The 226,557-nt window shown below is 69.7% G+C and carries 227 protein-coding genes and 1 pseudogene (2 of these 228 running past the window's edge); 101 read left to right on the forward strand and 127 right to left on the reverse strand.

Annotated elements, in window-relative coordinates; all coding sequences use genetic code 11:
* The 4 genes from ACRSBM_RS35255 to ACRSBM_RS35270 all read left to right on the forward strand — a co-directional run.
* Positions 1–773: the 3' portion of a DUF2397 domain-containing protein gene (locus ACRSBM_RS35255; RefSeq protein WP_434450408.1), read on the forward strand. It extends 700 nt beyond the left edge of the window; 773 of the gene's 1,473 nt are visible here — the last part of the coding sequence; the start codon falls outside the window, past its left edge; it ends in the stop codon at positions 771–773.
* Positions 770–1,963, forward strand: a complete 1,194-nt coding sequence (locus ACRSBM_RS35260) for a TIGR02678 family protein (protein ID WP_434450410.1) — start codon at positions 770–772, stop codon at positions 1,961–1,963. The genes ACRSBM_RS35255 and ACRSBM_RS35260 overlap by 4 nt, the downstream gene beginning before the upstream one ends.
* On the forward strand, positions 1,960–5,988 hold the full coding sequence (locus tag ACRSBM_RS35265; RefSeq protein WP_434450412.1) for a TIGR02680 family protein: 4,029 nt from the start codon (positions 1,960–1,962) through the stop codon (positions 5,986–5,988). The genes ACRSBM_RS35260 and ACRSBM_RS35265 overlap by 4 nt, the downstream gene beginning before the upstream one ends.
* Positions 5,989–6,080: 92 nt before the next feature.
* A complete protein-coding gene (locus ACRSBM_RS35270; RefSeq protein WP_434450414.1) occupies positions 6,081–7,100 on the forward strand; it encodes a DUF2399 domain-containing protein in 1,020 nt (339 codons plus the stop codon).
* 36 nt (positions 7,101–7,136) lie between these two features.
* Here ACRSBM_RS35270 and nudC read toward each other — a convergent pair whose 3' ends face one another.
* The 4 genes from nudC to ACRSBM_RS35290 are packed head-to-tail and all read right to left on the reverse strand — an operon-like array spanning position 7,137 to position 12,393.
* Complete coding sequence (gene nudC / locus ACRSBM_RS35275) at positions 7,137–8,090, reverse strand: NAD(+) diphosphatase (protein WP_434450415.1); 954 nt, start codon at positions 8,088–8,090, stop codon at positions 7,137–7,139.
* Positions 8,087–9,478 (reverse strand): M16 family metallopeptidase, encoded by a 1,392-nt coding sequence (locus tag ACRSBM_RS35280; RefSeq protein WP_434450417.1) that lies wholly within the window; start codon positions 9,476–9,478, stop codon positions 8,087–8,089. The genes nudC and ACRSBM_RS35280 overlap by 4 nt, the downstream gene beginning before the upstream one ends.
* Positions 9,475–10,758, reverse strand: coding sequence for a M16 family metallopeptidase (locus ACRSBM_RS35285; protein WP_434450419.1), 1,284 nt, complete (start codon positions 10,756–10,758; stop codon positions 9,475–9,477). The genes ACRSBM_RS35280 and ACRSBM_RS35285 overlap by 4 nt, the downstream gene beginning before the upstream one ends.
* Before the next feature lie 9 nt (positions 10,759–10,767).
* Positions 10,768–12,393, reverse strand: a complete 1,626-nt coding sequence (locus tag ACRSBM_RS35290) for a DUF2207 domain-containing protein (RefSeq protein ID WP_434450421.1) — start codon at positions 12,391–12,393, stop codon at positions 10,768–10,770.
* A 165-nt stretch (positions 12,394–12,558) separates the two neighbouring features.
* Here ACRSBM_RS35290 and ACRSBM_RS35295 point away from each other — a divergent pair, with 165 nt between their 5' ends.
* From ACRSBM_RS35295 to ACRSBM_RS35305, 3 genes are all read left to right on the forward strand, one after another.
* Positions 12,559–13,740 carry a neutral zinc metallopeptidase gene (locus ACRSBM_RS35295; protein WP_434450423.1) on the forward strand — a complete coding sequence of 394 codons (1,182 nt, stop codon included), beginning with the start codon at positions 12,559–12,561 and terminating at the stop codon, positions 13,738–13,740.
* A gap of 111 nt (positions 13,741–13,851) precedes the next feature.
* Complete coding sequence (locus ACRSBM_RS35300) at positions 13,852–15,087, forward strand: neutral zinc metallopeptidase (protein WP_434450425.1); 1,236 nt, start codon at positions 13,852–13,854, stop codon at positions 15,085–15,087.
* An 11-nt stretch (positions 15,088–15,098) separates the two neighbouring features.
* The gene (locus ACRSBM_RS35305) at positions 15,099–15,995 is read left to right on the forward strand and encodes a neutral zinc metallopeptidase (RefSeq protein ID WP_434450427.1); all 897 of its coding nucleotides are present in this window, start codon (positions 15,099–15,101) and stop codon (positions 15,993–15,995) included.
* 27 nt (positions 15,996–16,022) lie between these two features.
* On the opposite strand, the gene ACRSBM_RS35310 is transcribed toward ACRSBM_RS35305, so the two are convergent.
* The 3 genes from ACRSBM_RS35310 to ACRSBM_RS35320 are packed head-to-tail and all read right to left on the reverse strand — an operon-like array spanning position 16,023 to position 18,458.
* Positions 16,023–16,505 carry a hypothetical protein gene (locus ACRSBM_RS35310; RefSeq protein ID WP_434450429.1) on the reverse strand — a complete coding sequence of 161 codons (483 nt, stop codon included), beginning with the start codon at positions 16,503–16,505 and terminating at the stop codon, positions 16,023–16,025.
* A gap of 25 nt (positions 16,506–16,530) precedes the next feature.
* Positions 16,531–17,793: a sensor histidine kinase gene (locus tag ACRSBM_RS35315; protein WP_434450431.1), complete on the reverse strand. Its 1,263-nt coding sequence runs from the start codon at positions 17,791–17,793 to the stop codon at positions 16,531–16,533.
* On the reverse strand, positions 17,790–18,458 hold the full coding sequence (locus ACRSBM_RS35320; protein WP_191304210.1) for a response regulator transcription factor: 669 nt from the start codon (positions 18,456–18,458) through the stop codon (positions 17,790–17,792). The genes ACRSBM_RS35315 and ACRSBM_RS35320 overlap by 4 nt, the downstream gene beginning before the upstream one ends.
* Positions 18,459–18,538: 80 nt before the next feature.
* On the opposite strand from ACRSBM_RS35320, the gene ACRSBM_RS35325 reads away from it, so the two are divergent.
* Positions 18,539–19,114, forward strand: a complete 576-nt coding sequence (locus tag ACRSBM_RS35325) for a hypothetical protein (protein ID WP_434450433.1) — start codon at positions 18,539–18,541, stop codon at positions 19,112–19,114.
* A gap of 43 nt (positions 19,115–19,157) precedes the next feature.
* The gene (locus ACRSBM_RS35330) at positions 19,158–19,610 is read left to right on the forward strand and encodes a hypothetical protein (RefSeq protein WP_434450435.1); all 453 of its coding nucleotides are present in this window, start codon (positions 19,158–19,160) and stop codon (positions 19,608–19,610) included.
* Between the two features lie 36 nt (positions 19,611–19,646).
* Here the strand turns inward: ACRSBM_RS35330 and ACRSBM_RS35335 are convergent, their stop codons facing one another.
* Positions 19,647–20,687 carry a potassium channel family protein gene (locus ACRSBM_RS35335; RefSeq protein ID WP_434450437.1) on the reverse strand — a complete coding sequence of 347 codons (1,041 nt, stop codon included), beginning with the start codon at positions 20,685–20,687 and terminating at the stop codon, positions 19,647–19,649.
* Positions 20,684–22,093: a M20/M25/M40 family metallo-hydrolase gene (locus tag ACRSBM_RS35340; RefSeq protein ID WP_434450439.1), complete on the reverse strand. Its 1,410-nt coding sequence runs from the start codon at positions 22,091–22,093 to the stop codon at positions 20,684–20,686. Before ACRSBM_RS35340 ends, ACRSBM_RS35335 begins: the two co-directional genes overlap by 4 nt.
* A 62-nt stretch (positions 22,094–22,155) precedes the next feature.
* Between ACRSBM_RS35340 and ACRSBM_RS35345 the strand changes: the two genes are divergently transcribed.
* Together ACRSBM_RS35345 and ACRSBM_RS35350 are read left to right on the forward strand one after the other, a co-directional pair.
* Positions 22,156–22,536: a MauE/DoxX family redox-associated membrane protein gene (locus ACRSBM_RS35345; protein ID WP_434450441.1), complete on the forward strand. Its 381-nt coding sequence runs from the start codon at positions 22,156–22,158 to the stop codon at positions 22,534–22,536.
* Positions 22,537–22,612: 76 nt separating this feature from the next.
* Positions 22,613–23,152 carry a hypothetical protein gene (locus tag ACRSBM_RS35350; RefSeq protein ID WP_434450443.1) on the forward strand — a complete coding sequence of 180 codons (540 nt, stop codon included), beginning with the start codon at positions 22,613–22,615 and terminating at the stop codon, positions 23,150–23,152.
* 304 nt (positions 23,153–23,456) lie between these two features.
* Here ACRSBM_RS35350 and ACRSBM_RS35355 read toward each other — a convergent pair whose 3' ends face one another.
* From ACRSBM_RS35355 to ACRSBM_RS35370, 4 genes are all read right to left on the reverse strand, one after another.
* The gene (locus ACRSBM_RS35355; RefSeq protein WP_434450445.1) at positions 23,457–26,819 is read right to left on the reverse strand and encodes an ATP-dependent helicase; all 3,363 of its coding nucleotides are present in this window, start codon (positions 26,817–26,819) and stop codon (positions 23,457–23,459) included.
* Between the two features lie 29 nt (positions 26,820–26,848).
* Positions 26,849–29,986, reverse strand: a complete 3,138-nt coding sequence (locus tag ACRSBM_RS35360) for an ATP-dependent helicase (protein WP_434450447.1) — start codon at positions 29,984–29,986, stop codon at positions 26,849–26,851.
* A 162-nt stretch (positions 29,987–30,148) separates the two neighbouring features.
* Positions 30,149–32,164, reverse strand: coding sequence for a putative bifunctional diguanylate cyclase/phosphodiesterase (locus ACRSBM_RS35365; protein ID WP_434450449.1), 2,016 nt, complete (start codon positions 32,162–32,164; stop codon positions 30,149–30,151).
* 208 nt (positions 32,165–32,372) lie between these two features.
* Positions 32,373–33,188: an SAM-dependent methyltransferase gene (locus tag ACRSBM_RS35370; RefSeq protein ID WP_434450451.1), complete on the reverse strand. Its 816-nt coding sequence runs from the start codon at positions 33,186–33,188 to the stop codon at positions 32,373–32,375.
* Between the two features lie 163 nt (positions 33,189–33,351).
* Here ACRSBM_RS35370 and ACRSBM_RS35375 point away from each other — a divergent pair, with 163 nt between their 5' ends.
* From ACRSBM_RS35375 to ACRSBM_RS35385, 3 genes are read left to right on the forward strand one after another with little or no spacing between them, the layout of a single operon-like run.
* Complete coding sequence (locus tag ACRSBM_RS35375; RefSeq protein ID WP_434450453.1) at positions 33,352–34,665, forward strand: cytochrome P450; 1,314 nt, start codon at positions 33,352–33,354, stop codon at positions 34,663–34,665.
* Between the two features lie 17 nt (positions 34,666–34,682).
* Positions 34,683–35,681, forward strand: a complete 999-nt coding sequence (locus ACRSBM_RS35380; RefSeq protein WP_434450455.1) for an alpha/beta hydrolase — start codon at positions 34,683–34,685, stop codon at positions 35,679–35,681.
* A 42-nt stretch (positions 35,682–35,723) separates the two neighbouring features.
* Entirely contained in the window at positions 35,724–36,629 is a 906-nt protein-coding gene (locus tag ACRSBM_RS35385) for an AAA family ATPase (RefSeq protein ID WP_434450457.1), read from the forward strand.
* A gap of 26 nt (positions 36,630–36,655) precedes the next feature.
* On the opposite strand, the gene ACRSBM_RS35390 is transcribed toward ACRSBM_RS35385, so the two are convergent.
* Positions 36,656–38,671 carry a putative bifunctional diguanylate cyclase/phosphodiesterase gene (locus ACRSBM_RS35390; RefSeq protein ID WP_434450459.1) on the reverse strand — a complete coding sequence of 672 codons (2,016 nt, stop codon included), beginning with the start codon at positions 38,669–38,671 and terminating at the stop codon, positions 36,656–36,658.
* Between the two features lie 174 nt (positions 38,672–38,845).
* Entirely contained in the window at positions 38,846–39,664 is an 819-nt protein-coding gene (locus ACRSBM_RS35395) for an SAM-dependent methyltransferase (RefSeq protein WP_434450461.1), read from the reverse strand.
* A gap of 182 nt (positions 39,665–39,846) precedes the next feature.
* Here ACRSBM_RS35395 and ACRSBM_RS35400 point away from each other — a divergent pair, with 182 nt between their 5' ends.
* The 3 genes from ACRSBM_RS35400 to ACRSBM_RS35410 are packed head-to-tail and all read left to right on the forward strand — an operon-like array spanning position 39,847 to position 42,517.
* On the forward strand, positions 39,847–41,157 hold the full coding sequence (locus ACRSBM_RS35400; RefSeq protein ID WP_434450463.1) for a cytochrome P450: 1,311 nt from the start codon (positions 39,847–39,849) through the stop codon (positions 41,155–41,157).
* A 17-nt stretch (positions 41,158–41,174) separates the two neighbouring features.
* On the forward strand, positions 41,175–42,167 hold the full coding sequence (locus tag ACRSBM_RS35405; protein WP_434450465.1) for an alpha/beta hydrolase: 993 nt from the start codon (positions 41,175–41,177) through the stop codon (positions 42,165–42,167).
* A 26-nt stretch (positions 42,168–42,193) separates the two neighbouring features.
* Positions 42,194–42,517 carry an MGMT family protein gene (locus ACRSBM_RS35410; protein WP_434450467.1) on the forward strand — a complete coding sequence of 108 codons (324 nt, stop codon included), beginning with the start codon at positions 42,194–42,196 and terminating at the stop codon, positions 42,515–42,517.
* Between the two features lie 526 nt (positions 42,518–43,043).
* On the opposite strand, the gene ACRSBM_RS35415 is transcribed toward ACRSBM_RS35410, so the two are convergent.
* From ACRSBM_RS35415 to ACRSBM_RS35465, 11 genes are all read right to left on the reverse strand, one after another.
* Positions 43,044–43,691 carry a sirohydrochlorin chelatase gene (locus ACRSBM_RS35415; protein ID WP_434450469.1) on the reverse strand — a complete coding sequence of 216 codons (648 nt, stop codon included), beginning with the start codon at positions 43,689–43,691 and terminating at the stop codon, positions 43,044–43,046.
* Positions 43,688–44,782, reverse strand: coding sequence for a uroporphyrinogen-III synthase (locus ACRSBM_RS35420; protein WP_434450471.1), 1,095 nt, complete (start codon positions 44,780–44,782; stop codon positions 43,688–43,690). The genes ACRSBM_RS35415 and ACRSBM_RS35420 overlap by 4 nt, the downstream gene beginning before the upstream one ends.
* On the reverse strand, positions 44,779–45,093 hold the full coding sequence (nirD, locus tag ACRSBM_RS35425; protein WP_434450473.1) for a nitrite reductase small subunit NirD: 315 nt from the start codon (positions 45,091–45,093) through the stop codon (positions 44,779–44,781). Before nirD ends, ACRSBM_RS35420 begins: the two co-directional genes overlap by 4 nt.
* On the reverse strand, positions 45,090–47,546 hold the full coding sequence (gene nirB / locus ACRSBM_RS35430) for a nitrite reductase large subunit NirB (RefSeq protein WP_434450475.1): 2,457 nt from the start codon (positions 47,544–47,546) through the stop codon (positions 45,090–45,092). Before nirB ends, nirD begins: the two co-directional genes overlap by 4 nt.
* Before the next feature lie 112 nt (positions 47,547–47,658).
* Positions 47,659–48,960, reverse strand: coding sequence for an MFS transporter (locus ACRSBM_RS35435; RefSeq protein ID WP_434450477.1), 1,302 nt, complete (start codon positions 48,958–48,960; stop codon positions 47,659–47,661).
* 101 nt (positions 48,961–49,061) lie between these two features.
* Entirely contained in the window at positions 49,062–50,492 is a 1,431-nt protein-coding gene (locus tag ACRSBM_RS35440; protein ID WP_434450479.1) for an FAD-dependent oxidoreductase, read from the reverse strand.
* Positions 50,477–52,408, reverse strand: coding sequence for a molybdopterin oxidoreductase family protein (locus ACRSBM_RS35445; protein WP_434453356.1), 1,932 nt, complete (start codon positions 52,406–52,408; stop codon positions 50,477–50,479). Before ACRSBM_RS35445 ends, ACRSBM_RS35440 begins: the two co-directional genes overlap by 16 nt.
* Positions 52,409–52,513: 105 nt before the next feature.
* Positions 52,514–53,311 (reverse strand): TIGR02569 family protein, encoded by a 798-nt coding sequence (locus ACRSBM_RS35450; RefSeq protein WP_434450481.1) that lies wholly within the window; start codon positions 53,309–53,311, stop codon positions 52,514–52,516.
* A gap of 133 nt (positions 53,312–53,444) precedes the next feature.
* The gene (gene moeZ / locus ACRSBM_RS35455; protein WP_434450483.1) at positions 53,445–54,617 is read right to left on the reverse strand and encodes an adenylyltransferase/sulfurtransferase MoeZ; all 1,173 of its coding nucleotides are present in this window, start codon (positions 54,615–54,617) and stop codon (positions 53,445–53,447) included.
* Between the two features lie 79 nt (positions 54,618–54,696).
* Positions 54,697–55,689: a DUF3152 domain-containing protein gene (locus ACRSBM_RS35460; RefSeq protein WP_434450485.1), complete on the reverse strand. Its 993-nt coding sequence runs from the start codon at positions 55,687–55,689 to the stop codon at positions 54,697–54,699.
* Positions 55,690–55,729: 40 nt separating this feature from the next.
* On the reverse strand, positions 55,730–56,683 hold the full coding sequence (locus ACRSBM_RS35465; protein ID WP_434450487.1) for an alpha/beta fold hydrolase: 954 nt from the start codon (positions 56,681–56,683) through the stop codon (positions 55,730–55,732).
* A gap of 127 nt (positions 56,684–56,810) precedes the next feature.
* Between ACRSBM_RS35465 and ACRSBM_RS35470 the strand changes: the two genes are divergently transcribed.
* Positions 56,811–57,440: a TetR/AcrR family transcriptional regulator gene (locus ACRSBM_RS35470; protein ID WP_434450489.1), complete on the forward strand. Its 630-nt coding sequence runs from the start codon at positions 56,811–56,813 to the stop codon at positions 57,438–57,440.
* A 51-nt stretch (positions 57,441–57,491) separates the two neighbouring features.
* Here the strand turns inward: ACRSBM_RS35470 and ACRSBM_RS35475 are convergent, their stop codons facing one another.
* Positions 57,492–58,277, reverse strand: coding sequence for an alpha/beta fold hydrolase (locus ACRSBM_RS35475; protein WP_434450491.1), 786 nt, complete (start codon positions 58,275–58,277; stop codon positions 57,492–57,494).
* Positions 58,250–59,137, reverse strand: a complete 888-nt coding sequence (locus tag ACRSBM_RS35480; protein ID WP_434450493.1) for an AurF N-oxygenase family protein — start codon at positions 59,135–59,137, stop codon at positions 58,250–58,252. Before ACRSBM_RS35480 ends, ACRSBM_RS35475 begins: the two co-directional genes overlap by 28 nt.
* Positions 59,138–59,198: 61 nt before the next feature.
* On the opposite strand from ACRSBM_RS35480, the gene ACRSBM_RS35485 reads away from it, so the two are divergent.
* Together ACRSBM_RS35485 and ACRSBM_RS35490 are read left to right on the forward strand one after the other, a co-directional pair.
* A complete protein-coding gene (locus ACRSBM_RS35485; RefSeq protein WP_434450495.1) occupies positions 59,199–59,882 on the forward strand; it encodes a TetR/AcrR family transcriptional regulator in 684 nt (227 codons plus the stop codon).
* Complete coding sequence (locus ACRSBM_RS35490; RefSeq protein ID WP_434450496.1) at positions 59,882–60,196, forward strand: DUF4873 domain-containing protein; 315 nt, start codon at positions 59,882–59,884, stop codon at positions 60,194–60,196. Before ACRSBM_RS35485 ends, ACRSBM_RS35490 begins: the two co-directional genes overlap by 1 nt.
* Positions 60,197–60,247: 51 nt before the next feature.
* On the opposite strand, the gene ACRSBM_RS35495 is transcribed toward ACRSBM_RS35490, so the two are convergent.
* Both ACRSBM_RS35495 and ACRSBM_RS35500 read right to left on the reverse strand, forming a co-directional pair.
* Entirely contained in the window at positions 60,248–60,472 is a 225-nt protein-coding gene (locus ACRSBM_RS35495) for a DUF3107 domain-containing protein (RefSeq protein ID WP_434453357.1), read from the reverse strand.
* A gap of 210 nt (positions 60,473–60,682) precedes the next feature.
* Positions 60,683–61,324, reverse strand: a complete 642-nt coding sequence (locus tag ACRSBM_RS35500) for a ferritin-like fold-containing protein (RefSeq protein ID WP_434450498.1) — start codon at positions 61,322–61,324, stop codon at positions 60,683–60,685.
* Positions 61,325–61,513: 189 nt separating this feature from the next.
* Between ACRSBM_RS35500 and ACRSBM_RS35505 the strand changes: the two genes are divergently transcribed.
* From ACRSBM_RS35505 to ACRSBM_RS35515, 3 genes are read left to right on the forward strand one after another with little or no spacing between them, the layout of a single operon-like run.
* Positions 61,514–63,154: a DEAD/DEAH box helicase gene (locus ACRSBM_RS35505; RefSeq protein WP_434450500.1), complete on the forward strand. Its 1,641-nt coding sequence runs from the start codon at positions 61,514–61,516 to the stop codon at positions 63,152–63,154.
* A gap of 4 nt (positions 63,155–63,158) precedes the next feature.
* Entirely contained in the window at positions 63,159–64,490 is a 1,332-nt protein-coding gene (locus ACRSBM_RS35510; RefSeq protein WP_434450502.1) for an Rv3212 family protein, read from the forward strand.
* A 7-nt stretch (positions 64,491–64,497) separates the two neighbouring features.
* Positions 64,498–65,376 carry an alpha/beta fold hydrolase gene (locus tag ACRSBM_RS35515; RefSeq protein WP_434450504.1) on the forward strand — a complete coding sequence of 293 codons (879 nt, stop codon included), beginning with the start codon at positions 64,498–64,500 and terminating at the stop codon, positions 65,374–65,376.
* Between the two features lie 63 nt (positions 65,377–65,439).
* On the opposite strand, the gene ACRSBM_RS35520 is transcribed toward ACRSBM_RS35515, so the two are convergent.
* Entirely contained in the window at positions 65,440–65,742 is a 303-nt protein-coding gene (locus ACRSBM_RS35520) for a hypothetical protein (protein ID WP_434450506.1), read from the reverse strand.
* A gap of 118 nt (positions 65,743–65,860) precedes the next feature.
* Positions 65,861–66,700 (reverse strand): RecB family exonuclease, encoded by an 840-nt coding sequence (locus tag ACRSBM_RS35525; protein WP_434450508.1) that lies wholly within the window; start codon positions 66,698–66,700, stop codon positions 65,861–65,863.
* 42 nt (positions 66,701–66,742) lie between these two features.
* Between ACRSBM_RS35525 and ACRSBM_RS35530 the strand changes: the two genes are divergently transcribed.
* Positions 66,743–67,045, forward strand: a complete 303-nt coding sequence (locus tag ACRSBM_RS35530) for an ArsC/Spx/MgsR family protein (protein WP_434450510.1) — start codon at positions 66,743–66,745, stop codon at positions 67,043–67,045.
* A 107-nt stretch (positions 67,046–67,152) separates the two neighbouring features.
* Here ACRSBM_RS35530 and ACRSBM_RS35535 read toward each other — a convergent pair whose 3' ends face one another.
* From ACRSBM_RS35535 to ACRSBM_RS35550, 4 genes are all read right to left on the reverse strand, one after another.
* Positions 67,153–67,767, reverse strand: coding sequence for a MarC family protein (locus ACRSBM_RS35535; RefSeq protein ID WP_434450512.1), 615 nt, complete (start codon positions 67,765–67,767; stop codon positions 67,153–67,155).
* Positions 67,768–67,779: 12 nt separating this feature from the next.
* Entirely contained in the window at positions 67,780–68,637 is an 858-nt protein-coding gene (locus ACRSBM_RS35540; protein WP_434450513.1) for a PHP domain-containing protein, read from the reverse strand.
* 36 nt (positions 68,638–68,673) lie between these two features.
* Positions 68,674–69,234, reverse strand: a complete 561-nt coding sequence (locus tag ACRSBM_RS35545) for a PH domain-containing protein (RefSeq protein WP_434450515.1) — start codon at positions 69,232–69,234, stop codon at positions 68,674–68,676.
* A 66-nt stretch (positions 69,235–69,300) separates the two neighbouring features.
* A complete protein-coding gene (locus ACRSBM_RS35550) occupies positions 69,301–69,459 on the reverse strand; it encodes a hypothetical protein (RefSeq protein ID WP_170067890.1) in 159 nt (52 codons plus the stop codon).
* Positions 69,460–69,599: 140 nt separating this feature from the next.
* Between ACRSBM_RS35550 and ACRSBM_RS35555 the strand changes: the two genes are divergently transcribed.
* Positions 69,600–70,013 (forward strand): NUDIX hydrolase, encoded by a 414-nt coding sequence (locus ACRSBM_RS35555; protein ID WP_434450517.1) that lies wholly within the window; start codon positions 69,600–69,602, stop codon positions 70,011–70,013.
* A 27-nt stretch (positions 70,014–70,040) separates the two neighbouring features.
* On the opposite strand, the gene ACRSBM_RS35560 is transcribed toward ACRSBM_RS35555, so the two are convergent.
* Both ACRSBM_RS35560 and ACRSBM_RS35565 read right to left on the reverse strand, forming a co-directional pair.
* A complete protein-coding gene (locus ACRSBM_RS35560) occupies positions 70,041–71,036 on the reverse strand; it encodes a DUF2332 domain-containing protein (protein ID WP_434450519.1) in 996 nt (331 codons plus the stop codon).
* A gap of 15 nt (positions 71,037–71,051) precedes the next feature.
* Positions 71,052–71,558, reverse strand: coding sequence for a MaoC family dehydratase (locus ACRSBM_RS35565; protein WP_434450521.1), 507 nt, complete (start codon positions 71,556–71,558; stop codon positions 71,052–71,054).
* Positions 71,559–71,846: 288 nt separating this feature from the next.
* Between ACRSBM_RS35565 and corA the strand changes: the two genes are divergently transcribed.
* Together corA and ACRSBM_RS35575 are read left to right on the forward strand one after the other, a co-directional pair.
* Complete coding sequence (gene corA / locus ACRSBM_RS35570; RefSeq protein ID WP_434450523.1) at positions 71,847–72,926, forward strand: magnesium/cobalt transporter CorA; 1,080 nt, start codon at positions 71,847–71,849, stop codon at positions 72,924–72,926.
* A gap of 134 nt (positions 72,927–73,060) precedes the next feature.
* Positions 73,061–73,438: a hypothetical protein gene (locus ACRSBM_RS35575; RefSeq protein WP_434450525.1), complete on the forward strand. Its 378-nt coding sequence runs from the start codon at positions 73,061–73,063 to the stop codon at positions 73,436–73,438.
* Here ACRSBM_RS35575 and ACRSBM_RS35580 read toward each other — a convergent pair.
* A complete protein-coding gene (locus ACRSBM_RS35580; protein ID WP_434450527.1) occupies positions 73,422–74,510 on the reverse strand; it encodes a DUF2332 domain-containing protein in 1,089 nt (362 codons plus the stop codon). The genes ACRSBM_RS35575 and ACRSBM_RS35580 overlap by 17 nt on opposite strands.
* A gap of 157 nt (positions 74,511–74,667) precedes the next feature.
* On the opposite strand from ACRSBM_RS35580, the gene ACRSBM_RS35585 reads away from it, so the two are divergent.
* Positions 74,668–75,339, forward strand: a complete 672-nt coding sequence (locus ACRSBM_RS35585) for a metallophosphoesterase family protein (RefSeq protein ID WP_434450529.1) — start codon at positions 74,668–74,670, stop codon at positions 75,337–75,339.
* Positions 75,329–76,189: a chromosome partitioning protein ParB gene (locus tag ACRSBM_RS35590; protein WP_434450531.1), complete on the forward strand. Its 861-nt coding sequence runs from the start codon at positions 75,329–75,331 to the stop codon at positions 76,187–76,189. The genes ACRSBM_RS35585 and ACRSBM_RS35590 overlap by 11 nt, the downstream gene beginning before the upstream one ends.
* Before the next feature lie 298 nt (positions 76,190–76,487).
* Here the strand turns inward: ACRSBM_RS35590 and ACRSBM_RS35595 are convergent, their stop codons facing one another.
* Positions 76,488–77,279 (reverse strand): MBL fold metallo-hydrolase, encoded by a 792-nt coding sequence (locus ACRSBM_RS35595; RefSeq protein ID WP_434450533.1) that lies wholly within the window; start codon positions 77,277–77,279, stop codon positions 76,488–76,490.
* A gap of 94 nt (positions 77,280–77,373) precedes the next feature.
* Here ACRSBM_RS35595 and ACRSBM_RS35600 point away from each other — a divergent pair, with 94 nt between their 5' ends.
* Positions 77,374–77,982, forward strand: coding sequence for an ABATE domain-containing protein (locus ACRSBM_RS35600; RefSeq protein ID WP_434450535.1), 609 nt, complete (start codon positions 77,374–77,376; stop codon positions 77,980–77,982).
* 377 nt (positions 77,983–78,359) lie between these two features.
* Positions 78,360–79,226 carry a MerR family transcriptional regulator gene (locus ACRSBM_RS35605; protein WP_434450537.1) on the forward strand — a complete coding sequence of 289 codons (867 nt, stop codon included), beginning with the start codon at positions 78,360–78,362 and terminating at the stop codon, positions 79,224–79,226.
* Positions 79,227–79,552: 326 nt separating this feature from the next.
* On the opposite strand, the gene ACRSBM_RS35610 is transcribed toward ACRSBM_RS35605, so the two are convergent.
* Positions 79,553–80,545: a hypothetical protein gene (locus ACRSBM_RS35610; protein ID WP_434450539.1), complete on the reverse strand. Its 993-nt coding sequence runs from the start codon at positions 80,543–80,545 to the stop codon at positions 79,553–79,555.
* Between the two features lie 120 nt (positions 80,546–80,665).
* Between ACRSBM_RS35610 and ACRSBM_RS35615 the strand changes: the two genes are divergently transcribed.
* On the forward strand, positions 80,666–80,974 hold the full coding sequence (locus ACRSBM_RS35615; RefSeq protein ID WP_434450541.1) for an ArsR/SmtB family transcription factor: 309 nt from the start codon (positions 80,666–80,668) through the stop codon (positions 80,972–80,974).
* On the forward strand, positions 80,971–81,471 hold the full coding sequence (locus tag ACRSBM_RS35620) for an SRPBCC domain-containing protein (protein ID WP_434450543.1): 501 nt from the start codon (positions 80,971–80,973) through the stop codon (positions 81,469–81,471). The genes ACRSBM_RS35615 and ACRSBM_RS35620 overlap by 4 nt, the downstream gene beginning before the upstream one ends.
* Positions 81,472–81,508: 37 nt before the next feature.
* On the opposite strand, the gene ACRSBM_RS35625 is transcribed toward ACRSBM_RS35620, so the two are convergent.
* From ACRSBM_RS35625 to ACRSBM_RS35680, 12 genes are all read right to left on the reverse strand, one after another.
* Positions 81,509–82,411, reverse strand: coding sequence for a nucleotidyl transferase AbiEii/AbiGii toxin family protein (locus ACRSBM_RS35625; RefSeq protein WP_434450545.1), 903 nt, complete (start codon positions 82,409–82,411; stop codon positions 81,509–81,511).
* Positions 82,408–82,995 (reverse strand): type IV toxin-antitoxin system AbiEi family antitoxin domain-containing protein, encoded by a 588-nt coding sequence (locus ACRSBM_RS35630; RefSeq protein WP_434450547.1) that lies wholly within the window; start codon positions 82,993–82,995, stop codon positions 82,408–82,410. The genes ACRSBM_RS35625 and ACRSBM_RS35630 overlap by 4 nt, the downstream gene beginning before the upstream one ends.
* Positions 82,996–83,188: 193 nt before the next feature.
* The gene (locus ACRSBM_RS35635; RefSeq protein WP_434450549.1) at positions 83,189–84,448 is read right to left on the reverse strand and encodes an IS701 family transposase; all 1,260 of its coding nucleotides are present in this window, start codon (positions 84,446–84,448) and stop codon (positions 83,189–83,191) included.
* 56 nt (positions 84,449–84,504) lie between these two features.
* Positions 84,505–85,392 (reverse strand): SDR family NAD(P)-dependent oxidoreductase, encoded by an 888-nt coding sequence (locus ACRSBM_RS35640; protein ID WP_434450551.1) that lies wholly within the window; start codon positions 85,390–85,392, stop codon positions 84,505–84,507.
* 268 nt (positions 85,393–85,660) lie between these two features.
* Positions 85,661–86,845, reverse strand: a complete 1,185-nt coding sequence (locus tag ACRSBM_RS35645) for an ABC transporter ATP-binding protein (protein ID WP_434450553.1) — start codon at positions 86,843–86,845, stop codon at positions 85,661–85,663.
* 8 nt (positions 86,846–86,853) lie between these two features.
* A complete protein-coding gene (locus tag ACRSBM_RS35650; protein WP_434450555.1) occupies positions 86,854–87,699 on the reverse strand; it encodes a carbohydrate ABC transporter permease in 846 nt (281 codons plus the stop codon).
* The gene (locus ACRSBM_RS35655; RefSeq protein ID WP_434453359.1) at positions 87,699–88,583 is read right to left on the reverse strand and encodes a carbohydrate ABC transporter permease; all 885 of its coding nucleotides are present in this window, start codon (positions 88,581–88,583) and stop codon (positions 87,699–87,701) included. Before ACRSBM_RS35655 ends, ACRSBM_RS35650 begins: the two co-directional genes overlap by 1 nt.
* A 77-nt stretch (positions 88,584–88,660) precedes the next feature.
* On the reverse strand, positions 88,661–89,914 hold the full coding sequence (locus ACRSBM_RS35660; protein ID WP_434450557.1) for an ABC transporter substrate-binding protein: 1,254 nt from the start codon (positions 89,912–89,914) through the stop codon (positions 88,661–88,663).
* A 168-nt stretch (positions 89,915–90,082) separates the two neighbouring features.
* Positions 90,083–90,616 carry a general stress protein gene (locus ACRSBM_RS35665; RefSeq protein WP_434450559.1) on the reverse strand — a complete coding sequence of 178 codons (534 nt, stop codon included), beginning with the start codon at positions 90,614–90,616 and terminating at the stop codon, positions 90,083–90,085.
* A gap of 647 nt (positions 90,617–91,263) precedes the next feature.
* Positions 91,264–91,866, reverse strand: a complete 603-nt coding sequence (locus ACRSBM_RS35670) for a hypothetical protein (RefSeq protein ID WP_434450561.1) — start codon at positions 91,864–91,866, stop codon at positions 91,264–91,266.
* 89 nt (positions 91,867–91,955) lie between these two features.
* The gene (locus ACRSBM_RS35675) at positions 91,956–92,777 is read right to left on the reverse strand and encodes a hypothetical protein (protein ID WP_434450563.1); all 822 of its coding nucleotides are present in this window, start codon (positions 92,775–92,777) and stop codon (positions 91,956–91,958) included.
* A 79-nt stretch (positions 92,778–92,856) separates the two neighbouring features.
* Positions 92,857–94,053 carry an acyl-CoA dehydrogenase family protein gene (locus tag ACRSBM_RS35680; protein ID WP_434450564.1) on the reverse strand — a complete coding sequence of 399 codons (1,197 nt, stop codon included), beginning with the start codon at positions 94,051–94,053 and terminating at the stop codon, positions 92,857–92,859.
* Positions 94,054–94,254: 201 nt separating this feature from the next.
* Here ACRSBM_RS35680 and ACRSBM_RS35685 point away from each other — a divergent pair, with 201 nt between their 5' ends.
* Positions 94,255–94,632 carry a DUF4190 domain-containing protein gene (locus ACRSBM_RS35685; RefSeq protein WP_434450566.1) on the forward strand — a complete coding sequence of 126 codons (378 nt, stop codon included), beginning with the start codon at positions 94,255–94,257 and terminating at the stop codon, positions 94,630–94,632.
* Between the two features lie 11 nt (positions 94,633–94,643).
* Here the strand turns inward: ACRSBM_RS35685 and ACRSBM_RS35690 are convergent, their stop codons facing one another.
* Together ACRSBM_RS35690 and ACRSBM_RS35695 are read right to left on the reverse strand one after the other, a co-directional pair.
* Positions 94,644–94,820, reverse strand: coding sequence for a hypothetical protein (locus ACRSBM_RS35690; protein WP_434450568.1), 177 nt, complete (start codon positions 94,818–94,820; stop codon positions 94,644–94,646).
* A 146-nt stretch (positions 94,821–94,966) separates the two neighbouring features.
* On the reverse strand, positions 94,967–95,926 hold the full coding sequence (locus ACRSBM_RS35695; RefSeq protein WP_434450569.1) for an HpcH/HpaI aldolase/citrate lyase family protein: 960 nt from the start codon (positions 95,924–95,926) through the stop codon (positions 94,967–94,969).
* Between the two features lie 243 nt (positions 95,927–96,169).
* Here ACRSBM_RS35695 and ACRSBM_RS35700 point away from each other — a divergent pair, with 243 nt between their 5' ends.
* Genes ACRSBM_RS35700 through ACRSBM_RS35715 form a run of 4 tightly spaced genes read left to right on the forward strand, consistent with a single transcriptional unit; the run spans position 96,170 to position 99,081 of the window.
* Positions 96,170–96,505 carry a hypothetical protein gene (locus tag ACRSBM_RS35700; protein ID WP_434450571.1) on the forward strand — a complete coding sequence of 112 codons (336 nt, stop codon included), beginning with the start codon at positions 96,170–96,172 and terminating at the stop codon, positions 96,503–96,505.
* Positions 96,502–97,335, forward strand: a complete 834-nt coding sequence (locus ACRSBM_RS35705) for an aminoglycoside phosphotransferase family protein (RefSeq protein WP_434450573.1) — start codon at positions 96,502–96,504, stop codon at positions 97,333–97,335. Before ACRSBM_RS35700 ends, ACRSBM_RS35705 begins: the two co-directional genes overlap by 4 nt.
* Before the next feature lie 14 nt (positions 97,336–97,349).
* The gene (locus ACRSBM_RS35710) at positions 97,350–98,603 is read left to right on the forward strand and encodes a magnesium transporter MgtE N-terminal domain-containing protein (RefSeq protein ID WP_434450575.1); all 1,254 of its coding nucleotides are present in this window, start codon (positions 97,350–97,352) and stop codon (positions 98,601–98,603) included.
* The gene (locus ACRSBM_RS35715; protein WP_434450577.1) at positions 98,596–99,081 is read left to right on the forward strand and encodes a DUF1003 domain-containing protein; all 486 of its coding nucleotides are present in this window, start codon (positions 98,596–98,598) and stop codon (positions 99,079–99,081) included. The genes ACRSBM_RS35710 and ACRSBM_RS35715 overlap by 8 nt, the downstream gene beginning before the upstream one ends.
* Positions 99,082–99,120: 39 nt before the next feature.
* On the opposite strand, the gene ACRSBM_RS35720 is transcribed toward ACRSBM_RS35715, so the two are convergent.
* Together ACRSBM_RS35720 and ACRSBM_RS35725 are read right to left on the reverse strand one after the other, a co-directional pair.
* Positions 99,121–99,519 (reverse strand): NUDIX hydrolase, encoded by a 399-nt coding sequence (locus tag ACRSBM_RS35720; RefSeq protein ID WP_434450579.1) that lies wholly within the window; start codon positions 99,517–99,519, stop codon positions 99,121–99,123.
* Positions 99,516–99,983: a MarR family winged helix-turn-helix transcriptional regulator gene (locus ACRSBM_RS35725; RefSeq protein ID WP_434450580.1), complete on the reverse strand. Its 468-nt coding sequence runs from the start codon at positions 99,981–99,983 to the stop codon at positions 99,516–99,518. Before ACRSBM_RS35725 ends, ACRSBM_RS35720 begins: the two co-directional genes overlap by 4 nt.
* Positions 99,984–100,086: 103 nt before the next feature.
* Between ACRSBM_RS35725 and ACRSBM_RS35730 the strand changes: the two genes are divergently transcribed.
* A complete protein-coding gene (locus ACRSBM_RS35730; RefSeq protein ID WP_434450582.1) occupies positions 100,087–101,232 on the forward strand; it encodes an Mrp/NBP35 family ATP-binding protein in 1,146 nt (381 codons plus the stop codon).
* 78 nt (positions 101,233–101,310) lie between these two features.
* Here ACRSBM_RS35730 and tatB read toward each other — a convergent pair whose 3' ends face one another.
* The 4 genes from tatB to sigE all read right to left on the reverse strand — a co-directional run bounded on the left by tatB (position 101,311) and on the right by sigE (position 104,396).
* Complete coding sequence (gene tatB, locus ACRSBM_RS35735; protein ID WP_434450584.1) at positions 101,311–101,685, reverse strand: Sec-independent protein translocase protein TatB; 375 nt, start codon at positions 101,683–101,685, stop codon at positions 101,311–101,313.
* 16 nt (positions 101,686–101,701) lie between these two features.
* On the reverse strand, positions 101,702–103,222 hold the full coding sequence (locus tag ACRSBM_RS35740) for a trypsin-like peptidase domain-containing protein (protein ID WP_434450585.1): 1,521 nt from the start codon (positions 103,220–103,222) through the stop codon (positions 101,702–101,704).
* 65 nt (positions 103,223–103,287) lie between these two features.
* Positions 103,288–103,818, reverse strand: coding sequence for a zf-HC2 domain-containing protein (locus tag ACRSBM_RS35745; RefSeq protein ID WP_434450587.1), 531 nt, complete (start codon positions 103,816–103,818; stop codon positions 103,288–103,290).
* Positions 103,815–104,396 (reverse strand): RNA polymerase sigma factor SigE, encoded by a 582-nt coding sequence (gene sigE, locus ACRSBM_RS35750; protein ID WP_434450589.1) that lies wholly within the window; start codon positions 104,394–104,396, stop codon positions 103,815–103,817. Before sigE ends, ACRSBM_RS35745 begins: the two co-directional genes overlap by 4 nt.
* A 218-nt stretch (positions 104,397–104,614) precedes the next feature.
* On the opposite strand from sigE, the gene ACRSBM_RS35755 reads away from it, so the two are divergent.
* Positions 104,615–105,247: an O-methyltransferase gene (locus ACRSBM_RS35755; RefSeq protein ID WP_434450590.1), complete on the forward strand. Its 633-nt coding sequence runs from the start codon at positions 104,615–104,617 to the stop codon at positions 105,245–105,247.
* 156 nt (positions 105,248–105,403) lie between these two features.
* On the opposite strand, the gene glgC is transcribed toward ACRSBM_RS35755, so the two are convergent.
* Positions 105,404–106,618, reverse strand: coding sequence for a glucose-1-phosphate adenylyltransferase (gene glgC, locus ACRSBM_RS35760; RefSeq protein WP_434450592.1), 1,215 nt, complete (start codon positions 106,616–106,618; stop codon positions 105,404–105,406).
* An 88-nt stretch (positions 106,619–106,706) separates the two neighbouring features.
* Here glgC and glgA point away from each other — a divergent pair, with 88 nt between their 5' ends.
* A complete protein-coding gene (glgA, locus tag ACRSBM_RS35765; protein WP_434450593.1) occupies positions 106,707–107,858 on the forward strand; it encodes a glycogen synthase in 1,152 nt (383 codons plus the stop codon).
* 1,329 nt (positions 107,859–109,187) lie between these two features.
* Here the strand turns inward: glgA and ACRSBM_RS35770 are convergent.
* Complete coding sequence (locus tag ACRSBM_RS35770) at positions 109,188–110,450, reverse strand: MFS transporter (RefSeq protein ID WP_434450595.1); 1,263 nt, start codon at positions 110,448–110,450, stop codon at positions 109,188–109,190.
* A gap of 52 nt (positions 110,451–110,502) precedes the next feature.
* Here ACRSBM_RS35770 and ACRSBM_RS35775 point away from each other — a divergent pair, with 52 nt between their 5' ends.
* Positions 110,503–111,396: a LysR family transcriptional regulator gene (locus ACRSBM_RS35775; protein WP_434450597.1), complete on the forward strand. Its 894-nt coding sequence runs from the start codon at positions 110,503–110,505 to the stop codon at positions 111,394–111,396.
* Here the strand turns inward: ACRSBM_RS35775 and ACRSBM_RS35780 are convergent.
* From ACRSBM_RS35780 to ACRSBM_RS35790, 3 genes are all read right to left on the reverse strand, one after another.
* Positions 111,378–112,976, reverse strand: a complete 1,599-nt coding sequence (locus ACRSBM_RS35780) for a hypothetical protein (RefSeq protein ID WP_434450599.1) — start codon at positions 112,974–112,976, stop codon at positions 111,378–111,380. The genes ACRSBM_RS35775 and ACRSBM_RS35780 overlap by 19 nt on opposite strands.
* Before the next feature lie 79 nt (positions 112,977–113,055).
* On the reverse strand, positions 113,056–114,471 hold the full coding sequence (locus ACRSBM_RS35785; protein WP_434450601.1) for a leucyl aminopeptidase family protein: 1,416 nt from the start codon (positions 114,469–114,471) through the stop codon (positions 113,056–113,058).
* Between the two features lie 161 nt (positions 114,472–114,632).
* Positions 114,633–114,800, reverse strand: a complete 168-nt coding sequence (locus ACRSBM_RS35790; protein ID WP_084402065.1) for a DUF3117 domain-containing protein — start codon at positions 114,798–114,800, stop codon at positions 114,633–114,635.
* 209 nt (positions 114,801–115,009) lie between these two features.
* Here ACRSBM_RS35790 and ACRSBM_RS35795 point away from each other — a divergent pair, with 209 nt between their 5' ends.
* Positions 115,010–115,807 (forward strand): PaaX family transcriptional regulator, encoded by a 798-nt coding sequence (locus ACRSBM_RS35795; protein ID WP_434450604.1) that lies wholly within the window; start codon positions 115,010–115,012, stop codon positions 115,805–115,807.
* Between the two features lie 10 nt (positions 115,808–115,817).
* Complete coding sequence (locus ACRSBM_RS35800; protein WP_434450606.1) at positions 115,818–116,603, forward strand: enoyl-CoA hydratase-related protein; 786 nt, start codon at positions 115,818–115,820, stop codon at positions 116,601–116,603.
* Positions 116,604–116,609: 6 nt separating this feature from the next.
* On the opposite strand, the gene ACRSBM_RS35805 is transcribed toward ACRSBM_RS35800, so the two are convergent.
* Genes ACRSBM_RS35805 through ACRSBM_RS35825 form a run of 5 tightly spaced genes read right to left on the reverse strand, consistent with a single transcriptional unit; the run spans position 116,610 to position 118,842 of the window.
* On the reverse strand, positions 116,610–117,149 hold the full coding sequence (locus ACRSBM_RS35805) for a DNA-3-methyladenine glycosylase I (RefSeq protein WP_434450608.1): 540 nt from the start codon (positions 117,147–117,149) through the stop codon (positions 116,610–116,612).
* A complete protein-coding gene (locus ACRSBM_RS35810; protein ID WP_434450609.1) occupies positions 117,146–117,547 on the reverse strand; it encodes an SRPBCC family protein in 402 nt (133 codons plus the stop codon). The genes ACRSBM_RS35805 and ACRSBM_RS35810 overlap by 4 nt, the downstream gene beginning before the upstream one ends.
* Positions 117,531–117,830: a DivIVA domain-containing protein gene (locus ACRSBM_RS35815; protein WP_434450611.1), complete on the reverse strand. Its 300-nt coding sequence runs from the start codon at positions 117,828–117,830 to the stop codon at positions 117,531–117,533. The genes ACRSBM_RS35810 and ACRSBM_RS35815 overlap by 17 nt, the downstream gene beginning before the upstream one ends.
* Positions 117,827–118,519, reverse strand: coding sequence for a permease prefix domain 1-containing protein (locus tag ACRSBM_RS35820; RefSeq protein ID WP_434450613.1), 693 nt, complete (start codon positions 118,517–118,519; stop codon positions 117,827–117,829). Before ACRSBM_RS35820 ends, ACRSBM_RS35815 begins: the two co-directional genes overlap by 4 nt.
* On the reverse strand, positions 118,504–118,842 hold the full coding sequence (locus ACRSBM_RS35825; protein WP_434450615.1) for a PadR family transcriptional regulator: 339 nt from the start codon (positions 118,840–118,842) through the stop codon (positions 118,504–118,506). The genes ACRSBM_RS35820 and ACRSBM_RS35825 overlap by 16 nt, the downstream gene beginning before the upstream one ends.
* A gap of 129 nt (positions 118,843–118,971) precedes the next feature.
* Between ACRSBM_RS35825 and ACRSBM_RS35830 the strand changes: the two genes are divergently transcribed.
* The 4 genes from ACRSBM_RS35830 to ACRSBM_RS35845 are packed head-to-tail and all read left to right on the forward strand — an operon-like array spanning position 118,972 to position 123,372.
* Positions 118,972–120,132, forward strand: a complete 1,161-nt coding sequence (locus ACRSBM_RS35830) for a cytochrome ubiquinol oxidase subunit I (RefSeq protein ID WP_434450617.1) — start codon at positions 118,972–118,974, stop codon at positions 120,130–120,132.
* Positions 120,132–120,755, forward strand: coding sequence for a cytochrome d ubiquinol oxidase subunit II (locus ACRSBM_RS35835; RefSeq protein ID WP_434450619.1), 624 nt, complete (start codon positions 120,132–120,134; stop codon positions 120,753–120,755). Before ACRSBM_RS35830 ends, ACRSBM_RS35835 begins: the two co-directional genes overlap by 1 nt.
* The gene (locus ACRSBM_RS35840; protein ID WP_434450621.1) at positions 120,725–122,074 is read left to right on the forward strand and encodes an ABC transporter ATP-binding protein/permease; all 1,350 of its coding nucleotides are present in this window, start codon (positions 120,725–120,727) and stop codon (positions 122,072–122,074) included. Before ACRSBM_RS35835 ends, ACRSBM_RS35840 begins: the two co-directional genes overlap by 31 nt.
* Positions 122,071–123,372: an amino acid ABC transporter ATP-binding/permease protein gene (locus ACRSBM_RS35845; RefSeq protein WP_434450623.1), complete on the forward strand. Its 1,302-nt coding sequence runs from the start codon at positions 122,071–122,073 to the stop codon at positions 123,370–123,372. Before ACRSBM_RS35840 ends, ACRSBM_RS35845 begins: the two co-directional genes overlap by 4 nt.
* On the opposite strand, the gene ACRSBM_RS35850 is transcribed toward ACRSBM_RS35845, so the two are convergent.
* Positions 123,304–124,230: a glucosyl-3-phosphoglycerate synthase gene (locus tag ACRSBM_RS35850; protein WP_434450625.1), complete on the reverse strand. Its 927-nt coding sequence runs from the start codon at positions 124,228–124,230 to the stop codon at positions 123,304–123,306. The genes ACRSBM_RS35845 and ACRSBM_RS35850 overlap by 69 nt on opposite strands.
* A complete protein-coding gene (locus tag ACRSBM_RS35855) occupies positions 124,230–124,568 on the reverse strand; it encodes a hypothetical protein (protein ID WP_434450627.1) in 339 nt (112 codons plus the stop codon). The genes ACRSBM_RS35850 and ACRSBM_RS35855 overlap by 1 nt, the downstream gene beginning before the upstream one ends.
* A gap of 118 nt (positions 124,569–124,686) precedes the next feature.
* Here ACRSBM_RS35855 and ACRSBM_RS35860 point away from each other — a divergent pair, with 118 nt between their 5' ends.
* Both ACRSBM_RS35860 and ACRSBM_RS35865 read left to right on the forward strand, forming a co-directional pair.
* The gene (locus ACRSBM_RS35860) at positions 124,687–126,180 is read left to right on the forward strand and encodes a CocE/NonD family hydrolase (RefSeq protein WP_434450629.1); all 1,494 of its coding nucleotides are present in this window, start codon (positions 124,687–124,689) and stop codon (positions 126,178–126,180) included.
* Positions 126,181–126,190: 10 nt separating this feature from the next.
* Positions 126,191–127,243 carry a winged helix DNA-binding domain-containing protein gene (locus ACRSBM_RS35865; protein WP_434450631.1) on the forward strand — a complete coding sequence of 351 codons (1,053 nt, stop codon included), beginning with the start codon at positions 126,191–126,193 and terminating at the stop codon, positions 127,241–127,243.
* On the opposite strand, the gene ACRSBM_RS35870 is transcribed toward ACRSBM_RS35865, so the two are convergent.
* Genes ACRSBM_RS35870 through dapE form a run of 3 tightly spaced genes read right to left on the reverse strand, consistent with a single transcriptional unit; the run spans position 127,214 to position 129,608 of the window.
* Positions 127,214–127,765, reverse strand: a complete 552-nt coding sequence (locus tag ACRSBM_RS35870) for a TIGR00730 family Rossman fold protein (protein WP_434450633.1) — start codon at positions 127,763–127,765, stop codon at positions 127,214–127,216. The two genes, ACRSBM_RS35865 and ACRSBM_RS35870, sit on opposite strands and share 30 nt — an antisense overlap.
* Positions 127,747–128,523: a TIGR00730 family Rossman fold protein gene (locus tag ACRSBM_RS35875; RefSeq protein ID WP_434450635.1), complete on the reverse strand. Its 777-nt coding sequence runs from the start codon at positions 128,521–128,523 to the stop codon at positions 127,747–127,749. The genes ACRSBM_RS35870 and ACRSBM_RS35875 overlap by 19 nt, the downstream gene beginning before the upstream one ends.
* Before the next feature lie 17 nt (positions 128,524–128,540).
* Positions 128,541–129,608 (reverse strand): succinyl-diaminopimelate desuccinylase, encoded by a 1,068-nt coding sequence (dapE, locus tag ACRSBM_RS35880; RefSeq protein WP_434450637.1) that lies wholly within the window; start codon positions 129,606–129,608, stop codon positions 128,541–128,543.
* A gap of 60 nt (positions 129,609–129,668) precedes the next feature.
* Here dapE and ACRSBM_RS35885 point away from each other — a divergent pair, with 60 nt between their 5' ends.
* From ACRSBM_RS35885 to ACRSBM_RS35895, 3 genes are all read left to right on the forward strand, one after another.
* On the forward strand, positions 129,669–130,082 hold the full coding sequence (locus ACRSBM_RS35885; protein WP_434450639.1) for a hypothetical protein: 414 nt from the start codon (positions 129,669–129,671) through the stop codon (positions 130,080–130,082).
* A gap of 197 nt (positions 130,083–130,279) precedes the next feature.
* A complete protein-coding gene (dapD, locus tag ACRSBM_RS35890; RefSeq protein WP_434450641.1) occupies positions 130,280–131,236 on the forward strand; it encodes a 2,3,4,5-tetrahydropyridine-2,6-dicarboxylate N-succinyltransferase in 957 nt (318 codons plus the stop codon).
* A 136-nt stretch (positions 131,237–131,372) separates the two neighbouring features.
* Positions 131,373–132,278: a hypothetical protein gene (locus tag ACRSBM_RS35895; RefSeq protein WP_434450643.1), complete on the forward strand. Its 906-nt coding sequence runs from the start codon at positions 131,373–131,375 to the stop codon at positions 132,276–132,278.
* A 3-nt stretch (positions 132,279–132,281) separates the two neighbouring features.
* On the opposite strand, the gene dapC is transcribed toward ACRSBM_RS35895, so the two are convergent.
* Positions 132,282–133,373 (reverse strand): succinyldiaminopimelate transaminase, encoded by a 1,092-nt coding sequence (gene dapC, locus ACRSBM_RS35900; protein ID WP_434453360.1) that lies wholly within the window; start codon positions 133,371–133,373, stop codon positions 132,282–132,284.
* A 2-nt stretch (positions 133,374–133,375) separates the two neighbouring features.
* Positions 133,376–133,702, reverse strand: a complete 327-nt coding sequence (fdxA, locus tag ACRSBM_RS35905) for a ferredoxin (protein WP_434450645.1) — start codon at positions 133,700–133,702, stop codon at positions 133,376–133,378.
* Between the two features lie 161 nt (positions 133,703–133,863).
* On the opposite strand from fdxA, the gene ACRSBM_RS35910 reads away from it, so the two are divergent.
* Positions 133,864–134,577, forward strand: a complete 714-nt coding sequence (locus ACRSBM_RS35910; protein WP_434453361.1) for a GNAT family N-acetyltransferase — start codon at positions 133,864–133,866, stop codon at positions 134,575–134,577.
* Here the strand turns inward: ACRSBM_RS35910 and ACRSBM_RS35915 are convergent.
* The 9 genes from ACRSBM_RS35915 to typA all read right to left on the reverse strand — a co-directional run bounded on the left by ACRSBM_RS35915 (position 134,553) and on the right by typA (position 146,021).
* Positions 134,553–134,921, reverse strand: a complete 369-nt coding sequence (locus ACRSBM_RS35915; protein ID WP_434450647.1) for a hypothetical protein — start codon at positions 134,919–134,921, stop codon at positions 134,553–134,555. The two genes, ACRSBM_RS35910 and ACRSBM_RS35915, sit on opposite strands and share 25 nt — an antisense overlap.
* 52 nt (positions 134,922–134,973) lie before the next feature.
* Entirely contained in the window at positions 134,974–135,810 is an 837-nt protein-coding gene (mshB, locus tag ACRSBM_RS35920) for an N-acetyl-1-D-myo-inositol-2-amino-2-deoxy-alpha-D-glucopyranoside deacetylase (protein WP_434450649.1), read from the reverse strand.
* A gap of 108 nt (positions 135,811–135,918) precedes the next feature.
* Positions 135,919–136,911, reverse strand: a complete 993-nt coding sequence (locus tag ACRSBM_RS35925) for an ABC transporter ATP-binding protein (protein ID WP_434450651.1) — start codon at positions 136,909–136,911, stop codon at positions 135,919–135,921.
* Positions 136,908–138,092 (reverse strand): ABC transporter ATP-binding protein, encoded by a 1,185-nt coding sequence (locus ACRSBM_RS35930; RefSeq protein WP_434450653.1) that lies wholly within the window; start codon positions 138,090–138,092, stop codon positions 136,908–136,910. Before ACRSBM_RS35930 ends, ACRSBM_RS35925 begins: the two co-directional genes overlap by 4 nt.
* Positions 138,092–139,015 carry an ABC transporter permease gene (locus tag ACRSBM_RS35935; RefSeq protein ID WP_434453363.1) on the reverse strand — a complete coding sequence of 308 codons (924 nt, stop codon included), beginning with the start codon at positions 139,013–139,015 and terminating at the stop codon, positions 138,092–138,094. The genes ACRSBM_RS35930 and ACRSBM_RS35935 overlap by 1 nt, the downstream gene beginning before the upstream one ends.
* Before the next feature lies 1 nt (position 139,016).
* A complete protein-coding gene (locus tag ACRSBM_RS35940; protein ID WP_434450655.1) occupies positions 139,017–140,015 on the reverse strand; it encodes an ABC transporter permease in 999 nt (332 codons plus the stop codon).
* A 92-nt stretch (positions 140,016–140,107) separates the two neighbouring features.
* Positions 140,108–141,886, reverse strand: coding sequence for an ABC transporter family substrate-binding protein (locus ACRSBM_RS35945; RefSeq protein ID WP_434450657.1), 1,779 nt, complete (start codon positions 141,884–141,886; stop codon positions 140,108–140,110).
* Between the two features lie 302 nt (positions 141,887–142,188).
* A complete protein-coding gene (locus ACRSBM_RS35950; RefSeq protein WP_434450659.1) occupies positions 142,189–143,850 on the reverse strand; it encodes an ABC transporter family substrate-binding protein in 1,662 nt (553 codons plus the stop codon).
* Positions 143,851–144,125: 275 nt separating this feature from the next.
* Positions 144,126–146,021 carry a translational GTPase TypA gene (typA, locus tag ACRSBM_RS35955; protein ID WP_434450661.1) on the reverse strand — a complete coding sequence of 632 codons (1,896 nt, stop codon included), beginning with the start codon at positions 146,019–146,021 and terminating at the stop codon, positions 144,126–144,128.
* Between the two features lie 166 nt (positions 146,022–146,187).
* On the opposite strand from typA, the gene ACRSBM_RS35960 reads away from it, so the two are divergent.
* Positions 146,188–146,343, forward strand: a complete 156-nt coding sequence (locus tag ACRSBM_RS35960; RefSeq protein ID WP_434450663.1) for a hypothetical protein — start codon at positions 146,188–146,190, stop codon at positions 146,341–146,343.
* Positions 146,340–147,194, forward strand: a complete 855-nt coding sequence (locus ACRSBM_RS35965) for a S41 family peptidase (protein ID WP_434450664.1) — start codon at positions 146,340–146,342, stop codon at positions 147,192–147,194. The genes ACRSBM_RS35960 and ACRSBM_RS35965 overlap by 4 nt, the downstream gene beginning before the upstream one ends.
* On the opposite strand, the gene ACRSBM_RS35970 is transcribed toward ACRSBM_RS35965, so the two are convergent.
* Positions 147,191–147,493 (reverse strand): YciI family protein, encoded by a 303-nt coding sequence (locus ACRSBM_RS35970; protein ID WP_434450666.1) that lies wholly within the window; start codon positions 147,491–147,493, stop codon positions 147,191–147,193. The two genes, ACRSBM_RS35965 and ACRSBM_RS35970, sit on opposite strands and share 4 nt — an antisense overlap.
* A gap of 184 nt (positions 147,494–147,677) precedes the next feature.
* Here ACRSBM_RS35970 and trpS point away from each other — a divergent pair, with 184 nt between their 5' ends.
* On the forward strand, positions 147,678–148,601 hold the full coding sequence (trpS, locus tag ACRSBM_RS35975; protein WP_434450667.1) for a tryptophan--tRNA ligase: 924 nt from the start codon (positions 147,678–147,680) through the stop codon (positions 148,599–148,601).
* Here the strand turns inward: trpS and ACRSBM_RS35980 are convergent.
* The 3 genes from ACRSBM_RS35980 to ACRSBM_RS35990 are packed head-to-tail and all read right to left on the reverse strand — an operon-like array spanning position 148,594 to position 151,346.
* Positions 148,594–149,367, reverse strand: coding sequence for a (deoxy)nucleoside triphosphate pyrophosphohydrolase (locus ACRSBM_RS35980; protein WP_434450669.1), 774 nt, complete (start codon positions 149,365–149,367; stop codon positions 148,594–148,596). The two genes, trpS and ACRSBM_RS35980, sit on opposite strands and share 8 nt — an antisense overlap.
* Before the next feature lie 9 nt (positions 149,368–149,376).
* Entirely contained in the window at positions 149,377–150,636 is a 1,260-nt protein-coding gene (locus ACRSBM_RS35985; RefSeq protein WP_434450671.1) for a sensor histidine kinase, read from the reverse strand.
* On the reverse strand, positions 150,633–151,346 hold the full coding sequence (locus tag ACRSBM_RS35990; RefSeq protein WP_434450673.1) for a response regulator transcription factor: 714 nt from the start codon (positions 151,344–151,346) through the stop codon (positions 150,633–150,635). The genes ACRSBM_RS35985 and ACRSBM_RS35990 overlap by 4 nt, the downstream gene beginning before the upstream one ends.
* A gap of 154 nt (positions 151,347–151,500) precedes the next feature.
* Here ACRSBM_RS35990 and ACRSBM_RS35995 point away from each other — a divergent pair, with 154 nt between their 5' ends.
* Positions 151,501–152,574 (forward strand): LolA family protein, encoded by a 1,074-nt coding sequence (locus ACRSBM_RS35995; protein WP_434450675.1) that lies wholly within the window; start codon positions 151,501–151,503, stop codon positions 152,572–152,574.
* A 26-nt stretch (positions 152,575–152,600) separates the two neighbouring features.
* Here ACRSBM_RS35995 and ACRSBM_RS36000 read toward each other — a convergent pair whose 3' ends face one another.
* On the reverse strand, positions 152,601–153,872 hold the full coding sequence (locus ACRSBM_RS36000) for an RNA-guided endonuclease InsQ/TnpB family protein (protein WP_434450677.1): 1,272 nt from the start codon (positions 153,870–153,872) through the stop codon (positions 152,601–152,603).
* A 92-nt stretch (positions 153,873–153,964) separates the two neighbouring features.
* Here ACRSBM_RS36000 and ACRSBM_RS36005 point away from each other — a divergent pair, with 92 nt between their 5' ends.
* The gene (locus ACRSBM_RS36005) at positions 153,965–154,972 is read left to right on the forward strand and encodes an ABC transporter ATP-binding protein (protein ID WP_434450679.1); all 1,008 of its coding nucleotides are present in this window, start codon (positions 153,965–153,967) and stop codon (positions 154,970–154,972) included.
* Positions 154,969–155,778, forward strand: a complete 810-nt coding sequence (locus ACRSBM_RS36010; protein WP_434450681.1) for an ABC transporter permease — start codon at positions 154,969–154,971, stop codon at positions 155,776–155,778. Before ACRSBM_RS36005 ends, ACRSBM_RS36010 begins: the two co-directional genes overlap by 4 nt.
* Here ACRSBM_RS36010 and ACRSBM_RS36015 read toward each other — a convergent pair.
* From ACRSBM_RS36015 to ACRSBM_RS36030, 4 genes are read right to left on the reverse strand one after another with little or no spacing between them, the layout of a single operon-like run.
* Positions 155,775–156,530 carry an SDR family oxidoreductase gene (locus ACRSBM_RS36015; protein ID WP_434450683.1) on the reverse strand — a complete coding sequence of 252 codons (756 nt, stop codon included), beginning with the start codon at positions 156,528–156,530 and terminating at the stop codon, positions 155,775–155,777. The two genes, ACRSBM_RS36010 and ACRSBM_RS36015, sit on opposite strands and share 4 nt — an antisense overlap.
* Positions 156,531–156,542: 12 nt before the next feature.
* Complete coding sequence (locus ACRSBM_RS36020; protein ID WP_434450685.1) at positions 156,543–157,493, reverse strand: ABC transporter ATP-binding protein; 951 nt, start codon at positions 157,491–157,493, stop codon at positions 156,543–156,545.
* Entirely contained in the window at positions 157,493–159,100 is a 1,608-nt protein-coding gene (locus ACRSBM_RS36025) for an ABC transporter permease (RefSeq protein ID WP_434453364.1), read from the reverse strand. Before ACRSBM_RS36025 ends, ACRSBM_RS36020 begins: the two co-directional genes overlap by 1 nt.
* On the reverse strand, positions 159,076–160,074 hold the full coding sequence (locus ACRSBM_RS36030) for a thiamine ABC transporter substrate-binding protein (protein WP_434450687.1): 999 nt from the start codon (positions 160,072–160,074) through the stop codon (positions 159,076–159,078). Before ACRSBM_RS36030 ends, ACRSBM_RS36025 begins: the two co-directional genes overlap by 25 nt.
* Before the next feature lie 138 nt (positions 160,075–160,212).
* On the opposite strand from ACRSBM_RS36030, the gene ACRSBM_RS36035 reads away from it, so the two are divergent.
* The gene (locus tag ACRSBM_RS36035) at positions 160,213–160,506 is read left to right on the forward strand and encodes a 4a-hydroxytetrahydrobiopterin dehydratase (protein ID WP_434450689.1); all 294 of its coding nucleotides are present in this window, start codon (positions 160,213–160,215) and stop codon (positions 160,504–160,506) included.
* Between the two features lie 39 nt (positions 160,507–160,545).
* Here ACRSBM_RS36035 and ACRSBM_RS36040 read toward each other — a convergent pair whose 3' ends face one another.
* The gene (locus ACRSBM_RS36040) at positions 160,546–161,754 is read right to left on the reverse strand and encodes a mannosyltransferase (protein ID WP_434450691.1); all 1,209 of its coding nucleotides are present in this window, start codon (positions 161,752–161,754) and stop codon (positions 160,546–160,548) included.
* 279 nt (positions 161,755–162,033) lie between these two features.
* Positions 162,034–162,189: a DUF6131 family protein gene (locus ACRSBM_RS36045; RefSeq protein WP_090007203.1), complete on the reverse strand. Its 156-nt coding sequence runs from the start codon at positions 162,187–162,189 to the stop codon at positions 162,034–162,036.
* A gap of 398 nt (positions 162,190–162,587) precedes the next feature.
* On the opposite strand from ACRSBM_RS36045, the gene ACRSBM_RS36050 reads away from it, so the two are divergent.
* Positions 162,588–163,166, forward strand: coding sequence for a Uma2 family endonuclease (locus tag ACRSBM_RS36050; RefSeq protein ID WP_434450694.1), 579 nt, complete (start codon positions 162,588–162,590; stop codon positions 163,164–163,166).
* Between the two features lie 132 nt (positions 163,167–163,298).
* On the opposite strand, the gene ACRSBM_RS36055 is transcribed toward ACRSBM_RS36050, so the two are convergent.
* Both ACRSBM_RS36055 and ychF read right to left on the reverse strand, forming a co-directional pair.
* On the reverse strand, positions 163,299–163,787 hold the full coding sequence (locus ACRSBM_RS36055) for a hypothetical protein (RefSeq protein ID WP_434450696.1): 489 nt from the start codon (positions 163,785–163,787) through the stop codon (positions 163,299–163,301).
* Positions 163,788–163,835: 48 nt separating this feature from the next.
* A complete protein-coding gene (gene ychF / locus ACRSBM_RS36060) occupies positions 163,836–164,915 on the reverse strand; it encodes a redox-regulated ATPase YchF (protein ID WP_434450698.1) in 1,080 nt (359 codons plus the stop codon).
* 80 nt (positions 164,916–164,995) lie between these two features.
* Between ychF and ACRSBM_RS36065 the strand changes: the two genes are divergently transcribed.
* Both ACRSBM_RS36065 and ACRSBM_RS36070 read left to right on the forward strand, forming a co-directional pair.
* Positions 164,996–166,282: a bifunctional transcriptional activator/DNA repair enzyme AdaA gene (locus ACRSBM_RS36065; protein ID WP_434450700.1), complete on the forward strand. Its 1,287-nt coding sequence runs from the start codon at positions 164,996–164,998 to the stop codon at positions 166,280–166,282.
* Positions 166,279–166,776, forward strand: coding sequence for a methylated-DNA--[protein]-cysteine S-methyltransferase (locus tag ACRSBM_RS36070; protein WP_434450702.1), 498 nt, complete (start codon positions 166,279–166,281; stop codon positions 166,774–166,776). The genes ACRSBM_RS36065 and ACRSBM_RS36070 overlap by 4 nt, the downstream gene beginning before the upstream one ends.
* 307 nt (positions 166,777–167,083) lie before the next feature.
* Here ACRSBM_RS36070 and ACRSBM_RS36075 read toward each other — a convergent pair whose 3' ends face one another.
* Positions 167,084–169,960 carry an AAA family ATPase gene (locus ACRSBM_RS36075; protein ID WP_434450704.1) on the reverse strand — a complete coding sequence of 959 codons (2,877 nt, stop codon included), beginning with the start codon at positions 169,958–169,960 and terminating at the stop codon, positions 167,084–167,086.
* Positions 169,957–171,096, reverse strand: a complete 1,140-nt coding sequence (locus tag ACRSBM_RS36080; RefSeq protein WP_434450706.1) for an exonuclease SbcCD subunit D — start codon at positions 171,094–171,096, stop codon at positions 169,957–169,959. The genes ACRSBM_RS36075 and ACRSBM_RS36080 overlap by 4 nt, the downstream gene beginning before the upstream one ends.
* A 99-nt stretch (positions 171,097–171,195) precedes the next feature.
* Between ACRSBM_RS36080 and ACRSBM_RS36085 the strand changes: the two genes are divergently transcribed.
* A complete protein-coding gene (locus tag ACRSBM_RS36085) occupies positions 171,196–172,107 on the forward strand; it encodes a DNA recombination protein RmuC (protein WP_434450708.1) in 912 nt (303 codons plus the stop codon).
* A gap of 89 nt (positions 172,108–172,196) precedes the next feature.
* Positions 172,197–172,904: a DUF6542 domain-containing protein gene (locus tag ACRSBM_RS36090; RefSeq protein ID WP_434450710.1), complete on the forward strand. Its 708-nt coding sequence runs from the start codon at positions 172,197–172,199 to the stop codon at positions 172,902–172,904.
* Positions 172,905–172,963: 59 nt separating this feature from the next.
* On the opposite strand, the gene ACRSBM_RS36095 is transcribed toward ACRSBM_RS36090, so the two are convergent.
* Positions 172,964–173,908 (reverse strand): 4-hydroxy-3-methylbut-2-enyl diphosphate reductase, encoded by a 945-nt coding sequence (locus tag ACRSBM_RS36095; RefSeq protein WP_434450712.1) that lies wholly within the window; start codon positions 173,906–173,908, stop codon positions 172,964–172,966.
* Positions 173,909–173,972: 64 nt separating this feature from the next.
* Here ACRSBM_RS36095 and ACRSBM_RS36100 point away from each other — a divergent pair, with 64 nt between their 5' ends.
* From ACRSBM_RS36100 to ACRSBM_RS36135, 8 genes are all read left to right on the forward strand, one after another.
* Positions 173,973–174,467, forward strand: coding sequence for a lipid droplet-associated protein (locus tag ACRSBM_RS36100; RefSeq protein ID WP_434450714.1), 495 nt, complete (start codon positions 173,973–173,975; stop codon positions 174,465–174,467).
* Positions 174,464–175,714: an exodeoxyribonuclease VII large subunit gene (xseA, locus tag ACRSBM_RS36105; protein ID WP_434450716.1), complete on the forward strand. Its 1,251-nt coding sequence runs from the start codon at positions 174,464–174,466 to the stop codon at positions 175,712–175,714. Before ACRSBM_RS36100 ends, xseA begins: the two co-directional genes overlap by 4 nt.
* Positions 175,704–176,048: a sugar ABC transporter substrate-binding protein gene (locus tag ACRSBM_RS36110; RefSeq protein ID WP_434450718.1), complete on the forward strand. Its 345-nt coding sequence runs from the start codon at positions 175,704–175,706 to the stop codon at positions 176,046–176,048. Before xseA ends, ACRSBM_RS36110 begins: the two co-directional genes overlap by 11 nt.
* Positions 176,045–176,278: an exodeoxyribonuclease VII small subunit gene (locus tag ACRSBM_RS36115; protein ID WP_434450720.1), complete on the forward strand. Its 234-nt coding sequence runs from the start codon at positions 176,045–176,047 to the stop codon at positions 176,276–176,278. The genes ACRSBM_RS36110 and ACRSBM_RS36115 overlap by 4 nt, the downstream gene beginning before the upstream one ends.
* 67 nt (positions 176,279–176,345) lie before the next feature.
* On the forward strand, positions 176,346–177,386 hold the full coding sequence (gene glpX, locus ACRSBM_RS36120; RefSeq protein ID WP_434450722.1) for a class II fructose-bisphosphatase: 1,041 nt from the start codon (positions 176,346–176,348) through the stop codon (positions 177,384–177,386).
* A gap of 130 nt (positions 177,387–177,516) precedes the next feature.
* On the forward strand, positions 177,517–178,287 hold the full coding sequence (locus ACRSBM_RS36125; RefSeq protein ID WP_434450724.1) for a S1 family peptidase: 771 nt from the start codon (positions 177,517–177,519) through the stop codon (positions 178,285–178,287).
* A gap of 143 nt (positions 178,288–178,430) precedes the next feature.
* Positions 178,431–178,964, forward strand: coding sequence for a L,D-transpeptidase (locus ACRSBM_RS36130; RefSeq protein WP_434450726.1), 534 nt, complete (start codon positions 178,431–178,433; stop codon positions 178,962–178,964).
* Positions 178,965–179,020: 56 nt separating this feature from the next.
* Positions 179,021–179,431 (forward strand): L,D-transpeptidase, encoded by a 411-nt coding sequence (locus ACRSBM_RS36135; RefSeq protein WP_434450728.1) that lies wholly within the window; start codon positions 179,021–179,023, stop codon positions 179,429–179,431.
* Between the two features lie 76 nt (positions 179,432–179,507).
* Here the strand turns inward: ACRSBM_RS36135 and ACRSBM_RS36140 are convergent, their stop codons facing one another.
* Positions 179,508–180,482 (reverse strand): Glu/Leu/Phe/Val dehydrogenase dimerization domain-containing protein, encoded by a 975-nt coding sequence (locus ACRSBM_RS36140; RefSeq protein WP_434450730.1) that lies wholly within the window; start codon positions 180,480–180,482, stop codon positions 179,508–179,510.
* Between the two features lie 110 nt (positions 180,483–180,592).
* Between ACRSBM_RS36140 and ACRSBM_RS36145 the strand changes: the two genes are divergently transcribed.
* A complete protein-coding gene (locus ACRSBM_RS36145) occupies positions 180,593–181,054 on the forward strand; it encodes an Lrp/AsnC family transcriptional regulator (protein ID WP_434450732.1) in 462 nt (153 codons plus the stop codon).
* 29 nt (positions 181,055–181,083) lie between these two features.
* On the opposite strand, the gene ACRSBM_RS36150 is transcribed toward ACRSBM_RS36145, so the two are convergent.
* Positions 181,084–182,052, reverse strand: a complete 969-nt coding sequence (locus ACRSBM_RS36150; RefSeq protein ID WP_434450734.1) for an NAD(P)/FAD-dependent oxidoreductase — start codon at positions 182,050–182,052, stop codon at positions 181,084–181,086.
* Between the two features lie 63 nt (positions 182,053–182,115).
* On the opposite strand from ACRSBM_RS36150, the gene ACRSBM_RS36155 reads away from it, so the two are divergent.
* Positions 182,116–183,510, forward strand: coding sequence for a class II fumarate hydratase (locus tag ACRSBM_RS36155; protein WP_434450736.1), 1,395 nt, complete (start codon positions 182,116–182,118; stop codon positions 183,508–183,510).
* A gap of 58 nt (positions 183,511–183,568) precedes the next feature.
* On the opposite strand, the gene trhA is transcribed toward ACRSBM_RS36155, so the two are convergent.
* Entirely contained in the window at positions 183,569–184,240 is a 672-nt protein-coding gene (gene trhA / locus ACRSBM_RS36160) for a PAQR family membrane homeostasis protein TrhA (RefSeq protein ID WP_434450738.1), read from the reverse strand.
* 77 nt (positions 184,241–184,317) lie between these two features.
* Between trhA and ACRSBM_RS36165 the strand changes: the two genes are divergently transcribed.
* On the forward strand, positions 184,318–185,097 hold the full coding sequence (locus tag ACRSBM_RS36165) for an isoprenyl transferase (RefSeq protein WP_434450740.1): 780 nt from the start codon (positions 184,318–184,320) through the stop codon (positions 185,095–185,097).
* A gap of 53 nt (positions 185,098–185,150) precedes the next feature.
* Here ACRSBM_RS36165 and ACRSBM_RS36170 read toward each other — a convergent pair whose 3' ends face one another.
* On the reverse strand, positions 185,151–185,426 hold the full coding sequence (locus ACRSBM_RS36170; protein ID WP_434450742.1) for a hypothetical protein: 276 nt from the start codon (positions 185,424–185,426) through the stop codon (positions 185,151–185,153).
* A 95-nt stretch (positions 185,427–185,521) separates the two neighbouring features.
* Positions 185,522–185,815 (reverse strand): hypothetical protein, encoded by a 294-nt coding sequence (locus ACRSBM_RS36175; RefSeq protein ID WP_434450744.1) that lies wholly within the window; start codon positions 185,813–185,815, stop codon positions 185,522–185,524.
* A gap of 229 nt (positions 185,816–186,044) precedes the next feature.
* Here ACRSBM_RS36175 and ACRSBM_RS36180 point away from each other — a divergent pair, with 229 nt between their 5' ends.
* Positions 186,045–187,295 (forward strand): DUF885 domain-containing protein, encoded by a 1,251-nt coding sequence (locus tag ACRSBM_RS36180; RefSeq protein ID WP_434450746.1) that lies wholly within the window; start codon positions 186,045–186,047, stop codon positions 187,293–187,295.
* 387 nt (positions 187,296–187,682) lie between these two features.
* Positions 187,683–188,987: a PhoH family protein gene (locus ACRSBM_RS36185; protein ID WP_434453365.1), complete on the forward strand. Its 1,305-nt coding sequence runs from the start codon at positions 187,683–187,685 to the stop codon at positions 188,985–188,987.
* Between the two features lie 121 nt (positions 188,988–189,108).
* Here the strand turns inward: ACRSBM_RS36185 and ACRSBM_RS36190 are convergent, their stop codons facing one another.
* From ACRSBM_RS36190 to ACRSBM_RS36210, 5 genes are all read right to left on the reverse strand, one after another.
* Positions 189,109–189,879, reverse strand: coding sequence for an ABC transporter permease (locus tag ACRSBM_RS36190; RefSeq protein ID WP_434450747.1), 771 nt, complete (start codon positions 189,877–189,879; stop codon positions 189,109–189,111).
* Positions 189,876–190,829, reverse strand: a complete 954-nt coding sequence (locus ACRSBM_RS36195) for an ATP-binding cassette domain-containing protein (RefSeq protein WP_434450749.1) — start codon at positions 190,827–190,829, stop codon at positions 189,876–189,878. The genes ACRSBM_RS36190 and ACRSBM_RS36195 overlap by 4 nt, the downstream gene beginning before the upstream one ends.
* Positions 190,830–190,833: 4 nt before the next feature.
* The gene (locus tag ACRSBM_RS36200) at positions 190,834–192,273 is read right to left on the reverse strand and encodes a GuaB1 family IMP dehydrogenase-related protein (protein ID WP_434450751.1); all 1,440 of its coding nucleotides are present in this window, start codon (positions 192,271–192,273) and stop codon (positions 190,834–190,836) included.
* Between the two features lie 794 nt (positions 192,274–193,067).
* Positions 193,068–193,859, reverse strand: coding sequence for a GNAT family N-acetyltransferase (locus ACRSBM_RS36205; RefSeq protein ID WP_434450753.1), 792 nt, complete (start codon positions 193,857–193,859; stop codon positions 193,068–193,070).
* 83 nt (positions 193,860–193,942) lie between these two features.
* The gene (locus ACRSBM_RS36210) at positions 193,943–195,472 is read right to left on the reverse strand and encodes an ATP-dependent DNA ligase (protein WP_434450755.1); all 1,530 of its coding nucleotides are present in this window, start codon (positions 195,470–195,472) and stop codon (positions 193,943–193,945) included.
* A gap of 91 nt (positions 195,473–195,563) precedes the next feature.
* On the opposite strand from ACRSBM_RS36210, the gene ACRSBM_RS36215 reads away from it, so the two are divergent.
* Positions 195,564–195,695 carry a hypothetical protein gene (locus tag ACRSBM_RS36215; RefSeq protein WP_434450756.1) on the forward strand — a complete coding sequence of 44 codons (132 nt, stop codon included), beginning with the start codon at positions 195,564–195,566 and terminating at the stop codon, positions 195,693–195,695.
* Here the strand turns inward: ACRSBM_RS36215 and ACRSBM_RS36220 are convergent.
* Complete coding sequence (locus ACRSBM_RS36220; RefSeq protein ID WP_434450758.1) at positions 195,692–197,044, reverse strand: PLP-dependent aminotransferase family protein; 1,353 nt, start codon at positions 197,042–197,044, stop codon at positions 195,692–195,694. The genes ACRSBM_RS36215 and ACRSBM_RS36220 overlap by 4 nt on opposite strands.
* Positions 197,045–197,091: 47 nt before the next feature.
* Between ACRSBM_RS36220 and ACRSBM_RS36225 the strand changes: the two genes are divergently transcribed.
* The gene (locus ACRSBM_RS36225) at positions 197,092–197,994 is read left to right on the forward strand and encodes a DMT family transporter (RefSeq protein WP_434450760.1); all 903 of its coding nucleotides are present in this window, start codon (positions 197,092–197,094) and stop codon (positions 197,992–197,994) included.
* Positions 197,995–198,196: 202 nt separating this feature from the next.
* Here ACRSBM_RS36225 and ACRSBM_RS36230 read toward each other — a convergent pair whose 3' ends face one another.
* Positions 198,197–198,751 carry a hypothetical protein gene (locus tag ACRSBM_RS36230; RefSeq protein WP_434450762.1) on the reverse strand — a complete coding sequence of 185 codons (555 nt, stop codon included), beginning with the start codon at positions 198,749–198,751 and terminating at the stop codon, positions 198,197–198,199.
* A gap of 56 nt (positions 198,752–198,807) precedes the next feature.
* Positions 198,808–200,781, reverse strand: a complete 1,974-nt coding sequence (locus ACRSBM_RS36235; protein ID WP_434450763.1) for a thioredoxin domain-containing protein — start codon at positions 200,779–200,781, stop codon at positions 198,808–198,810.
* 55 nt (positions 200,782–200,836) lie between these two features.
* On the opposite strand from ACRSBM_RS36235, the gene ACRSBM_RS36240 reads away from it, so the two are divergent.
* The 3 genes from ACRSBM_RS36240 to ACRSBM_RS36250 are packed head-to-tail and all read left to right on the forward strand — an operon-like array spanning position 200,837 to position 205,268.
* Positions 200,837–202,189 (forward strand): 3' terminal RNA ribose 2'-O-methyltransferase Hen1, encoded by a 1,353-nt coding sequence (locus ACRSBM_RS36240; protein WP_434450765.1) that lies wholly within the window; start codon positions 200,837–200,839, stop codon positions 202,187–202,189.
* On the forward strand, positions 202,189–204,657 hold the full coding sequence (locus ACRSBM_RS36245) for a polynucleotide kinase-phosphatase (protein WP_434450766.1): 2,469 nt from the start codon (positions 202,189–202,191) through the stop codon (positions 204,655–204,657). The genes ACRSBM_RS36240 and ACRSBM_RS36245 overlap by 1 nt, the downstream gene beginning before the upstream one ends.
* A complete protein-coding gene (locus ACRSBM_RS36250; protein WP_434450768.1) occupies positions 204,654–205,268 on the forward strand; it encodes a nucleotidyltransferase domain-containing protein in 615 nt (204 codons plus the stop codon). Before ACRSBM_RS36245 ends, ACRSBM_RS36250 begins: the two co-directional genes overlap by 4 nt.
* 256 nt (positions 205,269–205,524) lie before the next feature.
* On the opposite strand, the gene ACRSBM_RS36255 is transcribed toward ACRSBM_RS36250, so the two are convergent.
* Positions 205,525–205,731 (reverse strand): hypothetical protein, encoded by a 207-nt coding sequence (locus ACRSBM_RS36255; protein WP_434450770.1) that lies wholly within the window; start codon positions 205,729–205,731, stop codon positions 205,525–205,527.
* 167 nt (positions 205,732–205,898) lie between these two features.
* On the opposite strand from ACRSBM_RS36255, the pseudogene ACRSBM_RS36260 reads away from it, so the two are divergent.
* Positions 205,899–206,159 (forward strand): annotated as a pseudogene (locus ACRSBM_RS36260) (DNA polymerase beta superfamily protein); the annotation flags it as partial.
* A 35-nt stretch (positions 206,160–206,194) separates the two neighbouring features.
* Positions 206,195–206,347 (forward strand): hypothetical protein, encoded by a 153-nt coding sequence (locus ACRSBM_RS36265; protein ID WP_434453551.1) that lies wholly within the window; start codon positions 206,195–206,197, stop codon positions 206,345–206,347.
* Here ACRSBM_RS36265 and ACRSBM_RS36270 read toward each other — a convergent pair.
* Both ACRSBM_RS36270 and mca read right to left on the reverse strand, forming a co-directional pair.
* Entirely contained in the window at positions 206,344–206,619 is a 276-nt protein-coding gene (locus ACRSBM_RS36270; RefSeq protein ID WP_434450772.1) for a hypothetical protein, read from the reverse strand. The two genes, ACRSBM_RS36265 and ACRSBM_RS36270, sit on opposite strands and share 4 nt — an antisense overlap.
* Before the next feature lie 2 nt (positions 206,620–206,621).
* A complete protein-coding gene (gene mca, locus ACRSBM_RS36275) occupies positions 206,622–207,491 on the reverse strand; it encodes a mycothiol conjugate amidase Mca (protein WP_434450773.1) in 870 nt (289 codons plus the stop codon).
* Between the two features lie 96 nt (positions 207,492–207,587).
* Between mca and ACRSBM_RS36280 the strand changes: the two genes are divergently transcribed.
* Together ACRSBM_RS36280 and greA are read left to right on the forward strand one after the other, a co-directional pair.
* Positions 207,588–208,010, forward strand: a complete 423-nt coding sequence (locus ACRSBM_RS36280; RefSeq protein WP_434450775.1) for a DUF4307 domain-containing protein — start codon at positions 207,588–207,590, stop codon at positions 208,008–208,010.
* 187 nt (positions 208,011–208,197) lie between these two features.
* Positions 208,198–208,692 carry a transcription elongation factor GreA gene (gene greA, locus ACRSBM_RS36285; RefSeq protein ID WP_176959919.1) on the forward strand — a complete coding sequence of 165 codons (495 nt, stop codon included), beginning with the start codon at positions 208,198–208,200 and terminating at the stop codon, positions 208,690–208,692.
* Between the two features lie 41 nt (positions 208,693–208,733).
* On the opposite strand, the gene ACRSBM_RS36290 is transcribed toward greA, so the two are convergent.
* A complete protein-coding gene (locus ACRSBM_RS36290) occupies positions 208,734–209,252 on the reverse strand; it encodes an Lrp/AsnC family transcriptional regulator (RefSeq protein WP_434450778.1) in 519 nt (172 codons plus the stop codon).
* A 74-nt stretch (positions 209,253–209,326) separates the two neighbouring features.
* On the opposite strand from ACRSBM_RS36290, the gene hppD reads away from it, so the two are divergent.
* Both hppD and ACRSBM_RS36300 read left to right on the forward strand, forming a co-directional pair.
* Entirely contained in the window at positions 209,327–210,508 is a 1,182-nt protein-coding gene (gene hppD, locus ACRSBM_RS36295) for a 4-hydroxyphenylpyruvate dioxygenase (protein ID WP_434450780.1), read from the forward strand.
* 55 nt (positions 210,509–210,563) lie between these two features.
* Entirely contained in the window at positions 210,564–210,809 is a 246-nt protein-coding gene (locus ACRSBM_RS36300) for a hypothetical protein (protein ID WP_434450782.1), read from the forward strand.
* 206 nt (positions 210,810–211,015) lie between these two features.
* Here ACRSBM_RS36300 and ACRSBM_RS36305 read toward each other — a convergent pair whose 3' ends face one another.
* From ACRSBM_RS36305 to ACRSBM_RS36320, 4 genes are all read right to left on the reverse strand, one after another.
* A complete protein-coding gene (locus ACRSBM_RS36305; protein WP_434450784.1) occupies positions 211,016–212,161 on the reverse strand; it encodes a cystathionine gamma-synthase in 1,146 nt (381 codons plus the stop codon).
* Positions 212,158–212,664, reverse strand: coding sequence for a hypothetical protein (locus ACRSBM_RS36310; protein WP_434450785.1), 507 nt, complete (start codon positions 212,662–212,664; stop codon positions 212,158–212,160). Before ACRSBM_RS36310 ends, ACRSBM_RS36305 begins: the two co-directional genes overlap by 4 nt.
* A complete protein-coding gene (locus ACRSBM_RS36315; RefSeq protein ID WP_434450787.1) occupies positions 212,661–213,728 on the reverse strand; it encodes an RDD family protein in 1,068 nt (355 codons plus the stop codon). The genes ACRSBM_RS36310 and ACRSBM_RS36315 overlap by 4 nt, the downstream gene beginning before the upstream one ends.
* An 87-nt stretch (positions 213,729–213,815) precedes the next feature.
* Entirely contained in the window at positions 213,816–215,186 is a 1,371-nt protein-coding gene (locus tag ACRSBM_RS36320) for a cystathionine beta-synthase (protein ID WP_434450789.1), read from the reverse strand.
* Positions 215,187–215,302: 116 nt separating this feature from the next.
* Between ACRSBM_RS36320 and ACRSBM_RS36325 the strand changes: the two genes are divergently transcribed.
* From ACRSBM_RS36325 to ACRSBM_RS36335, 3 genes are all read left to right on the forward strand, one after another.
* Positions 215,303–216,175, forward strand: coding sequence for an SGNH/GDSL hydrolase family protein (locus tag ACRSBM_RS36325; protein WP_434450791.1), 873 nt, complete (start codon positions 215,303–215,305; stop codon positions 216,173–216,175).
* Positions 216,176–216,266: 91 nt separating this feature from the next.
* Complete coding sequence (locus ACRSBM_RS36330) at positions 216,267–217,487, forward strand: acetyl-CoA C-acetyltransferase (protein ID WP_434450792.1); 1,221 nt, start codon at positions 216,267–216,269, stop codon at positions 217,485–217,487.
* A gap of 158 nt (positions 217,488–217,645) precedes the next feature.
* Positions 217,646–217,855 carry a hypothetical protein gene (locus ACRSBM_RS36335; protein ID WP_434450794.1) on the forward strand — a complete coding sequence of 70 codons (210 nt, stop codon included), beginning with the start codon at positions 217,646–217,648 and terminating at the stop codon, positions 217,853–217,855.
* 4 nt (positions 217,856–217,859) lie between these two features.
* Here ACRSBM_RS36335 and ACRSBM_RS36340 read toward each other — a convergent pair whose 3' ends face one another.
* Both ACRSBM_RS36340 and ACRSBM_RS36345 read right to left on the reverse strand, forming a co-directional pair.
* Positions 217,860–218,270: a GNAT family N-acetyltransferase gene (locus tag ACRSBM_RS36340; RefSeq protein ID WP_434450796.1), complete on the reverse strand. Its 411-nt coding sequence runs from the start codon at positions 218,268–218,270 to the stop codon at positions 217,860–217,862.
* Between the two features lie 89 nt (positions 218,271–218,359).
* The gene (locus ACRSBM_RS36345) at positions 218,360–219,163 is read right to left on the reverse strand and encodes a Bax inhibitor-1/YccA family protein (RefSeq protein ID WP_434450798.1); all 804 of its coding nucleotides are present in this window, start codon (positions 219,161–219,163) and stop codon (positions 218,360–218,362) included.
* Between the two features lie 317 nt (positions 219,164–219,480).
* On the opposite strand from ACRSBM_RS36345, the gene ACRSBM_RS36350 reads away from it, so the two are divergent.
* The 3 genes from ACRSBM_RS36350 (at position 219,481) to ACRSBM_RS36360 (ending at position 222,770) form a co-directional block, all read left to right on the forward strand.
* Positions 219,481–220,869 (forward strand): MSCRAMM family protein, encoded by a 1,389-nt coding sequence (locus tag ACRSBM_RS36350; RefSeq protein ID WP_434450800.1) that lies wholly within the window; start codon positions 219,481–219,483, stop codon positions 220,867–220,869.
* On the forward strand, positions 220,854–221,564 hold the full coding sequence (locus ACRSBM_RS36355; protein ID WP_434450802.1) for a class F sortase: 711 nt from the start codon (positions 220,854–220,856) through the stop codon (positions 221,562–221,564). Before ACRSBM_RS36350 ends, ACRSBM_RS36355 begins: the two co-directional genes overlap by 16 nt.
* Positions 221,565–221,663: 99 nt before the next feature.
* Positions 221,664–222,770 (forward strand): polysaccharide deacetylase, encoded by a 1,107-nt coding sequence (locus ACRSBM_RS36360; protein WP_434450804.1) that lies wholly within the window; start codon positions 221,664–221,666, stop codon positions 222,768–222,770.
* Positions 222,771–222,886: 116 nt separating this feature from the next.
* Here ACRSBM_RS36360 and ACRSBM_RS36365 read toward each other — a convergent pair whose 3' ends face one another.
* Positions 222,887–223,921, reverse strand: coding sequence for a PQQ-dependent sugar dehydrogenase (locus tag ACRSBM_RS36365; protein ID WP_434450806.1), 1,035 nt, complete (start codon positions 223,919–223,921; stop codon positions 222,887–222,889).
* A gap of 292 nt (positions 223,922–224,213) precedes the next feature.
* Here ACRSBM_RS36365 and pqqA point away from each other — a divergent pair, with 292 nt between their 5' ends.
* From pqqA to pqqB, 5 genes are all read left to right on the forward strand, one after another.
* On the forward strand, positions 224,214–224,336 hold the full coding sequence (gene pqqA / locus ACRSBM_RS36370) for a pyrroloquinoline quinone precursor peptide PqqA (protein WP_434450808.1): 123 nt from the start codon (positions 224,214–224,216) through the stop codon (positions 224,334–224,336).
* A gap of 87 nt (positions 224,337–224,423) precedes the next feature.
* Positions 224,424–225,119: a pyrroloquinoline-quinone synthase PqqC gene (gene pqqC, locus ACRSBM_RS36375; protein ID WP_434450810.1), complete on the forward strand. Its 696-nt coding sequence runs from the start codon at positions 224,424–224,426 to the stop codon at positions 225,117–225,119.
* A complete protein-coding gene (gene pqqD / locus ACRSBM_RS36380; protein ID WP_434450811.1) occupies positions 225,116–225,394 on the forward strand; it encodes a pyrroloquinoline quinone biosynthesis peptide chaperone PqqD in 279 nt (92 codons plus the stop codon). The genes pqqC and pqqD overlap by 4 nt, the downstream gene beginning before the upstream one ends.
* Entirely contained in the window at positions 225,387–226,466 is a 1,080-nt protein-coding gene (gene pqqE, locus ACRSBM_RS36385) for a pyrroloquinoline quinone biosynthesis protein PqqE (protein WP_434450813.1), read from the forward strand. Before pqqD ends, pqqE begins: the two co-directional genes overlap by 8 nt.
* Positions 226,463–226,557, forward strand: partial view of a pyrroloquinoline quinone biosynthesis protein PqqB gene (gene pqqB / locus ACRSBM_RS36390; RefSeq protein WP_434450815.1) — the beginning only. Its footprint extends 787 nt past the window's final position; the window shows 95 of its 882 coding nt (coding positions 1–95); the start codon lies at positions 226,463–226,465; the stop codon falls past the right edge of the window. The genes pqqE and pqqB overlap by 4 nt, the downstream gene beginning before the upstream one ends.

Below are 226,557 nucleotides of genomic sequence, written 5' to 3' on the forward strand. Positions count from 1 at the left end.
GGACGGAGCTGCTCCGGCTCCTCGGCACCGACCTCGGCCACAACGTCGAACGCGCCCGCGGCCGCACGCCCGAGGACTGGCAGGAGCTGACGGACTGGTTCGTCGACCGCCCCGGCCGCCCGAGCCAGGTCACGGCGCTGCGGGAAGCGACGGCCCGTGCGATCGGCAGCCTGCTGGCCAGCGTGAAGCGCGCGACGTCCGGCGGCGGACTCCTGCCCGGCAGGCGTGCCGAGCTGCTGAAGCTCGCGGCCTGGTTCGACAACTCGACCAGAGAGGAAGCGCACGGGATCTACGCCTCGGCGTTCGGCCTCTACAGCGCCCGCCACCTCTCCCCCGCGCCCGAACACGACTCGGACAACGAGCGCACACCCTGGCGGGACGGCCCGGTCTGCGACGTCACCGTCAGCGTCAGGTCCCGCGGCGACCGGGGTGGGCGCGGCCGGCCGTCCCGGATCCTCGACGACCCGATGATGGAGCAGTCGCTGCTCGCGGAAGCCCGTGAGGCCGACGAGATCCGCGCCCGGCACGTCACGGAACTGACGAAGGCCGCCGGAAACCTGGAGAACACCACGCTGACGCACGGCGCGTTGGAGGTGTTCTGCGAACTGCTGACGCTCGCGATGGCCCAGCGCGACTCCCCGCAGGACAGCGGATCGGCCAGCGACCCCGTGCGCGGCCTCAAACTCGAGATCGCCCACGGCACGACGACGCGGATCAGGTCGGCCGCCGGGACGCTCACCCTGCACGACGCGACGGTGGCCCTGAAGCAATGAACCACTTGGACAACCTCTCCGACATCGACGCCGCCAACGTGGTGCGGTGCGCGCGAACGTTGCTGCGCAGGCCTTTGCTGCGCTCCGACGGACCGGACGGCGAGCTGCTCAGCCTCGTCTACCGGCACCGGGCCACCCTCCAGGACCTGTTCGCCGGCCTGCTCGGCTACCGGCTGGTCGTGGAACGCCGGTTCGCGCGGCTCTACAAGTCCGGTCCCGGCAACGACGACACGCGTGGCGTGCTCAGCATGTCCCCGCGCGGCTACGCCTACCTCGCGCTCACCCTCGCGGTGCTCACGGGCATCGGCCGGCAGACGCTGCTGTCCCGGCTCGTCGCCGACATCCGTTCCGCCGCGGCGGAAGCGGGCATCGACGCGCCGGACGACGTCACCGAACGCCGTGCGCTCACGGCAGCGCTGCGCCACCTCGTCTCCCTCGGCGTGCTGCACGAGACGGAGGGCTCGGTCGCCCAGGACGTGCTCCCGCAGGAGGCGTTGATCACGATCGACACCGACCTGCTGGGCCAGCTCGTCACGGGTCCGGTGGGGGAGGCCCAGAGCCCCGCCCACCTCGTCGAGCTCGCTGCCCGGCCCGGTCCGCGCGGCGTCGAGCACGCCGTGCGGCGCAGGCTCGTCGAGACGCCGCTGGTGCTCTACGCGGACCTGCCGGCCGAGCAGGCGGAATGGCTGCGCCGCAACCAGCGCAAGGAAACCGCGTTGCTGGAGCAGGCGTTCGGCCTCTACACCGAGTGCCGCGTCGAGGGCGTGCTCGCCGCCGACCCGGAGGACTTCCTGACCGACCTGTCGTTCCCCGGCGTCTCGACGGTCGCGCGCATCACGCTGCTCGCGCTGCCCGACCTGCTCGACAGCGAGGACGAGGATCCGCCCGCGCGCCACATCGTTGCCACGCAACGAATCCGCGAGGTCTGTGCCGCGCTGGTCGAGGACTACCCGGCTGCGTGGTCGAAGCAGTTCACCGACGACCTCGACCGGCTCGTGGCCGAGGTGGGAGAGTTGTTGCGCCGCATGGGCCTGGCCGTACCGGTGGAGGACGGCTGGTCCATCAGCGCCGCCGCGCACCGCTGGCTGCCGTCCCCCGACGGCGACCCGGAACGAGAACAACAGCCCGAACCCGTTGTGGTGCCCGAAGTACCGAGCTGGTCCCTGTTCGACGAGGAGAACGTTTCATGAGCAGGTGGCGGCTGCACCGCGGCGGCGTGGTCAACATCTGGCAGTACACCGAGCAGACGTTCGACTTCTCCGGTGGCCGCGCGATCTTCCAGGGCACCAACGGTTCCGGCAAGTCCCGCACGCTGGAGCTGCTGCTGCCGCTGTGCCTGGACGGCGACCTGCGCCAGCTCGGCTCGAAGGGCTTCGACACCGTCAGCATCCGGCGCCTGATGCTCGACGACTACGACGGCGGCCCGAACCGCATCGGTTACGCCTGGGTCGAGCTGATCCGCGAAGCCGCGGACCACAGCGGCAACGAGTACCTGACGTGCGGTCTCGGCGTGAAGGCGTCGAAGACCTCACAGGCGATCACGGACTCGTGGCGCTTCGTCACGCCGCTGCGCGTCGGCACGGAACTGCAGCTCGCGGGTCCCGAGCGCGTCCCGCACGGCCCGGCGCAGCTGCGGGACCTCATCGGCGCGGACTGCATGTTCGAGGAACCGGCGTTCCGCGCGAAGATCGCCGAGACCGTCTACGGCGTGCCCGCGGCACGGTATGGCGACCTGCTGCACCTCCAGCGGACGCTGCGCAACCCGGACGTCGGCCTGAAGGTGCTGGAGGGCCAGCTCGAACAGATCCTCAGCGACGCCCTGCCGCCGCTGGACCAGACGATGGTGGAGCAGCTCGCGACGTCGTTCGACGACCTGGAGTCGATCCGCGAGAACATCGTCCGGCTGTCCTCTGCGGACAGTGCTTTGTCGACGTTCCTGAAGACCTACAGCGACTACGCGTTCGGTGGGCTCAGGTCAGCGTCCGAACGGCTGGAGGCCGCCGAGAAGTCGGTGGCGAAGCTGCGGCGTGAGCAGTCGAAGCTCACGCAGGAGCTGGACGTCACGGGGGTGGAGCGCGCGGCGGCCGAGCAGGCGCTCGCCGACATGGAGACCGGCGAGCAGCAGGCCGAGGAGACCATCGCGGCGCTGAAGGAGCTGCCGGCGTTCCGCGACCTCCAGGACCTCAAGACGCGCGAGAACCTGGTAGCGCAGATGCGTTCCTCCGCCGTCGCCGCTCTCGAAACGGCCCACCGCCAGCGCGCCCAGGAAGACGCCGCCGTCGACAACGTGCTGCGCCTGCTGCGGCGCCTCGCCGAGGACCTCCAGGCCGCGGACGCGTTGAGCGAGCCGTTGCGCGAGAACCTGCGCCTCGCGGGCATGGACTCCGACCTCGCGCCGGACGTGCCGCAGGTGCCGCCGGCCGAGGCCTCCGTGACCACGGACTCCGTACGCGCCAAGCCGGATCCCGAGGCCGGGCCGCTGCCGATCGAACGCCGGGTGCCGCCCGCCGCCGCGACCGAGGACGTGCTGACCGCGCTGGCGTCCGTCGTCGACCAGACCTCGGGCATCGCTTCCCTTGGGCGCCAACGGGGTGCGCTCGCGTTGTCGTTGCACGAGCAGGCGATCCAGCTGGACGCTCAGCAGCGCGAGGTGGAGTCGTTGCGGCAGAAGGCCCGCGACGCCCAGCTCGGCGCGACCGAGTCGACCTCGCTGCGCAACCAGGAGGCGCAGGAGCTGGCCGAGGTCGTGCGGACCTGGCTGGAGCAGGTCGAGGCGTGGACGTCGAGCGGCCCGTTGCTCGACGAACGACCCGCCGAAGCCTTGCAGCTGCCCCAGACCGCCGATCCGGCCGCCGCGAAGAAGTTGAGCACGACCGCCCGCGAGTGGGTCGGGCCCCTGGTCCAGGCGGCCCGCGACGCGGCGCACGCGTTCACCCAGCAGCGCGCCGACCTGCGCGCGCGACTTGACACGCTCGACGAGGAACTGGTCGGTCTGCGGTCGGGCGACGAGCGGGTGCCGGTGCCGGGCCAGTACACGTCGGCGAACCGGGACGCGGCCGTCGGCGCGCCCTTCTACCGGCTGGTGGACTTCGCGCCCGCGCTCACCGACGACGAGCGCGCCGGGCTGGAGGCGGCGTTGCAGGCGAGTGGCCTGCTCGACGCCTGGGTGACGCCGCACGGCGGTGACCTGGACGACGTCCTGGCCGTCCCGCGGGAAGCGGTCGGCGGCCGGTCGCTGGCCGAGTTCCTGGTGCCCGCGGTCGAGGGCTCGCCGGTGCCGGAGTCGCTCGTCGCCGACCTGCTCAAAGCGGTGTCGCTGGACGACATGACCACCACCGGTGACTGGCGCGCCGGCGTGCTGACGGGCCGGTGGACCAAGCCGGAGGCGGAGTTCATCGGCGCGGGCGCGCGGGAAGCCGCCCGTGGCCGCCGCATCACCGCCCTGGAAGAGGAGCTCGCCGATCTGCGCGACCAGCTGGGCACCGCCGAGGACGAGCTGGCCCGCGCCCACGACCACGTCGCCACGTGGGAGGCGCACGTCGCGGCGTTCCCCGGCGACGGTGAGCTGATCGCGAAGCACAGCCGTGTCCAGGCCGCCGAGGAGTCCGCGGCACGGGCGCGGCAGCGCACGTTCGAGCTGCGGGAAGCGTTGGAGAACGCCAACTCCCGCCTCGAGGCGGCTCGCGGCGAGCTGACCCGTCAGGCGGGTGACGCCGGCCTGCCGCCGGACACGGAAGCACTCCGGCGGGCCCAGGCGGCGGCCTCCGAGGCCCAGCGGACCGCCGACCTGCTCGGCGACGCGGTGCGGAGGCGTTGTCAGGGCACGATCTCCGACCTCACCGACGCCTCGCACCGCTATCACGAGGCCGTCGCGGACAGGCAGACCGCGGAGGCCGACGCCGACAGCCGTTGCGTCGACTACGCGGCGCAGGCGGGCACGCTGGCCGAGCTCACTGACGCGGTCGGCGGCGAGGCGAAGGAGATCAGCGAGCAGCTCACGCAACTGGAGGCCTCACGCAAGAAGATGCGCGTGGACCTCAAGGGCGTGCGCGAGAGCATCACGACCGCGCGTGAGCAGGCGGCGAAGCTGGAAGCGTTGCTGGAGACCAACTCCACGCAGGTCACCGACGCCGCCGAGGCGTTGCGGCGGGCCTCGGCGAACTTCCAGGCGACCGTCCGCGCGCCCGGTCTGCTGGCGGCGGCCTTCCCGGAGGCGCCGGAGGAAGCCCTGGTGCGCCAGGCCATCGCCGACGCGGGCGACCGCCGTGGCGGCACCGAGGCCACGGTGATCGCCAAGTTGCAGGCCCTCCAGACGTCACTCGCCGGCAGCCACGACATCGCCGCCGAGCAGCACGCGGGCCTGCTGACCGTGACGGTGACCGGTGAGGAGGGCGCGAAGCCCGTCGCCGTCGCCGCCCGCCAGGTGACGACGAAACTGGCCGAGCAGCGCGGGTTCCTCGACGAGCAGTACCAGGGCATCTTCGCCGACTACCTGATCCGCGACCTCGCCGAGTGGCTGCGCGGCCAGATCACCGTCGCCGAGAACCTCACCAAGCGCATGAACGAGGTGCTCGGCCAGGCCCGGTCCAGCCAGGGCGTGCACGTCAAGCTGGCCTGGAAGTCGTCCAGCGCCCTCGACGACCAGACGCGGCAAGCGCTTGCGCTGGTACGCCTGCCGTTCGGCGAACGCACGCCCGAGCAGGACACCACGCTGCGCCGCGTCTTCACCGAACGCATCGAGAACGAACGCGACACGCACACCGGCGGCTACGCCGAGATCCTGTCGCGCGCCCTCGACTACCGCACCTGGCACCAGTTCACGGTGACCGTCGCCGACACGGGCCCCGACGGCAACCCGCGCGAACGGCGGCTGCGCCAGCTCTCGTCCGGCGAGACCCGCCTGATCTCGTACGTGACGCTGTTCGCGGCCGCCGCGAGCTTCTACGACGCCGTCAGCGACGAGTTCGACCCGCTGCGCCTGGTGTTGCTCGACGAGGCCTTCGAACGCCTCGACGACCCGACCATCGCGCGCATGCTGGGTCTGCTGGTCGACCTCGACATGGACTGGGTGATCACCTGGCCGTCCGGCTGGGGTGTGTCCGACAAGATCCCGCGCATGCACATCTTCGACGTGCTGCGGCCCAAGAACGGCCGCGGTGTCGCGTGCACGCAGACCACGTGGGACGGCGCCGCCCTCGACCGGATCGATCCCTAGGGCCCGGCTGTCGCGGACATGGACCTCGATACAGGCCCTAGTTGGGCTGAGTCCGCTCAACGACCTCATCCGCCAAGGCCTATGTTGGCGAGATGACCGAGTACGACCGCCCCGAGCTCGAAGACTTCTGGCGCCTCGCCCGCGAGACGATGGAGGGCGGCGGCCGGTCGGCGTTCAGCTTCCGCGTCGAGGACGCGCCCACCGCGACCGTGCTCGGCGAACTGCTGCGCAAGCCGATCGCCCACCCGGCGCGCCGCCAGATCTCGCTGGCACGCCTGGACGAACACCTCCGCGCGCACGGCAGCACCCTGCCCGAGGTGCTGGAGTCCGTGCACGGCAGGCCGGTCGGCATGGCGAGCACCGAGGAGGCCTCGACCGCGGACGCCGTGCTGAAGTTCGCGTTGCGCGAGCACGGTCTGCTCACCGCGCCGTGGGCGGCCGAGTGGATCGAGCACGTGCGGAAGTACGGCAAGATCCCGCAGCCCGCGTTGCCGATGATCGCGAACCAGGCCGCGTCGATCCTCTCCCGGCTGCGGTCCGAACCACGGCGGTGGACGACCCGCTTCGCTTTGGCGGGCAACGATCTCGACGACGGCCGCCCGCTCACCCGTGTCGTCGGGAAGGCGTTGCGGCTCGCCGGCACCGACTGGGAACGCGCCGGGGTCCTCCCCGACGCCTACAGCGACCCGGTCCTGACCTCGCAGGGCTACCTCACGCTCAACGACACGCTCGAAGCCGCGGAGGTCACCGTCGTCCGCAGCCCGCGCCTGCTCGAATCAGGCGTGCCCGGCCCGTTGATGGTGCTCCCGAACGGCCTCACGCCGCAGGCCAGGCACCACCTCGACGGCAGGACCGTGAAGTGCCACAACGACTTCACGCCCGACGGCATCCGCACCACCAACGAGGTCCTCGCCTGGACCGGCGGCACGGCGTGGCGCATGTCGGCGGCCGACTACCGCGAGGCCGTCGCCACGCTGATCGCCCGCGGCGTGGAGCTGCCGACGCTGAACAGCCGCCCGGCGGAGGCGAGCTGGGACCCCGACCTGGCCGGAACCATGGCGACGACCGGTCTGATGGTCACCGAGGAGCACGTCCTGCCGTCACTCCTCTGACGGCGCGAACACGCGGCCCTCGCTGAGGACCGCGAGTCAGGCGCCGCCCGCCGCCGACCAGCTCTGCAGCATCCGGAACGCGATCGAGGCACCACCGGCGAGCCCGAGCCCCGGCACGCTGCCCGGGACCTCGATCGCCTGGCGCACGTCGGCCCGCGAGACCCACTTGGCCTCGGCGATCTCGCCCTCGGCCAGCCGCAACGGCTCGGCGGGGTCCGCCACGGCCTCGAACCCGATCATCAGCGACCGCGGGAACGGCCACGGCTGGGAACCGAGGTACCGGATGTCCCTGACCGCGATGCCGACCTCCTCGAGGATCTCCCGCGCCACGCAGGCCTCCAGCGACTCGCCGGCCTCGACGAACCCGGCCAGCACGGAGAACCGGCCCTCCGGCCACTCGGGTCCGCGCGCGACGAGCACCTGGTCGGCCCCGTCGTGCACCAGGCAGATCACCGCGGAGTCGGTGCGCGGGTACTCCTCGCGGCCGCAGCCGGAGCAGACCGAGGTCCACCCGGACTTCTCCAGCACGGTCCTGGCGCCGCACTTCGCGCAGTACTTCCCGAGGCGGTGCCACTGGAACAGCGCGGCGGCGGTCGTGAACACCCCGGCCCACATGTCGTCCAGCGTCGCCCCGGCCTGCCGCAGGTCGAGCCACTGCGGCTCGTCCGTCAGCTCCGGCGGACCCCAGGCACGAGCGGCGGGCACCGGTTCGCTCTCCTCGGCCGGCATCAGCACGGCGAAGTACGCCACGCCGTCCTGCTCGCCCAGCAGGACGGCGTTCACGGGCGGCTGGTCGCCGAACTCGACAGCCGGGCGGTCGACCACCCGCGTGCCGCGATCGGCGACCTGGGTGCGGCCGCGCGTGTCGACGACGATCATCCGTGCCTTGGGCCAGAGCGCGGTGAGCTTCTCGTCGTCACCGCGCAACGGCTCGCACCGGTCGATCGCGAACCGCGACAGCGCGGGCAGACCGACTAGATCGAAGCTCACTGGAACGAGACCCCGCCCAGCGCCGAGAGCTTCGGCTTGAGCTGCTCGGCGTCGCCGACGAGCACGCCGGTGAAGTTGCCGGGCGCGAAGAACTCCAGAGCGGCCTCGGCGACCTGTTCCGGCGTGACGGTCTGCAGGCGCTGCGGGTGCGAGACCAGCCAGTCGATGCCGAGGCCCAGGCCGACGAGGTTCACGAGGAACGACGCGAGGCCGGACTGCGAGGACGTGCTGGTGAGCAGCGTGCCGATCGCGTAGCTGCGGGCGACGTCCACTTCGGACTGCGACGGCGGGACCATGCCCAGCCGCGCCAGTTCGTAGCGGGTCTCCAGCAGTGCCGCCGCCGTCACGTCGGACGCCGTGTCCGCGTCGATCAGCAGCGTGGCGCCGTGGATCGTGAACTCGGGGTGCGACCGGGCGCTGTAGGTGTAGCCCTTGTCCTCGCGGATGTTCTCGACCAGCCGCGACGAGAAGAACCCGCCGTAGACCAGGTTCGCGAGCTGCAGCGCCGGGTAACGCTCGTCGGTGCGCGGGATCGCCTGGGCCGCAAGGCGGATCTGCGACTGCACGGCACCGGCGCGGTGCACGAGCTTGACGTCGCCGCCGGACACCGCGGGCAGCGGCGGCAGCTGGACGGCCTCGCCCTCGCCCTGCCACGCGCCCAGCGCCTCGCCGACCTGCGTCACGGCCTCGGCCGGGTCGACGTCACCGACGATCACGAACACCGAGCCGCGCGGCAGCAGTGCCTTGCCGTGCAACGCCACGACGTCGTCGCGGGTGACGGCGGCGACCTCGTCGGCCTCCGGCATCTCCTTCGCGTACGGGTGGTCGCCGTACAGCAGGGTCTGCAGCGCCTCGCGCGCGATGACGTTCGGCTGCGACCGGGCGAGTGCGATGCGCTCGACGAGACGGGACCGCTCGCGTTCCACCTCGTCCTCGGGGTACTCCGCGGACGTCAGCACGTCGGCCAGCACCTCCAGCACGGTGCCGAGGCCCGTGGCGAGGGCGTTGCCGGTGAAGCTCAGCCGCTCCGGGTCGACCACGGCGTCGAGCTCGCCGCCGACCAGCGCCAGCTCGGTGTCGATCTGCACGCGGGAACGGGAGGCGGTGCCCGTCAGCACGGTGTTCGCGAGGATCTCGGCGACCGCGGAGTGCTGGGAACCCGCGCTGGAGCCAGACGGGTCGGCGAACGGGACGCGCAGCCGCAGCTCGACCATCGGCACGGTGGCGCGGCGGACCGCGATGACGCGCAGGCCGTTCGGCAGCGTCGTGTCCACAGTGGACAGATCGGCGGCGGCCGTCTGCGAGCCCAGCTCCGGCAGCGGGCGCGGCCCGGCTTCGGTCCGCCCGATCTCCTCGGCGCTGCGGTGGGTCTTTGCCGGGGCGGTCACTGGGCTCCTCCGGTGGGCTGGACGAAGAGAAGGGCGCGCGAGTCGGGACGCAGCGCCTTGGCCGCCGCGGACACCTCGTCCACGGTCACCGCCGCGATCCGCTCGGGCAGTTCGTAGATCAGCTCGGCGCGGCCGAACAGCAGCTCCGCCGAGCCGAGGCCCAGCGTGCGGTTCGTGAGCCGGTCGTGCTCCTTGTGCATGGTCGACGCCCAGCGGGCGGTGACCTTCGCGAGCTCCTCCGCCGACGGCGGCTCCTGCGCGAGCTTCTGCAGTTCCTCGTCGATGGCCGCGATGACCTGGGAGGCCTCGACCTCCGGCGTGTGGATCGCGGTGATGCTGAACGTGTCCGGGTCGCGGGCTTCCAGCGGCCCGAACAGGCCGCAGCCCGCGTTCAGGTCGATCACGATGCCCTCGCGGTGCACCAGGCGCTGCTGCAGGCGCGAGCTGTCGCCGTCGGTCAGCACGCCGGCGAGCACCAGGTACGCGAGGTAGCCGTCGATGTCGGTGGTCGGGTCCGGCACGCGGTAGCCGATCGCGATCGCGGGCAGCGGGGCCAGCGCGTCGCCGTGCTCGTGGCGCACCTCACCCTGCGGGGCCGGCTCGGCGAACGAGGGGCGCACCGGCTTCGGCCGCGCGGGCACGTCGCCGAAGTGCTTCTCCACCAACGCCTTCGTGGCCTCGACGTCGAGGTCGCCCGCCACCGTCAGCACCGCGTTCGCCGGGCTGTAGTAGGTGTCGAAGAACTCCGCGCAGTCGTCGACCGTCGCGCTCTCCAGGTCGACGAAGTCGCCGTAGCCGTTGTGCGCGTTGGCGAACGTCTTGAACAGCACCGCGGGCAGGAGGATCCACGGGAACCCGCCGTACGGGCGGTTCAGCACGTTGAGCCGGATCTCCTCCTTCACCACGTCGATCTGGTTGCGGAGGTTCTCCTCGGTGAGCTTCGGCGCGCGCATGCGGTCCGCCTCGAGGAACAGCGCCCGCTCCAGCGCCGCGCTCGGCAGCACCTGGTAGTAGTCGGTGTAGTCCGGGTGCGTGGACCCGTTGAACGTGCCGCCCGACGACTGCACGTGCCGGAAGTGAGCCAGCTTCTCCAGGCTCTCGCTGCCCTGGAACATCAGGTGTTCGAAGAGGTGCGCGAACCCTGTGCGTCCCTCCGGCTCGGAGCGGAAGCCGACGTCGTAGTGCACGCTGACGCCAACGACCGGTGCGCTGGCGTCGGGGGCGAGCACCACCCGCAGGCCGTTGGGCAACGTGAACCTGTGCAGTTCGGGTGAGGCCATGGAGCAAGCCTACGGGTTCGGCGCCCGGAGCGATCGCAGGTGGCCCGCCTGGGCGAGGACGCCGTCGAGCGCCCCGAGGAACGCGGGGAAGCTGCGCCGGAAGTCGGACGCATTGCCGTACCAGTAAAGGTCCTGCTGACCGAACGTGGTGAGCCAGCGCTCGGTCTCGCCGAGCACCACCGCGTACGGCAGCGACCGCGAGAACACCAGCTCGCGGTCGGCCTCGGGAACGTCGTCCGGTGTCACCCCGTGAAGGTACCCGCGCAGTCCCCGGACGTGCTCCAGCAGCTCGCTGCCGCGCTTGGTGCGGGCGGGCATCGACCGCGCACCGACCGCCAGGGCGACACCACCGGCCGCGACCGCGAGCCCGAACAGCGCGTTGCCGACCGTCAGCGCCAGCACGACGGTCGCGGCCACGCCCAGCACCGCGAGCACGATGCCCGCCCACCAGAACAGGTTCCGCTCGGCGTCCGGGCGGCGCACGAACCAGCGCTTCTCCACGACGTCCGCGTAGAGCCGCTCGCGCACGTGGGCGAGGTCGATCTGCCGGCCACGCAGCTGGGACACGCTCACCGCGTCCACGCCCTGCGGCAGCAGCGCCTCGCAGACGGCCTTCTCGTAGCCGGACAACGAGTCGTCGACCGGGTTGCGGCGCACGATCCGCCAGTCGTGGCCCTCCACCTCGCTGATCCACAGGTAGTTGCGGACGGCGAGGTCGATGACGGTGGCGGTCACGTCGACGACGTCCACGTGCTCGTCGACGACCGTGCCGACCTGGCCGGGCAGCACGCCGTCGGGTGAGGCGAACGCGACCCGGCCGCCGGAGTCGCGGACCAGCACGGAGACGGCGCCGACGTCGCTCGCGAGCGCCGCCGCGTCCCGGCCGCGCAGGTACCACAGCAGTGCGACGCCGCCGAGCAGCAGCACCAGCAGCCCGCCGAGCGCGGCACCGCTGATCGGGGTCAGCGCGAACGCCGCGGCCAGGCCGGACTGCTCGACCACGACGGCGTTGGGCGGCACGACACCGGCGGACAGTCCGATCGCGACGTCCACACGTTCGCCGGCGCCGAGCTTGATCTCCTGCGCGCGCACGCCCTTGCCGTCCGCGAGGTCGGCGCTGGTGCACGGCTGCGACGAGCCGACCGGGCCCGCGAGGCAGTTGACCGACGTCGGGGAGTCGGGGGCGGAGAACGAGACGGCGACCTTGTCGAGCTCGGTGTCCCAGCCGCCCGCGACCTGCCAGCGGACCTCGAGCACGTCACCGACGGGGGCGACCGCGCCGACGACCGTGTAGGTCAGCGTGGCCTGCCCGCCGCCGAACGTGGTGGAGAACTCGTCGCCGCTGACGGTCGCGCTGCCGTTGCCCTCGACCTTGGCGTCGGTGACCTGGTACTGGCGCTCCAGGTCGTTGCCGACCGCGAGTCGCAGGGGGACGGTCCGCTGGACCGTCCTGCCCTCGGGCACCTGGACGGTCTCGGTGACGGACAGCTTCGCGTCGCGCTCCAGCTTCATCCGCACCTCGGTGCTGACGGTGCCGGGAAGCGGCTGCGCGAGCGCGCCGGCCGCCATGCCCAGAGACGTGCCAGACGTAAGCGCCACGGCGACGAAGATCGCCGCACCCCAGTTCTTCAACACGGCTGCGGACTGTAGCGGAGTCCTCATATGCTCCGGCGGACTTTCGAACAGACGCCATCTGGGGGATTTTCGGCGATGACGCAACCACCGCCACCGGGTCACTGGCCGCCGCCACGCCCGGTAGGCCCACCACCCGTGCCCGCTCCACCGCCGTACGGGCCGCCGATGCCTCCCCGCCCCGTCCAGGGTCCGCCGCCGGGCATGCGCCCGCCGCAGGGTCCGCCTCCGATGGGCCCGCCGCCGTACGGTCCTCCGCCCGGCCGGGCGCCGCTGCCCCCGCCGCGCCCGATGATGCCGCCGCGTCCGGTCATGCCCGGCCCGCGGCCGGGCTGGGGCCACCCTCAGCACGGCGGGTTCCCGCCGCCCTACCCGGTCATGCCGCCGCCGCGCAGGAGCGGCAGCGGCCCGGTCCTGGCGCTCGTGCTCGGCGGCGTGGTGATCCTCGGCCTCGGCGCGATCGGTGTCTTCGCGGCGACGTTGAACAACAAGGTGAAGGACACGGGCTACTCGAACTACACGACGTACAGCCCGACCTTCTCCTACACGGCTACGACGACGACAACGACCACCACGACGACGACAGCCTCCACACGCACCTCGTCGACGCGGACGTCGCAGACGCCCGTAGGCCCGAAGGCCGTCTACAAGCTCGCCGACCACCCGATCTTCAGCACGAACATCGGCGCGAACGACTTCGACTCGTGCCCGTTGCCGCGGATGGAGTACAACCCGGCGGGCGAGCAGCGGTTCCTCGCCGCCGCCCTGCCATGCATCGAGAAGGCCTGGCAGCCGGCGCTCAAGGCCGCGAACCTGCCGTACCAGCCGGCCGAGCTCCAGGTGTTCACCGGCACCACGCAGACGCCGTGCGGTTCGCGCCAGGCCAACGCGACGGCGATGTTCTGCCGCGGGGTCATCTACTGGCCCGGGAACTTCTACGCCAACGAGGGCGGCTCGACGGTCCGGCACCCCGGCGTCTACCTCGGTCAGCTCAGCCACGAGTACGGCCACCACATCCAGTGGCTGACCGGCATGATGCGCGCCGCCGACCAGGCCCAGTACGACGTGGGCGGCTTCGACACCCCGAAGGGCCTGGAGCTCAATCGCAGGCTGGAACTGCAGGCCACCTGCCTCGGCGGCATGACGCTCGCGCCGTTCTCGCACAAGAACGTGATCCCGATGGAGGTCGTGAACACCGGTCTGCGGGATGCCGGGCTGCGCGGCGACTACGACCGCAGGCCGGACCACGGCAGCGCGCCCAACAACGACCGTTGGGTGATGCACGGCCACAAGCAGAACAACATCAAAGCCTGCAACACCTGGGCGGCGACCCCGGCAGACGTCTCGTGAACCGATCCCCCGGCCGGCGCGTCCCACGTACGTGGACGGGACGTGCGTTAGCCCGGTCGGGGGACGCGTGATCTCGGTCCGCCTATGCTCGTACCCGACCCAGGATGACCAATGGGGGGACCTAAGGCGATGACGCAACCACCGCCACCGGGCAGCTGGCCGCCACCGCGCCCGGTAGGCCCGCCGCCGATGCCCGCACCGCTCGGGCAGCGTCCGCCCCAGGGCCCACCTCCCGGCTACGGCCCGCCGCCGCAGGTCCCGCCGCCCGGCCCATACGCGCAGTACGGCCCGCCGCCACCGCCCGGCCCCGTCATGCCACCGCCGCACCCGACGTGGGGCCCGCCCGGCGGTTACCCGCCGTACCCCGTCATGCCACCGCGCCGCAGGAGCAACGGCCCGATGATCGCCCTGATCCTGGGCGGTGTCGTGATCCTGGGCCTCGCCGCGGTCGGCGTCTTCGCGGCGACCCTGAGCAACAACGTGGAAGACGCGGGCTACTCGAACTACACGACCTACAGCCCGACGTTCACCCCGCCCACCACCTCGGACGCCACCGCGACGACGACCTCGCCGCCGCGCTCGTCGGCGTCCCGCACGCCCTCCACCTCCGCGACCCCGGTGGGCCCGAAGGCCGTCTACGCGCTGGCCGACCACCCGTTCCTGAAGCCGGGCTTCGGCGCGAACACGATCTCGGGCTGCCCGCTCCCGTCGATGGACTACTCCCCGGCGGGCCAGGACCGCTTCCTGCGCGCCGCGCTGCCGTGCATCGAGAGCATGTGGAAGCCGGCCCTGCAGGCCGCGAACCTGCCGTACCAGCCGGTCGAGCTGCACATCATCACCGAGACCGCGCAGTACCCGTGCGGCACCGTCCGCCCGGACCAGACCGCGCGGTACTGCCAGGGCGGCATCTACTGGACGGCGAACGCCTACGCCGCCGAACGCAACCCGAACAACCCGAACCACCCCGGCAAGTACCTGGGCCAGCTCGCCCACGAGTACGGCCACCACATCCAGTGGCTCACCGGGATGCTCAAAGCCTCGGACCGCGCGCAGTACGACGCGGGAGGGTGGGATACTCCGAAGGGCCTCGACCTGAACCGCCGGATGGAGCTGCAGGCCACCTGCTTCGGCGGCATGTCGCTGGCCCCGTTGTCGCACGGCGCGATCCCGATCGACGTGATCCGGGTCGGCCTGACCGACGCGGGCAACCGTGGCGACTACGACATTTACCCGACGAAGGACCACGGCACACCGCAGAACAACGCCGCCTGGGTCGACCGAGGCTACAAGTCGAACAAGGCGTCCGAGTGCAACACCTGGGCCGCCGACCCGGGTTCCGTCTCCTAGGAAGGGCGCACGTGACCCAACCAGCCAGCAACAACCCTGTCCTGCTAGCGGGAGTGTTCGTGCTGGTGGTCGCCTTCGTCCTCGGAATCGGTCAACTGAGCCGCCCCAGAGTGGTCACCGGCCACGCCCTGGCAGGCTCCCGCCCCGCCCCCTCGCCCTCGACGACGGAACCGTCGGTCCCGATCCGGCCGCGCGCCGTCTACCGCCTGGCAGATCACCCGTTCCTGCTCAAGCCGGTCTCCGTCCCGCCGGTGACGTGCTCGCTGCCGCCGTTCGGCGTCTCGGACCAGCAGCTGGCCGCCTACTACGCGGCCGGAGTCGAGTGCCTGGACGCCGCCTGGGGCCCGCTGCTGTCGACGGCGAACCTGCCGTTCGACAAGCCGACCCTGGACGCGTCGCCGGACCTGAAGGACGGCCCGTGCGGCGTGGCCCCGGAGTCCGACCACGCGGTGGCGTACTACTGCGGCCGCAACCGCACGATCTACATGCCGACCGCCCGCCTGCGCGGCAACGGCGGCGGCGACGCTCCCGCGACCCACCTGGCGACGCTGTCGCACGAGTACGGGCACCACGTCCAGGCACTGACGGGGCTGCTCCGCGCGGCCGACCTGAAGATCACCGACGCGGGCGAGAAGACCCCGGCGGGCCTCGAGATGTCCCGCCGGATCGAGCTGCAGGCGAACTGCTTCGCGGGCATGTTCCTGGCCGCCGCGGCCGGACGCGGCTCCGTGACGACGAACCTGGCTCGTCTGGCGCAGGAGGACTTCCAGTACGCCATCGAGGAAAAGCCGGAGGACAACGCGCACGGCCTGGCGAAGAACCAGGCGCAGTGGGCGTCCGCGGGCTTCAAGGCGAACTCGACGGGCGTCTGCAACACCTTCGCGGCACCAGCGGCCCAGGTCGCCTGACACGAGCCGGGGAACGCTCCGCGCCCGTCACCGCAACCGGGTCTGCTCGTCCACGTGCCGGGTGGGCGTACCCAGGAACAGCTTCGGGCCGGACACCGGCCCGTAGGCCAGGTTCAGGGTGGTCAGCAGGTAGTTCCAGCCACCGTCCCGAGGTCGCGCCCACCGGTGGTTGACCTGCCACCGCACCCACTCCCCGCGCCCGAGCCGCACCGGAGAGGGCCGGTTCCACCGCCGAGGCGTGGCGATCATGGTGTCCTGCAGCTGCACGGACAGCACCCCGTCGTCCTCCTCGTGGAGGACGAGCTCGAGCCGGTCGATCGTGGAACTCTCCTTCGACCACACGGGTTCGAAGTCCTCCCACTCCCGCAGCCGCACCTCGTGGACCGCGGGCTTCAGGTGCGGCAACGGAAACGCGACAGGCACGCCGTTCCGCCGCGTGGCGCCGGCCCCACCGCGGGACTGCTTGGTCCACTCGGTCCGAACCCACTGCACCACCACGTCCAGGTCCACGCACCCGATGGAACCAAACGCGCTGTCAGCCGAGCGAATGGTTTTGCGGCAGCGTCACCCGGAAAACGGCTCCTCGATCGGAGGGCTCGCAGGTCAGGTCCCCACCGTGAGCCCGCACCACCCCGCGGGCGATGGCGAGCCCCAGCCCGGACCCACCGGACCGCCGGTCCCGGGCGTAGTCCAGCCGGACCAGCCGGTCGAAGATCCGTTCCCGTTCGGCCTCGGGCACGCCGGGCCCGTCGTCGGACACCGTGAACCCGGTGAGGTCGACCCGGATCCGCACTGTCCCGGAAGGACCGGTGGCCTGCCGGGCGTTGTCGACGAGGTTCGCCAGCACCTGGGCCAGCCGCTGCCCGTCCCCGACCACCGACACCGGCACCCCCTCGGCGGTGATGTCGAAGTCCGGCGCCACATAACGGGTCCTGGCCACCTCGGCCTCGGCCAGCGCAAGCAGGTCCACCGGCTCCCGCTGCATCTCGTACCCGGCGTCCAGCTGGGCGAGCGCCAGCAGGTCGTCCACCAGCCGCCCGGCCCGCCGTGCCTCCCGCACCAGCAGGAAGCTCATCTGGTCCCGGTCGGGCGAGTCGACGGGCGCCTGCACCAGCGCCTCGGCGACGGCCTGCACCCCGGTGATCGGCGTCCGCAGTTCGTGCGCCGCATCCGCCACGAACCGCCGAGTTCGCTGCTCGGACCCCTCCAGCGAGTCCAGCATCCCGTCGAACGCGGCCGCGGTCCGCCCCAGTTCGGTGTCGGTGCGGGACGGGTTCAGCCGCCCGCCCCGATGCCCGGCGGCGATGGCCTGCGCGAGCGACGTCATCGCGTCGAGCGGCGCCAGCGCCCGCCGCACGACCACGATCATCAGCAACCCGGTGATGACGATCGCGCCGAGCCCGAGCACCAGCAGCAGCTTGCGCAACCGGTGCTGTGCCTGGGAGATCGCCTCGGTGTCGGCGTACAGGGTGACCTTGCTGCCGCCGACGTTGCGCGTCTTGCGTTCGTACTGCCCCTCGTCGGGAGCGTTGCCGACCAGGTTGCCGTTCGGCAGCTCCACCGTCACGTGGACGTTGCGCTTGGACAGCTGGCGCACGACCTCGCGTGGCGGCGTACCGATCCGCAGGGACGCCACCGCGCGGGCCTCGGCGTCGCGCAGCACGCTGTCGACGTCCCGCGACGACTGCCCGGCGAACGTCCGGTCGACGCCGATCACCAACGCCACCAGCACGACGAACAGCACCAGCAGCACGGACACCGCGACGCGCCGGCGCAGCGAGACCGTGCGGAGGTTCATTCTTCGGCCCGCAGCACGTACCCAAGGCCACGCACGGTGTGCACGAGCCGTGTGCCGTGCTCCTCGATCTTGCGGCGCACGGCGCTGACGTGGACCTCGACCAGGTTCGGGTCGTAGTCCTCGTAGCCCCACACGGCCGTGAGGATCTGCGTCTTGGACACCACTCGCCCGCGTTGAGCCGCCAGGTACACGAGCAGGCGCAGTTCGGTCGCGGTCAGTTCGATGGGCCGGTCCGCGCGCATGACGACACCGGCGTCCGCGTCCACGACCAGGTCGCCGACCTGCACCGTCGACGGCGTGCGGCCGAGCCGGCGCAGCACCGCCGACACCCGTGCCACCAGCTCCGCCAGCACGAACGGCTTGCCCACGTAGTCGTCCGCACCGCCGGAGAGCCCGCGCAGCCGGTCCGGCACGCCGTCGCGCGCGGTCAGCATGACCACCCCGGCACCGGACGAGCGGCGGATGACCTCCAGCAGCTGGAAGCCGTCGCGGCCGGGCAGCATCACGTCGAGCACGACCAGGTCGGGGCGGAAGCGGCCGAGATCGGCCTCGAGCTGGCGTCCGTCCAGCCGGTGCTGCACCTCGTACCCGGACTCGCGCAACGCGGACGACACCGCGGCGCCGATCGCCTCGGCGTCCTCGATCACCAACACCCTGGCGGACACCTCACCATTCTGCTGATCATCCGGACTTCGGGCGACTCGCCTTCAGCTCACGCTCAGATTGTGCGCCCACCCTGTGGGGCATGTCGAAGAAATCAGCGTGGGCCGGCGCGGTCGTCGCGGCCCTCGGGCTCACCGTCGGCGGCATCGCGGTCGCGACGGCGGCCGAGGGCCCCGACGGCCCGCCCGCGGCGTTCGCGGAACGCCACCGGGGTCCGGACAGTGCAGACAGGCCGGGACGTGCGGACCGGGCGAAGGTCAAGGACAGCACCCTGGTCGTCGGCCGGGTGAAATCGATCGAGTCCGGCAAGCTCACGATCACCAGGGACGACGGCACCGAGGTGTCGTTGACCACGGACAGCTCCACGAAGCTGCGCGGCGGGGACCTCGCCGGGCTCAAGGCCGACCAGCGCGTGACCGTGCGCGTCAAGGACGGCAGGGCGCTGAACGTGGCGCTCGCGAAGGCCCACGAGCGGGGCACGGTCAAGGACGTCGACGGCGACAGGGCGACGTTGATCCAGGTCGACGGCCTGCAGACCCCGCTCGACCTGTCGGCGGTGACCGAGAAGCCGAAGAACGGTGACCTCGTCGCCGTGACCGGGACCGTGACCGACGGCAAGACCATCAAGGTCGACCAGTTGCGGCAGCTGCCGAAGTAAACCTGGGCTCCACGCGGGCCGCCGCGTCTGCGAACATCGCAGTGTGGCGGTTCCGCGAAGCCCGGACAGATGGGTGTTCATCCTGCTGGTCGTCGGACTGGTCGGGATCGGGGTCGCGGTCGCGCTTCTCGTGCCGCTCAAGGTGCTGGGGGCGCCCGAACCCCTGAGACCCGTGGCCGCGACCGTCGTCGAGACCGGTTCGTGCGGTCAGGGCACGGACACCGTCGAGTGGGACGCGAACGGCGAGAAGAAGCAGGCCAAACTGGACGGCTGCGGCCACCGCAAGGGCGAGACGCTCGACATCGTGATGACCGGCTCGGACATGGTCTCGTCCGCCGCCTCGGTCCCGGTCGGACCGCCGATCACGAGCCGCCTCACCGCGCTGCTGCTGTGCATGGCGGCGCTGGCGGGCGGCTTCTACGCGTTCCTCTTCCGCTACGCGCCCCTGCGCGCACCGGCCGTGCTGCCCGGTCCCCGGCCGGGGACACCTTCCTGACGTGGTCCCGTTCGCGCTGGTAGAGCCGCTACCGCGCTAGTCACCGGCGGGCGTCACCTTCTTGACGTAGAGCAGCCGGTCGCCCGGCTCGATCGCGTCCGCCTCCGGGGCGTCGACACGGAACAACGTCCCGCCGCGCACCACGCCCAGCACTATGTCCGACAGGTGCCGCGGCGATCCGCCGATCTCGCCCGGCTCGACGTCCCGCTCCGCGATCGCGAGTCCCGCGTCCGGCGTGAGCAGGTCCTCGACCATCGCGACCACGGTCGGCGTCGCGGTGGCCATGCCGAGCAGGCGACCGGCCGTCTCCGAGGACACGACCACCGAGTCGGCGCCGGACTGCTTGAGCAGGTGCTCGTTCTCCCTCTCCCGCACCGACGCCACGATCTGCGCCTTGGGAGCGAGCTCACGGGCGGTGAGAGTGATCAGCACCGCCGTGTCGTCCCGGTTCGGGGCAACGACGATCGCACGCGCACGGGCCGCACCGGCGACCCTCAGCACGTCGTTGCGCGTACCGGAACCATGCACCGTCACGAGCCCGATGGCGGAAGCCGCGTCGAGCGACTCCTGCACGGTGTCGACGACGACGATCGAACCGGGCTCGACACCGTCGCCCATCAACGCCGCGACAGCCGAGCGCCCCTTCGTGCCGTAACCGACGACCACTACGTGGTCACGCACGATCCGCCTCCACTTTTGAATGCGCAACGCCTGACGGGAGCGCTCGGTGAGAACTTCGAGTGTCGTGCCGACCAGCACGATCAGGAACAGCACCCGCAGCGGCGTGATGACCAGGACGTTGACCGCCCGCGCCGTCGACGACGCGGGCGTGATGTCGCCGTAGCCGGTCGTCGAGAGAGACACCGTCGCGTAGTAGAACGAGTCGAGCAGTGAGACGCCGTCCCCGTTGGCGTCGCGATAGCCGTCGCGGTCCAGGTAGACGATCAGCACCGCGAGCAGCAGCGCCGCCATCGCGCCGATGACACGTTTCAGGATCGCACGGACCGGGCTCGACACCTGGTCCGGCATCCTGATCACGCCGACGAGCGAGTGCGACGCTTCCTCGGTCAGGCTCATCGGGACAACCTCTCGGGAAGCATCCGCCACAGGTGGGCGGCCGCCTCCGCGCCTCGGAGGAGCAAGGGCAGCACCACGCGCTCGTTCGGCGCGTGGACGCGATCATCCGGCAAGGTCGCGCCGAGGTAGACGAGGGGCACCCCGAGCCACGCCTGCAGCACCGCCGCGGGCCCGGACCCACCGGCCCGCGCGAACCGGACCGGCTGGCCGAACGCGAGCTCCAGCGCCTCCTTGACCGTCGCGTTCGCCGGGTCGTCCGGGCTGATCGCGTACGGCGGCACGCCCTCGCCGCGGAAGCTGACCTCGGCCCTGATGCCCGCGGGCGTGTGCTTGGCGACGAACTCCTTCACCTGGTCCCGCGTCCGTTCCGGCAGCTGGTCGGGTACGAGCCGGAAGCTGATCTTCGCCGTCGCGGTGGCCGGGATGATCGTCTTGAAGCCCGGGCCGGTGTAGCCGGCGTGTATCCCGTTGACCTCGGCGGTGGGCCGCACCCAGATCCGTTCGAGCGTCGTGTAGCCGGGTTCGCCGTGCGTCGCCTGCGCGCCGCCGCCGTTGCCCGCCAACCACTTAAGCTCGTCGAACGGCAGCGCGGCGTAGTCCTCGCGCTCCTTCGCGGACGGTTCCCGGACGTCGTCGTAGAAGCCTTCGAGCTGGATCCGCCCGTTGTCGTCGTGCAGCGCTGCGACCAGTTTCGCGAGGGCCGTCGCGGGGTTCGGAATGGCGCCGCCCGCGCGTCCGGAATGAACGTCGTCCGTGCCGCCGGAGAACGTGATCTCGGCGGCGAGAACACCCCGTTGCCCGGTGGTGACCGTCGGCGCGTCGCGTTCGTGCAATGCCGTGTCGGTGAACACGACGAGATCGCAGGCGAGTTGTTCCCGGTGGTCTTCGAGCAGCTTTCGCAGGTGCGGCGAACCCGATTCCTCCTCACCCTCGACGAAGAGTTTCAGCGTGACGCCCGGCGCGTTCCGCCCGGTGGCCGCCAGATGCGCCTTCACCGCCAGCAGGTGCATCAGCACCTGCCCCTTGTCGTCGCTGGCGCCACGCCCCCAGAGCTCGTCGCCGCTGATCACAGGCTCGAACGGCGGATGGTGCCACCGCTGCACGGGATCGACCGGCTGCACGTCGTGATGGCCGTATACGAGCACGGTAGGCGCGTCCGGGTCCTCCGCGGGCCAGCACGCGAACACGGCGGGAAGCGCCGGCCCGTGGTCCCAGACCTCGACCTCCGGCCACCCGTCCCCGCGCAGCCGGTCCGCCAGCCACTCGGCGGATCTGCGCACGTCAACGTGGTGTTCGGGGTCAACACCGATGCTCGGGATCGCGACCCACTCGACGAGCCCGGCCACGAAGGAATCGGTCAGCGCGGCGACAGCGGCGCGTTCGGGATGATGAGAATCACCTGCCACGCCCGTGGAGAATAGGCCAGCCCCGCCTCGCCTACGCGGCGTAGGCATGACAGGGTGACCGCATGGAACCGAACCGTTCCCGAACGCGGTCGGCGCTGGCCCTCGCCGCGCTGCTCGGCCTGGCCGGAGTCACCCACTTCGCCAGGCCGAAGTACTACGACGCGATCGTCCCCCGCTCACTGCCCGGCACCCCGAGGCAGTGGACCTACGCGTCCGGCGCGGCAGAACTCGCGGTAGCAGCGGCAGTGGCCGCTCCCCGAACGCGCCGCCTGGGAGGCCTGGCAGCCGCCGCGCTGTTCCTCGCCGTCTTCCCGGCGAACGTGAAAATGGCTCTGGACTTCCGCGACAAATCCCCCAAGGCCCGAGCCATCGCCTACGGCCGCCTCCCCTTGCAGATCCCCCTCGTCGCATGGGCCTGGAAAGTGGCCAAAGCCGCCCCATGACCACCCTGGGTAATCCTTAACCAAGTATCCCGCAAACGCTGTCATTTCCCGCGCGAGGAACCCTAGGATGCGCCCTGTGCACACGCTTCTGCAGCGCGCCGCAACCGCGCTCGGCTGGGACGGAGTCGTCATACCGGACGTCGCCGTCCTGGGCCAGCAGGTCTCCGCGGTGGTGCGTTTGCTGCCCGACGTGCACGAGTGGAGAACCGAGAACGGCTGGCCCCCGAGAGCCGACCCGTCCTGGTTCCGCTCCTGGTTCGAACCCGCCGTACACGACCGCCTCCCGGTAGCCGCCGTGGAACTCGTGGGCGTCCTCGTCAGCGAGTCCACAACGGACCGCGCCCTCCAGTCCTGCGGCACCCTCCTGACCCTGGCCCCGTGCGCGGTGATGCTCCCCCGCACCGACGAGTCCCAGGCCTGGTCCTACATCGAACTCGACTACTACGGCATCGGCGTCGTGGTCGGCGACGACACCACGGCCGACCTCATGGTGCCGCCGGAGGACCGGTCGCCGGAGTTCGGGCCCTCGTTGTTCGGGCGGTGGCTTCTTGAGGTGCTTTACGAGCGGGTGTTGAAGGCTTCGCATGCGCCGGCTGGGAGCAGTCCGCAGGGCTGACGCCCGCAGCCAGGCCGGGTGCGCCGCATCCGTGGAACAGAGCCGAAGCCACCGCTGCCCCCGCGCGCTTCCTTGTCACGCAACGAGTGAATCGCGTTTTCGGTTCCCCGGCTATCCACAGCCTACGCGGCCGAGCATAGCCGCAGGTCAGAGAGCTGCACCCTGTGGACAACTCGCGATCATGACCGAAATGGCGATCACGACCCCCTGACGATGACCGATCGGGACCGCGACCGATCACGACTCGACCGACCACGATGGATCACGGCTCCACCGACCGCGATCACGACCCCACAAGCCGAGATCACGACTCCACCGACCGGATCAGCTCCTTCAGCCCCTGCTCGTCCAGCAGATCGGCAGGCCGCACCGTGTGGTCGTGCCGCACGTAGTGGAAAGCGGCACGCACCCGCTCCACCGGCTCGCCCACCAGCGCGGCCCACGCCAGGCGGTACGCCGCGAGCTGCACCGACAAGGCCGGCAGGGCCTCGGCGTCGGGCACGGCGCCCGTTTTCCAGTCCACGACGGTCCAGCCGTCCGGGTCTCGGTAGACGGCGTCCATGCGGCCGCGGACCGAGATGCCGTCGAACTCCGCTTCGAAGGGCACCTCGACGTCGTGTGGTGTGCGGTCTGCCCAGGTGCTGGCCAGGAACGACTCCTTGAGGCGTTCCAGGTCGGCGTCCGGGGCGGCGTCGGCGTCGCCGGCGCCGGGGAGGTCGTCCAGGTCTAGCAGGCGGGTGGCGCCGAAGCGGTTTTCCAGCCACGTGTGGAAGGCGGTGCCTCGGCGGGCCAGGGGGTTCGGGGGGAACGGGAGTGGGCGGCGGAGGCGGCGGGCCAGCAGGTCCGGGTCCTTGGCCAGCTCTACCAGCTGTGAGACCGAGAGGTGGTCGGGCAGGATCACCTGTTCGCGGCGGTTCTGGGAGGCGGCGCGTTCGGCGAGGAGCACGTCGACGTCGCGGGCCCAGCCTTCCGGGTCCTCGTCGAGAGGCATTTCCGGGTCGTCTGGGACCACGTCGTCCGGCAGTGGTTCGGGCTCCGGCGGGAAGTCGTCGTCCGGGGGCTCGTCGGTGGGTGGCGGGTAGTCCTCCTCCGCCTCCACGAGAGTGGGCTCCTCATCGAAGATCAGCGGGAGCGGCTCTGGTGGGGCGTTGCGCAGCTCGTCGAGGGCGGCCAGGACCATCGTGGCGCCTTCGACTACGGCGTCGCGGCGCTTGCCCAGGGGGTCGGCCGGCCAGATCGAGGACTTCACGTCTTCGGCCAGCGGGTTCGGGGTGTCCGGGTCGGGTTCGGGGGCCCACACCGAGATGTCGCCGGGCGGGTTGTCGCGTTGCAGGACCTCGTGCATCTCCTGCAGGAAGACGGACGGGCCCTTCGGCTTGTCGCCGGCCTCGGCCCACCAGTGGCCGGACATGAGCAGGCTGTGTTCGGCTCGCGTCACGCCTACGTAGAAGAGGCGGCGTTCCTCGACCAGGCGGCGTTCCTCGAACTCCTCCGCGTGGATGGTGAGCGCCTCGTCGACCTCCTTGCGGTTCAAGCCCGCGGACAGGCGGAGCACCGGCAGGTCGGCCGAGTCGCCTCTCAGGGACGCCGGGAGCTCGGTCACGGCCTTGAGCCAGCAGGAGGACTTCTTGCGGCCGGGGAACACGTCGCGCACCAGGTGGGGCAGCGCGACGATGTGCCACTCCAGGCCCTTCGCGGAGTGGACGGTCAGGATCTGAACTCGGTCCTCGGAGACCTCGACCTCGCCGGGTTCGAGGCCGTCCTCGGCGTGCTCGGCCGTGTAGAGGTAGTCGAGCAGCGACGGGAGTGTCGCGGACGGGGAGGCGGCGGCGAAGTCCGTTACGACGTCGGAGAAGGCGTCCAGGTGGGCGCGGCCGACCATGCCCGGGCGGGACATCGACTCGATGTCCAGCAACAGGGTTCGTTCGACGTCCGCGACCAGTTCGGGCAGTGGCTGGTCGAGTCTGCGCCGCAACGCCGCGAGCTCGCCGCCGAGCCGCCGGATTCGCCGGTAGCCGTCGGAGGAGTACGCGTCCGCGTCGCCGGGGTCGTCCAGGGCGTCGGCGAGTCCGGCCTGTTCGGCGTGTTCGCCGGGCAGGGCGTCCGCGATGACCAGGAGTGGATCGTCCACAACGGACTGTCGTGGTGCGACACCGGCCAGTTCCCGTGCCCGCGACCACAGGGCTGCCAGGTCGACCGCCGCCAGGCGCCAGCGCGAACCGGTCAGCAGCCGGGCCGCCGCGGTGCCGGCCAGCGGGTCCACGAGGACCCGCAGCGCTGACACGAGGTCGCGCACCTCAGGCTCGTCCAGCAACCCGCCGAGGCCGACGACCTCGACCGGCAGGCCTCGTTCGCGCAGGGCCGCGGCGATGGCCGCCATGTCCGACCGGCGCCGCACCAGCACGGCCGCCGTCGGGGGCACTCCCTCGGCGTCGAGGTGCGCTTCCCATTGTGCCGCAACGTTGTCCGCCATCCAGTCGAGCTCCTGGCGGATGTCGGCGTGCAGGGCGAGCCGCACGTCGCCGGGGCCCGCTCCCGGCCGGGCGCGCAGCTCCTCGACGTCCAGGCCTGCTTCGCGCAACGGCAACGACACCGCGTTCGCGAGCTCCAGCACCTCGGGCGGGTTGCGGAAGCTCGTCAGCAGCCCGAACTTCCGCGTCGGCGGGAAGTCGTCGGCGAAGCGCGGCAGGTTCGCCGCGGACGCCCCGCGCCAGCCGTAGATCGCCTGCGCCGGGTCGCCCACCGACGTCACCGGCATCGGCGAGCCGAGTCCGAACAACGACCGCAGCAGCACCCGCTGCGCGTGTCCGGTGTCCTGGTACTCGTCCAGCAGGACGGCGCCGTACCGCTCGCGCTCGCCGGTGGACACCTCGGGAAAGGCGGCGAGCTGCGCGGCCAGTGACATCTGGTCCGCGAAGTCGAGCGCCGCCTCCTTGCGTTTGCGTTGCTGGTACGCGTCCAGCAACGGCAGCAGCGCGACCCGCAACCGTTGTGCCGCAACGATCTCGCGCAGCTTCTCCGGCAACGCCTCCCGCTGGCGGGGTGCGCGCGGCGCGTTCTCGATCAGCGCGCTCAGCTCGGCGGCGTGGGCTTCCAGCTGGTCCGGCGTCACGAGGTGCTCGCCCAGTTCACCGGCGAGACGCAGGAGGTATCCGGTGATCGTCGCCGGCACCTTGTCGGTGTCGAGGTCGCGCGCCCACGTCGAGACCACCCGGTGCGCGAGCTGCCACGACGCCGTCTCGGTCAGCAGCCGCACGCCGGGTTCGACCGGCAGCCGGAGCCCGTGCTCGGTCACCAGCCGGCCCGCGTACGCGTGGTACGTCAGCACCACGGGCTCGCCGGTCAGCACGGCCATCTTGCGCTCGCCGCTCGGGTCGAGCTCGTCCAGCAGTGACGAGCCGCCCAGCCGCCGCAGCCGGGCCCTCACCCGGTCCGCGAGCTGGCGCGCGGCCTTGCGCGTGAACGTGAGTCCGAGCACGCGGTCGGGCAGCACGAGACCGTTCGCCACCAGCCACACCACGCGCGCGGCCATGGTCTCGGTCTTGCCCGCGCCCGCACCGGCCACGACCAGCGCGGGTTGCGCGGGTGCGGCGATCACCTCGGCCTGCTCGGGGGTCGGCTTGTTCAGCCCGAGCGCCTCGGCGATCTCAAACGGGCTGACGGTCACCGCGACATCTTCCTACTCAGCCCCGGCGCCTATTCACTCACCTGTCGCCCGGACGGATGGACCGGGCACGTGGTGCGCGCCGGGCACCGGTCACAGTCCGCGTTCTCCCGCGCCGTGTACTCGGGACCGAGCACGGACTCCGCGGCTCCCTGCACCACTTCGAGCCACGCTCGGACGCCCTGTTCGTCCAGGGGCGCCTGGGTGCGTTCGACGGCTCCTGTCTTCTTGTCCTCCTTCGCCACGTACAGCAACCGGGCTCCACCCGGCTCTGTTCCCAGTCCGATGTGGGTGAAGCCGCCCAGCGACGACGCCAGCTGGTAGACGGCCAGCTGCGGGTGTTCCTGTGACGCCTCGCGCGACACCGGGCTCTTGCCGGTCTTGAGGTCGATCACGACGGGACGGCCGTCCTCGTCGTGTTCGAGGCGGTCGACCCGGCCGCGGACCTGCAACCACGGCCCGCCGTCGCGTTTGGGGACCTCGACGACCATCTCCTCCTCGACCGCGACCTGGGTGAGCTGGCTGCGGCTCATGGTCAGCCAGGCGAGGAACGTGTCGAGCATCTTCTCCACGCGCAGGCGTTCGCGGCGGGAGAACCACGGCGCTCCGGCGTCCACGGCCGCCCACGCCTCGTCCAGCTTCGCCCTCAGCGCGGCGGAGTCCGCACCGGAGGCCGCCGCCTGGGCGAGGGCGTGGACCAGGGTGCCGGTCACCGAGGCCAGCTCGGCCGGGTCCTGGCCGCCGTGGCGCTCGACGACCCAGCGCAAGGGGCACTTCGTGATCACCTCGATGGTCGACGGCGTCACGCTGACCTTCTGGTCTTCCGTCCACAGTGGAGCGTCGATCGACACTTCCGCCAGGCCGTACCACGACTCCGGGTGCGCTCCGGGAACGCCGGCCTCGGCCAGCCGGGCCAGCTGGGCAGCGGCCCGCGAGCGCCGATCAGGGGTCTCCGAGTCCGAGCACACCACCCGGCGCAGCTCGCCGACGAGCTCGCCCAGCACCAGACCTCGCTGCGGCCGGTGCAGCTTCCGCTCCTCCTGCGCGGACGACTCGATCTCGTCGAGGAACCGGGACGGCTGCTCGTCCTCCCCGCGCACGGCGCTGATCAGCAGTTTCGACCGGGCACGGGAGGCGGCGACGAGCAGCAGCCGGCGTTCCTCCGCCAGGATCGGCGCCACCGCCGACACCGACGGTTCCAGGCCCGCCAGCACGTCCACCATGCGTTCGACACCCAGGACCGTGCCGCGCAGCCGCAGATCGGGCCAGCTGCCCTCCTGGACGCCCGGCACCGCGACGACCTCCCACTCGCGGCCGGCCGCCGAGTGCGCCGTCAGCACGGACACCGCCTCGCCGGTCGGGGCCGAGGCCGCCAGGGTGTCGCCGACGATCCGTTGCGACTCCAGGTAGTCCGCGAACCCGGCCACGCCCGAACCCGGCAGCCGGTCCACGTACTTCGCGGCCGCCTCGAACAGGGCCACGATCGCGTCGAGGTCGCGGTCCGCCTGCATGCCCGGCATCCCGCGCCGGGCCGACTGCGCCACCCAGCGGTCCTGCAGACCGGTGGCCGTCCACAGCTCCCAGAGCACGACCTCGACGGACTTGCCTGCCTCGATCGCCTTGCGCGCCAACGACAGCAGATGCGCGATCCGGCGGGCGGGCAACGACTCCGCGTCCTCCAGGGCGGCCAGCCTGTCCGAGGTCTCCACCACCTCGACGAGCAGCTCACCGCTCGGCCGGTCGCCTCCCGCCGCCATCTCCAGGCGCCGCAGGCCACGGCGCAACCGCCGCAACGCCAGCGGGTCCGCGCCACCGTAGGACGACGACAGCAGCATCGCCGCCGTGTCCTCGTCCAGGGAGCCGGGCGCAGCAGCGGCACGAACGAGCGCGAGCAGCGGACGCACCGAGGGCTGCTGCGCGAGCGGCAGCTCGTCCGACGCCACCGACACCGGGACGCCGGCGGCGAGCAGCGCCCGTTGCAGCACCGGCAACGACAACGTCGCCGACCGCACGATGACGGCCATCCGCGACCACGGCACCTCGTCCGCCAGGTGCGAGCGCCGCAGCTGGTCCGCCACCCACGCCGCCTCCTGCGCGGACGACGCGAGCAACCGCACCTGCACCGACCCCTCACCGTCGGCCGGGTCCACCGCGCGAGCGGGAGAGGCACCGGGCAGGCGAGCCGCGAGCCGCGCCACCGCGTCCCGGATCTCCGGCATCATCCGGTGCGACTGCCGCAGCACGACCGTCTCCCCCGGCACGTCCCGCAGGATCTCCGGATCAGCGCCGCGGAACGTGAAGATCGCCTGGTCCGGGTCGCCGGCCAGGACGAACCGCGAGGCACCCGACCCGAGCGAGCGGATCAGCGAGTACTGCATCGGGTCCAGGTGCTGCGCGTCGTCGACCAGCAGATACCGCACCCGCCGCCGCTCGCCGAACAGCAGCTCCTCGTCGTTCACGAACGCCGCGTAAGCCGACGACACCAGCTCGGCCGCGTCGTAGGCCGGTGCGTACGCCGTGGCGGAGTCCATGCCGGACAGCAGGTTCACGGCCTCGTACTGCGCCCCGAACCGGCCGGCGGCGACCCACTCGTCCCGCCCGTGCTCCTCCCCGAGCTCGACCAGGTCTTCCGGGCCGAGGCCGCGTTCGGCGGCCCGTAGCAGCAGATCACGCAGCTCGTGCGCGAACCCGGGTAGCTCCAGGGCCGGCCGCAACCGCTCCGGCCATTTCAGCGCCCCCGACTCGACGTCGCCGGCGAGCAGCTCGCGGACCATCGCGTCCTGGTCCGGCCCGGACAGCAGCCGCGGCGGAGGTTCGCCGAGCAGCACCGCCTGGTTGCGCAGCACCGCGAACGCGTAGGAGTGCACGGTCCGCACCAACGGCTCGCGGATCGCCGACAACCGCCCGGTCAGTAGCTGGGTGATCCGCGCCCGCAACGCCACCGAGGCACGCCTGTTCGCCGTCAGCACCAGAACGTTCTCGGGGTCGGCTCCGCGCTCCAGCACGACGTGCGCGGCCAGTTCGGCGAGCAACGTCGTCTTGCCGGTGCCGGGACCGCCCAGCACCCGCAGGAAGCCCTCGTGGGCGAAGACCCTCTGGGCAGCCGCGTCCCACCGGGGACGCGGGCGCGTCTCCGGCTTCCTGCGGACCAGCTGGGGTGGAAGTGCCACGACTCGATTTCACCACGCTGCACCGACAAGATCAGCGATGCCCGCCGAACGGAGCAATGCCGAGGCCCCTCGGGTTACCGGCTACCTTCTTGACAGAGACCGGCGGTCCAGGCGATTCTCGACGGCTTTGTGATCCCCGTCACTGCCAGCGACCCCGACCGGTCACCGGGGTTCCAGCCGCTCCAGGAACTCCCCCGGCGGGGACGCCACGCCGAAGTGGTCGCCCGTCGCGTAGTCCGCTCCGGCCTCACGCCACCACCGTGCCTGCTCCGCGCTGGAGATCCCGTCGACCGCGACCACCACGCCCTGCTCGCGCACCAGCGGCAGCAGCGCCACGACGTACGGGGACCGGGCCTCCACCAGGCTGCGGGCCACCCGCACGGCTCGCACCGGCAGGCCCGACGCGAGCCGGCCGAAGTCGAGCGGCCCCAGCCCGAACTCGTCGATCGCCGTCTTGACGCCCATGCGCGCGAGCACCGTGAGGTTGTCGGCCGCGTCGACCACCGGCAACACCCCGCACGGCATGCTGATCATCAACCGGTCGGGCGGCAGCCCGGTCTGGTCGAGCACGGTCACGACCCGCGACACCAGGTCCCCGTCGGCCGACTGGTGCGCGGTGAGGCGCACCGCCAGCGACCTGTCGAACTGCGAGCGCTGACGCCACCACGTGGACTGGCCGCCCGCGACCTTCAGGAGCCACTCACCGAGCGGCAGCACCAGCCCGGTCGTCTCGGCCAGCCGCGCGCACGTGTCGTGGTCCAGCACGCCGAAGTCCGGCCTGTCCCAGTGCAACACCGGCTCGACACCGGAGACCGCACCGTCGGCCAGCCCGGCGATCGGCCGGTACCGCACGGTGATCTCGCCGTCCTCCCACGCGGCGGGCATGTGCACGGCCAGCGCGTCGTCCCGGCGGTCCTCGGCGTCCTGGCCGGGGTGGAACAGCTCCCACTGGCCGCGCCTGCCCGTCTTCGCCTTGCGCAACGCCCGTTCCGCCGCACGCAGCACGTCCGCCGGCTCCGCGCCCTCCGCCGGGCGGTGCACGACGCCCGCGCTCACCGACACCGCCAGCCCGCGACCGTCCACATAGGTCGGCTCGAGCAGCAGCTCGTCGTTGACGCTCTTCATGATCACGCCGATGGCGGGCGTGGTCGCGGTGTTCTCGAGGAGAACGCCGAACTCGTCGCCGCCGAACCGGGCGATCATGGCCTTCTCCCCGGCCAGCAACGCCTTCAGCCGCTGCGTGACGTGCTGGAGCAACCGCTCGGCGACCCGGCCGCCGAAGGTGTCGCTCACCATGCCGAACGCGTCGAGGTCCAGGTGGAAGACCGTGATGCCGTGCTCGGGATCGGCCTTGCGCAGCGCGGTCTCCAGCTGGGTCGTGAAGAACTGCCGGTTCGGCAGCCCCGTCAGCGCGTCGTGCAGCGACTGCCGCTGGAGCTCGCTCTGCAGCAGCTCGAGCTCCGTGCCGTCCTCGACCACCACGACGAAGTGGATCGGCTCGTCGTCGGCACCGCGCAGCAGCGACGCGGTCAGCGTGACCCGCGCGAAGTCACCGTCCTTGCGCAGCAACCGCTGCGACTGCCGGACGCGCTCGGTGGCGCCGGCGGCGAGGTCGGTCATCGCCTCCCGCAGCATCTCGGCGAAGCCCGGCTCGATCAGGTCGAGCAGCGGCGTGCCGGTGAGCTCGTCCGACGTGCTCCCGAGGATGTGGCCGATGGCCGCGTTCACCGTGAGCAGGCGGCCGTCGAGGTCGACGATCAGCACGCCGTTGGTGGACGACGAGACCACCTCGTTGAAGCGGGCCTCGCTCTCCTTGAGGTTCCAGTTCGCGTCGCGGACCGCCTTGAGCAACGAGCGCTGCATGCTTTCCTGCTGCGCGAGCACGGACTCGGCGTTGGCCCCGGTGAAGCCGGTGCCGAGAGCGCCCATCGCGAGCGCGATCCGTTCGGCGTACCGCTCGACGGGCTGGAACTCCGGCAGCGCGAGCAGGCCGGGGCCGAGCACCTCGGTCGTGCAGCGCAGCCCGAACTTGCCGAGGTGACCGAGCGTGGCCAGCTCCGCGCCCGCGGCCTCGATCGGGGCGGTGGCGAAGGGCTCCTCGTGCAGCATCGAGCACAACGCGTCGAGACGGGTGCCCAGTTCCGCGTCGAGGTCTTCCCCGCTGAGTGGAATCGTCACTGCTCCGAGCAGGCGGTACGACCATTTCCGCGCGAGCGTCATCCGCGCCCGGGTGTTGTCCTGAGGCGAGGGCGTGACGTCGGGTATTCGACTCGGGTTGGACATTCGGGCCGCCTCGCAATGGGCTTTGAGGTCCGGCAGTTTACCCACGCACGGTCGGCCCCACCTCAACCGGCGGCGTGATTCGACGTCACTCTATCGGTGTTTCCTATGGCTTACGACCGACCCCGGCGAAAGCGATCGCGTTCACCGCCGGATCGTCGGAGATGTCACCGGGTCCGGCGGGTCGCCATTCGGCGTACTTGACCAGGCCGGGCTCGACCAGTTCGAAATCACCGAAGAAGGCCTCGATCTCGGCGCGGTCGCGGTAGGCGACGTCGCCTCCGCCCGCCTTGCTCATCCTGTCCGTCACGGCCCTGGCCTCGTCGTTGACGTGGTCGCCCGCCATGTGCGAGATCGCGAGGTAGCTCCCGCTGGGCAGTGCCTCGCGGTAGCGCTTGAGCAGGCCCTGCGGGTCCGCCTCGTCCGGCACCCAGTGCACCATGAACAGCAGCAGCAGGCCGATCGGCTGGTCGAAGTCGAGCAGCCGGGTCACCTCACCGCTGCTGAGGATGCTCTCCGGGTCGCGCATGTCGGCCTGCAGCACACCTACGCGGTCGTTGCCCGTGACGATCAGCTCGCCGTGCGCGACGGCCACGGGATCGCGGTCCACGTACACGACGCGGCACTCGGGGGCTTCCTCCTGCGCGACCTCGTGCACGTTGGCCACGGTCGGGATGCCGGAGCCGATGTCCAGGAACTGGCGCACGCCCTGCTCGGTCATGAAGCGCACCGCGCGGCGCAGGAAGGCCCGGTTGAGCCGGGCGGCGCTGCGGGAGTGCGGCATCATCTGCTCGGCCTTGTCGCCCATCACGCGATCGACCGCGAAGTTGTGCGCGCCGCCGAGCAGGTAGTCGTAGACCCGCGCCGCGCTGGGCACGGAAACATCGACGCTCTGCGGAATCCAGTTCTGCCCGTCGGACACGGCGACCCACCTCTTCAGGTTGCTGACGCACTAGCTTAGTCACGCACAAAGCGCGCTCGACTAGGCCGCTAGTGTGAACGCACGCCACCCGTTCGGGCACTGTCTCTCTCAACCGAACGACTCATAGGGTGGCTCGATCTCTTTCACCTCGCGAGGAGCGATGATGTCGGTCCCGGTGGCACCCGGCAGGCTGCCATTTCTCGGACACACGGTGCCAATGCTCCGGAAACGATTCGCATTCACCGGGAATTTACGAGGTCAAGGTGACCTCGTCGAGGTTCACCTCGGGCCGATGCGTACCTATTTCGTCGCCAGCCCCCAGTTGACGCACCAGGTGCTGGTCACCGACGCGCCGAAGTTCCACAAGGGCCGGATGTACGACAAGTTCCGCCCGTTCGTCGGCAACGGGCTGGCGCTGTCGAGCGGGGCCTTCCACCTGCGCCAGCGCCGGATGATGCAGCCGGCGTTCCACCGCGACCGGATCGCGGGCTACGCGAACACCATGGCCCGCGCGGCACGGGACCTGGTGGACGGTTGGCGCCCCGGCGAGGTGCGGCGGCTGGAGGCGGACATGCAGGGCCTCGCCGTCACCATCGTCGGCGAATCCCTGTTCTCCACGGAGATCGGCGGCCGCGCGATCGACGAGGCCCGCCGGTCGGTCTTCGTGATCATCAAGAACGGCATCCTGCGCGCGCTGTCGCCGGGGTTCGTCGAGAAGCTGCCCATTCCGGCCAACCGCGAGTTCGACGAGGCGATCGCCCGGATGCGCGCGATCGTCAGCGAGGTCATCGCGAGCCGGCGTGACGACGACACCGACCACGGCGACCTGCTGTCGACGCTGCTGCTGGCCAGGGACGCCGAGACCGGCGAACCCATGACCGACGAGCAGGTCTTCGACGAGGTCGTCACGCTGCTGACCGCCGGCATCGAGACCACCGCGCTGGCACTGGCCTGGATCTTCCACGAGATCGCCGCCGACCCCGAGGTCGAACGGCGGGTGCTGGCGGAGGTCGACGAGGTGCTGGGCGGGCGTCCGGTGACGATCGACGACGTGCCGAAGCTGACCTACGTCGGCCGGGTGGCGAACGAGGTCCTGCGGAAGTACCCGCTCTGGCTCGTCATGCGCCGCACCGCCGAAGAGGTCGAGCTCGGCGGTACGCGCCTCGCACCGGGCACCGAGGTGATCCTCAGCCCGCACGCGATGCACCACGACCCCGCGCACTTCGCGGACCCCTGGCGCTTCGACCCGGACCGCTGGGCGCCCGCACTCGCCAAGCAGCTGCCGAAGGGCGCGTTCGTCCCGTTCGGCGGCGGCATCCACCAGTGCATCGGCAACCACTTCGCGCTGACCGAGATCGCCATCGTGGTGGCCACGGTCTGCTCCCGCCACCGGCTGGTCCCCGACCGGCCCGTGCGCACCAAGTTCACCAATGCGGCCTACCCCAACGACCTGATGATGACGGTCGTCCCCCGCTAGCTGGAGGTTGTTCCCCCATGCGTTTCCGTCGGCTCTGTGCCGCCGTGCTGCTCGCCGCGCTCATACCGGTTCCCACACCGGCGAACGCTGCCCAGACCACCTGCGAGGACGTGTACACGCCGGTCCAGTTCGGGCTCATCCGGCAGACGATGTACGGCAGGCTGTGCGTCCCGCGGGGAGCCACGACCGTCCAGGTCCTCGTCGCCGGCGGCACGTACACCAGCGGGTACTGGGACATCCCGGTGGACGGTGCGGCCCGCTCGGTCACGCGCGCGATGAACAGCGCGGGCATCGCCACCATGGCGGTGGACCGGATCGGCACCGGCAGGAGCACCAAACCGCTCAGCATCCTGGTCGACGTCCCCAACCAGGCCGAGGCGGTGCACCAGGTGGTCCAGAAGCTGCGCCCGCGGTTCGCCAAGGTGTTACTCGGCGGGCACTCCATCGGCTCGGCCATCGCGATGGCCGAGGCGGGCAGGTACCGCGACGTCGACGGCGTCCTGGTCACCGGCATGACGCACCAGTGGGACTACATCAGGGCCGTACCCGCGCTGACCAACCTGATCCCCGCCGTGATCGACCCGAAGCTCGGCAAGCGCGGCCTCGACGTCGGCTACCTGACCACGGCGCCGGGCAGCCGCTACACCATGTTCCACGCGCCGGGCCCGAACCTCCCGGCCGTGATCGACCTCGACGAGTCCACAAAGGACGTCGTGTCGGCCGGCGAGTTCGTCACCACCGCGCTGATGTCCAACCTGCTGCTGCCGGCGAGCGCCGCCATCGACGTGCCGGTGATGACGGTGCAGACGTCGGCCGACTACTTCTGCGGCACGCCGCCGCTCGGCGCCGACTGCTCGTCGGCCCAGGCGCTGGTCAGGTCGGAGAGGCCGTTCTATCCGCGTTCTCCTCGACTGGACGCCTTCGTCATCAACGGTTACGGGCACGTGTTCAACTTCGACACGAAGAGTGCGAACAGCTACCACGCGGCGATCATCAGGTGGCAGCGCGGCATCTGACGTTTCCGCCGACCTCGACCGCCCCTGCTCACAGGGAGAACTGTGCACCGTTTCGCGGCCAGTCCTGCCCTGGCGCGGCTGGAGTGGATTCTCGACGGCCTGGACGGGAAACCCGGCTGGGGAGCTGACGCGTCCGACGTGCTCGCGGCCGCGTTCACCGCCGTCGTCCCGCCAGAGCTGTACGTCGAGGTCACCCGCGGTCGCGCTGCCAGCTACGCGCCGGTCGTCGTGGTCGGCCTCGACGTCGGCGAGACCACCGCGCGGGCGCGGATCCGCCGGCACGACGGCACCGTTGATGTCGTTACCTGCGTCGTCGAGGCCGCACGGCCGCATCGAATCGCCACCACGTGGGTTACCGGGCTGGTGCCGGCCGATCTGACACCGAGGCTGCCGGCCGATTTCACCGACCACGACCTGCCTTCCGCCGCCACGGATGCCCGGCTGGTGGTGTTCTCCGGGTTGCCCGGCAGCGGGAAGAGCACCCTGGCCGACGCCGCGGGGGCCGAGCTGGGGATCCCGGTCTTCGCCACCGACTGGCTGCTCGGTGCGCTGACCCCGTTCGGCGGTCGCCATTTCGAGGAGCCACTGGCTATCGCCGAAGAGATGCTGACCACGCTCGCTCTGCGGCAACTCGTCGCCGGACAGTCCGTGATCCTCGACCATCCCACCGAACGGGTCGCGACCAGGGAGCGCTGGCGTAGCCTGGCCCGCCGGGCCGGCGCGGAGCTCCGCGTGGTCGTGTGCCACTGCTCCGACCCGCGGGTCCACCGTGCCAGGCTCGAAGGCCGCAGCCGCGGAATCCCCGGCTGGCACGACGCCGGCGACTGGTCCGATGTGCGGCAGCGACTGGCGAACTTTCCTTCCTGGGACGAGGAAGCGCTCTCGCTGGATACCGTTCAACCACGAGAGCGGTCCCTTGCCGCGGTCATACGGCACATCACCGCCTGACGGCATCGGGGCACGGGCGCAGGGCCCTACTCCCGCAGCGTCTTCAAGATCTCGCCCGCGTCCTCGGGCGAACCGAAGTAGGCGCCGATCGCGAGGTCGGCGCCCGCATCAGTCCACCACTTCGCCTGCTCGGCGGTCTCGATGCCGTCCACGCAGAGGTTCACGCCGTGCTCGTGCACGGCCTGGACCAGCGAGGCGGAGCGGGGATCCTGACGCCGCACCAGGTCCTTCGGCACCAGCACGGACACCACCGGCAGCTCCGAGAGCCACGCCAGGTCCCGCGGCCCGAGCCCGAAGTCGTCGAGCGCGATCCGCACTCCCATGTCCGCGAGCGTGCCCAGGTTGTCCACCGCGTCCTGCACGGACAGCACGCTGACCGGCATGCTCAACGTCAGCCGGCCGCGCGGCATCCCGGTCTCCTCCAGCACCTTCCCGACGCGGGACACCAGGTCCGCGTCGGTCGACTGGTGGTGCGTGAGCCGGACGCCGAACTGCTGGTCGAGCTCGCCGCGCTGCCGCCACCACTGCGCCTGGCCGGCCGCGATCCTGATCAGCCACTCGCCCATCGGCAGGATGAGCCCGCTCGCGTCCGCGAGTGCGGCGCAGCGGTCGGAGAGTTCCCAGTACAGCAACGCCTCGACGCCCGCCAGCGCACCGGTCGCGAGCTCGCGGACCGGCTGGTAGACCACGCCGATGTCGCCCTGTTCCCACGCTCCCGGCATCACCACGGCCAGCGCGGCGTCGCGTCTCCCGGCGGCGTCCTCGTTGGTGTGGAACAGTTCCCACTGCCCGCGGCGGTCGCGTTTCGCCTGGCGCAGCGCCAGGTCCGCGGTCCGCAGCAGCTCGACCGGGTCGATGTCGGGCGACGGCCGGTGCACCACGCCCGCGCTCACCGAGACGGCCAGACCGTGACCATCCACATAGGTCGGTTCGCTCAGGTCGGCGTTGATGGTCGCCATCGTCGTCGCCACGTCCGGCGTGAGGGCGGTGTTCTCGACGACGATGCCGAACTCGTCGCCGTCGAACCGCGCGACCATCGCCTGTTCGCGCGACATCACCGTCCGCAGCCTGCGCGCCACGTGCTGGAGCAGGTGCTCGCCGACCCGTGCGCCGAGGCTGTTGCACACCAGGCCGAACGCGTCGAGGTCGAGGTGGAGGATCGTCACGCCGAACTCGGGGTCGGCCCTGCGCAGCACGGTCTCGAGGTGGGTGGTGAAGAACTGCCGGTTCGGCAGGCCCGTGAGCACGTCGTGCAGCGACTGCCTGCGCAGTTCTCCCTGCAGCAGCGCCAGTTCCGTGTCGTCGTCCGCCATCACGAGGACATGACTGGGCTTGCCCTCGTCGTCGCGCAGCAGCGACGCCGTCAGCGTCACCTTGGCGAGCTCGCCGTCAACGCGCACGAGTTGCATCGGTTCGCGCTCGAACTCGTCGAGCTCGCCGAGCACCCGTTCCATCATCTCGCGGAACGCCACGATCGAGGTCGGCGCGATGAGCTCGGCGAGACGGGTGCCCGGCTCCGGGTGCCGCCCGATGATCACGCCGATCGACTCGTTGCCCCACGCCAGCCTGCCGTCGAGGCCCACGATCAGGACGCCGTTGGTCGACGAGGACGCGATGCCCTCGAACTTCGCCTCGCTCTGGCGCTGGTCCCGTTGCGCGTCGTGGGCGGCCTTGAGCAGCGAACGCTGCATGCTCTCCTGCTGGTCCAGGATCGCGCGCGCCCGCGCCGCGGTGAAGCCGCACGTGAGCGCGCCGATCCCGCCGACGACGCGGACCGTGTGCTGGTCGCTGGAACCGAACTCCTCCAGGGCCAGCAGGCCTTTGCCGAGCACGTCGACGGTGCGCTTGAGGCCGGGCTCGTTCACGTAGCCGAGAGCGACGAGCCGTTCGCCGACCTCCTCGAACGGAGCAGGGTCGAACGGTTCGCTGTGCAGCGCCGCGCACAACGCGTCGAGCTGGTCGCCCAGTTCGGCGTCCAGCTCGTCCCTGCTCAGAGCGACTACGACGACACTGCTGAGCAGGTAGCTCCACTTGCGCGCCAAAGCTTCGCGCGCTCGGACGGTGGCGGGCTCCGTTGGTGGAGCGGCATCGGGTCTTCGGCTTGGATTCGTCATTCCCGTTGCCCTGTATGGGTTGGAGAGTGTCCGGCAGTTTACCCACCGGCAGTCGGCGTCCACTGCGCCAACAGTGTGATCCTCCGACACTACAGTGTGGTTTTAGTCCTTACGACCGACCCCAGCGTACAAGAACATGTTCATCGACGCCTCGTCGGCGAAGTCCCCCGGTCCGTCCGGACGCCATTCGCCGCAGCCGACGAGGCCGGGCTCCACCAGCGCGAACCCGTCGAACAAGGCGCTGACCTGGGCGTGCGTGCGCATGTGCATCTGGTCGGCGCTCCTGCTGCGGTTCACCACCGCGGCGGCCTGGTCGACGTTCTCGTCGATCTGGTCCTTGGCCACGTGCGTCATCACGATGAAGCTGCCGGCGGGCAACGCGTCGCGGTAGTGCGCGACGAGCTTCCCCGGGCTGTCCTCGTCCGGCACCCAATGCATCATGAGCAGCATCAACAGGCCGACCGGTTCGTCGAAACGCAGCAGCGCGCCGACCTCAGGGCTCGCCAGCACGGCCTCCGGGTCGCGCATGTCGGCGTGCACGATGGCGGCGTTCTCGTTGTCAGACAACATCAATCGGCTGTGCGCGACCGCGACGGGGTCCTTGTCGACGTAGACGACGCGTGTCGCCGGGTCGCGTTCCTGCGCGACCTCGTGCACGTTCGCGACGGTCGGGATGCCGGACCCGATGTCGAGGAACTGGCGAACTCCCTGGTCCATCAGGAAGTTCACCGCACGTCCGAGGAACCGCCGGTTGAGTCTGGCGACGCTCGGCAGTCCTGGCACGAGCTTCTCGATCTGGGACCCGACCTGCCGGTCGGCGGCGAAGTTGTGGGCGCCGCCGAGGATGTAGTCGTAGACGCGGGCCATGCTCGGCACGTTCGTGTCAATGCCGAGGGGAACCCAGTTCTGGGTTTCTGCCACGGGGAAACACCTCTTCGGTTTTCGTGGCGGTTCGGGGAAGACGCACGAGCTTAGTCACCCGCGCACTTCTCGCACTGCACCACCAGAGTGACGCCGAACCACCCGATCAGGCTATATCGTCTCCGTCCAAACGGCTCCTAGGGTGGTCCGTCCCCCTTCGGTCCGACTCCTCAGGAGCCCGGATGCCCGTCCCGGTGGCTCCCCACCGCTGGCCACTGCTGGGGCACACCCCTGCGATGCTCGCCCAGCGCGCCAAGTTCACCGACAGGCTGCACGAGCACGGCGACGTGGTACGCCTCGACCTCGGACCACTGCACGCGCACTTCGTCACGAGTCCTTCGCTGACTCACGAAGTTCTGGTGTCGCAGGGATCGAAGTTCCGCAAGGGCGCGATGTTCGACAAGTTCCAGCCCTACCTGGGCACGGGACTGCTGCTGTCGAACGGCGACCACCACCTGCGGCAGCGCCGGATGATGCAACCGGCGTTCCATCGGGAACGGATCGAAGCGTATGCCTCGACGATGGCCCGTGCTGCTTCTTCGCTGGCCGCGCGCTGGCAACCGGGCGAGGTCCGCGTCATCGAGAACGACATGCAGGAGCTCGCGGTCACGATCGTCGGCGAGACGCTCTTCTCGACGGAGATCGGCCGGCGCGCGGTCGAGGAGGTCCGCCGGTCGATCTTCACGGTCATCCAGCAGGGCATGATCCGCGCGCTGTCCCCCGCGTTCGTCGAGAAGCTCCCGCTGCCGGGCAACAGGCGGTTCGACGACGCCATCGCCCGCATGAAAGCCGTTGTGCTGCAGGTGATCGAGTGCTGGCGCGCGGACGGCACCGACCACGGCGACGTGCTCTCCATGCTCCTGCTCGCCCAGGAGGACGGCGTCGGCATGACCGACCAGCAGGTCTACGACGAGGTCCTCACCCTGCTCACCGCCGGTATCGAGACGACCGCGATCGCGCTGGCCTGGGCGCTCTACGAGGTGGGCCGCGCCCCGGAGGTCGAACGCCGATTACACGCCGAGGTCGACGAGGTGGTGGGCGACCGCCCGGTGACGTTCGCCGACGTGCCCAAGCTGACCTACACCGCGCAGGTCGTGCAGGAAACGCTGCGCATGTACCCGATCTGGTTCGTGATGCGCCGAACGCTCGTAGACGTCCAACTGGGCGAAGCGTCCCTCCCCGCGGGCGCCGAAGTGATCATCAGCCCGCACGCCCTGCACCACGACCCACGCCACTTCCCCGACCCGTGGCGCTTCTCCCCCGACCGCTGGACAGCTTCCTTCACGGCGGGCCTGCCACGCGGCGCGTTCATCCCGTTCGGCGGCGGCAACCGCCAGTGCCTCGGCAACACCTTCGCCCAGACCGAGATCGTCATCACCCTCGCGACCATCGCGTCCCGCTGGCGACTCACCCCCACCCGTCCGGCGCGCGTGAAGTTCACGTCCGCCCCGTACCCGGACGGCCTGCTGATGAAGGCCGTCCCCCGCAACTAGCTGGAGGTAGTTCCCCCATGCGTTTCCGCAGGCTCTGCGCCGCGGCCCTGTTAGCCACCGGAACCCTGCTGGCGGCCCCGCTCCCCGCCGCGGCCGCCGTCTCGTGCCAGGACGTCACCTACCCCGTGAGGATCGGCCTCACCCCACTGGTGACGACGCAGGAGACCATGGCGGGCAGGCTGTGCGTGCCCGACGGCGCCAGGACCGTGCAGGTCCTGATCCCCGGCGGCACCTACGACCGCTCGTACTGGGACGTCGGCTTCGAGCCGTCGACCCACTCGTTCACCAGGGCCCAGAACAACGCGGGCTTCGCCACCCTCGCACTGGACCGCCTGGGCACCGGCAAGAGCTCCAAACCGCTGAGCGTCCTGATCACCGCCTCCACCCAGGCGAGCGCCGTCCACCAGGTCATCACGAAGATGAAGCCGCGCTTCAACAAGGTGATCGTCGCCGGCCACTCCATCGGCTCGGCGATGGCCATGATCGAGGCAGGCACCTACAAGGACGTCGACGGCGTCCTCGTCACCGGCTTCACGCACAAGATGAACTACGTCACCGTGGTCCCGGTCCTCGCCAACATGATCCCGGCAGGCCTCGACCTCGGCTACCTCACCACCATGCCCGACACCCGCTACAACTCGTTCCACAAACCGGGCCCGCTCATCCCAGGCTCGATCTCGTTCGACGAGTCCACGAAGGACGTCTTCGCCGTCACCGAGGCGGTGGACACCATCCTCCTCAACACCGTCGTCATCCCGGTGTCCCGCAAGATCACCGTGCCCGTCCTCGTAGTAGTCGGCAACGACACCCACTTCTGCAGCGCAGGCGTCCCACTGATGGGCAGCGACTGCTCGTCGGCAGCAGCCCTGAAGGCAGACGAGGCACGATTCTTCCCCGCGGTCCCCCGCCTGGACACCTACGTCCTGGACGGCTACGGCCACTCGATCAACTACGCCCCCAACGCTCCCGCCTACCACGCCCGCGTAGCGTCCTGGGCAAAGGGAATCTAGCCGGACAGCAGCACTAGACTCGAGGCATGGACGAAGAGATCCACGAGCGAGTCCGCGCCTTCATCAAGGCCATCCCGCGCGGACGAGTCGCCACCTACGGCGACATCGCAGATCTCGCCAAGGCACCGTCGCCACGGCTGGTAGGCCGCATCCTCAACGAGGACGGCCAAGACCTGCCGTGGCAACGCGTGCTGAAGGCCGACGGCACCTGCGCACCCCACCTCCGCGACACGCAGCTCCAGCTGCTGCACGAGGAGGGCGTCCCGAACCTGGACGGCAAGGTGAACCTCCGGGAGTACCGCTGGGAGGACGCCCGCAAGGAGGACGCCGAGGCCCCGGGCCTCTGGTAGCAGCGCTCTGGGTGACCGCCTCCGGGTAGCGGCCGCTGGGTGACGGAGTCCGGGTAGCCGCCTCCGGGTAGCCGCTGATGGCGGCTCAGCCCAGGCTCGCGCAGGAGTCCCCTTCGATTTCGGCTCCCCCGCGACCTACGGTACTCAGCGGGTCTGACACTCCCCGCACACGAGGAACGAAGGCGGAGCCGAGCCACCCGCGCGGCAAGGGCGAAGGCGGAGCCGAGCCACCCTTCCACAAGGCCGATGGCACAGCCGAGGCGACCGCCCACTCCGCCGATGTCCCAGCGGTATCAACGAAACCACCGCGCGATTGGGGCTTGACCTTGAGTGCGAGATGCTACCGTCGAAGAGATCGGCCGGGCTCCTTGTGCCCGGCCGTTTTCGGCCGATCAAGCATCTCGGCCAGAGGCTCAAGGTCAAGCCCCGATCGCAATCGTCGCGAAGCGGCGATGAATAGCCCCGGCCCGGTATAGGCGGGCGACCACCTACGCAAGGTGACCGCTCACACGCCAGGCGACCCGCATCACGCAGACCGAAACCCCAAAGCCCGAGCCTCAAAGTACCTACGCACCAAAGCATCCACCACCAACGGATGAGCCCCAACAGGCGCGGCAACAACATCCGCTCCACACCCGGCAAGCGCCCCATGAAACGCCCCGGGCGCCAACAACCAAGACGCCACAACCACCCGCCGCCCAGCGAACCGCACCCCAGCCACCACCTCATCCACCCGAGGCGAAGCGGTAGCCACAAACCCAACCCCCGACGCCCCCACCATCGCAGCCGCCCGCCTTACAGTCACAAGCGCCCGACCGTCAGAAGAACCCGCCGCGGCGAGCACGACTGCGTCGCCGCGGCGGAAACCTGCCTCCCGCAACCGATCCCGCACCGCCGGCACCGCATCGAGCCCCAACGGCGGCGTCAGCACCACATCGGAGCGCGGCCCGATCTGCGCGGGGATATCAACGCGAACGTGATAGCCGGCGGCCAGAAAAACCGGCACCACGATGCACGGACCATCCACAACAGACCGCACATCCGGCTGCCGAACATCCGCATAGGCAACCGAAACCGGCACGTCCACCAAAGCCTGCACCAGATCCGCGATCTCCGAACACACCGCGACCCCGCGCGGATCACGCGTGCCGTGGAACGCCAACACCAGCTTCATGCGGGCTCCATCGCCAGCCGGTAACCACGCTTCACGACCGTGCACACCATCTGCGGCGAGCCCAGAGCGGTCCGCAACCGCCCGATCGCCGTCTCGACCGCGTGCACCTCACCACCGGAAGGCAAGGCGGCCAACAGATCCTGCCGCGAAACCACGCGGCCGCGAGCAGCCACGAGAGTCCGCAGCACCGCCATCGGCGCCGGCGCGACAGGACGCAGCTCGCCGTCGATCACCACGGCCTGCGCGCGCATCTCCATGTCCCGTGAGGCGATCCGCAACCGCGTGGCCCGCGAAGGCAGCTCCAGCGCCAGCTCCCGCACCATGGAACCGATCCGCGACCGAGCGGGCTGCACGACCGGGATCCCGGCGGCCACCAACGGCCCGGCGGTGATCGCACCGACCCCGACGACCAGCACCTCGCGCCGCAACGCCTCCACCAGCTCGTCATAGCGCGGGCCCGCGGTCCGCAGCACCGACGAGGCGGCCGGGGCGCTCGTGAACGTCAGCGCGTCCACCTGGCCCGCCAGCGTCGCCTCGATCAGCCGCTCCAGCGGCGCGATGTCGGCAGGCGGTTCCCAGCGGTACACGGGAATCTCGACGACGTCGGCCCCGGCGGCGGCCAGGGTGTTCACGAAGTCCGGCAACGGTTCGCCGTGCAGCTGGACGGCGACGCGCTTGCCCGCCACGCCCATCCGCAGCAGGTACTGCAGGAGTTCCGCGTTCGACTCGGACGACGGGGACCAGGCCTCGACCAGTCCGGCCGCCCTCACCGCGCCCTTCGCCTTCGGCCCGCGTGGCAGCACCACGGCCGACGCCAGCGCACGGTGCAGGCGGCCGGCCAGTCCCCAGCCCTCGGCGGCTTCGAACCAGCCGCGGAACCCGATGGCGGTCGTGGCGACGACGACGTCGACCGGTGCCGACACGAGCCGCGACGTGGCCTGGTGCAGCTCGGCGTCGTCGGGCAGCGGCACGATCCGCAGTGCGGCGCCGTGCACCACCGACGCGCCCTTGCGTTCCAGCAACGCGATGAGCTCGTCGGCGCGGCGGGCCGCGGTCACGCCGATAGTGAAGCCCGCCAGCGGTCCGCTCATGTCAGCTCCACGACGCCGTCACGCACACGCACCGGATGCACCGCAACGGACATCGACGGCTCGTCCAGGCACTTCCCGGTCGACAGCTCGAACGCCTGCTTGTAGACCGGTGACACCACAACGGGAACGCCGCCGCGGTCGCCCACGATGCCGCGCGACAGAACGGCGGCACCGCTGAACGGGTCGATGTTGTCCAACGCGTGCAAGGAGCCGTCCGCGGTCAGGAACACGGCGACCTGCGAGCCGTCCGGCAGCAACGCCGCGACGCCCTGTTCCGGGCGCAACACCTCGAAATCACAGACCACGGTCACCTGACGACCTCCGGAATGCCGAGCTGGACGGGAACGCGCTGACCACGTTCAGCGCGGAACGAGATCGTGGGGTCGGGGGTGCCGGGCGCGTTGACGAACGATGTGAACCGCGCCAGCTTCTCCGGGTCCTCCAGCACACCGCGCCACTCGTCGGCGTAGTCGGAGACGTGCGACTCCATCGCCGCCTCCAGTTCGGCGCAGATGCCGAGCTTGTCGTCCACGACGACCTCCCGCAGGTGGTCGAGCCCGCCGTCGAGCCCCTCCAGCCACACCGAGGTGCGCTGCAACCGGTCCGCCGTGCGGATGTAGAACATCAGGAACCGGTCGATCACGCGGATCAGCTCCGCCGTGTCCACATCGGACACCAAGAGATCGGCGTGGCGTGGCGTGAAGCCGCCATTGCCGCCCACGTAAAGGTTCCAGCCGTTCTCCGTCGCGATCACGCCGAAGTCCTTGCCGCGCGCCTCAGCGCACTCACGCGCACAACCGGAGACGGCCGACTTGAGCTTGTGCGGCGACCGCAGGCCCCGGTAGCGCAGCTCCAGCTCGATCGCGAGACCGACGGAGTCCTGCACGCCGTAACGGCACCAGGTCGTGCCGACGCAGGACTTCACCGTGCGCAACGACTTGCCGTAGGCGTGTCCGGACTCGAAGCCCGCGTCGACCAACCGGCGCCAGATCAACGGCAGCTGGTCGACGGTCGCGCCGAACAGGTCGATGCGCTGGCCTCCGGTGATCTTCGTGTAGAGCCCGTAGTCGCGGGCCACCTCGCCGATGACGATCAGCTTCTCCGGCGTGATCTCGCCACCGGGGATGCGCGGCACGACCGAGTACGTGCCGTTGCGCTGCAGGTTCGCCAGGAACTTGTCGTTGGTGTCCTGCAACGAGACCTGCGTCTCGCCCAGGATGTGCCCGTTGCCCAGCGACGCCAGGATCGAGGCCACGGCGGGCTTGCAGATGTCACAACCCCGCCCGCTGCCGTGCTGGGAGACCAGGTCGGAGAACGTCGTCACGCGCGTCGCCCGGATGATCTCGAACAGCTCCGCGCGCGAGTAGGTGAAGTGCTCGCACAACGCCTTGGACTGCTCGACACCGCATTCCGTGAGCAGTTTCTTCAGCATCGGCACGCACGAGCCACAGCCGGTGCCCGCCTTGGTGCACGCCTTCAGCTCGGCGACATCGCACGCGACACCGGACCCGATCGCGTCGGTGATCGTCTGCTTCGTCACCGCGAGGCAGGAGCAGACCTGCGCGTCAGCGGGCATCTCCACGTCGACAGCACCGCCCGGCTGCAACAGAGCCGCCGGAACTTCCTTGCCCACCAACGGCCGCAACGACAGGTACGACGACGCGTCACCGACGAGGACGCCACCCAGCAAAGTACGCGCGTCGTCCGACACGACCAGCTTGCTGTACGTGCCCGCGACCGCGTTGTTGATGACGACTTCCAGCGCGCCCTCGGTCTGGGCGTGCGCGTCGCCGAACGACGCCACGTCCACACCGAGCAGCTTCAGCTTCGTGGACACGTCGGCGCCGGGGAACACCTTCGAGCCACCGGAGAGCTGGTCCGCCACCACCTCGGCCATCGAGTAACCGGGTGCCACCAGCCCGTAGGTCACCCCCTCGACGGCAGCGCACTCACCGATCGCGAACACGTGCGGATCGGCGGTCCGGCAGGCGGCGTCGACCAGGTAACCGCCCCGCGGCCCCAGTTCCAGCCCCAGGTCCAGGTCGGTGCGCGGCCGGATGCCGGCGCTGAACACCACGACGTCCAGGTCCAGCTCGAGCCCGCTGGCCAACCGGGCGATCAACCGCGCGCCGTCGCGTTCGATCGAGGACGCGGACGTGCCGGTGTGCACAGTCAGGTCGAGCTTCTCGACCAGCCGCTTCAACAGCCCGGCGCCACCGTCGTCGACCTGGATCGGCATCAGCCGCGGCGCCAGTTCCACGACGTGCGGCGAGACTCCCATGCCGCGCAACGCGTTGGCGGCCTCCAGCCCGAGCAGACCGCCGCCGAGCACCATGCCGGAACGGCGGCCGGGCCGGTCGGCGGCCTCGACCGTCGCCCGGATGTCGTCCAGGTCGTCGATCGTGCGGTAGACGTGGCATCCGGGCAGGTCACGGCCTGGCACCGGCGGCACGAACGGCAACGAGCCCGTCGCCAGCACCAACGCGTCGTAGGAGACCTCGACGCCGGAAGCACCGACCACCACCCGCCGGTCCCGGTCCACGGACACGGCCTTCTCACCGAGGCGCAGCTCGCACCCGCTCAACGCGGGCAGCTCCAGGTCCGCGGAGCTCCATGTGTCCACATAGGACGACAGCGCGACGCGGTCGTAGGCGGGACGGGACTCCTCGCCGAACACGACGATCCGCCAGGGCGAGTCGCGGAGGATCTCGACGAGCCGGTGGCCGACCATGCCGTTGCCGATCACGACCAATGTCTGGGTCATCGGGCGTACCTCCTTCCACCCGGTATGCTCACCGGGCGGCGTGTCATCCCAAGGTCCGCGGTATTTCGCGGGTGTTAAAGGAAACTCTCGCCGCAGCTCAGCGCGGCGTGCGTCACACGCCCGCGTAGGCGAGCGACGGCCGCGCCGCGAACACGTTGCGCCGCAGGTAGAACCACCACGTCGTGCCGAGGCAGAGCGCGTAGAAGACGAGGATCGCGGACAGCGCGGGCGTCAGCGTCCTCGAGCCCTCCAGCGAGAACTTGAAGACGAGGTTGACCAGCACCCCACCGGCCGCGCCGATCGCGCCCGCGATGCCGACCACGGCGGCGGCCTGGCGCTTGGCGGACTTGTCGTCGTCGGACTGGGTGCGGAAGATCGCCGGGATCATCCGGTACGTCGAGCCGTTGCCCACGCCGGCCAGCACGAACAACGCGATGAACGAGCCGAAGAACAACGCGAAGTTCCGCGTGTCGACGCTCACCATCACGCCGGCAGTGCCGGCCGCGAGGCCGACGAACGTCCCGAGCGTCACCCTGGCGCCACCGACCCGGTCCGCCAGCCACCCGCCGAACGGACGCGCCACCGAGCCGATCAGCGCACCGAGGAACGCGAGCGCCACCCAGCCCTGGTAGTCCACAAAACTGAGCTTGATCAGCGACGGGAACGCGAACGAGAACCCGATGAACGACCCGAACGTGCCGATGTAGAGAAACGACATCACCCAGGTGTGCCGGTTCGACAGCGCCAGCCGGTAGGACTGCCCGTCCGGCTTGGCCTGCGTCAGGCTGTTCATGAACAGCCACGCGCAGGCCGTCGCGACGACGATGAACGGCATCCAGATCAGTGCCGCGTAGGCCAGGTTGATCCCCGTGCCGAACGAGATCACGAACGGCACGACGAGCTGCGTGATCGCGACGCCGAGGTTGCCGCCGGCGGCGTTCATCCCGAGTGCCAGGCCCTTCTTGCCCTCCGGGTAGAAGAACGAGATGTTCGCCATCGAGGACGAGAAGTTGCCGCCGCCCAGGCCCATCGCGGCCGAGGTGAGCAGGAAGAACCAGTAGGGCGTGCCGGGCGTCGACACCGCGTAGGCGAGCATCGTGCACGGGATCAGCAGCAACCCGGCGCTGATCGTCGTCCACACCCGCCCGCCGAACTTCGGCACCGCGAACGTGTACGGCACCCGCAGCACCGCTCCGACCAGGTTCGGCACGATCAGCAGCCAGAACTGCTGGCCGACGCTGAAGTCGAAGCCGACGGAACCGAGGCTCACCACCACGATGCTCATCAGCACCCACACGCTGAACCCGAGGTTCTCGGCGAAGATGCTCAACGCCAGGTTCTTGCGGGCGATCCGCTTGCCGGTGGACTCCCAGAACTCGGGCTTCTCCGGCTCCCAGTGGTCGATCCAGCTCATGAACGTCCTCCACACGGGGTTCGGCGACTGCCGAAGAACCTAAGAACCGCGCATTACCAAGGGGTTCTGGCCGATGACGGCGGAGGCAACTCCGCCGCACATCACGCCGGGGCCGGCTGTGAGGCCCCGAGCCAGTCGAGCAACCCGCACACCGCGTCCTTGCAGCCACCACACCCCGTGGTCGCGCGAGTGGCCTCCGCGAGCTGCGGCAACGACTCCGCGCCCGCCCGCCAGGCCGAGACGATCTGTCCCTTCGAGACGGTGTTGCACCGGCAGATCACCGCGCTGGACGGCAGATCGGCCGGTGACGCGGCCTCCGCGGGCAGCGCACGGCCCAGCAGCAACGCCAGCCGGTCGGTCGGCGCGGGGATGCCCCGGTCGTAGAGCTGCGTGATCGTCGCGGCCGCGTCCGGTGCGCCCAGGACGATCGCACCCGCCACCCGGTCGTCGCGCAGCACGAGCTTGGCGTACCGGCCGCGCGAGGGTTCCTGGAAGCACAGGACTTCCGAGTCCGGACAGTCCACATCGGTGTGCACGTCGCCCAGCGCCGCCAGGTCCACGTCGCGTGCTTTCAACCGCGTGACAACGGAGGTGCCGCGGTACCGGGAGGCCGGGTTCGCGCCGGTCAGCCGGTCCGCGAGCACCGCGGCCTGGTCCCACGCGGGCTGCACCAGGCCGGACACCGTGCCGGGGTGCTGGGCGCAGTCACCGATCGCGTGGACGCGCGGGTCGCTGGTGCGCAACGCGTCGTCCACGACGATGCCGCGGTCGACCTCCAGACCCGCCTCGACCGCCAGCGAGGTCTCCGCCCGCACACCGGCCGACACCACGACCAGTTCGGCGGGAACGTGCGAGCCGTCGTCGAGGACCAGGCCGTCGCCGGGAAGGTACTTGGCGGCCAGCGCGTTCAGCCGGAACTCGATGCCCAGCTGCCCCAGCGTGCGAGCCAGGACACTACCGGCACCGGGGTCGAGCTGGCGTTCCATCAGGTGACCGACGGGGTGGACGACGGTGACCAGGCACCCGCGTCCGGCGAGGCCTCTGGCGGCCTCGATGCCGAGCAGGCCACCGCCGAGGACCACGACGGGCATGCCCTTCTGTGCCCTGGCCTCGATCTCGGCGCAGTCGTCGAGGGTGCGGAACGCGACGACGCCGGGAGCGAGCTTGCCGTCCTCGGTGAGGCCCTCGGCGGGCGGCACCCACGGAACGCTGCCGGTCGCCAGAACGAGGGCGTCGTAAGGGATCGCCTCGCCGGGATCGATCGTCACGGTGCGCGTGGCGCGGTCGATGCCCCTGACCTCGCAGCCCAGCCGCAGGTCGATGTCGTGCTCCTCCGCCCAGCCGGAGCCGTGCAGCCGCGTCGACTCCGGCGTCATCGTTCCCGCCACGACGGTCGAGAGCAGCACGCGGTTGTACGCGGCGTGCGGTTCCGCACCCACGACCGTGATGGAGATGTCCTGGTCACGGCGGCGCAGCTCATCCGCCAGCCGCGCGCCCGCCATGCCGTAGCCAACGATCACGACTCGCCGCATACCCGCTCCAATCGCACCGCGCAGACCTTGAACTCGGGCATCCGGCTCGTGGGATCGAGCGCGGGGTTGGTGAGCAGGTTCGCCCGCCCCTCACCGGGGAAGTGGAACGGCAGGAACACCGCGTCGGCACGCATGCTCGGCACGCACCGCACGGCCGCCTTCACCGTTCCCCGCCGGGACACGACGTGCGCGAGCTCACCGGAGGCAAGTCCTGCCCGCGCGGCCGTGTCCGGGTGCATCTCCACGTACATCTCGGGAACGGCCTTCAGCAGCTCGCCGATCCGCCGCGTCTGCGCCCCCGACTGGTAGTGCTGGAGCACCCGCCCGGTGGTGGCCTGCAACGGGAACTCCTCGTCCGGCGGCTCGGCCGGGCCGCGGTGGTCGACCGGGACGAACCGCGCGAGGCCGTCGGGATGCGCGAACCGGTCGAGGAAGAGCCGCGGCGTGCCGGGATGATCCACGGAGGGCACCGGCCAGTGCAGCTGCTCGGACTCCAGCCGCTCGTAGGTGATGCCGGAGTAGTCGGAGAGACCGCCCGCGGACGCCCTGCGCAGTTCCTCGAAGACTTCCTGTGGCACCACGGGAAACCCGCTCGGAACGCCGAGCCGGGACGCGAGCCCGTTCAGCAGCTCCAGGTCGCCGCGCACGCCGGGCGGCGGGTCGAGTGCCTTGCGGCGCCTGATGATCCGGCCTTCGAGGTTGGTCATCGTGCCGTCCTCCTCGGCCCACTGCGTCACCGGGAACACGACGTCGGCCATCGCGGCGGTCTCGGACATCACGAAGTCCGCCACCACCAACAGGTCCAGCGCCTCGAAGCGATCGGCCACACCGGACGCGCGCGGCGCGGACACCACCGGGTTGCTGCCGAACACCAGCATCGCCCTGATGTCGTCGGCCATCAGCAGCTCGTACGCGCTGCGGCCGGGTCCGGGCAGCTCGGAGACGCCCCAGACGTCCATGATGTGCCTGCGTGCCGCCGGGTCGTCGATCTTGCGGTAACCGGGCAGCTGGTCGGCCTTCTGCCCGTGCTCCCGGCCGCCCTGGCCGTTGCCCTGCCCGGTCAGGCAGCCGTACCCGGAGCCGGCGCGGCCCGGCAGTCCCAGCGCCAGCGCCAGGTTGATCCACGCCGAGACGGTGTCGGTGCCGGACGCGTGCTGCTCGGTGCCGCGGCCCGTCAGGATGTACGACCGCCCGGCCAGCATGTGCACCGCGGCACGCTGGTCGGCCGCGGAGACGCCCGTGACGCGTTCGGTGTGCTCGGGCCACCACTGCGCGGCGACCCGCCAAGCGTCGTCGAAACCCGAGGTCCGCGCCGAGATGTACTCCTTGTCGATCACGCCCTCGCTGACCGCCGTGTGCAGCAACCCCAGTGCCAGCGCCAGATCCGTGCCCGGCGCGGGCTGCAGGTGCAACGTCGCGCGCTCGGCGGTGGGCGTGCGGCGCGGGTCGATGACGACCAGCCGCGCCCCCTCCAGGTGCCGCAGGAACGGCGGCATCGTCTCGGCCGGGTTCGAGCCGGCCAGCAGCACGGTGTCGGCGCCGCGCAAGTCCGTCAACGGGAACGGCAGCCCGCGGTCCAGCCCGAACGCCCTGTTGCCCGCCGCCGCGGCCGACGACATGCAGAACCGGCCGTTGTAGTCGATCTGCGAGGTCTTCAGGGCGACGCGCGCGAACTTCCCCAGCGCGTAGGCCTTCTCGTTCGTCAGCCCACCGCCGCCGAACACGGCGACCTCGTCGGGCTCGTACGACCGGATCCGCGCGGCCACGAAGTCCAGGGCCTCGTCCCACGACACCGGCTCGCCGTGCAGCAGGGGCGTCGTCAACCGGCCGGGGTGGCGCAGCAGCTCCCCCGCCGTCCAGCCCTTCTGGCACAGCCCACCGGGACCAGGGGACACCTGGCCGTCGATGACGCTCATGGAGCACTGCAGCGCGCAGTAGGGGCAATGGGTCACGCCGCTGACGCTAGGAAGCCCGCGTTAACCCGGCGCTCCGCAATGTTTCGAACCGGGAAACTGACCCGCTCAGAGCAGCGCGGTCACGTGGTGAGCAGCTCGTTCCAAGCCCGCAAAGGACTGTGGCGTTGACAACGGGTGCAGCGCGTGCACGGCCAGGCGGAACAGCGTCGCGCGCAGCAGTGCCTGCTCCCACTCGGCCTGGTGGCTCCACCGGTGCAGCAGGCCGGAGTCGGCGCCGCCCCACGCGACGGCGTCCACCGCGACGACGGCGGCGGCCCACTCGGCCGGGCGCCAGTACGCGGTGAAGTCGATGACGGCCGGCTGGGCGCTGCCCGCGAACAGCACGTTGCCGAACAGGTCGCCGTGCACGACCTGCGGCTTGAGGTTGAGCGGCTTCTGGGCCTCTTTGAGCAGCTCGAAGAGCCTGCCGCCGAGATCGGCGTCGAGCGGCACGTCCTCCTCGCCCCACGCCAGGCGGTCGGCGACCGCGAACACGTCCGTGCGGGTGTCCAGGAAGCGGGGTTTGGGCAGGTCGGCCGTGGCCTGGTGCAGGCGCTGGGCGACCGCGATGACCTCGTCGTGGCGTGACTCGGCGCGGCCGGCGAGGAACTTGGTGGCCGACCAGCCGCCGACGACGTAGCGGCCGTCGGTGGATCTCAGCGGCCTGCCGATGCGCAGGTGCGGCACGTCGAGGCCGTCGAGGGTCTTGGCGATCCAGGTGGCCTCGGCGGGCTTCGGCGCGGGCCGGATCGTGGCGTCGCCACACCGCCACGCGGGGCCGCCGTCGATGAGCTCTGGCTCGGCGTCACGGGCCCCGAACGCCGCACGCACGTGCGCTGGGGGCGGTTCGGGGGACCGGGTCACGGCTGGGCACGCTACCTGCTTAGACCGTCCGGGTGGTGGATCACGACACGCCGTGATTCGCGCCGCCACCCGAACAGCGCATCAGCTGATACGTGCATTCGGGCACCGAAGCACCCGAATGCACCCATGACGTCTAGTACGTCGGCAGGCTGGGGTCGACCTCGCGGGCCCACGCCAGCACACCGCCGCCGACGTGCACGGCGTCGGAGAAGCCCGCCTTGTGCAGCGCCGCCAGGGCCTCCGCGGACCGGGCGCCGGACTTGCAGTGCAGCACCAGCGGCTTGTCCTGCGGCAGCTCCGAGAACGCTTCACCCGAAAGGATCCTATCCTTGGGGATCAGCACCGAGCCCGGGATCTTCACGATCTCGTACTCGTGCGGCTCACGGACGTCCACCAGCAGGAAGTCCTCGCCGGACTCCTGCTTGTGCTTGAGCTCGAGCGGCGTGATCGTGTTGCCCGCGGCCGCCTGCTGCGCGTCCGTGGACACGACACCGCAGAACGCCTCGTAGTCGATCAGCTCGGTGATCTTCGGCGACTCCGGGTCCTTGCGGATCTTGATGGTCCGGTACGACATCTCCAGCGCGTCGTAGACCATCAGGCGGCCCAGCAGCGGGTCGCCGATGCCGGTGAGCAGCTTGATCGCCTCGGTGACCATGATCGAGCCGATCGACGCGCACAGCACGCCCAGCACGCCGCCCTCGGCGCACGACGGGACCATGCCGGGAGGCGGCGGCTCCGGGTAGAGATCGCGGTAGTTGAGGCCCTGGCCGTTCGGCGCGTCCTCCCAGAAGACGCTGACCTGGCCCTCGAACCGGAAGATCGAGCCCCAGACGTACGGCTTGCCCAGCAGCACCGCGGCGTCGTTCACCAGGTACCGCGTGGCGAAGTTGTCCGTGCCGTCGAGGATCAGGTCGTAGTCGCGGAAGATCTCCAGCGCGTTCTCGGAGTTCAGGTGCGCCTGGTGCAGGACGACCTTGACGAACGGGTTGATCTCGGCGACCGAGTCCCGCGCGGACTCCGCCTTGGGGCGGCCGATGTCGGACTGACCATGGATGACCTGGCGCTGCAGGTTCGACTCGTCCACGACGTCGAAGTCGACGACGCCGAGCGTGCCGACCCCGGCCGCGGCCAGGTACAGCAGTGCCGGGCTGCCCAGGCCGCCCGCGCCGACGACGAGCACCTTCGCGTTCTTCAGCCGCTTCTGCCCGTCCACCCCGACGTCCGGGATGATCAGGTGCCGGCTGTAGCGCGCTACTTCTTCCTTGGTCAGCTCCGCGGCTGGCTCAACGAGCGGCGGAAGCGCCATGCTGGTCCTCCTCGACGAATGTCTCCGTGTCCGAGACAACGTCTACCCTGCCTCGACTCTTCCCGGTTGGAAAGCCGTCTCAGCCTGCGGGAAACGCGTTCGGCGTGCACACCTTGCCGTCGGCCGGCACGACGTCCTGGCCCGCGTTGAGCTGCGCCACGAAGTCGTTCGCGACGCCGAACGTCTGCTGCATCATCACGGGGGCCGGCGCGCCGTTCTCCGCGCAGGCCGCGTGGCCGCTGCCCAGCGCGTGGCCGACCTCGTGGTTGATCACGTAGTTGCGGTATCCGGCCAGGTCACGGCCGTAGACCATGGCGCCGCGCACCCAGCGGGCGACGTTGATGACGACGCGTTTGGTCTGCGGGTGCCAGCACGAGGTCTCGAACGGGATCTCCTTGCCGCAGAGCGCGTGCGTCGTCTTCGTGGTCGTCAGGGCGACGATGAAGTCCGGGTTCTGGTCCGCCTCGACCCGCTGCAACGCGACCGTCTTGGTACCGATCCAGCTGCGCGGGTCGGACAGGAACCCGTCGACCGTGCGCGCGAACGCCGCCGCGTCGTCGTTGTAGTCGGCCGGCTTCACGCCGTCCTCGATCGCGATCGCGTACCTGCGGAACTTCTGCGCGGTCGCCTCGCCGATCCGCGGGCCGCTGCCGGCGATCGCCTTGAACGTGCCGACGCCGTCCTGGGAGAAGTCCGGGCCCGCCGGCAGCTCGGCGGTCGGGATGGTGAGCTGCGGCTTCTGGCCCGGCACCTCGGACGGCGGCGGCTCCGGCGCGCTGGCGGACGTCTCGGCGGCCGTCGTGCTGCCGTCACCCGACGCGGGCGACTTGGGCTGGACCGTGTCGAGCACCACCAGTGCGGTCAGCACGAGGAGCACCGGGATCGCGTAGATGCGCCAGCCGTAGTGGGCGACGAGCTTCCGCACACCGCTGTGCCCGCGGGGTCTCCGCATGGCCTGGGTGCCCTCCGGTTCCCAGGCGGCCGCGAGCGGTTCCGCGCTGGTCCGGCGCTCGCCGCGGCGGTAGCGGTCGGCTGGCGGAGCCGTACGGCCTCGCTCGGGGGCGCGATTCACGTCGCCCAGGGTCCCACATCACCCGCACGGCCGTTGTTCGTCACCATGTGTGTCGGTCGACCGCCTCCCACATGCCGAGCACGGCCCTGGCGACGGTGGCGGGCCGCTCCATCTGGGCGACGTGGCCGGTCTTGGGCAGCACCAGCAGACGGCCCTTCGGCAGCGACCGCGCCGTGCGGGGACCCTTGCGCGCGCTGACCAGCCGGTCGTTCTCGCCCCACACGACCAGCGTCGGCGCCTTGACCAGCGGCAACAGCCGCCACAACGACTTCGGGCCCGGTATGAGCCAGCTCTGCATCAGCCCGAACGTGCTGCGGTTGAGCGCGTTGCCCGCCCACTGCTGCCGGGCGCGCTCCTCGTTCTCCTTGATCGACTCCTCGATGCGGTGGTCGGGCACCACGCTCGGATCGGCGAAGCACAGTTCGAGCATCTGCTTGGTGCGCTGGTGCGCCGTCATCTTCGCGAGCTCGCGGCGCACCTTCGCGCCGATGACCGGCAGGACGGTGAGCGCCATCCGCGGGTCGGACATGCGGTCGAGCCGCGGCCTGAGGTCGGGAACGGCCGGCGAGACCAGCGTCAGCGTCCGCACGAGGTCCGGCCTGCTCGCGGCGACGATGACCGAGATCGCGCCGCCCATCGAGTTGCCGAACAGGTGCACGGGCTGTGAGAGCGTTTCCAAGTACTTGATCACCGTGCGGGCGTGCGTGGCGAGACTGAAGTCGTAGCCGGGGATCGGCTCCGACCGGCCGAACCCCGGCAGGTCGATCGAGTAGCCGCTGACGTGGTCCCGGAGCTGGGCCGCGAGATCTGTCCAGTTCGTCGCGGACCCGCCAAGACCGTGCACGTACACGGCGGCGGGACCCTCGCCGGGCGTCACCCTGACGTGCACCTCATGGCCGTCCACCTGGCAAAACTCACCTGGCCACGGCGTCTGTGACTTGTCCAGCGGCGGCAGTTCGACGGTGGACAACGGGGCGGGAATCTGCGTGCTCACCAAACCAGGATGCGGGAAAGAACGTCCGGTTGGTTCCCGGATGTGGGCTACCAGCGAGTAAGGTTGCGGTCGGGCCGCGGTCTGGCAACCCCTTTCCGACGGCCGAATCACTCGTGCTGGAGGCACCATGACGGAGACGGCGCAGAGCGCACCCGCTGGCAGGGGCGTTCGACTGCCGCGTACCGCCCGCCGCGCGCAACTACTCGCAGCGGCGCAGGACGTGTTCGTCGCCAACGGCTACCACGCCGCGGCGATGGACGAGATCGCGGAACGCGCGGGCGTGTCCAAGCCGGTGCTGTACCAGCACTTCCCCGGCAAGCTCGAGCTCTACATGGCGCTGCTCGAGTCCCATGTGGACGAGCTCGTCGGCCGCGTGCGCACCGCAATCGGCTCCACGACCGACAACAAGCTGCGCGTCCGTGCCGCCGTGGCCGCCTTCTACGACTTCGTGGACGGCGAGGGCCAGGCGTTCCGGATGGTCTTCGAGTCCGACCTGCGCTCCGAGCCGGCCGTGCAGTCCGCCGTCGAGCGCGCCACGACCGACTCCGTCGACGCGATCACCGAGACCATCACGGCGGACGCGGGCCTGGACGAGGAACGCGCCCGGCTGCTGGCCGTGGGCCTGGTCGGCCTCTCGCAGGTCACCGCGCGGTCCTGGCTCGCCGACAACCGGCGCGTGCCGAAGGAGGAGGCGGTCGCGCTGATCTCCAACCTGGCGTGGCGCGGCATCGGTGGCGGTTTCCCGCTGCAGCACTGACAACGTTGAAAGGGGGTCCGCCGGTGCACCGGCGGACCCCCTTTCGTTCGTTCACATCAGGGCGGCTATTCGTCTCGCGACGTCCTCCGACCGCTCCAGCGGCAACATGTGCCCGGTCTTCGGATAGATCACGAACTGCGCGCCCGGCAACGCCTCGGCCAGCACCCGCGAGTGCCGCATCGGCGTGAGCACGTCCCACGACCCGGCCATGACCACCGTCGGGATGTCCGACAACACAGCCAGTGCCTCCCGGCGCTGGTGCAGCGTCAGCTCCTCCCGAATGCCGACGAACGCCTCACCGGAGGTGTTGCCGGCCATCGCCGCCGCGGCCCGCACGTCGGCCCACGACGGCCGCCGCCCGAACGTCACCCGCAGCCCCGGCGCGATCACCCGGCCGAACCCGACCTTCGGCCGCTTGACCAGCCACTTCCCCGCGAGCCGCTCGACACCGCTGGGCCGGGGCAGGTCGCCGCACGACGTCGCGATCAACGCCACGCCCGACACGCGCGAGAACAGCTCGGGCCGCTGCTCGGCCAGCGCCATGATCGTCATGCCGCCCAGCGAGTGGCCGGCCAGCACGACGCGTCCGGTGGGAACGTGCTTGTCCAGCACGGCCGCCAGGTCGTCGGCCAGGTCCGCGATCGTCCCGGTCCCGGTGCCGGACGAAAGCCCGTGACCACGCACGTCGTACCGCACCACCCGGCCGGGCAGCGCAGCCGCCACCCGGTCCCACGTCGTGAGGTCCATCGTCCAGCCGTGCAGCAGAACGGCCGTCACGCCGGCCGACGAAGGCCCCGACGTGACGACGTTCAGCCGATCAAGAACGAGCGACGCCATGAGCGCATCCCCGGCCTTCCCACGAGTCCGGTCTCGTCCAGGAACGACATGATCCGCTCCCCCGACCAGCGGATGGTCTCCTGGAACTTCGGGTTGCCCAGCGCCTGGCGGTGCGCCTCGCGCACGTCCAGCCCGACCGCCGCGTACACCTGCGGGTTGATGATCGCGCGCGTGATCATCATCGACACGTACCCGATCAGCCACTTCTGGTACGGCTTCTCGTAGCCCTTCAGCTCGGCCATCCCGCGCTGCAGCTCCTCGCGGGCGAACCGCACGTGGCGCGCCTCCTCCAGCACGTGGATGCGGTTGACCATCCGCACGATCGGCTGGACGGTCTCGTCGTTCATCGCCTCGCGCTGCAACCGGTCGAGGATCTCCTCGGCGACGAGGATCGAGCCGTACATCGCGGGGCCGTAGCCGATGACCGGCAGCAGCTTGCCCAGCCGGTGCGTGTGCCTCGTCGGCCCGTAGGCGGGGCAGCCGATCCGTTCGACCAGGCGCGCGAACATCGTCGAGTGGCGGCACTCGTCGGCGACCTCGGTCAGCGCGTATTGGGCGTGCCGCGTGGTCGGGTCGGTGTTGTAGACGACCTTGACCAGCATCTGCATCAGCAGCAGCTCGAACCACAGCCCGACGGACGCGATCGACGCCAGCTCGTGCTTGGACAGCTCGATGCGCTGCTCGGTGGAGAGCGAGTCGTAGAGCGGCGTGCCGTAGAGCGAAATGCGCTGTTCAGGGATGTAGAAGAGGCCTTCCACCAGAGGTGCGGACCAGTCGATGTCCACCTCGGGGTCGTAGAACTTCTCGGCGGACGACTTGAGCAGCCTCTCCGCTGTCTTCTCCCGATCGGCGACCCTCATCGATTGCCCTCCCCGATAAGTGTTACTTGAGGTAACGGTTACTTCTGGTAGCGTGCGTCACATGGCACGCACTGTCAAGGGGCCGGACGCGCGACGTGAGCGGTGGAAGGGGCATCGCGAGCAGCGCAGGGCGGAGTTCGTGGAGGCGACGATCACCGCCGTGGCCAGGAAGGGCCCGGACGTCGGCATGGAGGACGTGGCCGCGGAGGCGGGCGTCAGCAAACCCGTGCTGTACCGGCACTTCACCGACAAGTCCGACCTGTACCTGGCGGTCGGCCAGAAGGCCACCGAACTGCTGATGGACCGGATGGGACCCGCGCTCCTGGCCGAGGGGCCGATCCGCGGCCGCATCGAGGGAATCGTCGACGCCTACCTGTCGGTGATCGAGGAGAACCCGAACCTCTACCGGTTCGTGGTGAAGGGGTCCTTCGTGGACCGCCCGGTCGAGAAGGACGTCGTGGCCGAGGACAAGAACCTCATCGCGACCACGCTGGCCCGGATCCTCGGCGACTACCTGCGCGCGTTCGACATGGACTCCGGCGGCGCCGAGCCGTGGGCGCACGCGCTCGTCGGCATGGTGCAGAACGCGGGCGACTGGTGGCTCGAACGCCAGACCATGTCCCGCGCGAACCTCAGCGACTACCTCGCCACGATCATCTGGCACGCCATCGACGGGCTGCTCCGCTCGGCCGGCGTCCAGGCAGACCCGGAAATGCCCCTCACCCCGCTGCGATTGGTGGACTGATGAGCGAGCACGAGCACGACGAAGAGGGCTACACGGGTCCCGCGACCCTCGTCTTCGGCGAGGACGAGGTGGCCGTCGAGGTCGAGGTACGCGGCTACTTCCAGCCGATCGACGGCCGCTACCACTGGTACGGCCGGGTGAAGAAGAACGACGACGTCACGAGCCGGGTCGAGGGCGGTGCGCGGACCGCGCTGCTGCGCACCCCCACCGGCGAGGCCGAGGGGACGCTCACCGACCAGGACCCGTGGGGCCGCTACCGGGTCGGCGGCATCTCGACGCCGCCGTACCGGATCGAGGAACCAGCGGCCCACTGACGCGAAGAAGCCCCGGTCAGAACGCTGGCCGGGGCTTCTTCAGCTGACGACTCAGGCGCCGAACCCGACCTTGCGCGAGTCCTGCGGGCCGATCTCCACGTACGCGACGCGGCCAGCGGGCACGACGAAACGCGCACCCTTGGCGTCCGCCAGCGACAGCACGCTGGACTTGCCGGACACCGCGTCCGCGACCAGGGCTTCGACCTCGGACGGGTTGAGCTCACTGGTCACGACGAGTTCCCGCCCGCTGTCGGCGACGCCGATCCTGACCTCCACGCTGACCTCCGTGCTCAAGAGAAAAATCTAGGGCCGAGCCTACCTAGTGCGGCGACCACAATCATCGTCAGACGCTTCCGGTGCTCAGCAGGGCACCTCGCGGCACAGACCCCCGCCCCCCATATGTCCACTATGAGGGGCGGGGGTCTGTGCCGCGATGCACCCGTCTGAACAGCGAAAATCGCCTGACGACGGTTAGTGGTCGCCGCACTAGCCGAGACCGAGCTGCGTCATGCGCCGCGCGTGCGACTGCTGGAGCCGCCGGAACAGCTGACCGATCCCGGCGAGGTCGCCGGACCCCCGGATGATCAGCTCCGCCAGCCCGTCCCGCTCCGCCACCACGTACTGGGCCTGCGTCAACGCCTCGCCGAGCAGCCGCCGGCCCCACAGCGCGAGCCGGTCGCGGACCCGCGGATCCGACCCGACGGCGGCCAAAACTTCGCGCTCAGCGAACGCCGAATGACCCGTGTCGGCGAGCACGGCGAGCACCAGCTCCTTGGTCGGCGCGTCCAGCCACTCGGCGATCTCGCGGTAGAAGTCGGCCGCCAGCCCGTCGCCCACGTACGCCTTCACGAGCGACTCGAGCCACGACTTGGGGCTCGTCGACTCGTGGAACGCGTCGAAGCCCTTCACGAACGGCGCCATCGCGTCCTCGACGGTGATGCCCTCCGTGGCGAGGTGCTTCTGCAACAGCGTGAAGTGACCGATCTCCGCGGCGGCCATCTGCGCCAACGCCGCTCGACCCGCCAGCGTCGGCGCCGTCCGCGAGTCCTCAGTCATCCGGTCGAACGCCGAGAGCTCGCCATATGCAAGCGCTCCCAGAAGATCGACAACACCCTCCGCAACACCCATGACAGCGAACTCTAGTGGTCAATCGCGTCCTGCCAGGTAGAATGGGGACGGACGCCCGGCGTGACGAGTGTGACGACCACGCTGTTGCCCAATTTTCTTCTTGGGCAGGCGCATAATGGTGCGCGTACACCTTTCCCGCAGCTGCTCACTCGAGCGCGGTCGAGAGGCCCGGCCAGGGCTCGTACGCGCTTGGTACGAGAGAGGCTGATCATCCTGACCGCTGAAGTAGAAACACATCTGGACCCGGTCGCGCTGGAACACAGCGAGGCCGGAGTTCCCGAAGAGGACACGTCGCACCCGCTGCTGGCAGACGCGCCGGTGCAGACCGAATCCCCCACGTTCGCCGAGCTGGGAGTGCGTGCCGAGATCGTCAGGGCACTCAGCGAGGCCGGCATCGTCCGCACGTTCGCCATCCAGGAGCTGACGCTCCCCATCGCACTCGCCGGCGACGACGTCATCGGCCAGGCACGCACCGGCATGGGCAAGACCCTCGGGTTCGGCGTGCCGCTGCTGCACCGCGTCGAGACGCCCGGTGACGGCACCCCGCAGGCCCTGGTGGTCGTCCCCACCCGTGAGCTGTGTCTCCAGGTCGCGCACGACCTCACCGACGCGGCGAAGCACCTCGGCGTGAAGGTCGCCGCCATCTACGGCGGCATCCCCTACGAGCGGCAGATCGCGCAGCTCCGCAAGGGCGTCGACGTCGTGATCGGCACGCCCGGCCGCCTGCTCGACCTGGCCGAACAGCGCCACCTGGTGCTCGGCAAGGTCCGCATGCTGGTGCTCGACGAGGCCGACGAGATGCTCGACCTGGGCTTCCTGCCCGACATCGAGCGCATCCTCACCATGGTCCCCGACCAGCGTCAGACGATGCTGTTCTCGGCGACCATGCCGGGCCCGATCATCACGCTCGCCCGCACGTTCCTCACTCAGCCGACGCACATCCGCGCCGAGGAGAACGACGCAGGTCAGACGCACGAGAACACCTCGCAGTTCGTCTACCGGGCGCACTCGATGGACAAGCCGGAGATGCTGGCCCGCGCGCTGCAGGCCCGTGACCGAGGCCTGACGATGGTCTTCGCGCGGACCAAGCGGACCGCGCAGAAGGTCGCCGACGACCTGACCGAACGCGGGTTCGCCGCGGCCGCCGTCCACGGCGACCTGGGCCAGGGCGCGCGGGAGAAGGCGCTGCGGGCGTTCCGCGCCGGCAAGGTCGACGTCCTGGTGGCGACCGACGTCGCGGCGCGCGGCATCGACATCGACGACGTGACGCACGTCATCAACTACCAGTGCCCCGAGGACGAGAAGACGTACGTGCACCGCATCGGCCGCACGGGCCGTGCCGGGCGCACGGGTGTCGCCGTCACGTTCGTCGACTGGGACGAGACGGCGCGCTGGGCGTCCGTCAACGACCTGCTCGGTCTCGGTCAGCCGCTGCCGGTGGAGACGTACTCGACGTCCGACCACCTGTACGCCGACCTGGGCATTCCGTCCGGTTCCACCGGCCGGTTGCCGCTGAGCCACCGCACCCGTGCGGGCCTCGACGCCGAAGAGGAGGAGAACCTCGACAGCGGCAAGCGCAAGCGCCGCAGCCGTCGCACGGGCTCCGGCTCCGGCTCCACCCCCGGCGGTGCCGAGCAGGCGGAGGCGAACGAGGAGACGCGCCCGAAGCGCTCCCGTTCACGCACGCGCAGCCGCGCCGGCGTCACGCAGGAGGGCGAGCAGGCGGACCAGCAGGCTGCCGACGCGGCGGACGAGTCCGCGTCCGACAAGCCGCGCCGGCGTCGTCGCCGCCGAACCTCTGCCGAACAGGCCGCTCCTTCGGCAGACTGATCACATGTCGTCCCCCGGTTCCGACGTCACCGACATCGAGGACGTCCTCGACGAGCCCGCGCACGAGACCGCGCCCGTCGAGGAACGTCCGCCCGCCCGCTCCTGGCGCACGCGCCGTGACTTCGTCGCGATCGCGTTGATCGCGGTCGCGTCGGTCACCGCATCCGTGCTGACCTGGGCGTTCAGCGATGCTCGCGCCACGACGTCGGTCACCGGGCCGTCGTCGTGGGAGCAACTGCCCGAGGTGACGGCGCTGCCGCCGTCGCTCGCCGAGGTGTGGCGGGCGAACAGCGGCGCGTCGCTGTCCCCCGTGGTCGTGCAGACCGCGGCGAAGGACACGGGCGAGGAGAAGCCGTCGATCGTCGTCACCGGCGACGGCGGCGAGGTCAACGGGCGCGACCCGCTGACCGGTGACGTGCGGTGGACGTACAAGCGCGACCTGCCGTTGTGCGTGGTGAGCACGGCCTGGGGCCGCGCGATGGCCCTGTACTCGAAGGGCACGAACTGCTCCGAGCTCACCTCGCTCGACGGCGTCACCGGCGAGCGCCGGGCGCAGCGCAACGGCGACGCCGAACCGGGCACCGCGCTGCTCAACGAGGGCTCGCACCTGATCACCACCGGGTCGAAGTTCGTCGAGGTCTACCGGCGCGACGACCTGGTGCGCTCGCTCGAGTACGGCAGCCTGCGCGCGATCGTGAACCCCGGCAAGCAGCCGCGCGTCGGCTGCACGTACGGCTCGATGGTCGTCACGACGGGCAGGTTCGCGATGGTCGAGCGCTGCCCGGACGACGCCTCGGACCGCATCACGATCCTCAAGCCGAACCCGGACAAGTCCGACGAGCCGAAGGTGTTCGGCAGCGTGCTGACCGGCGCCAAGAACGCGCAGGTCGTCGCCATCACGGAGAAGCTCGTCGCGGTGGCGGTGCCGAACCCGAGCCGGTTGCTCCTCTTCGACGCGGAGACCGGCAACCAGGTCAGCGAGGTGCCGATCGACGTGCCGGAGGCCGACTTCACCGACCCGCCGAACCACGTGACGCGCGTGTTCTCGACGAAGACGAACGCCTTCTGGTTCACCGGCTCGAAGACGATCGCGCTGTCGCTGGAGACGCTCACTCCACTGTGGACCGCCGAGGGCACGCTGGGCGCCGGCACGACACTCGCGGGCCGCGCCGTCATCCCGGTGCGGGACGGCCTGCGGGTGTTCGAGCAGGCCACCGGCCAGGTCGTGGGCACGATCCCGGTGAACCGCGAAGGCCACACCGGCCCTGTGCAACTCGCCACAGCCGGTCCCGTCGTGCTCGAGCAGCGTGGCGGAACCCTGGTCGCACTGCGATAGTTCGTCCGTGTACTCGCAGATCAGCCCGCACCGGGCGCACCGCGTCGACCTACCGGGCCGCTACGGCACGATCGCGGCGCTGCGCGCGCCCGCAATGGGCGACGACGCGATGCGCACGACGGCGCTGCTCGTTCCGGGGTACACCGGGTCCAAAGAGGACTTCGCACCGATGCTCGACCCGATCGCGGACGCGGGCTTCGAGGTCGTCGCGATCGACCTGCCCGGCCAGCAGGACTCACCGGGCCCCGACGACGAGGCGCTCTACCGGCCGGGCCCGCTGGGCTCGGTGATCGCCGAGCTGATCGGCAAGATCGCCGCCGACGGCCGCAAGGTGCTGCTGCTCGGCCACTCCTACGGCGGCCTGGTGTCCAGGGCGGCCGTGTTCGCGGGCGCCCCGATCGCGGGTCTCACGCTGATGTCGTCAGGCCCGTCCGAACTGCCCGCGGGCGAACGCCGCACGGTGCTGGAGGTCGGCGAGCACGTGCTGGCCGAGCAGGGCGTCGGCGGCACGCAGAAGCTGAACGAGCTGCGCGCCTCGCAGAACCCCGCGTACGCGGCACTCCCGCAGGAGCTGAAGGACTTCTACCGCGCCAGGTTCCTCAAGTCGGCGGCGGCGGCGCTGCTCGGCATGGGCAACGGCCTGCGCCACGAACCGGACCAGGTCGCCAAACTGGCCCGCGCGCTGCGGTCGTCGGGCACCCCGGCACTGGTGGTGTGCGGCGACGCGGACGACGCGTGGAGCCCGGCCGCCCAGCGCGACATGGCGGAACGGCTGGACGCGGACTTCGCCGTCCTGCCCGGCGTCATGCACTCCCCGAACACCGAGGCGCCGCTCGACCTCATGGCCACGCTGCTGCCGACCTGGCGGGCCTGGCTGTCGTCGTAGGCGGTCCCGCCGTGAGCGCCCAGCAGGCCAGGCGCGAGCCGGGGGTCAGCCGACCCGGCAGGGCTAAGCCCACCAGAAGGTCCACAGCGTCGCCGCGCTCACCACGAACACCCCCAGCGACGCGACCGGGGCCTTCCAGTCCGCGTACCGGTCGGCCACGATCTGGCCGGCGACGACCAGCAGCGCCGCCACCACGTGCGCGATGACCGACAACGTGCCGGGGCCCGGCAGGCCGCGGGAGTTCGCGTAGAACTGGACGCCGATGTTGCCCAGGGCGAGCAGCACCATGCCCACCGCGAGCACACCGCTCACGGCGCGCAGGAATCCGTAGGTCCGCGACGGCCGCTTCGCTGCTTCCACTTCCACTCCCGCCACCCTACGGGGCCGACGGTGCGCGAGCAGTCATGACCCGGTCGCCGCAGAGACCGCTACGACGAAAGCCGCACACCCGGCCCCCTCCTCGCGATTGCACTCGCCCGCACGCTCACGGGGCCAGCAGCGCCCAGGGCTCCAGCGACGGCGCCGCCGCCTGCCCCTCGGCACAGCTCCGCCGGAAGTCGCACCACTGGCACTGCCGCCCCGTCACCGGCGGGAACAGGATCTCCTGGTCGCCGCCGGCCTTCAGCGTCTGCGAGGCGAGGTCGATCTCGTCCGCCGCCTCCTCGGCCCGCCGGACGTGCCGCGCCAGCGACTCCTCCGTGTGCTCCCACACCGCGACCGAGCCGGACGGCAGGTGGTGCAGCTCGACGCGACGGCACGGTTTGCGCAGGGTGCGGCGGGCGGCCAGCGCGTACAGGGCCAGCGCCTGGGAGCCTCGGGCGTCGTCGGAGGTGAGGACGTGGCGGCCGGTCTTGTAGTCGACGATCACCAGCTCGCCGTCGCGGTAGTCGATGCGGTCGACCCGGCCCTCGGCGACGATGCGCTCGGTCGGGGACGAGACCCAGCGCTCGACGCCGAGTGGTTCGAAGTCGACGTCCAGCGACGACACGTACTCGTGCACCCAGCCGCAGGCCCGCGCGCGGTACTCGGCGGCCTGGTCGACGTCGCGGAAGCCCTCGGACTTCCACTGCCGGTTCACCAGCGCCACGGCCTGCTCAGGGGTGCGCCGGTCCACCGGGAGGTCGAAGAGCGCCTTCAGGGCGTTGTGGACGACGGCACCGAGCGTGTTGTGCGCCCAGGCTCCGCCGCGCGGGGGCGAGGGCCGGTCGAGGTACGTCATCCGGAAGCGACGCGGGCAGTCCGTCCACGTCGCGAGCTTCGCGGGCGTGACGCGCACGAGCCGGCGCGGTGCGGCGGTGCCGAAGTCGAAGCCGAGTTGTTCCACCCCAGCCAAGTTACTCAGCACCCCTGACAGAAAATGAGGCGCATGGAGATCTGGCACAACCCCCGCTGCTCCAAGAGCCGCGCCGCCAAGCAACGCCTCGACGACGAGGGTGTCGTGTACACCGAACGCCGCTACCTCGACGACGCCCCCACCGCCGAGGAGCTCGACCACGTCCTGACGCTGCTGGGCAAGCAGCCGTGGGAGATCGCCCGCACCAAGGAGCCGGCGTACCCGAAGCTCCTCGAGCACGACCGCGCCAAGTGGATCGCGCACATGGTCGCGAACCCGAGCCTGATCGAGCGCCCCATCATCATCGACGGCGACAGCGCGCACATCGAACGTTAGTGGCGTGGCTCGGAACGTGGGCTGGGTAATTCACGCTCAGCAGGGCGCCTCGCGGCACGTCTGACCGCGAATTCGCCCGGCAACGCTCCGAGCCACACCACTAGCCACTAGCCACCCGAAGCGATGAAGCCCTGCACGGACGACGCCACCAGCTGCACGGCGATCGCGGCCAGCAGCAGACCGGCGATCTTCGCCATGAGCAGGATCCCGCTCTCCTTGAACACCTTGATGAGCAGCCCGGCGGACCGAAGCGTCCCCAGCAGCAAGAGGTGCACGGCCACGATCGCCGCGGCCAGCGCGAGGTAGGAACCCCAGTCGCCACCGGCCTGGCGCACGAACACGATCGTCGCGGCGATCGCGCCGGGTCCGGCCAGCAGCGGCGTCCCCAGCGGCACGAGGGCGATGTTCACGTCCTCGACCTCGGGGTGCTGCGTGGCGCCCTTGCCCGTCAGCAGGTCGAGGGCGATCAGCAACAGCAGCAGCCCGCCCGCGCCCTGCAGCGCGGGGATGCCGATGTGCATGTACGCGAGGATCGAGTTGCCGGCGACCGCGAACAGCGTGATCACCAGGAACGATACGAGCACGCCCTGCCGCGCCGCCCGTTTGCGCGCCTCCCGCGACTTGCGGCCCACCAGCCCGAGGAACACGGGCACGGTCCCGGGCGGGTCCATGATCACCAACAGCGTGATCGAGGCCTCGATGAAGAGCCGCACGTTGAACACGGGGACACCGCCCTAACCGACGAGGATCTTGCCGCCTGTCGCCCTCTCGGCCAGAGCATCCAGCATCTCCGGAGCCGTCGTCTCCGCGCCGAGCCGCACCGTCTTGTTCGTGCCGTGGTAGTCACTCGACCCGGTGACGATCAGGCCCAGCTCGTCGGCGAGCAGCCGCAACGAGTGCCGCGTCTCGGGGTCGTGGTCCGGGTGGTCCACCTCGACCCCGGCCAGACCGGCCTCGGCCAGCGCGCGCACGACGACCGGCGCCACGACGGGGCCGCGGGAGCGGGCGAAGGGGTGCGCGAGCACGGTGACGCCACCGGCCTCGGTGATCATCTCGATCGCGCGCTCGACGGGCGTGTCGGTGCGGCCCACGTAGTACTGGCCGCCGGTCAGGAACGTCGCGAACGCCTCGTCGACCGACGACACCACCCCGGCACGGATCAACGCCTGCGCGAGGTGCGGCCGTCCGGCGGGCGCGTCGAACGGCAGGCGCGACATCAGGTCGACCGGGTCGATCGGGAACCCGTCGGCCTGCATCATCTCGGCCATCCTCCGCAGCCGGTGCCGCCGCTCCTCGCGCAGCCGGGACTGCTCCTTCATCAGCATGACGTGCGTCGGGTCGTACAGGTACGCCAGCAGATGAACGGTGATGGTGTGGCCGTAGCCGTCGGCCGAGGAGCACGACAGCTCGGCTCCGCGCACGAGCCGCAGCCCGGCCGGCAACGCCGCAGCGGCCTCCGCCCACCCGGCCGCCGTGTCGTGGTCGGTGATCGCCACCGCGTCGAGTCCCGCGAGGGACGCCGCCCTCACCAGGTCGGCGGGGCTGTCGGTGCCGTCGGACTCGGACGAATGGGTGTGCAGATCGATGACCACGACGTCCAGTGTGGACGACGAGGTGCACGACCAGTGTTACGGGACCATCTTCTTCCCGCGCGCGGCACGCTGGGCCTTGATCATCGAGAAGCGTTCGGCCTGGGCCTTCTTGTCGCCGAAGGTCAGCTCCGAGATGGCGTCGTAGACCTCTTCGGGATCCGGCAGGAACTCCAGGCGGTTCAACGCCTGGATCTGACCCGCCGACTCCACGATGAGCGTGCCGTAGCCGAACATGCGCCCGGCCACGGTGCGCTCGTAGGTGAGGTCGGTGACCTTGCTGATGGGCATCATCGCGACCTTGGTCTCGAAGACGCCCGACGTCAGCATGAAGCGCTTGTCGGTGACGACGATGCGCTCCACCCACCACTCGATGATGAAGTAGGAGAGCCGCAGCAGGACCAGCAGCGCTCCGTACCACAGCACGTTCTGGATCACTCCCGCGTCCGCCGGGAGCAGGTACGAGATCATCATGAAGCCGGCGAGCAGCGCCGCCGCCTCCAGGACGTCCCAGATCAGGTAGGACCAGTGCCTGCGCACACGGATGACCCGACGCTCACTCGACAGCAGGTAGTCGTCCGGATCACGTGGTGCGAACATGCGCTACCAGCCCTTTCCTGGTGCCGACCAGTGCCCTGTCCCTGCTCTCCGGGGTGACCCGGAGGACTAGAACAATTGTCGCACGAAGGTGATCAGGGCCTCGGCCGCAGTTCGCAGCGAGTTGAGGATGTTCTGCACGAGTTGAGCCGCCTGCTGGGGCTCCGCGATGAGGAAGAAGAGCAGCAAGGCGATTCCAGCGAAAGTGAGAATCTTCTTCAAGTTCACGGTGTCCACCCCGTCCGCGTCGCACCCGTTTGGCGCCGTTCGTGACCGTTGTACAGCACGATTCAGCACCTTGGGAGATTTGTACCGCAGCCGGGGTAGTGGACAGCACCGCCGTTCCGGTGTGACTACGCTTCGTGTTCGTGACGACCGGCAGCAAGCGCACGACCCGTTGCGTCGGAGCCATCGTGCATGACTCGAACGGGCGACTACTGCTCGTGCGACGCGCCAATCCTCCAGGTGAGGGCATGTGGTCGATACCAGGCGGGCGCGTGGAGCCGGACGAGACGGACGAGACGGCCGTGACTAGGGAACTAGCGGAGGAAACGGGACTCTCCGTCACCGTCGGCCGGCTCGTCGGCATGGTCGAGCGGGCCGCCCCGAACGGGGTTTTCGAGATCTTCGACTACGAATGCCAGGTCACGTCGGGTGTGCTCCGTGCGGGCGACGACGCATCGGATGTCGCTTGGGTGGACAGTGCGATGTTGGCCACACTGCGAACCACGGACGGCCTTGTGGAAGCGCTCTCAGACTGGAACTGCCTGCCCAGGGCCTGACGAGGTTCACGCGTTCGGGACGGGCGTTCAGCGCCAAACGAGACGTTGCCCATGAGCCTCGGTCGTCGCCAGAACAGTCCTGGAGACCTCACCCTCCCGCACCTGGACGAGTGCCAGCTCACCGGCCTCGTGCGCGGCCCACCAGACAGGCCTGCCCAAAGCCGACAAAGCGGGCACCAGGTCGAGGCCGGACCCGCTCGTGATCACGACGAGCGGCGCGTCGATCGGCTCGACGGCCTTGGCGAGGTCCGCGACCGGGTCGCCGGTGACGAGGCGTGGCGGGTTCTTGCGCAGCACCCCGCACGCCACCCCGAACAGACGCAGCCGTTCCGGTTGGTCGGCCCACACGCACGCCTCCAGCCACGCGTACGCGTCCTCGTCGGCCAGGTCGGCGGGTGCCACGCCGATGCCCGCCTTGGCGGCCACCTTGACCGTCTTGGGCAGCTTCGGCAGCACTGCGCCCGGCGCGAGCTCCAGCGCGCAGTGCAGGCCCAGCGCTGCCTTGGCGGGCCCGGCGGCGAGCTGGCCCGCCTCCGCGGTCTGGTACCGGTACGAGTACTGGTCGAGGCCGAGCAGCAGACCCGCGGTCGTCGCGACCTCCACGAGCCCGATCGGCCCGCCCGCCTGCTTCGCCGCGGCCGCGACGGCCGGGTAGAGCAGCGCCGCGCGCCGCACCTCGTTGGTCTGGATCACCTGCGAGCCGACGAGCGCTCTCATCCGGTCGCCGCGCTCCAGCACGAAGTCCCGGAACAGCGGCCAGGTGCTCTCGTCGGCGCCGTAGGTCCCGCCGAGCGACGGGTAGTAGTTCGACAGCTGGTGGAACGGCTCGGCCTGCACCAGCCGGTGCGCCGCCGCCAGCAGGAGTTCGCCCGTGGCGTCGTCCTCGCCGGCGGCGGTCAGCAGGTCCGCGACCTCCGGATCGGCGGCAGCCCGCGACGCGAGGTGCTCGTAGAGCGGCGAGATGGCCGAGGCCTCCTCCGCGAACGCACGCAGCCGCTGCTGTGCCAGATCCAGAGACGTCACGTCACTTCCTCAAAATCAGCCGGACACAGGTTCGGGGCGCCCTGGCTGCTCGCCACCGCGAGCCTCGCCATAGGACTGCTTCGGCACCATGACCTTCCGCCGGAAGATGCACACGACCGTGCCGTCCTGCTTGTAACCACGAGTCTCCACGTAGACCACGCCCCTGTCGTCCTTCGACTTGGACGGCGTCTTGTCGAGCACCTCGGTCTCACCGTAGATCGTGTCACCGTGGAACGTCGGCTTCACGTGCCGCAGCGACTCGATCTCCAGGTTGGCGATCGCCTTGCCGGAGACGTCGGGCACGGACATGCCCAGCAGCAACGAGTAGATGTAGTTGCCGACGACGACGTTCTTGCCGAAGTCCGTCGTGTTCTCCGCGTAGTTCACGTCCATGTGGAGCGGGTGGTGATTCATCGTGAGCAGACAGAACAGGTGATCGTCGTACTCCGTCACCGTCTTGCCGGGCCAGTGCTTGTAGACCGCTCCGACCTCGAACTCCTCGTAGTACCGACCGAACTGCACCGCGCCTCCAACTACGTGTGATCGAGATCTGTCTCAGGTGGGGAGACAGTCTTCACACGGAGGGAGTACCCTCGGCAACCGGTGTGTGAGGATTTCCACCACCAGTGACTTCGCCCCGAGGAGGTGAGGACCCCCAAATGAGCAAGGACCCCCACCCTGCCAGTACCAAGCGCGTCCTCACCGAGGTGGCTTTCTAGATCGTTCTGGAAGGTTCGAGTTCCCTCTGGTCGGGACGCCCCGTCGTGCTTCCGCACTTCACGCCGGCGTGTGTACCTGGAGGAACTCACCATGCCCAGCCTGCCCTCGATCCGCGGACGAGGCCCCCAGCGCGGCCCCGCAGGGCAAGTTCCGCACGTCCCCGTCCCGCTGTCGCACTACGTGGTCGACTGCGCGGTGTACGTGGACGGCAAGCGCTTGCCGGGCCGGTGGACCCACACCGACGCGGTCAAAGAGGTGCGCAAGCGCAAGGACGGGTTCGTCTGGATCGGCCTGCACGAGCCGGACGCCGAGCAGATCGAGGGCATCGCGGAGACGTTCGGGCTGCACGAGCTCGCCGTCGAGGACGCGGTCCACGCGCACCAGCGGCCGAAGCTGGAGCGGTACGACAACACGCTCTTCATGGTCTTCAAGACGGTCCGCTACGTGACCAACCCCTCGCCCGACACCGCCAACGAGATCGTCGAGTCCGGCGAGATCATGGTGTTCCTGGGCAAGGACTTCGTCATCACCGTGCGGCACGGCAACCACTCCGGCCTGTCCAAGCTGCGCCACGTGCTGGAGGCCGACCCGGAGCGCCTGGAGATCGGCCCGTCCGCGGTGATGCACGCGATCGCGGACCAGGTGGTCGACAACTACCTCGAGGTCACCGACCACATCGAGGACGACATCGACCGCATGGAGGAACGGGTCTTCGCGCCGCGCACCGAGGTGAGCGCGGAGCAGATCTACATGTTCAAGCGCGAGGTCGTGGAGCTGCGCCGCGCGGTCATGCCGCTCGCGAACCCGTTGCGGCGCTTGGCGGAGGGCTACACGCCGCTCATCCCCGAGCAGGTGCGGGCCTTCTTCCGCGACGTCGACGACCACCTCACCGAGGTGTCCGAGCGCGTCATCGCGTTCGACGAGCTGCTGACCACGCTGGTCGACGCGACGCTCGCGAAGATCACGCTGCAGCAGAACACCGACATGCGCAAGATCACCGCGTGGGTGGCGATCATCTCCGTGCCCACGATGATCGCCGGGATCTACGGCATGAACTTCGAGTTCATGCCCGAGCTCAAGATGAAGTACGGGTACCCCGTGGTGATCAGCGTGATCCTCGTGGCGTGCCTGACCCTCTACCGAATATTGCGCCGAAATCGCTGGCTGTAGTCCCGGTTTCACCGCATCGTTCGCCTGGAGGCCTGTCATGACCAGAATTCTCACCAACATCAAGTTCTGGATCCTCGCGTTCCTGCTCTGCTGGATCACCACCGTGTTCGTGCTGATCAGCGAAATGCCCTGACGTGCACCGCCGGCTGACCGACCTCCGGTTCTGGATCCTCGTGTTCGCCGCGGGCTGGCTGACGATGATCGTCGTCTCCATCGCGACCTGGCCGGAGCCCGGCGAGGAGTCGCCGGACCAGCTGGCCACCGAGGTGACGAACGCGTTGCGAGCACACGACTTCCACAAGTTGGAGCCGTTGCTCGCGGTCGGCGGTGAGGATGTCGCGCAGTCGACGGTCGAGCACTTCCAGAACGCACAGGTGGAGAACGGCTTCTACCGCGATGGCGCGGTCGTCGTGCGGTACACGCGGCACGGCACCCGTTCGGAGTTCGCGTTGCCCGTCGTGGAGCAGGACGGGCGCTACGTGGTGAACGCGGTGATCACTCCCACGGGGTGACGTTCCAGGTGAACGGCATGCCGTGCCCCTGGCCGTGCCCGAGGTTCAGCGAGATCCCGGCCGGCCAGAGCTTCAGCAGCAGCTCGAACCGGTACTCGACGTCCGGGTCGTCCGTGCGGCGCGGCTCGAACACCAGCAGTGCCAACGGTGTCGTGGGCGTCGCCTTCGCGGCCGCGTCCGCCAGCACGGCCCTGCCCATCGCCCGGTCGGCGGGCGAGACGTACTGCCACACCACGGAATGCCACACGACGGTGAGCACGTCGCGTTCGGCGCGGGCGAGCTGTCTCGCGAGCCACTCCGGTCCCGCCGACCGCTCGACCCGCACCGGGTCCGTGGCGGCCAGGTCGAGCGCGTCCCGCAGCCGGTTCCACCGGTCGAGCTGGTCGGCCCAGACGAACGAGCTGAGGTGCAGCCGTCCGTCCTCTGTGGACACGTCGATCGGGTTGAGGTCGCAGCCGGCCCTGCCGACGACGCGCAGCCGGTGGCTGAGGTCCGCGGGAGGCCTGCCGGTCCACCTCGGGTCGAGCACGAGGAGGCTGTCCGGGTCGCCGAGCACGGTGTCCTCGAGCTGGTAGCCGACGTGGTGCGGGCGCAGGTTGAGCCCGCCGCTCGCACCGACCTCCAGCAGCCGCACGCAGAACGGCACGTGCCGGCCGGCGGCCTTCGCGGCCTCCTGCGCGGCGACCATCAGGCCGCCGTAGAGAGGCGCGCTGCGGCCGGGTTCGTTCGTCTGCACGACCGTGGCCTGCACGCGTTGCCGGAGCAGGTCGGCGTGCTCGTCGAGGGCGGGCAGCGCGTCCTCCCAGAGCGTCGGCAGGTGCGGCTGGCCGCCGACGGACGGGTAGTGCTTCGCGAGGCCGGGCGCGCGCCCCTCGAGCACGAGCCGGTGCACGGCGCCCGCGAACCGCAGACCGGGCACGGTGCCCTCCCGGTCGCGTTCGGAGCCCGCCATGATCCTGGCCGTGACGCCGCCCCGGCCGAGGTCGTCGGCGGCGTCGGTGAGGAGTCGCTGGGTCAGCGGACTGCGGTCGCGGCATCCGTGAGCGGCCGCGGCGAACAGCTGCGCAAGCACGGCGTCAACGCTAACGGCAGCGCTGTCCCGCGTCATCTCCGCCATCGGCCCATTCGAGGTAACGCGGGGCTCCCGCGTTACCTCTCCGGGGAACGCGGGGGCCCCGCGTTTCCTCCAGGGGAACGCGGGGCCCCCGCGTGCCTCCTAAGCTGGCCGAATGGTTCGGGTGCTCGCGGTGGCGGACGAGATCGTCGAACAGCTGTGGACGGACCAGGTGCACCAGCACGCCGGCGTCGACCTCGTCGTCGCGGCCGGTGACCTGCCGTTCGACTACCTGGAACACCTGGCCAACGCCCTGGACAAGCCGCTGGTGTTCGTCCCCGGCAACCACGACGCCGACCTGTCGGGCTACTCGAACGTGCGCGGCCTGTGGACCAAGGCGGGCGTCCCGGTGCGCTGGCCAGGACCAGCCGGTGCGGTGAACGCGGACGAACGCGTGGTCGACGTCGCCGGCCTGCGCATCGCGGGCCTCGGTGGTTCGATCCGCTACAACAAGGGCCCGAACCAGTGGACGGAACGGCAGCAGGCCCGCCGTGCCCGCCGGGTGTCCCGGCTGGCCGGGTGGCGCAGGCTGCGGGACGGACGTGGCGTGGACGTGCTGCTGACCCACTCACCGCCGCTCGGCTGCGGCGACGAACCCGACGCACCGCACCGCGGCTTCGAGTGCTTGCGCGGGCTCGTCTCGCGGTTGCAGCCTTCGTTCATGCTGCACGGCCACATTCATCCGCACGGCGTGCCGCGCCCGGACCGCGTCCTGGACGCGACCCGCGTGATCAACGTCGTCGGGTACAAGGTGCTGGACATAGCGGGAGCGCACGATGAGACGTGACACCGGTTTCCCCGTCGCCGACGCCGAGAACGACTTCCAGCGCGCCCGCCGCCGCCAGGTGATGTCGCGCCTCGCGGCCTGGCTGCGCCGCGAGCCCGACGACGTGAACATCATGCTGCCGTTCCACGAGGTCGTGGAGGCGCTGGGCATGGCGTCCGAGAAGCGCCTGGGCCTGCAGTCGATCCGCCTGGACTCGATCGTCGGCAGCGTCGACCGCACCCGCGACTTCGACCGCCGCTTCCGCCCCACCTCCGGCCGCGTCCGCGAGCGGTGGCAGCGACTCGCCCTGGCCACGCGGCGCGGCGAGAACGTCCCGCCGATCGAGGTGTACCGGATCGGCGAGCTGCACTTCATCATCGACGGCCACCACCGCGTGTCCGTCGCGCACGCGCTGGGCCTGACGGTGATCGACGCCTACGTGACGCAGGTGATCACCAGGCTCAACTCCTCCGGCATCCGGTACCGCGGCGACCTGATCGTGAAGGACTACCGGCGCCTGTTCCTGGACCGGGTGCCGCTGTCCGGCGAGTCCCGCGCCGCCGTGGTCCTGTCCGACCCGTGGGACTACGCCCGCCTCGGCGAGCACGTCGAGGCGTGGGGGTTCCGGCTCATGCAGGACACGGGCCAGTTCCTCGACCGCGGCGAGGTCGCCCGCCGCTGGTACGCCGACGAGTACCGGCCGGTCGTGGCGATGCTGCGGCAGGCCGACATGATCGGCGACCGGACCGAGACCGAGGCCTACATGTGGGTGGCGGCGGAGCGGTACCGGCTCATCCGCACGCACCGGTGGGACGCCGACGTCATCAACGCCGTGCGCGAGGAGAGCCGGTCACAGGGACACCGCGGCTAGCACCTGTCCTGCGAGCCGTTGATCTGAATGAGACTCAGAGTGTCGCGCGCTGCGATGATGCGGACTCGGCCGCAGGGCGTGGCCCGTGTCGTCAGGCGGCGGAGCCGGCCGTGAGCTGTAGTCGGCTTCGGCGACGGTGTCGAGGACCGTCAGGCGGTTGCCGGGGAGGGCGTGTCCTTCTTCGTCGTTCTGGCACGGCGCAGGCGAGCCGCGAGGGGTTGCTCCCGGGGTCGGGGCCCGTCGGGTGGGGAGCCCCGGCCCCGGCACGAGGTCTCGGTTCCTGAGCTGCGGTCCGGGCTCAGGCGCGCTGCGCCCAGTCCTGGTCCAGGCGGTCGGTCAGGCCCGCGGCGGCGAAGGCTGCCTCCAGCTCGTCGCGGCCCTCGGTGAAGTGGGCCCAGCTGTCGTGGTGGACCGGGACGACACGGCGGGCGTCGAGAATCCGGGTGGCCTCGGCCGCCTGCGCACTGTCCAGGACGAGCAGGTTGCCGTCGAAGAGCACGGGGAAACGGGGGGCGCCGGCGAACAGGAGGGCGGTGTCGATCGGGGCGAAGCGCTCGGCGATCTCCCTGACCGCGTCAAGCGAGGCGTTGTCGCCGCTGACGTAGACCGTCGGCAGTCCCACCCCCGACAGGACGAAGCCGACGACCTGGCCGGTGAAGGGCTCGATCTCCTCACGCGCGCCGGGGCCGTGGATGGCAGGGACCCCGGTCACAGTGATGGTGCCGCCACCCGGACGCTCCACCTCGACCGACTCCCAGTCGGCCAGGCCCTTGGCCTTCGCCCCGAGGCGCTCGCCGCCGCCGGGGGTGGTGAGGGTGAGGGGGACGTCGGCGAGCAGGGCGCGGCCGGAGGTGTCGAGGTTGTCGGCGTGCTCGTCGTGGGAGAGCAGGACCACGTCGATCGGGCCGAGGTCGGCAGGGGTAGCGGCGGAGGAGGCGGTCTTGGTCAGGGTCGGGCGACCGGGCGAGGCGTAGTCGCCGGGCCCGTCGAAGGTCGGGTCGGTCAGGAAGCGCAGGCCGCCGTACTCGAACAGGGCGGTCGGACCGCCGAACGTGCGGACCCGGAACTGGCCGGCGTTGAGCTGGGACATCACGTCTCCGTTTTCTCACGAAAAAAACCTGCGGTTAACGTGATGGCAGACTAGGCAGGTGTCACGGAAAAATGCAAGCGGTACCATGAGAGGTATGGGTGACATCCCGGCCATCGACGTGACATCGACCGCGCTGCCCCCGGCACCGGGTGCCGACCGGTACCGCTCCCTGGACTTCGCCGACACCGCCGCCACCCTGCCCGCCGGCCAGAGCTACGACCTGCTCGCCGCCCCGGAATCCGCCATGCGCTGGCTCGCCGCCCACGACCTGACCACCCCGGACGTGCGGCTGTACGAGGTGTGCGCGCAGCGGATGCGCATGCTGCGCGCCCACATCCGCGCCCTGTTCGCCGCCCGCGTCGACACCACCACGCCGCCCGAGGAATCCCTGCGCGCGGTGAACGAGGCCCTCACGGCCGTGCCCACCGCTCCCCTCCTCGCCTGGGACGGGGCCCAGGGGCTGCGCCGCATCCAGGCGCACCCCACCGACCGGGCCGTCAACCACGCACTGGCGACCCTCGCCGCCGACGCCGCCGACCTGCTCACCGGTCCCGACGCCGACATCCTCGCTTCCTGCGGATCAGCTCCCTGTGACCGGTTCCTCCTGCGCACCCACGGCCGGCGCCACTGGTGCTCCACACGCTGCGGCGACCGTGTCCGCGCCGCCCGCGCCTACGCCCGGCGCCGCGGCGCCTCAGGCTGACGCACCGCTCCCGGAGCCCTCCCGCGGACCCGCCCGGTGGCCACGCGAAACACCTTCAGCAGGCTGCTTCCGGTTGCCAACCGACAGCCGGGCACTTGATCACTTCGGTGAGCCCAGCGTGATGGACTCAGGTTCGTCGCCGCTTCGAAGCCCAGGCGGGCGCCGTCGACGGGCGAGGGGCCGACGGATCCCCCTTTGAGGGTCCGGAAATGAGAGCCGTCCACGGAGCAGTCGTCCAGGTCCAGCGAGTCCGCGCAGCGGAGTTCGGCCAGCAGAACGGCGGGTGGGTCACGACTGTCCGCAGCAGAATGCGCGTTGTGCTCGCAAAGCGCCGGCCGTCTTGACCTTGTAGTAACTGGAAGGGGGACAGTGTCCCCATGTTCTCAATCAGCGAATTCAGCTTCATCTGCCACCTGTCACCCCAGACCCTGCGCTACTACCACGCGGAGCAGCTCCTTGTTCCCGCGGAGATCGACGAACAGACCGGCTACCGCTCGTACTCTTTCGACCAGGTGGAACGGGCGATGTTGATCACTGTCCTGCGCGGCACGGGAATGAGTGTCAAACTCGTCCGCCGTGCCATCGACGATCCAGACGCGGTTCCCGGCCTGTTGCACGAGCACGTCGCGGAGGTGCAGCGCAAGCGTCAGGAACAGGACGAGGCGATCAGTGATGCGCGTGAATTCTTCACCACGTCACCTCAGACCCGCCTGCATCAGGTACCTGAAATGACCGTGGTGTCCAAGGTCGTTCCCGGCTCGTCATCGTCGTCCGCGGAATACAGCTGGGAGACCGCTGACGCGGCGACCGCGGCCACCATCGCGGAATTGGTGAGGATGGTGGAGTCCTGTGGTGCCGAGGTGGCCGGAAGCCCTTGGCGAAGCTGGGCCATGGAGACTCCGGACCAGCGCATGGCAACCCTCACCACCGCGGAGGCCTCGAGTTGGCTGGCGAAGGTCCCCGTCACGAAACCCTTCGAAATACCCGCGGATCTGGTCGGCGAAATCGAGATGCAGAGCTTCGAGGCGCGGGAAGAGTTGTCGGTGTTCATCCCCGGCAAGAGTTCCATGGCCAAGTTCGGTACGGCGTTCTCACGGTTGATCACACACCAGCCCGCCGACGCTTGCATTGACATAACTCGCCTGCGTCAGGTGCTCCGCGCCGACGGGGTCGAGACCAGCGCAGCGCTCCACGCGTTCGATGACACCGACCAGGCCTCATTGGCCCGCTGGTTCACCCCGTAGCCAGCGACCGCTCGCCACCGCATCGGACGGTCGAGGCGACATCGAACGCGTGGCCCACCACGCCGAACTCACCCAGCGCTGCGATTCCGTCCAGTCCCCGCGGCCTGACGCACGAGCCGCTCCGGCTGCTCGACAGTCCATGGGGCGTGTCCTCGCCGTCACGAGACCGAGGTCGCGATCGGTGAACTAGCCCGCCGGGTACCGCCAGCGCGCATCGTCCCGGGTATGAACCCGACTGGGCACCCGAGCTCCACTTCCGCGGTTCGAGGACGCTCGCCCTTCGACGCTGTCAGCCACGGAGCACGTTCCGGTGCACCGGACGGCGATCAGCGAGGCGCGACCCGAGGCCCGTCGGCCTCCGGCAAGGGCCGAGCCTGGTCCAGCACCTCGTCCGTGTACTTGTCGAGCAGCCGGGTGCCGATCTGCTGCGCGTACCCGAAGATGACCGCCCACAGCAGCAAAGCCGCCGCCGACGGGATGCCGATCAGCCCGCTCGTGACGCCGGCTCCCAGCGCCAGGATTCCGACCACCGCCAGTGCCGCGCCGAGCATGATCTTGATGAGCGCCTGGTAGCCGATCATCACGTACGGCGAGAGCGATGGCCGGCGGCGTAAGAGCAGCACCACCGCGGCCAGCACCGCGCCGAACGAGCCGAGCACCTGCACCAGCCAGACGTCCACACCGGACGCTTTCGCGGTGCCGCCGGGACAGACCGTGGGCAGCGCGTTCTCCTTCGGGTCGACGCACAGCGGGATGATGCCCGGCTTCACGATGCCGACGACGCCGAGAACCGTGTTGATCACGAACAGCACCAGCGAGGCGGCGATCAGCTTGTTGCGCAACGCCCGGGAGCCGGCATGGGCGAAGTCGGAGTTGTCGAAGGCCGCCCGCAACGCGTCCACCACGATCGCGCGCTCCACCGCCGGCGTGAACTCCCCCGGCCGCAACACTTCCAGGGCCCGCCGGCGCGGGTCGTCCTCGTCCAGGTACTGCGCCACGCGGGCCCGCAGACCCGGCAGCCGGCCCTGGAACCCGCGCTCCGCCGAGATCGTCGCCACCTCGGCCTCGTGCAGGGCGCGCCAGGCCCGTTCGATGTACCAGCCCGACCACCACGACGGCACCATGCGCCACCACGGCTCGCGGTCGCTCAGCATCGCCTCGACCACGGCCGCCTGCGCCTCGGCGGTGCGGCGCCACACGTCGCCCTCGGGATCGACCGGATCCGGCGGGCCGAGCGCGGCCAGATCCGCGCGGACCCGGTCCAGCCGGGACTGCACGACGAGCCGCCAGTCGGTGACTCTGGGTTTGCGCTCAGCCATGTCCCGATGGTGACAGGCACCCCTGACAATTTCGGCAGCCATCCGTGTGACGTGCGCAAACATCACCGAAACGCCTACATGAGCTTGCGCTTATATACGTTAGGCGTTATAAAACACTCCGTGGACGTCTTCGAGGCCGTGGCCGAACCGAACCGGCGGCACCTGATCAGCCTGCTGGCCGAACGCGAGCGCACCGCGGGTGAACTCGTCGACAGCCTGCCGGCACTGACCCAGCCCGCCGTGTCCCGCCACCTCCGCATCCTGCGGGAGACGGGACTGGTCGAGGTGAGGCCGGACGGCCAGCGTCGCATCTACGCGCTCAATCCCGATGGCCTGCAACGCATCGACGACTGGATCACCCCGTACCGCCGCTTCTGGCGCGACCACCTGGCAGCCCTCGAACACCACCTCGACAAGGGAGAACGATGAACGATCTCGGCACCGTCACCGTCGATGGCGACCACGCCGTCCTCACCTTCCAGCGCAGGCTCGGGTTCCCCATCGACCGCGTCTGGACGGCGATCACCGATCCCGCCGAGCGCAAGGCCTGGCTCGGCACGACACACTTCGAGGACGGCACCATCGTCATCGAGCCGGAGGACCCGCCCGCCCCCGCGGAGGCGAAGCGGGTCACGGGCCGCATCCTCACCTGGCAGCCGCCGCAGGACGGCCACGCCGTCTTCGAACACGAGTGGCGGCAACGCATCGTCGAGGACAGCGTGGTCCGCTACGAACTGCGGGCCGAGGGCGACACGACCCTGCTCACCTTCACCCACATCGGACTGTCCGAACGCAACGCACTGGGCTTCGCCCCTGGCACGCACGCCTTCCTCGACCGGCTGCAGGCGCACCTGGGCGACGAGGAGCCGCCGAACTGGAGCGAGCGCTACGCCGAGGTCGCACCGGCCTACCCAGCGTGGCGCTGAAGCGGGAGCCACCCCAGAGAAGCCAGTGCGCGCTGGCCTAGTTCCACTTCCTGACGTCGGGGTTCCACCTCGTCGCCCCACCACCTGCCGCGAGCGGGTCGACGAACTCGATCACAGCGGCCACCACGTCCCCGAACCCATCGGGCAGGTGGTCCGCATCCGGTCCGAGACGCTTCTTGAACGCCGAATAGGCCTGTTGACGCAACGCCGCGAGATCACCGACCACGGCGGACAGCGGCCGGATGTCGACGCCACGATGACGAGTCGTCGCTTCCAGCGCGGACCGGGCTGACTCGTACGACACGGCTTGCTTGCCGGTCAGCGTGTAGAGGTCGGCGTAGTCACGAACCCTCGTGTTCGCCTCCTGGAGCGCGATGGCCGTGCTGGCCTTCTCCGCCAGAACCGTCTCGATCGGGTAGCCGAGCACCGGGACCGCTTCGATCCCAGGACGCTGCGACGGCAGATCGAGCACCTGAGGTGCGGGGGTCACCGGATCACCGAAGTTGACGTCCAGCTTGAGTTTCACACTCGCGGTGGAGATGCGGCTGTCCATGGTGATGCGCACGCCCGTATAGAGGTCCTCGTCGCGGATCGACTGCGCTGCGACCGTGCCGACCAAGAACTCCACGCCGTCGTCAGGATCCAGTTGGACTCCCGCCACGTCCACGACTCGCGCGGTGACGATGTCCTGGTCGTTGCTGAGGTTCCGGGCGAGCAGGTCCGCGTCGGCGGTAGGCCGCCGTGCGTCGAACACCGCGAGCAACACGCCTCCCTTCAGCACGAAGTCGCCCGCATAAGGGGACGTGGCCAGACGAGCCAGCCATCGCTCCAACACGTACAACGTCTGCAGTTCCTGAGTGGAACGCCGCTCACGGCGTGCCCGGTTCTGCAGGTCCAGGTAGGCGCGGCCACCGGGCGTGGCCTTGGTCGGCCGGCTCACTCGGCGATCACCGCGTCCACGGCGGCGCGTACCGGCCCGAAAACGTTGAGCTCACGAGCGAACGCGAGCACCTGCCCCGGCCGCGCGCCGCGCCGGAGCAGGTACCGGCGGAGCGCCGACAGAGCCAGTGGCTCGCCGAGCCTGCCTCTCAACCTCATGAGATCGACGACTGTCCTTTCCGGGTCATAGATGCGAACGTTCTCGCCAGGTGCCGCCTCCACCTCGGTGAGTCCGAGGTCGAACGTCGCGGCACTGAAGCGGAAGACCTCGGTCGGCGGGTACTCGATGCGAGGCGGCCGATGGCCACGCGGAACCGCTACCTGGATCTCTCGGGGAATCTCGTCGGTGAGGTCGTGGACCACGGCCGCCGACACGCAGCACGCGACCGCAAGTGGCGCGCGACTCGACACCGCCAGCAGATCTGGCCATGTCGGAGCCGGCGCGTCCACTTTGCGGAAGACGCCTCTGGAGAGCTCCATCAGATCGCCCTCGTCACGAAGGCGGTACAGGTCGCGAAAGTGCAGGCCCGCCCTGGTCGCCATGCTCGTGGTGAACGTGTCCGGCAACGCCTCCAGGCCGCTCATGGATAGAAGTGTTACCAGGATGGACCGATCTGGCAACACTTCTATCCACTTGAGCTAGTAGTGCTTTGTTAGGTGTTGCTGACCTGGGGTGTTGTTGTGGGTGTTGGGGTCTGGACGGGTTGTCGGCAGGTGTGGCAGACGCCTGTCCAGACCGCGAGTAAGGCCTGGAGTTCGCGCAGGACCGCGTAGAGCGTCAGGCCTGCGCAGGGGCTTTTGGGGTGCGGCGGAGCTGGGTGCAGATGGCTTGGGCGACGGCGGCGAGGGTGACGTGGCGGTGCCAGCCCAGCCAGGAGCGGCCTTCGAAGTGGTCCAGGCCGAGGCCGTCTTTGAGTTCGCGGTAGTCGTGCTCGATGCGCCAGCGGATCTTGGCCAGCCGCACCAGGTCCCGCAGCCGGATGTCGGCGGGCAGGGTGGAGAGCCAGTAGTCGGTGGGCTCGGGTGCGCCGGGCGGCCATTCGGCCAGCAGCCAGCACTCGGGCAGGCTCCCGTCGGCGGCGCGGGGGATGTTGCGGTTGGCCGGCCGGACTCGCAGCGTGAGGAACCGTGACCGCATGCTCGCGGTCGGATTGCCCGGTGACTTCTTGGTTCCGTGGCGCCAGACCACGAACCTGCCGGCCGATCGGCCCGCGTTCATGACCAGAGTCTTCAGGTCGACAGGTTTGTCCTGGTAGCGCGGCCCCGGCGGGCGGCCGTTGCCGGCCCAGGCCGCGGTCGTCGGCATCGCCTCGGCGGGGTGGGCGGTCGCGGCCGGGCTGACGGCCAGCACGTAGGTCAGGCCGCGTTCGGTCAGGCCGAGCCGGAACTCGGTGGCATCGCCGTAACCGGCGTCGGCCACCACCGGCCGCTGCGGCAGGCCCCAGTCGCCGGTGACCTCGTCGAGCATGTCCAGCGCGAGGCGCCACTTCTCCCGATGCCGCACCTCGTCCGGGATCACACTGCGGGCCCGGCGCGTCCGGATCTCGGCGGCCGTTGTGTCATCGGCGGTTTTCTCGTCGTCCCACGATTCCGGCAGGAACAACCGCCAGTCGATCGCGGCCGAGGCCCAGTCGGTGACCGCGTGCACGCTCACCCCGATCTGACAGTTCCCGGTCTTGCCCAGCGCGCCGCAATACATGCGTGCCACACCGGGGGAATCCTTGCCGTCCTTGGGAAAACCGGTGTCGTCGATGACCAGCGCGTCCGGGTCGACGAACTTGCCGGCCCAGGCCGCCAGGCGTCGCCGCACCTCGACGTGATCCCACGTCGAGGTGCTCACGAACTGCTGCAACTGCTGATGATCGACCCCGAGCCGCTCCGCCATCGGCTGCATCGACTTGCGCTTGCCGTCCAGCATCAACCCACGCAGATACAGCTCGCCCTTCGCCCGCTGGTCACGCCGCGCGAACCCGCCGAACATCGCCGCGGCGAAGTCCTCGATCACCGGCCGAACCCGAGCCATCTCCTCCGGAGTCACCCGGCAAGAAGATCACACACGACAGCCACCCGAACATCCCACCTAACAAAGCACTACTAGGCGGTCTGCGAAGGCTCCACCAGCGCACGCAGCCGGGGAGGCATCCTCTTCTCCAACCCGTACGGCTCGAGGTGGGCCTGCAACACGCCCGTGAACGCCCGCTCCACCGAAGTGGTGTCCCAGTTGTCGCTCTCCAGGATCGGCTGCTTGAAGTACGGCTGCCCCACGATGTGGAGCTGCCTGCCGTTGCACCGGACGACCTGCCCGGTGATGCCCTCGGCGCGGTCCGAGAGCAGGAACAGCACCAGCGGCGCGACCTTGCCGGGCGTGCGGTCCGCCGGGATGGCGCGCAGGGAACGTTCCGACTTCCACACCATCCGTGTGTGCGCGACGGGGCACACGGCGTTCACGCGGATGCCTTCCGACTCGAGGTCGAGCGCCCACGAGTAGCTCAGCGAGGCGACCGCGCCCTTCGTCGCCGAATAAGTGGCGAGTTTGCGCTGTCCGAAGGACGCGCCGGACGAAATGTTGATGATGGAACCACCACCGGACGAACGCATCGCCCTCATCGCGGCGATTCCGACATAGATGACGCCGAGGACGTTCACCTCGACCACGTTCCTGATCGTCTCCGGGTCGTCTTCCCAGGGAGCGGTCTCGTAGTTCAGTCCCGCGTTGTTCACCAGACCGTCGATTCGCCCGAATTCGTCGACGCACAGGTCGACGATCTTCGCCGCCTCGCTCGGATCCGCGACCGTGTGGGTCGAGGCGACCGCTCGGCCGCCGTAGCCCCGGATGTGTTCCGCGACCTGTTCTGCCAGGTCACCGTCGTTGTCGTTGACCACAACCGACGCGCCCGCGAGGGCCGCGTGCATCGCGTAGGCTTCGCCGAGGCCTCGGCCCGCCCCCGTGATGACGACAGCTTTTCCGTCCAGGATCCCCATTGCACGCTCTCTTTCACTCGGGCGGCGGTTCCCCGGAACCCCCCTGTGGTCCTGTACCCGCCTTCGACAAGAGTGCGGACTTTCCCGAGCGGTGAGCGTGACCTTTCGATGAGATGTCGCTGCCGAGCGCCCAATGGCGAACCGAAGTTCGGCCCGGCAGTTTGCCGGACTGATCGGCCCTTCCGGATCAAGACTTTCGTCCTAACCCGATCGAGTGACAAAACGGGCCGCCTTCCCGTGCGGGGAAGGCGGCCCGGTAAACGAGAATTCACCGTTCCGTGTAAGTCAGGTTCCTGCCGCTCGACGGGTCGAAGAGCTGAACCTTGTCCGCGTCGAACCAGATGTCCGCCGAGGCTCCCTCCACCGCGCCCGAGGCCGACGACAGGCGCGTCACGAGCGAGATGCCGTCACCCGGCACGTCGTCCGATCCCGCGTCCGCCGCGAGCTCCTGCAGCTCGGCCGACGCCGCCTGCTCGCCCGTGAGGTTGAAGTAGGCGTACTTGTCCGAGCCCATCGACTCCAGCACGTCCACCTGCGAGGTGAACTTGCCGCCCGCCGACAGCTTCGCGGGCTCGACCAGTGCCGCGTCCTCGAAGTCCTCGGGGCGGATGCCCAGGATCACCTCGCGGGGGGCGTCGGCGCCCTCCAGCAGCTGCCGCACCCGGTCCGTCAGCGTCACGTCGCCGATGACCGACCGCAGCGAGCCGTTCTCCAGCGTCGCCGGCACGAAGTTCATCGACGGCGAGCCGATGAAGCCCGCGACGAACAGGTTCGCCGGCTGCTCGTAGAGGAACTGGGGCGCGCCGATCTGCTGCACGACACCGCCGCGCATGACGACGACCCGGTCGCCGAGGGTCATCGCCTCGGTCTGGTCGTGCGTCACGTACACCGTGGTCGTGCCGAGCTGCTTCTGCAGGCGCGACACCGAGGTGCGCATCTGCACGCGCAGCTTGGCGTCCAGGTTGGACAGTGGTTCGTCCATGAGGAACGCCTTGGGGCTGCGCACGATCGCGCGGCCCATCGCCACGCGCTGCCGCTGGCCACCGGACAGGTTGGACGGTTTGCGGTCCAGGTGCTGCGACAGGTCGAGGATCTCCGCGGCCTCCTTGACCTTCTTCTCGACCGTGGCGTTGTCGACCTTGGCCAGCCGCAACGGGAAGGCCATGTTCTCCTTCACCGTCATGTGCGGGTAGAGCGCGTACGACTGGAACACCATCGCGATGTCGCGGTCCTTGGGCGCCTTCTCGTTGACGCGCTGCCCGCCGATGCGCAGCTCGCCGTCGGTGATGTCCTCCAGTCCCGCGATCATGTTGAGCGTGGTGGACTTCCCGCAGCCGGACGGTCCCACCAGGATGATGAACTCGCCGTCGGCGATCTCGAGGTTGACCTCCTGCACGGCCAGCGCGCCGTCGGGGTACCTCTTGGTCACCTTGTCCAGAACGATCTCTGCCATTGGTCAACTCACCCCTTGACGGCGCCGGAGGTCAGGCCGGCGACGATCCGGCGCTGGAAGAACAACACGAAGAGGATGATCGGGATCGTGATGACCACGGCGGCCGCCGCGATCGACCCGGCCGGGTCCTCGAACTGCGAGCTGCCGGTGAAGAACGACAGCGCCACCGGCACGGTCCGCGACTGCTCGGTCGAGGTGAGCGAGATCGCGAACAGGAAGTCGTTCCAGCAGAAGATGAACACCAGGATCGCCGTCGTGAACACACCCGGCGCGGCGAGCGGCGCGATGACCCTGCGGAACGCCTGCCCCGGCGTCGCGCCGTCCATCTTCGCCGCCTTCTCGAGCTCCCAGGGGATCTCGCGGAAGAACGCCGACAGCGTGTAGATCGCGAGCGGCAGCGCGAACGTGATGTACGGCAGGATCAGGCCGGGCCACGTGTCGAACAGGCCGAGCGAGCGCTCGATCTCGAACAACGGGGACACCAGCGAGACCTGCGGGAACATCGCGATCAGCAGCGAGACGCCCACCAGCAGGTTCTTGCCGGGGAAGTCCAGCCTGGCGATGGCGTAGGCGGCCATCGTGCCGAACACCACGGCGATCGCGGTCGCGATGATCGCGATGCCGATGGAGTTGATCAGCGCCCGCGTGAACTCGGACGTCGAGAAGATGTTCTGGTAGTTCTCCAGACTCCATTCACGGGGAATGAAGTTGCCGTCCGCCAGCGTGGCCGACGACTTGAACGACAGCGACACGATCCACAGCACCGGAACCAGCGCGTAGATCACGACGACCGCGTTGAGCAGACCCCAGCCCCACTTCTTGCCGGTGGTCTCGGCTCCTCCGATACCTGCCATCAGCGCTTCCCCCCGTCGTCGCTGCCGGGGGCAGCGGTGCCGAAGAGCTTGATGAACACGAACGCGATGATCGCGACCATGATGAAGATCAACACCGACATCGTCGATCCGATACCGAGGTTCAAGCCCTTGATCAGGTTGTTGTAGGTCAGCATCGACACCGACGACGTGCCCTGCGAACCCGCGGTGAGCACGAAGAGGTTGTCGAAGATGCGGAACGCGTCGAGCGTGCGGAACAGCAGTGCCACCAGGATCGCCGGCTTCATGATCGGCACGGTGATCTTGATGAACCGCTGCCACCCGCTCGCACCGTCCATCGCGGCGGCCTTGAGCAGGTCGTCCGGCACCAGCGCCAGACCCGCCATCAGCAGCAGGGCCATGAACGGCGTGGTCTTCCAGATCTCCGCGAGACCCACGACCATCAGCGCCGGGATCTTCTCGGTGAGCACGGGATCACCGCCCAGCGCCTCGGCCAGGTAGCCGGTGCCGGGCGTCCAGGCGAAGCGCCAGGAGAACGCGGCCACGACCGTGACGATGCCGTACGGGATCAGCGTCGTCGTCCGCACGATGCCGCGGCCGACCAGCGCGCGGTGCATGATCAGCGCGAGCGACATGCCCAGCACCAGCTCGACCGCGACGGTGACGACGGTGAGCAACACCGTCACCCACACCGCGTTCCACCAGTAAGGGCTGCTGAGCACGGTGACGTAGTTGTCGAACCAGATCCACTCGGCCCGGTCCGGGAACTTCAGGTCGAACCGCTGCATCGACAGCAGCACCGAGTAGAGGATCGGCCAGCCCGTCACCGCGATCATGGTGAGCGCGGCGGGCGCGCAGAGCAGCCAGCCGAGCCTGCGCTCGGCCTTCTTGCCCTCGCTCAGCATCGCCTTCTTCTTGGGGGCAACGGTTTTCGCCGGCGCCGCCCCACCGGCCGCCGCCGTGTCCTGCGTGGTCGCGTGACTCACGGCAGCACCCCCTTGGAGTCGAGTGCGTCCTGCAGTTCCTCGCGCAGCCTGTCCGCGGTCGCCTGCGGGTCGATGCTCGCGGGCGGAGACAGGATCGTGGAGATCACCGTCGAGACGTTCTGGTACGCGGGCGTGCGCGGCCGCACGCTGGCGTTCTCCAGCGTCTTGAGGATGTCGTCCTTCATCGGGTACGCCTCGGCCATCTCGGGCTCGTCGTAGACGGCCTTGATGGTCGGCGGCACACCGTCCTTGAGCGCGGCGAGCTTCTGGCTTTCCGCGCTGCGCAGGCACAGCACCGCGTCGAACGACTCGTCCGGGTGCGCGGTGTAGTTGCTGACGGCGTAGTTGATGCCACCGACGGTGACCTTCGCCTGGTCACCGCTCACCGTGGGGTACGGCGCCCACTTGAAGTTCTTCGCGAACTCCGGCTTCTTCTGCGCCGCCGCGTAGACGTACGGCCAGTTGAGCTGGAACGCCGCGTTGCCGTTCTCCATGGCGAGACGCGCGTTGTCCTCCGCCGCGTTCGAGAACGACGGGTCGATCGCCTCCGACGTGGCGAGCTTCTTCAGCGCCGCCAACGCCTCCACGGCCTTGTCGTCGACGATGGCCTTGGTGCCGTTCTCGTCGAGGATGGTGCCGCCGTTCGACTTGACCAGGGTGTTGAACAGCACTACGAGCCCCTCGTACTGCTTTCCCTGCGCCACGATCTGGCCGGGCTTCCCCTCCGCCACCAGCGCCTCGGCCATGGAGATCATCTCGTCCCACGTCTTCGGCGGCGTGGGCACGAGGTCGGAGCGGTACCAGAGCAGCTGGACGTTGGTGTTGTCCGGAGCCCCGTACAGCTTGCCCTCGTAGGTCGCCGTCTCGAGCGGCGTCTTCAGCGTGCCGGCCTCGACCTGCGACTTGACCGAGCCGGTGAACTCCTTGATCCAGCCCGCCTTCGCGAGCTCCGCGGTCCACGTGACGTCGAGCCCGAGGACGTCCATGCTGTCGTCCTCGGCCGCGAGTCTGCGGACCATCTGTTCTCGCTGACCGTCAGCCTCGCGCGGCAGCTTGTTGTAGACGATGTTGTAGCGCCCGCCGGCCTTCGCGTTGCAGCTGTCGACGATGGCCTGGAAGTTCTCCTGCGGATACTTGTAGACGTTGACGGTGATGCCGCCCTCGCTCGCCCCGCACGCCGTGAGGGTTCCTGCCGCGAGTACCGCAGCCCCCACGCCGGCGGCGAGTCGATGGCGCCGTGTCGCACCCATCGGTCCTGCCTCCTTCCCGACTACACGGAGGAGCCAGACCGCAGCGCCCGGCACCTCGTCGTGCCACCGGCCGCACCGGGCGGACCGGTCAACCGAACCTAGGCCTGGTGATCAGGAGCCGCAAGCAAGGGAAGCAACGATTCAGAACCAATGGGCGATGATCACGTCTCAATTGCTCGGGTTCACGGGCCGCATCGCCAGCTTGGCGAGCAGGTCACGCCCCTTCTCGGCCGACTTCGGGTGGCAGAGCACGTCGTACCGCCCCGCGACCAGCTGGCTGGCCGACTGGAAGTCCCGCTTGCCGCGCGCCGACCCGTACCCGACCGCCGCGAACACCAGCCCGAAGAACACACCGGTGATCAGACCGGTCAGCACCGGCCCGACCGTGACCCCCGGCTCGGAACTGAACAGTGTCAGCAGCAACCCCACGAACAGACCGAACCAGGCACCGCTCGCCGCACCGGTCGCCAGCACCCGTCCCCAGGTCAGCTTGCCCGTGACGCGTTCGACGAGCATCAGGTCGACGCCGACCACCGTGATGTCCTGCACCGGAAAGTCTTCCAGCGCAAGGAAGTCGACGGCGCGCTGCGCCTCCTCGTACGTGGCGTACGAACCGACCGGCCACCCCGTCGGCGGAGTGGGCAGGCGGGGAGGGACGCCGGGCCGGTTCGGGTTGGCGAACGGACTCGTCACAGGGACCACCTCTGTCGGACGCGCTGATCGTCCCATCCTGCCAGTGCCGCGTGTCGCGTGCTGAGACGCCTACGGGTGTTTTGCCGGGTTCGGGCTTCGAGCGTGGCGACATGCTCCGGTCAGCGGGGTTGGTCAAGCGGACAGCTTCTCGGCCAGTCCTGATGCCCGTCAGTCCTCAGGCAGAGGAGCGATCACCACTCCGTAGCGATCTCGAAGATCGCTGACGAGCCGAATGCCTCCATCTCAGTGAAGCGGCAGAGATCTGCGTTTCGCATGGCACGCTCGATCGCACAGCGCGAAGTCAGGTCGTTGAAATAGTCCTCGACGTCACACATATAGCCGGTCTCGCATTCCGAGACAAGCTCGTTCCAGCGAGAAAGCAGCTCCGAAGGGTTGTTTCGCTCCGCCTACCTAATGCCAGATTCAACTCGGAGAATTCCACTTGAAAGGAGCGGCTGGCGGTCATCGTCCAGCCTCCCACCGAACATGTCCGGCGTCAGCAGGCAGGTACCTGCGGGCTCGGCGGGCAAAAACGCGATCGCCGAGCTCCAGCCAAGTGACAGAAAGATCAGCCGAGCCATATCGACCCATCTCCCACCGCTGCGAAAACTCGTTCATCAACGTCATCTTGCCTAGGCGGTCCCACCAGAGCAATCTCAAATTGACGCCAACATGAGTTTGAACCGGTGCGCGTGCGCCCGATAGTGCCTGGCATACACGTCCTGATTCTCCGCCACCCGCTCCCCCTCGCGGTCGAGAACCTCGGTCGCCGCGCTGGTGTTGCCGTTGATCACGTGGATGATCGCCAGCTTCCGCGCCCGTTCGAAGTCCAGCAGCGACTCCGGCTTGCCCACGAGTTCGCGAGACAGCGTGTCCCACTTCGCGTACTTGTCGATGTACGGCTGACCGTGCTTCTGCACGGCGCTCACCAGAGACGAAGCGATCGCAGCGTGGTCGCCGCCGGGCTCGAATGTCCACCGCCAGCACGGCTTCTCCGGCATCAGGTAACCGAGCGGCGAGGAGACGACGGGGGTGACCGGGGCTCCCACGCCCAGGGCGCGGCAGACCTCGTCGAACCTGCGGAAGCAGACGCCGACCAGCGGGGTGAGGCCGAGGTTGCCCGAGATCGCGAACCCGAGCCACCCGGATGCGCCGTCACCTCGGTCCTGCAGCCAGACGTGGCCGCGCCGCACGAAGCCGGTTGACCGCAGTGCGGCGTCGACGGCGACCAGCACGTGTGTCTTCGCTGACGGCCTCACGCGCCCAGCGTGCCAGAGTGGTCCAGATCCCGCCGGGTCACCGGCATCTCGGCACGTAGCGCGGGTGCGACCCAGTTCGCCGATCGCCTTCAGTGCAGGACGGGTCCCAGGAACCCGGCCAGCCTCCGCACCGCGTCCGGTGGCACCTCGTCCAGGTGTTCGGTCAACTGCAACAAGATCCGCCCGCCGCCCAGATCCGTGACCGCGAAACAAGGCGCGGAAGCCAGGACCTCCTGCACACCGCCCAAAGTGGCGACCTGACGCGGGCCGAGCAACGTCGCCCAGTGCGGGCCGCGCGCCAGCTCCGCCGCCAGGAAAAGGGACTCGTCGAGGCCGACGCCGACGGACACCTCGTGCGCGGTTCGCACGCCGACGCGGTCGAGGGTGATCCAGCCGCCGCAGGCGCGGACCAGTGACGCTCCCGAGCGGAACGCCGAGAGCCAGTCCTGTTGCACCCCATGGGAGATCCAGCCGCCGAACAACGAGCGGGAGGCGGCGACCACGATCTGGTGCGGGAACGCGGGGTCGTCCTTCAGCAGGATCTCCGCGACCCAGCCGTCGTCGGCCAGGGGCAGGCCCTGGAGGTCGAGCTGGACCAGTCGCACGCGCAGGAAGGACGGCAGGTCCGACAGGGCCGCGGACCACGACGGAGGGGTGAAGTCACCCGAAGAGAGCAGCAGGCGGGCGTAACCGGGTGGGCCCCACGGAGTTGTGTCGGACGGGACGTAGTCGCGCGCCACCGACACGAGCTCCTCGACGGAGGCCGGGCAGAGCGGCGCGAGCAGGTCGGTGAAGACGGCGCCGAACCAGCTGGCCAGCGCGGGACGGTCGACGCCGGAGAACGTGTCCAGCTCCAGGCGGACCACGTGTGGCGGCGACACAGGTCCCGGAAGCGTCAGGTCTGTGCTCAAAGTGAGCGAACCCTATGGCTCCCAGGTGAAACCCGTCAGGGGCCAGTCTCGTGAAAGAGTGACCCCAACGGACGAACCTCTAGCCGCGCGACTGGTAGTCGCGGAGCAGGCCGCGGGAGATGATCGTCTTCTGGATCTCCGACGTGCCCTCGCCGATCAGCAGGAACGGGGCCTCGCGCATCAGGCGCTCGATCTCGTACTCCTTGGAGTAGCCGTAGCCGCCGTGGATGCGGAACGACTCCTGCGTCACCTCGGCGCAGTACTCGGACGCGATGAGCTTGGCCATGCCGGCCTCGACGTCGTTGCGCTGGCCCGAGTCCTTCAGCCGCGCGGCGTTGACCATCATCAGGTGCGCGGCCTCGACCTTGGTGGCCATCTCGGCGAGCTTGAACGCGATGGCCTGGTGCTCGACGATGGCCTTGCCGAACGTCTTGCGCTGCTGGGAGTACTCGATCGCGAGCTCGAACGCGCGGATCGCGATGCCGCACGCGCGGGCGGCCACGTTCACGCGGCCCACCTCGACACCGTCCATCATGTGACGGAAGCCCTGGCCCGTGACGCCGCCGAGGACCTGGTCCGCGGCGATCTCGAAGCCGTCGAACACCATCTCCGTGGTGTCGACGCCCTTGTAGCCCATCTTGTCGATCTTGCCGGGGATCGTGAGGCCGGGCAGCACCTCGCCGTAACCCTCGGGCTTCTCCACCAGGAACGTCGTGAGGTTCTGGTGCGGCTTCTCGGCGCCCTCGTCGGTCTTCACCAGCACGGCGGTCAGGTTGGACGTGCCACCGTTCGTCAGCCACATCTTCTGGCCGTTGATGGTGTAACCCGAAGCGCCCTTCACAGCCCGCGTGCGGATCGCGGCCACGTCGGAACCCAGCTCCGGCTCGGACATCGAGAACGAGCCGCGCACCTCGCCCGCGGCCATGCGCGGCAGGTACTTCTCCTTCTGCTCGGGAGTGCCGTGCTGCTTGAGCATGTGCGCCACGATGAAGTGGGTGTTGATGACACCCGAGACGCTCATCCAGCCGCGCGCGATCTGCTCGACGACCAGCGCGTAGGTCAGCAGGGACTCGCCCAGGCCGCCGTACTCCTCCGGGATCGTCAGGCCGAAGAGGCCCATCTCCTTCATGCCGTCGACGATGTCGGCGGGGTACGTGTCGCCGTGCTCCAGCGTCTGGGCGTGCGGAATGATTTCCTTGTCCACGAACGTGCGAACGGTCGCGAGGATTTCTTCCTGGATGTCCGTGAGACCCGCGGTCTGGGCGAGGCGCGCCATCGCACTTCCCTTCCAAAGCAAGAGTTACCGGCGAGTATGGACCGGTTAACGCTCGTTTGCGACCGGGGTGTGCTCTCCGCAACAACGGGGGCGCCCGCTGTACCGAAACAGCACCCCTGACAGGTGCGATCGCGCACCCGCACGCGACGAACCCGGCCGCCGGACCTTAAGATCCCCGCTCAAACATCTAGGGGGCTCGCGATGACCTACGACCCGCACAACCCGAAGCAGCCGGGCGATCCGTACGGCCAGCAACAGCCTTACGGCCAGCCCGGTCCGTACGGCCAGCAGCCCATGTACGGCTACGGCTACCCGCCGCCCCCGCCCAAGTCGCAGACGAACGCGATCCTGGCACTGGTGCTGTCGCTCGTGGGCTTCGCGACCTGTGGCGTGACGTCGATCGTCGGCGTCATCTTCGGGCACATCGCGATGGGGAAGATCAAGCGTGGCGAGGAGGAAGGCCACGGACTGGCGCTCGCCGGCATCATCGTCGGCTACGTCGTGATCGTCGGCTACTTGCTGTTCATCGCGTTCTACATCTTCGCGATCTTCGCCGCGGTCAACGGGACCTACAACTGAACGAGGAGAACTCAGCCCGCGAGGGCGATCTCCAGCGCGCCACCGCAGTGGCGGCAGACGTCGGCGAACACGTGGACGTCGGCAGCGCATCCCGGGCAGCTGCGGAAGCTGCGCTCGAGCAGGTCGTCTTCGCGGCGTTTGAAGAGCCGCAACCGTCTGCTCGCCTTGCCGTTATTCGAACGTGACATGCCCCAGAGCATGCCCCCACACCGGGGCGGGATCGCAAACTCCGGTGACGGATTGTGCGCCACTTCACCCGATTCGAACGCAACCTGTGACGGTCGAACACGCACAGTGGTATTCAGGGTGAAGTAGCGCACAATCCGTAACGGATTCAGGCCTCCGGCGGCGACCAGACGTTCGAGCGCGACATGCCCGCCGCGCGGCCCTTGCCGGAGATCACCAGCGCCATCTTGCGCGACGCCTCGTCGATCATCTCGTCGCCGAGCATCACCGCGCCGCGCTTGCCGCCCGCCTCGGACGTGAAGTACTCGTACGCGTCGAGGATGTTCTCGGCGTGGTCGTAGTCGTCCTGCTTCGGGCTGAAGACCTCGTTGGCCGCGTCGATCTGGCCGGGGTGCAGCACCCACTTGCCGTCGAAGCCCAGCGCCGCCGAGCGACCGGCGACGCGCTTGTAGCCCTCGACGTCGCGGATCTGCAGGTACGGGCCGTCGATGGCCTGCTTGTCGTGGGCCCGCGCGGCCATCAGGATCCGCATCAGGATGTAGTGGTAGGCGTCACCGACGTCGTAGCCGGGCGGCTGCTCGCCGACGACCAGCGACTTCATGTTGATCGACGCCATGAAGTCCGCCGGGCCGAAGATGATCGTCTCGACGCGCGGGGACGCGGTGGCGATCGCGTTGACGTTGTTCAGGCCCAGGGCGTTCTCGATCTGCGCCTCGATGCCGATCCTGCCGACCTCGTAGCCCATCGTCTTCTCGATCTGGGTGAGCAGGAAGTCGAGCGCCACGACCTGCTCGGGCGTCTGGACCTTCGGCAGCATGATGCAGTCGAGGTTCGCGCCGGCGCCCTCGACGACCTCGGTGACGTCGCGGTAGGTCCACTCCGTCGTCCAGTCGTTGACGCGCACGACGCGGGTCCTGTTGCCCCAGTCGCCCTCGTTCAGGGACGCGACGATGGTCTTGCGGGCGTCGGGCTTGGCCAGCGGGGCGCAGGCGTCCTCCAGGTCCAGGAACACCTGGTCCGCCGGCAGCGTGCGCGCCTTGTCGATCATCTTCTGGCTCGAGCCGGGGACCGCCAGACACGAGCGACGGGGACGCTGCTGGTCGACCACTGGAGTACCTCCTTGTACCGGCCGGTAACGATGAGCGCCACAGTGGCACGCATCAACTCCGGGCGCATATTCGCTGAGTCCCGTCTCACAGACGCGAGTTCGCGTTGGTCGTCCGGTCAACCGCTCACGGCGGGTTCGGCGAAGCCCAATCCGCCGTGAGCGATTCGGCCGGACGACCAACTTCCCGGCGAACGCGCCGCCGGCTGCGGAGCAGCGGCCATCCAACACTGGCAGGCTGAACCGGTGGAGATCACTCGAGTACTTGACGCGGCGCTGCGCAAGGCGGCGGCCGTCTGGATCACCTCGCCCGGCCACGAACCGCGTCTCGTGCACGCGCACTGGCGGGCCGACGCGTTGTGGGTCATCAGCGGCGGCACCGAACCGGAGGCACCACTGAGCGACGGAGCCCAGGTCACCGTCACCGTCCGCTCCCCCAGCACGCACTCACACCTCATCGACGCCCAGGCCGTCGCGCACCTGACCGAGCCCGACGACGAGACGGCGCAGGCGCTCAGGACCGCGCGGCTCAACACCAAACCGGCCTGGGAAGCCGTGTACCGCCTGGAGTTCAGCGCATGATCACGGTTCCGGACGGCTTCGGCGAGGGCCTCGGCGACGGCGCGCGCGAGTGGGTCGCGACGCTGCCCAAGCTCGCCACCAAGGCGTGCTCGCGGTGGCGGCTCACCCCGGACGGCGCGCTGATGAACGGGTTCTGCGCGGTCGTGCTGCCGGTCCGCCAGGCCGACGGGCACCCGGCCGTGCTCAAGCTCAGCTGGGTCGACGAGGAGACCGCGCACGAACCGCTCGCGCTCCAGCTCTACGACGGCAACGGCGCCGTGCGGCTGCTCGCCCACGACGCCGAGCTGGGGGCGTTGCTACTGGAACGCCTCGACCCGCACTCGCTCGACGACGAACCGATCGACCTCGCGGTCGGCGTGATCGGTGAGCTGCTGCGCCGCCACAAGCACCTCCAAGCGCCCGACGGGTTCCGCCGGTTCGAGAACGACCTCGAGGACCACCCCGCCATCCCGCCGAAGCTGCTCGACGCGGCACGGGAGGTCGGTCAGCGCCCGATGGGCACGACGCTGGTCAACGAGGACCTGCACTACGAGAACGTGCTGCGCGGCACCCGCGAACCGTGGCTGGTGATCGATCCGAAGCCGCTGTCCGGCGATCCCGAGTACTGCATGATTCCGTTGCTGTGGAACAGGTTCGACGAGCTGGACGGTCACAAGGGCATCACCGGCCGGTTCCTGGCGCTGTGCGACGCGGGCGAGCTGGACGTGGCGAAGGCGCGCGACTGGACGCTGCACCGCGCCGTCGCCAACTGGATCTGGTGCCTCGACGAGGACATCGAGGACGTGGCCGTGATCTGCGCCGAGATCGCGCGGTGGGCGGCCCGGACCTGATCTAGCCTGGTGACGTGGTGGCTGTGAACCGGGTTTTCATCGCTCAGCTGGCCGGACTCCCCGTGTTCGGCCCCGACGGCGAACCCGTCGGCAAGGCTCGTGACGTCGTGATCAGCCTCCGCATCGACCGGCAACCGCCGCGCGTGCTCGGCATGGTCGTCGAGCTCGTGACGCGGCGGCGGATCTTCGTGCCGATGCTGCGGGTCACCTCGATCGAGCCGAACGCGGTGACGCTCGCGACCGGATCGGTGAACCTGCGGCCGTTCCACCAGCGCGTCAACGAGGTGCTGGTGATCGGCGAGCTGCTCGACGCCAAGATCCAGCTCGACGACGGCGGCACGGCGGTCGTCGTGGACGCCGCGATGGAGCTCACCCGCACCCGCGACTGGCGCATGGTCCGCGTCGCCGGGCGGGGGCGCACCGGCCGGTTCAGCCTCAAGGGCCCGGTGCAGGTGTGGAGCTGGGAGGAGGTCGGCGGCCTGAGCGTCAACGAGATCGCGGGCCAGCCGCAGGGCGCGCAGCAGCTGGTCGCGGTGTTCGAGGGCATGCGCGCGGCGGACGTGGCGCACGCGTTGCACGAGCTGCCGCCCAAGCGCCGCCACGAGGTCGCGGACGCGCTGGACGACGAACGGCTCGCGGACGTCATCGAGGAACTGTCCGAAGAGGACCAGAAGGAAGTCCTGGCGCACCTGGACGAGGAGCGCGCCGCGGACATCCTGGAGGCGATGAACCCGGACGACGCGGCGGACCTGCTGAGCGAGCTGGCCGAGGGCACCAAGGACCGGCTGCTGGAACTGATGGAACCCGAGGAGTCCGCCCCGGTCCGGCGCCTCCTCGAGTACTCGTTCGACACCGCCGGCGGTCTGATGACACCGGAGCCGATCATCCTCACCCCGGACGCGACGATCGCGGAAGCGTTGGCACGAGTGCGAAATCCCGATCTCACGCCGGCGCTGGCGTCGATGGTCTTCGTGTGCCGCTCGCCCTCCGCGACCCCGACCGGCCGCTACCTGGGCTGCGTGCACATCCAGCGGCTGCTGCGCGAACCACCGTTCGACCTCGTCGCCGGAGTCCTCGACACGGACATGGCCTACCTGTCGCCGAACGCCTCACTGAGCGACGTGACGCGCTACTTCGCCACCTACAACCTGGTGTGCGCCCCGGTGCTCGACGAGACCGAGCACCTGCTCGGCGCCGTCACCGTGGACGACGTGCTGGACCACCTGCTGCCGGCCAACTGGCGCGAGACGGGACTGAGCCATGCCTGAACTGCTGCCCCGGCGCCGACTGGACCAGCCGCGCGAGCCGCGCGGCCTCCGGTTCTCGATCGACCCCGACGCGTTCGGCCAGCTCTCCGAACGGCTCGCGCGCTTCCTAGGAACCGGCAAGTTCCTGTTCTGGCAGACGCTGCTCGTCGTCGCCTGGATCACGGTGAACCTCGTCGCGGTGTCGCTGCGCTGGGACCCGTACCCGTTCATCCTGCTCAACCTGGCGTTCTCGACGCAGGCCGCCTACGCCGCGCCGCTGATCCTGCTCGCGCAGAACCGGCAGGACGACCGGGACCGGGTGTCGCTGGAGGAGGACCGGGCGCGGGCGGCGCAGACCAAGGCGGACACCGAGTTCCTGGCCCGTGAGCTGGCCGCCCTGCGGCTCGCCGTCGGCGAGGTGGCGACGCGCGACTTCATCCGCGGTGAGCTGGAGAAGCTGGTGAAGGAGCAGAACAACCTGAAGAAGGTCCGGCACTGACGGCCGGGGAGTTTCAAGACGTGGCGCGGGTGCGCCGGATCACCCGCTGACCTGCCCGCTCGCGACGAGGTCCGACAGGACGTCGTGGATCGCGGGCGCCGTCTCGGTGTGCTCGCGGTACTCGGCGCTGGTCACGTAGGTCAGTTCGGCGATCTCGCTCGTGGGCCGCGGGGTGCCCCGGAGGCGTGCCGTGAAGCAGGTCATGTCGACCATCGCGCCCTCACCCTCGCCGTACGCGGGTGCGACGTAGCGCCGGAGGACCTCGGGGTGCTCCAGCTCGATGCCGAGCTCCTCCCGGACCTCGCGGCGCAGGGCGTCCTGCGGTGTCTCCCCCGGCTCGATCTTGCCGCCGGGGAGGTAGAACGCCTTCTTGTTGCGTGAGCGCACAACGAGGAGGCGGCCAGCCTCGACGTGCACCAGTCCCACCACCGTGATCACGGGAACACGTCGTCCGCGGCCAGGCGGTCGCACGTGCGGCCGAAGGCCTCGAGCTCAGCGGGGTCGAAGCTCTCCCCGAAGTGCTCGGCGACACCGGCCAGGTGGGTGGCGGACGCGCTGCGCAGGCGTTCGGCGCCGAGCGGTGTGAGCACGGCCACGATGCCGCGTCCGTCACCGTCGGCGCGCTCCCGCCCGACCAGGCCCGCACGTTCCAGGCGGTCGACCAGGCGGGTCACGCCCGATCGGGACAGCAGGACGGCGTCGGCCAGTTCTGTCATGCGCATGCGCATGGAAGGCGTCTCGGCCAGTTGAACCAGCACGTCGTACGCCGCGAGCGATAGGCGCTGCTCAGCAATCAGTTCGGCCTCGAGGACCCTCGTGATCCGTGCATGCGCGCGGAGGAACGATCGCCACACCCCGAGCTCGACACGGGTGGGCAACCGGGAACTACCCGATTCCGGCACGGGCGTCGATGTTACGGACAGCGTCCCCCCGGCTACGACCTGGCCCTGTGCTGGAAAGTGACCGGCCGGTAGGAGAGCCGCGAACCGGACGTAGCATGGCTGGGTGACCACCACGCAGCCCCTCCCCACGGTCGACGACGTCCGCAAGGCGCTCGCCGGCGTGCAGGACCCCGAGATCCGCCGTCCGATCACCGAGATCGGCATGGTCAAGGACGTCGAGGTCGGCACGGACGGCGCCGTCGCGGTGGGCATCTTCCTCACGGTCGCGGGCTGCCCGATGCGGGACAAGATCACCAAGGACGTCACCGCCGCGGTGCAGGCGCTCGACGGCGTCTCGTCCGTCCGGGTGGACCTCGACGTGATGAGCGACGCCCAGCGCACCGAACTGCGCAAGACCCTGCGCGGCGGCACCGAGGAGCCGGTCATCCCGTTCGCCCAGCCGGGCTCGCTGACGCGCGTGTACTGCGTCGCGTCCGGCAAGGGCGGCGTCGGCAAGTCCTCGGTCACCGTGAACCTCGCCGTGGCGATGGCCGCGCGCGGACTGTCGGTCGGCATCGTCGACGCGGACATCTACGGCCACTCGATCCCGCGCATGCTGGGCGCCGACGGCCGTCCCACCCAGGTCGAGAAGATGATCATGCCGCCGCAGTCGCACGGCGTGAAGGTCATCTCGATCGGCATGTTCACGCCGGGCAACACGCCCGTCGTGTGGCGCGGGCCGATGCTGCACCGCGCGTTGCAGCAGTTCCTCGCGGACGTGTTCTGGGGCGACCTGGACGTGCTGCTCATCGACCTGCCGCCCGGCACCGGTGACATCGCGATCTCCGTGGCGCAGCTCGTGCCGAACGCCGAGATCCTCGTGGTGACGACCCCGCAGCAGGCCGCGGCCGAGGTGGCCGAGCGCGCCGGGTCGATCGCGCTGCAGACGCGGCAGCGGGTGGCCGGTGTCATCGAGAACATGTCGTGGCTGGAGATGCCCGACGGCTCACGCATGGAGGTCTTCGGCGCCGGTGGCGGCGCGGCCGTCGCCGAGTCGCTGACCAAGGCCATCGGGTCCGACGTGCCGCTGCTCGGTCAGGTGCCGCTCGACCCGCGCCTGCGGGAGAACGGCGACTCGGGCACGCCGATCGTGCAGGCGGTGCCGGACTCGGCCGCCGCCCAGGTCCTCACCGAGGTGGCGACGAAGCTGTCCGTCCGCTCCCGCGGCCTGGCCGGCCGCCTGCTGAACGTCTCGCCCGCCGGCCGCTGACCACAGCCTTCTGCCGGTAACGCGGGGGCCCTACGTTTCCTTGAGGGAAACGTAGGGCCCCCGCGTTACCGAAACAGGTCAGGTCGCATCGGGGTCGTACGGCGGGCGTTCGCCTGGCGCTAGCGGGCGCTGCTCCGGCGCGGAAGCGGCCGGCGGCGCCGGGTAGCCGTTCGACTTGGTGGGCTCCGGCTCCTCGAAGAGGTGCTTGGTCACCGCGCGCTTGGGGTCGAAGTTGCGCAGCTCGCGCAGGTCCTCGAGGGGCTTGCGGAGCTGCTCGAACTCCGGGCCCATCTCCTGCTTGAGCTGTTCGCGCGCGCCGGTCGCGTACTCGCGGACCTGGCGTACCATCTTGCCGAGCCATGCTGCCGCGGACGGCAGGCGTTCGGGTCCCAGAATGAAGAGACCCGCGACGACGATGATGAGGATCTCTGGCCATCCGATGCTGTCGAACACGGGTCCAGCGTACTTGTCAGTCGGACTTCAGGGTCACGTCGAGTTTGAGTTCACGGCCTTGTCGCGCAAGCACTACCTGGACCGTCTCGCCGATCTCGTGCTCGCGGACCGCGACGACGAGCTCGGCGGCGTTGCGGACCATGCGGTCGCCGACCTTGGTGATCACGTCGCCCTCCTGGATGCCCGCGGCCGCGGCCGCGCCACCCGCGGGGACGTTCTGCACCTGGGCGCCCTCGGAGGTCTCGGCGGACACGGACTTGACGTTGACGTTCATGTCCGCGTGCTTGACCTGGCCGGTGCGGATCAGCTCCTGGCTGATCTTGCGGGCCTGGTTGCCCGAGATCGCGAAACCGAGGCCGACCGAACCGCCGGTCTCGGTGCGGATCGACGAGTTGATGCCGATCAGCGCGCCGCGCGAGTCGACCAGCGCGCCGCCGGAGTTGCCGGGGTTGATGGCCGCGTCGGTCTGGATCGCGTCGTAGGTGACCTGGGGGCCGCCGTTCTCGCCCGCGGCCGTCACCGGGCGGTGCAGCGCGGAGACGATGCCCTCGGTGACGGTGTTGGAGAGCTGCAGCGGTGAGCCGATGGCGATCACGCTGTCGCCGACCTGGAGCTCGTCGGAGTCGCCGAACTGCAGGACCGTGGGGTTCGTGACCTCGACCTTGATCACCGCGAGGTCGGTCTTCGGGTCGCGGCCGACGACGCGGGCCGCGGCGCGGGTGCCGTCGGTGAAGACGGCGCTCAGCTTGGCCGAGGAGTCCTGGGCCGCGGGGGCGACGACGTGGTCGTTGGTCAGGATGTAGCCGCCGGCCTCGATGACGACGCCGGAACCGACGCCCGCCACGTTCGCGCCCTTGAACTCGATCGAGACGACGCTCGGCGTCACGCGCTGGGCGATGTCCGAGATCGAGCCGGCGGGACGTTCCTTGCCCTGCTCGACCTCGGCCAGGGTGACCGTCGAGTCGGTCAGCGGGTTGCCCGCCCGGCCGATCAGCCAGCCGACCAGGCCGCCGACGGCGCCCAGCACCAGCGCGACCGTCAGCAGCAACGCCAGCGCGGCCGGCTTCACGCGGCGGCCGAACAGCAGCTCGGGCACGCTCAGCTGCGGGCCGGGCTCCGCCTTGCGCTCAGGTTCGCCGGACGGCTCCTCGCCGACGGCGGGCGGGCCGATCACGGCACCGGAGGCCGGGTCGCGCCACGGGTCGCCGGCGGGCTTGTCGCCCCAGAACACCGGGTCGATGTCCGGGTCCGGGTCCGACACGGGCTGCGGTGGCCGCTGCAAGAGCTCTGCCGAGCCCTGGCGGCCGAAGGCGGTGGTGAGCGACTCGGGAGGCGGCGGTGCCGACTGGACGGCCGGCACGGGCACGTCACGGGCGGCGAAGGCGCCGGAGACACCGTCCGGGCGGCCGAAGGCGGTGGCGGACGCGGGGTCGACCGGCGGCTGCGCCAGCGGGCGTGGCCGGAGCCTGCGATGCGCTCCGTCGTCCACCCCGGAAACGGGTGTGGGCGTCTGGCCGTTGGGCGACTGCTGGCTCATCTCTCCCCGAGTTTTCCGCTAGGAGTGCTGAACGACAGCGTGCCTCACGAACAGTGAAATGACTGTCAGGGGGTGGTGGCGAAGACCGCGCCGGCGTTGCGCGGAGCGGGCGGCGCGGCAGGGGCGTCGCTCTCCGGCGTGGTGAACGCGAGCGCGCCGAGCAGCATGCCGCTCACGACGACCCCGGCACCCTGGCGGGCGCGGCGGCCGCTGAACCAGCCGTTGCTGCCCAGGGGTCTGGACGAGCCCAGCACCGGCCCTGAGCCGAACGCGGGCTTGTCCGTGCGCTGCACGGCGACGAACTGACCGTCCTCGGTGATCGCGAGCCCGTCCGGAGCGGACGGCAGGTCGACCTCCTGCGGGATGGCACCGAGCCTGTCCAGCAGCGACGCCGACGCCGTGGGCGCCGAAGCGGTGCGCACCGCGGCGCGCGCCTGCTGCTGCGTGAAGGTCTCGAAGGCGCAGAAGCCACAGCGCTGGATGTGCGCTGAAGCCCGCTCGTGTGCGGTCGAGGACAGTTCTCCGTCCACGAACGCGACCACGGCATCCGGCAACAGGTGCTGCTCAGGCAGGCCCCAACCACGGAGGTCGGTCATGCAGAGTCCTCCAGCAACGATTCCCGACGACGACGTTCGAGCGCGGACTTCAGGGCCTGGCGGCCCCGATGGATCCTGCTCCTCACGGTACCCATCTTCACCCCGAGCGTGGCACCGATCTCCTCGTAGGAGAGTCCTTCCACGTCACAGAGCACGACCGCGGCGCGGAACTCCGGCGGGAGCTCGTCGAGCGCGGCCTGCAGGTCGGGGTCGAGGTGGTTCTCGTCGTAGATCTCCTCGGGGGACAGGTCGTCACCCTCAAGGCGGTCGTTGTCCTCGGGCAGCGCCTCCATCCGGACTCGGCTGCGCCGGCGGGCCATGTCGAGGAAGAGGTTGGTGGTGATGCGGTGCAGCCACCCCTCGAAGGTGCCCGGCTTGTAGGACGCGAGGGAGCGGAAGACGCGGATGAACGTCTCCTGGGTAAGGTCCTCGGCGTCGTGCTGGTTACCGGTCAGGCGGTACGCGAGCCGGTAGACCCTGTCCGCGTGCTCACGGACGATTGCGTCCCACGAGGGCGGCGTCCAGTCGGCCGTCTCGATGGGCGCGACGGCCTCCGGCGAACTCGACTGCGTGCGCATCAGGTGTTTCGGCACCTCCAGGTAGGCCGCCCGGCGACCCTTGTGCGGCTCAACGAGCGACGGGTCCGGCTTGTTCCCGACTAGAGCCTGGCTTCTTGCCTCTGTACCTTCTCCTGCTCCCTTTAAACGATCGTGAGAGTGGGCTGAGAGCAGCCTGAGAATCTCGGTTCGGGCCGCGTTCACCCGTTTTGGGTGCGCGTGGCACTAACCTGCGATCCGTGACCACGGAATCGGCCCTACGGGAGTACGTCGAGCAGTACCTCCCCGAGGACGACGTGCACCTGGCGGCGCGAGCACGCGGCCAGGAACTGGGCTGCGTGCCCATCGGCGCGGGCGGAGGCGCCGCCCTGCGGTTCCTCGCGACCGCACTCCAGGCCCGCGCGGTCGTCGAGATCGGCACCGGAGCGGGCACCAGCGGCCTGTACCTCCTGGCGGGAATGCCCAGTTCAGGCGTCCTGACGTCGATCGACGTGGCCCCCGAACACCAGCGCGCCGCCCGCGAGGCCTACGCGGCGGCGGGGATCTCCCCCTCGCGCACCCGGCTGATCATGGGCAAGGCGCTCGAGGTACTGCCCCGGCTGACCGACGCGGCGTACGACCTCGTCTTCGTCGACGCCTACAAGCCCGAGTACCCCCGGTACCTGGAGCACGGCGTCCGCATGCTGCGGCCGGGCGGGGTCATCGCGTTCGACAACGTGCTGTGGCACGGCGCCGTCGTGGACCACAGCCAGCGCGACGAGTCGACCCAGGCGATGCGGGACATCGCCCGCCTGGTGAAGGAGGACGACCGCCTCGTGCCCGTCATCCTGCCGCTGGGCGACGGCCTCCTGGTCGCCGCCCGCCGTCCCTAGCCCCGCCTCACAGGTGTACGCGGGGACCTTTCGTACTCTGTGACGGTACGCAGGGGCCCCGCGTGCCCGCCTGGTGGCCGCCCGCCGCCCCTGCCGAAGGAACGCGGGAGCCCCGCGTTTCCTTCTGGGGAACGCGGGGGCCCCGCGTGCGGCGGACTAGTAGGCGCGGACGCCCTTGCCCAGGACGGTGACGCCGCTGGCGGACACCGTGTAGCGCTCGCGGTCCATCGGCGCGTCCACGCCGATCAGGGCGCCGTCGGGCACCACGACGTTCTTGTCCAGAATGGCCCGTCGCACCACGGCGCCCTTGCCGATCCGGACGCCGGGCAGCAGCACCGAGCCCTGCACCACGGAGCCGACCTCGACCGTCACGTCGGAGGAGATCACCGACCCGTGGATCTTCCCGGAGATGATCGACCCCGGCCCCACCATCGAGTCCTCAGCGGACCCACCGGCGATGAACTTGGCCGGCGGCATCGGCGGGGTGGCGGTCCGGATGGGCCACAACTGGTTGTACAGGTTGAAGATCGGGTGGACCGAGACCAGGTCCATGTGCGCGTCGTAGTAGGCGTCGATCGTCCCGACGTCCCGCCAGTACCCGCGATCCCGGTCGGTGGCGCCGGGCACCTCGTTGTCCTGGAAGTCGTAGACGTGCGCCTTACCGCGGTCCACCAGCATGGGGATGATGTCGCCACCCATGTCGTGGTCCGAGTCGGGGTTCAGCGCGTCCCCGCGCAGGGCGTCCAGCAGCGCCTCGGTCGTGAAGACGTAGTTGCCCATCGACGCGAAGGTCACGTCCGGGTCGTCCGGCACGTGCGGCGGCTCGGACGGCTTCTCCAGGAACCGGGTGATCTTCCCGGACGCGTCGGAGTCGATGCAGCCGAAGGCCTTGGCCTCGGTCCGCGGCACGCGGATGCCCGCGACGGTCACGGCCGCGCCCGACTCGACGTGCTGCGAGATCATCTGGCCGGGGTCCATCCGGTACACGTGGTCGGCACCGAAGATGACCACGTGGTCGGGCTTCTCGTCGTGGACGAGGTTGAGCGACTGGAAGATCGCGTCGGCGGAACCCGTGTACCAGCGCGGGCCCAGGCGTTGCTGGGCGGGAACCGGGGTCACGTACTGACCGAGCACATTGGACAGGCGCCACGTCGTCGAGATGTGGCGGTCCAGCGAGTGCGACTTGTACTGCGTCAGCACGCAGAGCTTCGCGAGCCCCGCGTTGACCAGGTTCGACAGCACGAAGTCGACCAGCCGGTAGTTGCCCCCGAAGGGCACAGCCGGTTTCGCGCGGTCGGCCGTCAGTGGCCACAGGCGCTTGCCCTCACCACCGGCAAGCACAATTCCGAGGACGTGCGGCTGCCCCTTCACGGTATGTGACCCTATCCGTGCGATCGTTCTCGAACCAGACGCAAACCGGTTCGTCCCAACAGGGACCGCCGTGATCTACGGTGGGTGCGTGCGAGTAGCGCTTCTGACCCGGGAGTACCCGCCGGAGGTTTACGGCGGGGCCGGCGTGCACGTGGGATTCCTCGTGCCGCACCTCCGCGAGCTTGTGGACGTGGACGTGCACTGCTTCGGCGCGCCGAGATCGGACGCCACGACCCACAACCCACCGCACAGCCTGGAGCAGGCGAACGCGGCCCTCACGACCCTCGCGGTCGACCTGGAGATGGCCGCGGCGATCTCCACGGCCACCCTCGTGCACTCGCACACCTGGTACGCCAACATGGGCGGTCACCTGGGCAAACTCCTGCACGGCATCCCGCACGTGGTGACGGCGCACTCGCTGGAGCCGCGCCGGCCGTGGAAGGCCGAGCAGCTCGGCGGCGGGTACCGGATCTCGTCGTGGGCCGAGCGGACCGCGTACGAGCACGCGGACGCGGTCATCGCCGTGAGCGAGGGCATGCGGGCCGACGTGCTCGACGCCTACCCCGCGCTCGACCCGGCGAAGGTCCACGTCGTGCGCAACGGGATCGACTCCACGGCGTACCACCCGGTGGCGGAGACGGACGCGCTCACCTCGCGCGGCATCGACCCCGAGAAGCCGATCGTGGCGTTCGTGGGCCGGATCACCCGGCAGAAGGGCGTCGGTCACCTCGTGGCGGCCGCCCACCAGATCCACCCGGACGCGCAGATCGTGCTGTGCGCGGGCGCGCCGGACACGCCGGAGATCGCCGAGGAGACCCGGCAGGCGGTGAGCGAGCTCGCGGCGGGCAGGGACGGTGTCTTCTGGATCCAGAAGATGCTGCAGCCCGCCGAGGTGCGGCAGATCCTCAGCCACGCGACGGTGTTCGTGTGCCCGTCGGTCTACGAGCCGCTGGGCATCGTGAACCTGGAGGCGATGGCGTGCGGCACGGCGGTCGTCGCGAGTGACGTCGGCGGCATCCCCGAGGTCGTCGCGCACGGCGAAACGGGCCTTCTTGTCCACTATGACGAGCACGATTTGTCGACATATCGACACCAGCTCGCCGAATCGATCAACGAATTGATCGCGGATCCCGAGCGCGCGAACCGTTTGGGTGCTGCCGGTCGCAAGCGGGCTGAGCAGGAGTTCTCGTGGTCCGCGATGGCTGAACAGACGGTCGAGGTCTACCGCGCTGTGATTTGAGCCACACTCGTCCGGGGCAACCCTGAAGTGTGAGCGCCGCCTTTAACCAGTAGTGACGTTGTGGCTTCAACTGGTGAAGGGCGCGAGGACTGTGCGTTGTGCGCTGCTTGCTCTGACGGTCCTCCTCGCGGTGACCGGATGTGGCACAGCTCCCGCGACACAGCCGGTGGCGGTGCAGCTCACCATTGACGGCAAGAAGCTCGCCAACGCCTCTGACCTGCAGTCACAAGCCGAAGCACAGCTCGCCTACACGCTCGAGTACGGCTACGTGGCACGGGCGGGCGCCGCCGCGGTCAGCTGCTGGTTCGCGAAGACGGGCGTCGAGTCCGAGGTCGACAAGCGGCTGTGGTGCGGACCGGTCCAGGTGCCCGGCACGAACACCGGCACCGACTGGGTGCCCGTGCCGATGAAGGAAGTCACCAAGGCGGATGACGAGGTCCGCTACGAAGTGCAGTCGCCCCAGGTGCCCGAGAAGGGCAACCGCAGCACCCCGCTGGGGTTGCTCGTGCGCACCGACGGCAAGGAGTTCGACCCGAAGAAGCAGCAGGACCTCACGGCCGGACGAGACTTCCTCGCCGTGCTGCCCGACGACGGCAAGCGCACCAACGTCGACCTCGGGCTGGGCAACGCGGACATCAAGCTGCGCGACGACCTGCTCAGCGCCGCCATCACCGCCTGGGCGAACCCGGACATCTGGTTCACCGCCGAGGGCACCCTGCGCGCCGAGTCCGGCTCGCGGCTGCGGGTGATCAGGATGAAGGTCGAGAAACTCAACGAGACGGACAGCGGTTTCCACCGCACCAACTGGCAGGGCTTCGCCCCGCAGCCGTCCGAGCTCGCGCTGGAGGTGCCCGGCAAGCGCCAGCTGCTGCCCGCCGATCGCCTGCCCGCCAACGGCTCGGTCTTCGTCGTCTACACCGTGCCCGACCCGCAGGAGGGCACCGAGTCGCTGGCCCTCAGCACGCTCGGCGCCAAGTCGCTGGAGCAGCGCGCCGAGATCCCGTCCGGCAAGCGCACCGACAACCCGCCCCACGTCCTGCAGCGCGCCGCCGCTCCCGCTCAGTTCTCCGAGCCCACCCAGAAGATCAAGTTCGGTGACCGCGAGCTGGGCATGAAGGTCACCGGCGTCCGGCTCGGCCGGCAGCGCCCGATCAAGCTCGGCGAGAGCCAGTACGACGTGGCCACGATCTCCGCGCCGGACAAGGCGCTGCTGGAGGTGCGGGTCGAGGCCACCGGCAACCTGCCCGACACCGCGGCCGGCCTGTGGACCAAGGACCTGATCACCGTCTCGCTGGCGGACGGCACGCCCGCGAAGCAGGTCGGCGCCCGCTACGACGGCGGCCCGTTGCCGTTCGCGATCGTGGTCGAGGTCCCGGCGGACACCCGCGCGGTCTCGGTCGGCATGGTCGAGGGCGCACCCGACCTGCCGCGGCTGGGCAGGACCGCGATCGCCCCGCTCGACCCGCGCGTCACCCTCGCGCTGGACTTCTGAGCCGATGACGTGTTCAGCACCAGCATCGCGGCGAGCGAGAGCCAGCCGATGATCACCAGGACGAGGCCGCCCCAGCCCCACTCCTCGTAGGCGGTGCTGCCGGACGTGCCTCCGACGCTACTGCCCACGTAGAACCCGGCCAGGTACAGCCCGGACGCGTGGCCGCGGGCGTGTTCGGGTGCCCGCGCGCCGACCCAGCCGCTCGCCGTCGTGTGCGACGCGAAGAAGCCGGCCGTGACGATCGCCAGCCCGAGCGGCACCCACACCAGGCTCGCCAGCGCCCCGGCCGCCAGCACGCCGATGCACAGCAGCAGCACCCGGCCGCGCCCGAACCGGTCGGCCAGCCTGCCCGCGAACGCCGCCGACGTGCTGCCGAAGCCGTAGAAGAGGAACACCAGCGTCTCGAGCCACGCCGGGCCGCTGAGCTGGAAGCCCGCGACGTTGTAGAACGAGATGAACGCCCCCACGAGCAGCACGGCGACCACGTACAGCGACAGCAGCACCGGGTCCTTCAACGCCGCCTTCATCCCGCTGGGCGCACGCTTCGGCCTGCTCTGGGCCTTCGGCAGGAAGAACACCACGACCAGCGCCGCGACCAGCCCGAACACGCCGGCGAGCAGCACAGAACCGCGCCACCCGAGCCAGTCCGAGGTCATCCCGGCGACCAACCGGCCCGCCATGCCGCCCAGGCTGTTCCCGGCGATCATCGCGCCCATCGCGGCGCCGAGCCCGTTGCGGTCCAGCTCGTCCGCGAGGTAGGCCATGGACGCCGCGGGCACCCCGGCGGCCGCGACGCCCTGCAGCACGCGCAGCAGCAGGAACACCTCGTAGTTCGGTGCGAACGGCAGCACGAGCCCCAGCACCGCCGCCACCAGCACGCTGACCACGATCACCGGGCGACGCCCGGCCCGTTCGGACAGCATCGCGATCGGCACGACCACGACCGCCAGCGCCAGCGTCGCCGCGGAGAGCGCGAGCGACGCCGCCGCCGGCCCCAGCCCGAACTCGGCGGCGATCTGCGGCATGACCGGCTGCGGGGTGTAGAGCAACGCGAAGCACGCGAACCCCGAAGCGGCGATGGACGCGGTCAACCTGTTCACGGCTTCGACGCTAAGCCATACGTCCAATACGGAAATGAGCCAGAATCAATCCGTGGATGAATTGGACCTGGCCCCGAAGCTGGCGATGCTGAAAGCGCTTGCCGCCGACGAGCACGTGACTCGTGTCGCGGAACGCATCGGGCTCCCCCAGCCCACGGTCAGCCGCTGGCTCGCCGAACTGGGCGACCAGCTCGGCGCACCGCTGCTCGTCAAGAGCGGCCGCCGGGTCCGCCTCACCCGCGCGGGCCGGTTGCTCGCCGAGGCCGCGACCCGCTCGCTGGCCGCGCTCGAACCGGGTCTGCGCGAGGTCGAGGAGGAACTCGACCCGGAGAAGGGCCACGTCGTGCTGGGGTTCCTGCACATGCTCGGCCGCGCGATCGTGCCGGAGCTGGTGCGCGGCTACCGCGCCGAGCACCCGCACGTGCGGTTCGGCCTGGTCCAGAACGCCCGCCAGGCCGTGATCGACAAGCTGGTGAGCGGCGAGATCGACCTCGCCCTGGTCGCCCCGCCACCGGTCGGTCCCGAGTTCGAGTCGGTGGTCGTCTTCCAGCAGGACCTGATCGTCGTCGTGCCGTCGGGACACCGGCTCGCCACGAGGAGGTCCGTGCGCGTCCAGGACCTCGCCGACGAGGAGCTGATCACGTTGGAACACGGCTACGGCCTGCGCCAGATCACCGACGACCTGTGCGCCGCCGCCGGGGTCACGCCCCGCTACGTGTTCGAGTGCCAGGAGATCGAGACCGTGCGCGGACTGGTGGCGGCGGGACTCGGCGTGGCACTGCTGACCCACGCCGAGTTCGCCCCGCCTCCGGGACTGCGGGAGCTACCACTGACCCCGCACACGGGCCGGATCTTCGGGCTGGCCTGGCTGAAGGACACCCCGCTGCCGCCCGCCGTGCGCGCCTTCCGCGACCACGCACTGAGGACTCACGGCGTCCAGGCCTGAGCACCCGACCACGTGCGCAGGTATGACTCGGCACCGCTCAGCATGTCCCGCACGAGCTGGTCGCCACCGAGTTGCCGCACCTGCTCGACCCAGTCCGGGATCAGGCCGACGTGCGCGCCGCCGTCGGTGTTGACGTCCCACACCCGCTCGCCGGTGCGCTGCCGGTCGACCAGCGGGCCGTCCGGGAAGCTGCGGAACGGGTAGGTCACGCCGGTACGTGGCGCCGGGTGCGAGCCCACGCCGTTGAAGTCGCTGCCGAACCCGAGGCCGATGTCGTACTTGCGGCGCAACGGCTCGTAGGCCGCCGCCTGCGCGACGTACCGGTCGGCGTCGTTCTCGTAGCCCGCCACGAACCCGCCGAGCTGGTAGACCTTCTCGGTCCACTGCGCGTCCATCCAGCTGTGGCTCGACAGGATGCCGGGGTAGCGCGCGGCAGCCGCGAGATCGAGGGTGCGGCCCGCGGCCTTCACGCTCATGTGGTCGATCTCGATCATCATGTTCCGCCGCATCATGCCCTGCACGGCGTACTCGCCCAGCGACGTCAGGCCGCGCACGTTGCACCGCTTCGCCGGGTCGTACCGCGGCGCGACGACGGTCGCCGGGATCAGCGCGTTCGGCCCGGCGGTGCCGATCGGGTTGTCCTGCTGCGGTCCCGAGCACTGCTCGGTCTTCCACCACGTGCCGGTGCGCAGGAACTGGCCCGCGTTGATCACACCGCCCTGCGTGCCCGAGTCGAACCGGACGCCGCACAGCGCGTTGTCGAACTTGTGGCACAGGAAGGCGCTGCGCACGCCGAGCGCGTAGACCTCGTCGAGTCCGCGGTCGATGTCGGCCTTCCCGCACAACGGCAGGTCGAGGAACTGCCGGCAGCCGAACAGCTCGGAGGTCTCGATGCCGAGCACCACGGCGAGCTTGCCCTGCGTGATCACGTCCCTGGCCTGCTCCGCCGACGTGACGATGCGGAACCAGCCCTTGCCGGGGCCGCCGAACTGCCGGTCGACGAACGCCTGCAGCTCGTAGGTGCGCTGGGCCTGCAACCGCACCGACGCCATCTCGTCGCAGGAGCGGTCCTTGAACGGGTGGATGATGCATAGCTCGGCGTTGCTCGTCAGGTCGGTGACCAGCACGCGCTGCCCGCCGCGCCACGCCCGTTCCAGCCAGGCGTAGTAGTTCTGCTGGTGCGAGACCGTCGTGGAGGACGGCCAGTCGTGGAACGTCGGCCAGCCCACCGGGTCGTGCCCGTCGAGGTCGCCGGTGACGATCGCCTCGAAGATCGCGCCCAGGCCCGCCGGGTGGTGCTCGGGGCAGTCCTTCAGCGCGTCCGCCACGCCCTGCTCCGAGAACGGCCTGCCGCAGATCAACCGGCCGCCGAACCCCTCGTTGGTCATGAGGTGGTTGTGCGCGTCGACGAACCCGCGCACCCTGCCCTGGCCGTCCGTGCCCCGGAAGGGCTCACCGGTCACGTTGACCTGCGAGTCCGGCACCGGCCGCGCCACCGGTTCCCACCAGGGCGCGGCGGCCGACGCGGGAGTGAGTGCCGCGGCTACCAGGACCAGGGCGACGACCAGGCGGACGATCATGTGAGCGCTCCTCATGGTGTGGTGGCGCTCACATGATGCCGTGGAACCCGCTCGTCTCGTATCGGCGGATCGTCGGTACTTAGGCCTTCTTCGAGTAACTCTCGGCCAGCTCGATCAGCGTCCGTGCCCCGAAGCCCGTCGCACCCGCGACGACCTCGTCGTAGACCTTCTCCGACCGCGCGGGTCCCGCGATGTCGAGGTGTGCCCACGGCACGTCACCGGCGAACTTCTGCAGGAACAGCGCCGCCGTGATGCCACCCGGTCCGGGCGGGCACTGCTTGTAGTCCGCGATCTCGCTGGCGACGGCGGCGACGTGCTCCTCCAGCAGCGGCATCCGCCACCACTTCTCACCCGCCCGGGAGCCTGCCTCGACCACCTCGGCCGCGATCTCGCCGGACGCGCTGAACACGGCGCCGGTGCGCAGGCCGAGTGAGACCTTCATCGCACCGGTCAGCGTCGCGACGTCCACGAGCAGGTCCGGCTTCAGGTTCCGCACCGCGTACGCCATCGCGTCGGCCAGGACCATGCGGCCCTCGGCGTCGGTGTTCTGCACCTCGGTGGTCGCGCCGCCGTAGTGGCGCACGACGTCGCCCGGCCGGTACGACGAGCCGGAGACGTGGTTCTCCGCACACGGCACGAGGCCGGTCACGCGCACCGGCAACCCACGCCGGGCCACGGCGAGCAGGGCCGCGATCACCGCGCCGCCGCCCGCCATGTCGGTGCGCATCAGGTGCATGCCGTCCGCGGGCTTCACCGAGATGCCGCCGGTGTCGAACGTGATGCCCTTGCCGACGAACACCAGGTGCGGTCCGGTGGTGCCGTAGGTCAGCTCCACGAACCGCGGCGGGCGCGCCGACCCGCCGCCGACCGCCAGCACGCCGCCGAAGCCCTGCTGCCGCAGCCACTTCTCGTCGCGCACGACGGCGGACAGGCCGTCGACCTTGTCCGCGAGCCTGGCGGCGGTGGACGCGAGCCACCGCGGGTCCTTGACGTTGGACGGCGTGTTGGCGAGGTCACGGGTCAGCGCGGTGGCGGTGGCGAGCGCGTGGGCCTTCAGCGCGGCCGACGTCAGCACCTCCTCGAACCCGGTGTCGCCGGTGACGAGCCGCAGCGAGCCGACGCGTTTCGGGGCGTCCTCGCCGGTGACCTTGAACCGGTAGCCGCCGAGCGCCACGCCCAGCACGAACGCGCGCACCTTGTCGGCGTCGAAGTCCGGGGTCAGCAGGACGTCGGCGCTCTTCGGGGCGTCCTCACCGCTCAGCGCGCGCACGAGCGACGCACCGGCCGTGCGGTAGTCGGCGAGCGTCCCGGTGCCGACACCGAGCGTCCAGGTCTCGTCGTGGCGGACCGCCTCGCCGGCCTTGCCGGTCAGGTCGGAGACGTCGATGCCGTCGCCGCCCGGTCCGAGCGCCGGTCCGGTGGACGCGAGCACGACCGCCGGAACGGTGCGGCGCGAGGTGGTGGCCACCTCGACGTCCACGAGCTTGGTTGGCACTGACGGGACCGTCGACGCCACGGTTGGACCTCCCCTATTGCATTAACGACCGCTCATTCTCACCCAGGCCGCCGCCCCGGCTCACCTGGGGCGAGAACGAAGCGATGCCCCGGTCTCCACTGTGGAAACCGGGGCTCGAACTGCTTCCTCGCCGGGATGCCTCAGCCGGCGGCGGCCCTCAGCGCGTCGCCCAAGGCGCTGGCCTCGTCCGCCGACATCTCGACGACAAGGCGCCCACCACCCTCGAGCGGCACGCGCATGACGATGCCGCGTCCCTCCTTGGTGACCTCGAGGGGACCGTCGCCGGTCCGGGGCTTCATGGCCGCCATCGCGTGCTCCCTCCGTCAACATCTTCCCCGTCCGGCCAGGCCGGATCTGCTCCATTCTCCCCTATGGCGACTCAGGGGCGAAACCGAACCGATCTTTTGGCGAGTCCCGGCGGCGGTTGTCGATCTTGACTTGTCGCTGATCATCGCCCGTTTCCACGACAACGCAACACTTTCGGCACGCTCCGGCGCGGCGTGACAGACTGGGCAGGGTGCGAGCCCGTTCCGCGCTCTTCGACGTCTACGGTGGCCACCTGCGCGAACGCGGTGGCGCCGCCACCATCGCCGCTCTCGTCCGGCTGCTCGAACCGCTCGGCTTCGCCGCGCCGGCCGTCCGCACGGCCGTGTCCCGCACCGTCCGCCAGGGCTGGTTGCGGCCGACGAGACTGCCCGACGGCCCTGGTTACGCGATGACACCTCGCGGGGAACGCAGGCTCGACGAGGCCGCCGCCCGCATCTACCGCACCGGGCCGTCCACGTGGGACGGTCGCTGGCACGTCGTGGTGCTGGAGGAGATGCCGGGCCGCGACTCGCGCGACCACCTGGCGTCGGAGCTGCAACTGCTCGGCTACGGCGCACTCGGTCCTGTGACGTGGATCGCGCCCCGGCCCTCACCGGAGCTCGCCGACGTGCTGGCCGCCGGGGAGGTTCCCGCACGAACTTTTCACGGTTCACACGACGGTGGGGACGCCGAGCTCGCCGCGAAGGCCTGGGACCTGGCCGAACTGGGGCGGGACTACGCCGCGTTCGTCGCGCACTGGCACGAGACGGTGTCCGTTGTGGACGAAACCGACGACGCCGCGGCGTTCGCCGCCTCGCAGCAGCTGCTGCACGCGTGGCGGAAGTTCCTGTTCCGCGATCCCGGTCTTCCTGCTGAACTGTTGCCACCGGACTGGCCGGGGCACGCGGCAGCGTCGTTCTTCGACGAACAGACGCTGCGGCTGGCACCGGGCACGAGTCGGTTCGTCGACGAGTGCCTGCGGCCGGTGCGCAACGTTTCCACTGCTTGATGGAGGTCCAGTGTCCGAGCTCCTCGTCGACGACGCCGATGGTGTGCGCACGCTCACGTTCAACCGCCCCGAGTCGTTCAACGCCTTCACCGTCACGCTGAAGGAGTCGTTCCTCGCCGCGCTGAAGGAGGCGGCGGCCGACGCGTCGGTGCGCGCGGTGGTGATCACGGGTGCGGGCAGGGCGTTCTGCGCGGGGCAGGACCTCAAGGAGCACATCGGGTTGCTGCAGGCCGGTGACCCCGCGCCGCTCAACACCGTGGAGAAGCACTACAACCCGATCGTGCGTGAGCTGATCGGCATGCCGAAGCCGGTGATCGCCGCGGTGAACGGCAGCGCGGCCGGTGCCGGCGCGTCCCTCGCCTACGCCGCGGACCTGCGCATCGCGGGCGCGTCGGCGAAGTTCCTGATGGCCTTCGCGAACGTCGGCCTGACCGCGGACTCCGGCGCGTCGTACACGCTGCCGCGGCTGATCGGCCTCGGCCGCGCGACGGAGATGATGCTGCTCGCCCAACCCGTCGGCGCCGAGGAGGCGTTGCGGATCGGCATGGTCAACCAGGTCGTGCCGGACGCCGAGCTGCTGTCCACCGCGCACGCCCTGGCCGCTCGGCTGGCCGCCGGGCCCACGACCGCGTACGCGAAGATCAAGGAAGCGCTGGCCGCGGCGGCGGACGGGACGCTGGAGGACGCGCTGGAGGCCGAACGCCGCACCCAGGCCGACTGCGGCGCGACCGAGGACCACCGCGAGGCCGTGGACGCGTTCGTGCACAAGCGCGCCCCGAAGTTCATCGGCCGCTAGCCAGGGTCACTTCGCGCGGAAACACGTCGAGATGTGGTCGTCCACCATCCCGGTGGCCTGCATCAGCGCGTAGCACGTAGTGGGGCCGAGGAACTTGAAGCCGCGGTTCTTGAGTTCCTTGGCCATCGCCTTCGACTCGGTCGTGATCGCCGGGACGTCCGCGATCGTCGCGGGCCGGACGTGGCCGGCGGGCGCGAACGACCACAGCAGCGCGTCCAGGTCGACGTCCTGCTCGACGATCACGCGGGCGTTGTGGATCGCGGCGTCGATCTTCAGCCGGTTCCGCACGATGCCCGCGTCGGCCATCAGCCGTTCCACGTCGGCCGGCCCGAACTCGGCGACCAGCTTCGGGTCGAAGCCGCCGAACGCCGCGCGGAACGCCGGCCGCTTGCGCAGGATCGTGATCCACGACAGGCCGGACTGGAACGCCTCCAACGACATCCGCTCGTACAGCTCGGCGGTGCCGTGCAGCTCCACGCCCCACTCGGTGTCGTGGTAGGAGACGTAGTCCGGGGTCGAGTCGCCCCAGGGACAACGGGAGATCACCGGTACTCCTCGGCGAAACGGGCGAACCGCCGCAGCGAGCGCCGCAGCGCGAGCATGAACAGCGGCTTCACCGACGGGAAGAAGAAGGGCACGTCGAGCCGTTCGGTCCACACGAAACGGCTGCCGCGCACGGCGAACACACCGGTGCCGCGGACCACGCGGCCGAGGTGCAGGACCTCGACGGCGTGCGGCGGGTCCCAGCGCGTGATCCGCATACGGTCGGAGACGCCGAACGTCACGGCCTCGATCTCGCTGCCGGCCGACCGCCCGTCGCCCGAGACGACCGACACGCGCGTGCCGAACACCCACTCCCGCTGGCGTTCCCAGTCCGTCACGGCCCGGAAGATCGTGTCCGGCGGCGCGGCCACCTCGACGGACAGCTCAAGCTCGGTGCTCACTGCTCTCCAGCTCCTCGACGCGCGCCCGCAGGGCCTCGACCTCGGTCGCGAGCCGCTGCAACGCCCAGTCGACCTCGCTCATCTTGTAGCCGCGGAACACCTGCTGGAACTTCAGCTCGCGGACGTCGTCCGGGGTGATGTCGTCGGCGGGCAGCCGCGTCGGCGAGGCGCCGGGCGGCAGCGGGGCGAGCTCCTCGCCGCGCCCGAACACCAACGCCGCGAGCAGGAACACCACTGCCGCGACGGCCACCATCACGATCAGGTAGAGAAGGGCGTTGGTCACGCGACGATCGTGGCACAGCTCAGACTGCGGCGAGCGAGCAGACCGAGCCGGACGATCACGATCCAGGTCGCCATGCTCGCGATGGTCATCGGCAACGACTGCACCAGCCGCGCCACGTCGAGGTGCGCGGTCGCCAGGATGATCGAGAGGTTGCCCAGCAGCACGGCGCCGACGGCCGCGAGCGCGATCGTCGCACCCAGCTTGGCCAGCAGCTTCGCGTCGTACTTGCGAGCGAGGACCCGGCCGAGGAGCAACGCCACGAGCGCCACCCCGGACGCGATGCCGCTCGTCAGGTCGTTGGCCTTGGCGACGAACAGGTACCAGGAAGGCGGCATCGTGCTGAAGTCCTGCCACGGCCCGATGAGCAGCATCCGGCCGTACTCCCAGGCCATGTGCATCAACGGCAGCACGATCGCGAGCCAGATGAGCGTGCGCGTGCCGTACGCGACGGCCAGCTCGGCCTGGTACTCGTTCGCGATCTCGCGGACCGGGCCGAACTCCTCGACCGCGCGTTCCTGGGCCTCGCGTTCGGTCAGCCCGCGGTCGAGGTGCGCCTCGGTGGCGTCGGTGAGGCTGTCCCGGGTCTCGGTGAGCAGGTCGCGGACCTGCCTGCGCGAGCCCCGCAACCTCGACCCGAGGTCGGTCACGTACCTGTCGATCACGTCCGGCCCCATCACGACTGCGCCCACTTGCCATCACCTCCCAGCACTCCGTCGATGACCGTCGTGAACTCCCGCCACGCGGTGCGCTCGGCGTTCAGGGCCCGTTGTCCCGCCTGCGTGAGCTGGTAGGTGCGGCGCTTGCGCCCGCCGACCGTGCTCCAGTCGCTGCTGACGTGGCCCGCCCGTTCCAGCCGGCGCAGTGCCGGGTAGACAGTGCCGGTCGGGAGGTCCAGAGCCCCGCCGCTGCCCTGCTGCAACGCCTCGATGATCGCGTAGCCGTGCAGCTGCCTGCCGTCGAGCGTGGCCAGCAGCAACGCGTCGAGGTGGCCGCGTAGCGCGTCGGGCTTCATGGGTAGCGACTCTACTGATCCGGCACTGGATCCGGTCCCTGATCTGCGGTCAGGGTCAGCCCTGAGATACCCCTGAAATGGGCGTTTCCGGGTTAATAAGTAGCTTACCTACACATAGTGTCCCTACCCATGAGCGCAGTAGACCTCGCCCGGCTCCAGTTCGCGTTGACGACGTCGTTCCACTTCCTGTTCGTGCTGCTCACGCTGGGCCTGGTCACCCTGCTCGTGATCATGCAGACGCGGTTCACGATCACCGGCGCGCCCGTGCACGAGCGGATGACGCGGTTCTGGGGCCGGATCTACGTGATCAACTACGCGCTCGGGATCGTCACCGGCATCGTGATGGAGTTCCAGTTCGGGCTCAACTGGTCGGGTCTCGCGACCTACGCCGGTGACGTGTTCGGGGCACCGCTCGCGCTGGAGACGCTGGTCGCGTTCTTCCTGGAGTCCACATTCCTCGGGCTGTGGATCTTCGGCTGGGGCAGGCTGAACCGCTGGCTGCACCTCGCCCTGCTGTACCTGACGGCACTCACGGCGTTCGCGTCGGCGTTCTGGATCATGGCGGCGAACGGGTTCCTGCAGAACCCCGTCGGCTACCGGATCGACGGGGACGTGTTGCGGCTGGACGACTTCGGCGCGCTGCTGACGAACCCGGCCTTCGGTTCCGCGCTGCTGCACGTGATCTTCGCGGCCATCACGACCGGCGGTGTCTTCCTGACCGGGGTCTCCGCCTACCACTTCATCAGGCGCACGCCCGAGGTCGACTTCTTCCGGCGGTCGCTGCGGCTGGGCGTGGTCACCACGGCGCTGGCCACACCGTCACTGATCGGCGCCGGGTTCGCGCAGTTCCCGGTCATCGCGAAGTTCCAGCCGGACAAGACCGAGGCGGCGCCGTGGATCGGGGCGCCGCTCGGGTTCATGATCCTGATCGGGATGGCGCTGACGACGGCCAGCTGGCTCACCCTGCCGCTGCTGGTCAGGGACGCCGTGGTCCGGCTGCGCTTTCCGTTGTACTTCATGGTGATCGGTATTCCGCTGCCGTTCGCGGCGGGGATCTTCGGGTGGATGTTCCGCGAGATCGGACGGCAACCGTGGCTGATCAACGGGTTGCTGCGCACCGAGGACGCGGTGTCGCATGTGGACGCCTCGCAGATCCTGTTGTCGCTCATCGTGTTCACCTTCCTGTTCGTGCTGCTGGCCTGCGTCGACTGGGTGCTGATCGCACGCGCGGTCCACCGCGGTCCGGACGTGGCGCCCGCCCCGGTCTCGCCTCTGGTGGTGACGCTCTGATGGAAACGCTCTGGCTGGCCGTGCTCGGCACGCTGACCGCCGGATACTTCGCGCTGGCCGGTTTCGACTACGGCACCGGGCTCCTGCTCCCGTTCCGCAGGCGAGACGTCGCCCTGCGGCGCATGAACCCGTTCTTCCTCGGCAACGAGGTGTGGCTGGTCGCCGCGATCGGCGTGCTGTTCGCGGCGTTCCCCCGGCTCGAAGGCGAACTCCTGTCCGGCGCGCACAGCACGTTCACGCTGATCCTCGCCGGACTGGTCCTGTTCATGACGGCCGTGCAGCTGAGGCTGTGGTGGTGGCTGGTGTTCACCGGCGCGCTGATGGTGTCCGTGGGCTGGGGCCTGTTCCTGGCGCACCTGCTCGACGCCCCCTGGCCGGTCGCGTTCGTGCTGCCGGTGCTGTTCGCCCTGCACGGCTGGGTGTTCCAGACCCGGCGGTGGAAGGTGTTCCCGCTGACCGCGGCGCTCTGCGCGCTGCCGATCCCGCTCGCGTTCGGCTCGATCGACGTCAGCGGACTGATGGCCCACCCCGACACGCTCACCCTGCTCGCGTGGGTCGCGATCCCGATCATCCCGCTGGTGGTGGTGCTGCAATGGTCGATCGTCGCCATCTCCTCGCGCTGATCCCCATCCCGTTCCTCGTGCTGGCGCAGGCCGAACTGCTCGCGTCGGTGCTCAGCGGCGGCACCGGATTTCTCCTGCTGTGTCTTGTCATCGGCGCGAGAGTGCTGGTGTGGTGGGCGCATCGCGAATGGGCTCATCGAGCGGCCGAACGAACGCGCGCACGGCTGAGGGAAGCGTTCCTGCGCTCGCCGGGCACCAAGGCCGGTGAGGTCGCCACGCTGGTGACGCGCGGCGTGCACGACGTGACGCCGTACGTCGTCGGGTATGTGCCGCAACAGGTTCTGGCCGTGGCCGTGCCGCTCGCGGTGGTGGTCAGGCTGGCGTTCGCCGACCTCACCGCGGCTTTGACGATCCTCGCGACGCTGCCGTTGATCCCGATCTTCGGTGCACTCGTCGGCGCGCACACCCGCGAGAGGACAGCCCGCCAGTGGGAGGCGCTGGCCACCCTCGGCGGACATTTCCTCGACGTGGTCCGGGGAATCGGCACACTGCGGGCGTTCGGGCGGGCCGAGGCCCAGTCCGCGACGGTCCGCAAGCTTGCCGCCCAGCACATGTCCGAGACGATGTCCGCGCTGCGCGTCGCCTTCCTGTCGGCGTTCGTCCTGGAGCTGGTGGCCACGATGTCGGTGGCGCTGGTCGCGGTGCCGGTCGGGCTCCGGCTGCTCGGTGGCGGAGTCCCGCTGCACACCGCGCTCCTCGTGCTTTTCCTGGCACCGGAAGCATTCCTGCCGCTGCGTGCCGCGGGAGCGCAGTACCACGCGAGCGCACAGGGCCGCGAAGTGCTCGGCAAGGTGCCCGCGCCGCCCAGCCGTGGTGGCGTGACACCGCCGGACCTCACCCAGGCCGAGATCGTGTTGGACAACGTGTGTGTCCGCAGCCTGGAGAACTTCTCGCTGCGCATCCGGCCGGGCGAACGGATCGCTCTCGTCGGCCCGAGTGGCGCGGGCAAGAGCACGGTCCTGGGGCTGCTGCTGGGTTTCGTGCGGCCGGACGCCGGACGCGTGCTCGTCGGCGGTGTCGACCTCCGGGAGATCGACCAGGAGAAGTGGCTGGAGGCGCTGTCGTGGGTGCCGCAACGCCCCACGCTCGTGCCGGCGAACCTCTCGTCCGGCGAACAGCAGCGGGTCGCGCTCGCCACCGCGCTGAACCGGCGCCGGGCCGCCCTGTTCCTGCTGGACGAACCGACCGCGCACCTCGACGCCGAAACGGAGTCCCTTGTGCTCAAAGCGACACGCGACTTCACCCGAGGACGAACGGCCGTGATCGTCGCACACCGGCCCGCACTGCTGGGCGAGGTCGACAGGGTGGTGCGGGTATGAGACTCGCGATCTTCGTCGGCGTCCTCGCCGAACTCGCCGGCGTCGGCCTCACCGCGACGGCCACCTGGCTGATCATGCGCGCCGCCGAGCACCCGCCGATGGCGGCATTGACCGTGGCGATCGTCGCCGTCCGTACGCTCGCGCTGGCCAAGGGCGTGCTGCGCTACCTCGAACGCCTGGCGGGCCACAAAGCCGTGCTCGGCGAGGCCGTCGAACTCCGCGGCCGGGTCTACGACGACCTCGTGCGCCGCCGGCACATCCCGTCCGGCACGGCACTGACCCGCATCGTCACGAACGTCGACCAGCACCTCGACACCAGGCTCCGCACGACCCTTCCGTGGCTCACCGCGGCCCTCGTGAGCGCGGTCGTCGTGGTCGCCTCCGGCTTCTCCCTCCCGCTGATCGCTGGCCTGCTGATCACCGTCGTCCTGCTGCCCTGGCTCGCGCTCCGCAAGCCGGAGGACCTCACGCCGTTGCGCGCGAAGCTGACCGAACAAACCACCGACCTGGTCCACAGCAAAGAAGAACTGATCGCCTACGGCCTGTTCGACGAGAAGCTCTCCCAAGCCACCGAGACCGCGAAAGAGCTGTCCCGCAAGGAACGCACGAGAGACCTGACCCCACTGGCGGTCGCCGTCCAGTTCGGTGCGGCGCTGCTCATGCTCGTCCAGGGCGAGCCCGCCTGGCTGATCATGGCCGCCGTCGCCACGTTCGAGATCACGATCCCGCTCGCGGCCACGACCAGGCCCGTCGCGGAACCGGTCGACGAGCCCGAACCCGCGCACATCCCAGAAGCCCCGGCGGTACACGGAAAGACGGCGATCGTCGGCCCGAGCGGCGCGGGCAAGACCACGTTGCTCAACGCCATCGCGCACCGGCTGGAGCCGAGCAGGGGCGCGCTGGCCGACGCCCACGTCTTCCACACCACGGTCCGCACGAACGTCCTGCTCGCGAAACCCGATGCCACGCAGGCAGAACTCGACCGGGCGGCCGGGATCGCCGAACTGGACCTCGACTGGGACCAGGTCGTCGGCGAACGCGGCGAGGAGATCTCCGGCGGCCAGCGCCGGCGCCTGGTCCTCACCAGGTCGGTGCTGGCGAACCCCGAGGTCCTGCTCCTCGACGAACCCACCGAAGGACTCGACCCGGTCCAGGCCGACCGCGTACTGCGGAAGGTCCTGGACGACTGCCAGGGCACCGCACTGGTCGTGACGCACCGCGAGGAGCAGCTAGCGCTCTTCGACCACGTGCATCATCGGGGGCCGGTCAGCCACGAGCACGCCGGTCGAGTCGGGTAGCCACTCGCCGCCGACCTGCACGAACTGCGTCAGCGTCTGATCGTCCGGGGCACCGGAGCCCGCCTCGACCCCGCACCGGGCCAGCGCCGTCCCCATGATCTGCGACGACATCGCGCCGAGCTGCAGCAACGACCGGTTCCGGTGCTTGCGCACGCCCAGGTTCACCTGAGCCAGCGCCGGCAACCCGTGGAGCCGGTGCACGTCCAGCAACAGCCCGATCTCCACCCCGTACCCGGCCGCGAACGGAACGGACTCCAAAAAGGACCGGGTGGCCGCGTACTCACCGCCGAGCGGCTGCACCACACCGGAAAGCTCCGGCCGCAACGTGTTCAGCAACGGCCGCGCCACCAGTTCGGTGACCCGGCCGCCACCGGTGCTCTCCAACCGCAGCGGCCGGCGGTAGAACCCCTTCACCAGGTGCACGTCACCGTCCAGCAGCAACGGCCCCAGCAACGCCGGGACGAACGCGGTCTCCGGGTCCACCAGGTCGGAGTCCAGGAAGACGACCAGGTCACCGGTGGTCGCGGCGAGCGACCGCCACAGCACCTCGCCCTTGCCGGGCAACGGTTCCAGCCATGGCACGACGTCCTCGCGCAGCACGACCCGCGCCCCGGCGGCGGACGCGACGGCGACGGTCCGGTCGGTGGACCCGGAGTCCATCACGACCAGCTCGTCGACGAGCGTCCCGAGCAGCGGCCGGACCACGGAGACGACGTCGCCGACGGTCTCCTCCTCGTTCAACGCCGGCAGCACGACCGACACCGTCCGGCCGCGCTTCGACGCCACGAGCTCGTCGGCGGTCCAGGGCGGGTGCTGCCAGGTGTGCGAGGCGAACCAGGCTTCGACGGAGGGCAGCATCAGGCCAGCGCCCGCACTGCCCGAGCCGGCGGACAGGTCCCCCGCACGCTCGCCACCATCTCCACGACCTTCCTCGCCTGCCTCACTCCGGACGCACGAACGGCGCGTGCTCCGGACATCGCGGCCACTGTGGCAGCCGCGAGCGTGAAGTCCTCGTCCCCTGCCGGGATCGTCACCACGTCCACATTCTCGCCCAGCGACGGCAGGTCCAGTTCGCCGTCGAACTCGACGATGTCAGCACCGTCGGCAACGGCCTGAGGCAGGGCATCCGCGCTGGTCAGACGGGCAACGACCAGCACACGGTCGGTGGGCAGCTCGGTGACGCGGAATCGGTTCACACCACCCAGCGTAAACAGTGAGCTGACTCACAGCCTCTTGCTACTCACGAGTAGGAACCTGTTTAACTCACCAGTAGCAATCCCTGTGTGATCTACGTCATGGTCAAGGAGGACCAGCGTGCGACGATCACTTGTTCTGATCCTGGTGCTATTCACCGCCCTGCTCGGTGCGCCCGCCGCCACCGCCGCTCCCGGGCACCAGATCACTTACAAGACCATTCCCGGCGTCGGTGGCACCTCACTGAAGGCCTTCCTCATCGAACCGACCGGTCAGGGCGACGGCCCGTTCCCGTTGCTCGTCATGCCGTCGAGCTGGTCGATGCCCAACATCGAGTACGTCGGTGCCGCGGCCAAGCTCGCCAAGGAGTCCGGCTACGTCGTGGTCAGCTACACCAGCCGCGGCTTCTGGGACTCCGGCGGTGAGATCGACGTCGCCGGGCCGGACACCGTCGGCGACGTCAGCCGGGTCGTCGACTGGGCCATCGCCAACGCGCGCGCCGACAGCACCAGGGTCGGCGCGGCCGGGATCTCCTACGGCGCCGGGCAGTCCCTGCTCGCCGCCGCGAACGACCCGCGCATCAAGGCCGTGGCCGCGCTCAGCACGTGGACCGACCTGGCGAGGTCGCTCTACCCGAACACCACCGTCAACCGGCAGGCGGTCGAACTGCTGCTGGCCGCCGGACACGCCACCGGACGTCCCGGTCCCGTCCTCGACGAAGCCGAGGACGCCTACCGCGACGGCAGGTTCTCGGACGTCGTGCCGATCTCCGCCGGTCGGTCGGCGGCCTCGAAGATCGCGCAGATCAACGCCAACGGCACCGCGGTGATGATCGGCAACGCCTGGAACGACGGGCTCTTCGCGCCGGGCCAGGTCGCCGACTTCTACTCGTTGCTCAGCGGCCCCAAGCGGCTCATGCTCTCGCCGGGCGACCACGCCACCGCCGAACTGTTCGGCGCGGCCGGGCTGCCCAACGAGATCTGGGAGTCGGCCGGCCGCTGGTTCGACCGGTACGTCAAGGGCACGGCCAACGGCATCGACGCCGAACAGCCGGTGCGGCTCAAGCCCAACAACGGCGGCCCGTGGAGGACGTTCGGCGCGTGGCCGGCCGGCGCGTCCGACACGACACCGCTGGAGGGCAAGAGGATCCACGCGGGCTGGAACACCGTGGCCGACAGCGGCACGCTCCTGGTCTCCGGTGCGCTGCAAGGGTTCCTGAACATCCCGACCGGGGTCTCGCTGCCGTTCGTCGACCGCAACGTCGCGGGCGTGTGGAGCGGACCGCGGTACCCGGACGGCGTGACCCTCGCCGGCACGCCGAAGCTCAAGCTGACCGTGACACCGAGCGCGGAGACGACCACGTTGTTCGCGTACCTGTACGAGGTCGGCCCGCTCGGCCTGGGCTCGCTGGTCACGCACAAGCCGGTGAAGGTGACCGGCGCCGGCCGCACGCGGACGCTCGACGTCGAGCTGGAACCGACGCTGTGGAACGTCGGCGCCGGCAACCGGCTGGCGCTCGTGATCGACACGGTGGACCCGCGTTACGCCTCGGAATCGACGCGTGGCTCAACCGTCACCTTCGGACCGTCGAGCCTCACGGTGGTGAAGGCGTAAGAATGTCCGGGTGGACCTCACCCGGACGCAGGTGCTCCTCCACCGGATCCATCAGCACGAACTGGACCGGCGGGTCGCGGACGCGGCCGAGCTGGCGGTGTTCTCCCTGGGCCTCCAGGACAACACCGCCGGCTCGGCCGTCCTGAGCCTCGCCGCGCGTCTCGCTGAGCCGAAGGCGGACGACTTCACCCTGACCTGGTCCGTGCGCGGTGCTCCCCACCTGCACCGCGCCGGCGAGCTGAAGGCGTTCGCCCGCGCGCTGTGGCCGTGGAGCGACGCCGACGCACGAGCCCGCGCCGCGCGTCCCAAGGTGGACGACATGCTGGCGTCGTTGCGGCACATCGCGACGGCGATGAGGTCGATCGTCACGAAGCCGATGACCAAGGGCGAGGTGAGCAGGGCGCTGACCCCGTTGGCGCCCAGGCAGACGATCGAACCCTGCCGGGGCTGCGGGACCGAGCACGTCAGCGACCCGATCTTCCGGCTCGGCGCCCTGCCCGCGGGTCTCCGGATCGTCCCGGAGGAGAAGACCGTGACGTTCGAACGCATCTACGGCTGGCCTGGGGTGCCGCGCCGGACCGCCGGGTTCGACGAGCTGGTGCACCGGTACCTGACGCTGCACGGCCCCGCCGGACCGTCCGAAGTGGCCGGTTACTTCGGCACCACGCTGCGCGAGATCAAGAAGCGGTGGCCCTCCGAAGGCCTGACCGAGGTCACCGTCGAGGGCCGCAAGGCGTGGCTGCCGCAGGACGTGGAGATCGCCGACGCCGCGCCGCCGGACGTGCGGCTGCTGCCGCCGACCGACCCGTACCTGCAGGCCCGCGACCGTGACCTGCTGCTGCCGGACAAGGCCGCGCAGAAGGACATCTTCCGCGTCCTCGGCCGGCGCGGTGCGGTGCTGGTGGACGGCGAGATCGCGGGCTCCTGGCAGGGCAGGGTGGTGTCCGGCAAGCGGTTCGAGGTGACGGCCACGCCGTACCGCCCGCTGCCGGATCTCCTGCCGGAGACCCAGATCCTCGCTCAGGCCAAGGGACTAGCCGACGCAAGCGTCAAGAGCGACTGACACGTCGTCGGTGACGATCAGCGACGTCAGCGCGGCGTGCGAGACGAAACCCTTGTCCCGCAGCTCGGTCAGCCACTCGACGAGTCCCTTGTAGTGGTTGTCGACGTCGAGCAGCACGACCGGCTTGGCGTGCATGCCCAGCACGCCGGCGGTCCACACCTCGAAGAACTCCTCCGCGGTGCCGATGCCGCCGGGCAGCGTGAGGAACGCGTCGGCCTTGTCGTCCATCATCCTCTTGCGCTCGCGCATGGTGTCGACGACGTGCAGCTCGGTCGACTCGCGGTCGGCGATCTCCCTGGTGGCGAGGCCCTTCGGGATCACACCGTAGGTGTGCGCGCCACCGGCGCGGGCTTCCCGCGCCACCGCGCCCATCATCGACGTCTGCCCGCCGCCCCAGACGAGGTGCCAGCCGCGTGCCGCGATCTGGCGCCCCACCTCGGCGGCGAGGTCGATGTAGCTCTGCGGGACCGTCGCGAGACTTCCGCAGTAGACGGCGACGTACATCAGTGCGCGTCCGCCCATGCCTGGTGCGCTTCCTTGACCACGCGCACCGCGTCCTCGATGTCGTCGGTCAGGTGCAGCAGCGCGAGGTCCTTCTCGCCGACCTTGCCGCCCTCCAGCATCGAGTTCTTGATCCAGTCGTAGAGGCCCTGCCAGTACTGGGTTCCGAACAGCACGACCGGGAACTTCGTGACCTTCTTGGTCTGCACCAGCGTCAGCGCCTCGAACAGCTCGTCGAGCGTGCCGAAACCACCCGGCAGGCAGATGAACGCCTGCGAGTACTTGATGAACATCGTCTTGCGCACGAAGAAGTAGCGGAAGTTCACGCCGAGGTCGACCCACGGGTTCAGGCCCTGCTCGAACGGCAGCTCGATGCCGAGCCCGATCGAGAAGCCGCCGGCCTCCGAGCACCCGCGGTTGACCGCCTCCATGACTCCGGGGCCACCACCGGTGATGGCCGCGAACCCGGCCTGGGCCAGCGCCGCGCCGAGGTCACGGCCGAGCTGGTACTCCGGGTGGTCGCGGCCAGTGCGCGCCGATCCGAAGACCGTCACCGCGCTGGGCACCTCGGCCAGCGCGCCGAACCCCTCGACGAACTCCGCCTGGATCCGCAGCACGCGCCACGGGTCGGTGTGCACCCAGTCCGACGGTCCCCGCGAGTCCAGCAGGCGCTCGTCGGTGGTGGTGAGCTCGTCCCTGCGTTCACGCCGCAGCACGACAGGCCCGCGCTGCTTCTCCTTCGGGCGCTCGTCCACGACGCCGTTCTTTTCTTCCGTCATCACTGAGATCCTAGTGATCAGTCCAGCAGAAAACGCTGAAGCACGGCGAAACACTCGGTGATCTGCCGGACCGGCACGTTCTCCTCCTGGGTGTGCGCCAGCGTCGGATCCCCCGGCCCGAAGTTGACGGCGGGCATGCCCAGCGCCGCGAACCGCGCCACGTCCGTCCACCCGAGCTTGGCCACCGGCGTGCCACCGGCGGCGGTGACGAGCTCCTGCGCCGCCGGGGCGTTCAGGCCGGGCAGCGCACCGGCCGCGGAGTCCGTGACCGTGACGTCGAAGCCCTCGAAGACCTCGCGGAGGTGCTGTTCCGCCTGCTCCACCGTGCGGTCCGGCGCGAACCGGTGGTTGACCGTGAGCACGGCCTCGTCCGGCACGACGTTGCCCGCGACGCCGCCGCCGATCCTCACGGCCTGCAGGCCCTCGTGGTAGTGGCAGCCGTCGATCTCGGGCTGCCGCGGTTCGTACCGCTCGAGCCTGCGCAGCGCCTCGCCCAGGCGGTGGATGGCGTTGTCGCCCATCCACGCCCTGGCGGTGTGGGCGCGCTTGCCGCTCGTCCTGACCTCGATGCGCATCGTGCCCTGGCAACCGGCCTCGACCGTGCCGTTCGTCGGTTCGCACACGATCGCGAGGTCGCCCAGCAGCCACTCCGGGAGGTCGCGCTGGATGCGCGTGAGGCCGTTGCGCTCGGCCTCGATCTCCTCGCAGTCGTAGAAGACGAACGTCAGGTCGTGCCGCGCGTTCTGGCTGAGGGCCGCGATCGCGAGCATGACCGCGTCGCCGCCCTTCATGTCGACGGTGCCGCAGCCGTGCAGGATCTCGCCCTCACGCCGGCTCGGGAAGTTCTGGTTGATCGGCACGGTGTCCAGGTGCCCGGCGAGCACCACGCGGCGCTCCCTGCCGGCGTTCGTCCGCGCCAGCACCGCGTTCCCTGATCGGGTGATCTCCAGGTGCGGCGCGTGCAGCGTGAGCGACCGCTCGACGAGGTCCGCGATCTCCGCCTCCTCCCCGGACACGCTGCGCACATCCACGAGCGCGGTCGTCAGGTCGATCGGGTCGGCGAGAAGATCAAGGGTGTCGGACACGGCGTTCACCCTACCCAGGACGGTTGGGCGCTAGGCCGATCAGCCGATACGGTGCGGAGCGTGATCAAACGCACACTCCTGGTCATGTCCCTGCTGCTCCTTGCGACCGGGTGCGGCGAGGCTCCGGCGGCCTGCGACCGGCAGTGTGCCGAGATCCGGGCGTTGTTCACCGCCCCGTGCGGCTCCCAGCCGAGCTACACGCCGGCCGACTGCGCCGCGTGGGTCGCCGCCGTCGACTCCATGACCCGCAGCCTCGACTCGTCGTTGCAGGGGAAGCTCGTCCAGCAGGATGTCAGCGAGGTCCTGCCCCGTCTGAAGACCGCGGTCGGCGACTTCGAGGCGCACAGGTGCGCCGAGGTGGACGTCGACAACGTGTCGAGCACCGATTCGCGTCACTCCAAGTGCAACGAGGCCCTCATCGCGACGCGCGGTGACCTGGGCTCGCTGTACTTCAGCGCCGAAGTGCCCGACTGACCGCTCGCCCGCCGTTGCTGAACGCGGGGCGGGCGGCGGCTCGCGGCGGCGGCACAGGCGGGCAGCAGCACGGGCGCAGGCGGCGGGTGCGGGCAGGCGGCGGCGCGGGCGGGCAGCAGCACGGGCGCAGGCGGCGGGTGCGGGCAGGCGGCGGCGCGGGCGGGCGGCGCGCAGGTGGCGGACTAAGCTCGGTACCCGTGAGCACCGCATACGGCATCGGCTTGGCCACTGTGACCCCGGACGGCACCGTCCTCGACACCTGGTACCCGTCCCCCGAACTCGGTGGGACGGCGGACCTGGGCACCGTTCGCGTGTCGTCCACCGAGATCGCGGAAGCCCTGGGCGAGTCCGCCGCGAAGCTGCTCGGCGAGGACCTCGAACGCGGCGTCGAGATCGTCGGCGTCCGGGTCGCCATCGACCTCGACGCGGCCCCCGCGGACACCTACGACGTCTGGCTGCGGCTGCACCTGCTCAGCCACCGTCTGGTCAAGCCGCACGGCGCGAACCTCGACGGCCTCTTCGGCCTGCTGACGAACGTCGTGTGGACGAACCACGGCCCGTGTGCGGTCGACGGCTTCGAGCAGACCCGCACGCGCCTGCGCGTTCGTGGGCCGGTGACGGTCTACAGCGTCGACAAGTTCGCGCGCATGGTCGACTACGTCGTCCCGTCCGGCGTCCGCGTCGGTGACGCCGACCGCGTCCGCCTCGGCGCCCACCTCGCCTCGGGCACGACGGTCATGCACGAGGGCTTCGTGAACTTCAACGCCGGCACGCTCGGCAGCTCGATGGTCGAGGGCCGCATCTCCAGCGGCGTCGTGGTCGGCGACGGCTCGGACGTCGGCGGCGGCGCGTCGATCATGGGCACCCTGTCCGGCGGCGGCAAGCAGGTCATCAGCGTCGGCGAACGCTGCCTGCTCGGCGCGAACGCCGGCCTGGGCATCTCGCTCGGCGACGACTGCGTGGTCGAGGCTGGTCTCTACCTCACCGCGGGCACCAAGGTCACGCTGCCGGACGGCGAGGTCGCCAAGGCCGCGTCGCTGAGCGGACAATCGAACCTGCTGTTCATCAGGGACTCCGTCACGGGCACGGTGAAGGTGAAGCCCCGCAAGGGCACCGGCGTCGAGCTGAACGCCGCGCTGCACGCGAACGACTGAGAGAGCGAGCCTCTTTCAGGAGACAAGCCGCTTCTAGGACAAGCCGCTTCTGAGAGTTGAATACAGTGTCCGGGGCCCGGTCTGCTGAGGCAGGCTGGGCCCTTGCCGCCTGCGGGACCGGGTCAGGGAGGTGCACGTGCTGAAACAGCGACTCGAGTTGAACGCTCGCGCCGCGATCGAACGTGCTCTCCAAGGGGCGCAGTCGGAGGACTCCTTCGTCGAGTTCAAGACCCAGTGGCCGGTCGACCACGGCAAGGCGGCGCGTCAGATCGCCGCGCTGTGCAACGCCGCCCGCGGGTCCGAGGCGATGTGGATCGTCGGCGTCGACGAGAAGGGCCGGTACGTCAAGGGCGCACCGGCCGAGGAGCTGTCGAGCTGGTGGCCCAGGGTCGAGAGCCACTTCGACGGTGTCGCACCAGGGCTGACCACGGTCGCGTTCGACTGGGCGCGTAACCGCACAGTCGTCGTCCTCAGCCTGCAGACCGACAACGCGCCGTACGTGTTCGTCACGAAGAAAGAGCCCTACAGCAGGGAAATACCGTGGCGCTCCGGTGAACGCACGCGCAGTGCCCGTCGCGGCGAGGTGCTGGAACTGCTGGTGCCCAAGCTGGACATGCCCGGCTGGGAGTTCGTCAGCGCCCGCGCCACGCTCAGCCAGCACTCGCCGACGCTGCGGTTCGAGGGCGACCTCTACCTGGAGACGAACCAGCCGTTGTCGTTGCCACACCACCGATGCCACTCGTACGCGACGTACGGGCTCGACAGCGAGACGGTCGACCTGGCGTTCAGCTTCCGCACGAACACGCGGGACGTGCGGGCCGTCGAGCGCGTGGTGCGGGTCGCGGAACCGGCCGTGCTGCACGTCAGCGCGGACGCCGACGTGGAGCTGGACTCGTTCCAGGACCTCTGGGACCTGCACTGGCACCTCGTGCTGGGCCTCGGCCTGAGCGGTGAGGAGATCAGCACCAGCGTCCGCCTGACGACGGACGCCGTGCCGCCCAACCAGTTCACCCGCCGGGTCTGGTCGGCCCTCAAACCCTGAGAATCAGGCGCTGAGCCGCTCCACCGCGGCCGCGATCCGCTCGTCGGTGGCCGTCAGGGCGACCCGCACGTGCTTCGCCCCCTCCGGCCCGTAGAACGTGCCGGGAGCCGCGAGGATGCCGCGGTCGGCCAGCCAGGAGATCGTCTCCCAGGCGTCCTCACCGCGCGACGACCACAGGTAGAGCCCCGCCTCGGAGTGCGACACGGTGAACCCGGCCGCCTCCAGCGCGGGCTTGAGCACCTCGCGGCGGGCGAGGTAGCGCGCCCGTTGCTCGGCCACGTGCTCGTCGTCCTCCAACGCGGCCCGCATGGCCTCCTGCACCGGCCGCGGCACGATCATGCCCGCGTGCTTGCGCAGCTCCAGCAGGCCCGCGACCAGCTCCGGGTCGCCGGTGACGAACCCGGCCCGGTAGCCCGCGAGCGACGACGACTTCGACAGCGAGTGCACGGCGAGCACACCGTCGAAGGAGTCCACCACCGAGGGATGCAGCACCGACACCGGCGAGGAGTCCCACGGCAGCGCCAGGTAGCACTCGTCCGACGCCACCACGGCACCGGCAGCGCGAGCCGCGGCGACGGCCTCACGCAACTGCTGAGCCGAGAGGACACGGCCGGTCGGGTTCGACGGCGAGTTCAGCCACACCAGCCTCGTGCCGGCGGGCGGAAGCTCCCCGTCGGCCAGGCGCACGACCGTCGCGCCCGCCAGCAGCGCGCCGACCTCGTAGGTCGGGTACGCCACGGACGGCACGGCCACGATGTCGCCGGGCCCGACGCCGAGCAGGGTGGGCAGCCACGCCACGAGCTCCTTGGAGCCGATCGTGGGCAGCACCGCGTCCGCCGTCAGCCCCGCGATCCCGTACCGCCGCTCCACCGCGGCGACGAAGGCCGCGCGCAGCTCAGGGGTGCCGTGGGTGGTCGGGTAGCCGGGGACGTCGGCGACCGACGACAGCGCGGACCGGATCACCGCGGGGACCGGGTCGACGGGCGTGCCGACCGACAGGTCGACCACGCCACCGGGGTGCTTGCGCGCCTTGGCGGCGTGGCCGGCCAGCGAGTCCCACGGGAAGTCCGGCAGCGCCGGACCTCCGCGCCGGATGATCAATGTTCCTGGGCCTGCGGTGCGAGCGCCTTCACGAACTCCGGGTCCGCGCTGACCTTGCCGACCTTCGAGGCGCCACCGGGCGAGCCGAGCTCGTTGAAGAAGTCGACGTTCGCCTTGGTGTAGTCCTTCCACTCGTCGGGGACGTCGTCCTCGTAGTAGATGGCTTCCACCGGGCACACGGGCTCGCACGCGCCACAGTCCACACACTCGTCGGGGTGGATGTAGAGCATCCGGTCGCCTTCGTAGATGCAGTCGACCGGGCACTCTTCGATGCACGCCTTGTCGAGCAGATCCACGCACGGCTGGGCGATCACATAAGTCACTGCGCTCTCCAACTTCATCGGTCACACCGCGCAAGCCGGAGAGTACGCGGCAGGTTCGAGTATCACCCGGTCAGGCTTGCCTTAGCTGCACGGTGTCCCACGTCACAACGCCTGACCGGAAAATCGCTGGCCACCGGGGTCAGGATGGACGTGTGCACACCGTGGACCACCTGGAAACGCTCTGCGCGCGAGCATGGCCCGCCCTGGCAGAAGTCCCGCTTGGAGACTGGTTGATGCGCGCCGCCGCAGGGTTCACCGGACGCGCGAACAGCACGTTGACCTGCGGCGATCCCGGCATGCCGATCCCGGACGCGGTGACGGCCGTACAGGGGTTCGCCCGCGGGCACGGCATCAAACCCACCGCTCATGTGATCATCGGCTCATCCTGGGAGCGGGAGCTCGCGGCCGCGGGCTGGCGGGTCGACCTCGACCATCCCGGCGGCGCGGAGTCGCTGGTGATGACCGGTCCGCTGGAAAAGTTCGCCGAGGGCGTAGCCGAGAGCCGTGATCTTCCCGGATGGTGGGAGCTCACGGCCGGATCCGAGGTGTCCGCCGCCCAGCGGCACGTCCTCGGCAGCGGCGGCAACGTCTGTTTCGCGAGTGTCACCCAGGACGAGACCGTGATCGCCGCCGTGCGTGGCGCCGTGGTCGACGACCTGCTGCACGTGGCCCGTCTCGCCGTGCGGCCCGCACACCGCCGTCAGGGCCTCGCACGGCGCCTCATGGGTGAGCTCGCGGGCTGGGGCCTCGACCATGGCGCCACGACGTGCGTGCTCCAGGTCGCCGAGCACAACGAGGCGGCGATCAGGCTGTACGAGGAGCTCGGCTGCACCGAGCACCACCGCTACCGCTACTGGATCCCCGCGGTCTCGTAGCGGCTCGGCCGGTTCGCCGCGTTGCGTGCCATCACGGCGCCCACGGCCACCGCGCCGGGCAGCATGCCGCCCACGACGAGCAGCACGCCGCGCCAGTCCTGCAGCAGCAGGGTCCTTCCGCTGATGCCGCCCGGTTCGAAGTAGCCGAACACGAGTGTGGTGAAGAACCACACGAGCAACGGCAGCGCGGCGACGATGAGCCGCTCGGACAGCGCGGCCGCCCAGGACACGAGGGCCGGTGTCGTGACCATGGCCACCACGGCCGTGATCGGGAACGGCAGGTCCCACAACCGCGGCAGCAACGTGCCGTCGAGCCGCAACGGCAGGAAGATCGTTTCCAGCACAGCGAGCACCGCTGCCCCGACACACATGAGCAGCAACAACAACACTCGCCGGCTAGCGGTCACCCAGTCCTCCGAACAGATCCGTCTCGGCGCCCTCCGGCGAGCCCTTCGCGAGCACGTAGTACTCGGCGCCGACCAGCGGCTGGGCGATGTCGTTCGACAACGCGTAGCCGCTGTCCCACACACTGACCTGCGTCGAGTGTGCCCGCAACGCGCGGCGCTTGGCCGCCAGGTGCCCGGACACGTCGACAACCGTTGTGATCTCTTCATCCGGCGTCACCGGCAGCTCGCCGGGCTCGGGCAGCCGGAACGCCTCGGGGACGTCCTCCAGCGCGGCCACACCGGCGTTCGTGGCGTCGCGGGACGTCACCGCGTAGAAGACCCGCTCGACCTCGGAGACCTGGGCACAGGCGGCCACGGTGATCTCGTGTGCGCGGATGTGGTCCGGGTGGCCGTAGCCGCCGAACGCGTCATAGCTCACGACGACCTGAGGCTTGACCTCACGCAGGATCTCGACCAGCTGGGCGGTCTGGTCGTCCAGTGCTCCCTGGATGAACGCGCGTGCGTGCGCGTTGGACGGCACGTCGGCCATGCCGGAGTCGCGCCACCGGCCGATGCCGCCGAGGAACCTGTGGTCCGTCACGCCGAGCGCGGCGCAGGCGGATCTGAGCTCGCCCACGCGGTACCCGCCCAGCTGGTCGGCGGCGTCGGCGGCCAGGTGCGCCAGCGCGGGCGGGATGATCTCGCCCTCTTCTCCCAGCGTGCAGGTGACGACCGTGACGTGCGCGCCGGCCGAGGCGTAGCGCGCGATGGTGCCGCCGGTCCAGAGACTCTCGTCGTCCGGGTGGGCGTGCACGAAGAGCAACCGTGGTGGGGCAGTCAGCGTCACCGGAAAAGAGTAAAGGTTGTGTCAGGTCCGGTGACGCAGCACCCACAGCCAACAAGATCGTGGGTGGTCGCGGTCGCCGAAGCGATCACGACCACCCACGACCTCACCTCACACGACCGACTTTTCTTCGGCGAAGTGGCACGCGGACAACGTTCCTTCCGGGTCACCCCGCCTTTCCAGCTTCGGTTCTTCGGTGGCGCAGATGTCCTGTGCCTTCCAGCACCGGGTCCGGAACCGGCAGCCCGACGGCGGGTTCACCGGCGACGGCACGTCACCCGTCAGAACGATCCGCTGGCGCCGGCGTTCCTGCTTGGGGTCCGGCATCGGCACCGCGGACAGCAACGCCTGCGTGTACGGGTGCATCGGCCTGGTGTAGATGGCCTCGCGCTCACCCATCTCGATGATCTTGCCGAGGTACATCACCGCGACGCGGTCGGAGATGTGCCGCACCACCGAGAGGTCGTGCGCGACGAACAGGTACGCGAGCCCGAGCCGTTCCTGCAGTTCCTCCAACAGGTTCACGACACCGGCCTGCACCGAGACGTCCAAAGCGGACACCGGTTCGTCCAGCACGAGGAACCGCGGGTTCAGCGCGAGCGCCCGCGCGATGCCGATGCGCTGGCGCTGACCGCCGGAGAACTCGTGCGGGTAGCGGGCGCGGTGCTCGGGGTTGAGGCCCACGAGCTCCATCAGCTCGTTGACCCGGCGCTGCACACCGCCTTCGACACCGTGGATCACCAGGGGTTCCGCGATGATGTCGTTGACCTGCCACTTGGGGTTCAACGACGCGTACGGGTCCTGGAAGACGATCTGGATGTCCTTGCGCAACGGCCGCAACTGCTTGTTGCTCATGGACGTGAGCTCGCGGCCCTCGAACTTCACCGAGCCCGAGGTCGGCTTGTGCAGCTGCAGGATCGCGCGCCCGGTCGTGGACTTGCCGCAGCCGGACTCACCGACCAGGCCGAGCGTCTCACCGGGGTGCAGCGTGAACGACACCCCGGACACGGCCTGCACCGTGCCGATGTTGCGCGGGATGATCCCCTTGCCGCGCACGGGGAACTCCTTGACGAGGTCGGTGACCTCCAGCAGCGGAGCGGTCACTTCGCCTCCTCATCCGTGATCAGGGATTCGTGCACGGCGGTGACCTCGAGCGAGGCGTCGGGGTTCGCCGCGGCGAACACCGCCGGGTTCTCCACCGTGCCGATCTCCTCGTGCAGGAACAGCCGTTGCGGCTGCTCGATCGTCGCGAGGTGCTCCCAGCGGTGGCACCGCGTCCGGTGGTTCGCGACGCCGGCCTCCTCGAGCTCCGGCTCCCACTCGTGGCACACGTCGGCGACGAGCGGGCAGCGCGGCGAGAACGAGCAGCCGGTCGGGAGGTTCACCAGCGACGGCGGCGCGCCCTTGATCGGAGTGAGCCGCTTGCCCAGCGTGGACGGGTTCGGGACCGAGCCCAGAAGCCCCACGGTGTAGGGCATCCGCGGGCGTTCGAAGACGTCGTCGACCGGGCCGGACTCGACCACGGTGCCGCCGTACATCACCTGCACGCGGTTCACCATGCCCGCGACCACGCCGAGGTCGTGCGTGATCATGACGATCGCCGCGTCGGTCTCGGCCTGGATGCGCAGCATGGTGTCGAGGATCTGCGCCTGCACCGTCACGTCGAGCGCGGTGGTCGGCTCGTCGGCGATGATCACGCTGGGGTCGTTGATGATCGCCATCGCGATGACCACGCGCTGCCGCATGCCGCCGGAGAACTCGTGCGGGTACTGCGCCGCGCGCTTGTCCGGCTGCGGGATGCCGACCAGTTCCAGTGCCTCGACCGCCTTGGCCCACGCCGCCTTCTTGGAGACGTTGTGGTGCGCCCGGTAGGTCTCGGCGAGCTGCCACCCGACCGTGTAGACGGGGTTCAGCGACGTCATCGGGTCCTGGAAGATCATCGAGATGTGCTTGCTGCGGAACGGCTGCATCTGCTTGTAGGTGCGGCCGTTCAGCTCCTCACCGCGGTAGCGGATGGAGCCCTCGATGACGGCGTTCTTGGGCAGCAGGCCCATGATCGCCATGGAGGACACGGACTTGCCTGAGCCCGACTCGCCGACGATGCCGAGCACGTCGCCCGAGTTGAGGTCGAACGAGACGTTGCGCACGGCGCGGACGTCTCCGTCGTCGGTCGGGAACGTGACCGACAGGTCCCTGACCGAGAGCAGCGGTGCGGTGGTGGCAGCGCTGTCAGCGCCGTTATCGGAGGGCAGGAAGTCCTCCGACAGTTCGGAAACACTGGTCATCAGGCACGCACCTTCGTCTGCCTCGGGTCGAACGCGTCGCGCAGGCCGTCACCGATGAAGTTGACGGCGAGGGAGAGCGAGACGAGTACGATGAACGGACCCCAGAACAGCCACGGCCGTTGCAGGAACTGCCCGTAGTTCTCCAGCACGATCACGCCGAGCGAGGTGTCCGGGGGCTGGACTCCCAGTCCCAGGAACGAGAGCGCGGCCTCGGTCAGCACCGCGGCGGCGATGGCCAGCGTGGCGTTGACCGTGATGCTGCCGATCATGTTGGGCACGAGGTGCTTGAAGATGATCCGCGGCGTGCTGGCGCCACAGGCACGTGCCGCCTCGATGAACTCCCGCTGCGCCAGGGAGAGCGTCTCACCGCGGGTGATCCGGGCGATCTGCATCCAGGCGAAGGCGGCGAGCACCAGCGCCACGACGTACCAGCTGCCGGAGAAGCCCTTCACGACGATCGCGGCGACGGCGATCTGCGGGATGATCAGCAGCAGGTCGACGAGCCGCATCAGCGCCGTGTCGACGAAACCGCGCAGATATCCCGCGAGAGCACCGAAGGTCACGCCGATGGCGGTCGCGAGCGCGGCCACGATCAACGCGATCTGCAGCGAGTAGCCGGTGCCGCGCATGAGCAGCGCCAGCATGTCCTTGCCGACCTGGGTGGTGCCGAGCGGGTGGGTGCCGCTCATCGGCAGGTAGGACTTGCTGGACACGTCCTCGTAGTCGTAGGTCCAGACGAAGGGACCGGCGAACGCGAACAGCACCAGGAAGACGAAGACACCGAGGCTCACCATCGCGAGCCGGTGGCGGAGGAAGCGCCGCAGGACGAGCTGGCCCTGCGTGCGGGTGTTGGACGCGTCGAACTCGTGCGAGTCGGACTGGGGAGCGCTGCCCACCACGCCGCTCTCGGACGTCATGTTGATGTTAGCCAAGGCGAATCCTGGGGTCGAGGATGCCGTACACGACGTCGGCGATCAGGTTGAACAGCACGATCAGCGTCGCGGTGACCGCGAGCCAGCCCATGAGCATCGGCGGGTCGAACTGCCGCACGGAGTTCACCAGCAGCGTGCCCATGCCGGACCAGCCGAACACCGTCTCGGTGATGATCGCGCCGGACAGCACGGCACCGAAGTTCAGCGAGAACAGCGTGGCGACGGGGATGAGCGCGTTGCGGAACGCGTGGCGGAAGATCACCCGGCTCTGCGAGATGCCCTTCGCCCGCGCGGTGCGCACGAAGTCGGAGTGCAGGATCTCGAGCATGGAGGCGCGTTCGAACCGGCTGTACGCGGCGAAGCTGATCAGCATCAGCGCCACCGTCGGCAGCAGGAACGTGCCGGTGTACTTGAAGATCACTTCGCCGAAGCTGCCGCTGAACCCGCCGGGCCGGGGGCCCGCGGTGGTGAGCCAGCGGTCCAGCCCCATCGACTCCAGGACGTTGTTGAACTGGATGCCGTAGTTCTTCACGATGACCGCGACGCAGAAGATCGGCATCGAGAACATGAGGAACGCGGTGCTGGTGGCGAGGTAGTCGAAGATCGAGTACTGGCGCACGGCGGCGAGCACGCCGACCGAGACACCGAGGGTCAGAGCGAGGAGCTCGGCGCCGATGACGAGACGTCCGGTGGTCCACAGCGCGTCCGTGACGGCGGGGAAGACGGCGGTCTTGGCCTGACCGAGAGCGATGCTCTGGCCCCAGTCACCGGACAGGAAGTCGGTGAGCCAGTTCCAGTAACGGATGACGACGGGCTGGTCCAGGCCGAGGGCCGCCTCGGCGGCCCTGAGGTCGGCTTCGGTGACGCCGGGCCGGAATCGCATTTCCGCCAAGGGGTTTCCGGCGGTGGCGACGAGGACGTAACAGGCGAAGCTGCCGATGATCAGAATGGGTATCGAGATCAGCAGCCGTCGGATGATGTAGCGGATCACGGCGGGCTCCTAGGGGGCAACCCGGCTCGGGCGGGGCCGGACTCGTGGTCCGGCCCCGCCCGGTCAGGCGTTGCGCACTTCAGCTATGGCGATTACTTGGTCTGCCACTCGTTGGCGTTCCAAAGCGCGCCGTAGTAGCTCTGGAAGTACACGCGGTCGAGTCCCTTGAACGCCCACATGTTCGGCATCTGGAACAGCGGGAAGGACGCGTACGCACCCGCGATAGCCTCGTCGGCCTCCTGGAAGTACTTCAGGGAGTCCGCGATCGTCGTCTGCGAGACGGCGGTCTTCAGGGCCTCGTCGGCCTTCGGCACGGACAGGTTCTGCCAGTTCTGGCCACCGCCGGTCTCGTAGATCGACTTCTTCGGGCTCTTGAACGGCGAGCTGGACCAGGCGAACAGCGCCACGTCGTAGTCGCCGGCGGAGACGCGCTCGTCGAGGAAGTTCGGGTCGGTGTCGTCCTTGACCTCGATGCCGGCTTCCTTGCACTGGCCCTGGATCAGCTCGACGGTCTGCTTGCGGCGCGGGATGTCGGTGTGGCTGATCCGGAAGGAGGCGCGGACGCCGTCCTTCGCGAACACGCCGTCGGCACCCTGCGTCCAGCCCGCGTCGGTCAGGATCTTCTTGGCCTCGGCCGGGTCACCCTTGGCCTTGTCCGCGTAGACGTCCTTGTAGCCCTCGTCCGTCGGGAAGAACATGAGGCTGCCCATGGGCTTGGCGTCGGCCTGGACCTCGCTGATGAGCTTGTCGATGATGTCCTGGCGCTTGACGCACATGAAGAAGGCCTTGCGGACCTCTTCCTTCGACAGCACCGGGTGCTTCATCTGGATGTCGAGGTGCTCGAACGACAGGCCGGGGCCCGCGCCGAACGTGACGCCCTGGGCGCTCAGGCCCTTGAGCTTCGTGGCCGCGTTCGCGTCGGGCTGGGCGAACGAGTTGACGGCGACCTCACCGTTCTCGAGCGCCTGCGCCTGCGCGACGGGGTCCGGGATCGCCTTCAGCACGATCTTGGCGGGACCACCGGGCTTGCCGACCCACTTGGGGTTGCGCTCGAGCGTCACCGACTGGTTCGGCTCGAAGCCGGTCAGCACGTAGGGACCCGCGCCCGGCATGAGCTCCTTGGTGAAGCCGTTCCACTTCTCGTTCCAGAAGTCGGCGGCCTTCTGCAGGTCAGCGGCGGCGCTGTCCTTGTTCAGCTTGGTGATGTCGGCGATGCCGGCGTTCTTCTCGAGGATGTGCGCCGGGAGGACGTCGGCGTTGAACATGTCCTCGTAGTCCGGGTACGGCGAGGAGAACGTGCCGACGAACGTCTGGTCGTCCTTGCACTCACCGGTCGCGAGTTCGTACCCGGTCGTGCTGGCCGGCTTGAAGAACTTGCTGCCGTCGGCCTTCTTCGAGGAGTTCGACTGCGCGAACCACGCCATGTAGAAGTCGTCGCAGTCCCAGGCCTCGCCGTCGGACCAGGTGACGCCCTTCTTGAGCTTCCAGGTCACGACCTGCGGAGACTTCGAGGTGACCTCGATCGACTCCATGGTGTCCTTGTTCAGGATCACCTTGTTGTTGCCGTTGATGATGTGCGCGCCGGGCTGGGTCATCACCAGGGCGAACGTGTTGTAGGACTGGTTGGCGTCCTCAGTCGCGTTGTTGTACGCGGTGAACGGCTTGTCGGTCGACACGACGACCTGGTCGCTCTGCTTCGTCTCCGGCGCGGTGTAGCCGTCCGCAGACTCACCGCGGGCGGTCGCCATCTCCGCGACGGTGGCGTCGCCACCGTCGGCGTCATTGGTTCCGCCACCGCCACCGCAGGCACCCAGCACGAGAGACGCGCTGGCAACCAGCGCGATCGCCGGAAGTGCTTTGGTTCTCCTCATTGACACGTGCCCTCCTAGCACTGGGCGGCCGTGGCCAGGTCGGCATGCACGCCCATAACCGAGATGTGCCATACGCGCCCCGAACCGGCACATCGTGGGCAGCACGGTAGAAACCCGTTGAGGCGGCGGTCACTACCTGGGAGGGTGATCGTGACCCAATGGAAACAGGTTGTAGCACGCCGCAGTGGCCCGATTACCGGGCGCCAGCGTTCGTTGACCGGGCAGCTGGAATTCTGTCAACGACGGCGGCCGAAAGTAGCAACGCCGGAAGGGCGCGCGCAACGGTTTTTCACACCCGCCGGCTACTGGTCGAGACGCCGCCATTCGGGTGCTCCGCTGAGCACTCCCGCGAGCGGCGCCCCGGTGTCGACGCCCGAAACGGTGGGAAGCACACCAAGTAGATCAACTACCTGGAACAACGGCACCGAGACGGCCTGAGCCGCGATCAACGGCTCGACCTTGGCCAGCACGTCCGACAGCAGCACCTTGCCGGTCAGCGCGGCGTCGATGTCCGCCTGGATCGCCGGGTCGCAGAACCCGGCCTGGTTCTGCGGGCTCGGCGTCCCGCCGTCCGGAGCGTCGCCGGCACACCCGTACGAGCTCGCCAGCCCCGCCGTCGAGTCGCCGGCGTCCACCCTGGGCACGACGGCGATGTCGATGCCGGACTCCGTCAGCTGCTTGCTGAAGAGGTCCTCGGCACTGGGCGTGACGACCTCGGAGTCGATCCCGCGCTCCTGCAGCTGCGCCCTGATCCGGTTCGCGATGCCGGCGTACGGCTCGGTCTTCTCCGGCGCCGCGATCCTGAGCTTGAGGGCCTTGCCGTCCTTCTGCCACCCGCTCCCGGACTTCGCGTACCCGGCCTCGGTGAGGAGCTGCTCGGCCAGCGCGGGGTCGAGCGTGTTGGCGGTGATCGTCTTCTGGTACCCGGTGCGGCTCGGCGGCACCACGTACGAGTCGGCCCGGAACTCGGTGCTCGGCCCGCTCTGCGTACCGAACGCGATGAGCGCCTCCCGGTCGAGCGCGGCCACGATCGCCCGCCGCGCCTTGACGTCCTCGAGCTGCTCGCTGGCCGGCCTGAGGAGAACCTGCACGACCTCGTTGCGCGGCACGGGTTTCGTGGTGAGGTCCTGCACCGTCCTGAGCAGGTTCACGTCCGACGCGTCCGCTCGCAGCAGCGCGGCCTGGTTGTCGCCTTTGGACAGTGACGCGGCCATCGCACTGTGCGTGGCCCGCCGGATGACGACCCGGTCGAGCGTCGTCGGCACCTCCCAGTACCGGTCGCTGCGCTCCAGCACGACCTCACCGCGCGGCTCGTCGAGGCTGCGCACCTGGAACGGCCCGGCGGTGGCCGGGAACCCGGTGCTGAGCACGTTCGACCACGTGCCGGGCGCGTCCTTGAGCAGGTGCGCGGGCAGCAGGTTCGAGAACAGGCTCCGCCACCCCGGGAACGGCTTGCCGAACGCGACCTCGACGACCTTGCCGCCCTCGCGCGAGCTGATGGTGTCGATGAGCCGGTAACCCGCCGGATCCACGACACCGGGCTCGACGCGCATCCGCTGCCAGAGGTAGTAGAAGTCCTCGGCGGCGATGGGAGCGCTGTCCGACCAGCTCGCGTCCTTGCGGATCGTGTACGTGACGGTGAACGGCTCGGCCTTGGTGACCTTCGCGCTGACCATGAGGTTCCGGTCGAGCTGCGGCGCGCCGTCGTTGCCGGGCCGGAACGGGCTCGGCAGCAGCAGCGAGCTCAGCGCCGTCGTGATGGGGCTCTGCGCCGCCAGTGCGTGCGGGTTGTAGCCGCCCGCCACGTCGTCGACGCCGACCACGATCTCGGTGACCTTGGGCCCCGTGGTGGTGATGACGGGCGCCTCGGTCTTCGGCACGAGCGGCGGAGGCGGCGCGTTCGTGCACGCCGCCGCGGCGCCGCACAGGACGGCCGCGGCAAGCACTCCCCCGAGTCGCCTCATGGGTCCTCACATTGCCAGAAGGATGGTGGTGGCGTTCGGGCAACCCGGGTTTTGTCACCCTCGCCACTGGGTGGACGTGAGGGGCGCGTGAGGGGTTGCTCGTCCGGTCTGTAGTACGGCTCACCTGGCCGGGTGGTTCGCCTTGCGGAGCGGGTTCCGGCCCGCTGGAACGCGCCCACAGCGCTTGCCGGACACACGACGAGGGGCGGGCCGGGCCATCGGCCCGGCCGCCCCTGTCAGGCGTTGCTGCGGCGCTGAGTCAGACAGCGCTGGGATCAGCCGCGCTGCTTCAGCCGCGAGCGCTCACGGCCGCGCAGGTTGGCGTCGAGCGTCACCTTGCGGACGCGGATGACCTCCGGGGCCACCTCGACGCACTCGTCGGAGGCGCAGAACTCCAGCGCCTCCTCGAGCGAGAGCTTGCGGGGACGGGCCAGGGTCTCCATCACGTCGGCCGTGGAGGAGCGCATGTTCGTGAGCTTCTTCTCGCGGGTGATGTTGACGTCGAGGTCCTCGGCGCGCGGGTTCTCGCCCACGACCATGCCCTCGTAGGCGTCGGCGCCCGGCTCCACGAAGAACGTGCCGCGGTCGGCCAGCTGGATCATCGCGTAGGCGGTGATGGAGCCGGTGCGGTCGGCGACCAGGGAGCCGTTGTGGCGGGTGCGGATCTCGCCCGCCCACGGGCCGTAGCCCTCGGAGACGGCGTTCGCGATGCCGGTGCCGCGGGTCTCGGTGAGGAACTCCGTGCGGAAGCCGATCAGGCCGCGCGACGGGACCACGTAGTCGAGCTTGATGCGGCCGGTGCCGTGGCCCGACATGTTCTCCATGCGGCCCTTGCGGTTCGCCAGCAGCTGCGTGACGGCGCCGAGGTGCTCCTCGGGGCAGTCGACGGACAGGCGCTCGAACGGCTCGTGGATCTTGCCGTCGACCATGTGCGTGACGACCTGGGGCTTGCCCACGGTCAGCTCGAAGCCCTCGCGGCGCATCTGCTCGACCAGGATGGCCAGCGCCAGCTCGCCGCGGCCCTGCACCTCCCAGGTGTCCGGGCGCTCGGTCGGGAGCACGCGGACGGAGACGTTGCCGACGAGCTCGGCGTCGAGACGCGCCTTGAGCACGCGGGCGGTGAGCTTGGTGCCGCCGTTGCGGCCGGCCAGGGGCGAGGTGTTCACACCGACGGTCATCGAGATGGCCGGCTGGTCGACCGTGATCCGGGGCAGCGCCTCGGGGGTCTCGGCGTCGGCCAGCGTGTCACCGATGGTGATGTCCGCGATGCCGGCGATGGCGACCAGGTCGCCCGCACGGGCGAACTCGGCGGGGACGCGGTCCAGCGCCTCGGTGATCAGCAGTTCGGTGATGCGGACCTTGACGGGATCGCCGTCCTCGCGGCACCACGCCACGGTCTCGCCCTTGCGCAGCGTGCCCCGGTGGATGCGGCACAGTGCGATACGACCGAGAAACGACGAGGCGTCGAGGTTCGTGACGAGCGCCTGCAGCGGGCCGTCGACGTCGACGTGAGGGGCGGGGATGTGCTCGAGCAGCACCTGGAACAGGGTGTCGAGGTTCTCCTCGTCCGGCAGGCCGCCGTCCTCGGGCTGGGTCAGCGACGCCCGGCCGGCCCGCGCGGAGGCGTAGACGACCGGCAGGTCCAGCACGGACTCGTCGGCGCCGACCTCGGTCGCGAGGTCCAGCAGCAGGTCGTGGGCTTCCTCGACGACCTCGGAGATGCGGGCGTCGGGGCGGTCGACCTTGTTGACCAGCAGGATCACCGGCAGGCCGGCCGCGAGCGTCTTGCGCAGCACGAACCGCGTCTGGGGCAGCGGGCCCTCGGACGCGTCGACGAGCAGGACGACACCGTCGACCATCGCCAGCGCGCGCTCGACCTCGCCACCGAAGTCGGCGTGGCCGGGGGTGTCGACCACGTTGATGATCACGTCGCCGTCCGGCGTGTGCCTGCGCACAGCCGTGTTCTTGGCGAGGATCGTGATGCCTTTCTCCCGCTCGAGCTCGCCGGAGTCCATGACCCGGTCGACGAGCTCGGCACGCGCGGAGAAGGCGCCGGACTGGCGCAGCATCGCGTCGACCAGGGTGGTCTTGCCGTGGTCGACGTGCGCGACGATCGCGACATTTCGCAGGTCAGTTCGCGTCTGAAGGGCAGACGCGGTGGCCGTGGGCACGCAGAACTCCTAGAGCTTCGAAGGCGTTGGAGGGGCTCGCGCCGGACACGTCGATGCGCACAGCCGTTACCAATACTACCGGCCGCGTCGGCATTACCACACAAGTGTGCCTAGTGAAGTGAGCCTCACCTACTCTAGCTACACGTGTCGGAGTGGAGTTCAACCAGTGGGTAAAAAGCTCAAGAAGAAGTGCTGCCGGTCGAAGCCCCAGTGCAAGCGCTGCCCGGTCCCGTTCCTGCTCAAGGAGCGTGACAAGGCCCGCGCGAAGGCGGCGAAGAAAGCGGCCAAGGCGGCCAAGAAGGCGCAGAAGAAGGCCGCTTGAGCACCCGCGCGTACGTCGACAGGGCTCTCGACCTCCTCGAGCGGCACTCGATGGAGAGCAAGAAGGCCGACTGGCCCGCCTTGCGTGCGCGAGCTCACCTCGCCACCGCGGACGCCGGCGGTCCGGAGGACACCTACGAGGCGATCCGGCGCGTGATCGCCGAGCTCGGCAACCCGCACACCCACCTGATCACCTCCCAGCGCGCGACCGCGGCACCGAAGGCCACCGCCCCGACCGGCCGGATGATCGGCTCCACCGCGCGGCTGACGCTTCCCGGTACCGCGTCGGGCAACCGCGCGGCCTACGTGACGGCCGGGCTGAAGGTCGTGCGCGACCTCGTCGGCCGGCGGCCCGCCGGCTGGGTGGTCGACCTGCGCGGCAACGGAGGTGGCGACATGTACCCGATGCTCACGGTCGTGTCGCCGCTGCTGGGCGAGGGCAGGGCCGGTGCGTTCGTCGAACCGGACGGCACCACGACCGAATGGGGGATCCGCTTCCGGCACGTCTACCTCGGCCGCCGCCTCACGTTCGTGTTCAGGAGGATCCCGCGGGCGGTGCACCGGCCGGTGGCGGTGCTGGTCAACGGAAGAACCGCCAGCTCCGGCGAGGCGGTGCTGATCTCGTTCCTCGGGGCGGAGAACGCACGCGGCTTCGGCGAGCCGACCGCCGGCTACGTGACGGCCAACCGGCCGTTCGCGCTGCCCGACGGCGCCCGGCTCGCGATCACCACAGCGCTCATGGCCGACCGCACCGGCCGGACGTACGGCAACACCCCGATCGCCCCGCACACGCTCGTCGGCAGCGACGACGCGCTCGGCGCGGCGATCGAGTGGCTCAGCCAAAGGCCTTAGTGCTGCAGCACGGCCTCGTTCAGCTTCACGAGCTCCGGCGCCGTCCGCGTCGCCTCGAACTCGCAGATCTCGTACTTCACCAGTTTCTGCTCGGCCCACGGGTCCGTGGCGAGCAGCGCCTCGAGCTTGCCCCGGGGCATGGGCCGCGTGATGATCACGCCGCCGGTCCTCGGCACCTGACGCCCCGAAGCGAGGAAGAGACCTCGCTCGTACTGCTTCTCGACCCACTCGCGGTGGTCGGGCAGGGCGTAGTCGATCTGTTCCAGTGGCGCGGCGTACTTCAGCAGCACGATGAACATGCTTTGACGGTAGACCTATACTGGCGATCGTGCGCACGATGAACGCCTTCTGGTGGGCCGCTTTCAGGCGGCCGGAGTAGCTGTGCGCAGAGATCACCACTGACGCGAACACAGGCCGCCCGGGACGGGCGGCTTTTCTGTGCGGTTCGCCTGGGCGGTCCTTCGAAACGGAAGGACCACCATCATGATCAGGCTCTCCGCCATCACCCCGTCGGGCCAGGTGCACCTGGGCAACTACCTGGGCGCGCTGCGCACGTGGGCCCGTGAGGGCACCGACGAGGACGTGTACTTCATCAGCGACCTGCACGCGATGACGTCGTCGCACAACCCGCAACGCCTGCGATCCATGACGCGCGAGCAGCTCGCGGTGCTCGTCGCGTCCGGCATCGACCCGGCGAGCGTGTGCGTGCAGAGCGACCTGATCCGCGAGCTGGGGGCGTTGAACTGGGTGCTGGAGTGCACCTGCACGTACGGCGAGGCCGCGCGGATGATCCAGTTCAAGGAGAAGTCGCTCGGCCGCGAGTCGGTGCGCCTGAGCCTGCTCACCTACCCGGTGCTGATGGCCGCGGACATCCTGTTGCAGGGCACCTCGGAGGTCCCGGTCGGGGAGGACCAGCTGCAGCACGTCGAGCTGGCCCGTGCGCTCGCCCGCCGCTTCAACCACGCCTACGGCGACGCGTTCGTCGTGCCGGCCGCCGTGGTGCCGAAGGTGGGGGCACGCGTCAAGGACCTCTCGGACCCGGCGCGCAAGATGGACAAGTCCGCGCAGAACTCCGCGGGCGTCGTTTTCGTGCTCGACGAACCGGACCTGGTGCGGCGCAAGGTCCGGCGCGCCGTCTCGTCCACCGACGGCATCGCGAACCTGACCGAGATCCTCGCCTCCTGCACCGGGAAGGAGCCGGAGGACTACACGAGCAGGTTCGCCGACCTCAAGAACGTCGTGGCGGAAGCGGTGATCGAGGAGCTGCGCCCCGTGCGCGACCGCACGCTGGAGCTCCTCGCCGACCCCGCCGAGCTGGACAGGATCCGGGAAGCCGGCGCCGAACGGGCCCGCGACCGCGCCCAGCACCGGCTGAACGCGGCGCTGCGCCTGTCCGGGCTCAGTTGAGGAGCGCCTGAAGGGCCGGCACCAGCACGCGATCGGCGGGTAGCCAGTCCAGGCCGGGCAGCTCGTCGGCGGTGAGCCACCGGACAGCGTTGTGCTCCAACGCTTCCGGCTCACCGCCGGTGAGCTCGGCCGCGAAGATCCGCAGGACCAGGTCGCGCTTCAACGGCACGTCCGGCCCGACCTGCTCGCCGACGTGCACCGTCACGCCGAGCTCCTCCACGCACTCGCGCACCACCGCGTCCGAGGGCTTCTCCCCGGGCTCGACCCGGCCGCCGGGCAGTTCCCACCGTCCCGCCTGGCTTTCCGGGTAGGACCGCTGCTGCGCGAGCAACCGTCCACTCCGGACGATCGCCGCCCCCACGACGACCCGCGCGGCACGGAGCTCCTCGCACCGCCGGGCCAGCAACGCCGACCGCTTCTCCAGCACCCGCAACGCGATCCCGCGCGCGACCGTGACGTCGGCGAACCGTCCGACGACACCGCGCACGGAGGTCCAGCCGACCCGGTCGACCACCATCGTCCCGGCCCCGGTCGCCACGAGATCCGTGTGCAGCTCGAGGAAGCCCCCGGCGGCCGACACACCGGACAGGTCGGCACGGGTGACCGTCAGCCGGACCCCGAACGGCCCGGTGAGCACATCTCCCAGGCCCAGCAGCGGACCTGGGACCCCCACCCCGAACCGCGCGATCAGCGCGGTGTCCAGCAGGGCACCCGCGACGATGGCAACAGGCGCGTCGACCAGCGCCGACGCTCGCAACTCTGGCACCAGAGCTTGCTACCAGGAGGGCCAGTGGATCTCCAAACGCGCACCACCGGCCGGTGACTCGGCGGCACGGACCGACCCGCCGCGCCGCCGCACGAGATGCGCCACCAGCGCGAGCCCGAGACCGAACCCGCCCGACCGGCGCCCGCGGTCCTCCTCCACCCGGTAGAACCGGTCGAACACCTTGGTCCGGTGCTCGGCGGGGATCCCGTGGCCGTCGTCGTCCACCAGCAACCGCACGGCGCGTCCCACCGGCACCAGCGTCAGCGTGATCGTCGAGTACGCGTACCGGGCCGCGTTGCGCAGCAGGTTGTCCAGGACCAGCTCGACCTCGGACCGGGTGGCCGACACCAGGCAGGCCGACGGCGGGGCGTTCAGCCGCACCAGCAGCTCGGTGCCGAGCCGCGAGATCGCCGCCTCCGCCTCCAGCACGAGGTCCACCGCCTCGGCCCGCGGCGGCGCCCCCGTATCCGCCCGCGCCAGGATCAGCAACGAGTCCACCAGCGCGCTGAGCCGGATCGACTCCTCGACCACCGACTCCAGCACCTCGAGCGAGAAGTCCGGGTCCGGGTGCGCCACCGCCACCTCGGCCTGGGCCCGCACCGAGGCCACCGGCGACCTCAGCTCGTGCGCCGCGTCCCCGGTGAACCGCCGCAGCCGGTCCGAGGCCTCGTCGCGCCGGGCCAGCAACGCGTTCAACGCCTCGGCCAGCGCCTGCAGCTCGTCCCGCGCGAGCGGCACCGGCAGCCGCTCCCCGTGCGGCAGCTCCCCCGCCGCGACCCGCATCCGCTCGACCGGCCGCAACGACGACCGCACCGACAGCCAGGTCGCGATCCCCACCAGCCCGGCCACCAGCACCGCCGCGACGGCCAGCCACCGCGTCCCCAGCCTGTTGGCGTTCTCGTACCCGAGCAACGTGCTCCCGTACACCTCGAGCCGAGGCGTTCCGTCCCCCGAGAACACCACCCGCCCGCGGAACCGCAGCGCCGAGTCACCTTCCATCCGCAACACCGGCTCACCGGACCTCAGAGCCCGGATGTCCTGCGACGTGAGCGGAAGCGGCGGCCCGCCGTCCACCGGCACCCCGGCCACGTCCAGCAGCCGGGGCGGCGACTTCTCCAGCTCCTGGTCCACCGCCGTGATCTGGATGCTCCCGATCAGGGCAGGCGCCAGCCCGGTGAACGCCAGCAGGCACAGCAACGCCACCCCCGTGGCCACCACGGTGATGCGGAACCGCAGTGTGCGCCGCAACCACCAGCGGCGAGGGTTCACTTGTTGCCCAACGCGCTGTCGAGGTCAGGAGTGGACGCGATGTACCCGTGTCCCCGGATGGTCCGCACGACCTCACCGCCCCCCACCGCCTCCAGCTTGCGCCGGAGGTACCCCACGTAGACCTCGACGGCGTTGCGCGTGGCGGCCTGCTCGTCACCCCAGACGGCCCGCAGCAGCTCGTCCTTGGTCACCACGGACCCGGCCCGGGACGCCAGCACGTCGAGCACCGCGTACTCCCGCGGCGAGAGCGACACGTCCTGCCCGGCCCAGCTGACCTCGCGCAACCCGCGGTCGATGACCAGGTTCCCCAGCATCAGCTTCCGCCTGGCCCCGCCTCCCCGCCGCAGCAACGCCCGGACCTGCGCCACCAGCACCACGAAGCTGAACGGCTTGACCAGGTACCCGTCGGCTCCGAGGTCGAGCCCGTCCGCCTGGTCGACCTCCCCGTCCTTCGCCGACACCATCAGCACCGGCGTCCGCACCCCGTCGGCCCGCAGGCGCTGCAGCACCCGGTACCCCGACAGCCCGGGCAACATGATGTCGAGCAGCACCACGTCGAAGGCCCCGGTCGACGCCACCCGCAACGCGGTGGGCCCGTCGGAGGCGGTGACGACCTCCATGCCCTCCGCCGCGAGCCCACGCTCCAACGCCCGGCGCACGCCGGCTTCGTCGTCCACGACCAGCACTCGAGGCTTCACACCGCACAGCATGCCGCGCAGGGCTCCCCGCCGCGCGCAAGATCTCAGCCGACTCTCAGAAAGCATCCGTAGCCAGGCACAAAACCGCAGGTGGAAGTAGTCTCAGCACCATCTCAGCAACCCGCCACCAAGCTGTAGGCACAAGCCCTTGGAGGAGGGGACCCAGATGAACAAGCGAAAGGTGACCCTGGCCGCTGCGACGGCCGGTGTGCTCACCGGTGCGGCAGGCCTCAGCCTGCTCGCGATGCCAGCAGGCGCAGGCCAGCCACCATCACTACCGGACGTGTCGGCCGAGTCCCTCGTCGAACAGGTCATGACGGCCGAGCCCGGCGCGTTCGGCGGCACGGTGGAGGTCGACAACAAGCTCGGCCTCCCGGCGATCTCGGAGATTCCGCAGCTCGCCGACGGCAAGCACAGCGCGAGGGTCTGGACCGACGGCAACGGCAAGCTCCGGCTCGCCCTGCCGAACGGCCAGTCCGAGCAGACCATCGTGGACGACGGCACGACCACGTGGTCGTGGAACTCGGCCGACAACGAGGTCACGAAGTCCGAGCACAAGGCGGACAACGAGCCCGAGCAGCGGCCGGAGAAGGCGGTCGACCCGGCCACCGCGGCCAAGGACATCGTCAGCCAGACCAAGGAGTTCAGCGAGATCAGCGTGGACGGCACCGCGCGCGTCGCGAACCGTGCCGCCTACGAGCTCGTGCTGACCCCCAAGGCCAGCGAGAAGACCCTGGTCCGCGAGGTGCGGATCGCGGTCGACGCGGAGCTCAAGATGCCGCTGCGGGTCGCCGTGCTGACCAACGGCACGGCGGAACCGGCCGGCACGGTCGGCTTCCGGGAGATCAACGTCGGTCCGCAGGACCCGGCGCTGTTCACGTTCACCCCGCCCGCCAACGCCAAGGTCACCACGCCCGAGGCGAAGGAGCGCGAGAGCCGCGAGCAGATGCCGGAAGCGGGCGGCCTCGAGCAGGCGCTGCAGGGTGAGGACCCGCAGATCTTCGGCACGGGCTGGGACACGGTCATCGGGTCGAAGATCCCCGCCGAGGCCATGACCCAGGTTCCGGCCGAGGCGCAGGGCCTCGTCGACAGGTTCACCAAGAAGGTGAGCGGCGACTGGGGTAGCGGCAAGATCTTCACCACGAAGGTCGCCACGATCCTGATCGCCGACGACGGCCGTGTGGTCGCGGGTGCCGTCCCGGAGCAGGTCCTGTTCGACACGATCGGACAGGTGAATTGACTTCTCCGTGCCGTGAGGCACAGCGCTTACGCGCTGTGCCTCACGGCACGGGGTTCCTGTTTCACTGCCGATCGCGGAAGGGAGGACCCTTGCCGTCTGACATCAGCTCCGCAGGCATCACCCGAGACAGCGTCTCGGGTTACGGCTCGACCAGCCGCAAGGATGTTCTTCGCCGCGTTGAGGTCCCGGTCGTGCCGGGTGCGGCAGCCCGGACACGTCCAGTGCCGGGCGGACAAAGCAAGCTCTGCGAGCACGTGCCCGCAGACCGAACAGGTCTTGCTCGAAGGAAACCAGCGGTCGATCACGACCAGCGTGCGGCCGGCCCGGTCGCACTTGTACGCCAGCTGCCTGCGCAACTCGCCCCACCCCGCGTCGGAGATGGCACGGGCGAGGTGGCGGTTGCGCACCATGTTCCTGACCGACAGGTCCTCGATCGCGATCACGTCGGCCGAACGCACCAGGCAGGTGGTGGTGCGGTGCAGGAAATCCTGCCGGGCGGCGCGGATCTTGCGATGCGCGCGGGCGACCTTGGCCTTGGCCTTGCGGCGGTTGCGGCTGCCGCGCTGGCAGCGGGCCATTCTGCGTTGGTAGCGGGCCAGGTTGCGGGCCTTGCGGACCAGGTGCCTCAGGTTCGCGATCCGTTCACCGTCACTGGTCACCACCAGGTCTGTGAGGCCGAGGTCGACGCCGATCGCGTGTCCGGCGGGCTCAGCCGGGGCGGGCTCGGTGGTGTCGATTGCGAACGTCACGTACCAGCGGCCGTCCGGCTCGCGGGACACCACCACCATCGTCGGGTCCAGCGCGGCCAGGTCCACGTCGCCGAAGGACCAGACGAACCGCAGCGGTGTGCTGGTCTTGGCCAGTGTCAGCACACCATCGCGCATCCGGAACGCCGAACGGGTGTAGTGCGCGCTCTGCCGCCCGGTACGGGACTTGAACCTGGGAATGCGGGCACGTCCGGCGAAGAAGTTGCCGAACGCGGTGTGCTGGTGGCGCAGCGTCTGCTGCAACGGCACACAGGGCACCTCCGACAGAAACGCGAGTTCCTCGGTACGTTTCCATCCGGTCAGCGCCGCATCGGTCTGCCGGTACGCCGTGCGCACACCCTCAGCGCGGTAGCGGTGGTTCCGCTCGCTCAAGGTCCTGTTCCACACCAGACGCACACACCCGAACGTGCGATTCAGCACCGCAGCCTGCTCAGGGGTCGGGTAAGCCCGGCACTTGTACGCCGTTCGCACGAACCACAACCTATCGGGAGCACCATGACGACCACGACGCAGGACCGTCGACCCGCGCACTGCGTGCTTGGACCGCCCCGGCTCCGCTCAGACGCTCCTGGCGAAGTCCGGAATCCTCCCCGACATGAACGCTGGGGCCACCACCGGAGGCAATGGTGACCACCTCGACCAGCGCGCCGGTGACAGCACCGACGAAACACGTTGTCGCCGCGCGGACCAAGGGTCTGCGCAAGGAGTACGGCAGCACGGTCGCCGTGGACCGCGTCGACCTCGAGCTGCCGGAAGGTGCCGTGCTCGGCATGCTCGGGCCCAACGGGTCCGGCAAGACGACCACGATCCGGATGCTGCTCGGGTTGGTCCGCCCCACGCAGGGTGAGATCGAACTGCTCGGCCGGCCGCTGCCAGATGGGGCCGAGCAGTCGCTGCCGCACGTGGGCGCGCTGGTCGAGGGTCCGGGGTTCCACCCGTTCCTGAGCGGTCGGGAGAACCTCGTCCGGTGTGCCGCGTTCGAGCCGCTGCTGCCCAAGAAGCAGCTCAAGCAGGCGGTCGAGGACGCTCTCGACCGCGTCGGGCTCGCGCAGGCGGCCCACCGCAGGTACCGCGGGTACTCGCTCGGCATGAAGCAACGCCTCGGCCTGGCCGCGGCGTTGCTCGTGCCGCGCAAGCTCGTCGTCCTGGACGAGCCGACCAACGGTCTCGACCCGGCCGGCACGCGGGAGATCCGCAAGATCATCGCGGAGCTGCACGAGGCGGGCAGCACCGTCCTCGTCTCCAGCCACCTGCTGAGCGAGGTCGAGGCCACCTGCACCCACGTCGCGGTCCTGCATCGCGGAACCGTGGTGGCACAGGGTGAACTGACCGAACTGCTGCAGGCGGGCGGATCGGCGCTCCAGGTGATCACGCCGGACGTCGAGACGGCGCTCAGCGCGTTGCGGCAGGCCAAGATCTCCGCACGGCCGCTGGGCGACGGCCTCCGGGTCGAACTGGCCGGCACGAGCGCGCCCCAGGTGATCGAGACGCTCGTGCGGGCAGGCGCCCAGGTCTACGAGGCGACGCGCTGGAAGACCGGGCTGGAGGAGCTGTTCGCGCGGCTCACCGAGGCCGAGGAGGCCGAGCGGGGGATGTCCGCCGTGGACACGCTGGACGGGGGCTCGCGATGATCACGCGTCAGTTCGGTTCCGAGTTGCGCTGGATGCTGCGCAGGCCGCGGACCCTCATCGGCCTGTTCGGGCTGGTCCTGGTGCCGATCATCATCAGTTTCGGCATCTGGGCGGCGGGCGAGGACGAGGGTGGAGGCGGGCCTCCCGGGCTCGGCGCCATCCTGCAGGGCAACGGCATGGTCGTGCCGATCTTCACGTTGTTCCTGTCGCTCAACCTCCTGCTGCCGCTGGTGGCGTCGATCTGGGCGGCGGACGGCCTCGCGGGCGAGGCCCAGCACGGCACGTTGCGCGGCCTGCTGGTCGCACCGGTGTCCCGCGTGCGGCTGCTGTTCGTGAAGCTGTTCGGACTCGCCGCGATGTCACTGTTCGCCGTCACGCTGATGGCCGTCGTCGGCATCATCGCGGGCACGGCGTTCCTCGGCACCGACGGCATGATGACGCTGTCCGGCACCACCCTCTCCACCGCGGAGGGCTTGGTACGCATCGGTTTGTTCATCCTGCTGGTGACGTTCCAGATGGTGGCGATCGGCGCGGTCGCCCTCGCCGTCTCGTCCGCCACCGAGCACCCGCTGGTGGTGCAGGCGGCGACGATGACGACGATCATCGTGTTCCAGGTGCTGGGGCAGTTCACGTCGCTGGACTGGCTGCACCCGTTCCTGATCACGACCGGGTTCCCCGGGCTGATCGACGTGATGCGCGACCCGGTCCCGCTCGACCAGATCTGGGACAGCACGCTGCTCGCGGGCTGCTACCTGCTGATCGGCACGGGCCTGGCCGCGATGCGCCTCATCACCAAGGACAACTAGCGTCGGAAGCCGCCCTCGCTGTTGATCACCTGACCGGTGATCCACGCGGCGTCGCCGGTGCAGAGCCAGGAGATCAGCCGGGCGGCGTCGTCCGGCTGGCCCCAGCGCCGCAACGGCATCCGCTCGGTCACGAACTCGGTGAGCTCCGGCCCGGCCCAGCCGGTGTCGGTGGGACCGGGGTTCACCGCGTTGACGGTGATGCCCCGGTCCGCCAGTTCGTGCGACAGCGTGGCGACGATCGCCGCCAGCGCCCCCTTCGAGGCCGCGTAGGCCACCTCACCCGGCATCGGCCCGAGGTTCTGCCCGGACGTCAGGAACACGATCCGTCCGCCATCAGCCCTGTTCCACTGCCGGGCAAACGCTTGCGCGAGCAGGATCGACGACCTCGTGTTCACCGCGTAGTGCCCGTCGAGCATCGCGGCGTCCAACGAGCCCAACGGCCCGTCGCCACCAGACCGCGCGTGATTGCACACCAGCACGTCGACGTGTCCGTGAGCCTCGACGGCCGCAGCCATCAGCTCCTCCGGCGCGTCCGGCCGGGCCAGATCCACGCCCAACCCTTGGGCGCCGAGGTCCGCCAGTACCTCGTCGACCGAGTCCGCGCCCCACGGCTGTGCGGCGTCGTGCGCCACGTGGTGCTGCACGAACAGATCGAAACCCAGCGCGCGAAGCCGGGTGGCGATCGCGTAACCGATGCCCTGCCGCCTGCTCACGCCCGTGACGAGCGCGACCCGTCCCCCATGAAGTCCCATAGGCCCTCATGCCTACCCGACGCGCGCCACGCCGTCCAAGTCGATTGCGAGCCGCACCCGGTCCCCCACGGACACCGGCCCCACGGCCTCGTACTCCTCGCCGTCGATCTCCACGAGCAGCCGCACGTGGTCACGCCGGTGGACCCGCTCCACCACCGTGCCTTCCAGCAGCCCGTTCGGATCGACCCTCAACGCCGTGGCGCGCAACCCGACCCGTTCGACGTCCAGCCCCACGAACGACCCCGGCACGAACTTGTTGCAGCCCAGGAACTTCGCGGTCTCCACGTCCACGGGCGACGACCACACCTCGGCGGGCGGCCCGACCTGGACGATCCGGCCGCGGGACATGATCGCCACCCGGTCGGCCAGCGTGAACGCCTCGTCGTGGTCGTGCGTCACCACGAGAGCCGTCGTCGCGGCCTCTCGCAGCAACCGCGCCAGGTCGACCGCGAGCTGTTCGCGCAACGCCCGGTCCAGCGCCGACAACGGCTCGTCCAGCAGCAGCAACCTCGGTGACGGCGCCAACGCCCGCGCGAGCGCCACCCGTTGCTGCTCCCCGCCCGACAGCTGCGTGACGCGGCGATCGGCATAACCCTCGAGCCCGACCAGTTCGAGCAGCGACAGCACCCGCTTGTCGCGGGCCTCCCGTTCGACCTTCTTCATCCGCAGGCCGAACGCCACGTTCCCGGCCACCGTCCGGTGCGGGAACAGCTGCCCGTCCTGGAACACCAGCCCGAACTCGCGCTGGTGCACCGGCACCCCGGACAGGTCGAGGGAATCCCAGCGCACAGCACCCGAGGTGGGCTTCTCCAGCCCGGCGACCGTGCGCAGCAGCGTCGACTTCCCGCAGCCGGACGGCCCGAGCAACGCCACGACCTCGCCGTCGCCCACCGACAGCGACACGTCCGACACCGCGGCCGTCTGTCCATACCGGACGGTGATCGAGCCCAGTTCCAGCGCCATCAGAACTCCCCGCTGCTCGGCACGCGCAACCGCTCGATCAGCAGCACGCACCCGACCGTCACGACCATCAGCAGCGCGCACGCCGCGTAGGCCATCTGGCTGTTCAACTCACCGGGCCGCGACATCAGCCGCGCGATCACGATCGGCAACGTCGGCGCGTCCGGTCGCGCGAGAAAGCTCGTCGCCCCGAACTCCCCCAGCGCCACCACGTACCCGAACCCGGCCGCCGCCACGAGTGACCGCCCGGCCAGCGGCAGGTCCACCTCGCGCCACACCCGCGCCGGCGAGGCGCCCAGCGTCGCCGCCGCCTGCCGCAGCCGTTCGTCGACGGCCCGCAGCACCGGCAGCACCATCCGCACGATCAACGGCGTCACCACCAGCGCCTGCGCGAGCGGCACCAGCAACGGCGAAGTCCGGAAATCACCGGGCAACGCGTCCATCGTGATCAGGTACCCGAAACCGACCGTGACCGCGGACACCCCGAGCGGCAGCATCAACGCGGTGTCGAGCACCTCGGCGAAGCGGCCTCCCGACCGCCGCAGCCCGACCAGCACCACCGCCGAGAACACCCCGACCACCAGCGCCACCAGGGTCGCGTCGAAGGCGGTCCGCAGCGAGTTCATCGCGGCGTCGATCCCGGTCACCGCCAGCGTGCCGCGGTCGCCACGGGTGGCCAGCGCCTCGTACCCGGCGAGGCTCCAGCCGTCCCGTGTGGACAGTGACCGCGTCACCAGTCCGACGACCGGCGTCAGCAACGCCACCACGACGGCGAAAGCGGCGAGGACCACGTACCACTCGCCGCCGGACGGCCGCCGCGCCAGCTCCTCCCTGCCGCGCAACGACAGCGCGGTCTCCCGCCGGCGCCGGGCCAGCGCGCCCAGCACCAGCACCGCGAGCACGGCGGCGAACTGCAGCAACGACAGCGCCGCCGCACCGGACAGGTCGAACAGCTCGACCGTCCGCAGGTAGATCTCGGTCTCCAGCGTCCGGTACCGCGACCCGCCGAGCACCAGCACGACGCCGAAACTCGTGGCGCAGAACAGGAACACGACAGCGGCCGCGGACCCGATCGCCGGCGCCAACGCCGGCAGCACCACCGACAGGAACGCCCGCGGCCGCGAAGCACCCAGCGCTCGGGCCGCGTCCTCAGCGCGTCGATCCGTGTGCGCCCACAGCCCGCCCACGGTCCGCGCGACCACGGCGACGTTGAAGAACGCGTTCGCCAGCACGATCGGCAGCACCCCACCGTCCGGCCAGAACGTCCGGAAGGCCAGGCCCACCACCACGGTCGGCAGCACGAACGGCACCATCACCGCGGCGCGGACGAACGCGAGCCCGCGAATCCGGCACCGTGCCAGCACGAACGCCACCGGCAGCCCGCACAGCAGCGCCACCAGCGTGGACGCGGCGGCCTGCCCCAGCGTGAACCCGACGAGCTCCCAGGTTTCGCTCGAGAAAACCGCCTTCAGGACCCCACCTTCGCGCAGCCCGAGCGACACGATCGCCAGCACGGGCCACGCGAAGAACAACCCCAGGAAGGCCAGCGGCACCAGCGCCGCCGCCGACCACCCCGTGCGCGAGCTCAGCCCAGCACGAGCTTGCGCCACTGCTCGACCCACGCTTCGCGGTTGTCCTTCACCTTGTCCGCGGGCAGCGTCTGCGGGTTCGGCGGCAACGGCGCGTCCTTGGCCCACGACTCGGGCAGCGCGACACCCTCACGCGACGGGTAGACGTACATCTGCTCGGTCACCTGGGCCTGGAACTTCTCGCCCAGCAGGAAGTCGAGGACCTTCTTCGCGTCCTCGGGGTTCTTCGCACCGCTCAGCACGCCCGCGTACTCGACCTGGCGGTAACACGTGCTCAGCACGGCCTTGGTCTTCCCGCCCTCGGCCGACGGCGACGACGCGTACGACACGACGATCGGCCGGTCGCCCTTGGTGGCGGAGAACTCCTGGGTGTAGGCCTCTTCCCAGCCGCTCACGACCTTCACGCCGTTGGCCCTGAGCTTCGTCCAGTACTCCTGCCAGCCGTTCTCGCCGAACTTCGCGATCGTGCCGAGCAGGAACGCGAGGCCGGGAGACGAGGTGGCCGGGTTCTCGACGACCAGCTTGTCCTTGAACCTCGGGTCGGCCAGGTCCTCGTACGAGGCCGGCTCGACGCCGCCGAGCTTCGCCGGGTCGATGTTCAGGCACACGTCACCGACGTCGACGGCGTGCAGCCGGCCCGTCGCGTCGACCTGGTACCGCTGCGCGCCCTTCGAAGCCTCCGGCGAGGCGTAGTCGGCGAACACGCCCTCGCTCAGCGCCCGCGACGCGAACGTCGAGTCGACGCCGAACGCGACGTCGCCGATCGGGTTCGCCTTGGTCAGCACGAGCTTGTTCGTGAGCTCACCCGCGTCACCGCTCGGGAGCTGCTTCACCGTGATCCCGGAGGACTTCTGGAACTCCTCCAGCACCTCCGGCTGCACGGCGAACGAGTCGTGCGTCACCAGCGTGACCTCGTGCGACTGCGGCGCCGTCGACGTACCGGCCGAACAACCGGTCAGCGCCAGAGCAGCGAAAACAGCACAAATCCTTCTCACGTCAAACCTCTCCCTACGCCGGTATGACCCGGATCAGGTGGACGGTCGAGGGCTTGCGAGCCCTCCTCTCAGCCCGGCGCTTCACCGGACTCCCGCGGTAAACGCGCAGCCTACGTGACGTGGTGGGACGATCAGGACATGGCCGAGCTGTTGAGCGACGATCAGTTGGACGACGTGCTGCCCAAGCTGCCCGACTGGAGTGCCCAGGACGCGGCGCTGGTCCGGACCGTGGAGCTGGCGAGCTTCTCCCACGCGATCATGGTCGTGAACCGGGTCGCGGAGATCGCCGAGAACGACAACCACCACCCGGACATCGACATCCGCTACAAGACCCTGACCTTCCGCCTGAGCACCCACTACAAGGGAGGAATCACCGCGCTCGACGTGTCCCTCGCCGAGGAGATCGACGGAGTCCTGGACGCCCTGGCCTGATCCGGTCCAGCCGCGCCGACCACAGGTCGGCGGCCAGCCTCAGCCGGCGACCCGGCTGGGTTCGCCGCCGGCGGATTCCGCGCGCGCCGGCTCGGCGCGCCGGCGCCGGGCCGCCAGCCCGATCGCGACCAGCGTGAGCATGCCCGCGGCCGGATAGCCCCAGCCGAGCAGCACGAAGTACCAGGGGCGCGGGAAGTCCCAGATGTTCGGCTGGGCGAGCAGCAGGAACGAGATCAGGTAACCGCCGGTCAGCAGCACCCACAGGCCGGCGGCGATCTTGCACAGCAGGTGCCCGCCCTCGTAGACCAGCCACAACAGCGCGGGCACCATCCACACCCAGTGGTGGCTCCACGAGATCGGCGAGACCAGCAGGCCGAGCATCTGGACGCTGACGATCAACGCCAGCACGTCCTTGGTCCTGCTGACCGCGAACCACGTCAGCGCGGCCGCGACGAGCACGGCGACGATGTAGATCGCCCCGGTCTTGACGTCGTAACCGACCGTGCGGCTCAGTGCACCGCGCAGTGACTGGTTGATCGCGCTGCCGACCGGCCCGACACGGCTCGCGTCACCGAGCAGCTGGAACCAGAACTTGTCCGACTGCGCCGGCGAGATGACCCAGCCGATGCCGTACACCGCGGCAAAGGCGACGAACGACCACACAGCGGCCATCCACCGCCGCTGGACGAGGAAGTAGAGCCCGGAGATCGCGGGCGTGAGCTTGATGCCCGCCGCGAACCCCACCCCGGCGCCGCCGACCCAGTTGCGCGCGCTGGCGAGCGTGCCGATCAGGATCGCGACCAGCACCAGGTTGATCTGACCGTAGTTGAGCGTGGTGCGGACCGGCTCGATCCACAGCGTCAGCGCGGTCCACATCATGGCGCGCCGCGGGTCCTGCAGCTTCAGCAGCTTCAGGCTGGTGCGCACGATGAAGTACAGGCAGCCCAGGCAGATCAGCTGCCAGATCCAGCGGGAGGCCTCCCACGGCACCCAGCTCATCGGCGTGAAGATCGCGGCCGCGAACGGCGGGTAGGTGAACGGCAGCGGGAACACGTCCGCGTACTGGTCGAGCCGCCACTCGTAGAGGTCGCCGGAGAACAGGTGCGGCGACCCGTTGCGGTACACCAGCAGGTCGATCATGGTCATCTTCGCCTGGAACGCGACCATGAACAGGTGCCCGGCGACCGACAACGCGAGCAGCCACGGTGCTACGGAGAGCACACGCGCTTCCACAGCACGGAGTTTCACCCCGAAAACGTTACCCGAGGCAACGAAACGGGGTACCCCGGCGTCATAAGGACGGGAGAGATCGCAAGAGGGAGTTTTTTCGATCATGTCTATTGATCTTGTAGTTGCCGCTGTCGCCGCTCTGGCCATGCTGGGGGTCGCGTTCGGCGTGTTCGCCGCCGCCGCTCGCGCCAAGGACAACGTGTAAAACCGTTGTGAGACATAGTGAAGGGGGAGCCTCCATTGTGGAGGCTCCCCCTTCACCGCTTCTCCGGGGAGAACGGCGCCTGGTGCGGCATTCTAGAAGTAGTGCGCACGCCCGCCGATCGGCTTGCCGACCGCGCCGAGCACGGCGAGGATCGCGCCGATCACCAGGAGCACCACGCCCAACGTCGTCAGGATGCTGATACCGGCCAGCCATCCGACGACGAGCAGAATCAGACCGAGGACGATCATGACACCTCCAGGTGGGGAATCCTGTTGTAGGGCTACCCCATGGAGGTAGGTACAAACCTTCGATCAAAGATTCGTCACCTATACAAGCCAGGCACGCACTGCGACGGTCATACCGGCACCCGCAGTCCCGGAGTGCCTCTGCGGCAAGAGCTTCAGCAGCCGCGCACCTTCCGCGTCACCCGCTGCGCCGCACTCCACCAGCCGCGTGCCGCCTTTGCCCAGGCGCAACAGCAGGGTGGCCGGCAGCACCCTTACTCGGTCGACTGGTACGGGTACCGGTTCGCCGTCGAGCAGTACCTCCAGGGGCCCAGGACTCGGTACTCAACCGTCACGGACCGTGAGCGCAGGGCTCTGGGTGCACCTGGCCTGGTTCGCTGACCAGCCGCTATCTTTGTGTCATGACCGCTCTGCCTGACTGGATGCGCCCTCCCCGCGCGGAAGGGTGGTTCGCGGAGGACCTGGACCGCCTGCCAGAGGCGCCCCGGCACACCGAGCTGATCGACGGAGCTCTCGTTTTCATGATGTCACCGCAGCGGTCGTGGCACGGCCGTGTCGTCACCGGGCTCACGTTCCAGCTGATGGACCAAGCTCCCGACGGCTACGAAGTCGAACGCGAAATGACCATCAAGCTCGATCGGCGCAACCGTCCAGAGCCCGCTCTTCTGGTGACCACGGCGTCGTACGAACGCGACCGCACATGGTTCGCGCCCGAGGACGTCACACTCGTCGTAGAGGTGATCTCGCCGGAGTCCGAGCACCGAGACACCACGGTCAAGCTGCGCAAATACGCAGAGGCGGGCATCAGGCACTACTGGCTGGTCGAGGACGACTCCAGCCGAACCATCGCGCATGTGTACGAACTGGACGAGCCGACCAAGGCCTACGTCCCGACCGGCCTCTTCCGCGGAAAGCTCTCGTTGTCAGTGCCGTTCCCGATCAGCATCGACCTGGATGATCTCTTCCCGTCCCAGCGCTGAAGACCGTTGGACATGCGAAAGGCCCCTCCCGTGCGGAAGGAGCCTTTGCGAGCGTGCGCCAGACGTTGAGGCGGACTCCACCACGTCGCCACCCGCGTTCGTGGGCAGTGCCTGCACCACAACCAGACGCCCTCAGCGCGGGTACGGATCGACCAGCGGCAGCGGTGTCCGAGCCGCTTCCAGAGCCGACTCCGGAAAGGCGGGGCCGACGGTGTAGAAGCGGGCACGGGTACGGCCGACCGATGTCAGGACACCGGCCGCCACCAGGTCCCGCAGGTCGCGTTGAGCCCGCTGCAGACCCAGGTCCTCAGCTCGTTCGTAGCGTGTCCGGCGCACCCGCCCCGACATCGCCACATCATGCAGAGCGGACACCACCCTCTGCTCCAGCCCTCGGGCCTCCACGAAGTCACCGAGCAGAAGCCACACCCGACTCGAACGATCCAGTCGACTACGCACGGTCTGCGCCTGCTGGTGGTACGCGGTGAGGTTGAATCGGATCCAATCGGAGACGTCCTGGTCAGGACGGTAGGTGGCCCCACGGTGCTGCAACTCGCGGTAGTACTCCCAGGTGTTGCCAGGGCGCCCCAGCCAAGCCTCGATCGAGGAGAACTCGGGGGCCATAGATTGGCGTAAACATTACGTCGATGCGTCAAGCGTTGCCTGCGCAGGTCAGACGTTGAAGCGGAACTCCACCACGTCGCCGTCGGACATGACGTAGTCCTTGCCCTCCATGCGGACCTTGCCCGCCGCCTTCGCGTCGGCCTTCGAGCCCGCGGCCACCAGGTCGTCGAACGACACGACCTCGGCCTTGATGAAGCCCTTCTCGAAGTCCGTGTGGATCACGCCGGCGGCCTGCGGGGCGGTGGCGCCCTGCGGGATCGTCCAGGCGCGCGCCTCCTTCGGGCCGGCCGTCAGGTAGGTCTGCAGGCCGAGGGTGTGGAAGCCGGCGCGGGCCAGCGCGTGCAGGCCAGGCTCGGCCTGGCCGATCGACTCCAGCAGCTCCAGGGCTTCCGACTCGTCGAGCTCCAGCAGCTCCGACTCGACCTTGGCGTCGAGGAACACCGCGTCGGCCGGTGCCACGAGCTCGCGCAGCTCCTTCAGGCGGGCCTCGTCGCTCAGGACGCCCTCGTCGGAGTTGAAGACGTAGAGGAACGGCTTGGTGGTGAGCAGCGAGAGCTCACGCAGCAGCTCGCCGTCCACTTCGGACTGCGCGGAGAACAGCGTGCGGCCGGAGTCGAGGATGTCCTTGGCCTTCTTCGCGTTCTCCAGGGCGGCGCGGCGGTCCTTCTGCATCCGCGCCTCCTTCTCGATCCTCGGGATGGCCTTCTCGAGGGTCTGGAGGTCGGCGAGGATCAGCTCGGTGTTGATCGTCTCGATGTCGCTCGACGGGTCGACGCGGCCGTCGACGTGCACGACGTCCGGGTCGTCGAAGACGCGGATGACCTGGCAGATCGCGTTCGCCTCGCGGATGTTCGCGAGGAACTTGTTGCCGAGGCCCTCTCCCTCCGACGCGCCCTTGACGATGCCCGCGATGTCGACGAACGACACGACGGCGGGCACCTCGCGCTCGGAGCCGAAGATCTCGGCGAGCCTGCTGAGGCGCGCGTCCGGCAACGGCACCACGCCCACGTTCGGCTCGATGGTCGCGAACGGGTAGTTCGCGGCGAGCACGTCGTTGCGCGTGAGCGCGTTGAAGAGGGTGGACTTGCCAACGTTGGGCAGGCCGACGATACCGAGGGTCAAACTCACGGGAAGCGAGTCTACGGCAGCCGACGGTCGTGTCCGATTCCCGCGAGCCTTAGCTCGTTCCCGCTGGCAGGATCGACGGCATGGTCATCGACGAAGAACACGCGTACCGGGTGTGCTCGGCGCGTGACGCCCGGTTCGACGGGTGCTTCATCCACGCGGTCCGCACGACCGGCATCTACTGCCGCCCGTCGTGCCCCGCGGTGACCCCGAAGCGCCGCAACAGCCAGTTCTTCCTGACCGCCGCCGCCGCGCAGTCGGCGGGCTTCCGGGCCTGCCGCCGCTGCCTGCCGGACGCCGTGCCGGGCTCGCCGGAGTGGAACCTGCGCGCGGACCTGGCCGGCCGGGCGATGCGCCTGATCAGCGACGGCATCGTGGAACGCGACGGCGTGTCCGGCCTGGCCGCGAAGCTCGGCTACTCGGAACGCCACCTCACCCGCGTCCTGACCGCAGAGCTGGGCGCGGGCCCGCTGGCCCTGGCCCGCGCCCACCGCGCCCACGCCGCACGCCTGCTGATCGAGACGACCGAGCTCCCGTTCGCCGACATCGCGTTCGCCGCGGGCTTCGCCTCGGTCCGCCAGTTCAACGACACCATCCGCATGGTGTTCGCCTCGACCCCGTCCGACATGCGCGGCCGCGGCAAGGCCCCGGTGGGCACGCCGGGCCGGATAGTCCTGCGCCTGCCGTACCGAGCACCGTTCGACGCCGCCGGCCTGCTAGCCCACTTCCGCGCGCACGCCCTGCCCGGCGTAGAGGAGGTGACCGCCGACTCCTATGCCAGGACGCTGTCACTCCCCCACGGCGAGGCAACGGCCCGCCTGACGTTCCCCGCGGACCACGTCCTCTGCTCACTGCGCCTGGCCGACGTCCGCGACCTGGGCGCGGCGGTCTCCCGCGTCCGCCGCCTCCTGGACCTGGACGCCGACCCGGTGGCCGTCGACTCGTTCCTCGGCAACGACCCCATCATCGGCCCACTGGTCCGCGAAACCCCAGGCATCCGCGTACCAGGCAGCGTCGACGGCGCCGAAACCCTGCTGCGCCTGGTCGCCCCGTTCACCGGAGTGCCACTGCAGATTCCGGACGGCACCCTGACCCACCTCTACTCGGCCGGGGACCACCCCGTCACCGAGGCACTGGCGACCGGCAGACTCGTCGTGGACGTGGGCCGCTCACACGAGGACCTGACCGAGGAACTGACCCCTCTGGTCGGCGCGGCAGTCGCCGACGAGGTGGCCATGCGAGTACTGGGCGCACCAGACGTCCTGGTCCTCCCGGAACCAGCACGACACCTGGCTTCCCACGGCCCGGACTGGCGGCCGTGGCGCTCCTACGCCGGAGCACACCTGACGAGGAAGGCAGCAACACCATGAGCGTCGCACACACGTCCACAGTGGACACCCCGGCGGGCCCGTTCACCGCGATCGTCGCGCCGGACGGAGCAGTGCTGGCCAGCGGCTGGACCGCCGACATCACCCAGCTGACGCCCCAGATCCACGCCACCCTCATGCCGTCGGAGATCACCCCCCGCCCGGACCTCGGCGACGTCACCAAGGCCGTGATCGCCTACCACGAAGGCAACCTGACCTCGATCGACACCATCGAGGTCCGCCAGAAGTCCGGCCCGTTCCTGCAACACGCCTGGGACGTCCTCCGCACGGTCAAGCCAGGCGAGCCGGTCACCTACTCCGAGTACGCCGAACTCTCCGGCCGCCCCGCGGCGATCAGGGCAGCGGCCTCAGCCTGCGCCCGCAACTCGGCGGCCCTCTTCGTCCCCTGCCACCGCGTCATCCGAATCGGCGGCAACCTGGGCGGCTTCCGCTGGGGCCTGGACATCAAGCGCTGGCTCCTGTCCCACGAGAACTAACCGGCAACCGGCGCGGAGACCGCACCGCCCGCGCCGCGCCACAACAAGGCCAATGGCGCAGCCGAGGCGACCGGCAATGAGCCGATGTCAAAGCGCTATCAACGCAACCACCGCGCGATGGGGGCTTGACCTTGAGTGCGAGATGCCACCGTTGAAGAGATCGGCCGGGCTCCTTATGCCCGGCCGTTTTCGGCCGATCAAGCATCTCGGCAAGAGGCTCAAGGTCAAGCCCCAATCGCAATCGTCGCGAAGCGGCGATCAATAGACCCGGCCCGGTAAAGGCTCCCCAGCGCAACCGGAACCCGAGTCACCCCAACGAAATCTCCAACGTGGACCCGGTCCGAGCCTTCCGCACCCTCAACCGGGTAGGAATCCGCTGCCGCAACTCCTCCACATGCGACACCAGCCCGACAACCCGTCCCCCAGCCCGCAACTCATCCAAAGTGTTCATCACGATGTCCAACGTGTCCGAGTCCAAAGTCCCGAACCCCTCATCAACGAACAACGTGTCCAGCAACGCCCCACCGGTCTCATTGGCCACCACATCGGCCAGCCCCAGCGCCAACGACAACGAAGCCAGAAAAGACTCCCCGCCCGACAAGGTCTTGGCCGGCCGAGCCCGCCCCGAATAGTCGTCGAGCACGTCGAGGTTGAGCCCACCCCGGGTCCCCCGCGCCCCGGCCGAGTCGGAGTGCACGAAGCTGTACCGCCCCTGGCTCATCCGGTGCAGCCGGGCCGACGCCGCGACGGCGACCTCCTCCAGCCGGGCCGCCAGCACGTACGACCGCAGGGTCATCTTCTTGGAGTTCTGCCCGCGCCCGTTGATCACGTCGGTGAACGCGTCCAGCTCGGCGTAGGTGGCCTCCAGCGGCTCCAGCGACTTCCACTCGGCCCGCAACCGGGCGGCCAGCTGACCGACCCGGTCGAACGCGGCCTGAGCACGATCCAGCCCGGTGGCGGCGGACGACGCCGCGGACCGGGCAGCAGACGCCGCGGCCGTCACCGCGTTCAGGTCCACCTCGGCGGCCGGGTCGACCTCGGCCAGCTCCTCCAGCGTCGCCAGTGCGGACGCCCGCGCCCGCTCCCAGGCGGCGATCCGCTCGTCCAGCGCCTGCAGCTTGATCTCCGGACGAGCCGCGGCCAGCGCCGAGTCGACGTCGGCGAACCCCGCGTCGCGCGCCAGGGCGGCCACCAGCGCCTGCTGCTCCTCGACCCGGGCCAACGCGGCGGCACGTGCGGCACGGCGGTCGACCAGCTCCACCAACGCCTTCGACAACCGCAGCAAATGGTCGCGGCGCGTCAGGACGTCCTCGTGCTCACCACGGGCCTTGTCCAGGCGGGCCCCGCGCTCGGAGACCACGGCGACCAGCGACGTGTGCTCGGTGCGCAACCCCACCAGGTCCTGCTCGACCTGCGCCTTCTCCGTGCTGAGCTGCTTGGCCTTGGCCTCCAGCCCGACGAACTCGTTCTGGCGCTGCGATCGCGTCCTGGCCAGCTCCAGCGCCGCGCGGTACTCCGCCAGGGCGACGGACGGCTCCTCGGAGCCCAGCGCCTCCCAGCAGCCCTGGATGCGCAGCTCAGCGGCGTGCACGGCGCGCTCGGCCTCGGTGCGGCGCTCCAGCGCCACCTGCTCCTCGTGGGCGGCCTCCTCCTCGTCAGCCGCGTCCACTCCGCCGAGCATGGGCTGGGCGGGAGCGGGATGGCTCGGCGATCCGCAGACCGCGCAGGGCTTGCCCCGCTTCAACGCCGCGGCCAGCTCGATGGCCATGTTCTCCAGGCGCTGGTGCCGGACCTGCTGCAGGACGTCCTTGGCCTTCTGGTGGACGTCGATGGCCTCGTGCAGCTCCTTCTTGCTGCGCTCCAACGCCTTCCCGGCGCCGGGCAACGCCTCCGCGGCGTCCGCGCGGGACTTCAGGCTCTCCAGCCGGGCCGAGGCCTCCGCGGCCGCGTCCAGCTGGAGGCGGCACTGGGCCAGCAGCTCGGGCAGCACCTCCAGCTCGGCGTTCAACGCCAGCAACCGGCGTTCGACCTGGTACGAGGAGTTCTTCAGCACCGACAGCCTGCGCACGTCGGCCTGCTGGCGTTCGGCCTCGGCCGCGAGCTCGCCCAGGCCGCCTGCCTCCTCGCGGAAGCGCTCGGCGTCCTCCCGCAACTCCGAACCCGAATAACCCAGGCGCTCCAACGATTCGAGGGCGCGGGCCTCGTCGCGGACGGCGAACTCGAAGGACTGCTGGAGCTTCGCGATCTCACCGGACGCCGGCACGACGGGGATCGCACGGCGGGCCGCGTCACGCTCGGCGAACCACGACGCCGAGTCGGCGGCCTCCACGCGGGCCAGCAACTCGCGCGCCTCGCGGACGCGGCGGATCTGGTCGGCCTGCACGCGCGCCTGGGCCAGCAGGGCGTCCGCGCCGTCGGCGACCCCTGCCGTGTCCTCGGACAACGCCCGCGCCGCCACCACGGCCGCGGACAGCCGGTCCAGCACGGACTCGAGCCAGCCCGGCTCGAACGAGGGCTCCTCGCCCGCGGCCTCCGCCACGCGGTGCACCAGCTCGGAGGCGCCCTTGCGGCGCTCCTCCAGCACCCGCCCGGCCACCACCCGCCGGTCGCGGAACCACTTCTCGACGTCGAGGAACCGCTCGGTGCCGAAGAGCTTCTCCAGCAGCACCTCGCGCTCGGCCGTGTCCGACCGCAGGAACTTCGCGAACTCGCCCTGCGGCAGCAGCACGACCTGGAAGAACTGCTCGTACGACATGCCCAGCAGGTCCTCGACCGCGCGCGCCACGTCGTCGATGCGGGTGATGCCCTCGCCGTCCCAGCCCTCGAGCCAGGTCAGCGAGCACTTCGCGGGCTGGGTGGTGAACCCGCCGCCGCGCTTCTTCGGCCGGTCGAACTCCGGCGAGCGCACGATCCGGAACCGGCGCGACTGCACGGTGAGCTCCAGCGACACCTCGGTGGGCGTCTCGGGGTCGGCGTACTCGCACCGCAGCTTCTTCACGTCGCCACGCGCGCCCGGCACGCGCCCGAACAACGCGAACGCCACCGCGTCGAGCAACGTCGTCTTGCCCGCGCCCGTGTCGCCGTGCAGCAGGAACAACCCGTCCGCGCCCAGCTCGTCGAAGTCGACGGTCTCGGGCTTCGGGTAGGGCCCGAACGCCGTCAGCTCAAGGCGGTGCAGTCTCATTGCTCCCGCTCCCTCGCCACCGACGCGAACGCCTCGCGCAGCAACGCCTTCTCCGCGTCCGTCGGCTCGGAGCCGCGCGCGTCGGACACGAAGCAGCAGGCCACTTCCTCGTCGGAACGGCCCCGCACCCGTTCCGCGTACGTCATGTCGTGCTGCTGCCCCTGCTCCGGCCGCCACTCCACGTGCACCGCGTGCTCGAACCGCTTCTGCAGCTGCCTCAACGCGTCCATCGGCCGCACCTGGTCCGTCAGCACCACCGAGAGGAAATGGTCCTCCAGCGGGGTGTGCGCCGGATCCTCCAGCACGTCGGCCAGCGCACCCGTCACCGTCGCCAGCTGCCGCGGCACCGGCAGGTCGCGCCGTTCCACGCCGACGAGCCCGCCCGCGTCCAGCTCCACCAGCCACACCGACTTGCGGTGCCGCGCCTCGGAAAACGAGTACGCCAGCGGCGAACCCGAGTACCGCAGGTTCTCCGCCAGCGTCTGCGGCCCGTGCAGGTGCCCCAGAGCCACGTAGTCGACGCCCGAGAACACCTGCATCGACACGTCCTGCACGCCGCCCACCGCGATCGTGCGCTCGGACTCCGACGGCGCCCCGCCGGTGACGAACGCGTGCGCGAGCACCACCGACCGCGCCTCCCGCGATGCCAGGTCGGCGCGAATCCGCCGCATCGCCTCGGCGAGAACGGGCGCGTGCCCCTTGTCCGCGACGCCGAGCACGTGCCGCGCGGGCTCCGGCTCGAGGAACGGGATGCCGTACACCGCTACCGGTCCGTGCTCGTCCTCCAGCTCGACCGGCTTGTCCAGCAACGAGATCTGCGTGCGCAGGTACAGCCCGCCCGCCGCGGCGAACTCCCCGAACACCCCGATCCGCGCCGCCGAGTCGTGGTTGCCGGGCGTGATCACGATCCGTGCGCCGGCTTCGCGGATCCGCATGAGCACCCGCGCGCACAACGCCACCGCGTCCGCCGAGGGCACCGCCCGGTCGTAGAGGTCGCCGGAGACGACCACCACGTCGACCTTCTCCGACGACACCAGGTCAGCGAGGCCGCTCAGCACCGACTCCTGCTCGACGAGCAGGTCGCGGCCGTGGAAGGTGCGCCCCACGTGCCAGTCGGAGGTGTGCAGGATCCGCATGGCACCAACCGTAGAGACGGGGTCCGACAAAACTCCGGGAGGGTTCCCGGCGTGTCACCCGATCGAGTTCAACATCGGTGGGGGAGCATCATCGGTGCCGTGACCGCAGTGATCATCACCGCCTCGCTCGTCCTGGCGCTCGTCTGTGCCGGGGCGCTGGTGTTCGTCTACCGCCTCTACCAGGACAGCGTCCGCCGCACCGACGAGGCGCTCGCCGCCATCGGCACCGAACGCGCGCGCTACGACGCCCAGCAGCAGGCCCTGCAGCGCTACGAGGTCGCGTTCTCGAGCGTCAGCGGCCGAGGCGAGCTCGGTGAACAGGTGCTCGTCGAAACGGCGCGCGCGCTCGGCCTGAGGGAAAACCTCCACTACACGGTGCAGACCGACGTGGCCGGCGGCGGAGCCGTGCGGCCGGACATGGTCCTGAACGTCGGCGGCGGCCGCATGGTCCCGGTCGACTCGAAGATGTCCATGGCCACCTGGGCGGAGGCGGTCGAGACGGACGACCCGCAGGAACGCCAGGACGCGCTGCGGGTGCACGTCCGCAACATCCGCTCCCGCGCCGCCGAGCTGGCCGGCAAGGGCTACCAGCGCTGGGCCGACGCGATCTACGGGACGATCATGTTCGTCCCCAACGACGGCGCGGTCGTCGCCGCCCTCGACACCGACCCCGAGCTGCTGCGCTGGCTGCTGGACCGCCGCGTCTTCCTGTGCGGGCCGACCGGGTTCGCCGTGATCGCGTCGTCGGCGATGTTCGCGGTCACCGAACGCGCGCTGGCCGACGACGTCGAGCAGGTCAGGCTGCAGGCCGGCCGGGCGAACCGGGCCGCCGACACCGCCATCGAGGCCGTCAACCTCTCCACGACCCACCTGCAGCGGTTCCTGAGCGCACGGCGGCGCGAGCTGGACGCGCTGGAGGGCTTCCGGGCGAGCGTGGAGCCGCTGACGGAGGCCTCCGCCACCCCTACGCCCCTGCCGCTCGTCCGAAGGGCGGACGAACAGTCCGCATAAAACGCACGCAGCGTGCCCAAGGGTTGCTTCTCGGTGAGAAAGCAGCGGACTGACGAACACCGAATGGGCGAACGGCTACCGTGTGCGTCGTGAGTGAGTTGCGCGAGCGTTCAGCAGCCTTCGATGACGACGTCGAAGACTACGAGGCGGTTCCGTGGAACTACCGGGCCATCTTCGGCGAGTTCAGGGGCGTCCCGTGGTGGGCCGCGATCCTGTGTGCCCTGGTCCCGGCGTTCATCGGCGCGTTCATCGACATCAACTCCAGCAAGACCGTCGGCTGGACGTTCAACGTGGTGTTCTTCGTCGGCGCGCTCGCCGGGATCCTGCTGGTGCAGCGCCGGAGCCTGTTCGGGCCGATGGTGCAGCCGCCGCTCGTGCTGGCCGTCACGGTGCCGACGCTCGTGCTGCTCATCGGTGACGTCAAGAAGGGCGGCCTGTCCGCCATGGCGCTCGCCCTGGGCAAGCCGCTGATCGACAGCTTCCCGGTCATGGCCGTCACCACCGCCGTCACGGTCGGCCTGGGCATCCTGCGGATCGTGCTGCAGAAGAACCCGAACCGGCCGTCCAAGGACGAGGTCCGCGAGGCCAAGGCGGAGCTCAAGGAGCGCGGCAAGCCCGCCCGCAAGCCGCGCGAGGAGCCCGCCGAGGACCGTCCGCGCCGCCCCCGCCCGGAAGGCGCGCCGGCCCGCCGCCCGCGTCCTGAGGGTGCTCCCGCCCGCCGTCCGCGCCCGGACGGCGCCCGCGCCGAACGTCCCGCGGGCCAGCGCAAGCCCCGCCCGCCGCGCGAGGACCGCTAGAGCACACAGAAAAATGGGGCCCTGGTCAGCGACCAGGGCCCCATTTGCGTTCCAGGCGACTAGCGGACCAGGTCCTTGCGCAGCTCACGCGGCAGCGAGAACGTGATCCGCTCGTTCGCCGTGGTGATCTCTTCGACCTCGCCGTAGCCCTGCGCCTCGAGGTACTTCAGCAGCTCCATCACGAGCAGGTCCGGCACCGACGCGCCCGACGTGACGCCGACGGTCTCGACGCCCTCGAGCCACGCCGGGTCGACCTCCTTGGCGTAGTCGATCAGGTACGCGGCCTTGGCGCCGTGCTGCAGCGCGACCTCGACCAGCCGGACCGAGTTGGAGGAGTTCTTCGAGCCCACGACGAGCACCAGGTCGCACGACGGCGCCATCGTCTTCACCGCGGTCTGGCGGTTCGAGGTGGCGTAGCAGATGTCGTCGGACGGCGGGTCCTGCAAGTCCGGGAAGCGGTCCTTGAGCTGCCGCACGCGCACCATGGTCTCGTCGACCGAGAGCGTCGTCTGCGACAGCCAGATGACCTTGTTCGGGTCGCGCACCTCGACGGTCGCGGCGTCCTCGGCGGTGTCGACGAGCTGGACGTGGTCCGGCGCCTCACCGGCGGTGCCCTCGACCTCCTCGTGCCCCTCGTGGCCGATCAGGAGGATGTCGTAGTCCTCCTTGGCGAACCGCACCGCTTCTTTGTGGACCTTCGTCACCAGCGGGCAGGTGGCGTCGATCGTGCGCAACGAGCGCTGCGCCGCCTCCTCGTGGACGGCGGGCGACACTCCGTGCGCCGAGAACACCACCAGTGCGCCCTCGGGAACCTCGTCCGTCTCGTTGACGAAGATGGCACCGCGGTCGGACAGCGTCTCCACGACATACTTGTTGTGGACGATCTCCTTGCGCACGTAGACAGGTGCGCCGTACTTCTCGAGGGCGAGCTCGACCGTCTCCACGGCACGATCAACGCCCGCGCAGTAACCACGCGGCTTCGCCAACAGGACTCGCTTGGGCATGCCCCAAGGGTACCCAGTGCCCGGTCCTAGGCATTCGACGCGCGGTTGCGGCAGGCTAGGCGGCATGAAGCCACTGCCATTGGGTGTCCGCGTCGCCGCCGGACTCGCGGTGACCGCCCTCGAACAGGCCCGCAGGCTGCCCCAGCAGCTCGCCGGACTCCCGTTGACGGTGGTCAGCGAGGCGATGCAGCTGTCCATGCGCGTGCAGCAGCATGTGACCGAACTCGCCATCAAGGGTGACGACGTCCTCTCCGGACTGAGGCCCGCGGAGGAAGAGCCGGAGTGGGCGACCTTCGACGAGGACGAGACGCCGGTCACGACTTCTCAGGAAACTCCCGCCGAGGACCCGTGGGAAGAGGAGGAGCGCGCGATCGCCGAGGTGCCCGAGTTCCTGCCGTCCTACGACGAGCTTTCGCTCGCCCAGCTGCGCGCCCGGCTGCGCAACCTCGACGCCGAGCAGCTCGAGGAACTGCTGCGCTACGAGAAGGCGCACGAGTCGCGGCCCGAGTTCGTCGGCATGCTCAACCGCCGGATCGCGACGGTCAAAGCGCAATCGTGACTGAAGCGAAATCCACGCCGGAGAACCCGTGGCCGGTGCGGACGGTCGCCCGCAAGCTGCTCGACTGGATCAACCGGCTCGGCGACGTCTGGGTCGAGGGCCAGGTCACGCAGCTCAACGCGCGCAGCTCCACGGCGTTCCTGACCCTGCGCGACCCGAGCGTCGACATGTCGATGTCGATCACCTGCAACGCCGGGATGATCCGCGAGCTGCAGCTCACCGAGGGCAGCCGGGTGATCGTGCACGGGAAGATCAGCTTCTACCCGAACCGGGGCACGCTGTCGTTGCGCGCGGACGACATCCGCGCGGTCGGCATCGGCGAGCTGCTGGCGCGCATCGAACGGCTGCGCAAGCTGCTGCACGCCGAGGGCCTGTTCGACCCGCGCCGCAAGCGCCGTCCCCCGTTCCTGCCGACCAAGATCGGCCTCATCACCGGCCGGGCGTCGGCGGCGGAGCGGGACGTGCTGACGAACGCGCGGAACCGGTGGCCCGGCGCGCACTTCCGCGTCATCAACGTCGCCGTGCAGGGCCCGACCGCGGTCACCCAGGTGATGACCGCACTGTCCACTTTGGAGCGCGACCCCGAGTGCGATGTGATCATCATCGCGCGCGGCGGCGGCAGCGTGGAGGACCTGCTGCCGTTCTCCGACGAGGCGCTGTGCCGCGCGGTCTCCTCGTGCCGCACGCCGGTGCTGTCGGCGATCGGGCACGAACCGGACACCCCGCTCATCGACCACGTCGCTGACGTGCGTTGTTCGACGCCGACCGACGCGGGCAAACGGGTGGTTCCCGATGTCGCCGAGGAGAGTGAACGCGTCCGCCAGATGCGCGACCGCGGCCGGCGCGCGCTGCACGGCTGGGTCGACCGGGAACGGAAACTGCTCGACGCGCTGCGCTCCCGGCCAGTACTTTCGGACCCGTACGGCCCGCTGGAGCGCCGCGGCGAGGAAGTGCGGCGGCTGCGCGGCCAAGGTCGCAGAGCCGTCACGCAACGACTCGATCGGGAAGACGTCCATCTCTCGGGGACGAAAGCCCGCTTGACGACCCTCGGACCAGCCGCCACGCTGGCGCGGGGATATGCCGTTGTGCAACTCGTCACACCTGATGGGCCCGATGGCGTGCTGCGGTCTGTGACGGACGCGCCCAGCGGAACACATCTGCGGGTACGCGTCGTTGACGGGGCAGTGCGAGCAGTCGTCACCGGCTCGGAGGCCGATTCGGAAGGGGGAGGTACCGATGATGCGTGATGCCGTGTTCCTGCCCCTCACCATGCAGGCGGCCGGCTCCTGCGGGTCGGGGCTGCGGACGCTGGCGGAGGCGGCGAACCGCGCCGCGGCGGACTGCTGGACGGCGATGGTGGGCGACTGCGACACCAAGAGCCGCCGGACGCTGATCCTCACGTTGCACGACCTGAGCGAGGCCACCGCCGGCACGGTGCAGTACCGGCGCGTCGCGGAGGCCGAGGCGCTCATCGGCGAGGCGGTGCGAGAGGGTGACGGCGAGGAGTTCGCGGAGGCGCTGGTCGGCTACGACCTGGCCGTCGCGACGGTGCTTGACCGTCTGAGGAGTCAGTCCGCGTGAGTGCAGAGATCGCCCAGGAGAAAACTTCACTCGGTTACGAAGCAGCCCGCGACGAGCTGGTCGAGGTGGTCCGCAAGCTGGAGGCCGGTGGTCTGCCGCTGGAGGACTCACTCGCCCTGTGGGAACGCGGTGAGGCGCTCGCCAAGACGTGTGAGCAGCATCTCGCCGGTGCGCGCGAGCGAATCGATGCAGCTCTCGCTGTGGTCGAGGAGGACGTTTCCGAGGCGTGATCCCGTGCAAGGATTCAGCTGCCGATCACAAAATCCGGCACGCTGAGTAATCGCATGGAGGCGCGCAATGGTGAACACCCCCGCGGAACGACGTCGCGAAGCCCCCGACCGCAACCTGGCATTGGAGCTCGTGCGCGTCACCGAGGCGGCGGCGATGGCCGCGGGCCGGTGGGTGGGACGCGGCGACAAGAACGGCGGTGACGGCGCCGCGGTCGACGCGATGCGCAAGCTGATCCACACCGTCTCGATGCGCGGTGTCGTCGTGATCGGCGAGGGCGAGAAGGACGAAGCGCCCATGCTGTTCAACGGCGAAGAGGTCGGCAACGGCGAGGGCCCCGAGTGCGACGTCGCGGTCGACCCGATCGACGGCACCACGCTGATGGCCAAGGGCATGCCGAACGCGCTGGCCGTGCTCGCCGTGGCGGAGCGCGGGGCGATGTTCGACCCGTCCGCCGTGTTCTACATGGAGAAGCTCGCTGTGGGCCCGGAGGCGGCCGACGTCATCGACATCACCGCGCCGCTCGCGGAGAACATCCGCCGCGTCGCGAAGGCCAAGCACAGCGACGTCTCCGACGTGAACGTGTGCATCCTCGACCGGCCCCGGCACGAGCGGATCGTGCGGGAGGTGCGGCAGGCCGGTGCCCGCATCCACTTCATCTCCGACGGTGACGTCGCCGGCGCGATCGCGGCCGCCCGCCCCACGTCGGGCGTGGACATGCTCGTGGGCATCGGCGGCACGCCCGAGGGCATCATCGCCGCGGCGGCGCTGAAGTGCGTCGGCGGAGCCATCCAGGGCCGGTTGTGGCCCAAGGACGACGAGGAGCGCGAGAAGGCGATCGGCGCGGGCCACGACCTGTCGCGCGTGCTCACCACGAACGATCTAGTCTCGGGTGACAACGTCTTCTTCTGCGCCACGGGTGTGACCGACGGTGATCTTCTGCGCGGCGTGCACTACCGGGCGGGAGGCTGCACGACGCAGTCGATCGTCATGCGGTCCAAGTCCGGCACCGTGCGCATGATCGACGGCTTCCACAGCCTGCACAAGCTGCGCGAATACGCCTCGGTCGACTTCGACCTGCCCGAGGACGTCCAGCAGCCGCTGCCGTGACCGTCTCGACACGCTGTGAACTGTGAACGCTCGGTAACCAGACGAGTGACCCTAGTAACAGTGCCCTTTCGTACCTAAATTTCTGCCCGATCCCGGCAACCCTGCGCCGGGATCGGGAAGGAACTCAACGATGAGGGCACGTTCGTTGTTCTCCGCGGTCGTCGTGGCCGCGGGCGCTCTGCTCGCCTCGGCCGCCGTGGCCAGCGCGGCTCCGGCTCCCACCGCTGACGGCGACGTCTCGCCGATGATCGTCGGCGGCACCAACGCCACGCAGGTCTACTCCTGGATGGTCTCCCTGCAGAGCACCTCCGGCAGCCACTTCTGCGGCGGCACGCTGATCAAGGCGAACTGGGTCGTGACGGCGAAGCACTGCGTCCAGGGCCGGTCCGCGTCGTCGGTCCGCACCCGGATCGGCACGACCAACCGCACCAGCGGCGGCACCACGACCGGCGCGTCCCGGATCATCAACCACCCGTCCGCCGACCTGGCGCTCGTGCAGCTCAACACCTCGGTCGGCCAGGCCCCCGCGGCCGTGTCGGCCACGTCCGGCCCGGTCGGCACCGCCACCCGCATCATCGGCTGGGGCCAGACGTGCCCGACCCGTGGCTGCGGCGGTGCTCCGATCACCCTGCAGGAGCTCAACACGTCGATCGTGACGGACAGCCGTTGCGCCGGCATCCGCGGCGCCTCGGAGATCTGCACCAACAACACCGGTGGCAACAAGGGCGCCTGCTACGGCGACTCGGGTGGCCCGCAGGTGAAGTCCGTCAACGGCCGCTGGGAGCTCATCGGCGCGACCAGCCGCTCCGGTGGTGGCGCGACCTGCGCGACCGCTCCGTCGATCTACGTGGACGTCCCGTACTACCGCTCGTGGATCAGCCAGTACGCGGGCACCGTGTGAGCTCACGCTGACGCCGTGACCCGGTAAACGCATTCCGAAGGTCCGTCTCCCAACTGTTACAGGAGGCGGACCTTCGCGTTGCAACCTGAGCACATCCCCCGTCGTCTACTTCGGCAGGAGATGGATCAACCAGGGGGTGCGCGATGCGGATGCTGCTCGTGGCGGTCGCGTTGATGTCAGTGGCGGGGTGCGCGCAGGGGGCCGTGCACGCCGAGACTCCAACAGCGCCACCACCATCGTCGTCTTCCACCGCCGCCCCGTCGCCGTCGCCGCCGCCGTCATCGGAGACGCCTCCCCCGCCGCCGCCTCCCCCGCCCGTCGTGAAGCCGACGCCGTGCACCATCAGCGACGGGGTCTGCATCCAGCTCTCGACGAACCAGACGTGGGTCGTGCGCGGCGACAAGATCGTCTACGGCCCGGTGCCGATCACGCACGGCCGCCAGGGCTTCGAGACGCCACTCGGCAACTTCCCGGTACTGCGCAAGGTGAAGGACGAGTGGAGCCGGCCCTACAACGCGCCGATGCCGTGGTCGACGTACTTCACCGAGAGCGGCATCGCGTTCCACGAGGGCTCGCTGACCGTGCCGTCGCACGGATGTATCCACCTGGACCCGCCGTCGGCGCGGTACTACTTCAACAACCTCGCGATCGGCGACACCGTCCAGGTCGTTTCATAAGAGCATGATTCACCTCACCCGTTAGTGGTTACTCCACTACCGAGAGGTGATGTGAGATGCGAGTTCTGATCGCGACGGTGCTCCTGATCCTCGGTTTCGCCGTTCCCGCGCAGGCCCAGGCGGGATGCACCGTCCACAACGGAGCGTGCCTGGAAAAGCACTCGAACCGGGCGTGGCTCGTGTTCAACGGCAGGACGAGCTACGGCCCGGTGCCGATCAGCCACGGCAAGCCGGGGTACGAGACCCCGGTCGGCACGTTCTCGGTGCTGCGCAAGGTGAAGAACGACTGGAGTGTCCCCTACAACGGCCCGATGCCGAACGCGGTGTACTTCACCACGACCGGTATCGCATTCCACCAGGGTGACACGACCACCCAGTCGCACGGTTGCATCCGGTTGCCCGCGGACGCCTCGCTCGTGTTCTACGACAACCTGATGATCGGCGAGCGGGTGCAGGTGCTGCCCTAGCCGATCGCTGCCCACCGGCGTCGCCGGTGGGCAGCCGTCAGGTTGTGACCACCACTCGGCAGTCCACTTCGGACTCCTAGATTCCCATGTCGCTCAACGGCGTCCCGCGGTCGGCCCGCCGGCGCAGGAGCTCACGGACCGTCGCCTCGATGCCGTCCACCTTCTTGAGCGCCGTCTCGTGGTCCAGCCCGTCGTCCTCCCTGGCCAGCGTGTAGATCACTCCGCCGGCGCTCGCGACGTGGTCGGGCACCCAGACGATGCCGCGCTGGTCGAGCAGGCCGGCGACGCTGTCGTCGGTGAGCTGGTTGTTGGCGGGCCCCACGACCAGCTTGGCGTCGAGGTACGCGACGGTCTCCGGGCTCAGCACGCCACCCACCGCGGCCGGGACGAGCACGTCGGCCTTGACCTTGTAGGCCTCGTCCGAGTGCACCCAGCCGAACTCGCCCGTCCGCCTGCTCTCGTCCACATCGGACACGGTGATGTCCGCGCCCCGCAGACCTTGCGCGATCAGCTCGCCCACCGAGCCGAACCCGCTGATCACGACCTTCTTGCCGGTCAGGTCGCTGGTGCCGAAGACGTGCTCCGAGGCCGCCCGCAACGCCGCCAGCACGCCCTGCGCGGTGGGACCGCTCGACGAGCCCGTGCCGCCGTGCTCCTCGGGCAGGCAGTAGGCGTGCGGGGTCAGCTCGCTGAGCGTCAGCATGTCGTCCGGCCCGGTGCCGACGTCAGGCCCCGCGCGGTAGGAGCCGCCGAACTCGTTGATCAGGTCGGCGTGGTCGAGCAGCACCGCGCGCCGCAGCTCCGGGGTGAGCGGCCGGTCGACGACGATCACACTCTTGGCTCCACCGTGCGGGATTCCCGCTGCCTCGCACTTGAGCGTCATGGCCTTCGACAACCGCAGCACGTCCGTGACGGCGTCGGTGATCGTGGCGTACTCCTTCATCCGGCACCCGCCGACCGCCGGTCCCGCGTCCGTCGAGTGCACGGCGACCATCGTGGTCATCCCTGACCGCTTCCCCGTGCGGACGACGAGTCGTTCGTGTTCCCACATCTGCGTTCCTCCCGAACTTCAACCGGCTTTCGTGTTTGAAGTTAGAGTGATGAGCAGGATGACCACGACTTCGCCGAACGTTATTCGACAGGGCGGCGTGAGGACACGACATGGATGAACTTGATTCGGCGATCGTGCGGGAACTGCAGCGCGATGCCCGGCAGTCGAACCGCGACATCGCCCGCAAGGTGGGCGTTGCGCCGTCGACGTGCCTGGAACGCACGCGCCTGCTGCGCGAACGAGGCGTGATCCGCGGCTATCACGCCGACATCGCCCCGTCCGCGCTGAACCGCGGTGTGCAGGCGTTGGTGTCGGTGCAGGTCCGTCCGCTCAGCCGCGCCGTGATCGACGCCTTCAAAGCCTTCACCGCCGGACTTCCCGAGGTGACGGCGGTGTTCGTGATGGCAGGCAGCGACGACTTCGTCATCCACGTGGGCGCTCAGGACATCGAGCGCCTGCACGCGTTCCTGGCCGACCGGCTGAGCCAGCGCAAGGAGATCGTCGGCTTCCGCACGTCGATCATCTTCCAGCACCTGGCGAAGCACGACCCGGCACCGCTGCCGATGGCCTGACCGGCCGGTGCCGGCCAGGCCCTCGCGCGTCAGGTGCCGTCGCTGGAGTGGCCGGGGAACAGGTGCGCCGACGGGTTGAGCGCCACCGCGATGTTGTTGACCGCGGTCGCCGCCTCCCCGAACCCGGTGGCGATGAGCTTGACCTTGCCGGGGTACTGCGCGACGTCGCCCGCCGCGTAGACGCGGTCCAGCCTGGTCTTCATCGTGGTGTCGACGAGAACCGCGCGGTGGTCGAGCTCGAGCCCCCACGACTCGATCGGCCCGAGGTCGGCCGTGAACCCGAGCGCCGCGACGACCGTCTGCGCGGGCAACGTCTTCACGTCCTCACCCTTGACCTTGACGTCCACTTCGGACAGTGGCTCGCCGCGCAGCGCCAGCACCTCGGCGTCGGTGATGATCTCGACCCCGAGCTCCCGCACCTGCCGCACGGTCGCGGCGTGCGCCCGGAAGTTGGCGCGGCGGTGGACGATCGTGACGGCGGCGGCGATCGGGTGCAGCGCGAGCGCCCAGTCGAACGCCGAGTCGCCACCGCCCACGATCACCACGTGCTGCCCGGCGTGTTCGGCCAGCACCGGCACGAAGTGGACCATGCCGCGCCCCAGCCAGCCGTCGCCCGCGGGCAGCGGACGCGGGTTGAACTCGCCCATGCCCGCCGTGATCAGCATCGCACCGGCGTTGATCGTGGTGCCGTCCGCCAGCCCGACCCTGAGTCCGTCCTCTGTGGACTCCAGCGTCCGCGCCTGCCGGCCGAGCAGGTAGGTCGGCTTGAACTGCCCCGCCTGCTCCACCAGCCCGTTGACGAGGTCGCGTCCCCGGATCGCCGGGAACCCCGCCACGTCGAAAATCATCTTCTCCGGATACATCGCCGTGACCTGGCCGCCCGGTTCGGGCAGGGCGTCGACCACTGCGACGTCGAGTTCCCGGAAGCCTGCGTAGTAGGCGGCGAACAACCCCGTGGGACCAGCGCCCACGATGAGGAGGTCGACGTCACGCTCCATGAGTGGTGCCCTTCTGCCAGTGGTGGGTGGCAGTGCTGTGATCGACCATAGAGACTCGAAGGCATGTCTGAACAGGAGTACCGCGTCGAGCACGACACGATGGGTGAGGTCCGCGTGCCGGTCGACGCATTGTGGCGCGCCCAAACCCAACGCGCGGTCGAGAACTTCCCGATTTCCGGTCGAGGCCTGGAACGCGCCCAGATCCGGGCACTGGGCCTGCTCAAGGCGGCGGCGGCCCGCGCGAACGCCCGGCTCGGCGTTCTCCCCGACGACGTGGCCTCCGCCATCGCCACGGCCGCCGACGAGGTCGCCGCGGGCCAGTGGGACGCCCACTTCCCGGTCGACGTCTTCCAGACGGGCTCCGGCACGTCCTCGAACATGAACGCCAACGAGGTCATCGCCACCCTGGCCACCCGTTCGCTGGGCCGCGACGTGCACCCGAACGACCACGTCAACGCCTCGCAGTCGTCCAACGACACCTTCCCCACGACCCTGCGCGTGGCCGCCACCGAGGCCGTGGTGACCGACGTGATCCCGTCGTTCGAGCACCTGCTGGGCGTACTCGAGGCACGCGCCGCCGAATGGTCCGAGCTGGTCAAGTCCGGCCGGACGCACCTCATGGACGCCGTGCCGATCACGCTCGGCCAGGAAGCCGGCGCCTGGGCGTCCCAGGTCCGTTACTCGGTCGAACGGCTGCGGGCGTCCATCCCGCGCCTCGCGGAACTGCCGATCGGCGGCACGGCGGTCGGCTCCGGCCTCAACGCCCCCGCGGACTTCGGCACCCTCGTCGCCGCCGAACTGGCGTCCGCCACCGACCTCCCCCTGGTCGAGGCACGCGACCACTTCGAGGCCCAGGCCACCCAGGACGGCGTGGTCGAGATCTCCGGCCAGCTGCGCGCGGGCGCCGTGGCGTTGTTCAAGATCGCCAACGACCTCCGCTGGCTGGGCTCCGGCCCCCGCACGGGCCTGGGCGAACTGGCGTTGCCCGACCTCCAGCCGGGCAGCTCGATCATGCCGGGCAAGGTCAACCCGGTGATCTCCGAAGCCACGATGATGGTCGTGGCCCAGGTGATCGGCAACGACGCCACCGTCGCCTTCGCCGGCTCCCAGGGCAACTTCCAGCTGAACGTGATGCTCCCGGTCATCGCCCGCAACGTCCTGGAGTCGTCCCGCCTGCTCGCCGCCGTGGCCCGCCTGCTGGCCGACAAGGTCCTGGCGGGCACGGAGCCCCAGGCGACGCAGATGCGCGAGTACGCGGAGTCGTCGCCGTCCATCGTCACGCCGCTGAACCGCTACCTCGGCTACGAGGAGGCGGCGTCGATCGCCAAGCAGTCGCTGAAGGAACGCAAGACGATCCGCGAGGTGGTGCTGGAACGCGGCCACGTGCCGTCGAAGCTCACCGAGGAACAGCTGGACGCCGCCCTGGACGTCCTGCACATGGCCCGCGGAGGCCGCTGAGCGCTCTGATCCGGTGCCGGGTAGTGCCGGCACCGGATCAGAGCGGTCGCCGAGCTCGTCAGGAGTACATCGCGAGCCAGATGGCGATGTAGTGGCAGATCGCCGCCACCACGGTCGCGGCGTGGAAGAACTCGTGGTACCCGAAAACCTGAGGCCACGGATTGGGCCACCGAGTCGCGTAGAACACTGCCCCAACGGTGTAAAGCGCCCCGCCCACCAACAACAGCACCAGGGCAGCGGCCCCGGCGTGGTGCAACAGTTCGGGCAGCACGAAGACGGCCACCCAGCCCAGGGCGATGTAGATCGGCACCCCGAGCCACCGCGGCGCGTGCGGCCAGGCCAGCTTCAAAGTCACGCCGAGCAACGCGCCGATCCACACCACGGTGAGCACGACGCGTCCGGTGCCGGGATTCATCGCCAACAGCGCGAACGGGGTGTAGGTGCCGGCGATGAACACGAAGATCATCGAGTGGTCGAGGCGCTTCATCCACGTGCGCACGCGGTCGGACTTCCACGTCACGCGGTGGTACAGCGCCGAGACGCCGAACAGGCCCAGGACCGTCAGGCCGTAGACGGAGGTGGCCAGGGCGGCGCGGCCGGACACTGTGGACGCTGCGAGAGCGATGAGTGTCGCGCCGGTCGCCACCGAAGTGATGAAGGACCAGAAGTGCAGCCACCCACGAAGGCGCGGCCGCAGTCCGGGCTGTGGAGGAATGGTCGCAGTGGTCACAAGACCCTAGGTTACGCGACCGTAGGTTACGGACCATGGCGTCGTGATGAAGCTTGCACGGCGTACGCTCTTCTGGCGTGGCACTCCGCACCCGTGTGAAAGACGTCGCTATCCACCTCTACGAGTGGATTCTCCGGCGTGAACTGAGCGGAACACAGGTGCCCAAGCACGTGGGCGTGGTCCTCGACGGCAACCGGCGCTGGGCCAGGGAAGCCGGGTTCACCGACGTCGCGCACGGGCACCGGGCCGGCGCGCGCAAGATCCTCGAGCTTCTCGAATGGTGCGATGACGCCAAAGTGGAAGTCGTCACGCTCTGGATGCTGAGCACCGACAACCTCAACCGCGACGCCGAAGAGCTCGCGCCGCTGCTGGACATCATCGCGGACATCACCGACGAGCTCGCCGGGGACGGGAAGCCCTGGCGCGTCCGGCACGTCGGCGCCATCGACATGCTGCCCGCCGAGCACGCCGAGCGCCTCACGAGCGCCGCCAACAAGACCAAGAGCCGCACCGGCATCCAGGTCAACGTCGCGGTGGCGTACGGGGGCAGGCAGGAGATCGCGGACGCCGTCCGGAAGCTGCTGCAGGCGCACGCCGAGCGTGGCGGCACCATCGAGGAACTGGCCGAGGTGCTCGACGTCGACCACATCGCGGAGCACCTCTACACGTCCGGGCAGCCGGACCCCGACCTGATCATCCGCACGTCCGGTGAGCAGCGGCTCTCCGGGTTCATGCTCTGGCAGTCGGCGCACTCGGAGTTCTGGTTCTGCGAGGCCTACTGGCCCGGTTTCCGGCGCACCGACTTCCTGCGGGCCATGCGCGAGTACGCCAAACGTCACCGCAGGTACGGCAACTGAGACGCCGATGGGGCGCCCACCGCGAGGTGAGCGCCCCATCAGGGTGAGAACCGTCAGCCCACGAAGTTGACGTCGTCGCCATCCACGATGCCGCCCGCCGCGCAGTTGTCGGTGATGCTCGGGGAGTTGACCGGCACCGCGGCGCCCAGCACGCCGACGTTGTTGCCGCAGGCGCCGACGACGGCGTTGACGTTGTTGCCGTTCAACACGCTCAGCAGCGGGCCGTTCACCTGCTCGAAGCTGTCAGGCGCTGCGGACGCCATCCCGGTGGCGCCGAACATCATGAGGCCAGCCGCGGCGACTGCGGCGACACACGCCTTCTTCAGCATTTCTTCTCCTTGTGCACGGATGCTACTAACTGGAAACAGTCCAGGGACGCCACGAAAAGGACGTCCCTGGACCAGGAATCAACCGAGAGCGGAAATCAGCCCACGAAGTTGACGTCGTCGCCATCCACGATGCCGCCCGCGGCGCAGTTGTCGGTGATGCTCGGGGAGTTGATCGGCACCGCGGCGCCCAGCACGCCGACGTTGTTGCCGCAGACGCCGACGACGGCGTTGACGTTGTTGCCGTTCAACACGCTCAGCAGCGGGCCGTTGACCTGGTGGAAGCCGGGGTAGTAGTGGTGGTCGTCGTGGCCCTCGCCGGCCATGGCGGCCGGGGCGAACGCGAGCGACAGAGCAGCGGCGGCGGCAACCGCCGCGAAGACCTTCTTCACGTCATTCTCCTTCATGTCGGGTCATCCCCGTCATTTCCGGAGTCTTCGGGGATCTCCGGAGCGGTGGGGCCTCCGATCGGAAACGCTATAGCCGGGAATCTGGTTCGGCCGTCCCGATAACCCCATTGTGTGACGGCAAGATCAACAAAACTCCCCGATCAGGTGGCGCTCGATTCACAGCGCAATCCCGGGTAAGACGCTGTGGTAGACGCTCTACGCTCTCCGACTCATGGACGCCAACGAGCTGGTGCGCGGATATCTGGTGGTCGGGCTGCGGCTCGGGCGCCTCGTGTCCGGGTTCGTCGACTCGTTCACGGGCGACCCGGCGCTGAGCCGCGCCGTCGACAACGAGCCACGCCTGCACCCCAGGGCCCTGGGCGGCCACGCGCGGCTGCTGCGCCGGGAGCTTTCCGGCAGCGACCTCGCTGAGCAGCGCAAACAGTTCCTCGACGCCCACCTGCGGGCGTTGGAGTGCACCGCGCGCAAGCTCGACGGCGAGCGCATCCCGTTCGTCGACGAGGTCGAGCGGTACTTCCAGGTCCGCATCCGCCCCGGCGACGAGGACGCGTACGCGCAGGCCCACCGCAACCTCGACGCGGTGCTCAAAGGGCCGGGCACGCTCACCGACCGCCTCACCGCCTTCCGCGCGGCCGACGAAGTGCCCGCACGCAGGCTCCAGGGCGCCGTACAGGCCATTTCCAGCGCGCTGCGGGACCGGGTGCGCCAGAAGTACGCGCTGCCCGAGCAGGAGATCGTGGAGTACCAGATCGTCACGAACAAGCCGTGGAGCGGCTTCAACTACTACCTCGGCGGCTACCGCAGCAGGGTCGCGGTCAACGCCGACCTCGGCCACCGCATGTCGAACCTGCCGCACCTGGTCGCGCACGAGTCGTATCCGGGCCACCACACCGAGCACTGCCGCAAGGACGCGGGCCTGGTCGCCAGGCGCGGTCACGCCGAGCAGTCGATCTTCCTGATCAACACGCCGCAGTGCCTGATGGCCGAGGGCATGGCCGACCTCGGGCTGCACGCCGCGGTCGGGCCGGGCTGGGGCGTCTGGACGGAGCGGATCCTCGGCGACCTCGGGTTGCGAATGGACGGCGAACTGTCCGAAAAGGTCGAGTCGGCGATGGCCGGCCTGCTCACCGTGCGGCAGGACGCCGCCCTGCTGCTCCACGACCGGGGCGCGGACCAGGACGACGTGGTCGCGTATCTGCGCAGATGGTTGCTGGTTCCGGAGCGTCGCGCACGGCAGATGGTGCGCTTTCTGGCAGATCCGTTGTGGCGCGCGTACACCACCACCTATGTCGAAGGGGTGCGCCTCGTGAGGGCGTGGCTCGACGTCCGCGCCCCCGGCGAGTCGCTCGACTCCCGCTATCTGAGACTTCTCGATGAGCCCCTCGTACCGGAATCACTCGAGTCGCAGGTCAGGGACGGTCTGTCGTGGCTCGCCCGCACGGCCGACGAAAACAGCATCTGACCAGCTCGAACACGGCTGCGGTCACGTTTCGGGTTGTTTGCCGGGAGATGACAAGTCGGGATTCACCTGTGTGGCTTCGTGCCGATGGGGCACTCCACAGGTAACTTCGAAAGTGGCGGGACGCGACCACTGCGGACCGCGCAGGGAGGCTCTGATCGTGGCTGACGACGTCGCGAGGGGGCCGGCACCCGGCCCTCGTGGTCGACCTGCCTGACGCCGTACCGGCGGAGGGTGAGACGACCGATCAGGGTGGTGCCTGGCCCAGCGAGGAGCGGACGCGGGTGCCGCGTTCGTGAGGGAGTTGCCGTGAACGCACGACGTCCCGCGAGCCGTTCCTCAGGCTCATCGCGCAGTTCTTCCTCCCGGCGCAAGTCCGCCGCCCCAGCCATCACGACATATGTGCTGGACACGTCGGTACTGCTGTCCGACCCACTCGCCGCCACCAGGTTCGCGGAGCACGAGGTCGTGCTGCCGCTCGTGGTGATCAGCGAACTGGAGGGCAAGCGCCACCACCCCGAACTGGGCTGGTTCGCGAGGGAAGCCCTGCGTCTGCTCGACGACCTGCGCTTGCGGCATGGTCGCCTCGATTCGCCGATCCCCATCGGGGATCTGGGAGGCACCTTGCACGTCGAGCTCAACCACTCCGACCCGGAGGTGTTGCCATCAGGTTTCCGAACGGACTCCAACGACGCCCGAATCCTCGCCTGCTCCCTCAACCTCGCTGCTGAGGGGCGCAACGTCACCCTGGTGACGAAGGACATGCCGCTGCGAGTCAAGGCCGGATCGGTCGGGCTCCAGGCGGAGGAGTACCGGGCACACGACGTGACCCTGTCGGGCTGGACGGGAATGTCCGATCTGGACGTTCCACAGTCCCTGGTGGACAGCCTGTTCAAGGAGAACGTCGTCGACCCCACCCAGTACGAGGACCTGGCGCACATCGCCGAACTGCCCTGCCACACCGGACTCCGGATGCTGGCGGGCACGTCGAGTGCGCTGGGCCGGGTGACCGCGGACAAGCAGATCAGGCTGGTGCGCGGGGATCGGGAGGCGTTCGGACTGCACGGAAGGTCCGCTGAGCAGCGGATCGCGCTGGACCTGCTGCTCGACGCCGATGTCGGCATCGTCTCGCTGGGCGGACGTGCGGGCACCGGCAAGTCGGCGCTGGCGCTGTGCGCCGGCCTCGAAGCGGTGATGGAACGCAGGCAGCACCGCAAGGTCGTGGTCTTCCGGCCGCTCTACGCGGTCGGCGGCCAGGAGCTCGGATACCTGCCGGGTTCCGAGAACGAGAAGATGGGGCCGTGGGCGCAGGCGGTGTTCGATACCCTCGGCGCGCTGGTGAGCCAGGCGGTCGTGGAAGAGGTGATGGACCGAGGCATGCTCGAGGTCCTGCCCCTCACCCACATCCGCGGCCGCTCACTGCACGACTCCTTCGTGATCGTGGACGAGGCGCAGTCGTTGGAGCGCAACGTGTTGCTGACCGTGCTGTCCCGCCTGGGCAGCAACTCGCGGGTGGTGCTGACGCACGACGTGGCGCAGCGCGACAACCTCCGGGTGGGCCGGCACGACGGCGTGGCGGCGGTGATCGAGAAGCTGAAGGGCCACCCGCTCTTCGCCCACGTCACGCTGACGCGCTCGGAACGGTCGCCGATCGCGGCGCTCGTCACCGAGATGCTGGAGGACTACGCCTCATAGTTCGGCCTTGACTGAAACTGTGTGGCTGAAAGTGTTTGACTGGAACGGTCCCGCGCAATCCGTTGCGCGGGACCGTTTCGCTCTAGGGCCTGTATCGAGGTCCATGTTCGCGATACAGGCCCTAGTCGAGCGCGCGTTTCATGAAGCCGCGCAAGCCGAGCGCTCCGAAGCCCGCGATCGCGACGACGAGCACGAGCAGCACGATCGGCAACGGGATGTGCGGCACGTCCGGCACCAGTTCCGCGCGCAGGCCCTCGCTCACGTACGTCAGCGGGTTGAGCGCGCAGATCACCTTGAACCACAGCAGATCGTCGCTCAACGACCGCCACGGGAACTGCGAGGAACCCGTGAACAGCAACGGCGTCAGGATCACCGCGAACATCACGTTGACCCGGCGCGCGGGCACCGACGTGCCGATGACCATGCCGACACTTCCTCCGGCGAGACATCCGAGGATGATCACCAGCAACGCCCCGGGAATGCCCGACCACTCCCACGACACGTCGAGCATCGCGAACCCGACGGGCACCATCAGCACGGCCGCGAAGAACCCGCGGACCGCACCGAACACGATCTTCTCCACCGCGACCAGCGGGATGGCGATCGGCGCCAGCAGGCGGTCCTCGATCTCGCGCGTCCACGAGAAGTCCAGCACCAGTGGCAGCGTCGTGTTCTGCAACGCGCCCAGGAACCCGTTCATGGCGATGATTCCGGGGAGGAGGACCTGGGCGAAGTCGTCCTGCACGTACCCGATGTCCCCCAGCACCTTCGCGAAGATGAAGAGGATGAAGAACGGCTGGATGATCACCTGCGCGAGGAAGCTCGGCAGCTCGCGACCCGTGACGAAGACGTCACGCCACAGGATCGCCTGGAACGTCCTGAGTTGGCTCACCGCAGCTCCCTGCCGGTCAGGTGGATGAAGACGTCCTCCAGGCTGGGCTTGCCGATCGCGACGTCGCTGACCGTGACGTCGAGGTCGCGCAGGACGTTCAGCACGGCAGGCAATGTGATCGCGGTGTCGCTGTCGGTGTAGACGCGGAACATGTTGTTCACGTCCTCGACCCGCTGTGCTCCGTCCACTTCGGACAGAGCCTGGGTGATCTTGGCCGCCTCGTGGCCGTTCGGGCTCACCGTGACGCTGACCGTGTTGCTGCCGGGCAGGTTCTTCGTGAGCTCGTCCGGCGTGTCGAGCGTGAGCAGCTTGCCGTGGTCGACGATGCCGACGCGGTCGCACAGCTTGGTTGCCTCGTCCATGTCGTGCGTGGTGAGCACGACCGTGACGCCCTCCGCGTGCAGTGCGGCGACGCGTTCGTGGACGAAGAGCCTGGCCTGCGGGTCGAGCCCGGTGCTCGGTTCGTCGAGGAACAGCACCTTCGGGCGGTGCATCAGCGCGCGAGCGATCATCAGCCGTTGCGCCTGACCGCCGGACAACGTGTCGACGAGCGCGTTCTGGTGGTCCTTGAGGCCCATCCGCTCGATGATGTCGTCGGCGAGCTGCTGACGTTCCTTCGGGCCGATGCCGTGATAAGCCGCGTGGAACAACAGGTTCTGCCGCGCGTTGAGCGAACGGTCGAGGTTGTTGCGTTGCGGCACAACGGCAAGCAACTGCCGCGCCCGCTTGGAGTCGGCCACCACGTCGACGCCCTCCACGAGCGCCTGCCCCGAGGTGGGACGGACGCGCGTGGTGAGGACACCGACCGTGGTCGTCTTGCCCGCGCCGTTCGGCCCGAGCAACCCGAAGACCTCGCCGCGGCGGACGTCGAAGCTCAATCCGTCCACCGCGGGCTTTTGTCCTGTTTTATAGACTTTGCGGAGATCTCTTACCGAGACCGCTTCGTCCACTTTCTCACCATCCCCCTGGCAACGGCCTTCCCTCCGCGAAGCCGGCAGCGGACTGGATGCCGAGCACAGCCTTGTCGTGGAACTCCTCCAACGTGGTCGCGCCGGCATACGTGCAGGCCGAGCGGACGCCGGACGTTATCTCGTCGAGCAGATCCTCCACGCTCGGCCGCACCGGGTCCAACCGCATTTTCGACGTGGAGATGCCCTCTTCGAACAACCCCTTCTTCGCCCGGTCGAACGCGTTGTCGCTGCGCGTCCTCGCGGACACCGCACGCTTCGAAGCCATTCCAAACGATTCTTTGTAAAGGTTGCCGCGCTCATCCCGCTGCAGATCGCCAGGCGACTCGTACGTCCCCGCGAACCAGCTGCCGACCATGACGCTGCTGGCCCCGGCCGCCAACGCCAGCGCCACGTCACGTGGATGCCGCACCCCACCGTCGGCCCACACGTGCTTGCCGAGCCTGCGCGCCTCCGCGGCGCACTCGGCCACCGCACTGAACTGCGGCCGCCCCACACCGGTCATCATCCGCGTGGTGCACATCGCGCCAGGCCCGACCCCGACCTTGATGATGTCCGCGCCGGCCTCGACCAGATCCCGCACACCCTCGGCGGTGACGACGTTGCCCGCCGCGACCGGCACCGTCGGATTCGCCTCCTTCACGGCCCGGAGCGCGGTGAGCATCTTCTCCTGGTGCCCGTGCGCCGTGTCCACGACGAGAACGTCCACCCCGGCCTTGATCAACGCCTCGGCCTTGGCCCTGACATCACCGTTGACCCCGACTGCCGCCGCAACCCTGAGCTTGCCGTCACCATCGGCGGCGGGCCGGTACACCTCAGCCCTGAGCGCGGTCAGCTCGGTCAGCACCCCGCTGAGCCGCTGCCCGGCATCGACACCGAGCGCGATCCGGTACGCGCTGTGATGCAACCGCTCGAACACCTCCTGCGGCTCCGTCTCGAGCGGCAACCGCAGCACGTCCGTGTTCATCACATCCCCGATGCGCGCAAACCGGTCAACGCCCGTAAGCGCCGCCTCGTCGACAACCCCAAGCGGCCGCCCACCGTCGTCCACGACGACGACCGCACCATGCGCCCGCTTGTGCAGCAGGTTCAACGCGTCCGCCACCGCATCACCAGTCGTGAGCGTCAACGGCGTGTCCCAGACGGGATGCCGCTCCTTGACCCACGCGATGATCTCCGCCACCGCCTCGGTGGGCACGTCCTGCGGGATGACAACAAGCCCGCCACGCCGCGCGATGGTCTCCGCCATCCGCCGCCCGGCCACGGCCGTCATGTTCGCGACGACGATCGGGATCGTGGCCCCGGTGCCGTCCGAAGTGGAGAGGTCGACGCCGAACCGCGACTCCACGGCACTGCGGCCGGGAACGAGGAACACGTCGTCGTAGGTCAGGTCGTAAGAGGGTCGATGCCCTTCGATGAACCGCACGTGCTTCCACGATACCCGCAGCGCCCCGCTTGGGCATGCGGCTCGTGTCTGTCCCGCGTAGACCGGTCCTGACGAGTCCGCGGCCGGTCTTGACGAGTGCCGTCCTGTGCAGACCGGTTCGGACGACTACGCCGCGCGCGGGCCGGTTCGGACGAGTCGGTCCGGCGCAGGCGAGTCGGTCCGGCGCAGGCCGGTCCTGGCGAGTCCGCCGCGCGCGGGCCGGGTTGGACGACTCCGCTGCGCGCGGGCCGGTCTGGACGAGTGCGGCCTGCGCAGCCTGGTCCTGACCTGCGCAGCCTGGTCCTGAGGAGTCCGCCGGGCGCAGAGCGATCTTGTCGAGTCGGCCGCGCGGGCCGGCCCTGACGACTTCGTCTGGCGCAGACCGGTGTGGAGGAGACGGGCTGCGTCTACCGAGGCGACGATAGTCCTGCCGCCGACCGACCCGGCCCCCGCGCTTCCTTACCTTGCGGAACGTTTGAAATTCGCTTTGGGTTCCTGGCTGTCCACAGCCTAGCCCGCCAGGCGTTTCCGCAGGTCAAAGCGACGCGATCTGTGGATACTTGAGATCTTGATGGATCGGCACGACGTAACGCAGCGCCCAACGCGCGACCGGCCTCCAGCCGCCGACCTCCGATCGCAAGCACCGCACGACGGGCTGCGCTCTGCAGTCGCACGTGCCGCGACCTCACGCCCAGCCCTGCCCAGTCAGCCCCGCCCAGACAGTGCCCGTACCCCAGGCAGCGCCCGCGCCCATCGGCCGCAACGAGCTCGCCACGACGAAGAGCGCGCGACGGTTACGGGTTCCAGGCGTAGCCCGTGGTCGCGGTGACCGCCACGAAGCCGAGCCGCTCCAGGATCGGCCTGCTGTCCTCGGTCGCGTCGACCTGGAGGTACTTGATGCCGCGCTCGACGGCGAGGCGGGCGCGATGAGCTACGAGCGCGCGGTAGATGCCCTTGCCGCGCCACTCGGGGAGGGTGCCGCCGCCCCACAGGCCCGCGAACTCCGTGCCGGGCACGATCTCGATGCGCGAGGACGACACGACCTTGTCGCCGGCCTCCGCGATCACCGCGATCACGTTCGGGTCGTCCTTCTTCTTCAGCAGGTGGTCTACCAGCCAGTCGTGCTCGCGGCCGAACACCTCGGTGGCGGTGGTGGCGAGCCGGTGGACGTCCGTCTCGTCCGTGACCTCCCGTACGACGATGCCGTCGAGTTGGACCGGGGCCGTCATCTGCTTGGCGAGGCCGATCAGCACGGTCTCGCGGCCTTCCGACTCGAAGCCGGCTTGGAGCAGCCGTTCGGGCAGGTCGGCGGGGGTGTCGTGGCTCCACGTCTTCCACTCGACGCTCTGGTTGCGCTCGGTGAAGTACTCGCGCTGGCGGGCAATCAAGTCGTCCAGGTCGGCGCCGGTGATGCCGAGGTCGGGCGGGCCGCCTACGAAACCGCGCCGGTGCGGCCAGCTCACCCGGAACACCGGGCCGTCACGGTCCACCACGGCGCCGGGGTCGAGGATCGTCCACTCGGTGGGGCGGGCCTGGGTGTCGAAGGCGCTGAGCAGCGCGGCAGCATCGGTCACAGCATCAGTCACTGGCCCGACGCTATTGCCGGGCGTTGCCTGGCCGCATCCGATTTTCAGGCTTCGGGGTTCGTTTCAGCCCTCGGGGTCCGTTTTCAGGCCTCGGGATTCAGTTGTGCGGTGGGCAGGAGTGCCCTCACCTCCTCGATCGTCGTCGCTTCTGACGGATCCTTGTCCGGGCGGTAGCGCACTACGCGGGCGAACCGCAGTGCGACGCCACCGGGATAGCGCGGCGAGACCTGTACGCCGTCCAGTTCGATCTCGATCACCAGCTCCGGGCGGACCATGACCACCCAGTCGTTCTGCTCGGTGGCGATCTCCCGCAGCGCCTTCGTCTGCCACTTGAGCAGCTCGTCGGTGAGGCCCTTGAAGGTCTTGCCGACCATCACGGGCGGGCCGCCGTCCGGGTCGCGGGCGCCGAGGTGCAGGTTCGACAGCCAGCCGCGGCGGCGGCCGCTGCCCCACTCGACGCCGAGCACGACCAGGTCGAGCGTGTGCACCGGTTTCACCTTCTGCCAGGCGCGGCCGCGTCTGCCCGCCGCGTAGGGCGAGGCCAGCGACTTCACCATCACGCCCTCGTGGCCGGCGGACAGCGCCGCCGTGACGACCCCTTCCGCCTCCTCCGGCGACGGGTCCAGCACGCCGGGGATGACGTGCTCGCCGGCTACCTGCCGCAGGGCGGCGAGGCGGTCGCGTAACGGCTCGTCGAGCAGGTCCTTGCCGTCGAGGTGCAGGCAGTCGAAGAAGTACGGGTGCAGCAGCAGCTCACGTTCGTCCTGCGCGCCGAACCGGCTCATCGTCTCCTGGAACGGGCGGGGTCTCCCCTCATCGGTCAGCGCCAGGGTCTCGCCGTCGAGCACCACCGACGTGCAGGGCAGGCCGCGGACGAGCTCGACCAGTTCCGGCACGGTCTTGGTGATCTCGCGCAACGTGCGCGTGTAGACGTGGACGTCGTCGCCGGAGCGGTGCACCTGGATGCGGGCGCCGTCGAGCTTGTGCTCCACCACGCAGCTGCCGAGTTCGGTCAGCGCCTCGCCCAGCGACTCCGCGGGTGAGGCGAGCATGGGCCGCAGCGGCCGCCCGACCTCGAGCCGGAACGCCTCCAGCGCCGTCGCGCCGCCCTCCAGCGCTGCCACGGCGGTCTCGGGTAACCGGCCGGACAGCATGAACGCCCGCCGCACCGTCTCGCCCGGCACGTCCGCCGCTGAGGCGATCGCGTCGAGCATCACGCCTTCCAGCGCGCCCTGGCGCAGTTCGCCGGTCAGCAGGCGGCGTAAGAAGTCCTGCTCCTGCTCGGTGGAACGGCTGAACAGCGCGGTCAGCAGGTCGGCCCGGCGCTGCGCGGAGCCCTTGCCGGACGTCGCCGCCACCTCGCCGAGCGCGGCGTCGACTTCGGCGACGGTGAGCTCGGCCGCGGCGGCTGCGGGCACCGACAGGTCGACGACCGTGCGCCAGCCCGCGCCGATACGCCCCTGCCGCGGCGTGCCTATGAGGAAGGACACCACCGCGACCACCACGTCTCCCGCCGCCGCGCGCAGCAACGCGGACAACGCCTTGACCTTGGCAAGGCGCGACCGGGTCGCCGCCACCGCGGCTGACGTGTCGACCACTTCGGTAAGAAGCACGGGTCTCATGGTGCACCCGAGCACTGACAATTTCTGGAGGCGCGGACTAGGCTGGCCGCGACGACCGTTCTACCTGGGGGTTTACCGCACCATGCGTGTTCTCATCGCTGCCGCCCTGCTTTTCGGCGCTGTCGCCGTCACGACGCTGGCCGGCCCCGCCGCCAGCGACCGCGAGCACATCCTCGGTGCCGACACGAGCGCCAAGCGCGAGCACATCCTCTAAGCGACGGCGACGTCCGCGATCTCCCTGACCGCTTCCCGCAGGCGGTCGGGGGTGAGCGACGCGTATCCGATCACGAGACCGGGCCACATGGGCGTGCGCGTGTACTGCGCCAACGCCCAGACGTGCACGTCACGGTCCGCAAGCCTGCTCTTCAACGCGAGGTCGTCCGTCCCGTCGGGCATGCGCAGCACGACGTGCAGCCCGGCCGCGACGCCGATCGGCTGCCATGCTGGCAGGTGTTCCGCGACGGCCTCCAACAACGCGTCACGCCGCTTCCGGTAGAGCGCGCGCGTACGTCGCAGATGCCGGTCATAACCGCCCGTCCGCAGCAGGTGCGCGAACGCGGCCTGAGGGATCGTGCCGGTGCCCATGTCGTTGTACTGCTTGCGTTTCACGATGCCTTCGCGCAGACGTTCCGGCACCACGAGCCATCCGAGGCGCAACGCGGGCGCCAGCACCTTGCTGGTCGTCCCCTGGTACACCACGTGTTCGGGCGCGAGTGCCTGCAACGCTCCCAAGGCCGGCCGGTCGTACCGGTGCTCGGCGTCGTAGTCGTCCTCGATGATCAGCCCGTCCCGCTCGCGCGCCCAGTCGACGAGCGCACGCCGCCGTTCCGGGTGCAGCACCACGCCGAGCGGGAACTGGTGCGCCGCGGTGACCAGTACGCCTTTGCAGTCCGTTTTGGACAGTAGATCGACCCGGATTCCCTTGTCGTCCACGGGAATCGGCACGGTCTCGAGACCGTGCGACCGCAGCATGTCCTCGCCTCCGAAGTGGCTGGGTTCCTCGATCGCGATGCTGCCGCGCAAGACCCGTGCGGCGAGCTGCAGACCGTCCGCCGCGCCGTTGGTGATCACCGCGTCCTTCGCGACCACCGCCCGCACGCGGGCCAGGTAGTCGACGATCTCCTTGCGCAGCCCCACGAACCCGGCCGGATCGGGGTAGGCGAGGTCGTCGTCGGGCAGCTCGGCGAGCGCCGCCCGGTGCGCCGCGACCCACTCGGCACGGGGGAACGCGCCCAGCGCCGGCAGTCCGGGACGCAGGTTGTACCGCCACCGTTGCGGCGGCTCCGGCACTCCGGACGCGCCGGCCGGTCCGAGGCTCGCGACCGTCGTCCCCGACCCGCGCCGCGTGGTGAGGTAGCCCTCCGCCACGAGCTGCGTGTACGCCGACGTCACCGTCCCGCGCGCCACGCCGAGCTGGTCGGCCAGGTCACGGCTCGACGGCAGCCGCGTCCCCGGCGGGAGCCGCCCGTCCCGGATCGCCCGGCGCAGCTCGACCTCCACTCCGCGACGACGCTGGTGCCCCGGCAGCAGCAGCTCGCGAAAAGTGGTCCAGTTCGCAACCATGGAAGTGGAGCTTAAACCTGGACCAGTCAGGCGCAAGGCTCTGAGGCATGAAAATCGGGGTGGCCGCGGGAGCGACAGCGGCAATGATCGTCGGCGCGTCTGTGCCGATCACCGGAATGCTGGAGGGCTATCCGGTCCTGACCGGCCAGGCCATGCGCTACGCCCTCGGCGCCGTCGTGTTGCTGCTGGTCGCGCGCCGTCTGCCGATGCCGTCGTGGCGCGACGTCCCACCGCTGCTGGGTGTGGTCGTCTCGGGCATGCTCGGCTTCAACGCGCTGCTCATCGCGGCCCAGCAGTACGCCGAACCGGGCTTCGTCGCGGCCGTGATGGGCGGCGCCCCGATCGCGTTGGCGCTGCTTTCGCGGAAACGGACCGGATCCGCCGTTGTCGGCGCCGTGGTGGTGGCGGCAGGCATCGTGCTGTTGTCCGGTGGTGGCTCGTGGCACGGGCCAGGTCTTGTGCTGGCGTTGCTCACGATGGTCTGCGAGGTCTGCTTCACCCTGTTCGCCGTGGGCGTCGTACGCCGCCTCGGCGTGCTGGGTGTGGCGACCTGGACCTGCATCTTCGCGGCGGTGATCGGCGCAGTGCTCGGCACGTTCGTCGGCGGCTGGCAGGTGCCGGACACCCGTCAGACCTTCGCGCTGGCACTGCTGGCCGTGGTGGTGACCGCGCTGGCTTTCGGGCTCTGGTACTTCGCCGTGAACCGGCTGGGCTCCGACCGCGCGGGGGTGCTGATCGGCTTGATGCCGGTGGCGGGTCTGGCGACCTCGGTGCTGTTGGGCGTGCAGGAGCTCACGCTCGTGTCTGTCGTCGGCGTCACCACGGTCGCACTCGGGTGCGTTATCGGACTCCGGAGGGGGACGCACCACACACACGGCGCGGGCCGGGTACCCCCAAAATCAACAATAGCGAACGGGTCTGACACTCCGGCGGGAGTTCTTGCGCCATAACGGGTGTTCGCGCCCGACGTGCAGCGGCTCTGCCGTGGCCGTGTGCGAGGGCTGAGCCGCATGGCCCCAACGATCTCCCGCCGTGAACCGCCCAGCAGGGTCGGGGCAGTGCACGTCCGCCGCCACACCCATCGGATAACGGGCTCGGGAGGCCGTACCGCCTCCCGAGCCCGTGACCGTCGCGGACGAGACCGACCCGGAACTAGGCCAGGTCAGGGCCCTGCGAGCGGAGGTCGTCGACGCGCGACATGGCGTCGCGCAGTTCGCCCAACCACGTGTCCGCGTGCTCGCCGACCAGGCGGACCGCCCACGCCAGGGCGTCCGCGCGGGAGCGGGCCACGCCGGCGGCCACCAGCGTGTCGAGCACCTGGCGTTCTGGCTGGCGCAGGCGCGTCATGACCGGCACGGCCAGGTGCGTGAAGAGTTCGCGGGTGTCACCGAGCGAGGCTCCCCAGGCCACCTTGCGGCCGTAGCGGTGCTCGGCCTGGCGGGCGATCTCGATGCGGTCGTCCCGCGTTTCCTCACGCCAGCGGGAGATGCGGCCCGACTCGGCCGCGGCGCGTGAGGCGTCGTCGAACTCGCCTTCCAGTGCCGGCAGGGTGCCGACGATGGTGATCTCCTCGCGGTCCACGATCACCTCGGGCGCGCCGGTGAACCAGCCGTCGGGCAGCCTGCCCGCGAACCATGCCGCCGCGTCGTCGGCCGAGGGCAGGTCAGCCTGTTGCCAGCCGCCTCGTCCTCTCCATCCACGTCCCATTTCAACCACCCCTGATTACATGATTACGTCGTAACCGACGTTACGCGTGTAACCAGCTAGAGAGTGTTCGCCGTCAGCGAAGTGACCAGGGCATCCGCCGACACGACGGGCCTGTCGCACACATAGCCACGGCAGACGTAGGCCGCGGGGCCTTCGTCGACCAACGGGCGGTCTTCCAGCAACGGCACGGATGCGGGTTCTCCTGCCACGACGACGCCGCCTCCGGGAACATGAGCGACCGCCGCCGCCCACAGCGCTGCACGGCGCGAGTCGTCCGGACCGACGACGGCCACCTGCAGCGGGCCGGCTACCAGTGCTTCCGCGACGGTCAGCCAGTGTCCGGCGAAGCGGGGCGCGCGGGCGGCCAGCAACCCGGCGCGGGTCACCGCTGCGGACGCAGCATCGAAGTAGCGCGAAGAACGATCGGCGCCGGACAGCAAGGACGCCGTCAGCAGGGCCGAGGCCAGCGAGGACGCACCCGACGGAGACGCGTTGTCGGTCGAGTCGGCGGGACGGCGCACCAGAGCTTCGGCGTCGTCGGCCGTGTCGTAGTAGGCGCCCGGAGAGTCCGGCACGGCGAAACGAGAGAGGGCGGTGTCCAACAGGCCGCACGCCAGGTCGAGCCACCGGATCGAACCCGTGACCTGGTGCAAGGCCAGCAGTCCGTCCGCGAAGCAGCCGTAGTCCTCCAGCACGCCGAACGACGGCCCGGCCACCCCGTCGCGTGAGGTCCGCAGCAGCCTGCCCTCGACCAGGTGCACCGACGCGAGCAACGAGGCAGCCTCCGAGGCAGCCGAGATCCACGACGGCTCGCCGAAGAAGGCGCCCGCCTCGGCCAGTGCGGCGATCGTCATGCCGTTCCAGGACGCGATCACCTTGTCGTCCCGGCCGGGCTGCGGCCGCGCGGCACGCACCGCCAGCAGCGAAGCACGCACGTCCTCCCCCGGCTCCGACACGAACCGCAAGGTCGACTTACCGTCCTCGAAGTTCGGTTCGGAGGTCACGCCGAAAGCGGCGGCCGCGTCCCCCAACTCCTCGAAGGACCACACATAGGTGAGGCCTTCGACGCCCTCGGTGTCCGCGTCCAACGACGCCGCGAAGCCACCTTCGGCCGTGCGCAGATCCCTCAGCAGGAACGCGGCCGTGTCCCGCGCGACCCGTTCGTGGCGCTCGGAACCGGTCACCCGCGTCAGGTGCGTGTAGAAGCGAAGCAGCAAAGCGTTGTCGTACAACATCTTCTCGAAGTGCGGCACCTCCCACGACGCGTCGACGCTGTAGCGCGCGAACCCTCCGCCGAGCTGGTCGTACATGCCGCCGTTCGCCATCGCGTCGGCGGTCGCGGTCGCCATCGAGATCGCCTCGACCGAGCCGGTACGTTCGTGGTGGCGCAGCAGAAACTCCACCACCATCGACGGCGGGAACTTCGGCGCGCCACCGAACCCTCCGTTGCGCCGGTCGAACTCGCCGAGCAACGACACCACCGCACCGGCCAGCACATCCGAGTCCACAGTGGACTGCGGCAGCGGCGCGGCGTGCCGGGAGATCTCCTGCACCACGACCGAGGCCGACTTCAGCACGTCCTCCGGCCGCTCGGTCCACGCCGCCGACACGGCCTCGATCACCTGCCGGAACGACGGCATGCCCGGCCGGGGCGACGGCGGGTAGTAGGTGCCGGCGTGGAACGGCCGCGCGTCCGGCGTCAGGAACACCGTCATCGGCCACCCGCCGTGGCCGGTCATGGCCTGCGTGACCTCCATGTACACGGCGTCGACGTCCGGACGTTCCTCGCGATCCACCTTCACCGAGACGAAGTTCGCGTTCAGGAACGACGCGACCTCAGCGTCCTCGAAAGACTCGTGCGCCATCACGTGACACCAGTGGCAAGCCGCGTAGCCGACCGACAGCAGCACCGGCACGTTCCGCCGTCGCGCCTCGTCAAACGCCTCGGAGCCCCAGGGCCACCAGTCGACCGGGTTCTGAGCGTGCTGCAGCAGGTACGGACTGGTGGCGCCGGTGAGCCGATTGGTCATGCCGACCACACTAAATCAGCAGCGCAGAGGCCGAATCTCGATCAGACTCGACCTCGTGTTGCTCACCATGACCACGACGCACCAGCCGGCGACCGATCTCGGCCATCTGCTGCACAAGCATCCTGACCGGGCTCAGTCCTTCACGACGAGCTCGGGGGTCGCGCACGTCTTCTACCCGAAGGCGACGAACGAGGAATGCACGGTCGCCCTCCTGCTGGAGGTCGACCCCATCGCGCTCGTGCGAGGTCCCGGCAGCACGCTCACCCAATACGTCAACGACAGGCCGTACGCGGCCGGGTCGCTGCTCACGGTCGCGCTCGGCAGCGTGTTCCGCACCGCCATGAACGGCCGCAGCGAGAGCTACCCCGAGCTCGCCGCGACGCCGATTCCGCTGGTCATCCGCATCCCTTCGCTGCCACACCGGCTCGCCGCGCAGCTGTTCACGCCGCTCGGCTGGGACGTCGAGATCACCGGGCACGGCGACTCGCGCTTCGGCGACGTGACGCTGACCGGCACCGTCAGGCTCAGCGACGCGTTGAAGCACCTCTACGTGCTGTTGCCCGTGCTCGACGGCGGCAAGCACTACTGGGTCGCCGCGGACGAGGTCGACAAGCTGCTCAAGGCCGGTGACGGCTGGCTCTCCACGCACCCGGACAAGGACCTGATCACCACCCGGTACCTGGCGCGCAAGCGACCGCTGATCACCTCCGTGCTGGAACGGCTCGCCGAGGTCGACGAGGTTGAGCCCGAGGAGCTCGACAACGCGCTGACCGAACCGAAGATCTCCCTTGCCGGACAACGCAAGGAAGCCGTGATCAAGGAGCTCAAGCAGGCACGGGCCAAGCGCGTGCTCGACCTCGGCTGCGGTGGCGGCGCGCTGCTGCGGCAGCTCGTCGCCGAGCCCGAGTTCACCGAGATCCACGGTGTCGACGTGTCCGCGAAGGCGTTGCAGGAGGCCGCGCGCAAGCTGCACCTGGACCGTCTGGACGACCGCCGGCGCGAGCGGATCACGTTGCGGCAGTCGGCTTTGACCTACGCGGACTCCGAACTGGCCGGTTACGACGCCGCGGTGCTGATGGAGGTCGTCGAGCACATCGACCCGTCACGCCTGCCGGCGCTGGAGCACTCGGTCTTCACCGTGGCACGACCCGCGACCGTGCTGGTGACCACGCCGAACGTCGAGTACAACCCGCTGTTCGAAACCTTGCCGGAGGGCCAGCTGCGGCACTCCGACCACCGTTTCGAGTGGACGCGGGCGGAGTTCGGGGCCTGGGCGGACGGCGTCGCCGAACGCCGTGGCTACACCGTGCGCTACGTGCCGATCGGGCCGGAGGACGCCGAACGCGGCGCGCCGACCCAGATGGCCGTGTTCACCGCTACTGATCTTTCCGGGGTGGGCGAGAACTGATGGAACTGAAGATTCCCGACCTGTGCCTGGTGGTGCTGATCGGCGCCTCCGGATCCGGCAAGTCCACCTTCGCGCGCAAGCACTTCCTGCCCACGCAGGTGTTGTCGAGCGACTACTTCCGCGGGCTCGTGGCCGACGACGAGAACGACCAGTCGGCGTCCGCGGCCGCGTTCGACGTGCTGCACTACGTGGCGTCCAAGCGGTTGGAGGCCGGCCGCGTCACAGTCATCGACGCGACCAACGTGCAGGCGCCCGACCGCGCCAAGCTGGTCGAGGTCGCGAAGAAGGCGAACGTGCTTCCGGTCGCGATCGTGCTCGACACGCCGACCGAGGTGTGTCTCAGGCGCAACGCCGAGCGACCGGACCGCGACTTCGGCGCGCACGTCGTGAAGCGGCACCGTGCCGCGTTGCGGCGGTCGTTGAAGTTCCTCGGCAAGGAGGGCTTCAAGCGCGTCCACGTGCTGCGCTCCGAGTCCGATGTGGACAATTCGACGATCGTGTACGAACGGCTGCTCAACGACCTCAGGCACGAGACCGGGCCGTTCGACGTCTTCGGTGACGTGCACGGCTGCCGCGCGGAGCTGGAGGAGCTGCTCACCGAGCTGGGCTACGCGATTCGCCGGGACGACGAAGGCCGTGCGGTCGACGCGGTCCCGCCGGGGAACCGCAAGGCCGTCTTCGTCGGCGATCTCGTGGACCGCGGGCCGGACACCCCTGGTGTGTTGCGGCTCGTGATGGGCATGGTCGCCCACGGCCACGCCTTCAGCGTGCGCGGAAACCACGAGGAGAAGCTCGTGCGGGCGATGCGCGGGCACAAGGTGACGGTCCGGTACGGGCTGGAGAAGTCGCTGGAGCAGCTCGCGCACGAGTCCGAGGAGTTCCGCCTGGCCGCCATGAAGTTCTGCGACGGCCTGGTCGCGCATTACGTGCTGGACGGCGGAAAACTCGTCGTCGCGCACGCCGGTCTGCCCGAGCGCTACCACGGACGTGCGTCCGCGAGGGTGCGCAGTTTCGCCCTGTACGGCGACACGACCGGCGAGACCGACGCGTACGGGATGCCGGTGCGCCTGCCGTGGGCGAACGACTACCGCGGCTCGGCGATGGTGCTGTACGGGCACGTCCTGACGCCCGAGGCCGAGTGGATCAACAACACCATGTGCCTGGAGACCGGCGTGGTGTTCGGCGGAAAGCTGACGGCGTTGCGCTACCCGGAGAAGGAGCTTGTCTCCGTGAAGGCGCACCAGGTCTGGTACGAGAGCGACTCGCCGTTCCCGCCCAGGGCCGCCGAGCGCGCGCCGGACGTGCTGGCGCTGACCGACGTCACCGGCCTGCGCCGGATCGACACGTCGGTGATGGGTGCCGTGACGATCCGCGCGGAGCAGTCCGCTTCAGCGTTGGAGGTCATGAGCCGGTTCGCGATCGACCCGCACGACCTGCTGTACCTGCCGCCGACGATGGCGCCGACGGCGACGTCCGCGCGCGACGACGTGCTGGAGCACCCGGAGGACGCCTTCGCGGAGTACCGGGCGGCCGGGGTCCCGCAGGTGATCTGCGAGGAGAAGCACATGGGTTCCCGCGCGGTGCTGCTGGTGCGGAAGGCCGGTGGCGCGATCTACACGCGCACCGGCCGCGCGTTCTTCGACGGCGCGCTGGGCGAGGAGCTGCTGGACCGCGTGCGGGACGCGGCGAAGCCGTTGTTCGACGAGCTCGCCACGGACTGGCTGCTCCTCGACGCCGAGCTGATGCCGTGGAACGCCAAGGCCTCCGGGCTGATCCGCGAGCAGTACGCGGCGGTCGGCGCGGCGGCGAACGGTGCCCTGCCGGTCGCCGTGCGGGCGCTGGAGGAGGCGGCGGCTCGCGGTGTGGACGTGGCGGACCTGCTGGCCCGCACGTCCCAGCGCGCCGCGAACGCCGAGGCCTACAGCGCGGCGTACGAGCGGTACTGCTGGCCCACCACCGGGCTGGAGGGCGTGCGGATCGCACCGTTCCAGCTGCTCGCGGCGGAGGGACGGACGTTCCACGACCGTTCGCACCTGTGGCACCTGGAGACGCTGGCGAAGCTGGACGGACCGTTGTTCCAGCGGACCCGGCACCTCGTGGTCGACGTCGACGACCCGGAGCAGGTCGCGGCCGGGGTGAAGTGGTGGGAGGAACTGACCGCGGACGGCGGCGAGGGCATGGTCGTGAAGCCGCTGGCGAACCTCAGCGGGCGCGTGCAGCCGGGTGTGAAGGTGCGCGGGCGTGAGTACCTGCGGATCATCTACGGCCCGGACTACACCTCGCCGTCGAACCTCTCCCGGTTGCGTAAGCGTTCACTCGGACGCAAGCGCGGACTCGCCCTGCGCGAGTACGCCCTGGGCATCGAGGCGCTGGAACGCCTCGTGCGCGGCGAGCCGTTGTGGCGCGTGCACGAATGCGTTTTCGGTGTGCTGGCTCTCGAATCGGAACCGGTGGACCCACGGCTGTGATCCTCGAAGCGATCATCGGCTCGCACGCCTACGGGCTCGCGACCGAGAAGTCTGATGTGGACAGACGCGGGGTGTTCGTCGCGCCCACGGAGTCGTTCTGGCGCCTGGAGAAGCCACCGACGAGCATCGAGGGCCCGGAGCCGGAACGGCTCAGCTGGGAGGTCGAGCACTTCTGCAGGCTGGGCCTGAAGTCGAACCCGACGGTGCTCGAGACGCTGGTGAGCCCGCTGGTCGAGATCAGCACGCCGATGGGAGAGGAGCTGCGGGACCTGCTGCCCGCGTTCCTCTCCCGCTACGCCGTGCGGGCGTTCGCGCGCGCTACGGAGATGCAGCTGTCGCGCGCGGGCCGGAATCTCAAGCCCAAGCAGCTCATGCAGGTGGTGCGGCTGCGGTTGGTGGGCCTGAATTTGGTGCGCACCGGCCGTTATGAGATCGCGGCGGACCGGTCGTTGCTCGCGATCCGTGACGGATCGATGTCTTGGGACGACGCGGTGGCGTGGGCACATCGGCTGGGTCGCGAGATCGCCGGCACGGACGGGCCGCTGCCTGAGGAACCGGATCGGGCGCGGGTGGAGGACTGGTTGGTGTCGGTGCGCAGGAGGATGTTGTGAGCTATGACGTTCCGGACCTGAGTGCGGTCGTGGCGGAGCGGTCGCACGATCTGCTGTGACGATCGGGGCCGGATCGCGACCGGCGGGCGCGCCGGGACGGGGCCCCGCCCACCCAGGGGGACTAACCACCCCTCGATGGGTACTGACTCTAGCGGTGGTTCGGGCTTGTCAAGGCCGAGACGAGGCAATCTGTGGACAACTCGGCGCCGAGATCCGGCTTGTCCACAGATCGTTCGGCGGCCCCCGTTGCCTCACGTCAAGATGCCCGCGTGGGCGGAGTCGTTGCCTCGTGGGGTGTGCCCGTGACGGACAGGCCTCGGTAGGGCTTGACCGGGAAGTATTTCCGGGTGACTTCGGTGGCGAGGGCGTCGGTGAGGGCGTGGATCTCGCGGCGGGTCGCTGCGGGGTTGAGTGTGAGGTAGTGGCGGGCGAGCTGACCAGTCACCGCCTTGCGCTCACCCATGCTCAACCCCATCGCTCACCATGCGCCCACATGGCTTCGCGGGCATCTCTTCATGAGGGAACGAAGCGACTACGCGGGCATTTTCAATGAGTCAACGCGGGCCCCTTGACAGCCCGTCCGACCAGGTAAAATGGGTACACAGCTGGATCGGTGGCTAGTCCCCCTGGGTGGGTGGGGACCTCGCTGCCCGCGGCGACTCGATCTTGCGGCCAGGGGGTCTGGCCTCACGCCACGGGCACCACTATCGGGGGTTCGCCGTCACCCAGTGGCGGCTGTTCGAGAAGACCGGCGAGATCAAGCCGCTGCTCTACACGTTCCGCGCGTTGCTGACCGGCGTGCACCTGATGCGCACCGGTGAGGTGAACGCGCACCTGCCGACATTGCTGGAGAAGCTCGACGGGCCGGACTACCTGCCGGGGCTGATCGAGGCCAAGGTCCTGGCGAGCACCGGGGGCTGGCGGGCGTGCCGGGGCGGCCGGCCCCGGAGAGGCTGGAGGCGGACGTCGCGCACTGGCACGAGGAGCTGCGGCAGGCGCGGGAGACCAGGGAACTGCCGATGGAGACGGCCGCCTTCGACGAGGTCCACGACTTCGTGGTGGACCTCAGGCCGCGCTAGTCCTTCTTCTTCTCAGACGAAGGCTCGGCCGGGGTCTCCTTCGAGGCCTCGGCCGGCTCGTCGAACGACGCCGGCAAGCCCTTGATGTGCTTGTTCATCGACTTGACGAGGAAGAACACGGCGATGAAGAAGACGATCAGCAGGACGAGGCCGACCGGGGAGGACTTGCCGAAGTCCTCGCCCTGGCCGCCCTTGTCGTTCTCGTTCGTGTTCGACGGCTGCACGGCGACGAGTGCCACCGTGCTGCCGAGGGAGAAGCCTGGGGAGAGCACCCCTAGACCTTAACTCCGGCGAACAGGTCGTTCTCCGGCAGCGTCGAGTCCACCTGCGACCGGACGAGCTCGTACTCCTCGGTCGGCCAGATCTCGCGCTGCAGGTCCTGTGGGATGGCGAACCAGCGGCTGGTCGGGTCGATCTGCGTGGCGTGGGCCTTGAGGGCCTCGTCACGTACTTCGAAGTAGTCGGCGCACTCGACCTGCGTGGTGACGCGGTCCATCACGTCGGGGCGGTTCGCGTCCCAGTTCGCGAGCCACTCGACGTACGGCGACTCCAGGCCGCGGGCCTCCATCGCCTCGTGGAACGCCATCAGCTTCGCGCGTGAGAAGCCGTGCGAGTAGTACACCTTCTGCGTCTCCCACGCCTTGCCCAGTTCAGGCTGGTACGCGGGGTCGGCGGCGGCGTCGAGGGCGGCCATCGAGATTTCGTGCGTGCGGATGTGGTCGGGGTGCGGGTAGCCGCCGTTCTCGTCGTAGGTCACCACGACGTGCGGGCGGAAGTCCCTGATCGCCTCGACCAGCGACGGCACCGACTCCTCCAGCGGCACCAGGGCGAAGCAGCCCTCGGGCAGCGGCGGCATCGGGTCGCCCTCGGGCAGCCCGGAGTCCTTGAAACCCAGCCAGCGGTGCTGGATGCCGAGGATCTTGGCGGCGTTGGCCATTTCCTCGCGGCGGACCTCGATGATGTTCTCGAGCACTTCCGGCTTGTCCATCGCCGGGTTGAGAATGCTGCCCGCACCACCGTCGGTACAGGTCACGACCATCACGTCGTGCCCTTCCGCGATGTAGCGGGCCATCGTGGCCGCGCCCTTGCTCGACTCGTCGTCGGGATGTGCGTGCACTGCCATAAGGCGCAGCTTGTCGGCCATGACCCCCGTGGTCCTCCTGTGTGAACGGTCCTGCGACACTCATCAACTGAACGTCGGGCACCATTGTTCCCCAGAGGCAGAGGAGGGCGCGGGAAAGTGGCACAGCGCGCGCTCCCGGAGGGGCGCTACAGCAAACAGGGCCGCAAGCCGCTGTCGAAGTGGGCTCGCTGGGCGTTACTCGCTGTAGCCGTCGCGGTGGGTGCCCTGATCGCCTTCGTCGGTTACCGAAATCTCGGCACAAAACCGATCGAGGCCGAGCAGACCGCGTTCACCATCCTCGGCGACGACCGGGTCGAGGTCAGTTTCGAGGTTTCCCGAGATCAACCGGAGCGTCCGGCCGTCTGCATCATTCGGGCCCGCTCCAAGGACGGGGACGAAGCGGGTAGACGCGAAGTTCTTGTTCCGCCGGGAAATTCCGTCGTCGTCGAGACAACAGTTCTCCGCGCCTCGAAGCCGCCGGTCACCGGCGAGGTGTTCGGGTGCTCCTACCAGGTTCCCGCCTACTTGTCCACGAGCTAGCGGCCAAGCGGGTGATCTGCGGTTTAAACGGCGAGTTGGGGAACAAATCGCCGTCGCTGAACGTTGTCTCCGTGTTACTATTGCAGCTCAAGCACGGCCCCGGCGCGGGCCGTGTTTTTCCGTTCCGGGCCCACGGCCCGGGAACTATCTGGTGCACACGCGTGCACCAGAGCAAGACGAGGAGTTGGTGACCGTGAGCGACACCCAGGTGACCTGGCTGACCCAGGAGGCCTACGACCGGCTCAAGGCTGAGCTGGACGAACTTATCGCGTACCGCCCGGTCATGGCTGCCGAGATCAACGCCCGCCGCGAGGAGGGCGACCTTCGCGAGAACGGCGGCTACCACGCGGCACGCGAGGAGCAGGGCAAGCAGGAGGCGCGCATCCGCCAGCTGCACGAGTTGCTCCAGGCCGCGAAGGTCGGGGAGGCCCCCACCACCAAGGGTGTCGCAGCGCCGGGCACGGTGCTCACGATCCGTTACGAAGGCGACGACGAGACCGAGACCTTCCTGCTCGCGACCCGCGAAGAGGGGGCGCACGGCGAGATGGAGGTCTACTCTCCCGTGTCGCCGCTCGGCAAGGCACTCAACGGCGCGAAGGACGGCGAGACCGTCGAGTACGAGCTGCCCAACGGCAAGCTCCAGAAGGTCACGCTGATCTCAGCTGTTCCTTACCAGGCGTAGGACAGGGCTTTACCCACGTTCTTGAATGAGCACAGGGGCGGTCACCTCGGTGGCCGCCCCTTCGCTTTCTTCACGCGTTCGAGGAGGGGCCGCACGCGCGGCGGTACCGGCGTCGAGAGCGCTATGGACGTCGACAGACGGCGGACGTGCGGCACGTCCACGACGTGGTCGACCACGCGCTGCAGGTCCGCGTTCGACCTCGCGACCATCCTCACGAAGAGGTCGCCCTGTCCCGTCGTCGCGTGCACCTCGCACACCTCGGGGATCGCGGCCAGCCCCTCACACACCTCGGCCCGGCGTCCCTGCGCGATCTCCACGACCGCGAACGCCGTCAGCCCGTAGCCCATCGCGCCGAGGTCGAGTGCCGGCGGGAACCCCGTGAGGACGCCGCGCTCGACCAGCCTGTCCAGCCTGGCCTGCACGGTTCCGCGCGCGACCCCCAGCCGGCGGGAGCATTCGAGGACGCCGAGGCGCGGCTCGTCCGTCAGGAGCAGCAGGAGCCGGGCGTCCAGTTCGTCGACGGGCTGGTCAGAGTGCTCACTCTGTTGATCCGAAGGCACAGATCACTATACAAACTGCCCAGCAAAATCGATGACTGTTGCTCACCCTGTTGGGTCGAATCATGCTGAGTGGCATGACGCAGCAGCTTGACGACGTGAGCTACGACCAGCTCCGGCAGCTCGTGGGGTTGGTCGACTACGACGCGACCAAGGACCCCTTTCCCGTGCGCGCCATGGACGCCGTGGTGTTCGTCGCGGGCAACGCCACGCAGACGGCGTGGCTCTACCAGGTGGCGTTCGGCATGGAGCTCGTGGCCTACGCGGGCCCAGAGACCGGCCAGCGCAGCCACAAGTCGTTCGTGCTGAAGTCGGGCTCGGCCCGCTTCGTGATCAACGGCGGCGTCACCCCCGGCTCCGAGCTCCTCGACCACCACCGCCGCCACGGCGACGGCGTCGTGGACCTGGCGCTCGAGGTCGGCGACGTCGACCAGTGCATCGAGCACGCCCGCAAGCAGGGCGCGACCGTGCTGGAAGAGCCGCACGACGTGTCCGACGAGCACGGCACGGTGCGTCTCGCGGCCATCGCGACCTACGGCGAGACCCGCCACACGCTGGTGGACCGCTCCAAGTACACCGGCCCCTACCTGCCCGGTTACGTCGCCAGGTCCTCGACGGTCAAGCGCCCGGAAGGTGCCCCGAAGCGCCTGTTCCAGGCCGTCGACCACTGCGTCGGCAACGTCGAGCTCGGCAAGATGGACTACTGGGTCGAGTGGTACAACCGCGTCATGGGCTTCGTGAACATGGCGGAGTTCATCGGCGACGACATCGCCACGGACTACTCGGCGCTTATGTCGAAGGTCGTCTCGAACGGCAACCACCGGGTCAAGTTCCCGCTCAACGAGCCGGCGATCGCGAAGAAGAAGTCGCAGATCGACGAGTACCTGGAGTTCTACGAGGGCGCAGGCGTCCAGCACATCGCGCTGGCCACCAACGACATCATCCGCACGGTCACCGCGATGCGCGACGCGGGCGTCGAGTTCCTGGAGACCCCGGACTCCTACTATGACGACCCGGAGCTGCGCGCCCGCATCGGCGAGGTCCGCGTGCCGATCGAGGTGCTCAAGGAACACCGCATCCTGGTCGACCGGGACGAGGACGGCTACCTGCTGCAGATCTTCACCAAGCCGATCGGCGACCGCCCGACCGTCTTCTACGAACTGATCGAGCGCCACGGCTCGCTGGGCTTCGGCAAGGGCAACTTCAAGGCCCTGTTCGAGGCGATCGAACGGGAGCAGGAGCGACGCGGCAACCTCTGATGGCGTTCCCCCGGTAAGGTGGCTTTACGGGGGATACACATCGTGGGGAGGTGGCATGGCACTCGTACGACGCGTGGCCGCGGTTGTCCCGCTGGTCGGAGCCGTGACCACGGCTGCGGCACTGACCGGCGCGGCGTTCTTGACCGTGGCTCAGGCGGGCTGCGACGAGGCCGGCCGCTTCGTCCGCACCGGCGAGTCGATCCAGTTCGTCGGCGGCTGCGTGCACGGCGCCGACCTTCCACCGGCGCCCACGGCAGAAGTCGACAACGTGGACAGGTTCAGCGGCTCGAAGAAGCCGTAACGGACGACGAAAAGGCTCTTCCGCGCAGACGCGCGGGAGAGCCTTTTCGTATGCGGGGAGGCCCAAGCCGGACGGGGGCGATGCGCAGGCAAGGTGACCGCCCGCTCGGCAGGCGACCACCCCGCTGGAACGCGACCAGCGCACACAAACCGACCCGCACAGTAAAAGGGCCCCCGGAGCGGGGGCCCTTCACGTAACGCAGAAGCTCAGCCCAGGGCCGCCGTCAGATCAGCCACCAGGTCGTCACCGGACTCGATGCCCACCGAGACCCGCACCAGGTCCGCCGGAACCTCCAGCATCGACCCAGCCGTAGAGGCGTGCGTCATCCGGCCAGGATGCTCGATCAACGACTCGACGCCGCCGAGCGACTCGGCCAGCGTGAACAGCTTGGTCCGCGCGCAGACCTCCAGCGCCGCCTCCTCGCCGCCGTCGACGAGGAACGACACCATGCCGCCGAACCGGCGCATCTGCTTGGCCGCGACCACGTGGCCGGGGTGCGACTCCAGGCCGGGGTAGATCACCTTCTTCACCCGCGGGTGCCGGGTCAGGGCCTCCGCGACGAGCTCGGCGTTGTCGGAGTGCTTCTCCATGCGCAGCTCGAGGGTCTTGATGCCGCGCAGGGTCAGGTACGCGTCGAACGGGCCGGGGACCGCGCCCGCGCCGTTCTGCAGGAACCCGAACGCCGCGTCGATCTCCTCGTCCGAGGTGATCAGGGCGCCGCCCACGACGTCGGAGTGGCCGCCGACGTACTTGGTCGTCGAGTGCAGCACGACGTCCGCGCCGAGCTCCAGCGGAGTCTGCAGCGCCGGCGAGGCGAAGGTGTTGTCCACGACGAGCTTCGCGCCGGCGTCGTGCGCGACCGAGGCGATCGCGGCGATGTCGCCGATGTTCAGCAACGGGTTGGTCGGCGTCTCGATCCAGATCAGCTTCGTCTCCGGGCGCACCGCCGCCCGGATCGCGTCGACGTCGGAGACCGGGGCCGGGGAGTGGGTGACGCCCCACTTCGAGAAGACCTTGTCGATCAGGCGGAACGTGCCGCCGTAGGCGTCGTTCGGGATGACGATGTGGTCGCCGGGCTTGAGGAACGTGCGCAGAGCCGCGTCGGTCGCACCCATGCCGGAGGAGAACGCACGGCCGTACCGGCCGCGTTCGAGCGACGCGAGGCACGTCTCCAGCGCCCGGCGGGTCGGGTTGCCGGTCCGCGAGTACTCGAAGCCCTCCCGCAGGCCGCCGACGCCGTCCTGGGCGTACGTCGACGTCGCGTAGATGGGCACGTTCACCGCACCCGTGGTCGGGTCCGGGTCCTGACCGGCGTGGATCGCCCTGGTGGCGAAGCCGTATGGGGTGCTCATGTCCGAAGGGTACTCACCCATCTGGCGGTCGACGGCAGGAGTCCGAACAGTGAACCGGCCAGCGCGAGCAGGATTGCGAGCATCGCGACGTCCTGCACCCTGGCCGCGTGGAACACCACGATGGGCAGGATGAAGGCGCTGACCTCGACCAGCGTCACCACGAGCTGGACCAGCAGGAGCGCGGCGCCCGCCGGGATCAGGAACCGGCCGGCGCCCACCCGCAGGCACAGCAACGCGCCGCCCGCGAGCAGCAACACGATCGCGAGGCCCTGCAGCGCGATCGCGAGCTGGAACTCGAAGATCGAGATGGCGACCGAGGCGATCCGGCCCATGTCGACCAGTCGCCAGATCAGACCGGTCAGCAACGCCAGACCGGCCACGACGGCCAGCAGGCCGCCCACGACGCCCGTCCCGCCACTGGCGGGACGTGCGGACGCCGGATACGGGCCAGCCCCCGGCCACTGAGGAGTGACCGGGGGCTGGAACGGCTGCTGGGGGTTCACCAACCCTGCTGCTGGCCGCCGTAGCCCTGCTGCGGCTGCTGGCCGTAGCCACCGGGCTGCTGCTGCGGGTAACCGCCGGTGCCGGGCTGCTGCGGGTAGCCACCCGTGCCGCCGTAGGCCGCCGCGGTCTCCGGGGCGTTGATCACGATGGACTTCATGATCTTGTCGGCCCAGGTCTGCTTCTTCGGCTCCCACAGCGGGGCGAAGAAGCCCGCGTAGCACGGCAGGGCGTCGACGACGTGGCACAGCTGGCGCACGAACGTCGTACCGCCGCCGAGCGGCTGCATGGTCTGCTCGCCGACCAGCTTGATCTTCGCGACCTTCTTGCCGATCGACTGGCCGGTCTGGCCCTGCTTGATCACCGTGTTCCAGATGATGAAGCCGATGTTCGCGAGCCAGATCGGGATCGCGAGCAGCGCGAGGCCGGGCGCGTCAGCGCCGACCGCGATGCCGACGACCACGTAGTACAGGATCATCGTGACGACGGTCGGGGCCGCGATGTCGATCAGGTAGCCGACGAAGCGCGAGCCCCACTCGGCGTAGCCGGTCGGGGGCGGCGGGGCCATGCCGTAGCCGGCGGGGCTGGCGCCGTACCCGGGCTGCCCGTACGGCTGCTGCGGCTGGCCGTACGGGCTCGACTGCGGAGCGCCGTAAGGCTGTTGCTGCTGCTGACCGTACGCACCGGCGGCCGGCTGGCCGTACGGGTTGGACTGCGGAGCGCCGTAGGGCTGCTGCTGCGGCGCGCCGTAGGCCGGCGGCTGCTGCGGGGCGCCGTACGGGGGCGGCTGCTGGGCGGGGAACCCGCCGGAGCCGGGTCCCTGCGCCGGGAAGCCGCCCGAACCGGGGGCTGCCGCCGGCGGCACCTGTCCGGGGCTGACGACCTGGGTGGCGTCCGCGTTCTGCTGCGGTGCGGCAGGAGCCTGACCAGGCGAGACGACCTGCGTCGCGTCCGGGTTGTGGCTCGCCGTCGCCGGCTGCCCACCCCCCGGGACGATCTGCGTCGCGTCCGCGTTGGGCTCCTGCGGCTGACCGCCGAACTGGTGTGGCGGCTGCGGAGCGTTCATCCGGTTTCCAACCCCCTTGGCTGGGCCGTGTACGAGTAAGACTGGTGATCTGGGGCGTCACGCTATCGGACGCACCCGCCTCTACGCTCAGCGACCAGCCAAGAACCCCAGAATGTCCTGTCGAGTTACGACACCGGCAGGCTTTCCGTCTTCCAGCACGAGCGCGGCGTCGGCGTTCGAGAGCGCGTTCATCGCGATGCCGACCGGCTCACCCGCGCCGAGCGTGGGCAGCGGCGGTGACATGTGCTTGTCCAGGCGGTCCGAGAGCTGCGCCTTGCCGGTGAACAGCGCGTCGAGCAGGTCGCGCTCGTTGACCGCGCCCGCGACCTCGGCGGCCATGATCGGCGGTTCGGCGTTGACGACCGGCATCTGCGAGACGCCGAACTCGCGCAGGATCGCGACGGCGTCACCCACGGTCTCGTTCGGGTGAGCGTGCACCAGGTCGGGGAGCATGCCGCCCTTGCGGCGCAGCACGTCGCTGACGGTCGCGCCGGTCGAGTCCGGCGGGAGGAAGCCGTAGGACGCCATCCAGCGGTCGTTGAAGACCTTGGACAGGTAGCCGCGGCCGCCGTCGGGGAGGATCACGACCACGACCGCGTCCTCGGGCAGGTCCTTCGCGACGCGCAGCGCGGCGGCGGCCGCCATGCCGCAGGAACCGCCGACGAGCAGGCCTTCCTCGCGGGCGAGGCGGCGGGTGACGTCGAACGAGTCCGCGTCCGAGACCTCGACGATCTGGTCGCAGATGGTCTTGTCGTACGCCTCGGGCCAGAAGTCCTCGCCGACGCCCTCGACCAGGTACGGGCGACCGGTGCCGCCCGAGTAGACGGAGCCTTCCGGGTCGGCGCCGATGACCTGCACGGCGCCGTTCGAGGCTTCTTTGAGGAAGCGGCCGGTGCCGGAGATCGTGCCGCCGGTGCCGACGCCCGCGACGAAGTGGGTGATCTTGCCCTCGGTCTGGCGCCAGATCTCGGGGCCGGTCTGGTGGTAGTGGCTCGCCGGGTTCTCCGGGTTCGCGTACTGGTTCGGCTTCCACGCGCCGGGGATCTCGCGGACCAGCCGGTCGGAGACGTTGTAGTACGAGTCCGGGTGCTCGGGCGCGACGGCGGTCGGGCACACCACGACCTCGGCGCCGTAGGCCTTGAGGACGTTGCGCTTGTCCTCGCTGACCTTGTCCGGGCAGACGAAGACGCACTTGTAGCCCTTGCGCTGGGCGACCAGGGCGAGGCCGACGCCGGTGTTGCCGGACGTGGGCTCGACGATCGTGCCGCCGGGCCGCAGCTCACCTGACTTCTCGGCCGCCTCGACCATCCGCAGCGCGATGCGGTCCTTCACGCTGCCGCCGGGGTTCAGGTACTCGACCTTGGCCAGCACCGTGGCCTTGATCCCCGTGGTCAGGGAGTTGAGCTTGACCAGCGGCGTGTTGCCGACCAGATCGACGACGTGTTCGACGTACTCCACCGGTATCTACTCCCCTGCTCCCACTCTCCGAGATAGCGGAACGAAGCGTAGCTCTAGTGGCTGCGGAGGTTGATTCGAACAGCGGTACCGACGATTCGGGGGAAGGGGTGGTGCGGATGATCGGACTGGGAGCGGTGCGGGCGGTGGCGATGACCGCCGCGACCCTCGGAGGCCTCTCGGGCGCGCTGGTCGGACTGCTCACCGAGCAGGGCAGACGTGCCAGGGCGGCCATCGGCGTACTGGAGCACCTCTGGCCCGCGCCGGACGGCGTGTACCTCGACGACGGCGGCGATCCGGTGCGGCTCGCGGTGCTCGGCGACTCGATGGCGGTGGGTGTCGGTGTGACACATCCCTCGCAGATGCCGGGCGTTCTGCTGGCCCAGGCGCTGGCGGAGGAGGCGGGACGGCCGGTGCGGCTCTCGACCTACGCCATCAGCGGGTCGACCACGCGGGACCTGGTGCCGCAGGTCGACGCGGCCGTGCGGGACGCTCCGCAGGTCGCGTTGATCATCATCGGCGCGAACGACGTGACGTCGCGGATGGGAACCGGCGAGTCGGCCCGGCTGCTGGCCGAACAGGTGCGCAAGCTGCGCGCCGTCGGGTGCGGCGTCGTCGTCGGCACGTGTCCCGACCTCGGGATCGTGCGGCCGATCCCGCAGCCGTTGCGGATGGTCGGGCATCGGTACAGCCTGCGCCTGGCCGCGGCCCAGACCGCGGCGGTGCGGCAGGCGGGCGGTGTGCCGGTGTCGCTCGCGAACCTGCTCGCGCCGGAGTTCATGGCGCGGCACGCCGACATGTTCAGCTCCGACCGCTTCCATCCCAGCGCCGCCGGCTACGAGGCGGCGGCGGGTGTGCTGCTGGCGCCGTTGTGCCAGGTGGCGGGGTTGTGGCCGGGCTGGGTGGCCCCCGCGGTCCCGTTGCGTTCGGCGGCGGCTCTGGCGGTGGTGCCGTCGCGGTGGCCGACGTGGCTACAGAAGCGGCACGCGTGAGTTTCGGAATTCTCGTCACTCGCGCTGGCCGGGGTGAGCGGCCGTTAACTAGGCTCGACCGCGACCTTGACTCTCAACGAGGAGTTTCGTGATGCCTGAGGCCGTGATCGTCTCCGCTGCCCGCTCCCCCATCGGCCGTGCCGGCAAGGGTTCGCTGAAGGACGTGCGGCCCGACGACCTGGTGGCGCGGATGATCCGGGCGGCGCTCGACAAGGTGCCGCAGCTCGACCCCGCGCAGATCGACGACCTGATGCTCGGCTGCGGCCTGCCCGGTGGCGAGCAGGGCTTCAACATGGCGCGCGTCGTCTCCGTGTTGCTGGGTTACGACAACCTGCCCGGCACCACCGTCACCCGTTACTGCGCTTCTTCGCTGCAGACCACGCGCATGGCCCTGCACGCCATCAAGGCGGGCGAGGGCGACGTGTTCATCTCGGCCGGCGTCGAGACGGTGTCGCGGTTCGCCAAGGGCAGCTCCGACTCGTGGCCGGACACCCACAACCCGCTGTTCGGCGAGGCCGAGGCACGCACCGCCTCCGTCGCCCAGTCGGGTGCCTCGGAGTGGGTGGACCCGCGTTCGCTCGACGTCGTGCCGGACGTCTACATCCCGATGGGCCAGACCGCGGAGAACCTGGCTCTGCTCAAGGGCGTCTCGCGCCAGGAGATGGACGAGTTCGGCGTCCGCTCGCAGAACCTCGCCGAGAAGGCCATCGCGGACGGCTTCTGGGCCCGCGAGATCACGCCCGTGACGCTGCCCGACGGTTCCGTGGTGTCGGCGGACGACGGCCCGCGCGCCGGCGTCACCTACGAGGCGGTCTCGCAGCTCAAGCCCGTCTTCCGCCCCGACGGCCGCATCAACGCCGGCAACTGCTGCCCGCTCAACGACGGCGCCGCGGCTCTGGTGATCATGTCCGACACCAAGGCGCGCGAGCTCGGCATCACGCCGCTCGCCCGGATCGTGTCGACCGGTGTCTCGGGCCTGTCGCCGGAGATCATGGGCCTCGGCCCGGTCGAGGCCTCGAAGCGCGCACTGGCGCTCGCGGGCCTGTCGGTCTCCGACATCGACCTGGTGGAGATCAACGAGGCGTTCGCCGCCCAGGTGATCCCGTCCTACCAGGACCTCGGCATCGACCTGGACCGGCTGAACGTGAACGGTGGCGCCATCGCCGTCGGTCACCCGTTCGGCATGACCGGCGCGCGCATCACCACGACCCTGATCAACTCGCTGCAGTTCCACGACAAGCAGTTCGGTCTCGAGACGATGTGCGTCGGCGGTGGTCAGGGCATGGCGATGGTCATCGAGCGGCTGAGCTGAGCCTTCAAGATCTGCAAATTGCTGCGTGCAAGTAGCTCTGCTTCACCCGAACGGAGCTACTTGCCTGCGCCCTTTCTGCCGATGAGACAACACGTCGCTCAATGGCGTCATCAGGTGAGGGGGAGTCCGTCCCTGCCGATGAGCAAGGAGGGCCGGACATGCCGTACGTGTGGTGGCAAAGCGAGTACGACCTGCAATGCCACGCCTTCTCCCTCGACCAGGCCAACGACCCGCGCAGCTTCTACGAGGCGGTCTGCGAGCACTCCGTGCCCGACGAACGGGTGTCGCGCGCCCAGGCGGGCGCCCTCTGCACGACCTGCCTGATCAAGGTGGGCACCGAGCTGCCGGACGTGCGCTGGCGGGCCTGAGCCCTCAGCGTCGCCACATCCCGACCGAGGCCGGCGCGCTCTCGGTGAAGCCGTGCCGTTCGTACAGACGCCGGCCCGGCGGATCGGCGAGCAGGCTGACCTGCGCCCCCGGTTCGGCCTCGTAGATCCTCCGCAGCAGCGCGGTCATGATCGCGTCCCCGATGCCCTTGCGCTGGTGGTGCGGCAGTACCGCCATGTCGATGACGACGAAGTACCAGCCGCCGTCCCCGATCACCCGGCCCATGCCCGCGGTCTCGCCCGACTCCACGTGCACGACGTGCGCGCTGGCCCATGCGCCGGGGATGCCGTTCTCGGCCTGTTCGCGGGTTCGTTCGCTCAGGCCGGATTCCTTGCGCAGCCGCAGGTAGTCGTCGACGGACGGCGGCTCCATGACGAGCCGGTACGCGGAGTCCACTCGTTCCCCCAGGTGTCGTGCGATCGGCCGGGCAAAACGCCGGAGGGCGCCTCGCCGCAGCGAAGCGCCCTCCGGAACAGCCCCGGACGTCAGTCCGAGTTGAAGTACGACAGCAGGCGCAGGATCTCGGTGTACAGCCACACCAGGGTGACCGTGAGACCGAACGCGATCTGCCACGCGAACTTGGCCGGCACACCGGCACGGATCGCCTGGTCGGCGGCGTCGAAGTCGATCAGGAAGCTGAACGCCGCGAGGCCGATGCAGACGAGGCTGAAGATGATCGCGAGCGTGCCACCGCTGCGGAGGCCGAGGCCGCCGTCGGTGAAGAAGCTCATGACCAGGTTGAAGAGCATCAGGACGGCGACACCGATGATCGCGCCGGTGATCCACTTGGTGAACTTCGGCGTGACGCGGATAGCGCCGGTCTTGTAGACCACCAACATGCCGAAGAACACGCCGAGCGTGCCGATGATGGCCTGGCCGATGACTACGACGCCCTGACCGGGGGTGCCGGTCCAGCGGTCGATCATCGAGCCGATGATGCCGCTGAACGCGCCGAGGAAGATGCCCTCGACGGCGGCGTAGGCGATGACGAGCGGCGGGCTCGGCATGCGCTTGAAAATGATGACCATCGCGAGCACCAGACCGATGATCGCGGCCGGGAACAGCAGGAACCACGCCTGCATGAGGTAGGTGACGACCGCGGTGGCCGCCACCACTGCCAGCGTCATGCCGGTCTTGGTGACGACGTCGTCGATCGTCATCGGCCGCTCGCTGGTCAGCGGCGGCGGGGCCTGCTGGTAGCCAGCCTCTGGCTGGCCGAAGCCTGCGTAGCCTCCGTAACCGCCGCCTGTCGGCAGGTTACGGAAAGCCGGGTTGCTGCTCGAGCGCACCTGGTCCTCCTGGGGCGTTGCTTTACGCCGTCATGGGTACAACGAGCACACGTGGTGCCGGGTTCCCCGTCGGTAAAGGCGACTTTACCCCTGACGGCGATCACACGTGCGCAAATACTGCGCTAATTCCGGAGCGTAACGAGACTACGGCGTGTCGCGGCGTGTCCTGCCCAAACCGTGTAAGCCCCGTCACATTCCGATCACGTTCACACCCAAATCAGCGACAGACTTCCCCCTCGTGGCGGCTTGTCCCCGGTGTGGGGTACCGACAAGCTCGCACGCGGGAAGACACAGGTCAGAGGGGACAACGATTCACAATGGGCTGGAAACGTCTGGCCGCCGTGGCGATGGTGTCGGGGCTCGCGCTCCTGACCGTCCCCGCGACGGCGACAGCGGTCGGCGTCAAGGGCATCGGCCACAACGCGTCAGGGCTCCAGCCCAACGCCACACCCGGTAGCGAGTGGCACGGGTCATACGTCTGGCAGGAAAAGCACGTGTGGTGCGTGCAGTACGCGCTGCCCGCGCCGGACAGCAACGTCGGTTACAAGGAAGGCGACGCGCTGCGGACCAAGGCGGGCAAGGAGCTCGCCCCGGACGTCGCGGCGAACATCTCCTACCTGCTGCTGCGCTACTCCACGACCAAGTCGCCGGAGGAGGCCGCGGCCCTCGCGCACCTGCTGCACAGCTGGACCTCCGCACCGGACGGAGCGGTCCGCCTCGACACGACCGACCCGAAGTACCTCGCCTACGACGCGCCGTTCTACGCGGCACGGCTGCCCAAGCCCGTCATGGACACCGTCGCGGCCATGAAGGCCGACGCCGAGGCCAACCGCGGCCCGTGGACGCTCAGCGCCACCGCGCCGAAGGAGCCGCTGATCATCGGCGCCGAGTCCACCTGGACCGTCGCGCTGGTCAAGGCCAACGGCAAGGGCGTCACGAACGCGCCGATCGACTTCACGCTGACCGACGCGAAGCTCGCCGACGGCAGCACGAGCGGCAAGGCCACCACGGGCGCCGACGGCGGCCCGGCCGCGATCACGATCGTCCCCACCGGCCCGAAGCCGTCCATCGCGGCCGTCGCCGACTCCCCCGCGGACCGGCCGGTCGTGCACCAGCCGATCCAGACCGAGAACATGCAGCGCATGGTCACCACCGGCGGCGAGAAGAAGCTGAACGCCGCCGCCAACGGCCAGGCCAGGACCGCGCCCGGCGCCGTGAAGATCACGAAGATCGACTCCGAGACCAAGAAGCCGATCGCGGGTGTGGTGCTGCGCGTCACGGCCAAGGACCAGACGACGGCGGCGAAGAAGCAGGACGACACCGACCTGGTCGGCACGGACGGCAAGCCGCTGGTGCTGCAGACCGGTCCCGACGGCACGGTCGAGGTGCCGGACCTGCGCACCCCGCAGGAGATCTGCCTCGTCGAGGTCGCCGCGCCCAAGGGGTACGAGGAGTTCTTCGACCCGAAGGCACCGCCGGCCGCGTGCGGCACGGTCGCGGCCGGGCAGACGCTCGCGCTCGAACTGGTCAACAAGCCGAACAAGCCGGTCGTGCCGAGCACGATCCCGGCCGGTGCCGACGGCCGGACGCCGGTCGCGACCGCGTCGTTCGAGACGCAGCTCCGTCCGGGCCTGATGCTCGCGGTGGGCGGCCTGGTGCTGCTCGGTGCGGCGCTGGCAGGCTTCCTGGTGTGGCGCAGGCAGTGAGTCCCAAGGCGTTCCTGACCGGAGCGCTGGTGGCGGGTGTGGCCGCTGCCGGCGTTCTGGTCACCACGTCCGAGACCGAGGTCGTGCCGGGCCGCGCGATCGCGGACGAGATCCCCGTGGTCGGTCCCGGACCGGTCGCGGACAGCCTCAGCACCGGCCGCGGCGCCGACCTCACCGGGTTGGTCGGCGGCGCGAACACGGCCGGCGCCAAGCCCCCGGCGCAGCAGCCCACCGCGCAGCAGCCCGCGCCGCCCAAGGCCGGTCCGGGTTCCGTGCGGCTGCCCTCGGGCGGTTCGGCGACGTTGGTGCGCAAGGAGGTCAAGGACGGCGTGCTGCCGGTGCCGGACGGCATCGGTGAGGCGACCTGGTGGGGCACCGAGCTCGCGGCCGCCGAGGGTGCGACGGTGCTGGCCGGGCACGTCGACTGGAAGGGCGCGAAGGGCCCGTTCGCGGAGCTGTGGCAGGCGCAGAACGGCCGCGAGGTCGTGATCGCCGACAGCGCCGGCAAGGAGTTCCGGTTCCGCATCAAGCAGATCGAGACGGTCCGCAAGGAGGAGCTGCCTGCGCGTGCCGTCGAGTTCTTCGGACCGCGCGGCCCGCACCGGTTGGTGCTGGTCACCTGTGGTGGCACGTGGATCGGCGGGCAGCAGGGGTACGAGGCCAACCGAGTGGTGATCGCCGAACCCGTTGGGTGACGAAGCAACCCGTTCGGGTGACCAGTCGTCTCCTAAGGTGTGAAACGGTGGGGATGGTTGTCCACGGGCCTGGCTCTGGCGCTTGTTCTGGTGGTCGTGATGACCCTGGGGACGGACAAGGACCAAGCCAGTCAGGCGGAAGCCGGTCCCTTGCCGATGGCACCCCGCCTGCCCGCGCCCAAGGACACGGGACCGACGCCGACAGTGCCCGCGCCCACCCCCGAACAGCTGCGGAAGCAACCGTGGATGCACAAGCTCGCGCCCGGTGAGAAGCCGCCGCAGTTCGTGCTCTTCTCCTTCGACGGCGCGGTGTCGAAGAAGCACTGGGACAAGATCCTGCCGATCGCGAAGGCCAAGAACGCGCGCGTCACGGGCCTGCTGTCGGGCGTGTACATGCTGTCGGACCAGGACAAGAACCTGTACCAGCCGCCCGCGGGCCACAAGCGCGGCACGTCCGACATCTCGTTCGGCAACTCCCGGGAGGAGGTCGCGGCCCGCATCGGCTACCTGAACCAGGTGATCGCCGACGGCCACGAGATCGGCACGCACTACAACGGTCACTTCTGCGACGGTGGCACGCAGCCGTCGGTCGGCAAGTGGGACAACGCGGCGTGGAACGCGGAGCTCGACCAGTTCAAGCAGATCCTGGACAGGTCGCGCGCCGCCGGGCTGAACCTGCCCACCGACGCCGTCCGGGGTGGACGGACGCCCTGTCTGGAAGGCAGGTGGGACCAGGCTTTTCCCGCGATGGCCGCGCACGGACTGGTCTACGACACCAGCAAGGTCGCCCTCGGCGTGCAGTGGCCCACCGTCGAGAACGGCGTGTACGAGTTCCCGATGCCCGAGGTGCGGGTTCCCGCGCTGGGCAAGCAGGTCGTCATGATGGACTACAACCTCTGGTACGCGCTCAACGGCGCGAAGGAGGAACCACACCGCGCGCCCGAGTTCAGCGGGATCGTCTTCGACACGTACAAGTCGGTGCACCAGGCCGCGTTCTACGGCAACCGCGCGCCGATCGTCGTCGGCAACCACTTCAACGAGTGGAACGGTTCGGCGTTCTACAACGCGCTGGAGCAGTTCCTCGGCGACGTGTGCGACGAGCCGGAAACGGTGTGCGCCACCTACACCGAGGTGATCCAGTGGATGCAGCTGCAGGACCCGGCGGTGCTGGACCAGCTCCGCCGGATGCCCGCGGCCCGCAACTGATGACCCACCAACCGTCCCCCATCCGTGTTTCCTGACGGCACGCGGGGACCCCGCGTACCGTCACGAGGTACGCGGGGTCCCCGCGTGCCGTCTGGGGAGCACTCGATCGGGTGGTGTCAGCCGTCGGTCGAGATGATCCGGTCGTCGTTCGCGGTCGGCCGGCCGTTCGCGTCCTGGTTGGACGTGCCCAGCCACAACGTGCCGTCCGGCGCCGGAGCCACCGCGCGCACGCGGCCGTAGCTCGTGAACATCGCCTGCGGGGTGCCGAGCGAGGTGCCGTTCACCGGGATCTTCCAGACGCGCCGGCCGGTGACCGCGCCGACATAGAGAGCGTTCTTGTACAAGGCGATTCCGGTCGGACCGGCCTGGCTGGTGGACCACGTGACGACCGGGTTGGTCATGCCGGGGGTGCTGCAGTTGCCTTCACACGTCGGCCAGCCGTAGTTCTTGCCCGCCTCGATCCGGTTGATCTCGTCGGTCCTGTTGTTGCCGAACTCCGTGGCGTACGCGGTGTTGCCGACCCAGGTGATGCCCTGGACGTTGCGGTGGCCGATCGAGTAGACGACGCTGCCGGCGCGGGGGTTGCCCGCGGCGGGCCTGCCCTCGGTGTCGAAGCGGAGGACCTTGCCGCCCAGCGAGCTCCAGTTCTGGGCGGTGCCGGTGTTCTGGCCGTCGCCCGTGGTGGCCCACAGGAAGCCGTCCGGACCCCATTCGAGGCCGCCGCCGTTGTGGTAGCGGTTCTTGGGGATTCCGGTCACGATCGGCTGCGGCGTGCCGCCGAGCTGTAGCTTGGCGACGCGGTTGTCGCTCGCCGTCGAGTAGTAGACGAAGACCGAGTTGTCGGTCGCGAAGGTCTTCGACACGGCGAGGCCGAGCAGTCCGCCCTCACCGCCGGTCGTCTGGGCCTGCTCCACGGTGTCGAGCTCGGTCACGGTCGTACCCTGGAGCTTCTTGATCTTGCGGGTGTCCCGCTCGGTGAAGATCCCGCTGCCGTCGGGCAGGAACTCGATGTCCCACGGGATGTCGAGCTTCGTGGCGAGGGTTCGTTCGGCCAGTGCCGAGGGGTCGTCCTGAGCCGACGCGGGCATGACGCAGAGGGTTGCGACCGTGGCGGCGCAGGTTGCCGCGGCTGCGATACGACGAGCACGCATGTGCTCTCCTTCGGGTCCGCTCGTGAGTGGTCTGCGGCAGCGGAGGGTGTTTACCCAATCACAGTTCGAATAAACAGGCAAAGGTCATCCGATGTGTTGAATCGACGACGTCGAATCGATAGCCAAGGCATCCGCCGAACGGGTCGCTCATCCGATGACTTTGGGTAACTTTCTGTACGGTCTGGACCTTGACAGCCCGAAGGACCTACCGTGTGGGTCGCCGCCGCGCCCCCACGGAAAGCGCTTGCACGCCCACTTCGGGCGCGCAGGCCGGACACCGAGGAGTTGCGCCATGAACGTTGCCGTCCCCGCTACCGAGCAGAAGCTGCCCGAGGTCAGGCGCGAGTGGGTCAAGCCCGACTTCCGCGACTTCGAGACGCCGATGGAGGTCACCGCCTACGCGGCGCGCAGCTGACGCCGGCCTCGCGCCGGGGTTCCCGTCTGCCGGCGGGAACCCCGGCCCCGCGCGCGTCTTTCCCGGTCGACCGAGGAGTTCTCGCCCATGACTGCCGTTCCCCCTGCGGAGTTCGTCGCCGAACTGCGCGCCCTCGCACCCCGGTACTGGGACAGCCACCCGTTCCACCTGCGCATGCACGCCGGTCAGCTGAGCAAGCACGAGCTGCAGGCGTGGGCCGCGAACCGCTGGTACTACCAGCGTTGCATCGCGCAGAAGGACGCCGCGATCCTCTCCAACTGCCCGTCGCCGGAGATCCGCCGCCAGTGGCGCGAGCGGATCATCTGGCACGACGGCACCCGGCCCGGCGAGGGCGGTGCGGAGAACTGGATCCGCCTCGCGGAAGCCGTGGGGCTGACCCGGGAAGAGGTGCTCGACGAACGGCACGTGCTGCCCGGCACCCGGTTCGCCGTCGACGCCTATGTGAACTTCGCGCGCACCAAGCCGTGGGTCGAGGCCATCGCCTCCGGGCTCACCGAGATGTTCTCGGGTGCGTTGATGCGCAAGCGGTTGGCGGCGCTGCGGGAGCAGTACCCGTGGATCGCCGAGGAGGGCTTCGCCTACTTCACGAACCGCATCGAGGCGGTCGCCGGTGAGGGACAGGCCACTGTGGACATCGTGGTCGCGCATTCGCGGACGCGAGAACAACAACTGGCGGCGGTGGCGGCACTGTCGTTCAAGTGCGACGTGCTCCGCGCCGTGCTGGACGCCGTCGACTACTACTCGGGCAAGGGCAAGCCGTGACGCCCGTCGTCGCGCTGGACGCCGTGCCCCGGATCCGGCGCGGGGTGAAGTGCACGTACGACCAGGTCCGGTCCGCGCACGTCGTCCTGTTCCCCGAGGGTGTGCTGGTGCTGAACGAGACCGCGGCTTCCGTCGTCTCGCTGTGCGACGGCGCGCGATCGGTCGGCGACATCGCCCTCGCCCTGGCCGGCACCTACGACGGGGTCGAGCCCGCCGACGTGGCCGAGCTGGTGGCCCGCCTGGTCGAGCGGAGGGTGGTGGACGTCGATGGCTGAGGCGCCCTTCGGCCTGCTGGCCGAGCTGACGCACCGGTGCCCGTTGCAGTGCGGCTACTGCTCGAACCCCCTGGAACTGGTGCGCCGCGACGCCGAGCTGCCGACCGAGGACTGGCGGCGCGTCTTCGACCAGGCTCGATCGCTGGGGTGCCTGCAGATCCACCTGTCCGGCGGGGAACCGTTGCTGCGCCCGGACCTGCCCGAGCTGGTGACGCACGCGAACAGCCTCGGCTGCTACGTCAACCTCGTCACCTCCGGAGTCGGCCTGTCCCGGGAACGGTTGCGGGAGCTGGCTTCTTGCGGCGTCGACCACGTGCAGCTGTCGTTGCAGGACGCGACCCGTGCGGGCAACGACCGGATCGCGGGCATCAAGGCGTTCGACCGGAAGGTGCAGGCCGCGGCTTTCGTCCGTGAGGAAGGCCTGCCGCTGACCGTCAACACCGTGCTGCACCGGCAGAATCTCGACAACATCGCCGGAATCATCGCGATGGCCGAGGAGATGGACGCCGAGCGCCTGGAGCTCGCCAACACCCAGTACTACGGCTGGGCGCTGCGCAACCGGGCCGTGCTCCTGCCCACCCGCGCGCAGCTCGCCCACGCCGACCCGATCGTGGCCGCGGCGCAGGACCGTCTGCGGGGCCAGATGGAGATCGTCTACGTCATCGCGGACTACCACGAGGCCCATCCCAAGCCGTGCATGTACGGGTGGGGCGCCCGGCAGCTCACGGTGGCACCGAACGGCGACGTACTGCCCTGTCCCGCCGCCACGGTGATCTCGTCGCTGGAGATCGAGAACGTCCGTGACGCCTCGTTGCACGACATCTGGCGCGACTCGCCGTCGTTCAACGCCTTCCGCGGGTACGAGTGGATGCGAGATCCCTGCCGTTCGTGCCCGCGCAAGGAGATCGACTTCGGTGGGTGCCGCTGCCAGGCGTTCCAGCTGACCGGTGACGCCGCGGCCACCGATCCGGTGTGCTCGCTGTCGCCCGCACGGTCCACTGTGGACCTGATCCTGGCGACCGAGATGACGCCCGCCGAGGTCCCCGCGATGGCCATGAGGAAGATGCGGTGAAGGCGGTTCTCCTCGGCACGACGGCAGGCGGCGGCTTCCCGCAATGGAACTGCGCGTGCGCGTTGTGCGTGCGCGCTCGTTCGGGCGAGTT

The sequence above is a fragment of the Lentzea xerophila genome (genome assembly GCF_051094245.1).
In the GTDB taxonomy this organism is placed as follows: domain Bacteria; phylum Actinomycetota; class Actinomycetes; order Mycobacteriales; family Pseudonocardiaceae; genus Lentzea; species Lentzea xerophila.

Coding starts and splice junctions, on each gene's coding strand:
- ACRSBM_RS35260 (WP_434450410.1), top strand. CDS start 770: ATGAACCACTTGGACAACCTCTCCGACATCGACGCCGCCAACGTGGTG.
- ACRSBM_RS35265 (WP_434450412.1), top strand. CDS start 1,960: ATGAGCAGGTGGCGGCTGCACCGCGGCGGCGTGGTCAACATCTGGCAG.
- ACRSBM_RS35270 (WP_434450414.1), top strand. CDS start 6,081: ATGACCGAGTACGACCGCCCCGAGCTCGAAGACTTCTGGCGCCTCGCC.
- ACRSBM_RS35285 (WP_434450419.1), bottom strand. CDS start 10,758: ATGGCCTCACCCGAACTGCACAGGTTCACGTTGCCCAACGGCCTGCGG.
- ACRSBM_RS35295 (WP_434450423.1), top strand. CDS start 12,559: ATGCCTCCCCGCCCCGTCCAGGGTCCGCCGCCGGGCATGCGCCCGCCG.
- ACRSBM_RS35300 (WP_434450425.1), top strand. CDS start 13,852: ATGGGGGGACCTAAGGCGATGACGCAACCACCGCCACCGGGCAGCTGG.
- ACRSBM_RS35315 (WP_434450431.1), bottom strand. CDS start 17,793: ATGAACCTCCGCACGGTCTCGCTGCGCCGGCGCGTCGCGGTGTCCGTG.
- ACRSBM_RS35325 (WP_434450433.1), top strand. CDS start 18,539: ATGTCGAAGAAATCAGCGTGGGCCGGCGCGGTCGTCGCGGCCCTCGGG.
- ACRSBM_RS35335 (WP_434450437.1), bottom strand. CDS start 20,687: ATGAGCCTGACCGAGGAAGCGTCGCACTCGCTCGTCGGCGTGATCAGG.
- ACRSBM_RS35345 (WP_434450441.1), top strand. CDS start 22,156: ATGGAACCGAACCGTTCCCGAACGCGGTCGGCGCTGGCCCTCGCCGCG.
- ACRSBM_RS35375 (WP_434450453.1), top strand. CDS start 33,352: ATGTCGGTCCCGGTGGCACCCGGCAGGCTGCCATTTCTCGGACACACG.
- ACRSBM_RS35380 (WP_434450455.1), top strand. CDS start 34,683: ATGCGTTTCCGTCGGCTCTGTGCCGCCGTGCTGCTCGCCGCGCTCATA.
- ACRSBM_RS35400 (WP_434450463.1), top strand. CDS start 39,847: ATGCCCGTCCCGGTGGCTCCCCACCGCTGGCCACTGCTGGGGCACACC.
- ACRSBM_RS35405 (WP_434450465.1), top strand. CDS start 41,175: ATGCGTTTCCGCAGGCTCTGCGCCGCGGCCCTGTTAGCCACCGGAACC.
- ACRSBM_RS35410 (WP_434450467.1), top strand. CDS start 42,194: ATGGACGAAGAGATCCACGAGCGAGTCCGCGCCTTCATCAAGGCCATC.
- ACRSBM_RS35415 (WP_434450469.1), bottom strand. CDS start 43,691: ATGAAGCTGGTGTTGGCGTTCCACGGCACGCGTGATCCGCGCGGGGTC.
- ACRSBM_RS35420 (WP_434450471.1), bottom strand. CDS start 44,782: ATGAGCGGACCGCTGGCGGGCTTCACTATCGGCGTGACCGCGGCCCGC.
- nirB (WP_434450475.1), bottom strand. CDS start 47,546: ATGACCCAGACATTGGTCGTGATCGGCAACGGCATGGTCGGCCACCGG.
- ACRSBM_RS35435 (WP_434450477.1), bottom strand. CDS start 48,960: ATGAGCTGGATCGACCACTGGGAGCCGGAGAAGCCCGAGTTCTGGGAG.
- ACRSBM_RS35440 (WP_434450479.1), bottom strand. CDS start 50,492: ATGCGGCGAGTCGTGATCGTTGGCTACGGCATGGCGGGCGCGCGGCTG.
- ACRSBM_RS35445 (WP_434453356.1), bottom strand. CDS start 52,408: ATGAGCGTCATCGACGGCCAGGTGTCCCCTGGTCCCGGTGGGCTGTGC.
- moeZ (WP_434450483.1), bottom strand. CDS start 54,617: ATGGCGCTTCCGCCGCTCGTTGAGCCAGCCGCGGAGCTGACCAAGGAA.
- ACRSBM_RS35470 (WP_434450489.1), top strand. CDS start 56,811: ATGACGGAGACGGCGCAGAGCGCACCCGCTGGCAGGGGCGTTCGACTG.
- ACRSBM_RS35475 (WP_434450491.1), bottom strand. CDS start 58,277: ATGGCGTCGCTCGTTCTTGATCGGCTGAACGTCGTCACGTCGGGGCCT.
- ACRSBM_RS35480 (WP_434450493.1), bottom strand. CDS start 59,137: ATGAGGGTCGCCGATCGGGAGAAGACAGCGGAGAGGCTGCTCAAGTCG.
- ACRSBM_RS35485 (WP_434450495.1), top strand. CDS start 59,199: ATGGCACGCACTGTCAAGGGGCCGGACGCGCGACGTGAGCGGTGGAAG.
- ACRSBM_RS35490 (WP_434450496.1), top strand. CDS start 59,882: ATGAGCGAGCACGAGCACGACGAAGAGGGCTACACGGGTCCCGCGACC.
- ACRSBM_RS35500 (WP_434450498.1), bottom strand. CDS start 61,324: ATGGGTGTTGCGGAGGGTGTTGTCGATCTTCTGGGAGCGCTTGCATAT.
- ACRSBM_RS35510 (WP_434450502.1), top strand. CDS start 63,159: ATGTCGTCCCCCGGTTCCGACGTCACCGACATCGAGGACGTCCTCGAC.
- ACRSBM_RS35530 (WP_434450510.1), top strand. CDS start 66,743: ATGGAGATCTGGCACAACCCCCGCTGCTCCAAGAGCCGCGCCGCCAAG.
- ACRSBM_RS35545 (WP_434450515.1), bottom strand. CDS start 69,234: ATGTTCGCACCACGTGATCCGGACGACTACCTGCTGTCGAGTGAGCGT.
- corA (WP_434450523.1), top strand. CDS start 71,847: ATGCCCAGCCTGCCCTCGATCCGCGGACGAGGCCCCCAGCGCGGCCCC.
- ACRSBM_RS35585 (WP_434450529.1), top strand. CDS start 74,668: ATGGTTCGGGTGCTCGCGGTGGCGGACGAGATCGTCGAACAGCTGTGG.
- ACRSBM_RS35590 (WP_434450531.1), top strand. CDS start 75,329: ATGAGACGTGACACCGGTTTCCCCGTCGCCGACGCCGAGAACGACTTC.
- ACRSBM_RS35595 (WP_434450533.1), bottom strand. CDS start 77,279: ATGTCCCAGCTCAACGCCGGCCAGTTCCGGGTCCGCACGTTCGGCGGT.
- ACRSBM_RS35600 (WP_434450535.1), top strand. CDS start 77,374: ATGGGTGACATCCCGGCCATCGACGTGACATCGACCGCGCTGCCCCCG.
- ACRSBM_RS35605 (WP_434450537.1), top strand. CDS start 78,360: ATGTTCTCAATCAGCGAATTCAGCTTCATCTGCCACCTGTCACCCCAG.
- ACRSBM_RS35610 (WP_434450539.1), bottom strand. CDS start 80,545: ATGGCTGAGCGCAAACCCAGAGTCACCGACTGGCGGCTCGTCGTGCAG.
- ACRSBM_RS35620 (WP_434450543.1), top strand. CDS start 80,971: ATGAACGATCTCGGCACCGTCACCGTCGATGGCGACCACGCCGTCCTC.
- ACRSBM_RS35630 (WP_434450547.1), bottom strand. CDS start 82,995: ATGAGCGGCCTGGAGGCGTTGCCGGACACGTTCACCACGAGCATGGCG.
- ACRSBM_RS35640 (WP_434450551.1), bottom strand. CDS start 85,392: ATGGGGATCCTGGACGGAAAAGCTGTCGTCATCACGGGGGCGGGCCGA.
- ACRSBM_RS35645 (WP_434450553.1), bottom strand. CDS start 86,845: ATGGCAGAGATCGTTCTGGACAAGGTGACCAAGAGGTACCCCGACGGC.
- ACRSBM_RS35650 (WP_434450555.1), bottom strand. CDS start 87,699: ATGGCAGGTATCGGAGGAGCCGAGACCACCGGCAAGAAGTGGGGCTGG.
- ACRSBM_RS35655 (WP_434453359.1), bottom strand. CDS start 88,583: ATGCTGAGCGAGGGCAAGAAGGCCGAGCGCAGGCTCGGCTGGCTGCTC.
- ACRSBM_RS35660 (WP_434450557.1), bottom strand. CDS start 89,914: ATGGGTGCGACACGGCGCCATCGACTCGCCGCCGGCGTGGGGGCTGCG.
- ACRSBM_RS35680 (WP_434450564.1), bottom strand. CDS start 94,053: ATGGCGCGCCTCGCCCAGACCGCGGGTCTCACGGACATCCAGGAAGAA.
- ACRSBM_RS35685 (WP_434450566.1), top strand. CDS start 94,255: ATGACCTACGACCCGCACAACCCGAAGCAGCCGGGCGATCCGTACGGC.
- ACRSBM_RS35690 (WP_434450568.1), bottom strand. CDS start 94,820: ATGTCACGTTCGAATAACGGCAAGGCGAGCAGACGGTTGCGGCTCTTC.
- ACRSBM_RS35705 (WP_434450573.1), top strand. CDS start 96,502: ATGATCACGGTTCCGGACGGCTTCGGCGAGGGCCTCGGCGACGGCGCG.
- ACRSBM_RS35715 (WP_434450577.1), top strand. CDS start 98,596: ATGCCTGAACTGCTGCCCCGGCGCCGACTGGACCAGCCGCGCGAGCCG.
- ACRSBM_RS35740 (WP_434450585.1), bottom strand. CDS start 103,222: ATGAGCCAGCAGTCGCCCAACGGCCAGACGCCCACACCCGTTTCCGGG.
- ACRSBM_RS35745 (WP_434450587.1), bottom strand. CDS start 103,818: ATGACCGACCTCCGTGGTTGGGGCCTGCCTGAGCAGCACCTGTTGCCG.
- sigE (WP_434450589.1), bottom strand. CDS start 104,396: ATGCGCACGCAGTCGAGTTCGCCGGAGGCCGTCGCGCCCATCGAGACG.
- ACRSBM_RS35780 (WP_434450599.1), bottom strand. CDS start 112,976: ATGATCGTCCGCCTGGTCGTCGCCCTGGTCCTGGTAGCCGCGGCACTC.
- ACRSBM_RS35790 (WP_084402065.1), bottom strand. CDS start 114,800: ATGGCGGCCATGAAGCCCCGGACCGGCGACGGTCCCCTCGAGGTCACC.
- ACRSBM_RS35825 (WP_434450615.1), bottom strand. CDS start 118,842: ATGAAGCCCGACGCGCTACGCGGCCACCTCGACGCGTTGCTGCTGGCC.
- ACRSBM_RS35830 (WP_434450617.1), top strand. CDS start 118,972: ATGAGCGCAGTAGACCTCGCCCGGCTCCAGTTCGCGTTGACGACGTCG.
- ACRSBM_RS35835 (WP_434450619.1), top strand. CDS start 120,132: ATGGAAACGCTCTGGCTGGCCGTGCTCGGCACGCTGACCGCCGGATAC.
- ACRSBM_RS35840 (WP_434450621.1), top strand. CDS start 120,725: ATGGTCGATCGTCGCCATCTCCTCGCGCTGATCCCCATCCCGTTCCTC.
- ACRSBM_RS35845 (WP_434450623.1), top strand. CDS start 122,071: ATGAGACTCGCGATCTTCGTCGGCGTCCTCGCCGAACTCGCCGGCGTC.
- ACRSBM_RS35850 (WP_434450625.1), bottom strand. CDS start 124,230: ATGCTGCCCTCCGTCGAAGCCTGGTTCGCCTCGCACACCTGGCAGCAC.
- ACRSBM_RS35870 (WP_434450633.1), bottom strand. CDS start 127,765: ATGGGCGGACGCGCACTGATGTACGTCGCCGTCTACTGCGGAAGTCTC.
- ACRSBM_RS35875 (WP_434450635.1), bottom strand. CDS start 128,523: ATGACGGAAGAAAAGAACGGCGTCGTGGACGAGCGCCCGAAGGAGAAG.
- ACRSBM_RS35930 (WP_434450653.1), bottom strand. CDS start 138,092: ATGACCAGTGTTTCCGAACTGTCGGAGGACTTCCTGCCCTCCGATAAC.
- ACRSBM_RS35945 (WP_434450657.1), bottom strand. CDS start 141,886: ATGAGGAGAACCAAAGCACTTCCGGCGATCGCGCTGGTTGCCAGCGCG.
- ACRSBM_RS35950 (WP_434450659.1), bottom strand. CDS start 143,850: ATGAGGCGACTCGGGGGAGTGCTTGCCGCGGCCGTCCTGTGCGGCGCC.
- ACRSBM_RS35970 (WP_434450666.1), bottom strand. CDS start 147,493: ATGTTCATCGTGCTGCTGAAGTACGCCGCGCCACTGGAACAGATCGAC.
- trpS (WP_434450667.1), top strand. CDS start 147,678: ATGATCAGGCTCTCCGCCATCACCCCGTCGGGCCAGGTGCACCTGGGC.
- ACRSBM_RS35990 (WP_434450673.1), bottom strand. CDS start 151,346: ATGCTGTGCGGTGTGAAGCCTCGAGTGCTGGTCGTGGACGACGAAGCC.
- ACRSBM_RS35995 (WP_434450675.1), top strand. CDS start 151,501: ATGAACAAGCGAAAGGTGACCCTGGCCGCTGCGACGGCCGGTGTGCTC.
- ACRSBM_RS36005 (WP_434450679.1), top strand. CDS start 153,965: ATGGTGACCACCTCGACCAGCGCGCCGGTGACAGCACCGACGAAACAC.
- ACRSBM_RS36010 (WP_434450681.1), top strand. CDS start 154,969: ATGATCACGCGTCAGTTCGGTTCCGAGTTGCGCTGGATGCTGCGCAGG.
- ACRSBM_RS36015 (WP_434450683.1), bottom strand. CDS start 156,530: ATGGGACTTCATGGGGGACGGGTCGCGCTCGTCACGGGCGTGAGCAGG.
- ACRSBM_RS36020 (WP_434450685.1), bottom strand. CDS start 157,493: ATGGCGCTGGAACTGGGCTCGATCACCGTCCGGTATGGACAGACGGCC.
- ACRSBM_RS36035 (WP_434450689.1), top strand. CDS start 160,213: ATGGCCGAGCTGTTGAGCGACGATCAGTTGGACGACGTGCTGCCCAAG.
- ACRSBM_RS36045 (WP_090007203.1), bottom strand. CDS start 162,189: ATGATCGTCCTCGGTCTGATTCTGCTCGTCGTCGGATGGCTGGCCGGT.
- ACRSBM_RS36050 (WP_434450694.1), top strand. CDS start 162,588: ATGACCGCTCTGCCTGACTGGATGCGCCCTCCCCGCGCGGAAGGGTGG.
- ACRSBM_RS36055 (WP_434450696.1), bottom strand. CDS start 163,787: ATGGCCCCCGAGTTCTCCTCGATCGAGGCTTGGCTGGGGCGCCCTGGC.
- ACRSBM_RS36065 (WP_434450700.1), top strand. CDS start 164,996: ATGGTCATCGACGAAGAACACGCGTACCGGGTGTGCTCGGCGCGTGAC.
- ACRSBM_RS36070 (WP_434450702.1), top strand. CDS start 166,279: ATGAGCGTCGCACACACGTCCACAGTGGACACCCCGGCGGGCCCGTTC.
- ACRSBM_RS36075 (WP_434450704.1), bottom strand. CDS start 169,960: ATGAGACTGCACCGCCTTGAGCTGACGGCGTTCGGGCCCTACCCGAAG.
- ACRSBM_RS36080 (WP_434450706.1), bottom strand. CDS start 171,096: ATGCGGATCCTGCACACCTCCGACTGGCACGTGGGGCGCACCTTCCAC.
- ACRSBM_RS36095 (WP_434450712.1), bottom strand. CDS start 173,908: ATGCCCAAGCGAGTCCTGTTGGCGAAGCCGCGTGGTTACTGCGCGGGC.
- ACRSBM_RS36100 (WP_434450714.1), top strand. CDS start 173,973: ATGAAGCCACTGCCATTGGGTGTCCGCGTCGCCGCCGGACTCGCGGTG.
- ACRSBM_RS36110 (WP_434450718.1), top strand. CDS start 175,704: ATGATGCGTGATGCCGTGTTCCTGCCCCTCACCATGCAGGCGGCCGGC.
- glpX (WP_434450722.1), top strand. CDS start 176,346: ATGGTGAACACCCCCGCGGAACGACGTCGCGAAGCCCCCGACCGCAAC.
- ACRSBM_RS36125 (WP_434450724.1), top strand. CDS start 177,517: ATGAGGGCACGTTCGTTGTTCTCCGCGGTCGTCGTGGCCGCGGGCGCT.
- ACRSBM_RS36130 (WP_434450726.1), top strand. CDS start 178,431: ATGCGGATGCTGCTCGTGGCGGTCGCGTTGATGTCAGTGGCGGGGTGC.
- ACRSBM_RS36135 (WP_434450728.1), top strand. CDS start 179,021: ATGCGAGTTCTGATCGCGACGGTGCTCCTGATCCTCGGTTTCGCCGTT.
- ACRSBM_RS36140 (WP_434450730.1), bottom strand. CDS start 180,482: ATGTGGGAACACGAACGACTCGTCGTCCGCACGGGGAAGCGGTCAGGG.
- ACRSBM_RS36145 (WP_434450732.1), top strand. CDS start 180,593: ATGGATGAACTTGATTCGGCGATCGTGCGGGAACTGCAGCGCGATGCC.
- ACRSBM_RS36150 (WP_434450734.1), bottom strand. CDS start 182,052: ATGGAGCGTGACGTCGACCTCCTCATCGTGGGCGCTGGTCCCACGGGG.
- ACRSBM_RS36155 (WP_434450736.1), top strand. CDS start 182,116: ATGTCTGAACAGGAGTACCGCGTCGAGCACGACACGATGGGTGAGGTC.
- ACRSBM_RS36170 (WP_434450742.1), bottom strand. CDS start 185,426: ATGCTGAAGAAGGCGTGTGTCGCCGCAGTCGCCGCGGCTGGCCTCATG.
- ACRSBM_RS36180 (WP_434450746.1), top strand. CDS start 186,045: ATGGACGCCAACGAGCTGGTGCGCGGATATCTGGTGGTCGGGCTGCGG.
- ACRSBM_RS36215 (WP_434450756.1), top strand. CDS start 195,564: ATGCGTGTTCTCATCGCTGCCGCCCTGCTTTTCGGCGCTGTCGCCGTC.
- ACRSBM_RS36220 (WP_434450758.1), bottom strand. CDS start 197,044: ATGGTTGCGAACTGGACCACTTTTCGCGAGCTGCTGCTGCCGGGGCAC.
- ACRSBM_RS36225 (WP_434450760.1), top strand. CDS start 197,092: ATGAAAATCGGGGTGGCCGCGGGAGCGACAGCGGCAATGATCGTCGGC.
- ACRSBM_RS36230 (WP_434450762.1), bottom strand. CDS start 198,751: ATGGGACGTGGATGGAGAGGACGAGGCGGCTGGCAACAGGCTGACCTG.
- ACRSBM_RS36235 (WP_434450763.1), bottom strand. CDS start 200,781: ATGACCAATCGGCTCACCGGCGCCACCAGTCCGTACCTGCTGCAGCAC.
- ACRSBM_RS36245 (WP_434450766.1), top strand. CDS start 202,189: ATGGAACTGAAGATTCCCGACCTGTGCCTGGTGGTGCTGATCGGCGCC.
- ACRSBM_RS36255 (WP_434450770.1), bottom strand. CDS start 205,731: ATGGGTGAGCGCAAGGCGGTGACTGGTCAGCTCGCCCGCCACTACCTC.
- mca (WP_434450773.1), bottom strand. CDS start 207,491: ATGGCCGACAAGCTGCGCCTTATGGCAGTGCACGCACATCCCGACGAC.
- hppD (WP_434450780.1), top strand. CDS start 209,327: ATGACGCAGCAGCTTGACGACGTGAGCTACGACCAGCTCCGGCAGCTC.
- ACRSBM_RS36300 (WP_434450782.1), top strand. CDS start 210,564: ATGGCACTCGTACGACGCGTGGCCGCGGTTGTCCCGCTGGTCGGAGCC.
- ACRSBM_RS36305 (WP_434450784.1), bottom strand. CDS start 212,161: ATGAGCACCCCATACGGCTTCGCCACCAGGGCGATCCACGCCGGTCAG.
- ACRSBM_RS36315 (WP_434450787.1), bottom strand. CDS start 213,728: ATGAACGCTCCGCAGCCGCCACACCAGTTCGGCGGTCAGCCGCAGGAG.
- ACRSBM_RS36325 (WP_434450791.1), top strand. CDS start 215,303: ATGATCGGACTGGGAGCGGTGCGGGCGGTGGCGATGACCGCCGCGACC.
- ACRSBM_RS36330 (WP_434450792.1), top strand. CDS start 216,267: ATGCCTGAGGCCGTGATCGTCTCCGCTGCCCGCTCCCCCATCGGCCGT.
- ACRSBM_RS36335 (WP_434450794.1), top strand. CDS start 217,646: ATGCCGTACGTGTGGTGGCAAAGCGAGTACGACCTGCAATGCCACGCC.
- ACRSBM_RS36350 (WP_434450800.1), top strand. CDS start 219,481: ATGGGCTGGAAACGTCTGGCCGCCGTGGCGATGGTGTCGGGGCTCGCG.
- ACRSBM_RS36360 (WP_434450804.1), top strand. CDS start 221,664: ATGACCCTGGGGACGGACAAGGACCAAGCCAGTCAGGCGGAAGCCGGT.
- ACRSBM_RS36365 (WP_434450806.1), bottom strand. CDS start 223,921: ATGCGTGCTCGTCGTATCGCAGCCGCGGCAACCTGCGCCGCCACGGTC.
- pqqA (WP_434450808.1), top strand. CDS start 224,214: ATGAACGTTGCCGTCCCCGCTACCGAGCAGAAGCTGCCCGAGGTCAGG.
- pqqC (WP_434450810.1), top strand. CDS start 224,424: ATGACTGCCGTTCCCCCTGCGGAGTTCGTCGCCGAACTGCGCGCCCTC.
- pqqE (WP_434450813.1), top strand. CDS start 225,387: ATGGCTGAGGCGCCCTTCGGCCTGCTGGCCGAGCTGACGCACCGGTGC.